205 protein-coding genes, 3 rRNA genes and 9 pseudogenes (2 of these 217 cut by a window edge) are annotated in these 226,476 nt (G+C 70.9%); 91 read left to right on the top strand and 126 right to left on the bottom strand.

Features of this window, described 5'->3' with window-relative positions:
- Window positions 1-70, bottom strand: partial view of a bifunctional riboflavin kinase/FAD synthetase gene (locus tag ACFMQL_RS23320; RefSeq protein WP_364069747.1) — the 5' end (the start) only. 857 nt of this gene lie to the left of the window's left edge; 70 of the gene's 927 nt are visible here — the first part of the coding sequence; its start codon is at window positions 68-70; the stop codon falls past the left edge of the window.
- An 81-nt stretch (window positions 71-151) separates the two neighbouring features.
- Between ACFMQL_RS23320 and ACFMQL_RS23315 the strand changes: the two genes are divergently transcribed.
- Window positions 152-1,171, top strand: coding sequence for a TRM11 family SAM-dependent methyltransferase (locus ACFMQL_RS23315; RefSeq protein WP_378787011.1), 1,020 nt, complete (start codon window positions 152-154; stop codon window positions 1,169-1,171).
- A 155-nt stretch (window positions 1,172-1,326) separates the two neighbouring features.
- On the opposite strand, the gene truB is transcribed toward ACFMQL_RS23315, so the two are convergent.
- From truB to rimP, 8 genes are all read right to left on the bottom strand, one after another.
- Complete coding sequence (gene truB / locus ACFMQL_RS23310; RefSeq protein ID WP_364069751.1) at window positions 1,327-2,199, bottom strand: tRNA pseudouridine(55) synthase TruB; 873 nt, start codon at window positions 2,197-2,199, stop codon at window positions 1,327-1,329.
- Window positions 2,200-3,240, bottom strand: a complete 1,041-nt coding sequence (locus tag ACFMQL_RS23305; RefSeq protein WP_364069753.1) for a DHH family phosphoesterase — start codon at window positions 3,238-3,240, stop codon at window positions 2,200-2,202.
- A complete protein-coding gene (rbfA, locus tag ACFMQL_RS23300; RefSeq protein WP_364069755.1) occupies window positions 3,237-3,713 on the bottom strand; it encodes a 30S ribosome-binding factor RbfA in 477 nt (158 codons plus the stop codon). The genes ACFMQL_RS23305 and rbfA overlap by 4 nt, the downstream gene beginning before the upstream one ends.
- 38 nt (window positions 3,714-3,751) lie before the next feature.
- Complete coding sequence (locus tag ACFMQL_RS23295) at window positions 3,752-4,048, bottom strand: DUF503 domain-containing protein (RefSeq protein WP_364069757.1); 297 nt, start codon at window positions 4,046-4,048, stop codon at window positions 3,752-3,754.
- A gap of 117 nt (window positions 4,049-4,165) precedes the next feature.
- Window positions 4,166-7,210, bottom strand: coding sequence for a translation initiation factor IF-2 (gene infB / locus ACFMQL_RS23290; RefSeq protein ID WP_364069759.1), 3,045 nt, complete (start codon window positions 7,208-7,210; stop codon window positions 4,166-4,168).
- Window positions 7,211-7,335: 125 nt separating this feature from the next.
- Window positions 7,336-7,635, bottom strand: a complete 300-nt coding sequence (locus tag ACFMQL_RS23285) for a YlxR family protein (RefSeq protein WP_364069761.1) — start codon at window positions 7,633-7,635, stop codon at window positions 7,336-7,338.
- On the bottom strand, window positions 7,619-8,611 hold the full coding sequence (nusA, locus tag ACFMQL_RS23280) for a transcription termination factor NusA (RefSeq protein ID WP_364069928.1): 993 nt from the start codon (window positions 8,609-8,611) through the stop codon (window positions 7,619-7,621). Before nusA ends, ACFMQL_RS23285 begins: the two co-directional genes overlap by 17 nt.
- Before the next feature lie 24 nt (window positions 8,612-8,635).
- Entirely contained in the window at window positions 8,636-9,121 is a 486-nt protein-coding gene (gene rimP, locus ACFMQL_RS23275; RefSeq protein ID WP_378787008.1) for a ribosome maturation factor RimP, read from the bottom strand.
- 244 nt (window positions 9,122-9,365) lie between these two features.
- Here rimP and ACFMQL_RS23270 point away from each other — a divergent pair, with 244 nt between their 5' ends.
- Together ACFMQL_RS23270 and ACFMQL_RS23265 are read left to right on the top strand one after the other, a co-directional pair.
- The gene (locus tag ACFMQL_RS23270) at window positions 9,366-9,869 is read left to right on the top strand and encodes a hypothetical protein (protein WP_364069765.1); all 504 of its coding nucleotides are present in this window, start codon (window positions 9,366-9,368) and stop codon (window positions 9,867-9,869) included.
- Window positions 9,866-10,378 (top strand): ferritin-like domain-containing protein, encoded by a 513-nt coding sequence (locus tag ACFMQL_RS23265; protein ID WP_364069767.1) that lies wholly within the window; start codon window positions 9,866-9,868, stop codon window positions 10,376-10,378. Before ACFMQL_RS23270 ends, ACFMQL_RS23265 begins: the two co-directional genes overlap by 4 nt.
- A gap of 561 nt (window positions 10,379-10,939) precedes the next feature.
- On the opposite strand, the gene ACFMQL_RS23260 is transcribed toward ACFMQL_RS23265, so the two are convergent.
- From ACFMQL_RS23260 to ACFMQL_RS23250, 3 genes are all read right to left on the bottom strand, one after another.
- Window positions 10,940-12,685 carry a proline--tRNA ligase gene (locus ACFMQL_RS23260; RefSeq protein WP_378787007.1) on the bottom strand — a complete coding sequence of 582 codons (1,746 nt, stop codon included), beginning with the start codon at window positions 12,683-12,685 and terminating at the stop codon, window positions 10,940-10,942.
- A gap of 173 nt (window positions 12,686-12,858) precedes the next feature.
- Window positions 12,859-13,524 (bottom strand): hypothetical protein, encoded by a 666-nt coding sequence (locus tag ACFMQL_RS23255; protein WP_364069771.1) that lies wholly within the window; start codon window positions 13,522-13,524, stop codon window positions 12,859-12,861.
- A 418-nt stretch (window positions 13,525-13,942) separates the two neighbouring features.
- A complete protein-coding gene (locus ACFMQL_RS23250; RefSeq protein ID WP_364069773.1) occupies window positions 13,943-14,425 on the bottom strand; it encodes a hypothetical protein in 483 nt (160 codons plus the stop codon).
- A gap of 304 nt (window positions 14,426-14,729) precedes the next feature.
- On the opposite strand from ACFMQL_RS23250, the gene ACFMQL_RS23245 reads away from it, so the two are divergent.
- The 3 genes from ACFMQL_RS23245 to ACFMQL_RS23235 all read left to right on the top strand — a co-directional run bounded on the left by ACFMQL_RS23245 (window position 14,730) and on the right by ACFMQL_RS23235 (window position 17,525).
- Window positions 14,730-14,990 (top strand): hypothetical protein, encoded by a 261-nt coding sequence (locus ACFMQL_RS23245; RefSeq protein WP_378787005.1) that lies wholly within the window; start codon window positions 14,730-14,732, stop codon window positions 14,988-14,990.
- Window positions 14,991-15,097: 107 nt separating this feature from the next.
- Window positions 15,098-16,399 (top strand): FAD-dependent oxidoreductase, encoded by a 1,302-nt coding sequence (locus ACFMQL_RS23240; RefSeq protein ID WP_364069775.1) that lies wholly within the window; start codon window positions 15,098-15,100, stop codon window positions 16,397-16,399.
- A complete protein-coding gene (locus ACFMQL_RS23235) occupies window positions 16,383-17,525 on the top strand; it encodes a DUF6986 family protein (RefSeq protein ID WP_364069777.1) in 1,143 nt (380 codons plus the stop codon). Before ACFMQL_RS23240 ends, ACFMQL_RS23235 begins: the two co-directional genes overlap by 17 nt.
- 19 nt (window positions 17,526-17,544) lie before the next feature.
- On the opposite strand, the gene ACFMQL_RS23230 is transcribed toward ACFMQL_RS23235, so the two are convergent.
- The 5 genes and pseudogenes from ACFMQL_RS23230 to ACFMQL_RS23210 all read right to left on the bottom strand — a co-directional run.
- Complete coding sequence (locus ACFMQL_RS23230; protein ID WP_364069779.1) at window positions 17,545-18,225, bottom strand: copper homeostasis protein CutC; 681 nt, start codon at window positions 18,223-18,225, stop codon at window positions 17,545-17,547.
- Window positions 18,226-18,388: 163 nt separating this feature from the next.
- Window positions 18,389-18,991: a GNAT family N-acetyltransferase gene (locus ACFMQL_RS23225; protein WP_378787003.1), complete on the bottom strand. Its 603-nt coding sequence runs from the start codon at window positions 18,989-18,991 to the stop codon at window positions 18,389-18,391.
- A gap of 203 nt (window positions 18,992-19,194) precedes the next feature.
- Entirely contained in the window at window positions 19,195-19,932 is a 738-nt protein-coding gene (locus ACFMQL_RS23220) for a GntR family transcriptional regulator (protein WP_364069783.1), read from the bottom strand.
- Between the two features lie 854 nt (window positions 19,933-20,786).
- A complete protein-coding gene (locus ACFMQL_RS23215; RefSeq protein ID WP_378790198.1) occupies window positions 20,787-21,260 on the bottom strand; it encodes a Zn-ribbon domain-containing OB-fold protein in 474 nt (157 codons plus the stop codon).
- Window positions 21,261-21,263: 3 nt separating this feature from the next.
- A pseudogene (locus ACFMQL_RS23210) lies at window positions 21,264-21,766 on the bottom strand (acetyl-CoA acetyltransferase); the annotation flags it as partial.
- A 206-nt stretch (window positions 21,767-21,972) separates the two neighbouring features.
- Here ACFMQL_RS23210 and ACFMQL_RS23205 point away from each other — a divergent pair.
- From ACFMQL_RS23205 to ACFMQL_RS23185, 5 genes and pseudogenes are all read left to right on the top strand, one after another.
- Window positions 21,973-22,506: a flavin reductase family protein gene (locus tag ACFMQL_RS23205; protein WP_378787002.1), complete on the top strand. Its 534-nt coding sequence runs from the start codon at window positions 21,973-21,975 to the stop codon at window positions 22,504-22,506.
- A pseudogene (locus ACFMQL_RS23200) lies at window positions 22,481-22,783 on the top strand (acyl-CoA dehydrogenase family protein); the annotation flags it as partial. The gene ACFMQL_RS23205 and the pseudogene ACFMQL_RS23200, both read left to right, overlap by 26 nt.
- Window positions 22,705-23,154, top strand: coding sequence for an SDR family oxidoreductase (locus ACFMQL_RS23195; protein WP_378790197.1), 450 nt, complete (start codon window positions 22,705-22,707; stop codon window positions 23,152-23,154). The pseudogene ACFMQL_RS23200 and the gene ACFMQL_RS23195, both read left to right, overlap by 79 nt.
- Window positions 23,155-23,210: 56 nt before the next feature.
- On the top strand, window positions 23,211-23,375 hold the full coding sequence (locus ACFMQL_RS23190) for a hypothetical protein (RefSeq protein WP_364069785.1): 165 nt from the start codon (window positions 23,211-23,213) through the stop codon (window positions 23,373-23,375).
- Between the two features lie 90 nt (window positions 23,376-23,465).
- Window positions 23,466-24,212, top strand: a complete 747-nt coding sequence (locus ACFMQL_RS23185; protein WP_378787001.1) for an SDR family oxidoreductase — start codon at window positions 23,466-23,468, stop codon at window positions 24,210-24,212.
- Here the strand turns inward: ACFMQL_RS23185 and ACFMQL_RS23180 are convergent.
- From ACFMQL_RS23180 to ACFMQL_RS23170, 3 genes are all read right to left on the bottom strand, one after another.
- Window positions 24,209-25,027, bottom strand: a complete 819-nt coding sequence (locus tag ACFMQL_RS23180) for a hypothetical protein (protein WP_364069789.1) — start codon at window positions 25,025-25,027, stop codon at window positions 24,209-24,211. The two genes, ACFMQL_RS23185 and ACFMQL_RS23180, sit on opposite strands and share 4 nt — an antisense overlap.
- Window positions 25,028-25,129: 102 nt before the next feature.
- Window positions 25,130-25,393: a hypothetical protein gene (locus ACFMQL_RS23175; protein WP_364069791.1), complete on the bottom strand. Its 264-nt coding sequence runs from the start codon at window positions 25,391-25,393 to the stop codon at window positions 25,130-25,132.
- Between the two features lie 45 nt (window positions 25,394-25,438).
- Window positions 25,439-25,738, bottom strand: coding sequence for a hypothetical protein (locus ACFMQL_RS23170; RefSeq protein ID WP_364069793.1), 300 nt, complete (start codon window positions 25,736-25,738; stop codon window positions 25,439-25,441).
- Between the two features lie 218 nt (window positions 25,739-25,956).
- On the opposite strand from ACFMQL_RS23170, the gene ACFMQL_RS23165 reads away from it, so the two are divergent.
- Window positions 25,957-26,610 (top strand): NIPSNAP family protein, encoded by a 654-nt coding sequence (locus ACFMQL_RS23165; RefSeq protein WP_364069795.1) that lies wholly within the window; start codon window positions 25,957-25,959, stop codon window positions 26,608-26,610.
- Between the two features lie 351 nt (window positions 26,611-26,961).
- Here ACFMQL_RS23165 and ACFMQL_RS23160 read toward each other — a convergent pair whose 3' ends face one another.
- The 6 genes and pseudogenes from ACFMQL_RS23160 to ACFMQL_RS23135 form a co-directional block, all read right to left on the bottom strand.
- Window positions 26,962-27,870 carry an SDR family oxidoreductase gene (locus ACFMQL_RS23160; RefSeq protein ID WP_364069797.1) on the bottom strand — a complete coding sequence of 303 codons (909 nt, stop codon included), beginning with the start codon at window positions 27,868-27,870 and terminating at the stop codon, window positions 26,962-26,964.
- 201 nt (window positions 27,871-28,071) lie between these two features.
- Window positions 28,072-28,356 (bottom strand): hypothetical protein, encoded by a 285-nt coding sequence (locus tag ACFMQL_RS23155; protein ID WP_364069799.1) that lies wholly within the window; start codon window positions 28,354-28,356, stop codon window positions 28,072-28,074.
- A gap of 12 nt (window positions 28,357-28,368) precedes the next feature.
- The gene (locus tag ACFMQL_RS23150; protein WP_364069801.1) at window positions 28,369-28,812 is read right to left on the bottom strand and encodes a hypothetical protein; all 444 of its coding nucleotides are present in this window, start codon (window positions 28,810-28,812) and stop codon (window positions 28,369-28,371) included.
- A gap of 187 nt (window positions 28,813-28,999) precedes the next feature.
- Window positions 29,000-29,671 carry a pentapeptide repeat-containing protein gene (locus ACFMQL_RS23145; RefSeq protein WP_364069803.1) on the bottom strand — a complete coding sequence of 224 codons (672 nt, stop codon included), beginning with the start codon at window positions 29,669-29,671 and terminating at the stop codon, window positions 29,000-29,002.
- 2 nt (window positions 29,672-29,673) lie between these two features.
- Window positions 29,674-31,155 carry a glycoside hydrolase family 3 N-terminal domain-containing protein gene (locus ACFMQL_RS23140; protein WP_364069805.1) on the bottom strand — a complete coding sequence of 494 codons (1,482 nt, stop codon included), beginning with the start codon at window positions 31,153-31,155 and terminating at the stop codon, window positions 29,674-29,676.
- Window positions 31,156-31,351: 196 nt separating this feature from the next.
- Window positions 31,352-32,147: pseudogene (locus ACFMQL_RS23135) on the bottom strand (beta-ketoacyl synthase N-terminal-like domain-containing protein); the annotation flags it as partial.
- Between the two features lie 91 nt (window positions 32,148-32,238).
- Here ACFMQL_RS23135 and ACFMQL_RS23130 point away from each other — a divergent pair.
- Window positions 32,239-32,907, top strand: a complete 669-nt coding sequence (locus ACFMQL_RS23130; protein WP_378786999.1) for a TetR/AcrR family transcriptional regulator — start codon at window positions 32,239-32,241, stop codon at window positions 32,905-32,907.
- Window positions 32,904-33,584: a DNA alkylation repair protein gene (locus ACFMQL_RS23125; RefSeq protein ID WP_364069808.1), complete on the top strand. Its 681-nt coding sequence runs from the start codon at window positions 32,904-32,906 to the stop codon at window positions 33,582-33,584. The genes ACFMQL_RS23130 and ACFMQL_RS23125 overlap by 4 nt, the downstream gene beginning before the upstream one ends.
- Before the next feature lie 2 nt (window positions 33,585-33,586).
- Here ACFMQL_RS23125 and ACFMQL_RS23120 read toward each other — a convergent pair whose 3' ends face one another.
- On the bottom strand, window positions 33,587-34,426 hold the full coding sequence (locus ACFMQL_RS23120; RefSeq protein ID WP_364069934.1) for a LysR family transcriptional regulator: 840 nt from the start codon (window positions 34,424-34,426) through the stop codon (window positions 33,587-33,589).
- Window positions 34,427-34,513: 87 nt separating this feature from the next.
- Here ACFMQL_RS23120 and metE point away from each other — a divergent pair, with 87 nt between their 5' ends.
- Window positions 34,514-36,673, top strand: a complete 2,160-nt coding sequence (gene metE, locus ACFMQL_RS23115) for a 5-methyltetrahydropteroyltriglutamate--homocysteine S-methyltransferase (RefSeq protein ID WP_378786998.1) — start codon at window positions 34,514-34,516, stop codon at window positions 36,671-36,673.
- Between the two features lie 48 nt (window positions 36,674-36,721).
- On the opposite strand, the gene ACFMQL_RS23110 is transcribed toward metE, so the two are convergent.
- On the bottom strand, window positions 36,722-37,678 hold the full coding sequence (locus ACFMQL_RS23110; protein WP_364069812.1) for a BadF/BadG/BcrA/BcrD ATPase family protein: 957 nt from the start codon (window positions 37,676-37,678) through the stop codon (window positions 36,722-36,724).
- A gap of 79 nt (window positions 37,679-37,757) precedes the next feature.
- On the opposite strand from ACFMQL_RS23110, the gene ACFMQL_RS23105 reads away from it, so the two are divergent.
- The 4 genes from ACFMQL_RS23105 (at window position 37,758) to ACFMQL_RS23090 (ending at window position 42,016) form a co-directional block, all read left to right on the top strand.
- On the top strand, window positions 37,758-38,627 hold the full coding sequence (locus ACFMQL_RS23105; protein WP_378786995.1) for a MurR/RpiR family transcriptional regulator: 870 nt from the start codon (window positions 37,758-37,760) through the stop codon (window positions 38,625-38,627).
- 126 nt (window positions 38,628-38,753) lie between these two features.
- Window positions 38,754-40,187 (top strand): N-acetylglucosamine/diacetylchitobiose ABC transporter substrate-binding protein, encoded by a 1,434-nt coding sequence (gene ngcE, locus ACFMQL_RS23100; RefSeq protein WP_364069814.1) that lies wholly within the window; start codon window positions 38,754-38,756, stop codon window positions 40,185-40,187.
- Window positions 40,187-41,098, top strand: a complete 912-nt coding sequence (locus ACFMQL_RS23095) for a sugar ABC transporter permease (RefSeq protein WP_364069816.1) — start codon at window positions 40,187-40,189, stop codon at window positions 41,096-41,098. The genes ngcE and ACFMQL_RS23095 overlap by 1 nt, the downstream gene beginning before the upstream one ends.
- Window positions 41,099-42,016 carry a carbohydrate ABC transporter permease gene (locus ACFMQL_RS23090; RefSeq protein WP_364069818.1) on the top strand — a complete coding sequence of 306 codons (918 nt, stop codon included), beginning with the start codon at window positions 41,099-41,101 and terminating at the stop codon, window positions 42,014-42,016. It abuts the gene before it with no gap.
- A gap of 240 nt (window positions 42,017-42,256) precedes the next feature.
- On the opposite strand, the gene ACFMQL_RS23085 is transcribed toward ACFMQL_RS23090, so the two are convergent.
- Window positions 42,257-42,559, bottom strand: coding sequence for a hypothetical protein (locus ACFMQL_RS23085; RefSeq protein ID WP_364069820.1), 303 nt, complete (start codon window positions 42,557-42,559; stop codon window positions 42,257-42,259).
- Between the two features lie 110 nt (window positions 42,560-42,669).
- Between ACFMQL_RS23085 and ACFMQL_RS23080 the strand changes: the two genes are divergently transcribed.
- Window positions 42,670-43,146 (top strand): winged helix-turn-helix domain-containing protein, encoded by a 477-nt coding sequence (locus ACFMQL_RS23080; protein ID WP_364069822.1) that lies wholly within the window; start codon window positions 42,670-42,672, stop codon window positions 43,144-43,146.
- 41 nt (window positions 43,147-43,187) lie between these two features.
- Entirely contained in the window at window positions 43,188-43,670 is a 483-nt protein-coding gene (locus ACFMQL_RS23075) for a GntR family transcriptional regulator (RefSeq protein WP_364069824.1), read from the top strand.
- On the opposite strand, the gene ACFMQL_RS23070 is transcribed toward ACFMQL_RS23075, so the two are convergent.
- From ACFMQL_RS23070 to ACFMQL_RS23040, 7 genes and pseudogenes are all read right to left on the bottom strand, one after another.
- Entirely contained in the window at window positions 43,667-44,494 is an 828-nt protein-coding gene (locus ACFMQL_RS23070; RefSeq protein WP_364069826.1) for a carbohydrate ABC transporter permease, read from the bottom strand. The two genes, ACFMQL_RS23075 and ACFMQL_RS23070, sit on opposite strands and share 4 nt — an antisense overlap.
- Entirely contained in the window at window positions 44,491-45,375 is an 885-nt protein-coding gene (locus ACFMQL_RS23065) for a sugar ABC transporter permease (protein WP_364069828.1), read from the bottom strand. The genes ACFMQL_RS23070 and ACFMQL_RS23065 overlap by 4 nt, the downstream gene beginning before the upstream one ends.
- Window positions 45,376-46,629: an extracellular solute-binding protein gene (locus ACFMQL_RS23060; protein ID WP_364069830.1), complete on the bottom strand. Its 1,254-nt coding sequence runs from the start codon at window positions 46,627-46,629 to the stop codon at window positions 45,376-45,378. It lies immediately after the preceding gene.
- Between the two features lie 85 nt (window positions 46,630-46,714).
- Window positions 46,715-48,013: a cellulose binding domain-containing protein gene (locus ACFMQL_RS23055; protein WP_378786992.1), complete on the bottom strand. Its 1,299-nt coding sequence runs from the start codon at window positions 48,011-48,013 to the stop codon at window positions 46,715-46,717.
- Window positions 48,014-48,354: 341 nt separating this feature from the next.
- A complete protein-coding gene (locus tag ACFMQL_RS23050) occupies window positions 48,355-49,101 on the bottom strand; it encodes an SIS domain-containing protein (RefSeq protein ID WP_364069834.1) in 747 nt (248 codons plus the stop codon).
- On the bottom strand, window positions 49,098-49,967 hold the full coding sequence (locus ACFMQL_RS23045) for a MurR/RpiR family transcriptional regulator (RefSeq protein WP_364069836.1): 870 nt from the start codon (window positions 49,965-49,967) through the stop codon (window positions 49,098-49,100). The genes ACFMQL_RS23050 and ACFMQL_RS23045 overlap by 4 nt, the downstream gene beginning before the upstream one ends.
- Before the next feature lie 70 nt (window positions 49,968-50,037).
- Window positions 50,038-50,181: pseudogene (locus ACFMQL_RS23040) on the bottom strand (acetyl-CoA acetyltransferase); the annotation flags it as partial.
- 192 nt (window positions 50,182-50,373) lie between these two features.
- Between ACFMQL_RS23040 and ACFMQL_RS23035 the strand changes: the two are divergent.
- Both ACFMQL_RS23035 and ACFMQL_RS23030 read left to right on the top strand, forming a co-directional pair.
- A complete protein-coding gene (locus ACFMQL_RS23035) occupies window positions 50,374-51,222 on the top strand; it encodes a LysR family transcriptional regulator (protein WP_364069838.1) in 849 nt (282 codons plus the stop codon).
- Window positions 51,223-51,237: 15 nt separating this feature from the next.
- On the top strand, window positions 51,238-51,858 hold the full coding sequence (locus ACFMQL_RS23030; protein ID WP_364069839.1) for a MerR family transcriptional regulator: 621 nt from the start codon (window positions 51,238-51,240) through the stop codon (window positions 51,856-51,858).
- On the opposite strand, the gene ACFMQL_RS23025 is transcribed toward ACFMQL_RS23030, so the two are convergent.
- Window positions 51,855-52,742, bottom strand: a complete 888-nt coding sequence (locus tag ACFMQL_RS23025) for a hypothetical protein (RefSeq protein WP_364069841.1) — start codon at window positions 52,740-52,742, stop codon at window positions 51,855-51,857. The two genes, ACFMQL_RS23030 and ACFMQL_RS23025, sit on opposite strands and share 4 nt — an antisense overlap.
- A 75-nt stretch (window positions 52,743-52,817) precedes the next feature.
- On the opposite strand from ACFMQL_RS23025, the gene ACFMQL_RS23020 reads away from it, so the two are divergent.
- Complete coding sequence (locus ACFMQL_RS23020) at window positions 52,818-53,243, top strand: TIGR03668 family PPOX class F420-dependent oxidoreductase (RefSeq protein ID WP_364069843.1); 426 nt, start codon at window positions 52,818-52,820, stop codon at window positions 53,241-53,243.
- On the opposite strand, the gene ACFMQL_RS23015 is transcribed toward ACFMQL_RS23020, so the two are convergent.
- Window positions 53,233-53,910, bottom strand: a complete 678-nt coding sequence (locus ACFMQL_RS23015) for a ThuA domain-containing protein (RefSeq protein ID WP_364069845.1) — start codon at window positions 53,908-53,910, stop codon at window positions 53,233-53,235. The two genes, ACFMQL_RS23020 and ACFMQL_RS23015, sit on opposite strands and share 11 nt — an antisense overlap.
- Before the next feature lie 112 nt (window positions 53,911-54,022).
- On the opposite strand from ACFMQL_RS23015, the gene ACFMQL_RS23010 reads away from it, so the two are divergent.
- Window positions 54,023-54,784: an SDR family oxidoreductase gene (locus tag ACFMQL_RS23010; RefSeq protein WP_364069847.1), complete on the top strand. Its 762-nt coding sequence runs from the start codon at window positions 54,023-54,025 to the stop codon at window positions 54,782-54,784.
- On the opposite strand, the gene ACFMQL_RS23005 is transcribed toward ACFMQL_RS23010, so the two are convergent.
- Complete coding sequence (locus tag ACFMQL_RS23005) at window positions 54,785-55,357, bottom strand: helix-turn-helix domain-containing protein (protein ID WP_364069849.1); 573 nt, start codon at window positions 55,355-55,357, stop codon at window positions 54,785-54,787. It abuts the gene before it with no gap.
- 67 nt (window positions 55,358-55,424) lie between these two features.
- Between ACFMQL_RS23005 and ACFMQL_RS23000 the strand changes: the two genes are divergently transcribed.
- The 5 genes from ACFMQL_RS23000 (at window position 55,425) to ACFMQL_RS22980 (ending at window position 62,979) form a co-directional block, all read left to right on the top strand.
- On the top strand, window positions 55,425-57,095 hold the full coding sequence (locus ACFMQL_RS23000) for an FAD-dependent oxidoreductase (RefSeq protein WP_364069851.1): 1,671 nt from the start codon (window positions 55,425-55,427) through the stop codon (window positions 57,093-57,095).
- Window positions 57,092-58,513: an ATP-binding protein gene (locus ACFMQL_RS22995; RefSeq protein WP_364069852.1), complete on the top strand. Its 1,422-nt coding sequence runs from the start codon at window positions 57,092-57,094 to the stop codon at window positions 58,511-58,513. Before ACFMQL_RS23000 ends, ACFMQL_RS22995 begins: the two co-directional genes overlap by 4 nt.
- 55 nt (window positions 58,514-58,568) lie before the next feature.
- Window positions 58,569-60,134, top strand: a complete 1,566-nt coding sequence (locus ACFMQL_RS22990; RefSeq protein WP_378786987.1) for an AbgT family transporter — start codon at window positions 58,569-58,571, stop codon at window positions 60,132-60,134.
- Between the two features lie 24 nt (window positions 60,135-60,158).
- The gene (locus ACFMQL_RS22985; protein ID WP_378786985.1) at window positions 60,159-61,292 is read left to right on the top strand and encodes a M20 family metallopeptidase; all 1,134 of its coding nucleotides are present in this window, start codon (window positions 60,159-60,161) and stop codon (window positions 61,290-61,292) included.
- 424 nt (window positions 61,293-61,716) lie between these two features.
- A complete protein-coding gene (locus ACFMQL_RS22980) occupies window positions 61,717-62,979 on the top strand; it encodes a serine hydrolase domain-containing protein (RefSeq protein WP_378786983.1) in 1,263 nt (420 codons plus the stop codon).
- Between the two features lie 35 nt (window positions 62,980-63,014).
- Here ACFMQL_RS22980 and ACFMQL_RS22975 read toward each other — a convergent pair whose 3' ends face one another.
- Complete coding sequence (locus ACFMQL_RS22975) at window positions 63,015-63,173, bottom strand: hypothetical protein (protein ID WP_364069858.1); 159 nt, start codon at window positions 63,171-63,173, stop codon at window positions 63,015-63,017.
- A complete protein-coding gene (locus tag ACFMQL_RS22970; RefSeq protein WP_378786981.1) occupies window positions 63,164-63,571 on the bottom strand; it encodes an isochorismatase family protein in 408 nt (135 codons plus the stop codon). The genes ACFMQL_RS22975 and ACFMQL_RS22970 overlap by 10 nt, the downstream gene beginning before the upstream one ends.
- A 142-nt stretch (window positions 63,572-63,713) precedes the next feature.
- Here ACFMQL_RS22970 and ACFMQL_RS22965 point away from each other — a divergent pair, with 142 nt between their 5' ends.
- From ACFMQL_RS22965 to ACFMQL_RS22950, 4 genes are all read left to right on the top strand, one after another.
- Window positions 63,714-65,651, top strand: a complete 1,938-nt coding sequence (locus ACFMQL_RS22965) for a protein kinase (RefSeq protein ID WP_378786979.1) — start codon at window positions 63,714-63,716, stop codon at window positions 65,649-65,651.
- 174 nt (window positions 65,652-65,825) lie between these two features.
- A complete protein-coding gene (locus ACFMQL_RS22960; protein WP_378786977.1) occupies window positions 65,826-66,206 on the top strand; it encodes an SDR family NAD(P)-dependent oxidoreductase in 381 nt (126 codons plus the stop codon).
- 394 nt (window positions 66,207-66,600) lie between these two features.
- On the top strand, window positions 66,601-67,653 hold the full coding sequence (locus ACFMQL_RS22955; protein WP_378786976.1) for a CHAP domain-containing protein: 1,053 nt from the start codon (window positions 66,601-66,603) through the stop codon (window positions 67,651-67,653).
- A gap of 23 nt (window positions 67,654-67,676) precedes the next feature.
- Window positions 67,677-69,269, top strand: a complete 1,593-nt coding sequence (locus tag ACFMQL_RS22950; RefSeq protein WP_378786974.1) for a hypothetical protein — start codon at window positions 67,677-67,679, stop codon at window positions 69,267-69,269.
- 90 nt (window positions 69,270-69,359) lie between these two features.
- Here the strand turns inward: ACFMQL_RS22950 and ACFMQL_RS22945 are convergent, their stop codons facing one another.
- On the bottom strand, window positions 69,360-69,647 hold the full coding sequence (locus tag ACFMQL_RS22945) for an acyl-CoA dehydrogenase family protein (protein ID WP_378790196.1): 288 nt from the start codon (window positions 69,645-69,647) through the stop codon (window positions 69,360-69,362).
- Window positions 69,648-69,895: 248 nt separating this feature from the next.
- Between ACFMQL_RS22945 and ACFMQL_RS22940 the strand changes: the two genes are divergently transcribed.
- Window positions 69,896-71,065: a PucR family transcriptional regulator gene (locus ACFMQL_RS22940; protein WP_378786972.1), complete on the top strand. Its 1,170-nt coding sequence runs from the start codon at window positions 69,896-69,898 to the stop codon at window positions 71,063-71,065.
- Between the two features lie 52 nt (window positions 71,066-71,117).
- On the opposite strand, the gene ACFMQL_RS22935 is transcribed toward ACFMQL_RS22940, so the two are convergent.
- The 3 genes from ACFMQL_RS22935 to ACFMQL_RS22925 all read right to left on the bottom strand — a co-directional run bounded on the left by ACFMQL_RS22935 (window position 71,118) and on the right by ACFMQL_RS22925 (window position 73,768).
- Window positions 71,118-72,062 carry a hypothetical protein gene (locus ACFMQL_RS22935; RefSeq protein ID WP_378786971.1) on the bottom strand — a complete coding sequence of 315 codons (945 nt, stop codon included), beginning with the start codon at window positions 72,060-72,062 and terminating at the stop codon, window positions 71,118-71,120.
- On the bottom strand, window positions 72,059-72,649 hold the full coding sequence (locus ACFMQL_RS22930; protein ID WP_378786970.1) for an RNA polymerase sigma factor: 591 nt from the start codon (window positions 72,647-72,649) through the stop codon (window positions 72,059-72,061). Before ACFMQL_RS22930 ends, ACFMQL_RS22935 begins: the two co-directional genes overlap by 4 nt.
- A 150-nt stretch (window positions 72,650-72,799) precedes the next feature.
- Complete coding sequence (locus tag ACFMQL_RS22925) at window positions 72,800-73,768, bottom strand: alpha/beta hydrolase (RefSeq protein WP_364069878.1); 969 nt, start codon at window positions 73,766-73,768, stop codon at window positions 72,800-72,802.
- Window positions 73,769-73,949: 181 nt separating this feature from the next.
- Here ACFMQL_RS22925 and ACFMQL_RS22920 point away from each other — a divergent pair, with 181 nt between their 5' ends.
- The 6 genes from ACFMQL_RS22920 (at window position 73,950) to ACFMQL_RS22895 (ending at window position 77,194) form a co-directional block, all read left to right on the top strand.
- Entirely contained in the window at window positions 73,950-74,669 is a 720-nt protein-coding gene (locus ACFMQL_RS22920; protein WP_364069880.1) for a dienelactone hydrolase family protein, read from the top strand.
- A gap of 194 nt (window positions 74,670-74,863) precedes the next feature.
- A complete protein-coding gene (locus ACFMQL_RS22915) occupies window positions 74,864-75,409 on the top strand; it encodes an alcohol dehydrogenase catalytic domain-containing protein (protein WP_364069882.1) in 546 nt (181 codons plus the stop codon).
- Window positions 75,361-75,498, top strand: coding sequence for a hypothetical protein (locus ACFMQL_RS22910; protein ID WP_364069884.1), 138 nt, complete (start codon window positions 75,361-75,363; stop codon window positions 75,496-75,498). Before ACFMQL_RS22915 ends, ACFMQL_RS22910 begins: the two co-directional genes overlap by 49 nt.
- Window positions 75,499-75,742: 244 nt before the next feature.
- Window positions 75,743-76,240: a cupin domain-containing protein gene (locus ACFMQL_RS22905; protein ID WP_364069886.1), complete on the top strand. Its 498-nt coding sequence runs from the start codon at window positions 75,743-75,745 to the stop codon at window positions 76,238-76,240.
- The gene (locus tag ACFMQL_RS22900; protein ID WP_364069888.1) at window positions 76,240-76,881 is read left to right on the top strand and encodes a metalloregulator ArsR/SmtB family transcription factor; all 642 of its coding nucleotides are present in this window, start codon (window positions 76,240-76,242) and stop codon (window positions 76,879-76,881) included. Before ACFMQL_RS22905 ends, ACFMQL_RS22900 begins: the two co-directional genes overlap by 1 nt.
- Window positions 76,882-76,906: 25 nt before the next feature.
- Window positions 76,907-77,194, top strand: coding sequence for a hypothetical protein (locus ACFMQL_RS22895; protein WP_364069890.1), 288 nt, complete (start codon window positions 76,907-76,909; stop codon window positions 77,192-77,194).
- Between the two features lie 3 nt (window positions 77,195-77,197).
- On the opposite strand, the gene ACFMQL_RS22890 is transcribed toward ACFMQL_RS22895, so the two are convergent.
- The gene (locus ACFMQL_RS22890) at window positions 77,198-79,417 is read right to left on the bottom strand and encodes an MMPL family transporter (RefSeq protein ID WP_364069892.1); all 2,220 of its coding nucleotides are present in this window, start codon (window positions 79,415-79,417) and stop codon (window positions 77,198-77,200) included.
- Between the two features lie 99 nt (window positions 79,418-79,516).
- Here ACFMQL_RS22890 and ACFMQL_RS22885 point away from each other — a divergent pair, with 99 nt between their 5' ends.
- The 4 genes from ACFMQL_RS22885 (at window position 79,517) to ACFMQL_RS22870 (ending at window position 83,638) form a co-directional block, all read left to right on the top strand.
- Entirely contained in the window at window positions 79,517-80,041 is a 525-nt protein-coding gene (locus ACFMQL_RS22885; protein ID WP_364069894.1) for a TetR family transcriptional regulator, read from the top strand.
- A gap of 196 nt (window positions 80,042-80,237) precedes the next feature.
- Window positions 80,238-82,139 (top strand): hypothetical protein, encoded by a 1,902-nt coding sequence (locus ACFMQL_RS22880; protein WP_378786966.1) that lies wholly within the window; start codon window positions 80,238-80,240, stop codon window positions 82,137-82,139.
- 122 nt (window positions 82,140-82,261) lie between these two features.
- On the top strand, window positions 82,262-82,528 hold the full coding sequence (locus tag ACFMQL_RS22875) for a hypothetical protein (protein WP_364069898.1): 267 nt from the start codon (window positions 82,262-82,264) through the stop codon (window positions 82,526-82,528).
- Between the two features lie 87 nt (window positions 82,529-82,615).
- Window positions 82,616-83,638, top strand: coding sequence for a hypothetical protein (locus tag ACFMQL_RS22870; RefSeq protein ID WP_364069900.1), 1,023 nt, complete (start codon window positions 82,616-82,618; stop codon window positions 83,636-83,638).
- Between the two features lie 41 nt (window positions 83,639-83,679).
- Here the strand turns inward: ACFMQL_RS22870 and ACFMQL_RS22865 are convergent, their stop codons facing one another.
- From ACFMQL_RS22865 to ACFMQL_RS22850, 4 genes are all read right to left on the bottom strand, one after another.
- Window positions 83,680-83,868: a DUF6203 family protein gene (locus tag ACFMQL_RS22865; RefSeq protein WP_364069902.1), complete on the bottom strand. Its 189-nt coding sequence runs from the start codon at window positions 83,866-83,868 to the stop codon at window positions 83,680-83,682.
- Window positions 83,869-84,073: 205 nt separating this feature from the next.
- Window positions 84,074-86,548: a PASTA domain-containing protein gene (locus ACFMQL_RS22860; protein WP_364069904.1), complete on the bottom strand. Its 2,475-nt coding sequence runs from the start codon at window positions 86,546-86,548 to the stop codon at window positions 84,074-84,076.
- Between the two features lie 106 nt (window positions 86,549-86,654).
- A complete protein-coding gene (locus tag ACFMQL_RS22855) occupies window positions 86,655-88,088 on the bottom strand; it encodes a serine/threonine-protein kinase (RefSeq protein ID WP_364069906.1) in 1,434 nt (477 codons plus the stop codon).
- 46 nt (window positions 88,089-88,134) lie between these two features.
- Window positions 88,135-88,950, bottom strand: coding sequence for a TIGR03619 family F420-dependent LLM class oxidoreductase (locus ACFMQL_RS22850; RefSeq protein ID WP_364069908.1), 816 nt, complete (start codon window positions 88,948-88,950; stop codon window positions 88,135-88,137).
- A gap of 96 nt (window positions 88,951-89,046) precedes the next feature.
- Here ACFMQL_RS22850 and ACFMQL_RS22845 point away from each other — a divergent pair, with 96 nt between their 5' ends.
- The 5 genes from ACFMQL_RS22845 to ACFMQL_RS22825 all read left to right on the top strand — a co-directional run bounded on the left by ACFMQL_RS22845 (window position 89,047) and on the right by ACFMQL_RS22825 (window position 94,235).
- Entirely contained in the window at window positions 89,047-90,294 is a 1,248-nt protein-coding gene (locus ACFMQL_RS22845; protein ID WP_378786962.1) for an LLM class flavin-dependent oxidoreductase, read from the top strand.
- On the top strand, window positions 90,291-91,163 hold the full coding sequence (locus tag ACFMQL_RS22840; protein ID WP_364069912.1) for a TIGR03619 family F420-dependent LLM class oxidoreductase: 873 nt from the start codon (window positions 90,291-90,293) through the stop codon (window positions 91,161-91,163). Before ACFMQL_RS22845 ends, ACFMQL_RS22840 begins: the two co-directional genes overlap by 4 nt.
- 115 nt (window positions 91,164-91,278) lie before the next feature.
- Entirely contained in the window at window positions 91,279-92,094 is an 816-nt protein-coding gene (locus ACFMQL_RS22835) for a HipA family kinase (RefSeq protein ID WP_364069914.1), read from the top strand.
- A complete protein-coding gene (locus tag ACFMQL_RS22830) occupies window positions 92,091-92,468 on the top strand; it encodes a DUF3037 domain-containing protein (protein WP_364069916.1) in 378 nt (125 codons plus the stop codon). The genes ACFMQL_RS22835 and ACFMQL_RS22830 overlap by 4 nt, the downstream gene beginning before the upstream one ends.
- A 63-nt stretch (window positions 92,469-92,531) precedes the next feature.
- Window positions 92,532-94,235 carry a SpoIIE family protein phosphatase gene (locus tag ACFMQL_RS22825; protein ID WP_364069918.1) on the top strand — a complete coding sequence of 568 codons (1,704 nt, stop codon included), beginning with the start codon at window positions 92,532-92,534 and terminating at the stop codon, window positions 94,233-94,235.
- Here the strand turns inward: ACFMQL_RS22825 and ACFMQL_RS22820 are convergent.
- From ACFMQL_RS22820 to dxr, 4 genes and pseudogenes are all read right to left on the bottom strand, one after another.
- Entirely contained in the window at window positions 94,232-95,074 is an 843-nt protein-coding gene (locus ACFMQL_RS22820) for a GNAT family N-acetyltransferase (protein ID WP_364069938.1), read from the bottom strand. The genes ACFMQL_RS22825 and ACFMQL_RS22820 overlap by 4 nt on opposite strands.
- A gap of 148 nt (window positions 95,075-95,222) precedes the next feature.
- Window positions 95,223-96,851, bottom strand: a complete 1,629-nt coding sequence (locus ACFMQL_RS22815) for an alpha/beta hydrolase (protein ID WP_364069920.1) — start codon at window positions 96,849-96,851, stop codon at window positions 95,223-95,225.
- A gap of 1,169 nt (window positions 96,852-98,020) precedes the next feature.
- A pseudogene (gene ispG, locus ACFMQL_RS22810) lies at window positions 98,021-99,189 on the bottom strand (flavodoxin-dependent (E)-4-hydroxy-3-methylbut-2-enyl-diphosphate synthase).
- 39 nt (window positions 99,190-99,228) lie between these two features.
- Window positions 99,229-100,419, bottom strand: a complete 1,191-nt coding sequence (dxr, locus tag ACFMQL_RS22805; protein ID WP_378786959.1) for a 1-deoxy-D-xylulose-5-phosphate reductoisomerase — start codon at window positions 100,417-100,419, stop codon at window positions 99,229-99,231.
- Window positions 100,420-100,616: 197 nt separating this feature from the next.
- Here dxr and ACFMQL_RS22800 point away from each other — a divergent pair, with 197 nt between their 5' ends.
- The 3 genes from ACFMQL_RS22800 to ACFMQL_RS22790 all read left to right on the top strand — a co-directional run bounded on the left by ACFMQL_RS22800 (window position 100,617) and on the right by ACFMQL_RS22790 (window position 103,184).
- Window positions 100,617-101,735 carry a peptidase gene (locus ACFMQL_RS22800; RefSeq protein ID WP_378786957.1) on the top strand — a complete coding sequence of 373 codons (1,119 nt, stop codon included), beginning with the start codon at window positions 100,617-100,619 and terminating at the stop codon, window positions 101,733-101,735.
- Window positions 101,736-101,796: 61 nt separating this feature from the next.
- Window positions 101,797-103,014 (top strand): trypsin-like serine peptidase, encoded by a 1,218-nt coding sequence (locus ACFMQL_RS22795; RefSeq protein ID WP_378786955.1) that lies wholly within the window; start codon window positions 101,797-101,799, stop codon window positions 103,012-103,014.
- Between the two features lie 26 nt (window positions 103,015-103,040).
- On the top strand, window positions 103,041-103,184 hold the full coding sequence (locus tag ACFMQL_RS22790) for a hypothetical protein (RefSeq protein ID WP_378786953.1): 144 nt from the start codon (window positions 103,041-103,043) through the stop codon (window positions 103,182-103,184).
- 152 nt (window positions 103,185-103,336) lie between these two features.
- Here the strand turns inward: ACFMQL_RS22790 and ACFMQL_RS22785 are convergent, their stop codons facing one another.
- Window positions 103,337-104,764, bottom strand: coding sequence for an aldehyde dehydrogenase family protein (locus tag ACFMQL_RS22785; protein WP_364070845.1), 1,428 nt, complete (start codon window positions 104,762-104,764; stop codon window positions 103,337-103,339).
- A 289-nt stretch (window positions 104,765-105,053) separates the two neighbouring features.
- Between ACFMQL_RS22785 and ACFMQL_RS22780 the strand changes: the two genes are divergently transcribed.
- Window positions 105,054-105,680: a TetR/AcrR family transcriptional regulator gene (locus ACFMQL_RS22780; protein WP_364070842.1), complete on the top strand. Its 627-nt coding sequence runs from the start codon at window positions 105,054-105,056 to the stop codon at window positions 105,678-105,680.
- Here the strand turns inward: ACFMQL_RS22780 and ACFMQL_RS22775 are convergent.
- Window positions 105,646-107,148, bottom strand: coding sequence for a PucR family transcriptional regulator (locus ACFMQL_RS22775; protein ID WP_378786950.1), 1,503 nt, complete (start codon window positions 107,146-107,148; stop codon window positions 105,646-105,648). The genes ACFMQL_RS22780 and ACFMQL_RS22775 overlap by 35 nt on opposite strands.
- A 115-nt stretch (window positions 107,149-107,263) precedes the next feature.
- On the opposite strand from ACFMQL_RS22775, the gene gabT reads away from it, so the two are divergent.
- Window positions 107,264-108,592: a 4-aminobutyrate--2-oxoglutarate transaminase gene (gene gabT / locus ACFMQL_RS22770; protein ID WP_378786948.1), complete on the top strand. Its 1,329-nt coding sequence runs from the start codon at window positions 107,264-107,266 to the stop codon at window positions 108,590-108,592.
- Window positions 108,593-108,751: 159 nt separating this feature from the next.
- A complete protein-coding gene (locus ACFMQL_RS22765) occupies window positions 108,752-109,003 on the top strand; it encodes a hypothetical protein (protein WP_364070835.1) in 252 nt (83 codons plus the stop codon).
- Between the two features lie 138 nt (window positions 109,004-109,141).
- Here the strand turns inward: ACFMQL_RS22765 and ACFMQL_RS22760 are convergent, their stop codons facing one another.
- The 4 genes from ACFMQL_RS22760 to ACFMQL_RS22745 form a co-directional block, all read right to left on the bottom strand.
- Complete coding sequence (locus ACFMQL_RS22760; RefSeq protein WP_378786947.1) at window positions 109,142-110,308, bottom strand: extracellular solute-binding protein; 1,167 nt, start codon at window positions 110,306-110,308, stop codon at window positions 109,142-109,144.
- A 97-nt stretch (window positions 110,309-110,405) separates the two neighbouring features.
- On the bottom strand, window positions 110,406-111,923 hold the full coding sequence (locus tag ACFMQL_RS22755) for a CoA-acylating methylmalonate-semialdehyde dehydrogenase (RefSeq protein ID WP_364070830.1): 1,518 nt from the start codon (window positions 111,921-111,923) through the stop codon (window positions 110,406-110,408).
- A complete protein-coding gene (locus ACFMQL_RS22750) occupies window positions 111,923-113,203 on the bottom strand; it encodes an aspartate aminotransferase family protein (protein WP_364070827.1) in 1,281 nt (426 codons plus the stop codon). Before ACFMQL_RS22750 ends, ACFMQL_RS22755 begins: the two co-directional genes overlap by 1 nt.
- Before the next feature lie 93 nt (window positions 113,204-113,296).
- Window positions 113,297-114,757, bottom strand: a complete 1,461-nt coding sequence (locus ACFMQL_RS22745) for an MFS transporter (RefSeq protein WP_364070824.1) — start codon at window positions 114,755-114,757, stop codon at window positions 113,297-113,299.
- 55 nt (window positions 114,758-114,812) lie between these two features.
- On the opposite strand from ACFMQL_RS22745, the gene ACFMQL_RS22740 reads away from it, so the two are divergent.
- The 3 genes from ACFMQL_RS22740 (at window position 114,813) to ACFMQL_RS22730 (ending at window position 118,832) form a co-directional block, all read left to right on the top strand.
- Entirely contained in the window at window positions 114,813-115,511 is a 699-nt protein-coding gene (locus tag ACFMQL_RS22740; RefSeq protein WP_364070821.1) for a TetR/AcrR family transcriptional regulator C-terminal domain-containing protein, read from the top strand.
- Between the two features lie 12 nt (window positions 115,512-115,523).
- Window positions 115,524-117,152 carry an AMP-binding protein gene (locus ACFMQL_RS22735; protein WP_364070819.1) on the top strand — a complete coding sequence of 543 codons (1,629 nt, stop codon included), beginning with the start codon at window positions 115,524-115,526 and terminating at the stop codon, window positions 117,150-117,152.
- Between the two features lie 66 nt (window positions 117,153-117,218).
- Complete coding sequence (locus tag ACFMQL_RS22730; RefSeq protein WP_364070816.1) at window positions 117,219-118,832, top strand: PucR family transcriptional regulator ligand-binding domain-containing protein; 1,614 nt, start codon at window positions 117,219-117,221, stop codon at window positions 118,830-118,832.
- A 96-nt stretch (window positions 118,833-118,928) separates the two neighbouring features.
- Here the strand turns inward: ACFMQL_RS22730 and trpS are convergent, their stop codons facing one another.
- Window positions 118,929-119,891, bottom strand: a complete 963-nt coding sequence (gene trpS, locus ACFMQL_RS22725; protein ID WP_364070813.1) for a tryptophan--tRNA ligase — start codon at window positions 119,889-119,891, stop codon at window positions 118,929-118,931.
- A gap of 257 nt (window positions 119,892-120,148) precedes the next feature.
- On the opposite strand from trpS, the gene ACFMQL_RS22720 reads away from it, so the two are divergent.
- Window positions 120,149-121,618: a phosphodiester glycosidase family protein gene (locus tag ACFMQL_RS22720; protein WP_364070810.1), complete on the top strand. Its 1,470-nt coding sequence runs from the start codon at window positions 120,149-120,151 to the stop codon at window positions 121,616-121,618.
- 55 nt (window positions 121,619-121,673) lie between these two features.
- Here the strand turns inward: ACFMQL_RS22720 and ACFMQL_RS22715 are convergent, their stop codons facing one another.
- The 5 genes from ACFMQL_RS22715 to ACFMQL_RS22695 form a co-directional block, all read right to left on the bottom strand.
- Complete coding sequence (locus tag ACFMQL_RS22715; protein ID WP_378786942.1) at window positions 121,674-122,366, bottom strand: DUF6348 family protein; 693 nt, start codon at window positions 122,364-122,366, stop codon at window positions 121,674-121,676.
- Window positions 122,367-122,640: 274 nt separating this feature from the next.
- Window positions 122,641-124,869: a tetratricopeptide repeat protein gene (locus ACFMQL_RS22710; protein WP_378786940.1), complete on the bottom strand. Its 2,229-nt coding sequence runs from the start codon at window positions 124,867-124,869 to the stop codon at window positions 122,641-122,643.
- Between the two features lie 980 nt (window positions 124,870-125,849).
- Window positions 125,850-125,966, bottom strand: a 5S ribosomal RNA gene (rrf, locus tag ACFMQL_RS22705).
- A gap of 64 nt (window positions 125,967-126,030) precedes the next feature.
- Window positions 126,031-129,139 (bottom strand): 23S ribosomal RNA (locus ACFMQL_RS22700).
- A 306-nt stretch (window positions 129,140-129,445) separates the two neighbouring features.
- A 16S ribosomal RNA gene (locus tag ACFMQL_RS22695) occupies window positions 129,446-130,969 on the bottom strand.
- The 16S, 23S and 5S rRNA genes sit together here, the layout of an rRNA operon.
- A 483-nt stretch (window positions 130,970-131,452) precedes the next feature.
- Here ACFMQL_RS22695 and ACFMQL_RS22690 point away from each other — a divergent pair.
- The gene (locus ACFMQL_RS22690) at window positions 131,453-132,502 is read left to right on the top strand and encodes an AI-2E family transporter (RefSeq protein WP_378786938.1); all 1,050 of its coding nucleotides are present in this window, start codon (window positions 131,453-131,455) and stop codon (window positions 132,500-132,502) included.
- A gap of 4 nt (window positions 132,503-132,506) precedes the next feature.
- Here ACFMQL_RS22690 and ACFMQL_RS22685 read toward each other — a convergent pair whose 3' ends face one another.
- The 4 genes from ACFMQL_RS22685 to ACFMQL_RS22670 form a co-directional block, all read right to left on the bottom strand.
- On the bottom strand, window positions 132,507-133,139 hold the full coding sequence (locus ACFMQL_RS22685; RefSeq protein ID WP_378786936.1) for a helix-turn-helix domain-containing protein: 633 nt from the start codon (window positions 133,137-133,139) through the stop codon (window positions 132,507-132,509).
- 629 nt (window positions 133,140-133,768) lie between these two features.
- Entirely contained in the window at window positions 133,769-134,629 is an 861-nt protein-coding gene (locus ACFMQL_RS22680) for a hypothetical protein (RefSeq protein ID WP_378786934.1), read from the bottom strand.
- Between the two features lie 156 nt (window positions 134,630-134,785).
- Window positions 134,786-136,558: a hypothetical protein gene (locus ACFMQL_RS22675; protein ID WP_378786932.1), complete on the bottom strand. Its 1,773-nt coding sequence runs from the start codon at window positions 136,556-136,558 to the stop codon at window positions 134,786-134,788.
- The gene (locus ACFMQL_RS22670) at window positions 136,555-137,616 is read right to left on the bottom strand and encodes a MoxR family ATPase (RefSeq protein WP_364070246.1); all 1,062 of its coding nucleotides are present in this window, start codon (window positions 137,614-137,616) and stop codon (window positions 136,555-136,557) included. The genes ACFMQL_RS22675 and ACFMQL_RS22670 overlap by 4 nt, the downstream gene beginning before the upstream one ends.
- A 299-nt stretch (window positions 137,617-137,915) precedes the next feature.
- Here ACFMQL_RS22670 and erm point away from each other — a divergent pair, with 299 nt between their 5' ends.
- The gene (erm, locus tag ACFMQL_RS22665; RefSeq protein WP_378790195.1) at window positions 137,916-138,692 is read left to right on the top strand and encodes an ErmE/ErmH/ErmO/ErmR family 23S rRNA (adenine(2058)-N(6))-methyltransferase; all 777 of its coding nucleotides are present in this window, start codon (window positions 137,916-137,918) and stop codon (window positions 138,690-138,692) included.
- Here the strand turns inward: erm and ACFMQL_RS22660 are convergent.
- On the bottom strand, window positions 138,687-140,096 hold the full coding sequence (locus ACFMQL_RS22660; RefSeq protein ID WP_378786930.1) for a hypothetical protein: 1,410 nt from the start codon (window positions 140,094-140,096) through the stop codon (window positions 138,687-138,689). The two genes, erm and ACFMQL_RS22660, sit on opposite strands and share 6 nt — an antisense overlap.
- A 128-nt stretch (window positions 140,097-140,224) precedes the next feature.
- Between ACFMQL_RS22660 and ACFMQL_RS22655 the strand changes: the two genes are divergently transcribed.
- A complete protein-coding gene (locus ACFMQL_RS22655) occupies window positions 140,225-141,802 on the top strand; it encodes a molybdopterin-dependent oxidoreductase (protein WP_364070238.1) in 1,578 nt (525 codons plus the stop codon).
- A gap of 2 nt (window positions 141,803-141,804) precedes the next feature.
- Here ACFMQL_RS22655 and ACFMQL_RS22650 read toward each other — a convergent pair whose 3' ends face one another.
- From ACFMQL_RS22650 to ACFMQL_RS22640, 3 genes are all read right to left on the bottom strand, one after another.
- Window positions 141,805-143,613: a chitinase gene (locus tag ACFMQL_RS22650; RefSeq protein ID WP_378786927.1), complete on the bottom strand. Its 1,809-nt coding sequence runs from the start codon at window positions 143,611-143,613 to the stop codon at window positions 141,805-141,807.
- 64 nt (window positions 143,614-143,677) lie between these two features.
- On the bottom strand, window positions 143,678-145,117 hold the full coding sequence (locus tag ACFMQL_RS22645) for a carbohydrate-binding protein (RefSeq protein ID WP_364070232.1): 1,440 nt from the start codon (window positions 145,115-145,117) through the stop codon (window positions 143,678-143,680).
- Window positions 145,114-146,688 (bottom strand): chitinase, encoded by a 1,575-nt coding sequence (locus ACFMQL_RS22640; RefSeq protein ID WP_378786926.1) that lies wholly within the window; start codon window positions 146,686-146,688, stop codon window positions 145,114-145,116. The genes ACFMQL_RS22645 and ACFMQL_RS22640 overlap by 4 nt, the downstream gene beginning before the upstream one ends.
- Window positions 146,689-147,048: 360 nt before the next feature.
- On the opposite strand from ACFMQL_RS22640, the gene leuE reads away from it, so the two are divergent.
- Window positions 147,049-147,708 (top strand): leucine efflux protein LeuE, encoded by a 660-nt coding sequence (gene leuE, locus ACFMQL_RS22635; protein WP_364070227.1) that lies wholly within the window; start codon window positions 147,049-147,051, stop codon window positions 147,706-147,708.
- A gap of 212 nt (window positions 147,709-147,920) precedes the next feature.
- The gene (locus tag ACFMQL_RS22630) at window positions 147,921-148,562 is read left to right on the top strand and encodes a VC0807 family protein (protein WP_364070224.1); all 642 of its coding nucleotides are present in this window, start codon (window positions 147,921-147,923) and stop codon (window positions 148,560-148,562) included.
- Here the strand turns inward: ACFMQL_RS22630 and ACFMQL_RS22625 are convergent.
- Both ACFMQL_RS22625 and ACFMQL_RS22620 read right to left on the bottom strand, forming a co-directional pair.
- Window positions 148,470-149,453 (bottom strand): hypothetical protein, encoded by a 984-nt coding sequence (locus ACFMQL_RS22625; RefSeq protein WP_378786924.1) that lies wholly within the window; start codon window positions 149,451-149,453, stop codon window positions 148,470-148,472. The genes ACFMQL_RS22630 and ACFMQL_RS22625 overlap by 93 nt on opposite strands.
- Window positions 149,446-150,678 (bottom strand): histidine kinase, encoded by a 1,233-nt coding sequence (locus ACFMQL_RS22620; protein WP_364070220.1) that lies wholly within the window; start codon window positions 150,676-150,678, stop codon window positions 149,446-149,448. Before ACFMQL_RS22620 ends, ACFMQL_RS22625 begins: the two co-directional genes overlap by 8 nt.
- Before the next feature lie 393 nt (window positions 150,679-151,071).
- Between ACFMQL_RS22620 and ACFMQL_RS22615 the strand changes: the two genes are divergently transcribed.
- From ACFMQL_RS22615 to ACFMQL_RS22595, 5 genes are read left to right on the top strand one after another with little or no spacing between them, the layout of a single operon-like run.
- Window positions 151,072-151,689: a DedA family protein gene (locus tag ACFMQL_RS22615; protein WP_364070217.1), complete on the top strand. Its 618-nt coding sequence runs from the start codon at window positions 151,072-151,074 to the stop codon at window positions 151,687-151,689.
- Window positions 151,690-151,726: 37 nt separating this feature from the next.
- The gene (locus ACFMQL_RS22610) at window positions 151,727-152,527 is read left to right on the top strand and encodes a DMT family transporter (RefSeq protein WP_378786921.1); all 801 of its coding nucleotides are present in this window, start codon (window positions 151,727-151,729) and stop codon (window positions 152,525-152,527) included.
- 59 nt (window positions 152,528-152,586) lie between these two features.
- A complete protein-coding gene (locus ACFMQL_RS22605; RefSeq protein WP_378786920.1) occupies window positions 152,587-153,798 on the top strand; it encodes a glycosyltransferase in 1,212 nt (403 codons plus the stop codon).
- Complete coding sequence (locus ACFMQL_RS22600) at window positions 153,795-154,502, top strand: DUF998 domain-containing protein (RefSeq protein ID WP_378786918.1); 708 nt, start codon at window positions 153,795-153,797, stop codon at window positions 154,500-154,502. The genes ACFMQL_RS22605 and ACFMQL_RS22600 overlap by 4 nt, the downstream gene beginning before the upstream one ends.
- A 49-nt stretch (window positions 154,503-154,551) precedes the next feature.
- Window positions 154,552-156,027, top strand: coding sequence for a cytochrome P450 (locus ACFMQL_RS22595; protein ID WP_378786916.1), 1,476 nt, complete (start codon window positions 154,552-154,554; stop codon window positions 156,025-156,027).
- Here ACFMQL_RS22595 and ACFMQL_RS22590 read toward each other — a convergent pair.
- On the bottom strand, window positions 156,000-156,173 hold the full coding sequence (locus ACFMQL_RS22590) for a hypothetical protein (protein ID WP_364070206.1): 174 nt from the start codon (window positions 156,171-156,173) through the stop codon (window positions 156,000-156,002). The two genes, ACFMQL_RS22595 and ACFMQL_RS22590, sit on opposite strands and share 28 nt — an antisense overlap.
- A gap of 38 nt (window positions 156,174-156,211) precedes the next feature.
- On the opposite strand from ACFMQL_RS22590, the gene ACFMQL_RS22585 reads away from it, so the two are divergent.
- Together ACFMQL_RS22585 and ACFMQL_RS22580 are read left to right on the top strand one after the other, a co-directional pair.
- Window positions 156,212-156,490 (top strand): BTAD domain-containing putative transcriptional regulator, encoded by a 279-nt coding sequence (locus ACFMQL_RS22585; protein ID WP_364070204.1) that lies wholly within the window; start codon window positions 156,212-156,214, stop codon window positions 156,488-156,490.
- Window positions 156,448-156,537 (top strand): annotated as a pseudogene (locus ACFMQL_RS22580) (BTAD domain-containing putative transcriptional regulator); the annotation flags it as partial. The gene ACFMQL_RS22585 and the pseudogene ACFMQL_RS22580, both read left to right, overlap by 43 nt.
- Before the next feature lie 264 nt (window positions 156,538-156,801).
- Here the strand turns inward: ACFMQL_RS22580 and ACFMQL_RS22575 are convergent.
- Window positions 156,802-157,170 carry a hypothetical protein gene (locus tag ACFMQL_RS22575; protein WP_378786913.1) on the bottom strand — a complete coding sequence of 123 codons (369 nt, stop codon included), beginning with the start codon at window positions 157,168-157,170 and terminating at the stop codon, window positions 156,802-156,804.
- 274 nt (window positions 157,171-157,444) lie between these two features.
- On the opposite strand from ACFMQL_RS22575, the gene ACFMQL_RS22570 reads away from it, so the two are divergent.
- The gene (locus ACFMQL_RS22570; protein WP_378786911.1) at window positions 157,445-158,284 is read left to right on the top strand and encodes an MFS transporter; all 840 of its coding nucleotides are present in this window, start codon (window positions 157,445-157,447) and stop codon (window positions 158,282-158,284) included.
- 15 nt (window positions 158,285-158,299) lie between these two features.
- Here ACFMQL_RS22570 and ACFMQL_RS22565 read toward each other — a convergent pair whose 3' ends face one another.
- The 7 genes and pseudogenes from ACFMQL_RS22565 to ACFMQL_RS22535 form a co-directional block, all read right to left on the bottom strand.
- Window positions 158,300-159,238 carry a serine hydrolase gene (locus ACFMQL_RS22565; RefSeq protein ID WP_378786909.1) on the bottom strand — a complete coding sequence of 313 codons (939 nt, stop codon included), beginning with the start codon at window positions 159,236-159,238 and terminating at the stop codon, window positions 158,300-158,302.
- A gap of 199 nt (window positions 159,239-159,437) precedes the next feature.
- Window positions 159,438-160,832, bottom strand: a complete 1,395-nt coding sequence (locus tag ACFMQL_RS22560) for an NAD(P)/FAD-dependent oxidoreductase (protein ID WP_378786908.1) — start codon at window positions 160,830-160,832, stop codon at window positions 159,438-159,440.
- 180 nt (window positions 160,833-161,012) lie between these two features.
- A complete protein-coding gene (locus ACFMQL_RS22555; protein WP_364070195.1) occupies window positions 161,013-161,798 on the bottom strand; it encodes an ABC transporter permease in 786 nt (261 codons plus the stop codon).
- Window positions 161,795-162,646, bottom strand: coding sequence for an ABC transporter permease (locus ACFMQL_RS22550; protein WP_364070192.1), 852 nt, complete (start codon window positions 162,644-162,646; stop codon window positions 161,795-161,797). The genes ACFMQL_RS22555 and ACFMQL_RS22550 overlap by 4 nt, the downstream gene beginning before the upstream one ends.
- A 2-nt stretch (window positions 162,647-162,648) precedes the next feature.
- The gene (locus ACFMQL_RS22545) at window positions 162,649-163,851 is read right to left on the bottom strand and encodes a spermidine/putrescine ABC transporter substrate-binding protein (RefSeq protein WP_364070190.1); all 1,203 of its coding nucleotides are present in this window, start codon (window positions 163,849-163,851) and stop codon (window positions 162,649-162,651) included.
- Window positions 163,852-163,872: 21 nt separating this feature from the next.
- Window positions 163,873-164,963: pseudogene (locus tag ACFMQL_RS22540) on the bottom strand (ABC transporter ATP-binding protein).
- A 19-nt stretch (window positions 164,964-164,982) separates the two neighbouring features.
- Window positions 164,983-166,416, bottom strand: a complete 1,434-nt coding sequence (locus ACFMQL_RS22535; protein WP_364070186.1) for a gamma-aminobutyraldehyde dehydrogenase — start codon at window positions 166,414-166,416, stop codon at window positions 164,983-164,985.
- A gap of 197 nt (window positions 166,417-166,613) precedes the next feature.
- Between ACFMQL_RS22535 and ACFMQL_RS22530 the strand changes: the two genes are divergently transcribed.
- Window positions 166,614-167,105: an Lrp/AsnC family transcriptional regulator gene (locus ACFMQL_RS22530; protein ID WP_364070183.1), complete on the top strand. Its 492-nt coding sequence runs from the start codon at window positions 166,614-166,616 to the stop codon at window positions 167,103-167,105.
- Window positions 167,106-167,114: 9 nt separating this feature from the next.
- On the opposite strand, the gene ACFMQL_RS22525 is transcribed toward ACFMQL_RS22530, so the two are convergent.
- The 10 genes from ACFMQL_RS22525 to ACFMQL_RS22480 all read right to left on the bottom strand — a co-directional run bounded on the left by ACFMQL_RS22525 (window position 167,115) and on the right by ACFMQL_RS22480 (window position 178,361).
- A complete protein-coding gene (locus ACFMQL_RS22525; RefSeq protein WP_364070181.1) occupies window positions 167,115-167,759 on the bottom strand; it encodes a cyclase family protein in 645 nt (214 codons plus the stop codon).
- Window positions 167,760-167,852: 93 nt separating this feature from the next.
- Window positions 167,853-168,260 carry a hypothetical protein gene (locus ACFMQL_RS22520; protein WP_378786904.1) on the bottom strand — a complete coding sequence of 136 codons (408 nt, stop codon included), beginning with the start codon at window positions 168,258-168,260 and terminating at the stop codon, window positions 167,853-167,855.
- 35 nt (window positions 168,261-168,295) lie between these two features.
- The gene (locus ACFMQL_RS22515) at window positions 168,296-171,040 is read right to left on the bottom strand and encodes a glycoside hydrolase family 38 C-terminal domain-containing protein (RefSeq protein ID WP_378786902.1); all 2,745 of its coding nucleotides are present in this window, start codon (window positions 171,038-171,040) and stop codon (window positions 168,296-168,298) included.
- Window positions 171,037-172,116 (bottom strand): Gfo/Idh/MocA family oxidoreductase, encoded by a 1,080-nt coding sequence (locus tag ACFMQL_RS22510; RefSeq protein ID WP_364070173.1) that lies wholly within the window; start codon window positions 172,114-172,116, stop codon window positions 171,037-171,039. Before ACFMQL_RS22510 ends, ACFMQL_RS22515 begins: the two co-directional genes overlap by 4 nt.
- Window positions 172,113-173,006, bottom strand: a complete 894-nt coding sequence (locus tag ACFMQL_RS22505) for a TIM barrel protein (RefSeq protein WP_364070171.1) — start codon at window positions 173,004-173,006, stop codon at window positions 172,113-172,115. The genes ACFMQL_RS22510 and ACFMQL_RS22505 overlap by 4 nt, the downstream gene beginning before the upstream one ends.
- Window positions 172,997-174,190 (bottom strand): CehA/McbA family metallohydrolase, encoded by a 1,194-nt coding sequence (locus ACFMQL_RS22500; RefSeq protein ID WP_378786899.1) that lies wholly within the window; start codon window positions 174,188-174,190, stop codon window positions 172,997-172,999. The genes ACFMQL_RS22505 and ACFMQL_RS22500 overlap by 10 nt, the downstream gene beginning before the upstream one ends.
- Window positions 174,187-175,251 (bottom strand): ABC transporter ATP-binding protein, encoded by a 1,065-nt coding sequence (locus ACFMQL_RS22495; protein ID WP_364070166.1) that lies wholly within the window; start codon window positions 175,249-175,251, stop codon window positions 174,187-174,189. Before ACFMQL_RS22495 ends, ACFMQL_RS22500 begins: the two co-directional genes overlap by 4 nt.
- Window positions 175,251-176,069 carry a carbohydrate ABC transporter permease gene (locus tag ACFMQL_RS22490; RefSeq protein ID WP_378786897.1) on the bottom strand — a complete coding sequence of 273 codons (819 nt, stop codon included), beginning with the start codon at window positions 176,067-176,069 and terminating at the stop codon, window positions 175,251-175,253. The genes ACFMQL_RS22495 and ACFMQL_RS22490 overlap by 1 nt, the downstream gene beginning before the upstream one ends.
- The gene (locus ACFMQL_RS22485; RefSeq protein ID WP_364070160.1) at window positions 176,066-176,890 is read right to left on the bottom strand and encodes a sugar ABC transporter permease; all 825 of its coding nucleotides are present in this window, start codon (window positions 176,888-176,890) and stop codon (window positions 176,066-176,068) included. The genes ACFMQL_RS22490 and ACFMQL_RS22485 overlap by 4 nt, the downstream gene beginning before the upstream one ends.
- A 76-nt stretch (window positions 176,891-176,966) precedes the next feature.
- Window positions 176,967-178,361, bottom strand: coding sequence for an extracellular solute-binding protein (locus ACFMQL_RS22480; protein ID WP_364070157.1), 1,395 nt, complete (start codon window positions 178,359-178,361; stop codon window positions 176,967-176,969).
- 264 nt (window positions 178,362-178,625) lie between these two features.
- Here ACFMQL_RS22480 and iolC point away from each other — a divergent pair, with 264 nt between their 5' ends.
- The 6 genes from iolC (at window position 178,626) to ACFMQL_RS22450 (ending at window position 184,421) form a co-directional block, all read left to right on the top strand.
- Window positions 178,626-179,564 carry a 5-dehydro-2-deoxygluconokinase gene (gene iolC, locus ACFMQL_RS22475; RefSeq protein ID WP_364070154.1) on the top strand — a complete coding sequence of 313 codons (939 nt, stop codon included), beginning with the start codon at window positions 178,626-178,628 and terminating at the stop codon, window positions 179,562-179,564.
- The gene (locus tag ACFMQL_RS22470) at window positions 179,561-180,469 is read left to right on the top strand and encodes a deoxyribose-phosphate aldolase (protein ID WP_378786894.1); all 909 of its coding nucleotides are present in this window, start codon (window positions 179,561-179,563) and stop codon (window positions 180,467-180,469) included. The genes iolC and ACFMQL_RS22470 overlap by 4 nt, the downstream gene beginning before the upstream one ends.
- Complete coding sequence (gene iolB / locus ACFMQL_RS22465; RefSeq protein ID WP_378786892.1) at window positions 180,466-181,305, top strand: 5-deoxy-glucuronate isomerase; 840 nt, start codon at window positions 180,466-180,468, stop codon at window positions 181,303-181,305. Before ACFMQL_RS22470 ends, iolB begins: the two co-directional genes overlap by 4 nt.
- Complete coding sequence (gene iolD / locus ACFMQL_RS22460) at window positions 181,302-183,149, top strand: 3D-(3,5/4)-trihydroxycyclohexane-1,2-dione acylhydrolase (decyclizing) (RefSeq protein ID WP_378786890.1); 1,848 nt, start codon at window positions 181,302-181,304, stop codon at window positions 183,147-183,149. The genes iolB and iolD overlap by 4 nt, the downstream gene beginning before the upstream one ends.
- Window positions 183,150-183,210: 61 nt before the next feature.
- Entirely contained in the window at window positions 183,211-183,351 is a 141-nt protein-coding gene (locus ACFMQL_RS22455) for a hypothetical protein (protein WP_378786888.1), read from the top strand.
- The gene (locus tag ACFMQL_RS22450) at window positions 183,351-184,421 is read left to right on the top strand and encodes an AI-2E family transporter (protein ID WP_378786886.1); all 1,071 of its coding nucleotides are present in this window, start codon (window positions 183,351-183,353) and stop codon (window positions 184,419-184,421) included. Before ACFMQL_RS22455 ends, ACFMQL_RS22450 begins: the two co-directional genes overlap by 1 nt.
- 106 nt (window positions 184,422-184,527) lie before the next feature.
- Here the strand turns inward: ACFMQL_RS22450 and ACFMQL_RS22445 are convergent, their stop codons facing one another.
- On the bottom strand, window positions 184,528-185,010 hold the full coding sequence (locus tag ACFMQL_RS22445; RefSeq protein WP_364070143.1) for a GNAT family N-acetyltransferase: 483 nt from the start codon (window positions 185,008-185,010) through the stop codon (window positions 184,528-184,530).
- 81 nt (window positions 185,011-185,091) lie between these two features.
- Window positions 185,092-185,628, bottom strand: coding sequence for a DivIVA domain-containing protein (locus ACFMQL_RS22440; RefSeq protein ID WP_364070140.1), 537 nt, complete (start codon window positions 185,626-185,628; stop codon window positions 185,092-185,094).
- A 115-nt stretch (window positions 185,629-185,743) separates the two neighbouring features.
- Between ACFMQL_RS22440 and ACFMQL_RS22435 the strand changes: the two genes are divergently transcribed.
- Together ACFMQL_RS22435 and ACFMQL_RS22430 are read left to right on the top strand one after the other, a co-directional pair.
- The gene (locus ACFMQL_RS22435; RefSeq protein ID WP_364070137.1) at window positions 185,744-186,463 is read left to right on the top strand and encodes an ATP-binding cassette domain-containing protein; all 720 of its coding nucleotides are present in this window, start codon (window positions 185,744-185,746) and stop codon (window positions 186,461-186,463) included.
- Window positions 186,460-187,131, top strand: coding sequence for a hypothetical protein (locus ACFMQL_RS22430; RefSeq protein WP_364070134.1), 672 nt, complete (start codon window positions 186,460-186,462; stop codon window positions 187,129-187,131). Before ACFMQL_RS22435 ends, ACFMQL_RS22430 begins: the two co-directional genes overlap by 4 nt.
- 155 nt (window positions 187,132-187,286) lie before the next feature.
- Here the strand turns inward: ACFMQL_RS22430 and rlmN are convergent, their stop codons facing one another.
- Window positions 187,287-188,387: a 23S rRNA (adenine(2503)-C(2))-methyltransferase RlmN gene (gene rlmN / locus ACFMQL_RS22425; protein WP_364070131.1), complete on the bottom strand. Its 1,101-nt coding sequence runs from the start codon at window positions 188,385-188,387 to the stop codon at window positions 187,287-187,289.
- A gap of 119 nt (window positions 188,388-188,506) precedes the next feature.
- Between rlmN and ACFMQL_RS22420 the strand changes: the two genes are divergently transcribed.
- On the top strand, window positions 188,507-189,526 hold the full coding sequence (locus ACFMQL_RS22420) for a suppressor of fused domain protein (RefSeq protein WP_378786882.1): 1,020 nt from the start codon (window positions 188,507-188,509) through the stop codon (window positions 189,524-189,526).
- Window positions 189,527-189,532: 6 nt separating this feature from the next.
- Here ACFMQL_RS22420 and ACFMQL_RS22415 read toward each other — a convergent pair whose 3' ends face one another.
- The 7 genes from ACFMQL_RS22415 to ACFMQL_RS22385 form a co-directional block, all read right to left on the bottom strand.
- The gene (locus tag ACFMQL_RS22415; RefSeq protein WP_378786880.1) at window positions 189,533-190,090 is read right to left on the bottom strand and encodes a phosphatidate cytidylyltransferase; all 558 of its coding nucleotides are present in this window, start codon (window positions 190,088-190,090) and stop codon (window positions 189,533-189,535) included.
- Window positions 190,051-190,371: a hypothetical protein gene (locus ACFMQL_RS22410; RefSeq protein WP_378786878.1), complete on the bottom strand. Its 321-nt coding sequence runs from the start codon at window positions 190,369-190,371 to the stop codon at window positions 190,051-190,053. The genes ACFMQL_RS22415 and ACFMQL_RS22410 overlap by 40 nt, the downstream gene beginning before the upstream one ends.
- Window positions 190,372-190,512: 141 nt before the next feature.
- Window positions 190,513-191,070: a ribosome recycling factor gene (gene frr / locus ACFMQL_RS22405; RefSeq protein ID WP_364070122.1), complete on the bottom strand. Its 558-nt coding sequence runs from the start codon at window positions 191,068-191,070 to the stop codon at window positions 190,513-190,515.
- A gap of 43 nt (window positions 191,071-191,113) precedes the next feature.
- The gene (gene pyrH / locus ACFMQL_RS22400) at window positions 191,114-191,812 is read right to left on the bottom strand and encodes a UMP kinase (RefSeq protein ID WP_364070266.1); all 699 of its coding nucleotides are present in this window, start codon (window positions 191,810-191,812) and stop codon (window positions 191,114-191,116) included.
- Between the two features lie 145 nt (window positions 191,813-191,957).
- Complete coding sequence (gene tsf, locus ACFMQL_RS22395) at window positions 191,958-192,791, bottom strand: translation elongation factor Ts (protein WP_364070119.1); 834 nt, start codon at window positions 192,789-192,791, stop codon at window positions 191,958-191,960.
- A 1,130-nt stretch (window positions 192,792-193,921) separates the two neighbouring features.
- Window positions 193,922-194,812, bottom strand: coding sequence for a 30S ribosomal protein S2 (gene rpsB / locus ACFMQL_RS22390; protein WP_364070116.1), 891 nt, complete (start codon window positions 194,810-194,812; stop codon window positions 193,922-193,924).
- Between the two features lie 704 nt (window positions 194,813-195,516).
- Complete coding sequence (locus tag ACFMQL_RS22385) at window positions 195,517-196,314, bottom strand: ArsR/SmtB family transcription factor (RefSeq protein ID WP_378786876.1); 798 nt, start codon at window positions 196,312-196,314, stop codon at window positions 195,517-195,519.
- 71 nt (window positions 196,315-196,385) lie between these two features.
- Between ACFMQL_RS22385 and ACFMQL_RS22380 the strand changes: the two genes are divergently transcribed.
- Window positions 196,386-197,726, top strand: a complete 1,341-nt coding sequence (locus ACFMQL_RS22380; protein WP_378786874.1) for an MFS transporter — start codon at window positions 196,386-196,388, stop codon at window positions 197,724-197,726.
- Between the two features lie 280 nt (window positions 197,727-198,006).
- On the top strand, window positions 198,007-199,731 hold the full coding sequence (locus tag ACFMQL_RS22375) for a peptidoglycan DD-metalloendopeptidase family protein (RefSeq protein ID WP_378786872.1): 1,725 nt from the start codon (window positions 198,007-198,009) through the stop codon (window positions 199,729-199,731).
- Between the two features lie 694 nt (window positions 199,732-200,425).
- On the opposite strand, the gene ACFMQL_RS22370 is transcribed toward ACFMQL_RS22375, so the two are convergent.
- The 7 genes from ACFMQL_RS22370 to ACFMQL_RS22340 all read right to left on the bottom strand — a co-directional run bounded on the left by ACFMQL_RS22370 (window position 200,426) and on the right by ACFMQL_RS22340 (window position 209,485).
- Window positions 200,426-201,313: a tyrosine recombinase XerC gene (locus ACFMQL_RS22370; RefSeq protein WP_364070106.1), complete on the bottom strand. Its 888-nt coding sequence runs from the start codon at window positions 201,311-201,313 to the stop codon at window positions 200,426-200,428.
- Between the two features lie 1,229 nt (window positions 201,314-202,542).
- Window positions 202,543-203,409, bottom strand: a complete 867-nt coding sequence (gene dprA, locus ACFMQL_RS22365; protein WP_378786870.1) for a DNA-processing protein DprA — start codon at window positions 203,407-203,409, stop codon at window positions 202,543-202,545.
- A gap of 5 nt (window positions 203,410-203,414) precedes the next feature.
- A complete protein-coding gene (locus ACFMQL_RS22360) occupies window positions 203,415-203,792 on the bottom strand; it encodes a hypothetical protein (RefSeq protein WP_378786868.1) in 378 nt (125 codons plus the stop codon).
- 1,501 nt (window positions 203,793-205,293) lie between these two features.
- Window positions 205,294-206,850, bottom strand: coding sequence for a YifB family Mg chelatase-like AAA ATPase (locus tag ACFMQL_RS22355; RefSeq protein ID WP_378786866.1), 1,557 nt, complete (start codon window positions 206,848-206,850; stop codon window positions 205,294-205,296).
- Window positions 206,851-207,210, bottom strand: a complete 360-nt coding sequence (locus ACFMQL_RS22350; RefSeq protein ID WP_378786864.1) for a YraN family protein — start codon at window positions 207,208-207,210, stop codon at window positions 206,851-206,853.
- A 656-nt stretch (window positions 207,211-207,866) separates the two neighbouring features.
- The gene (locus ACFMQL_RS22345) at window positions 207,867-208,211 is read right to left on the bottom strand and encodes a hypothetical protein (RefSeq protein ID WP_378786862.1); all 345 of its coding nucleotides are present in this window, start codon (window positions 208,209-208,211) and stop codon (window positions 207,867-207,869) included.
- A 389-nt stretch (window positions 208,212-208,600) separates the two neighbouring features.
- Window positions 208,601-209,485, bottom strand: coding sequence for an ABC transporter ATP-binding protein (locus ACFMQL_RS22340; protein ID WP_364070095.1), 885 nt, complete (start codon window positions 209,483-209,485; stop codon window positions 208,601-208,603).
- A 439-nt stretch (window positions 209,486-209,924) separates the two neighbouring features.
- Here ACFMQL_RS22340 and ACFMQL_RS22335 point away from each other — a divergent pair.
- Window positions 209,925-210,578 (top strand): annotated as a pseudogene (locus tag ACFMQL_RS22335) (histidine kinase); the annotation flags it as partial.
- Window positions 210,579-210,845: 267 nt separating this feature from the next.
- Window positions 210,846-211,163: pseudogene (locus ACFMQL_RS22330) on the top strand (response regulator transcription factor); the annotation flags it as partial.
- 117 nt (window positions 211,164-211,280) lie between these two features.
- Here the strand turns inward: ACFMQL_RS22330 and ACFMQL_RS22325 are convergent.
- From ACFMQL_RS22325 to ACFMQL_RS22260, 14 genes are all read right to left on the bottom strand, one after another.
- Window positions 211,281-211,604, bottom strand: coding sequence for a DUF2469 domain-containing protein (locus ACFMQL_RS22325; RefSeq protein WP_364070092.1), 324 nt, complete (start codon window positions 211,602-211,604; stop codon window positions 211,281-211,283).
- Between the two features lie 39 nt (window positions 211,605-211,643).
- Entirely contained in the window at window positions 211,644-212,312 is a 669-nt protein-coding gene (locus tag ACFMQL_RS22320) for a ribonuclease HII (protein ID WP_364070090.1), read from the bottom strand.
- Window positions 212,313-212,365: 53 nt separating this feature from the next.
- Complete coding sequence (gene lepB / locus ACFMQL_RS22315) at window positions 212,366-212,959, bottom strand: signal peptidase I (protein ID WP_378786859.1); 594 nt, start codon at window positions 212,957-212,959, stop codon at window positions 212,366-212,368.
- Window positions 212,959-213,813 (bottom strand): signal peptidase I, encoded by an 855-nt coding sequence (gene lepB / locus ACFMQL_RS22310; protein ID WP_364070086.1) that lies wholly within the window; start codon window positions 213,811-213,813, stop codon window positions 212,959-212,961. Before lepB (ACFMQL_RS22310) ends, lepB (ACFMQL_RS22315) begins: the two co-directional genes overlap by 1 nt.
- Window positions 213,814-213,954: 141 nt before the next feature.
- Complete coding sequence (gene rplS / locus ACFMQL_RS22305) at window positions 213,955-214,317, bottom strand: 50S ribosomal protein L19 (protein WP_364070084.1); 363 nt, start codon at window positions 214,315-214,317, stop codon at window positions 213,955-213,957.
- A gap of 155 nt (window positions 214,318-214,472) precedes the next feature.
- Window positions 214,473-215,252 carry a tRNA (guanosine(37)-N1)-methyltransferase TrmD gene (trmD, locus tag ACFMQL_RS22300; protein ID WP_364070082.1) on the bottom strand — a complete coding sequence of 260 codons (780 nt, stop codon included), beginning with the start codon at window positions 215,250-215,252 and terminating at the stop codon, window positions 214,473-214,475.
- The gene (gene rimM, locus ACFMQL_RS22295; RefSeq protein WP_378786856.1) at window positions 215,252-215,752 is read right to left on the bottom strand and encodes a ribosome maturation factor RimM; all 501 of its coding nucleotides are present in this window, start codon (window positions 215,750-215,752) and stop codon (window positions 215,252-215,254) included. Before rimM ends, trmD begins: the two co-directional genes overlap by 1 nt.
- A gap of 73 nt (window positions 215,753-215,825) precedes the next feature.
- Window positions 215,826-216,071, bottom strand: a complete 246-nt coding sequence (locus ACFMQL_RS22290) for an RNA-binding protein (protein WP_043634919.1) — start codon at window positions 216,069-216,071, stop codon at window positions 215,826-215,828.
- A gap of 1 nt (window position 216,072) precedes the next feature.
- Complete coding sequence (gene rpsP / locus ACFMQL_RS22285) at window positions 216,073-216,513, bottom strand: 30S ribosomal protein S16 (RefSeq protein ID WP_364070078.1); 441 nt, start codon at window positions 216,511-216,513, stop codon at window positions 216,073-216,075.
- Window positions 216,514-216,989: 476 nt separating this feature from the next.
- Window positions 216,990-218,537, bottom strand: coding sequence for a signal recognition particle protein (ffh, locus tag ACFMQL_RS22280; protein WP_378786855.1), 1,548 nt, complete (start codon window positions 218,535-218,537; stop codon window positions 216,990-216,992).
- A gap of 57 nt (window positions 218,538-218,594) precedes the next feature.
- The gene (locus ACFMQL_RS22275) at window positions 218,595-219,155 is read right to left on the bottom strand and encodes an ATP/GTP-binding protein (protein WP_364070263.1); all 561 of its coding nucleotides are present in this window, start codon (window positions 219,153-219,155) and stop codon (window positions 218,595-218,597) included.
- A 7-nt stretch (window positions 219,156-219,162) separates the two neighbouring features.
- Window positions 219,163-219,558, bottom strand: coding sequence for a DUF742 domain-containing protein (locus ACFMQL_RS22270; protein ID WP_378786854.1), 396 nt, complete (start codon window positions 219,556-219,558; stop codon window positions 219,163-219,165).
- 5 nt (window positions 219,559-219,563) lie between these two features.
- A complete protein-coding gene (locus tag ACFMQL_RS22265; protein WP_378786848.1) occupies window positions 219,564-219,986 on the bottom strand; it encodes a roadblock/LC7 domain-containing protein in 423 nt (140 codons plus the stop codon).
- A gap of 63 nt (window positions 219,987-220,049) precedes the next feature.
- On the bottom strand, window positions 220,050-222,821 hold the full coding sequence (locus ACFMQL_RS22260) for a nitrate- and nitrite sensing domain-containing protein (protein WP_378786852.1): 2,772 nt from the start codon (window positions 222,819-222,821) through the stop codon (window positions 220,050-220,052).
- A gap of 520 nt (window positions 222,822-223,341) precedes the next feature.
- Here ACFMQL_RS22260 and ACFMQL_RS22255 point away from each other — a divergent pair.
- The 4 genes from ACFMQL_RS22255 to ACFMQL_RS22240 form a co-directional block, all read left to right on the top strand.
- Window positions 223,342-224,331, top strand: a complete 990-nt coding sequence (locus ACFMQL_RS22255; protein WP_364070925.1) for an ABC transporter substrate-binding protein — start codon at window positions 223,342-223,344, stop codon at window positions 224,329-224,331.
- Between the two features lie 187 nt (window positions 224,332-224,518).
- Entirely contained in the window at window positions 224,519-225,103 is a 585-nt protein-coding gene (locus ACFMQL_RS22250; RefSeq protein WP_378786851.1) for an ABC transporter permease, read from the top strand.
- Window positions 225,100-225,897: an ABC transporter permease gene (locus ACFMQL_RS22245; RefSeq protein WP_364070921.1), complete on the top strand. Its 798-nt coding sequence runs from the start codon at window positions 225,100-225,102 to the stop codon at window positions 225,895-225,897. Before ACFMQL_RS22250 ends, ACFMQL_RS22245 begins: the two co-directional genes overlap by 4 nt.
- A gap of 16 nt (window positions 225,898-225,913) precedes the next feature.
- Window positions 225,914-226,476, top strand: the 5' portion of a protein-coding gene (locus tag ACFMQL_RS22240) for a methyltransferase (RefSeq protein ID WP_364070918.1). 442 nt of this gene lie beyond the right edge of the window; the window shows 563 of its 1,005 coding nt (coding positions 1-563); the start codon lies at window positions 225,914-225,916; the stop codon falls past the right edge of the window.

Genomic DNA, 226,476 nt, shown 5'->3' with positions numbered 1-226,476 from the left:
CGAGGTGGACCCCGTCGTACACGCCGACGGTCACCACAGACCTTTCCGAACCCTGCACGCCAGGCCCCATTCGCTCGTCCCCGGATCAACCGTACAAGCGTGCCACGCGCCCCGGCGTTCCCTCCAATCGAGGGGGCTATCATCGGGCATCATGCCTCGTTACGCGCTCCTGATCCTGCCTGCTTTCAACCGGGTCTACGGAGAGAGCTCCATCCGGCTCACCCGCAACGAGCTGGCCGTCTTCAGCGCGCGCGCCCTCGGAGGCGAGGTGACGGCGAGCGAGGAGACGCGCATCGGCGGCGTCCCCTACGTCACGTTCGAGACCGCGCGCCCGCTCACCGACGACGACATCGGGCTGCTGTCCAACCTCTCCTCCGTCTACGCCGTCTTCGGCGTCGAGGACGACCTGCTCAGGCCGCTCACCGTGCGGCCGCGCGACCGGCTCAGCAGCGACCTGCTCACCATCCAGAAGTACGCCGGCAAGACCAACGAGCACTTCACCAAGCTGCTGCTCAACGTCACCGCGCTGGCGGGCGACAAGGGGCTGGGCGACGGGCTCACCGTGTTCGACCCGCTGTGCGGCCGCGGCACCACGCTCAACCAGGCCCTCATGTACGGCTACGACGCGGCCGGCCTCGACGTCGACGGCAAGGACTTCGAGGCCTACACCGGCTTCATCAAGACGTGGCTGCGCAACAAGCGGCTCAAGCACACTGCCGAGGTGGTGCCGGTGCGGCGTGACCGGGCGCTGGTCGGGCGGCGGCTCGACGTCGCGTTCGGGCTGTCGAAGGAGGCGTACAAGCGCGGTGACGTGCAGCGCCTGACCGTGGTGAACGCCGACACGCTCAAGAGCCGCGAGTTCTTCAAGCCGCGCTCGTTCGACGTGGTGGCGACCGACGCCCCGTACGGCGTGCAGCACGGCAGCAAGGGCGGCGGCGGGCTGTCCCGCAGTCCCCTTGAGCTGCTCGGGCGGGCGGTGCCGATCTGGGCCGAGCTGCTGCGGCCGGGCGGCGCGATGGGCATCGCGTGGAACACCTACGGCGGCAAGAGCGACGAGCTCGCCCGCATCCTGACCGGCGCGGGGCTCGAGGTGATGGACTACCCCGACTTCGAGCACTGGGTGGACCAGGCGATCGTCCGCGACATCATCGTCGCCCGCAAGCCCCGCTGACCTGCTCGGGAGGGGCGGGGCTCCGCCCTTTCGAGCGAGCGCAACCGGCTTCGGGCGAGATCCCGCCGGCTTCAGGCGCAACCGGCTTCGGGCACAGTCGGCTTTGGCACGATCCGCTTCGGGCGCAACCGGTTTCGGGCGCGCTCGGCCGGGGGTCAGCCGGCGAAGACGGCGAGCGGCCTGGCGGCGCCGCCCTTCTCCTCCACCAGCGCGAGCAGCTCGCCATCCGGCCCGAACACGCCGATCGGCCCATCGCCGAGCCCGGCGGCCGGCAGCCGCCCGCCATGGGCGACCAGGCGCGCCTCCTCGGCTGTGACGTCGCGGCGCGGGAAGGCCGCGGCGACCGCCTCGCCGATGGGCAGGACCTCGCAGTGCTCGGCGAGCCGGTCGATGGTCTTGGCCATCGACAGGTCGTACGGGCCGACGCGGGTGCGGCGCAGCGCGGTGAGGTGCCCGCCGACGCCGAGCGCGGCGCCGAGGTCGCGGGCCAGCGAGCGGATGTAGGTGCCGCTGGAGCAGACCACGACGGCGTCGACGTCCACGACGTCGCCCTCCGGCCGGATGTCGAGCACGTCGAACGAGCTCACGGTGATGGGCCGGGCCGCGAGCTCGACCTCCTCGCCCGCCCGCGCCTTCTTGTAGGCGCGCTGGCCGTTCACCTTGATGGCGCTGACCTGCGGCGGGACCTGCATGATGGCGCCGGTGAGCGCTTCGACGCCCTTGCCTATCTCGGCCTCGCCGACCCCGGCGGCCGACGCCGTGGCGGTGACCTCGCCCTCGGCGTCGTCGGTGTTGGTGCTCACGCCGAGCCGGATCGTGGCGCGGTATTCCTTCTCGGTCAGCATGAGGTGACCGAGCAGCCTGGTCGCCTTCTCCACACCGAGCACCAGCACGCCGGTCGCCATCGGGTCGAGCGTGCCCGCGTGCCCCACCCTGCGGGTGCCGGCGATGCGCCGCATCTTGGCCACCACGTCGTGGGAGGTCCAATCTGCCGGCTTGTCGACGATGATCAGACCGCTCTCGGCCATTCAGGTAACCTTCCGCAGCTCGCGACGGAACTTCGTCATGGTCTCCTCGACGGTGTCATAGGAGGTGAACCCGGCCGCGTTGTGGTGGCCGCCGCCGCCGAGCGCCGCGCAGACCGCGGCCACGTCCACGGCGCCCTTCGACCGGGTGGACACCTGCCAGTCGCCGTAGTCGTCCTCCTTGAGCACGACGGCGACCTGTGCCTCGTCGGTACGGCGGACGACGTCGATGATGCCTTCGAGCTCGGAGTACGGCAGCCCGTACGCGGCCCGGTCCACCCGGGTCACGTACGTCCACACCATGTCACCCTCCAGCGACACCCGCTCCAGCGCGTTGGCCAGCACCTTGAGATAGCCGAACGGGGAGCGGTCCCACAGCTCGCGGGCGATCTCGTCGGTGCGCAGCCCGGTGGCCACGAGCCTGGCCGCCATCTGGTGCACGGCCGGTGTGGTCGAGGAGTACCGGAACGATCCGGTGTCGGTGACGAGGCCGGCGTACAGGCAGGTGGCGATGTCGCGGTCGAGCCGCCCGCCGAGCCGGTAGACGAGCTGCTCGGCGAGCATGGCGGTGGCCGCGGCGTCGGCGTCGATGAGGTCGAGCGAGCCGAACCCGGAGTTGGAGGGGTGGTGATCGACCACGATCACCTCGCGCGCCGAGGCCGCGTTGGCGCCGAGCAGCCCGATCCGCTCGAACGTCGAGCAGTCGAAGACGATCATCAGGTCGGGCGCGGCGGGGTAGTCGTCCGGCGCGACCAGCATCTCCTGGCCGGGCAGGAAGCGCAGCAGCCGCGGCACCGCGAAGTGCCGGTCGCCGAACGAGGCCACCACCCGCTTGCCCATCGAGCGCAGCACGAACGCGACCGCCAGCATCGAGCCCAGGGCGTCGCCGTCGGGCGTCACGTGGCAGGCCAGCGCGACCTCGTCGGCCTCCCCGATGAGCCGCAGCGCGCGATCCCACGACTCCTCGGGTATGGGACAGCCGTCGGACGGACGCCGCTCGAGGCGAGGCGGGCGCTCGGTCCTGTCGCGAACGTCGGGCGTCACGCCTGGTCGTCCCTGCCGCTCACGCTCTGCGCGTCCGCTTCGAGATCCTCCTCGTCGTCGGGCTTGCGGTAGGGGTCGGCGTCGCCGGCGTAGGAGGCGTTCCGGGCCTGCCGCGCCACCTCGGCGTCGCGCGCGCGGGCGGCGGTGATGAGGTCGTCGAGGTGGCGGGCGCTGTCGGGCAGGGGGTCGTGCTTGAACGTCAGCGTCGGTGCGAACCGCACCCCGGTCTGGCGGCCCACCTCGGAGCGGATGATGCCCTTGGCGCTTTCGAGAGCGGCGGCGCTGTCGGCGCGCTCGGCCTCGGAGCCGAACACCGTGTAGAACACCGTCGCGTCGCGCAGGTCGGCGGTGACGCGCGTGTCGGTCACGGTCACGAAGCCCAGACGCGGATCCTTGATCCGACGCTCCAGCATCTCGGCGACGATCTGCTGGATGCGGTCGGCGAGCTTGCGCGCTCGTGCGGCATCCACCATGTTCGCTCCCCCTCACGCACGACCTGGCGTGCAGTCGTTCAATCTTCGTCGGTGAAGAGCCGCTGCCGGGCCGACAGCAGCTCGATCTCGGGGCGGAAGGCCACCATGCGTTCGCAGGCGTCCAGCAGCTCCTTGCAGTTACCCGCGGAGGCGGAAACCACCGCGACGCCGACCTCCGCTCTGCGGTGCAGGTCGAGATGACCGGTCTCAGCAACCGCGATGCTGGGGTAACGGCGCTGCAGCTCGGCTATGAGCGGACGCACGACGGAGCGCTTCTGCTTCAGCGACCTGACGTCGCCGAGCAGGATGTCCAGGGTCAAGGAACCCACATACATGGTCGGCAACCACCGCTTGGCCTGTGGTCAGCGCACGACCGGCCTGCTGCGGTGGGGACCAGGCCAGGGCGTGCGAGAGGCGCCCGGCGGATGTCCCGCCGGGCGCCCGGCCACGCGTCACACGCGCGGCTTCTCCCGCATCTCGTACGTCTCGATCACGTCGTCGACCCTGATGTCGTTGTAGCCGACACCGATACCGCACTCGAAGCCCTCGCGGACCTCGGTCGCGTCATCCTTGAAGCGGCGCAGCGACGAGACGGTCAGGTTGTCCGCCACGACGACGCCGTCGCGGATGACCCTGGCCTTGCTGTTGCGGATGATCGCGCCGGAGCGGACGATCGCACCCGCGACGTTGCCGATCCGCGGCACCTTGAAGATCTCGCGGACCTCCGCGGTGCCGAGCTGGACCTCTTCGTACTCAGGCTTGAGCATGCCCTTGAGGGCCGCCTCGATCTCCTCGATCGCCTGGTAGATGACCGAGTAGTAGCGGATGTCGACGCCCTCGCGCTCGGCCAGGTCGCGCGCCCGGGGCTCGGGGCGGACGTTGAAGCCGATGATGACCGCGTTGTCGTCGGCCACCGCCAGGTTGACGTCGTACTCGGTGATGGCGCCGACCGCGCGGTGCAGGACGCGCAGCCTGACCTCGTCGCCGACGTCGATCTTGAGCAGGGCGTCTTCCAGGGCCTCGACCGAACCGGACACGTCACCCTTGATGATGAGCTTGAGCTCGTCGACACGACCCTTCTCGAGGTCGCTGAACAGCTCTTCGAGGGTGCGGCGGCGGCTCGACTTCGCCATGTCGGCGCTGCGCTTGCGCGCCGCGCGCTGCTGGGCGATCTGCCGGGCCATGCGGTCGTCGCCGACCACGATGAAGTTGTCGCCGGCGCTCGGCACCGCCGTCAGACCCATCACCAGGACCGGACGCGACGGCGCGGCCTCCTCGACCGGCTCGCCGTTGTCGTCGAGCATCGCGCGGACGCGGCCGAAGGCCTCACCGCACACGATCGAGTCGCCCACGCGCAGCGTGCCGCGCTGGACCAGGACGGTCGCGACGGGACCGCGGCCCTTGTCGAGGTGGGCCTCGATCGCGATGCCCTGAGCGTCCATCTTCGGGTTGGCGCGCAGGTCGAGCTCGGCGTCGGCGGTCAGCAGGATGGCCTCGAGGAGGTCGTCGATGCCCGTGCCGTTCTTCGCCGAGATGTCGACGAAGAGCGTCGAGCCACCGTACTCCTCGGCCACCAGGCCGTACTCGGTGAGCTGGGCCCTGACCTTGTTGGGGTCGGCGCCCTCCTTGTCGATCTTGTTGACCGCCACCACGACCGGGACCTCGGCGGCCTGGGCGTGGTTGAGCGCCTCGATCGTCTGCGGCTTCACACCGTCGTCGGCCGCGACCACCAGCACCGCGATGTCGGTCGACTTCGCGCCTCGGGCACGCATGGCGGTGAACGCCTCGTGACCCGGGGTGTCGATGAAGGTGATCTTGCGGTCTTCGCCCTCGTGGTGCGTCGACACCTGGTAAGCGCCGATGTGCTGGGTGATGCCACCCGCCTCGCGCGCCACCACGTTGGTCTTGCGGATGGCGTCGAGCAGCTTGGTCTTACCGTGGTCGACGTGACCCATGACGGTCACCACCGGCGGACGCGGAGCCAGGTCGGCCTCGTCGCCTTCGTCCTCACCGAACTCGATGTCGAAGGACTCGAGCAGCTCGCGGTCCTCCTCCTCGGGGCTGACGACCTGGACGTTGTAGTCCAGCTCGGCACCGAGAAGCTGGAGCGTCTCCTCGTTGACCGACTGCGTCGCGGTCACCATCTCGCCCAGGTGCAGCATGATCTGCACGAGCGAGGCCGGGTTCGCCCCGATGCGGTCGGCGAAGTCGGACAGCGACGCACCGCGCGGCAGGCGGATCGTCGCGCCGTTGCCGCGAGCGACCTGCACACCGCCGATCGCCGGCGCCGACATGTTGTCGAACTCCTGGCGCCTCTGACGCTTGGACTTACGGCCACGCGCGGGACGGCCGCCGGGACGCCCGAAGGCTCCCGCGGTGCCGCCGCCACGGCCACGACCTCCGCCACCGGGACGACCGCCGAAGCCACCGGGGCCGCCCGCACCCGTGCGCTGACCGGCGCCACCCGGGCGACCGGCGAAACCGCCGCCGCCACCGGGACGACCGCCGCCACCGCCGGGACGACCACCGCCGCCACCGGGACGACCGCCACCGCCGCCGGGACGACCGCCACCCGGAGGGGTGGGCCGGCCCTGCGGCATCATCATCGGGTTGGGACGCGGACCACCGGGACGGGGACCGCCCGCACCGGCGCCGGGACCCGGACGCGGACCGCCGGGCGGCGGACCGGGACGCGGACCGGGCGTCGGCCTGGCCTCGCCGCTGCGGCTCTGCGGCGGACGCGGAATCGCGCCGCCCTGCGCCGGACCGTCACGACGGTCGCGCTGACCGCCGCCGCCACCGCGGTTGTCGCCGGGACGCGGCGGCCGGGGCTGGCCCATGCCGCTGGCGTTGGACGAGAACGGGTTGTTACCGGGACGCGGGCCGCGCGGACCCGGCTTCGGCACCGGGCCGGGACGCGGAGCGCCACCGGCGGGCGCGCCAGGACGCGGCGCCTGCGTGGAACCGCCGCCGGCGGGACCCGGACGGGGCCCAGGGCCGGGCTTGGGCCCGGGACGCGCGGCAGGACCGGGACGCGGGCCCGGCGTCGGACGAGCGGGCGCGCCGCTCTCGAAACGTGCCTGAGGAGCCCCAGAGGTCTCGCCGCGCGCCGCCTCCGGCTGCTGCTGCGGCTGCTGATGGGGCATGGGGACCGGCGGGCGCGGCTGAGCGCCCACGGGGCCCGGCCGCGGACCGGGCTTGGGCCCAGGACGCGGCGGAGCAGGAACAGGCGCCTGCCCGGCGCCGTTACCGGCCTGGCCTTCCGCCGGCCGGGGCGCAGCCTTCGGCGGCTGCGGCTTGTTGGACGGCTGACCGCCGCCACGAGAGGGGCCACCCTTGGATTGCCCCAGCGCTTCGGTGAGCCTGCGGACCACCGGCGCCTCGATGGTCGAGGACGCCGATCGGACGAACTCTCCCATCTCTTGGAGCTTGGCCATGACGACCTTGCTCTCTACGCCGAACTCCTTAGCGAGCTCGTATACCCGGACCTTCGCCACTGCACTCCCTTACTCGGCCCGGGAGGCTGGCTATGCCGTCCGGACCGTCGCTACCTTGACGTCTTCATCGCCGCGTGCTCATCAGGCGCTCATAGCAATCTGACTCCGCCCATCAACTCGGCGTCCTACATGACATTTCGTGGTTCTCCTTCCAGGTGCGCCCGCACGGGCGACACGTCAAGCGGCCCCGGCACGCGAAACGCGCGCGGGAACGCTCGGCGCCGCTCGGCGAGCTCCAGACAACTCAAGGACGGATGCAGCGATGCACCTCGACCAGGGAGCCGTCCTCGCAGGTCAGGGACCACTTGGTCCTCGACCCGCACCAGGCGGAGCAGCTCGGACTTAGCCGTGCGAACCCTGCAGCCCACACAGGTGCGCTGTGGAACCGCTTGGCCACCATATTCCAGCTTACCGTGTTGACGCATCTACGGAACCGGCGGCGTCCTCGGCTGGGGTGTCCGGTCGGATGTCGATTCGCCAGCCCGTGAGACGGGCGGCGAGCCGGGCATTCTGCCCCTCTTTCCCGATGGCCAGCGACAGCTGGTAGTCGGGCACCGTGACACGCGCCACCCGCCCTTCGAGATCGAGAACCTCAACATGCGAAACACGGGCGGGCGACAGGGCATTCCCGACGAACTCGCCCGGATCCTCCGACCAGTCGATGATGTCGATCTTCTCGCCGTGCAGCTCGTTCATCACGTTGCGGACGCGCGAGCCCATGGGGCCGATGCACGCGCCCTTGGCGTTGACGCCCGGCTTGCGCGACCTGACAGCGATCTTCGTACGGTGGCCCGCCTCGCGCGCCACCGCAGCGATCTCGACGGTGCCGTCGGCGATCTCCGGCACCTCAAGCGCGAACAGCTTCTTCACCAGACCCGGGTGGGTGCGCGACAGCGTGACCGAGGGGCCCTTATGTCCCTTCTTCACCTGCACCACGTAGGCGCGGATGCGGTCGCCGTGCCCGTACTCCTCGCCGGGCACCTGCTCCGCGTGCGGCAGCACGGCCTCGATCTTGCCGAGGTCGACCAGCACCACGCGCGGGTCCTTGCCCTGCTGGATCACACCGGAGACCAGCTCGCCCTCGCGGCTGGCGAACTCGCCGAAGTTGATCTCGTCTTCGGCGTCGCGCAGCTGCTGCAGGATGACCTGCTTGGCGGTGGTGGCGGCGATGCGGCTGAAGCCGCTGGGAGTGTCGTCGTACTCCCTGACGACCTCGCCGTTCTCGTCCAGCTCCGCCGCCCAGATGGTGACGTGGCCGCTGGTCCGATCGAGCTCCGCCCGCGCCTTCTGCGCCGCGCCCTCGGTGCGGAAGTACGCGATGAGCAGTGCGTCCTCGATCGCCTTGACGACCAGGTCGAGAGAGATGTCCTTCTCCCGCTCAAGGCTGCGCAGGACGCTCATGTCGATGTCCACGACGGCTCCCCCTTAGCCTTCGTCGCCGTCGACGTCGTCGAACCGGCGGAACTCCACCTGCACCCGTCCGCGGGCCAGGACTTCGTAACCAAACCTCTGCGGCACGCCCGCGACGTCGAGGTCGACGCCGCTCTCGTCGGCGGCCTTTATCCGGCCCTCCACGACGGTGCCGTCCTTCAGCTCCGCCTTCACCAGCCGCTTGGCCGCGCGCCGCCAGTGGCGCGGCTCGGTCAGCGGGCGGTCGACGCCGGGCGAGGACACCTCGAGCGTGTAAGCCGCCTCGCCCATCACGTCGGTCTCGTCGAGCGCCGTGGACACGGCCTGGCTCACCTCGGCCACGTCGTCAAGGCTCACGCCGCCGTCGCGATCGACGATCACGCGCAGCAGCCGCCGCCTGCCCGCCTGGGTGACCGTGATGTCCTCCAGGTCGAGGCCCTCCGCGCTGACCACGGGCTCCAGGAGCTTCATCAGGTGGTCGCGGGGTGATGCGCTGCCCATATCGACCTCCCCTATTGTCAAGTCTCAGCCGGGCGGACCTCGCCACTGGCTCTCCCGCCGTCTGACCGCTCAGCCAGCGACGACAGTTGACACCCTATCCGTATGAGGGCACGGAAAGAGCGCCACTCGTCGCGGTCGAATGGCGGAGCGTCGCCGGACGGCGATCGCGGGCTCTGGCCGTACGATGCTACCGAGGCCGCTAGGCAGGCCCTGCCAGGTAGGTGACAAGTGGAGGTTGGAGTCCGTGCGCCCGCGTCAGCTCTCCCGGCGAACCGTGCTGGCGGGCGGGGCGGCCGCTCTGACCGCCTGCAGCGCGTCGGGCCCGCCGCCGTCCGCCTCGCCCAAGCCCGATTCGCCCGAGATCGTGGTGCTCAAAGCTCTCATCGCGGAGAAGGAACGCACGATCGCGCTCTATTCGGCGCTCATCGCCGACGGGGCGCAGAAGCTGACGCCGTTTCGTGACCGGCACCAGGCGCATCTGAACGAGCTGCGCAAGCACGTACCGGCTTCCTCCCCTTCTTCGCCGCCCGCCGCTGGTTCATCGCCTGCCGCCTCACCGTCGCCGGCCGCTTCTCCGTCTTCCGCCGTGCGCAAGCCGTCGCTGTCGCGGCTGCGCGCGCTCGAACGCAAGGCCGCCGCCGCCCGCGCCCGCCAGCTCGACGCCGTCTCGCCCGGCATCGCCCAGCTCATCGCCAGCATCGGTGCCTGCGAGGCCGCCCACGCCCTCGCCTTGCCGAGGTCCCTGTGAACGCCGGCACGACCGCCTCAGGAGCGGGTTCGCGGGCGGGGGACGACATCGAGAAGCTGGGGAAGGCGCTGGCGGCCGAGCACGCGGCACTGTTCGCGTACGGGCTGCTCGGGGCGCGCACCTCAGGGTCGCTGCGGGCCAAGATGAGCGCCGCGTACGACGCCCACCGGGCACGGCGCGACCAGCTCCGCTCCTACATCACCTCGCGGGGCGGGCGTCCCGTCGAGCCCGAGGCGTCCTACATGCTGCCGTTCTTCCCCTCGAACGCCACGCTGGCCGCCAAGCTGGCGGTGCAGCTGGAGGCGGGGGTGACGGCCGCGTACCTGGAGCTCGCCGCCGCGCGAGACGTCAAGCTGCGCCGCTACGCCGCCCTGGCCATGCAGGAGTCGGTCGCCCGCTCCTACGCCTTCCGCCCCGATCAGCCCGCGGCCTTCCCCGGCATGCCGGCACCCGCCACCCCACCCGCCACTCCGCCCGCCACTCCGTCCGGCAACCCGGCAGGCGGCTGACCCCGCCGACGAGACACCGCTTCCGGCGAACGGCCCGACCTCGATCGTGCGCATCGACGGCGGTCACGGCCCGGGCTGAGGACATCTGCCGCCGCCACACGGCCCTTCGTGGGGTGCCAAGGCACAGCTCGCCGATCGGTTCGCGCTGCCGGGGTGAGCGCAACCGCGCGCGCCGACCGACGGCGCCGCTCCTTCTCGACTCGACATGGTCCGGGTCGCGGGGAGCGCGCCTGGGCGGGAGAGGGGCTTCGCGCGGGCACACGCAGAGCGGGCACGGGAGCGTGGTCGGGCGAGCAGCGGGCGCGGCAGCGCAGGAAGCGGCCATGGGGCACCAGCGGTGGCAGGGCCGGTCGCCCCAGCCGGCGGCGAGGCCGGCCGCCTCAGCCCGCAACAGCTCGACCACCTCGGACGGTGCGGCAGGGCCGATCACTGTAATCCGTGGCGGCGGGCTGAGGCGGGCAGCTGCAGAAGTCACCGCATCAGCCCTGCGGCGCAACGGACCAGCGGCCCTGCCAGGCACCGAGCCTGGCGCCTCACCCGGCGGGCAAGGGCCCGGGTGGGTCAGGCGTTGACGGCGGCCGTGATGCGGTCGGCGGCTTCGGCGAGGGGGATCTCGGACTTCTCGCCGGAGGCGCGGTCGCGGAGCTCCACGACGCCCTGGGAGAGGCCGCGGCCGACGACGACGATGGTCGGGATGCCGAGCAGCTCGGCGTCCTTGAACTTGACGCCGGGCGAGACCTGCGGCCGGTCGTCGACGAGCACGCGCAGCCCGCGGGACTCCAGCTCGGCGCCCAGCTCCAGCGCGGCCTCCACCTGGTTCTCCTTGCCGGTGCCGACGATGTGGACGTCGGCGGGCGCGACCTCGCGCGGCCAGACCAGGCCGAGCTCGTCGTGCTTCTGCTCGGCGATGACGGCGACGGCGCGGGAGACGCCGATGCCGTAGGAGCCCATGGTGATGCGGATGGGCTTGCCGTCGGGGCCGAGAGCGTCGAGGCCGGCGGCGTCGGCGTACTTGCGGCCGAGCTGGAAGATGTGGCCGATCTCGATGCCGCGGTCGATGGACAGCTCGGCGCCGCAGCGCGGGCAGGCGTCGCCGGCGCGGACCTCGGCGGCCTCGATGGTGCCGTCGGGTACGAAGTCGCGCCCGGCGACGACGCCCGAGGCGTGCTTGCCGGGCTCGTTGGCGCCGGTGACCCAGGAGGTGCCGGTGACGACGCGGGGGTCGACGAGGTAGCGGATGCCGAGCTCGCGCAGGATCTGCGGGCCGATGTAGCCGCGGACGAGCCCGGGGTGCTTGGCGAAGTCTTCGGCCTCGAAGATGGCGGGCTCGCCGGGCGCGAGCGCGGCCTCCAGGCGCTTGAAGTCGACCTCGCGGTCGCCGGGCACGCCGATGACCAGCGTCTCGACCTTGTCGGAGCCGGGCGTGGTGACCTTGACGACGACGTTCTTGAGCGTGTCGGCGGCGGTGATGTTCAGGCCGTGGTGCTCGTTGACGTAGGACACCAGCGACTCGATGGTCGGCGTGTCGGGGGTGTCCATGACCGTGAGCGGCGGCGCGTCGTCGAGGGAGCGCGCGGGGGGCGCGGGAGTGACGACGGCTTCGGCGTTGGCGGCGTAACCGCAGGAGCGGCAGGAGACGAACGTGTCCTCGCCGGTGGGCGTGGGCGCCAGGAACTCCTCAGAGGCCGAGCCGCCCATGGCGCCGGACTGCGCGAAGACGATCTTGTAGTTGATGCCGAGGCGGTCGAAGGTCCTGATGTAGGTCTCGCGATGCTGCTCGTAGGAGCGCTTGAGACCGTCGTCGTCGAGGTCGAAGGAGTAGGAGTCCTTCATGAGGAACTCGCGGCCGCGCAGGATGCCCGCCCTGGGCCGCGCCTCGTCGCGATATTTGGTCTGAATCTGGTAAAGCGTGACCGGGTAGTCCTTATAAGAGGAGTATTCGCTCTTCACCATGTCGGTGAAGAGCTCCTCGTGCGTGGGACCGAGGAGATAGTCGGCGCCTTTACGATCTTTCAGGCGGAAGAGCGTGTCGCCGTATTCGGTCCAGCGACCGGTCGCCTCGTAGTATTCGCGGGGCAGCAGGGCGGGGAAGAGCACTTCCTGGCCGCCCATGCGGTTCATCTCCTCGCGGACGATCCTGGTGACGTTTTCCAGCACCATCTTTCCGAGCGGGAGCCAGGAGTAGATGCCAGGGGCCACGCGGCGGACGTATCCGGCGCGGACCAAGAGCTTGTGGCTCGGCACTTCCGCGTCTGCCGGGTCGTCCCGCAGGGTGCGAAGAAACAACGACGACATGCGCAGCAACACGGCTACTCCTTGTTCGATGCTGGATCCGGAGGAGTACAGGCTATCGAGTCGGAGGAGCGGTGTGCTCGCGCTTATTCCACAGCCCAGCCTCCGCGAGTTCGCCGGCCCAGGCTCCTGCGTCCCGCTTCGGTGGCCCAGGTCCGTCCGCAGGTCGCCGTACGGCCCCCACGACCTCAGCCGGCCAGCGGGAACCAGTCGGTCATGGCGGTGGTCATGCCGGCCGTGACCAGGCCGGCGAGGGTGGCCGACAGCGCCAGCGCGCGCACGCGTCCCCGTACGTTCCTGCGCAGCACGAGCACCGCGGCCACGGTGAGCACCCCGATCACCATGGCGGGGCCGGGCCAGAACGACTGCTCGCTGCCGACGACCCCCGGAACGGCCCTGGCCACCACGTCGGCGATCAGCGCGGCGCCGACGGCGCCGGCCGCGACGTCGCCCCAGACGTCGTCCCTGCGGGTGGCGTAGGCGAGCAGGCCGAGGCAGACGAGCAGCGCGAGCGTCCAGTCGAGCCCGGTGACGGGAGCGCCGGTGAGGCTCATGACGTCGCCGCCGCGCAGCGCGCTCGCGCCGATCCCGGCGACCAATGTGGACAGCGAGGCGAGGACGGTGGTCAGCAGCGCCCAGCCGAAGCCCGATGCGGTCGCGCCGACGGCGAGCGAGAGGGCGAGATAGGCGTAGGGATCGTAGATCTGGCCGGCCCAGCCGGGGCCGGAAAGGAGCATGCCGATCACGCCCACGGCGAGGCCCCCGAAGACGGCCGCCAGCAAATGATGTTCGATGGCGCGCTGGCGCCGGTCGTACTCGGCGAAGTCGGCGTACTCGATCGTGCTGTTGTCCATGTCCATTCCCAGGTCAACCCCTCCCCCCAATGACTGTGGGGATGACCACCTTCAGATTATGCGGACCTCCAGAAAAGGCAAATTTCGGTCATACTGGTACCAAAACCAGCAAGCGCTTGGTTACTATAATCGACTGACACTCGCCGATGACCTTCGCGCCGCCGTACGTGATCACTTATCTCGCCGCCCCGGCGCTTCCTGGCGGGAATGCGCGCGCGATCTGGGGACGCGGAACTGCTTGTCCCCGAGGAGTACGGCGGCGCCGGCGGCGCCGGCCGGGGGCGAGACCACGGCGACCGTGGTGCTGCCCGGCGACGGAGAGCTGCGGCTGGACGGCGGCCTGCCGACCGGGACGGTTCCGTACGCACCGGCCGGCGACGGCGCACAGTGGACGCGTGTCCGCGCACGTCTTCGGGGGCTAACCGCCCAGCAGCTCCTCCCAGGGGTGCCGGGTGTTGGTGCGGCGGGTGGTGTCGAGGGCTTCGGCCAGCCGCCAGAAGTCGGGACGGGCGCGCACCCTGGCGCGGCCCATGGGGTCGATGGCACGCAGCTCGAACCGCACGCCCATCACGTCGAGCACCGCCGAACTCGCGTGGCCGGGACCCGCCTGGGTGACGAGGGGGCCGTCGTGTCCCGGGTCGCGGACCTGCTCGGCGAGGAGCGCGGCCACCTCGGAGGCGTACGGGCCGTCGCGCCACTCGATGTGCCAGCTGTGGTCGGCCCCGCGCCACCAGGTGAGGTCGCGGCAGGATTCGATGAAGTCGGCCTCGGTCGCGAGGGCGGCCATCACCCGGCCGAACGCTTCGTATCTGCGGGCACTGGTGAGCGAGAGTTCGTCGCCTGGGGTGGGGGTCCTGACCGCCTTGGGCCGCCGCGGCGCGTGCTTTCGCTTCACGAGCATCCACTCTGATCGTCGCCGCGCCCTTCCCGCAAGTCCCTGCCACTGAAACGCGCTCCCAAGCGAGCGCTTGGTTATACCCACTCCTCGGCCCCGATCCGGTCCTGGCGGCCATCTCGCAGCGCACCGAGCGCATTCAGGCTCGGGCTCGGGGTGCTGCTGCCGTTCCAGTCCCCCATCCGCACGGCCGAGCGGGCCGCCATTCCAGCGAGTTCTTCGAGATCCCCGGCGTCTCCGTCTATCCGCGCCCTACCGCGCCTGCCTGGCCGAGCACGGCTTCGATCCCGTTTCGCGGCGCGTCGCCCTGATGATCCCCTGGTACGTCGCCCCCACCCGCGACCAGGCCATCGCCACCGCCGCCGACGTCGGCGTGCTGGACGAGGCGGGCGACCTCGCCATCGTGGACCGCAAGAAGGAGCTCTACATCGTCAACGGCTTCAACGTCTCACCGGCCGAGGTGGAGTCGCCGCTGCCGCGTGAGGGCTCGCCGGCGCAGGCGGCGGTGATCGGCGTGCCCGACCCGGTGCAGGGGCTCGCCTTACGCCGCGATCAGCAGTGCGGAGAGTAGCCTGGGGGCGGACCCTGCGCCTGATCCAGGGTTCAGCCGTGCCGGCAAACGGGGATACATCGTCACAAGGTGTCCCGGGCGCACGCACACCGGCATAGGGAGGCAGCGTGACGTTGCACGTGGCGGTCATCGGGTCGGGCCCCGCCGGGATCTACACCGCCGAGGCGCTGGTCAAGCAGTCGGCCGAACCTGTCGCGGTCGATGTGCTGGAGCGGCTGCCCACCCCGTACGGGCTGGTCAGGTACGGCGTCGCCCCCGATCACACCTCGATCAAGTCGATCGCCGGCTACCTGCGCAGGGTGCTGGAGCTGCCCCAGGTGCGCTTCTTCGGCGGCGTCACGCTCGGCACGCACGTGTCGGTCGAGGACCTGCTTGGCGTCTACGACGCGGTCGTCTACTGCACGGGCGCGATGGTCGACAGGAAGCTCGGCATCCCCGGGGAGAACCTGCCGGGCAGCGTCGCCGCCACCGACTTCGTCAACTGGTACTGCGGCCACCCCGACGTCGATCCCTCCCGCTTCACGCTCGACACCTCCGAGGTGGCGGTCATCGGGGTCGGCAACGTGGCGGTGGACGTCGTACGCGTGCTGGCCAAGACCGCCGAGGAGCTGCGTGCCACCGACGTGCCCCATGAAGTGCTCGAACGGCTCGGCCAGAGCCAGGTCAAGGCCATCCACATGATCGGGCGGCGCGGGCCCGAGCACGCCAAGTTCACGCTGAAGGAGCTGCGGGAGCTGGGCGAGCTGGCCAACGCCGACGTGTGCGTGCGGCCGGAGGAGGCCGCCGTGCTCGGCACCGACTTCCCGCGCCAGGTGCAGGGCAACATCAAGGTGCTGCAGCAGTGGGCCACGCGCGAGCCCGTGGGCCGTCCGCGCCGCCTCGACGTGCGGTTCTGGCTGCGTCCCGTGGAGATCCTCGGCACCTCGCGGGTCGAGGGGCTGCGGCTGGAGCGCACCCGGCTGTCGGACGACGGGCGCGTGGCCGGCACCGGCGAGTACGAGACGCTGCCGGTCGGGATGGTGCTGCGCTCGGTCGGCTACCAGAGCGTGCCGCTGCCGGGCGTGCCGTTCTCCGAGAAGACCATGACGGTGCCGAACGCGGCGGGGCGCGTGCGCGACCGCGAGTACGTGGCCGGGTGGCTCAAACGCGGGCCCACCGGGGTGATCGGCACGAACAAGTCGGACGCCGCTGAGACGGTCCGTACGCTCCTCGCCGACCTCGACGGCAGGCAGCGGGTCGGGTCGGACGGCATCGAGGCGCTGCTGGCCTCTCGGGGCGTTCAGCCGGTCACGTACGAGGAGTGGCTGGCGATCGAGGCGGCCGAGATGGAGCTGGCGCGCTCGCTCGGCCGGGGAGAGAGAGTGAAGCTCGTGGGCTTGGAGGCCATGCTCCGTGCGTGCCGTCCCTGAGGGGTTCGAGGAGGCGTACCGGGCGCAGCAGGCCCGCTACCCCTCCGCCGAGCCCGGCTGGCAACCCGTGCACACCGTCTACGTGCCCGCCGACCGGTTCTCCGCGGGGACCGTCGCGGCCTGGGGTGACGAGGCGTCATCCCTGGCCAAGGCGCACTTGTCCGGGCCGCGCGAGGTGGCCGAGGTGTTCGGCCTGCCGGACGCGCTGGCGGCCGCCGTGCACGAGAAGGTGCTGCGCAAGCTCGCCGCCGAGCCCGTCGAGGACCTGCGGATCGACTTCGAGGACGGCTACGGCGTGCGCGGCGACGAGGTCGAGGACGAGCACGCCGCGCGGGCGGCCGAGTCGGTCGCCGCGCTGCACGCCTCCGGGTCGCTGCCGCGGCGGTGGGGGCTGCGGGTCAAGTCGTTCGCGGACGGCGATCCCGCGCGGTCGGTGGGGACGCTGCGGCGGTTCCTGTCGGGGGTGGTCGCCGGGGCCGGGGAGCTGCCCGCCGGGTTCGTCGTGACGTTCCCCAAGGTGCTGATGGAGGCGTACCTTGGGCAGTTCGCCGGGGTGCTGGCCGAGCTGGAGGGCGAGTTCGGGGCGCCGTTGCGGTTCGAGATGCAGGTGGAGGCGCCGCAGACGCTGCCGTTCCTGCGCGGCGACCTCAACGCGTCGCTGGGCGGCCGGCTGTCGGCGGCCCACTTCGGGGTCTTCGACTACACCGCCGCGATCGGGCTGCCGCCGCACGAGCAGCGGCTCGACCATCCGGCCTGCGATCACGCCCGCCACGTGATGCAGACGGCCTTCGCGGGCACTGGGGTGGAGCTGTCGGACGGGTCGCTGGCCGCCGCGCCGGCCTCGGACCGGGCGGACGATGTGCACGCGCTGTGGCGGCGGCACGCCGAGCTGGTCCGCCACTCGCTGCGGCACGGGTTCTACCAGGGATGGGACATGCATCCGTCCCACCTGGTGAGCCGCTTCGCCACCGTCTACGCCTTCCACCTGGAGCGCTACGACTCCTACCGGGAGCGGGTGCGGGCCTGGGAGGAGCGGCGGGCCGCCGGCGGCGGGGTGATGGACGAGCCGGCCACCATCCGCACGCTGGCCGCCGCACTGCGCCGGGCCGACCAGGCGCTCCCCTGAGCGCCGGTCGCACGGGCCGTCAGTCGCGCTCGATCAGCGACCGCCACTGACGTACCAGGCGCCATTCCACGGGGTCCGACCAGCTCGCCCGTACGGCGGAGCCGACGTGGAAGGCGCGCACGCCGTAGTCGAGCAGCTCTCCCACGTGGGCCGGTCGCAGGCCGCCGCCCGCCAGCACGATCGAGGCGTCGCCGGCGTCGGCGCGCGCCTTGAGCACATGCAGCCCGTCGCGCACCCCGGTCGGCGCGCCCGAGGTCAGCACGGTGGCGAGGTTCGGCAGCAGGCGCACCGCCCGCCACGCGGCGTGCACGTCGGCCGCGTGATCGACGGCCCGGTGAAAGGTCCAGGGCAGCGGGGAGACGGCGTGGATGAGGGCCTCCGTCGCCGCCAGGTCGACAGCGCCGGTGTCGTCGAGGAAGCCGAACACGAACCCGGCCGCGCCGGCCTCGGCGAGCGCCTTGGCCTCACGGGCGAGCCGGTCGAGGGTGTCGGAGTCCGCGGCGAAGTTCGCCTCGGTGCGCAGCATCACCATCTGCGGCAGGGGGCATTCGGCGGCGATCGCGGCGACCGTCTCCGGGGAGGGGGTCAGCCCGTCGGCCGCCATGTCGGCCACGACCTCCAGGCGGTCGGCGCCGCCCTGTTCAGCGGCCACGGCATCGCGCACGTTGAGCGCGATCACCTCGAGCAGGGATCCGGTCATGCAGGAGAGGTTATAGGGCTATCTGTCCTTTTGTGCCGTTATCTCTCCTCCACAGCCCCGGCATGCTCCTGTGAGTTCGGGCACTGATCTCAGGCGCTGGGGCCGGGCCGGCGCGAGGCCCGGGCGCCGACCCCGGCGGGGCCGGCCGGGGTCGGGGGCGAGGTCAGGCGCTGATGAGCTCGGCCATCGTCAGGTCGCGGAAGACCGTGATCGGCAGGTCCTCCGTACGGCGCTGGAAGAGCGCGCCCGACGACCTGTGCGGCAGGTCCACCGTACGGACGTGGTGGAAACCGCGGCCGCGGTAGTAGTCCTGCAGCCGGAGGTTGGTCTTGGCGCAGTCGAGCCGCAGCCAGGGCAGGCCCGAGGCGTACGCCACCGAGGACGCCCAGTCCAGCAGGGCGTCACCGAGGCCCGAGCCGGACCAGGAGCGCGCCACGGCCAGCTTGTGGACGTAGAGCGCGGCACCCGGATCGTCGGCAGATGTCCAGAATTCGGGGTCGGCGTTGTCGTCAAGGGCTATCGTGGCCACCGGAGGGGCCGATTCGTCGGGATCGAGATACCTCAGTTCGTCATCGAGCAGGAAGAGCGTGCGTTCGGCTATGAGCGGCTCGATCCGCTCGGGTCCGAATCCTCCCCGCGGCCACTGCCGCACTCCCCGCATATAGAGCCACTCGGCGGTGTCGGCGAGCAGCGTGAGTACGCGGGGAAGGTCCGCGGGTTCGGCCCTGCGCAGGCAGAGCGGATGCAGAAGGGTGTTGATGTGCATAGTACGAATCCTTCGATGCCGTGGGTGTCCGCAGCGGTACATAGCGTGATGACGCGATGTCGCGCTGGGGCGAAATGTGGCCATGCATCCGATATATATGGATAAATGGCGATTTAGGGGAGTATGCACGACTCCCCATGGCCAGCGAGGCGGCTAATTCTCGCTGCGCCCGGCCGGCGGGATCACCCCTTCACCCACGAGCTCTAGCGGCGATCGAGCTCGTATCTGATCAGATGTTTGTCGGCTGGCAAAACCGACACGGCGACACGCACAGGCGTGTCATCGGCGTCGTACCCCACTCTGACGTACACCATGACTGGTGTACCGAGTTCGAGCTGGAGCCGCTCTACCTCATCCTGGTTGGGCATGCGCGCCCAGATGTCATCGACGACGCGCACCTGCGCGTGCCCCAGCTCTTCCAGCACCCGGTTCGCCCCTCGCGCGATGTCACCGGGCCTGGCGATCTCAGAATCCGCTACCAGGTCACGGGGGAAGTAAGAGTCGTTGGTGTTGTACGGCTGGCCGTCCACGAAACGCAGACGGCGTCTCACCACCGCCAGCTCCCCCTCGGCCAGCTCGAGCCTGCTGGCGATCTCCTCGACCGGAGACACCGTCAGGACCTCGATGTACTGGCTGGGCTCGCGACCTTCCTGCGTGACGGCGTAGGCGAAGGCCTCACGCAGCTCTCCGCTGGGCTGTGGCTCCAGCTCCCGCTGCGGATACATCAGCAGCGGACGCCGGTCCCGCACGACCGTCCCGCGCCGCGGCGTGCGCGTGACGAGCCCTTCATTGACGAGCTCGCCGAGGGCCAGTCTCACGGTGTTCCTGCTCACCCCATGGTCTTCCATGAGCTGCGCCTCGGTCGGCAGCTGCGCCCCGGGGCCGAGGACGCCCGAGTAGATGGCACGGCGCAACTCCGACGCCACCTGCTGATACAGCACCGACCTTGCCACTTTCACCCCTTTTGTTCCAACAATTTAGACGATCTGGTTCTAGCAGGCCACAACCCCTTGACCGAACCCCTTCTACCGGCCCATCATCCATTCGTTGGTACAAATCCATCTAAAGGCCGGTGAGGGGGTGAAGGCCAGTGTTGCCGGTCCGCGCGGGTACGTCATTTCTGCCCTGGCAGGACCCTCGCGAAGCAGCTCGTCCACTGCGTGACGCGCCGCTCCGCCTGCGGTCTACCCACACCTACCAGAGCAGGGGCGGCGGCACGCCCGCGCACTCGGTGTCGGCCGAGCCGACCGCGAGATGCGACGACGGTTCCTTTGTCCGCAACGAGGAGGTAGGCGCCCCCGTCGCGCATCCCATCGATGACCCGGTCGGAGCGGCTCGACGCATCGCACGTCGCCGGCGGCAGGAGCCTTCACGCTCCCCCATCGACTCCGTGTGTGAACCAACGGCTTAGGACTCCATCCCTCGCCGGAGTCCTGGGTCGTCGCACACGGGGCAGGAAGCGCGTCCTGGCGGGTCCCCCACGCCCGCCAGGGCGCGCCTTCCTCCGAGGGACCGGCCGAGCCGACGCCTCCATCTCCCGATGGGGGCTTTTTCATGTACGGGCGGCGGTCCGCGCGAGGGCATGCGCGCGCCGCGCGACCGCCTCGCGGTCACGCGAGCCCTGTCGTACGCAACGCTCATGTCTGCCCCAAGGTCCCGCGCCGCCGGGGGTGACGACGCCTACAGCCACATCATCAACCTTCGGGCACGAACGTGCGGGCACTATTGGGGACCGTGGGACCGGTGGGATTTTCTGGTACCAATCCAATTTGCGGTGCAAGGTCGAAAACCGGGATCATGTCCGGCCCGGAATTCCCGCGCCGGAGCCGTCCGCGTCGCCCGCCGGCGCCCAATCCAGCAGCGTCACCTCGGGCGTGACCTCGGCGAACACCCCTGCCACCGGCTCCCGCGGAACCGGCTGCCGCTCCGCCCGCCAGTTCCCGTAGATCAGGCCACCGGGCACCGCCGCGAGGCGACCATTACCACTAGGTATGGGTCGGTCGCGCCTTCCCGGCACGAAGGGTTGACGGCTGACGATCCAGCTCTCCACCGTCCCCTCGGGCGGCACCTCGCGCCAGTGCGCGCCCTCCGCCCGGCAGGCGGCGCAGAACGCGCGCGGCGGGAAGCGGAGCATGCCGCAGAAGTCGCACTCCTGCACCGCGAACCGGCGCCCGGCCAGCAGCTCCCACCATGGCGCGGAGTCACGGTCGGGCCGGGGCAGGTGAGCGGTCAAGGCGCTCCTCGGGTCGGGCGGGCGGTGACCGGTCATCGGCACCTGGCGCTCCCCCGCCTCACCGCGAAGCTGGGAGATCGCCTCGGCGATGTGGTCGATGCCGTGCACGCATCCCTCCGGCAGGAAGCCGCCGTGCGTGTCGATGTCGTCGGGGCCGAGGCCGGCCTGGGCGTACAGGCGGGGCGCCGGCTCGGCGGCGGCCGTCACGGTGGGATCGCCCGCGCCGCCGGACAGGTGGGAGGTACCACCGCCCCAGGCCGCGGCGGAGATGAGGACGGGCGGGCGGCGCAGCGAGCGGGCGCGTTCGGCCGTGGTGACGACGGTCTCGGCCATGCCGGTGGCGACGGCGAGCGCGGCCTGGCCGACGACGGCGTGCGAGACGCTGCCGCCGCCGGACTGGTCGAGGTGCCAGGTGACGCCGGTCAGGCCGAGCGCGGGCGCGACGAGCGTGGGCGGTGCGGAGTCGCCGACGTGGTGGGTGCCAGGCCGTCCACGGCGTTGGGAGGCAGCCCGGCGTCCTCCGGGGCGGCGAGTACGGCGCGGTCTCACCGCTGTCAACGCAGGTCGGAGGGCACGACTTGACAGCCGTTCCGGCTTGCCCCTAGCGTCCAAGCAAGCGCTTGGTAATATGACGTGCAGGCGGACGAGGAGGCGGACCATGAGCACACACGCTGCCCGGCTCATTGCGCCGGACGGCTGTCGCGGCCTTCCGGCGCCCCATCAGCGCAGGATTCGCAACGAAGCCGCCATGGTCACGGGCCCGGCCCACCACGGCGCGAACGGCCAGCCGGACAGCCGCCGGTTCCGGCAGGTGCTGAGCAGGTTCGCGACCGGCGTGGTGGCGATCACCGCCGTCGATCCGGTGGACGGCCGGCCGTGCGGGCTGGCCGCCAACTCCTTCACCTCCGTCTCGCTGAACCCGCCGCTGGTCGCCTTCTGCATGGCGCGCACCAGCACGAGCTGGCCCAAGGTGCGCGGCGCCAAGGTCCTCACCGTCAACGTGCTGGCCGAGACGCAGCAGGCCGTCTGCGCGCGGATGGCGGCCAAGGGCGGTGACAAGTTCGCCGGGCTGTCGTGGACCGGCTCCCCCGGCGGCAACCCCGTGCTCGACGGCGCGCTGGCCTGGCTGGACTGCGCGGTCGAGGCCGAGCACCCGGCGGGCGACCACGTGATCGTGGTGGCACGGGCGCTCCAGCTCGACACGCACGCCGACGGCGGCCCGCTGGTGTTCTACCGCGGCGGCTACGGAGGGTTCGTTGGGCGGTTCGTCGAGCCTGCGTGAGGAGGCGCGGGCCTGGCTGGAGAAGAACCTGAGCGGTCCCTTCGCCGGGGCGCGCGGGCTCGGCGGTCCAGGCCGCGAGCACGAGGGCTTCGAGCTGCGCCACGCGTGGGAGCGCCACCTCGGCAAGCACGGCTGGACCTGCCCGGCCTGGCCCGAGCGGCACGGCGGCCGCGCGGCCTCGCTCGAGGACCAGGTCGCCTGCTACGAGGAGTACGCCAGGGCCGACGCCCCCGCCCGCGTGGGCCACATCGGCGAGGGCCTGATCGGCCCGACGATCCTGGAGTTCGGCACCGACGAGCAGAAGGACCGCTTCCTGCCGGCGATCCAGCGCGGCGACGAGCCGTGGCGCCGTGCGACGTCACCTCGGAGGCGCAGGTGCTCGCGCTGCTCGACGCGACGGTGGAGGCGCACGGGCGGCTGGACGTGCTGGTCAACAACGCCGGACTCGGCGGCACGGCGCCGCTCGCCATGCACCCGCTCCTGGCGAAGGTGACCGACGAGAGGCTGCCGGCCGAGCCGGCGGCCAAGGAGGCGTTCAGGCGGGCGGCCGAGCCGTGGGAGGTGGCGAACGTCATCGTCTTCCTGGCCAGCGACTACTCCTCGTACATGACGGGTGAGGTGATCTCGGTGTCCTCGCAGCACCCCTGATCAGCGGGGCAGGCGGCGGGGCGATCGGCTCGCTCACCCTCGGCACCACCACCGGCGTGCTGCACCGGGTGCCGCAGCGGGCCCGGCAGTGTACGCGGGTCGCGCTGGCCGGGTTCGTGGGGATGCTGGTGGACTTCGCGCACCGGTACGGCGCGCAGGCGCGGGCTGACCACCGGCGCTTCGTGGACCTGTTCCGCAACGGCCGCCTGCCGGGCCCGTGACGCCGGACGGCGGCCGCGTGGCTCCGGGGCGGGCGGCGTATGACGCCGGGAGCTGGCGACCGACCAGTTGGTATGGCAAGCTCCCAGAACATGACTCTGTTCTCCGTGGAAGGCAAGACCGTCGTCGTCACGGGCGGCTCGCGCGGCATAGGACGCATGATCGCCGCCGGGTTCGTGGCGGCGGGAGCGGACGTGTACATCTCCGCCCGCAAGACCGCCGAGGTCGAGAAGACGGCCGCCGAGCTGGGCTGCCGGGCGGTGCCCGCCGATCTGTCCACGCCCGAGGGCGTCGACACGCTGGTGTCGGCCGTGGACGGGCCGCTTCACGTACTGGTGAACAACGCCGGCGCCACCTGGGGCGCGCCGCTGGAGGAGTATCCCGAGCACGCCTTCGACAAGCTCTGGAACATCAACGTCAAGGGCGTCTTCTACCTGACGCAGAAGTTCCTGCCGCAGCTCAGGCAGGCGGCGGACGCCGACGACCCGGCCCGGGTGATCAACATCGGCTCGATCGACGGCATCAGGGTGCCCGCTCTGGAGAGCTACGCCTACTCGGCGACCAAGTCGGCGGTCCACATGCTGACCCGCCATCTCGCCAAGCGCCTGGCCAAGGAGCACATCACGGTGAACGCCATCGCCCCCGGGCCGTTCGACTCGAAGATGATGGCGTTCGCGCTCGACGACCCCGACACCCGGCAGGCCATCGCGCAGAGCGTGCCCCTCGGGCGCATCGGCAGGCCCGACGACATGGCGGGCGCGGCCATCTACCTGTCATCGCGGGCGGGGGCCTACCTGACGGGGGCGGTCATCCCCGTGGACGGCGGCCTGTCCTGCTAGCCGCCAGTTTCCAGCAGCTCGCGCAGGGCGCCCGCGAACCGCGCCGCCGCCCCTGGCGCGAGCTTCAGATAGAGGTACGGCTCGGTCAGCTCCAGCTCGATGACCGCCGGCTCGCCGCCGGGTAGCCGGACCAGGTCGACCCTGGCGTAGAGAAGGTCATGGGGTACGGCGGTGAGCACCTTCTCGGCGAGTTCGACCTGGTCCGGGGCTGGTGTGCGCAGCTCGGCCCGCTCGTTGTCCTCGGTCGTGGCGCCGGGGGCGAGCATGGGGCTGCGGCGTACGGCGTGGCTGAATCGGCGGTTGAAGTACACCAGCGAGGTCTCGCCCTCCGACTCGACCATGTCGAGGTAGGGCTGCACCATCGGCGTGCGCCCCGCGCCCTCCAGCGCCGCGGCGAGCCGGGCGGCCTCGGCGCGGTCGGCGGTCCTTGCGGTGTCGCGGGCACCGGCGGAGACGGCCGGCTTGACGACGTACTCGGGCCAGTCGGGCAGCTCACGCGACGACCAGTGCGTGGGCACGATCGGCACGCCCAGCTCGCGCAGGTAGGTCTTGTCGGTGTTGGCCTCGAGCACGGGATGCGGGTTGAGCAGCCGGGTGACCGAGCCCACGCGCCGCGCCCACGCCACGAACTCTCCGCGCCTGTCCACGTAGTCCCAGACGCTGCGGACGACCACGGCGTCGTAGGCGCTCCAGTCGGCGTCGGGGTCGTCCCACCGCTCGACGCGCCCCTCGATACCGGCCTCCCGCCAGGCCGCGAGCACGAGGGCCCGCTCGTCGTCCGGTCCATCGAACGTGGCATAAGCACAGATAGTCACGCACGGATGCTAATACGCCGCGAGCCGGGCCATTTCCGGCCCGGCTCGCCGCGGTTCGGGCCGCGCCGCGGTCCGGCGTCGCGCGGCACGGCCCGGGATCCGCTAGTCGACCACGTCGTCCACGATGACGCGGCTGCCGTTGGTGCCCGTCACGGCGTTGCCGTTGACATTGTTGAAGCTGGTGGCACCGAGGCCGCGGCTGACGTTGGCGTTGTAGACGTTGCCGAAGTTGTTGCCCGACTGCGACGAGTTGACGTTACGGCTGGTGTTGCCCGCGTTCGTGTCGGCGTAGGCGGGGGCCGACAGCAGGGTCACACCCGCGGCGGAGGCGGCGATGACACCGGTCACGCAGAGCTTCTTGATCATGTTGTGTCCTTTCGAAGGTGCTGTTTTCTCGGACGTCAGCCGGGGTCAGTAGAAGATGTAGGTCACCGTGATCCCGCCGTGAGTCGCGGTCGGGGCGATGCCGTTGACGTTGTTGACATTGGTCGAGAGCCCACGGCCGTTGTTGCCGGCGAGGACGTCTCCGAAGGCGTTTCCTGACTGGGCCGAGTCGGTGTTGGTGCTCCGGTTGACGGCCCAGTTGCCACCGGCCCAGGAACTCGCCCACCGGGCGGCCCAGTCGTCGTCAGCGTGAGCGGGGGTTGCGAGTAGTGCTCCACCGGCGGCCGCGATGACCACGACGGCGGCGGTCCACACCCTTCTGATCACATCTGCTCCTTCGCCATCTGAGGGGAGGCCCGCTGGGGACGGCGGCCACCGGGCCCGATAGGCGCCGCCGGCCCCTTGGGGCTTCCTTGACCTCAGGGGATCAAGGTCAATGCGAGCATATAACCATGCGTGGTCGAATGGTAGCTCTAAGTGATCAGAATATTGTTCCGAGCTTACCCTGACAGGGGATGTCAGTGACCCGGCGCTAACGTCCGCACATGATCTACGAACTGCGGCGCTACGCCATGCGCCCGGGACGGCGCGACACCCTGATCTCCCTGTTCGAGCGGGAGTTCATCGAGACGCAGGAGTCGACCGGCATGCTGGTGCCCGGCTCCTTCCGCGAGGTCGGGCAGCCCGACAGGTTCACCTGGCTACGGGCCTTTCCCGACATGGAGAAACGGCGCGCCTCGCTCGAAGCCTTCTACTCCGGCCCCGTCTGGCAGGCCCACCGGGACGAGGCCAACGCCACTCTGGCCGACTCCGACGACGTGCTGCTGCTCCGCCCGACCGGGCCCCCGCCGCCCCTGTGGGAGCGCCCGCCCGTCGGCGCCACCGCCCTGCCGCCCGCCCTGTACGTCGCCACCATCCACCACGTCGGCCCCGGCTTCTCCGCCTTCTTCGCCCGCGAGGTCGCACCCGTCCTGGCCGAGGCGGGGGTGCCGCCCGTCGCGTGCTTCGAGAGCGAGCACGCCGAGAACACGTATCCTCGGCTGCCCGTGCGGACCGGGGAGAACGTGTTCGTGTGGTTCGCCCGGTTCGAGAGCCCGCAGAAGGAGCAGGAGGTGGACCTGTCCATGCTCGCCCCGCACCTCACCGCCCCTTCGCTCCGCCTCCGCCTCCGCCCCACGGCCCGCTCCACCATGCGCTGACACGGCCGTCGAACCCTCCCCGCCGCCTGCAGAGGGCACCTCGGCGCCCCTTCCCGCCGCCTGCTGAAGGCACCTCGGCGCCCCTTCCCGCCGCCTGCTGAAGGCACCTCGGCGCCCCTTCCCGCCGCCTGCTGAGGCGCCTTGGCGGCCCCTCCGCCACGACCTGGCGCCCTCCGCTACGCGCGAGGCACAAGACGAGCCAGGTCTGTGAGGCGGGTGGAGGCGCGAGACGGGGCGAGACGCGCGGGGGCGAGCCAGGGCGTCAGGCGGGCCAAGGGGCACGCCGGATCACGTGTGCGAGCCGGACACGGACAACGCCGAGCGCCGGGCGGGGCGGGCGCGGAGGGTGGGTCAGGTGCGGAGGCCGTAAACGGGTTCCATGGGTGGGGCGGTGGTGAGGAGGGCGGTGACGGCCTGACCGACCTCGGCCGGGTCCCAGCGGGCGCCGCGGTCGATCTTCGGCCCGTGACGCCAGCCGGTCGCGACCGAGATCGTCCCGCCCTCCACCTCGAACACGCGTCCCGTGACGTGCGCCGACTCCTCCGAGCCGAGCCAGACGACGAGCGGGGAGACGTTCGCGGGGTCCATGGCGTCGAAGCCGGACGCGGGGCGGGCCATGGTCTCGGCGAAGACGCGCTCGGTCATCCTGGTACGCGCGGCGGGCGCGATGGCGTTGACCGTGACCCCGTACCCGGCCAGTTCGGCGGCGGCCACCAGGGTCAGCGCGGCGATGCCGGCCTTGGCCGCCGAGTAGTTGCCCTGCCCCACGCCGCCGAGCAGGCCCGCACCCGACGCGGTGTTGATCACCCGGCCGGTGACCCGCTCCCCCGCCTTGGCCCGCTCCCGCCAGTACGCGGCCGCGTGCCGCAGCGGCGCCGCGTGCCCCTTGAGATGGACGCGGATGACGTCGTCCCAGTCCTGCTCGGTCATCGACACCAGCATCCGGTCGCGCAGGAAGCCGGCGTTGTTGACCAGCACGTCGAGCCGGCCGTACGCGCTGACGGCGGCCCTGATCAGCCGGGCCGCACCGTCCCAGTCGGCGACGTCCTCGTTGCTCGGCACCGCCTGCCCGCCGAGGTCGCGGATCTCCTCGACGACCGCGAGCGCGGGCCCCGCCGAGCCGCCTTCGCCGCCCGGTCCGGTGCCGAGGTCGTTCACCACGACGCGGGCGCCCTGCCGGGCGAACTCCAGCGCGTGCTCCCGTCCGATGCCGCGACCGGCGCCCGTCACGACCACCACGCGGCCGGCACAGATTCCCACACAGACCTCCCGGAGAGGATCAAGCAGAAATATCAGGAAACGCCCCCTGGAAACCAGACCCCCGCGCTGGCGGGCGCAGGTGAGTCCGGTGGGTTGGTGAGGTCAGGGCTCGGGGGCGGTGCTCCGGACTCTCCAGGTCCACACCGCTCCTCGTCAGGCAGGCTCCTACCCCGAAACCGGACCGACCGGGTAAAAGGCGCCTCACGTGCTTCTGAGCGTTCTCACCTCCGAGACCGCCAGCACGAGCACGCTCGGGATCGCGATGGCGAGCGCGCAACCCACCACCATCACGGCCGGCGCTCCGAGCGCCTCAGCCAGGAAGCCCGCCGCGGGATACGCCAGGGGCGCCAGAGCGACCGCGCCCACCTGGTCGAACGAGGAGACGCGCGAAAGCTCCGCCACGGGCACGTGCTCCTGCTTGATCGCCGTCCACGCGATCATGGAGATCTCGGTGCCGACCCCGGCGGCCAGCGCGGCGCCGAACACCCAGACGTCCGGCTAGGCCAGTGCGAGCCCCAGCAACGGCAGGCAGAGCGCCACGGAGCCGAGGTTGGCGGCCACGAGGGAGCGCCGGGGACGCCAGGCGAGCATCACCAGGCCCCCGCAGACCAGGCCGGCGGCGTAGGCGGAGGCCACCGCACCCGAGAAGGCGCTGCCGCCCCGCCCTGTGGACACGACCGGGCCCAGCAGCTGGAAACCGCCTAGCCAGGCCATGCCGCCGACGGTCATGACGAGCGTGCACGTCCACAGCCATCGCCGCGAGACGAACAGAGCCCAGCCGTCGGCCAGGGACCTGAGCAGGGGGACCCGCTCCTTCGACGGCAGCTCGACGCGCAGGAACATCAGGACGGCGCTCGCGACGAGGAACGACATCCCGTCCCAGGCGAGCAGCGCCGGAGATCCGATGAGTGCCACCAGGACGCCGGCGAGCACCGGACCCATCGCCCTGAGAGAACTGACGGTGAGCCGCAGCACGGCGTTCGCCCGCGCGAGCAGGGATTGGGGGAGAACGAAGGCCCTTCGGCGGAGGCGGTGCGGGCCTTCTGAAGCGAGGGGCGGGGAAGCGCCTTCTGGAGCGAGAGGCGGGGAAGCGCCTTCTGGAGCGCGGGCGGCCGGGGAAGCAGGGCCCTTAGAGGACGGTGATGCCGCGGGCGGCGAGGATGGCGGCGGCCTGGGCCTGGGTGATGACGGCGCCGGCGAACGCGCGCAGCTTGGCGTCGTCGGGCTCCCCCAGGTCGGCGCCGCGCAGATCGGCCTGGGTGAACTTGGTGTCGAGCAGGCGGGTGCCGCGCAGCCGGCAGTCGCTCAAAGTCGCCTCGGTGAAGTCGCAGCCCGACAGGTCGGCGTCGTCGAAGCGTACGCCCTCGATGGTCAGGCCGCGCAGCGAGCAGCCGCCGAGGTTGGCGAGCGTGAGGTTGGAGCGGGAGAGCGTGAAGCCGGTGCCGCGCGAGCCGGTGAGCACGGCCCCGATCATGCGGCAGCCGGTGAACGACGCGTCGGTCAGCAGTGCTCCGCCGAAGTGCGCCGAGGACAGGTCGACGTCGGTGAAGCTCGCGTCGATGAGGTCGGCGTCGTTGAAGCGGATGCGCATGCCGCCCCCGCCGGTGAACGCGGCACCGTCGAGGTCGGCCTTGCGGAAGTCGGCGCCGTCGAGCACGCACGACTCGAAGCGGGCGCCCGCGAGCGGCGCGCCCCACAGGTCGGCCTCGGTCAGGTCGCACTCGCGGAAGACGTGGGTCTCATCGGAGGGAAGCCGGTCGGCCAGCGCCCGGTGGGAGAGGTCCTTCCCATCGAAGATCACCGTCAGAGGCTACCAGTCAGCACCTCGGCGGCGGCCTGGCCGCAGACCTTGGCGGACCCGTGCGTGGCGATGTGCACGGCGCCGAGGTCGGAGCGTTCGGGCAGGCCCATCTCGACCACGACGGCGTCGGGGCGGGCGCTGAGCAGGTGGCGCAGCGCCTCGGTCTGCCAGGTGTGGCGGTGCGCGTCCCTGACGGCCACGACCAGGGGACGGCCGCCGGCGAGGCCGAGCTGGCGTTCGAGCTCGGGTCCCGTGGTCTCGCCTGCCGCCAGGCGGGCGACGGTGGTGCCGGGACGCAGGGCGGCGAGCGGTGCGCCGACGCCCCACGGGGTGCCCTTGTCGATGGCCAGGTTCATCTCGGGGGACAGCTCGACGACGTGCGGGGCGGGGCCGATCGGCAGCACGGCCGCGGTGGAGCGGCGGGTGACGCGTACGGCCCTGCGCGCCGCCTTCAGCCCGATGGTGCCGTCACCGGGTTCGGTGCGGCTGCCCGAGGAGGCGGCCCAGACGGCCAGCTCGCGGACCCTTCGAGCGGCGTCGGCCAGCCGCTCCTCGGGCAGCAGTCCGGTGGTGACGGCGGTTGCGATCGCGTCCCGGACACCGGCGGCGGTGGCCTCGTCGGCGTGCTCGCCGCCGATGCAGATCGCGTCGGCTCCGGCGGCCAGGGCGCGGGCTGAGGCGCCGCCGATCCCGTACGCGGCCGACACGGCGGCCATCTCGATGCCGTCGGTGATGATCAGCCCGTCGAACCCGAGCTCTTCGCGCAGCAGCCCGGTGAGCACCTTGGGGCTGAGCGTGGCGGGGCGTTCGGCGTCGTACGACGGCACGAGGAGGTGCCCCGTCATGATCGCCTTGACGCCCTCGTCGATCGCCTCGCGGAAGGGGTGGAGGGCGTCGGCGATCCCGCTTTCGGCGACGACGGGCACGCCGTGGTGGGAGTCGACCGTGGTGTCGCCGTGCCCGGGGAAGTGCTTGGCGGTGGCGGCCACTCCGGCAGATTGCAGGCCGCGTACGAACGCGCGGGTGTGCCGGGCGACCAGGGCCGGGTCGGCGCCGAACGCGCGCAGGCCGATGACGGGGTTGTCGGGGTTGGAGTTGACGTCGGCGGAGGGGGCGAAGTCGATGGTGATGCCGACCTCGGCCAGGTCGTGGCCGAGGTCACGGGCGAGGTCCTCGGTGAGCCGTACGTCGTCCACGACGCCGAGCGCGTACCCGCCGGGGCGGCTGCTGCCGGTGGCCGCCTCCAGCCTGGTGACCTCGCCGGACTCCTCGTCGGTGCCGATGAGCACCGAGGGGTTCTCGGCGCGCAGCTCGGCGGTGAGCCGGGCGAGCTGGTCGGGTCCCGCGATGTTGCGGGAGAACAGCGCGACGCCGGCGAGCCCGCCGCCGAGCCTGCGGCGCAGCCAGTCGGGCGGGGTGTGGCCGGCGAAGCCGGGGAACAGGACGGCGTCGGCAAGGCGAAGCAGGTCACCGCTGAGGGACATGAACCGCAATCTAATAGGAAAGTTTCCTATTTGCTAGTGGCATTTTCTGACGTCAGCCCGTCCCCGACTCCGGTGCCCACGGCCAGGGGCGGAGCGGCGCGCGGCTCGCGAGTAAGCGCGCGACATGCTCGCCCGCCGGTCGCGGCCGGTTGACGGTTGACGGCCCCGGGCAGGTCGCCGGTCGGCTCGTCCCGGCCAGACGTTCGATGACGGTGACGTTCGCCTGGCCGCCGCCCTCGCACATCACCTGCAGGCCGTACCCGCCGCCAGTGCGCTCCAGCTTGTGCAGCAGCTTGACCGCGAGCACGGCGCCGGTCGCGCCGAGCGGGTGGCCGAGCGCGATCGCGCCGCCGTTGGGGTTGACGCGGGCCGGGTCGGCGCCGGTCTCCTTGAGCCAGGCCGGCACGACGGACGCGAACGCCTCGTTCACCTCGATGACGTCGAAGTCGCCGATGGACATGCCGGTCACGCGCAGCGCGTGCGCGGTGGCGGGGATGGGGGCCACCAGCAGGGCGGCGGCGCCGTCGGAGATCTGCGAGGCCAGCGCGGCGGTCAGCCGCCCGCCCTCGGTCAGCGGCTTGAGCGCGGCCATCTTCTCGGGCGTGGTGTCCCTGCGCGGGCCCTCGTCGGCGGTGACCCCTTCATAGGGGACAATCTCGCGGCTGGGAGACCTCGCGGGTGCCGTACCGCTCGGTCCAGCCCTTGGAGCCGGCGAACGGGGTGTCGTGGCCGAGCGCGCGGCCTGCGTACACGGCGGACGAGATCGGCACCAGGCTCGTGTTCTGGACGCCGCCCGCCACCACCAGGACCGCGGTGCCGGAGAGCACGGCCTGGGCGGCGAAGTGCAGCGCCCGCTGGGAGGAGCCGCACTGGCGGTCCACGGTGACACCCGGCACCTCCTGCGGCAGCCCGGCGGCCAGCCAGCACGTACGCGCGACGTCCCCCGCCCGCGGCCCGACCGTGTCCACTCAGCCGAAGATCACGTCGTCGACATCGTAACAAGCGCTTGGTCGAGCCGGGAACGCCGTATGAGCTGGCACAGTTGTGTGAACAAGCGATTGTCTGAGGGCCCATAATGGTGACGTGACGACGCGAAAGAACTCCGGCACCACCACCGCACCGGCGAAGCGCCAGCGCGCGACCTCATCGGGGTCGGCGTCAGAGCGCCGTGACCACCTCGTCAAGCTCGCCGCGGAGCTCTTCGCGCGCAAGGGCTTCCAGGCCACGACCGTACGCGAGATCGCCAACGAGGCCGGCATCCTCTCCGGAAGTCTCTACCACCACTTCGACTCCAAGGAGACGATCGTCGACGAGGTGCTCTCCACCTTCCTCGACGACCTACTCGCCCGATACCGCGCCGCGCTCGACACGGGCGCCGACCCGCGCGCGGTGCTGGAGGAGATGGTGCGCATCGGCTTCAGCACGCTGGAGCCGCACCGCTCGGCCATCACCGTGATGCAGAACGACTGGAACTACCTGCGCCAGTTCGAGCGCTTCAACTACCTCGTCAAGGCCGAGGAAGAGGTGGAGCAGATCTGGGTCTCCCAGATCAAGGCCGGGCAGGCGGCCGGTCTGCTGCGGGCAGACGTCGACCCCAAGCTGACCTACCGGGTGATCCGCGACACCATCTGGGTGGCGGTGCGCTGGTTCCGTCCCGGCGGCAGGCTCAACACCGCCGCGCTGGCCGAGCACTACATCACCGTGCTCTTCGACGGCATCGCCACGGGCGACCGCACCACGCACCACGGATGAGCCTCGGCAAGGCGGTGCGGCTGGCACTGCAGGACGCGGCCGACCCCGGCAAGGCCGAGGCGATGCGGGCCTACATGAAGTCGGACATGCCGTTCCTCGGCGTGCAGGCGGTGCCCAGGCGGGCGGCGCTGCGGCGGGTGTTCGCCGAGCACCGGCTGGAGTCGGCGCCCGAGTGGCGGCGGGCGGTGCTGTCGCTGTGGCGCGAGGCCGAATACCGCGAGGAGCGCTACGCCGCCATCGAGCTGTCCGGCCACCACTTCTACCGTGACTACCAGACCCTCTACACGGTCCCCATGTACGAGGAGATGATCGTCACGGGCGCGTGGTGGGACCTGGTGGACGAGCTGGCCACCCACCGCATCGGCCACCTGCTGGCGGCCTACCCCGAGACGATGCGCCCGCTCATGCTGGAGTGGGCCCACGACGCCGACCTGTGGAAGCGGCGCACGGCCATCCTGTGCCAGAACCGCTTCAAGGAGCGCACCGACACGGCCCTGCTGTACGCGTGCATCGAGCCGAGCCTGTCCGACAACGACTTCTTCGCCCGCAAGGCGATCGGCTGGGCGTTACGCGAATACGCCAAGACCAACCCGGACGAGGTCGTCCGGTACGTCCGGGCGAAGGGCATCACCGGGCTCAGCAGGCGCGAGGCACTGAAGAACCTGCCCGTCTCCTAGCGCTATCGAGTCCACAGGGCGTCTTGCACGGCCTGGACGAGGGCCATCAGCTCCGGGGTGACCCGCTCCTTCGACCAGGCCAGCGCGTACGTGATGCGCAGCCCGCCCGCATCCAGCGGCACGAACCGCACGTCGTCGCGCCGGATCGTGCGCACCAGCAGGTGCGGGATGGGCAGCAGCCCGGCGCCGGCCGCCACCAGGTCGAGCGCGGCGGCGAAGTCGTCGTCGCCTGCCAGCCGCGACCTGCCCGGCAGCCCCGGCCAGGGACGGCCGCCCGGAGCCAGCAGCACCTCACCGCCCAGGTCGGCGGCGACCGCGCGGGGCCGCGCCGCCAGCCGGTGCCCGGCGGGCACCGCCAGGTGGTCCACCGTGACGTGGAACCTGACCGCCGTGACGAACTGCGCGGGCGCGGGCGTCGCCAGGATCGCCGCCGACACCTCACCGTTCGCCAAAGCCTGGGCCGCCGCGCCGCGCCCGGCCGGGTGCAGTTCCACGCCGATGGCCGGAGTGCGGTTCGCCAGCCGCCTGACGATCCTTGCCGCCAGCGTGCCGACGAGCGGTGGATAAGCAAGGTGAATGGTCGGCCGGGCCAGCCGGGCCGCTTCGTCGCTGAACGCGCGTACCGCGTCGATCACCTGCTCCGCGTAAGGAAGCAGTGCCTTGCCCTGGGCGGTCAGCCGCACCTCGCGGGCGCTGCGCTCGAACAGCCTGGTACCGGTGGCGCGTTCGAGCCGGGTGACGGCCTGGCTCATGGCCGGCTGGGACATCCCCAGCTCGGCCGCCGCGGCGGAGAAGCTCAGCCGCTCGGCCACCCGCGCGAAGCACTGGATCTCCCTGAGCATAAGCAGCACCAATACATGGTGCATGAGCCGGCGGCTGATCGGCACGATGCCTGCGACCTGATCATTTCTGCGAGGGAGCCGAACCACATGTCACCGACCCCTGTCTTCCCCACGTCCACCGTGCTCGGGTACCCGAGGATCGGGCCGCGCAGGGAGCTGAAGCGGGCGCTGGAGTCGTACTGGGCCGGGCGGTCGAGCCGCGCCGAGCTCGACCGGGTGGGCGCCGAGCTGCGCGAGCGCACCTGGCGGCGGCTGGCCGAGCTGGGCCTGGAAGGGCTGCCGTCCAACACGTTCTCGCTGTACGACCACGTGCTGGACACGGCGGTGCTGCTCGGCGCGGTGCCCAAGCGCTACCGCGACGCCGCCGACCCCTATTTCGCGATGGCGAGGGGTACCGACGAGCTGGCGCCGCTGCGGATGACGAAGTGGTTCGACACGAACTACCACTACCTCGTGCCCGAGATCGGGCCGGAGACGGTGTTCGAGCTGAACGCGGCCAAGCCGCTCGGCGAGGTGCGCCAGGCGCGGGCGCTCGGCTGCGAGACGCGGCCCGTGGTGCTGGGGCCGGTGACGTTCCTGCTGCTCGCCGGGGCGCTGGAGCGGCTGGACGACGTGCTCGGCCCGTACGAGGAGCTGCTTTCTGCGCTGGCCGCCGAAGGCGTCGCCTGGGTGCAGCTCGACGAGCCCGCGCTGGTCTGCGACCGCACGCCGGAGGAGCTGGCGGCGGTGCGGCGGGCGTACGAGCGGCTGGGCGCGGCGGCGGCGCGGCCCGCGCTGTTCGTGGCCTCCTACTTCGGCGACCTCGGTGAGGCGCTGCCGGTGCTGGCCGGCACGCCCGTGGAGGCCATCGGGCTCGACCTCGTACGCGGCGGGGTGCCCGATGCCGACCTGACCGGCAAGACCGTGGTCGCGGGTGTGGTGTCGGGGCGCGACGTGTGGCGGACCGCACCTGAGCGGGCGCTGGCGGCGCTGTCGGCGGTACGGGCCTCGCGGGTCACCGTGTCCACCTCGTGCTCGCTGCTGCATGTGCCGTACACGCTGGCGGCCGAGCCCGATCTGGATCCGGCGCTGAAGGAGCGGCTGGCCTTCGCCGAGGAGAAGGTGGCCGAGGTGGTGGCGCTCGCCCGGGCCGACCGGCCGGCCGCCGCGCCCGTTCCCGAGACGTCCCTGCCGCCTGCCGGGCCTGTGGCGCACGAGGAGCGGAGTCCGTACCAGGTGCGCGCCGCCGCCCAGGCCGCCCGGCTCGGCCTGCCGCCGCTGCCGGTCACCACGATCGGCTCGTTCCCGCAGACCGGCGAGCTGCGCGCGGCCCGGGCCGCCGTCGCCGCCGGCACGCTCCCCCAGGCGGACTACGAGCGGCGCGTCGAGGCCGAGATCGAACGCGTGATCCGGCTGCAGGAACGGCTCGGGCTGGACGTCCTCGTGCACGGCGAACCGGAGCGCAACGACATGGTGCAGTACTTCGCCGAGCACCTCGACGGGTTCGCGGTCACCAGGAACGGCTGGGTGCAGTCGTACGGGTCGCGCTGCACCCGCCCGCCGATCCTGCACGGCGACGTGTCCCGCCCTGCCCCGATCACCGTGCGCTGGGCGACGTACGCGCAGTCGCTGACCCGCAAGCCGGTCAAGGGCATGCTCACCGGGCCCGTCACGATCACGGCCTGGTCGTTCGTCCGCGACGACCTGCCGCTGTGCGACGTGGTGTTCCAGGTGGCGGACGCGATCAGGGAGGAGGTGCGCGACCTGGAGTCGGCCGGGGTGCGGATCATCCAGGTGGACGAGCCCGCCCTGCGCGAGCTGCTGCCGCTGCGGCGCGCCGCCCAGGGCGACTACCTGGAGTGGGCGGTGGCCGCCTACCGCCGTGCCACGTCGGGGGCGGGCGAGGGCACGCAGATCCACACGCACCTGTGCTATTCCGACGCCGACCAGATCCTCACCGCCATCGACGCCCTCGACGCCGACGTCACCACCATCGAGTCCGCGCGCTCGGGCGGGCGCATCCTCGGCTCGGTCTCCGGGTTCGGGCGCGGGCTCGGGCCCGGCGTGTACGACATCCACTCGCCGCGCGTGCCCTCCGTGGCCGAGGTCGAGTCCCTGCTGCGGCGGGCCGCCGAGGTGCTGCCGGTCGGGCGGATCTGGGTCAACCCGGACTGCGGGCTGAAGACCAGGACGTACGAGGAGGTCGAGGCGTCCCTGGCCAACGTGGTCACCGCCGCCCGCCGCCTCCGCGCCGAACTCCCGGCATAAGGCACCCGCCGGCCCGGCCGCGATGGGAAGACGCGCGCGCTCCGGGCGCTAGGCGGGGGCGGTGGTGAAGGCGGTGTGGCGGGAGGCGGCCTCGTCCTCGGTGAGCAGGGGCCGGGCGGCGAGCCAGGCCGCCGCGCCCGCGCCGTCGCCGGCCGTCGCGACCCGCTCCCCCGCCAGCAGCTCCACGACGGCGTCGCGGACGGGACCGTCGCTGGTCAGCACGCTGCCCGCGAGCACCACGGGCCCGGAATCGTGCACCCTGCGCAGGGTGTCCACCAGGTGCCCGGCCGCCCGCCTGGCGATGCCGTCCGCCACCGGGTCGCCCGCCGCGGCGGCCTGGCCGACCAGCGCCGACAGCGCGGCCAGGCGCATGTGGTCGGCCTGCGCCAGCCGTACGATCCGGTCGGCGACCGCACGCGGCGTCGCGGGCCGGTCGGAGCCGAGGAAGTGGCTGATGACGAGCTCGGTCAGCACGTCGCCCCGTGCGGGCTTGCGCCCCTGGTCGAGTGCGGTGACGACCTCCCTGGCGGCCTCGCGCCCGATCCAGAAGCCGGAGCCGAGGTCGCCGAGCAGCCAGCCGAGACCGTCCGCGATCGCCGTCACCTCGAAGTCCGCCACCCGGGTGGCCACCGCGCCCGTCCCCGACAGCAGCAGCGAGCCGTCGGGTTCGGCCGAGCCCGCGGCGTACGCGATGGTCACGTCGCGGACGTAGACCGGCGCGTCGGGGATGCCGTGGGCGGACCAGAGCGCGGCCAGCTCGGGCGCCATCTCGGGGGTGCGCCCGGCGACGCCGGCGAGCGAGGCGACGACGCGCCCGCCGTCAAGCGGGCCCAGGGCCTGGTTCAGCGCCGAGCCGATCGCCGCGACGGCCTTGGCGAGCCCGTGGGCGCTCGGGTTGCCCGCGGACGCCCGCGCGTACCCCACCCTCCGGCCGTCGAGCGTGTGCACGGAGACCCGCGTGGAGGTGGCACCGGCATCGACACCGACCACTAGCGATTCAGTCACGGTCCGAGTCTGGGGGTTGACGCGACCGATAAGCAAGAATAATTTTCGCCAGAAGACCGGGTATTCGGAAGGAATATTCGTGACTTCAGGAGCGCTCGGGCGCGTCGAGACGGAACTACCCGGCTTGCCGGAGGCCTTACGCAGGGTCGGCGAGGTGATACTCGGCGATCCGGCCGAGGCCGCGCGGTCGACCATCATCGCGCTGGCCGAACGCGCCGGCAGCTCGCCCGCCACCGTGACCAGGTTCTGCCGGGCCTTCGGGTTCTCCGGCTACGCCGAACTGCGGGTGGCGCTGGCCACCGAGACCGGCAGGGCGGCGCAGGCCGGCTGGGGCGCGGGCGTCGGCCACGAGATCGGCCCCGACGACCCGCTCGACACGGCCATCGAAGTGATGGCCGCCGCCGACACCCGGCTCATCCAGGACACCGCGGCCCAGCTCGACCTCGACGTGGTCGCCCGGGTGGCCGACGCGATCGTGGCCGCGCCGCGCGTGCTCCTGGTCGGCGTCTCCACCAGCGGCGACGTCGCGACGATGCTCGAAGGGCGGCTGCGCCGCATCGGCATCCCCGGCTGGAGCGCGGGCGACGCCCATGTGGCGCTGTCGGAGGCGGCGCTGATGAAGGAGGGCGACGTCGCCATCGGCATCAGCCACCGGGGGCGCACCCGGGAGGTCATGGAGGCGCTCGCCGAGGCGGGCAGCCACGGGGCGCTGACGGTCGCCGTCACCTCCTTCGCCCGGTCTCCGCTGGCCGAGCTGGCCGACCTGGTGCTGACCACGGCGAGCAGGGAGACCACGTTCAGGCTCGGCGGGCTCGCGGCGGTGCACTCGCAGCTCTTCGTGCTGGACGCGGTGTACGTGGCCGTGGCGCAACGCACGTACGAGCGGACCAACGAGGCGTTCGAGCGCACGATCAGCGCCGTCGAAGGCCACCGGGTGGAGAGAGGCTGAATGACGTTTCCCGAGCGAGGCCGCCCCGGGCGGGCGTCCTGGCCCACTCTCCGGCGATCATCACGGACCTCGCATCCGCGCGGGGCTCCATCACTGCGGACCACGAAAGGTCAGGAGTAGTCCACCATGCCTCACACCCCCCGAAACAGCGGAAACACTCCCGGAATCAGCAGGCGCGAGCTGCTTCGCGGCGCGGCGCTCGTGCCCGTCGCGGGCGCGCTGGCCGCCTGCGCCACCCCGGCCGCCCCGCCGGCCTCCTCCAGCTCGGCCGCACCGGCGGCGACCAGCGCGTCGAACCCGTTCGGCGTGGCGAGCGACAAGCCGCTCGAGGTGTGGATCTTCGACGGCGGCTTCGGCCAGGAGTACGCCACGAAGATCCATCAGCCGCTGTTCGCGTCGAAGTACCCGGGCGTCGAGATCAAGCACAACGCCACCAAGGAGATCACCAAGGTCCTGCAGCCGCGCTTCGCCGGCGGCAACCCGCCCGAGGTCATCGACAACTCGGGGGCGAACTTCATGGACTTCGGCGCGCTCTCCCAGGACGGCCAGCTTCAGGACCTCACCCCGCTGCTCGACGCGCCGAGCTGGGACGACCCGAACGTCAAGGTCCGCGACACCATCGACCAGTCGGTGATCGACCTCGGCACGTACGACGGCAAGTTCAGCGTGCTGGGCTACGTCAACTACATCCACGGCATCTGGTACTCGCAGAAGGTGTTCAGGGAGAACGGCTGGGAGGTCCCGAAGACCTGGGACGAGTTCATCCAGCTCTGCGAGACCATCAAGAAGTCCGGCAAGATGGCGCCCTTCACCTACGCCGGCAAGTTCCCGCAGTACCTGTACGAGCCGCTGCTCACCATGGCCGCCAAGATCGGCGGCAACGAGGTGCTGGTGAACATCGACAACCTCGAGGACGGCGCCTGGACCGCCGAGGCGATGAAGACCGCGGCCGAGGCGTGGGCCGAGGTGGGCGCGAAGTACCTCATGCAGGGCACGACCGGCCTCGACCACGTGCAGACGCAGACCGCCCAGAACAAGTACAAGGTGGCCATGCTGCCGTCCGGCTCGTGGCTGGAGAACGAGCAGAAGACCACCACGCCGCCCGACTTCGAGTACGGGATGTTCCCCATCCCCGACGTCACCGGCTCCGACAAGATGCCCTACGGCACCCTGCACACCCAGCCGGGCGAGAACTTCATCGTCTCGGCCAAGAGCCCGCACCCGCAGGCGGGCATGGAGTACCTGCGGGCCATGCTGTCGAAGAAGGCGGCCGGCGAGTTCAGCGAGCTGGTGCGCACGCTGACCGTGGTCAAGGGCGCCACCGAGGGCCTCGACATCTCCCCCGGCGTCACCAGCGCCTCGAAGGCGGTCGCCGACGCCGGTGACAACACGGTCTACTACCGCTGGCACAACTGGTACGGCCCGCTCAAGGACGAGGCCATCGCCGCCACCGGCGAGCTGATGTCCGGCAACATCACCGCCGACAAGTACCTCGAACGCATCCAGAAGAAGGCCGACGAGATCAAGAACGACTCCTCGATCAAGAAGTACACGCGCTGATGTCGTTCAACCGGTATCGCCGCGGGCTGTTCATCACCTCGTTCCTGGCAGCCCCGGTGATTCTCTACCTGGTGTACGTGATCGCCCCGTACGTCCAGGCGTTCTACATCGCGATGACGGACTGGCGCGGCGTGACGGCGACGCCCAGGTTCATCGGCCTGGAGAACTTCCAGCGCCTGTTCGGCGACACCGCGTTCTGGAAGGCGGTCACCCACAACGCCGCGCTGCTCGTGCTGCTGCCGCTGATCACGATCGTCATCGCGCTGTTCTTCGCGTTCCTGCTGAACGTGGGCGGCCGCAACGGGGTGGCCGGCATCAGGGGCTCGAAGTTCTACCGGGTGGTCTTCTTCTTCCCGCAGGTGCTCGCCGTGGCCGTGGTCGCGGTGCTGTTCCAGCAGGTGTTCCGGCCGGACGGCAGCGGCATGCTGAACGGGCCGCTGATGGCGCTCGGGCTCGAGCCCATCGGATTCCTGTCCGACCCGGACATCGCGTTCTGGTCGGTGCTGAGCGTCATGGTGTGGCAGGCGGTCGGCTTCTACGTCGTGCTGTTCTCCGCGGGCCTGGCGAGCATCCCGCGGGACATGTTCGAGGCGGCGCAGATCGACGGCGCCAACCGGTTCAGCCTGTTCTTCCGCATCACGCTGCCGCTGCTGTGGGACACCGTGCAGGTCGCCTGGGTCTATCTCGGCATCCTCGCGCTGGACGTCTTCGCCATCGTCTGGGTGATGACGCTCCAGCACGGCGGCCCCGACCGTTCGACGACGGTCATGGCGGCCGAGATCTACCGCAACGCCTTCGAGTACTTCCGCTTCGGCTATGCCTCGGCTCTGGGCGTGGTGATGTTCTTCTTCACGGTCGGCTTCGCGATCCTGTCGCTGCGGCTGTCCCGGCGCGAACGAATCGAGTACTAGATGACGACGATGATCTCGTGGACCGCGGCCACCTCGCGCAAGCTGGCCCGCGAAGAGCGCCGCCGCCGGCTGGGGCCGCTCGGGGTGCTGACGCACCTGGCCCTGCTCATCTGGACGCTGCTGGTGATCATTCCGATCCTGTGGACGTTCCTGGCCTCGGTCAAGAGCGAGGACGAGATCTTCGGCGACGCGTGGTCGCTGCCGGCCACGCTGCGCTGGGACAACTTCGCGCGGGCCTGGGAGCAGGCGCACATCGGGCAGTACATGCTCAACAGCGTCATCGTGGTGTCGTTCAGTACGTTCGGCACGATGCTCGTCGGGTCGATGGCGGCGTACGTGCTGGCCCGGTATCCCTTCCGCGGCAACCGGGCCATCTACCTGCTGTTCGTCTCGGGCCTGGCGTTCCCCGTCTATCTCGCGCTGACGCCGCTGTTCTTCGTCGTGCAGAACATGGGCAACATCCCCGTGATCGGGCCGTTCATCGGGCTGAACACGCACGCGGGGGTGGTGCTCGTCTACATCGCGTACTCGCTGCCGTTCACGGTGTTCTTCCTGTCGGCGTTCTTCAGGACGCTGCCGACCGCCGTGGGCGAGGCCGCGATGGTGGACGGGGCCTCGCACACGCGGGTCTTCTTCCAGATCATGCTGCCGATGGCCCGGCCCGGGATCATCAGCATCACGATCTTCAACGTGCTGGGCCAGTGGAACCAGTACCAGCTTCCGCTGATCCTGCTCCAGGAGCGGGACAAGTGGGTGCTGACGATGGGCATCGCCGACATCTCCACCGCCGCCGGCTACGACCAGGACTGGTCCGCCCTGTTCGCCGCTCTCACCCTGGCCATCCTGCCCATGCTGATCGTCTACACGGTCTTCCAGCGGCAGATCCAAGCCGGCCTCACCACCGGCGCGCTCAAGTAGCCCGCCGGCGATCGGCACCGGCCCTGCCGCCGACATGGTCGGGGCGGGGCCGGGCCACACGATGGGCCCGGCCCCGCCCGCCCCGCCATGCCGCACTCCGCCGGGGCGCAGGCCGTGGTCTGGCACCGGTGCGCCAGTTTCTGGCCCGACCCGGCCCGCCCCGGCCCCCCAAGTTCCGGCATGGCGGCCTCCCCGGCCGCTACTTCCCCGCGCCGGCGACGCGCGTAGTCGCCGGCTGCCTCACCTGGCCTCTCCCGACAGGATCTGCTTCCAGATCGCCAAGGTGACGGCGCGGCGGCCGCGGGCGGCCTCGTCGACGAAGACCGCGTTCTCGTGCCTGCGGGTCCTGCGGATGAAGCTCTCGCCGCCGTACTCGCACAGCTCGTAGGTGATCGACTGGTACGAGCACGTGTAGTCGCGTACCCGTACGGACCGGCCCATGGGACGGATCGGCGTCCACGTGAGCTTCTTGTAGCCCTCGTTGGCCGGCGGGAGGTGCACCGACAGACATTCCTCGTCGTCGGGGCTCGGGCAGATCGTCATGCGCACACCATATCTCTGGTCGTACACGCTCGTCTGCTTGCACAAGCACATCTGTCTAAGAAGACAGAGCGATATGGGCGCTCTTGCGGTGATTGGCCTATGTTGCCGATGTGCTCGACTACGAAGGCGACACACACGTCTACATTCAGATCGCCAACATCCTCAGGGAGCGGCTGAAGGGTCTCTCGCCGGGCGACCCGGTGCCGAGCGAGGCCGACATCCAGTACGAGTTCGGCGTCGCCAGGACCACGGCCCGGCGCGCGATCCGCGTGCTGCGCGAGGAAGGGCTCATCTACACCGTCCAGGGCGAGGGCGCCTTCGTCGGCCCGCCCGCGGGCGGCCTGCGCAAGAAGCGCAAGACGCCGCTCTACCAGCAGATCGCCACGGAGATCGCCGCCGGCATCAAGCAGGGCCGCTACCGCCCGAGGCGTCCCATTCCCGGCGAGTCGGCGCTGGTGAAGCAGCACGACGTGGCGCGCGAGACCGTGCGCAGGGCGATGGCGCTGCTGCGCGAGCAGGGCTGGATCTACACGGTGCCGCAGCGGGGCAGCTACGTCTCGCCCGAGGAGAAGTGGCCGAAGGACTGATCATGGCCGCCTCGGCGTAGGCGGGCGTCTACGATGCGAGCATGCTCGACCGCGACGGTCCCGTACCCCTGTATGTCCAGGTCGCCGAGGTGCTGGGCGAGCGCATCGCCTGCGGCGAGTTCCGGGTGGGCGAGGCGCTGCCGAGCGAGACGGCGCTCGAGGAGGAGTTCGGCATCGGGCGCACGACCGCCCGCAACGCCGCCCGCGAGCTGCGCAGGCGCGGGCTGGCCCACACCGTGCGCGGCGAGGGCACGTTCGTCGGCCCTCCCGGCGTGCCCAGGGTGAAGCCGAGCAGGGCGCTGTACGTGCCGATCGCGGCGGCGGTGGCTCGCAGGATCGCGCGCGGCGAGCTGCGGCCCGGCCGGCCGATCCCCGACGCGGGCACGCTGATGCGCCACTACGGCGTGGCCAGGGTCACCGCCAGGCAGGCCGTGGCGCTGCTGGTGCGCCAGGGGTGGGCGGTCGCGACGCCCCCGCGCGGCGCCCGCGTCGCCGACCCGTCGTCCTGGCCCCGCGACGCCTAGCCCTTGACGGCGCCCGCCGTCATCCCCGTGCCCACGTTGCGCTGCAGGAAGAGGAAGAGCAGCAGCGCGGGCAGCGCGAACAGGCTCGCGGCGGCCATGGTGGCGCCCCAGTCGGTGCCGAAGACGTCCCTGAACGACGACAGCCACACCGGCAGCGTCCGCTTGTCCTGGGCCTTGATGATGAGCACGTTCACGAACGCGAACTCGTTCCACGCCGTGATGAACCCGAACAGCGAGGTCGCCATCAGGCCGGGCGCGAGCAGCGGGAACACCACGCGGCGGAAGGCCGTCATGCGGCCGCATCCGTCCACCTGCGCGGCCTCTTCAAGCTCGGGCGGGATCGCGGCCAGGAAGCCGCGCAGCGTCACGATGGTGAACGGCAGCGTGACCATGAAGTACACACCGGTCAGCATGGCGAGCGAGTCGAGCAGGTCGGTGTCGCGGGCGATGATGAACACCGGCACGAGCAGCGCCTCCCACGGCGCCATCTGCGCGGCGAAGACCGCGATCACGAACGGCCCGCGCCCCCGCCAGTTCATCCTGGCCACCGCGAACGCCGCCATCAGCGCCACCACCAGCGCGAGCAGCACCGCGCCCGCCGTCACCAGCAGGCTGTTGCGCAGGTACGTCGAGAACCCCGGCGCGTTGACGGCGGTGACGAAGTGCTCGAGCGTCGGGTTCGCGGGCCAGAACGTGGGCGTTGCCGACTGGATGTCGCGGGTGGGCTTGAAGGCGGTCAGGAACATCCAGTAGACGGGGAAGATCGTGGTCACCAGCACGACGACGGCCGCCGTGTTGAGCAGGATCCTTCTGGCGAGTCTCATGAGCGCACCATCCGGCGCAGGTTGCTGATCAGGGCGAAGGCGAGCAGGATCACCAGCAGGATCGCCACCGCCGAGCCGAGGTCGTAGCGGTGCAGCGCTCTGGCGATCTTGAACGCGTAGACGGGCAGGGTGGTCGTGGCGTCGCCCGGCCCGCCCTGGCTGAGCACCCAGATCTGCGGGAAGCACTTGGCCACCCAGATCACCTCAAGGGCGGTGATCAGCGCGAACAGCGGCCGCAGCATGGGGAAGGTGACGCTGCGGAACACCTGCCAGCCGGTGCCGCCGTCGATCCTGGCCGACTCGAACAGCTCGTTCGGGATCGTGGTGAGCCCGGCGTACAGGGTGAGCGCGGCGAACGGTACCGACTGCCAGACCACCAGCACGACGAGGACGGCGAACGTGGCGGTGCCGTCGGCGAACCACGTGTAGCCCTCGAAGGACTCGAAGCCCAGCGTGACCAGCAGCCAGTTGACGATGCCCAGCTCCGACTGGAACAGCCACTGGAACACCGTGGTCGCCGCGATGATCGGCATGGCCCAGGCCAGCGCGAGCGCGCTCATCAGCGCCAGGCGCAGGCCGCGCCGCAGGTGCTGGAGCATGAGCGCGACGCCGGTGGAGATGCCGACGATGAGCACCACGTTGATGGCCGTCCACACCGCCGTGCGCAGCAGCACCTGCCAGAACTGCGGGCCGCTGAGCAGCTCGGCGTAGTTGTCCAGGCCGATGAACGCCGCCCCGCCCCTGATCAGCTCCCCCATGCGGAAGTGCTGGAGCGAGATCAGCAGCGCTCTGAGCAGCGGGTAGAGCAGGAGGAAGGCCCCGCCGGCCACCGTGGGCGCGATGAGCAGGTAGGGCCAGTACGAACGGCTCCTCGACCGCATTCAGGATCCGCTGTTCAGGGTCGTGGTGATCGACTCGGAGACCTTCTTCGCCTCGGCCGCCGGGTCGCCGCCGGTGAGCACGGCGGTCATGTACTGCTTGATCACCGCGGTGGCCTCGACGGCCGCCCAGTTGGGGGTGTTGGGCGTGGCGCGGCCGTTGGCGGCGCCCTTGGCCATGGCGGCGGTGCCCTCGTCGCCGTCGAGCACGGAGGCCAGCGAGGTGCGGTTCGGCACGTAGCTCATGGTCTTGGCGAACTCCTTCTGGAACTCCTCCCCCGCCAGCGTCTTGACCAGCTCGTACGCCTCCTCCTGATGCTGGGACGCGGCCGGGATGATGAGGTCGGAGCCGCCGGTGAAGACGGTGCCGGGCTTGTCGGCCGTCTTGCCGGGGATGGGGAAGAAGCCGATCTTGTCCTTGAGCGAGGCGTCCACCTCCAGCACCCGGGCGGCGGCGCCGGGCACGGCGATGATCTGGGCGACCTTGCCCTGCGCGAACACCTCGTGCTGCGGCGGGTTGGCCTCGTCGGAGTCCTTGGGGCCCTTGCCGAGCGCCTGGAGCCGCTTGTAGAAGTCCATGCCGGCCAGCGCCTGCGGGGTGTCGAGCGCGCCCTTCCACCGGCCGCCCTCCTGGACGGCGAGGTCGCCGCCCTCGTCCCAGATGAAGCCGGCGAGCGCGTACCAGGTCTGGCCGGTCAGGTAGATGCCCTGGACGCCGTCCTTATTGAGCTTCTTGGTGACCTCCAGCCACTCGTCGCGCGTGGTGGGGAGCTTCTTGATCCCGGCCTTGGCGAACAGCTCCTTGTTGTAGACGACCACGCGGTTGGCGGCGTACCACGGGATGCCGTACTGCCTGCCGTCGATGTTGCCCGGCTGCGCGAGACCGGGCACCCAGTCCTCGCCCTTGAGCTCGGCCACCTTGCCGGTCAGGTCGGTCACGCCGCCGCTCGCGCTGTACTGGGCGACCTGGGTGTTGCCCACCTCGATCACGTCGGGGGCGTCGGTGCTGGCCAGGGCGGCGGTGACGCGCTCGCCGATGCCGTCCCACTGCTGGATCTGGATGTCGAGGTCGATGCCCTGGTGCGCGGCCTCGTACTCGGTCTCGAACTTCTTCAGCAGCTCCTCGGTGATGCTGCCGTCCATGATCCAGACGGTGAGCTTCGTGGGGGTGCCCGGCGCGGCCTCCTGCGGCTCCTGAGAGGTGCCGCACGCCGCGAGCGCGAACACGGCCGCCAGAGCCAGGATGCGGTTTCTCATGACGTTCCTTGTCCGGGGCCTCTCGCGAGAGCCCTCTTGCTGGGGGGCGCCCCGCGCCCGCACGCTCGCGGGCGCGGGGTGTCGGTCAAGGGGTGGGAACGGTGTCCTTGAAGGCGGTGCCGGCCGCCCGCAGCTCGGCGACGCGGGCCGACACGGTGGCGGGCGAGACGACCTCGTTCGCGCTGAAGTAGACGTAGTCCACCTGCTGCCGGTACGTGCGCGTCCCGCTCGCGCCCTGGAGATCGATGAACCACTGGTTGAACATGATCCACATGGGTGTCTCGGGATAGTAGTCGCCGCCGTGGTCGGCGAACAGACGTCCGTCCACGTAGTACTTGATCCGGCCGCCGGAAACCTGGATCACCAGGTCGTGCCAGCCGGCGAAGCTCGCCCGCTCCTCGGTGTGGGTGTTCACCGCGAGCCAGGGCTCGTTCCTGTAGGTCTCCCAGCTCGTCGTGTAGAGGATGCTGGACGGCTCGCCCCAGCCGCCGTTCGGCAGGTACTCGAAGTCGAGCTCGCCGTAGTCGGGGTCGAGGTCGTAGCGCAGCGGGGTGATGGTGAAGAACGTCTGCACCACGTGCTCGCCGTCTGGTCCGCTGACGGGGGCGTCGCTGAAGCGCACGCGGGCGGCGTACGTGCCCTCGTGGAACTTGCGCTGGGCGGTGGACAGCTCGGTGTGCACGGTGCCCGCGGCGGTGCCGTCCGTGGAGGAGTCGAGGGTCAGCAGGCCGCCGGGGAACGAGACGGCCGACGGCGACCAGGTCGCGCCGGGCACGCCGGGGCCGCCCGACGCCGAGCGCACGGTCCAGCCGCGCTGCGCGAGCCGCGGGTCCGCCGGTCCGGTGTAGGTGAAGTCGTCGAACAGCTCTCCGGTGCCGCCCGGTTCCTCGAGGTCGGGGTCGGGCTCGGGCTCGGGCTCGGTGCCGTGCGGCGTGCCCCAGGCGAGCTGCCCGTCCACGTAGACGGTGACCTTGTCCCAGTCGGCGTAGGCGGTGTTGGACCCGTACGAGTAGTCGTCGCCCTGCTGGAACGGCTGCCAGTCGGCGCGGTAGAAGCGCAGCTGCATGTCGCCGGTGTCCTGGCCCGGGTTCAGCGTGCCGGAGGTGAAGCCCACCTCCAGGTACTGCTCGCCGCCCTCCTGCGGGGCGAACCTGCCGGTGATCGTGGCGCAGCCGATCACGGCCCAGGAGCAGGCGAAGCGGTAGGTCTCGGTGCCGGTGAGGTAGTAGCGGATCTTGACCTGGCCGAGCGGGATCGCGGTCGTGCCGGTGTTGAACAGGCGCAGCCAGGGCTCGGCCTGGGCGGTGGTGGCGCCGGGGGCGCTGGTGCGGTACTGGAGGCGGACCGCCTGTGCGGCACTGGCGGGGGCGGCGATCAGGGTCACCGCGATGAGGATGGCGGGGAGGGCTAAGGAGAGAAGGCGTTTACCGAAATTTCGGGACATGGGGGGTTCTCCTTGCGGTCGTGCGACTCCCGGAAAAGGCGTTGATCGGGGGATGAGTGGACGGATCGTGGCGCCGGAGGTGCCCCGGGGATGCCCCGATGGCGGGACTCCCGGGTCGGGCGCCGGGCGGTCAGGTGGCGGCGGACGGGTCGGCGGCGGACGGTGCGGGCTTCAGGCGGCCCGCGGCGGATACGGCAGGCGGTGGGGTCAGTCGCCGCCGCGGCGGATGCGGCGGGTCGGTGCCATCAGGCGCCGCCGGCGACTACGGCGGGTCGGTGCGGTCAGGCGCCGCGGCGGATGCGGCCCGCGTAACGGGCCTCCAGGGCGAGGTTGTGCTCGTCGCCCTCGGGGACGTTCGCCGACAGGTAGACGGGCGGCACCTCGCCGGCTTCGAGCAGGTTGCGTACGGTCTGCGTGACCACGAGCTGGGCCAGCAGCGCGGAGGTGATCGTGGAGACGGCGCCGGTGGCGCCTCCGCCGGGCAGGGGCAGCACGGCGTCGCCGTAGGGCGCGTGGTTGTCCAGGACGACGTCGGCCAGGTCGGCGAGCTTGCGGCCCGAGGGGTGGCGGGAGGCGACGGCATCGGTGTGCGTGCGCGAGGTGATCGCGACCAGGTCGTGACCGCGCTCCTTGACGAGCGTGGCGAGCTCGACGACGACGCCGTTCACGCCGGAGTTGGAGATGATGACGAACAGGTCCTGCGGCTGCACGGGGGCGAGGTCGAGGATCTTGTGCGCGACGGCGGGGTCGCGTTCGAGGTCGTAGCGGTCCAGCTCGGACTTGGGGGCGTCGCCGTAGCGGACGATGTCCCTGAGCGCGAGCCGGTTGGTGGGCACCAGGCCGCCCGCGCGCCCGGCGATCTCCATGGCGATCGCCTCGGAGTGGCCGGAGCCGAACGCCTGGATGACGCCGCCGGCGGTGAGCGACTTGGTGAACAGGTCGGCGGCGCGGGAGATCTCGGGGTCTTCGGGAATCGTCCGTACGAGGCGGGCGATGTGCTCCACGAAGTCCTGCGGGTTGACTGTCATGTGTCCCTTTCTGGCAGGCGATGTCCGGCCACCGCGCGAACGGTCACGTCGAAAGCCTGCTTCGTCCTCTCATAGGTGCGCTGCGCCACCGACACGTACACGACGTCCAGCACCAGGAGCTGCGAGTGGATCGCGGCGAACCCCTCCGAGCGGAAGCTGGTCGCCCGGCTGGCGGTGGTGAGCACCAGCTCGGCCACCTCGGCGAGCGGCGAGCGCGGGTGCGAGGTGACGGCCACGGTGATCGCGCCGTGGCTGCCCGCCTCCGCCAGCACCTCGATGACCTCGCGCGTCCTGCCGCTGTGCGAGATGCCGATGGCCACGTCGCCCTGGCCGAGCAGCGCCGCGTCGGTCAGCGCGGCGTGCGCGTCGGACCTGCTCCAGGTCGGCACCCGCATGCGCTGCAGGCGGTACTCCATCTCGCTGGCCACGGCCGCGCTGCTCGACACCCCGAAGAGCAGCACCCGCCCGGCCCTGGCCACGGCCTGCGCGACCTTGTCGACCACGGCGAGGTCGAGCTGGTCGCGGGTCTGCTCGATGAGCCGGATGTCGTTGCCGGAGACGACGCGGAGCACGCGGTCGAGGCCGTCGTCGGGCAGGATCTCCTGGCCGATGTCGGTCTCCCACGTGGCCTTCGTCTCCCGGCCCGAGGCGGTGGCGATGGCCACCCGCAGCTCGGCGTACCCGGCGAAGCCGAGCGCGCGGCAGAAGCGGGTGATGGTGGCGGTGGACGTCCCGCTGCGCTCGGCCAGGTCGACGATGGTGAGCCGGTACGCCTCGTCGGGGGCCTCGAGGATGGCCTGGGCCACCTTGCGCAGCGCCTCCGGCATGTCGCCCTGCTCGTTTCTGATGCGGGTCAGGAGGTCCACGCGGTGAAAATTATGCTCAGATCTGCGCTCGGTCAATGGTTCCGGCAATAATTCTTGACATCCGCTCCGGTCACCACGCGAGCAGCGCGGCGCTGCCGTAGCTGCCGCCGAAGCCGGTCACCAGCGCCGTCTCCCGTCCCGCGCGCCGCTCGCGGACGGCCTGGGCCACGCCGTTCAGCCCGTGCACGTAGCCGTCCGACAGCAGGCCGCCGTGCGCAGGGGCGTGCTGACGTACGGGCCGGCCAGGTAGGCGTCGAGGGTGGGCGGCTCGCGGCGCAGCGCCTGCTCGGCACACCGGCCCAGCCACGGAAGTGAGATGACTACGCAACTTCACGAAAGCTGTCCGCTCTTGTAATACGGAGGTGCGATCAACCGATAGCTCATCATCATCACGCCGAGGTGAGCGATGGATCTACGCTATGTCCGGTATGCCATGGCGATCGCACGGGCGGGCAGCCTCCGACGGGCGGCCGCCGCCCTGCACATCGCTCAGCCGACGCTGTCCGAACAGCTCAGGGCGCTGGAGAAGGAGATCGGGGTCGAGCTGTTCAGCCGGTCGTCGAGCGGGGTGCAGCTGACCGAGGCGGGCGAGGCGTTCCTCGCGCAGGCCACGGTCGCACTCGACGCCTTCGAGCGTGCGGTCACCGCCGCGCGCGGCAAGGGCGCGACCACCCGCCTGGGCGTGGCCGACGGGCTCGGCGACATCGTCGCCCGGCTGCTGAGCCAGATCCACACCGGCCGCTTACGCGTCGCGCCGATGGGCACCGCCGAGCAGATCGTCTCCATCGCCGACGGCACCCTGCAGGCCGGGCTCGGCTACGCGCCCGGCTCGCTGCCCAGGGGCGTCGCGCGCATGCTGGTCCACCGCTTCCCCGTACGCGCCCTGCTCCCCCGCCGGCACCACCTGGCCGCGTACGAGAAGGTGTCGCTGGCCGACCTGGCCGGCGAGCCGCTGCTGATGCCGGAGTCCGACGCGGTGGCCGGAGCCCGCCGCTTCCTTGAGGGCTTCGTCCGCCACGGGCTGCACCCCCGGCTGGGCCCCGCGGCCGCCACCCATGATCTGGTGGTCGCGATGGTCGGAGAGGGCGCCGGCTACGCGCTCTGCGTGCACGAGGGCACCACCGTGCCCGACACGCTCACGTTCGTCCCCATCAAAGAGGACACCCCGCCCATCGAGGTGGTCTTCCTCTGGAACCGCCAGGCCGACGTGCACGAGCTGGTGAGCGCCGCGCGGCATCTGGCACGATCTGGATAGCCCTATTATCTAACGATGCGGATCTCCGAACTCAGCGCCAAGTCCGGCGTGGCCATCCCCACGATCAAGTACTACCTGCGCGAGGGCATGCTGCACCAGGGCGAGCAGACCGCCGCGACCAGGGCCGAGTACGACGAGACGCACCTGCGCAGGCTGCGCATGATCCGCGCGCTGCTCGAAGTCGGCAGGCTCTCCGTCGCCTCGATCAAGCAGGTCATCGCCGCCGTCGAGGACGAGTCGCTGCCCGTGCGCCAGGTGCTCGGCACCGCGCACTACGCGCTCTCCCCCGCCGTGGAGCCCGAGCCCGGCGAGGAGTGGCGCTCGGCCCGCGCCATGGTGGACGATTTGATCGACGAGCTGGGCTGGGACGTCACCGAGTCCGCACCCACCCGCGACGAGCTGGCCCAGACCATCGTGAGGATGCGCCAGCTCGGCGTGCCGGTCGATCTGCGCCCCTACGTCGAAGCGGCGCGCCGGCTGGTGGCCGAGGTGGAGCTCAACACCATCCCGTTCGACGGGCCGCGCGACGCCGCCGTGGAGGCCATGGTGCTCGGCACGGTGCTGTACGGCAGGGCGCTCGACACGCTGCGCCGCATGGCCCACGAGTCGGAGTCGGCCCGCCGGCTGGGCGTCTAGATCAGCTCATTGGCCCGCAGCACCCGCACGGCGTGGACCGTGATCGCGCCGCGCCACTCCATCGCACCGGCCGGCGAGATGCGCGCGTAGTCGACCACCCAGCCGCCGTCGTCCTGCTGCTCGCCGGCCAGCCTGACCAGGTCGGCGGCGATCACGCTCGGGTCGAACAGGGCGCGGGCGGCGGTTCCGGGGAAGGGCGCGAAGTCGAGCGGCCGCAGCGTCTCGTGCTCGGTGCCGCCCTCGACCGGCACCTTGCCGTCGTCGGGGATGTACGCGGCGAGCTTCTTGAGCAGGTCGGCCGCGCGGGGCTCGGTGTCGTGCACGGCGTCGAGGAAGCGCACGGCGAACGACAGCACGTACGCGTGCGGCCGCTCCTCCATGGCCTGGACGGCGTCGAGGCAGTAGCGGGTGGCCCGCGCCAGCCAGGGGTGCCCGGCCACCGCCGGGTCGTGGGCGGCCACCCGGTGCGCGGCGGCCGCGATGACGGCGGTGATCTGCAGCGACGAGACGGACGGGTCGGCCCCGCGCCACCAGGGCGCGGTCGCGGTGGTGACGCCGAGCGGCAGCGCGAACGGCAGGCCGCCGTCGGGAAGCGTCACCGACTCCAGCCAGTCGCACAGCGCGGCGGCGTGCGGCGAGGTGACGGTGGCCGCCTCGGCGAACACCTCGAAGGCGTGCAGCGCCGCGCCCGGCTGGCTCTCCGGCGTGCGCAGGTCGGGCTCCAGGCCCCAGCCGTAGCCGCCGTCGGGGTTGCGGTAGGCGTCGAGCGCGGCGAGCACGCGCTCCGGTTCCTCCTCGCCCATGAGCAGGCCGTAGCGGCGGCGATCGAGGATGCGGGCGTGCCCGGCCATGAAGCCGGGGACCGCTGACAGGTTCACGTTCATGCCGTCATCGTGCCCAGGTCGCCGCCGTCCGGTCTTGTACGTTCCGGACACGCCGCACGGTGCGACCATGAGGGCATGGGGGACGGTATCGGCGGCGAGCAGGCGCGGGAGATGTTCGCCGGGCAGCCGGTGGCCAGGATGGCCAGGCTCGCGCCAGATGGCACGCCGCGCATCGTGCCAATCACGTTCGCGCTGCTCGACGGCGCGATCGTGACGGCCGTCGACCACAAGCCCAAGACCACCACGCGGCTCGCCAGGCTGCGCGACATCGCGCGCGATCCGGCGGTCAGCGTGCTGGCCGACCACTACGAGGACGACTGGGCCAGGCTGTGGTGGGTGCGCGCCGACGGGACGGCCGCCGTCGTGGACAACCCGGCGCTGCGCGAGCGGGCGCTGGAAGCCCTCGCCGCCAAGTACGCCCACTACCGCGAGCGCCCGCCTGCCGGCGCCGTCATCCGCGTCGAGGTGACGCGCTGGAGCGCCTGGGCGGCTACTCCGTGATGGTGACCGGGCGCTTCAGCAGCCACAGCGCGGCGCGCTGGAGCAGCGTCCTGTGCACCTCGTTGTCGTACGACCTGGTGTCGTGCCCGAGCGCGTCGTAGAACACCCGGCCGCGCCGCACCGGCCGTGCCCACACCAGCGGCTGGCCGCTCGCGGACGACGCCAGCGGCTTCACGTCGGGCAGCAGGTCGAGGTCGCTGTAGACCTCGTCCACCACGTCGAAGTCGCGCAGGCCGTCCACCACCGGATGCCCGCCGTGCACCCGCACGCCGGTCCAGCCGAGCGGCGGATGGTGCGACTTGGCCCAGTTCCAGCAGCCGCCGAGCACGCGCGGCCAGCCCTGCCAGTCGTCGAAACAGATCGACGCCGAGTGCATGCACAGCAGGCCGCCGCCCTGGTCGAGATGGTCGAGCAGGGTGGCCCTGGCCTCGGCGGGCAGCGTGAAGCGCCACTGGTCGCGCTGGTCGGCGAAGCGGTCCTGGGCCATCTGCCAGCGCAGCGCGTTCACCGTGATGAGCTGGTACTCCGACGGCTCGGCGAGCGCGCCCGCGATGTCCTCGGTGATCTCCGACTCGACCCCCACCTCGGCGAGCAGCTCCACGAGCGCGGCCGACGTGGCGGCGAAGTCGTGGAACAGCCCTCCGGAAAGGATGAGATTTCTCGCCATCTGCCCAGCCCATCATGCCCGTCGCGGCATTACCACCCATCGGCCTGACGCGCCCGGCACGCGGGCCGCCCGCCGCGCAGCGCGCGGATCCGCACGATCTATAGTCGGCCTTATGGATCTCGGCATCTCGGGCAAGGTCGCCCTCGTCACCGGTGGCAGTGCGGGTCTCGGCCTCGCCGCGGCCAAGAGCCTCGCGCGGGAGGGCTGCGACGTGTGCGTCAGCGCCCGCGACCCGGAGAAGCTCGCGGACGCGGTGGTGGAGCTGCAGGAGTTCGGCAAGGTCGTGCACGCCGTGCTGGCCGACGTGGAGGACCCGGCGGCGGCCGGGCGGGTGGTCGAGGAGACGCGCGACGTGCTCGGCCCCGTGGACATCCTCGTGGCCAACGCGGGCGGGCCGAAGCCGGGCCGTTTCACCGAGGTCGCCCTCGACGACTGGGACGCCGCCGTCCAGCGCAACCTGCTCGGCATGGTCCGCCTCATGCACGCGGTGCTGCCCGAGATGCGCTCGCGCGGCTGGGGCCGGATCGTCACCATCACCAGCAGGTCGGCCCGCGAGGCGATCGACGGCCTCGCCCTGTCCAACGCCACGCGCTCGGCCGTCGCGGGCGTGGTGCGCACGCTGGCCCGCGAGGTGGGCGGCGACGGCGTGCTGGTCAACAACGTGATGCCGGGGCCCATCGAGACCGAACGGCTGCGGCAGCTCGCCGGCGACGAGGAGGCGCTGCGCGAGCGCGGCAAGGGCGTTCCCGTGGGACGCGTCGGGCGGCCTGAGGAGGTGGGGGACGTGGTGGCGTTCCTGGCCAGCGAGCGGGCCTCGTACGTGAACGGGGTGTCGCTGCTGGTGGACGGCGGAGAGGCGCGCGTGATCGCTTAGTCACCTGAGCAGGGTGGCGACGATCGCGCCTGCCCATTCCTTGTCGCCGGGGCCGGGCAGGTCCACGAAGCGCGACAGGTTCGCCCGGTGGAAGCAGGCGCCCAGCAGCATCGAGGCCGCCGCGTCGGCGTCGAGCGCGACGTCGATGCGGCCCGCGCGCTGCTCGGCCCGCAGGATGCCGGCCAGCGCCTGGACCGGCACGTGCGGGCCTGTGCGGTTCTCGGCCAGCATGGCGCGGAACCCGGCGATGAGCGCGGGGTCTGCGAGCATGCCGCCCGCGATGGCCTGAGTGCGGGTGTAGAAGCGCAGCGCGGCCAGGGCGAACGCGACGAGGGCCGCGTGCAGGTCGCCCCGGCCGATGCCCGCGCGCAGCTCGTCGAGCGCCGGGCCGAGCGCCGGCATGCGCTCGAGCACCACGGCGAGCAACAGCTCTTCCTTGCTCGCGAAGTGCTTGTAGAGCAGGGCCTCGGAGCAGCCGGCCTGCCTGGCGATGCGCTTGGTCGTGGCGCCCGCGACGCCGTACTCGGAAATGGCCTGCTCAGCGGCGTCGATGATGCGATCGCGGGTACCCACGCGCTCATCATATGAACGCCCGGCTCGGCCGGGCCGCAACACATGACATTCTTCGTTTAAGCACAGCATGGTGGAAAGGCAAGAGGGCATGGACAAGCCGGTCATCGTGACGGTGGACGACGACCCGGGCGTCTCGCGGGCGGTCGCCCGTGACCTGAGACGCCGCTACGGGCATGACTACCGGATTGTGCGGGCGGAGACGGCGAGGGACGGCATCGACGCGGTACGCGAGATGCGGCTGCGCGGCGACGAGGTCGCGGCCATCCTGGCCGACTACCGCATGCCCCAGATGAACGGCGTGGAGTTCCTCGAGGCCGCCATGGACCTCTATCCCTACGCGCGCCGCGTCCTGCTGACCGCCTACGCCGACACCCAGGCGGCCATCCAGGCGATCAACGTGGTGGACCTCGACCACTATCTGCTCAAGCCGTGGGACCCGCCGGAGGAGAAGTTCTACCCGGTGATCGACGGGCAGCTCGACGCCTGGCTGCGCACCGACCGTCGCGAGCGTTCCGAGCTGCGGGTGGTGGGCGACCGCTGGTCGGCGCCGTCGTACAAGGTGCGCGACTTCCTGGCCCGCAACCACGTGCCGTACCAGTGGCTGCTGGCCAGCGAGCCGGAGGGCGCGCAGCTGGTGAAGGCGGCGGGTGACAACTGCCACCTGCCGCTGGTGGTGAAACCGGACGGCACCGTGCTGGAGTCGCCCGACCAGGCGACGCTGGCGGCGGCGGTGGGACTGTCCACGACGCCGGCGACCGACTTCTACGACCTGATCGTGGTGGGCGGCGGACCGGCCGGGCTCGGGGCGGCCGTGTACGGCGCTTCAGAAGGGCTCAAGACGGTGCTGGTCGAGGCGTACTCGTCGGGCGGGCAGGCGGGCCAGAGCTCCCGTATCGAGAACTACCTGGGCTTCCCCGACGGCGTCTCCGGGCAGCAGCTCGCCGACCGGGCGCGCAGGCAGGCGCTGAAGTTCGGGGCCGAGCTGCTGACCCCGCGCAAGGTGAACAGCCTGGAGGCGCGCGGCCAGGCGCGGGTGGTCGGCTTCAAGGACGGCGGGGAGATCGCGGCGCACGCGGTGATCCTGGCCACCGGCGTCACCTACCGGCGGCTGGAGGCGCCGGGGCTGGACGACTTCGTGGGCCGGGGCGTCTTCTACGGCGCCGCGCTCACCGAGGCGCCCTGGTGCAAGAACACCGAGGTGTTCGTGGTCGGCGCGGCCAACTCCGCTGGGCAGGCCGCCGTCTACCTGTCGGGATTCGCGAGCAAGGTCCACTTGTTGGTGAGGGGTGACGGTCTGGAGAAGTCCATGTCCCACTACCTCATCGAGCAGATCGCCGCACTTCCCAACATCGAGGTGCATCTGCAGACGCAGGTGGTCGGCGCGTCCGGCGACGGCCATCTGGAGCGGCTCACGCTCTCCACGAAGGGCGAGGAGCGCACGGTCGACGCGCAGTGGCTGTTCGTGTTCATCGGCGCCGAGCCGTACACCTCGTGGCTGGGCGAGACGATCGAGCGGGACGGGCGCGGGTTCGTGCTGACCGGGCCCGACCTGGTGCAGGGCGGACGGCGGCCGCGCAACTGGCCGCTGCGGCGCGAGCCGTACTACCTGGAGACGAACGTGCCCGGGGTGCTGGCGGCCGGCGACGTACGCGCCGAGTCGATCAAGAGAGTGGCCTCCGCCGTCGGAGAAGGCGCGATGGCCGTCGCGCTCGTCCACCGCTACCTGGAGAAGCAATGATCGACATCGAGGAGCTGCGCAAGCTGTTCCTGTTCGAGCGCCTCAACGACGAGCAGCTCTCCCTGCTCGCGGCCAGCGGCGGCGTGCGGACCTTCGAGCAGGACGAATACATCGTCCGGCAGGGCGACCCCGCCGAGTGCTTCGCGGTGCTGCTCGAAGGCGAAATCCAGATGATCATGGAGACGGTCAGCGCCGGCTCCGTCGCGATGCCGCGCACCTCACAGCCCGGCGTCTTCGGCGGCGCCACCGCCGCCTACCTCGGCGATCAGGCCCCGACGACCTACCAGCACACGCTGCGCGCCACGGCGCCGTCGCGGATGTTCATGCTGCCTGCCAAGAAGTTCGCCTACATCGTGACCGAGTGGTTCCCGATGGCGATGCACCTGCTCAACGGCCTGCAGTCGGGCGGCAGGATGCAGCGGGAGCTCATCGACAGGCGGCAGCGGCTGACCGCGCTCGGCACGATCACCGCCGGGCTCACCCACGAGCTGAACAACCCGGCGGCGGCCGCCGTGCGCGCGGTGCGCGAGCTGCGCTCGCTGATCACCAATTCGCGGCTGCAGCTCGCCCAGCTCGCCGAGGACGGCATCGCCCCGGAGAAGCTGCGGGCGCTGGTCGACGCGCAGGACGCGTGCACGCGCCGGCTGGCCGAGCAGCCGCAGCGCTCGCCGCTGGAGATCTCCGACGCCGAGGACGAGCTGGGCGAGGCGCTCGACGAGCTCGGCGTCGAGGACGCGTGGGACCTCGCGCCCGGGCTGGTCAACGCGGGCTTTTCGAAAGAGGACCTGGAGAAGGTCAGGACGAAGATCGGCGAGGAGCACACCACGAAGGCGCTGCGCTGGCTGGCCGAGGCCGTGGAGATCACGCAGATGCTCGACGAGGTGGCCGAGGCCACCGAGCGCATCACCACGCTCATCGGCTCGGCCAAGCAGTACTCCCAGATGGACCGGGCGCCCTTCCAGCGCGTGGACGTGCACGAGCTGCTGGACAGCACGCTCGCGATCTTCCGCGGCAAGATCCCGCCCGGCATCACCGTGGTCACCGACTACGACCGCACACTGCCGCCCATCCCCTGCTACGCGGGCGAGCTGAACCAGGTGTGGACGAACCTCATGCACAACGCGCTCGACGCGATGGGGCAGGAGGGCACGCTGACCATCCGCACGGCCCACGACGAGGACGAGGCCATCGTGGAGATCGGCGACACCGGTCACGGCGTGCCGGAGGCGATCAGGGACCGCATCTTCGAGCCGTTCTTCACCACCAAGAGCGTGGGCGAGGGCACGGGGCTCGGGCTGGACATCTCGTACCGGATCGTGGCGGGACGGCACGGCGGCGAGATCAAGGTCCGCTCGGTGCCCGGCGACACGTGGTTCGAGGTGCGGCTGCCGCTGCGCGAACCCGCCGAAGCTGACTGACTTTTTACCCCGACTTGTCAGGATGTCTCCTGACCGCATGTAATGGGTGACCGAAATGCGGGAGGGAGATCAGCCGGTGGCGACCCCGGAGACTGTGACGGGATCGCGTTCGCTGAACGCGTTGCTCAAGATGCTCGGCGGCATCGAGCGGCTGGGCAACCGGCTGCCTCATCCCTTTTGGCTGTTCGTCATCCTCAGCGCGGTGCTGTCGCTGCTGAGCTGGGCGCTCGCGGCGGCCGGGGTGTCGGCCGTCAACCCGGCCACGGGTGAGACCGTCGCGGTCAAGAACCTGCTGTCCGCCGAGGGCGTGCGGTTGATGGTCGGCGACGCGATCGAGAACTACACCTCGTTCCCGCCGCTCGGCACGATCCTCGTGGTGATGCTCGGCGTCGCCGTCGCCGAGCGGTCAGGGCTGCTGGCCGCCGTGCTGCGCTCAGGGGTGTCGCGGGTCTCGCCGCGGTGGGTGACGTTCGCGCTGTCGTTCACCGGCATGGTCGCGCACGTGGCGTCCGACGCCGCGTACGTGGTGCTGATCCCGCTCGGCGCGCTGGCCTTCCGCGCCGTGGGGCGCAACCCGATCCTCGGCATCGTGGTGGCGTTCGTGTCGATCTCGGCCGGCTACGACGCCAGCCCGCTCATCACCCCCGTGGACGCGATCCTGTCGGGCCTGACCACCGCCGCCGCCCACACGATCGACGCGGACTACACGGTCACACCGCTTGCGAACTACTTCTTCTCGCTGGTGTCGTCCGTGGTGCTGGCCGCCGTCATCACGCTGGTGACCGAACGGGTGCTGGCCCGCCGCGTCGAGCAGATGCCGGTGGACCCCGACGCCGGCGAGGACGACCTGGGCTCGCTGAAGCTCACCGCCGAGGAGCGGCGCGGGCTGCGGGCCGCGCTGATCACGCTGGTGGTGTTCGTCGCCGCCGTGACGGCCGCCGTGCTGCCCTCGGGCTCGCCGCTGCGCGGCGAGGGCGGCAGCATCGTGCAGTCGCCGCTGCTCACCTCGATCGCGGTCTTCCTCGGCCTTGCGTTCCTCGCGGTCGGCTGGGCGTACGGCAAGGCCGCGGGCACCGTGACCCGCAGCGGCGACATCCCCGGCTTCATGGTGCACGGCATCCGCGAGATGGCGCCGATCCTCGTGCTGTTCTTCGCGATCTCGCAGTTCCTCGCCTACTTCAAGTGGACCGGCATCGGCGAGATCCTCGCGATCGACGGCGCCGGGCTGCTGAAGTCGGCAGGGGTGAGCGGGCCCGTGGTCTTCCTCGGCATCCTGCTCGTGGTCACCCTCATCAACCTCGTGGTGACCAGCGGCTCGGCCCAGTGGGCGCTCGTCGGGCCGGTGTTCGTGCCCATGCTGATGCTGCTGGACATCCCGCCCGAATACACCCAGGCCCTCTACCGCATCGCCGACTCCTGCACGAACGCGATCACTCCGATGAGCCCGTACTTCGTGATGGCGCTCGGCTTCCTGCAGCGCTACCGCCGCGCGGCCGGCATCGGCACGCTGGCCTCGATGACGATCCCGCTCTCGCTGACGCTGCTCGTCGTGTGGACGCTGCTGTTCTACGTCTTCTGGTGGCTGGGCGTGCCGCTCGGCCCCGGTTCCCCCGTCCCCTAGTGCACACCCCGTGGAAGGACTCTCGTGTTGATCACCGACTGGACCCGGCAGGCCCTGCCGGCCATGCTCGACGACCTCAGGGCCGTGGTGGAGCTGGAGACCCACAGCTACGACAAGGCCATGCTGGTCAAGGGGCTGCGGGCGATCAGGGCGAGGGTGGTCGGCCACCTGGGGACGCCGGACGACGAGATCCTCCACGAGGGCGGCCAGCACGGCGACATCCTGGAGCTCACCTACGAGGGCACCGCGCCGGGCACGGTCCTCATGCTCAGCCACTACGACACGGTCTGGCCCACCGGGACGCTCAAGACCTGGCCGTTCACCGTCGTCGAGGGCAAGGCGACCGGGCCGGGGGTGTTCGACATGAAGGCCGGGCTCGTGCAGTCGATCTGGGCGCTGCGCGGGCTGCGCGAGCTGGGGCTGCCGCACCCGAGCGTGCGGTTCCTGCTCAACGGCGACGAGGAGATCGGCAGCCCGGCCTCGCGCAAGCACATCGAGGCGGCCAGTGAGGACGCCCTGGCCACGCTGGTGTTCGAGGCGTCGCTGGACGGGGCGCTCAAGACCGCGCGCAAGGGCGTCGGGCTGTTCAACGTGACCGTCAAGGGGGTCGAGGCGCACGCCGGGCTCGACCCGTACGCGGGGGCCAACGCCATCCACGCACTGGCCGAGGTCGTCACCACGCTCGCCGCCGCCGGGTCGCGCGAGCGCGGCACCACCGTGAACGTCGGCCTCATCAGCGGCGGCACCGGGCTCAACGTCACCGCCGGCCACGCCACCTGCGGCATCGACGTGCGCGTCACCGACCCGGCCGAGATGGGCCGCATCGACGACGTCTTCGCCGGGCTGCGCGTCTCCGACCCGCGCATCAAGATCTCCGTCACCGGCGAGTGGAACCGGCCCCCGATGGTGCCGAACGAGCCGTCCGAGCGGCTGTTCAAGGAGGCGCAGGGGGTGGCCGCCGGATTCGGCTGGCCGCTCGACCAGGCGGCCGTGGGCGGGGCGAGCGACGGCAACTTCGTCTCGGCGCTGGGCCGCCCCGTACTCGACGGCATGGGCGCGGTCGGCGACGGCGCGCACGCGCGGCACGAGCACGTGCTGATCGACCACATCCCGGACCGCACCGCGCTGACCATCGGGTTGATCTCGGCTCTGGCGTAGCGGCTCCTGCGACAGGCCGCGCGCGTCGAGCCCACCGACGGCGGCGTCGTCGCAGGCGACGGCGGCCAGTTCGGCGGCCGAGGTGCGATGGCCGGCGGGCAGGTGGTCGAGCCCGAGGCTGCGCGGCATGTCGTACAGCACGCCCCTGGCCACCACTCCGCCCGCGTGCTCGATGCCGCACCTCGTGGCGCCGTACGAGCGGACGCGGGCGGCCGGATGGCCGTTGTGGAGCTCGTCGCCCTTCCACATGTGGCACAGCGCGTCCATGTGGGTGGTGGTGCCGTGCCAGGCTGACGAGCAGGGCGTCGAGCACCACGGCAGGTTGAGGGTGCCGCGCTGGTCGTCTGGGCCGAAACGTCCCCAATTGTTAGGCTCGTGTCTCACGTAAGCACTCCCTTTCCCCGTCTTCCCCGCTGGAGGTCCGATGCATTGCGACCCGCGCTTCGCCCGCGTGCGCGAAGTGTTCGAGCGGCACTTCGCCGACGGCGAGGAGCTGGGCGCGGCGTTCGCCGTCTACAAGGACGGCGAGCTGGTGGTGGACCTGTGGGACGGCATCGCCGACCGTTGGACCGGGCGGCCCTGGGAGCGCGACACGCCCGCGTTCGTCTACTGCTGCACCAAGGCGGTCACCGCCGCCGTGCTGCTGCGCCTCGTCGAGCAGGGCCTGGTGGACGTGGCCACGCCGGTCGCGGAGGTGTGGCCGGAGTTCGCCGCCGAGGGCAAGGGTTCGGTGACGGTCGAGCACCTGCTCACCCACCAGGCCGGGCTGCCGGTGGTCGAGGAGGAGGTGCCGGTCGAGGAGTTCGATGACCTGCCGGCGATCGCGGCGCGGCTGGCCGGGCAGCGCCCGCTGTGGGAGCCGGGGACGGCGCACGGCTACCACGCGCTGACGTACGGCTTCCTCATCGGCGAGGTCGTGCGGCGGGTGACGGGCAGGACGGTGGGCGAGCTGGTCGCCGCCGAGATCGCCGGGCCGCTGGAGCTGGAGCTGTGGGTGGGCGCGCCGGACGACGTCATCGAGCGTACGGCGCGGCTCAAGGCCGGCGAGCGCCCGCGCCGCGCCCCCGGCCGGGCCGAGCGCTCCGGCATGGAGATCGTGGAGAGCGCCGACCGGCCACAGGACGCCCAGCCCACCGGCCGGCCGCAGGACGCCCAAGCAGCCGACCGGCCTCGAGAGGCCCGGGCCGCGGACCGGCCGCAGGACCTGCTGGCCGAGATCCAGCGGGCCGCGCTCGACCCCGCGAGCCTGATGAACCGGGCGCTCGGCAACCCCGCCATGCACCGGCTCAAGGGCGGCGCGAACCACCCGGTGATCCTGCGCGCGGGCTGGCCCGCGGCGGGCCTCGTCACCACCGCACGCGGACTGGCCGGGTTCTACCAGGGGCTGCTCGCCGGTGACGTGCTGCGCCCCGAGACGCTGCGTGACGCGCTCCGCCCCCGGGTGAACGGCCCGGACAAGGTGCTGTACCTGGCCACGTCGTTCGGGCTCGGGTTCATGCTGCCGTCGCTGACGTTCACGATGCCGTCGAAGAGCGCGTTCGGGCATTCGGGCATGGGCGGCGCGCTCGGGCTCGGCGACCCGGAGCGCGGCCTTGCGATCGGGTACGTGATGAACAAGATGGCCGACGCGCTGACCGGGAACCTGCGCGGGATCCGGCTGGTCCAGGCGGTCTACGACTCGCTGTAGGCGCATGGCGGGTCAGTGCATGGTCACGCCGCCGCTCACCGACAGGATCTGCCCGGTGATGTACGCGGCGCGTCCGTGCACAGGTCGGCGACCAGCCCGGCGACGTCGGCGCCGATGGCCGCGCCGATCGCCCCCGCTCCTCCGGTGACGACCGCGACCCGCCCGTCCAGCCGCATCCCGTCCATCACGTCCACGCCTTGATCAGCTCGGCGGTGGCCGTACGGGTGGCCAGCAGGCCGATCGTGTACCTGAGCACGGCCTGCGCGTACTCCTCGCGCACGCCCGCCACGGCGTCGGTCACCACGTTCACCCGGTAGCCCAGATTGACCGCCTCAAGCGCCGGCCCGGGGATGCCCAGGTCGAGCGAGACGCCGAGCGCGACCACGGCGGAGACGCCCAGCGAGCGCAGCGTCATGTCCAGGGAGGTCCCGGTGAACGGGGAGAAGCCGTGGTGGCGGCGGCTCTCCAGGTCGCCGGGGCCGAGCAGCTCGGGCAGCACCTCGGTGGCGGGCGTGCCCTCCAGTATGTGGGCCGGGTCCTTAACGTCCGCCGACGGCAGGACGAAGCCGGGCGCCTGGCCACAGGCCCCCACCAGAGCACGCCCGAGCGCGCGAAAGACGCCCGGCACAACTCCGGCGCACCCCATTAACGCGGGACGAAATATCTCGCTCGTGACAACCCGAACCCCGGGTGAGACCGTCGAATCGATGACGGCCGTCTGATGGGGGTAGGACTTGGTCCCTGGGTACCGCGAAGTACGGCAGCTCGGCGCCGGGCGCACCGGCCGCGTGTTCCTCGCCACCTACGAGCAGACCGGCGCGTACGTGGCGATCAAATACCTGAACGCCACCCTGCGCAGGGACGCCGAGTTCATGGACCGCTTCCGGTCGGACACCCACCGCCTCGTCGAGATCGACACCCCAGAAGTGGTGCGCCTGTACGAGTACGTCGAGACGCCCAGCAGGGCCGCCGTGGTCATGGAGCTGGTGGACGGCGTCTCCCTGCGCACGCTGCTCGCCGAGCACGGCCGGATCAGCCCGGAGGCGGCGCTGGCCGTGGTCAAGAGCACGCTGCTGGCACTCGCCGCCGCCCACGAGCGCGGGGTGCCGCACCGGGACGTCACCCCCGGCAACATCCTCGTCCAGGCCGACGGCACGACCAAGCTGACCGACTTCGGCATCGTGGTGCACGCCGAGGAGCCGGGAGTGCCGGCGGGCACCCCGGAGTACATGGCCCCCGAGCTGTGGACGCGGGGCCAGGCCGGGCCGCCGGCCGACGTGTACGCGGCGGCGTGCGTGCTGTTCGAGGCGGTCAGGGGGCGGCCGCCGTACCGGGCGTACAAGGAGAGCGGCGACGACGGCGGCGGGGAGCGCGAGCAGGACGTGCCCGCGCTGCGCGGCAAGCACCTCGTGGAGCCGATTCCGGTGGAGGTGGCCCCCGACGGGCTGCGCGACCTGCTCAGGCGCGGCATGGCCAAGGACCCGATCATCCGGTACGCCTCCGCCCGGCAGTTCGCGGCCGAGCTGGAGGAGGACGCCGCCGCCGGGTACGGCCCCGACTGGGAGAAGCGCGGCCGCCGTCACCTGGCCGAGCTGGCCACGCTGCTCGCCTTACGCTTCCCGCTGGCGCGGACCGACCCCGCCCCCTCCAACGGCCCCAGGGCTCGGCTGCCCAGGCTTCCGCCCCACCTCTGGATCGCGGGCGGCGCGGCGGCCGCGGCGCTGGTCGCGATCATGCTGTCCGGCGGCCGGGTGCCGCCCGGCCCTGGGACGATCCTGATGCCGCCGCCCGAGTCCAGGAACGACCCCACGACCGCCACCACGTCCCCGGAGCCCACCCGGGCCAGCCCGGCGCCCAGGCGGACCTCGTCCGCACCGCCGCGCGCCACCGGCACCGCCCCTCCCACGCCCGCGTCTCCCCCGGCACGTCCCGCCCGCAGCGGCCAGGCCGGCACGACCGCACCCGGCCCGAAGGTGCGGGCGGCCACGATCCTGCGGTGGAACGGCAAGGCGGGCACGATCGGGGTCTCGGCGGACGGCACGGGCGCGGTGCGGCTGCGGATCTCGTACACGAGGAGGGACGGCGAAGGCGGGCCGGCGCTGACCGTCCGCCAGGAGAGCCGCACCTTACGCGGCAGCACCTCCTACACCAGCGCCGTCACCCACGACCCCGGGCGGCTGCCGTGCGGGGAGCAGGCGTACGTCGGGATCGTGGTGATGACCGAACCGGCGGCCGGGAACGGGCCGCAGGTCAGCGAGGCGCCGCTGACCGGCCCCGACTGCCCGGCGACGCCTTCCCCCACGACCTCCCGCCCCGTGCCATCGACCACGCAACCGTCACCGTCCCGGTCGCCCGCCCCGTCAAGCCCACCCTCCGACGGCCCGGCCGCCCGCTCCTCCGGCCTCACCACGCCCACCTCCTCCCGCAGCCCGCAGAACCCCGCCGCCGCCCCCACCCACGGCTCACCCGAGCCCACCGGCGCCCCGCTCCCCCGCACCCAGGACCCCGCCACCGCGCCCACCGGCGCCCCGCTCCCCCGCACCCAGGACCCCGCCACCGCGCCCTCCGCCGACTCGCCCGGCCTGGCCACCGCACCGCCACACGATTCACCCGAGCCCGCCGGCTCGCCCCTGCCACGCACGCGGGAACCCGCGGGTCCTTCCGGCGAGTAGCTCGGCTTCACCGCCACACCGTCACGCGGCACGCCGGTGGCGTCCGCCCCCGGCTTCACCGCACCCGCCCGCACTCGCAGGCGAGCTTCAGCCCGCCGCACGGGGACCGGCAGGCAAGCCCGAGCAGCGGCCGCGCAGCAGCACCGTGGAGAGCTTCAGCGACGGGGCACAGCAATGAAGGCCGCCGGGCGCGGCTCCATCGTGAACATCTCCTCCATCGAGGGCTACATCGGCGCGGAGGGGCTGTCGGCGTACTCGGCGTCGAAGTTCGGAGTACGCGGGGTGACGAAGTCGGCGGCGCGGGAGCTGGCGAAGTTCAAGATCCGGGTGAACTCGGTGCATCCCGGGGCGATCAATACCCCCATGGTCACGGACCCGGATCTGGTCGGCGCGGTGGACGCCGAGGCGTTCGTGCGATCGATGGTGATCAAGCGCTTCGCCAAGCCGGTGGAGGTCTCGCACGTGGTGGCGTTCCTGGCCTCGGACCGGGCCGGCGACTGCACGGGCAGCGAGTTCACGGTGGACGGCGGCCTGCTGACCGGCGCGGGCTACTGACCCCTCAGACGAGTACGGAGATCCGCACGGCAGCGGAACCCGCGTACGCAACACTCCGCACGGCGCGCATGATAAAGGCCCTGCGGCCGATCCCCGGCGCGGGCCGCATAATACACCAGCGCACGATACCGAGATCTCACCCCAGGGTAGATCTTTTAGTGTTGAACCACCTAGGGCCGGACATTTCTGGCAACATCACTGACCTGCTGGTTTCTACCCCTTGAGGGGTCTTGCCCCCAGGGTGCGTGCTTGAGCTAAGGTCACAACACGATAACCTCACTCATCACGGAAGACGACAGGTCACCGGTTTTGTCACACCAGTCCCGGGTCACCCCCACTACCCAAGACTGTCGTGCCGAACCCGGTCTTGCTCGGAAGGCTCCCCCACACTTCCATGACGCCAGAGATCCAGAAGTACATAGAACTGCTCGAGAGCCAGCTGGGCTACTCCGAGAAGTCGAACTCGTACACCAAGTTCGGCGCCTGGTACGGCAAGAACGTCGAGTTCGACGCCGACTACAGCGTGGCGCCGTGGTGTGACATGTACCTCTCGTGGGCCGCGCACAAGCTCGGCTACGAGGACTGGATCGGCCAGTTCGCCTGGACCGTCGAGCACGCGAAGTGGTTCAAGAAGCAGGGCGCCTGGGGGAAGAAGCCCGAGGTCGGCGCGCTCGTCTTCTACGACTGGAGCGGTTCGGACGACATCGACAGGATCGACCACGTCGGCGTCGTGACCAAGGTCGAGGGCAACCGCATCCACACGATCGAGGGCAACATCGACGGCGGCGTCGCCAAGCGCAAGGTACGCGACACCAGCAAGGTCGTCGGCTACGGCTACCCGCAGCGGGTCAAGGAGCGCCTGGAGCGCAAGGCCAAGAAGAAGGCCGAGAAGGAGACCCCGGACGCGCTCAGGGAGGCCGGGAAGCCGGGAAGCGAGGTTGGCACGCTCCAGTCTCCCGAGCAGTCGCTGAGCGCGTACATCCCCCGCGCCGACGACGGCCGGTCCGGCCAGGTGCCGCTGTCCGGCGACCGGATCCAGTCCCCGCAGATCAGCGGTGACGAGCCGAACCAGGTGCGGGGCAGGACCGAGGGCCAGACCCCCGAGCAGGCCCAGGCCCAGCCGCAGGGCGAACCGCGTACCACGACCTCCTCCCCGCCGGCTCGCGCGCGAAGGCTCCGGCCGCGCAGCCGAAGGCCGAGAAGGAGACCGCCCCTCGTACGGACGCGACCGGAGCGGGCCCCGCACCCTCCGGCTCCCCCACGACCGAGACCGGCACGTCCACGGGCGCGTCCTCGGGGGCGACCCCTAGGAAGGGCAAGCACGCCAAGCCGAGCACCGCCGACACCGAGGCGGCCACCGGCGAGCCCCTTCCCGCCCACGGCGACGCCTCGGCCACCGGGCCGCTGCCCGCCATCGACGCCCCGACGCTCGTCGGCTCGACGCTGATCGCCGCGCTGACACTGCTCGCCGTGGCCAAGACCCGCCGGATGCGCTCGGCCGCCGCCATGGCCGCGACGCCCGCCAAGCCGGCCCGCCCGTCGCGCGCCAAGGGCCGCCGCCGTCGCAGCAGGAAGGCGCCGGTCCCGGTCATCGCGGAACGCCGCACCGTGCTCGACCTGCCCGAGACCCCCGAGCGCCTGGCCACCGCCGCCGCCCTGCGCTCGCTCACCGCCGCCGCGGCCACCGCGGACGCGACCCCGGCGCTCCAGACCGCCGGCGCCACCGCGGACCCGGCGCTGCGGACCGTCGCTGCCTCCTCCGGCGCGGCGCTGCAGGCAGCGGGAGCCTCCTCAGGCGCGGTGCTCCAGGCCGTGGGGGCGTCCTCGGGTTCCGGTACGGGCGGCATGGCCTGGCCCATGCCGGAGACCACCGACCCCATGGCCTGGCCGGTCACCGCCGCGCCCAGCACGAGGTCCGGCGGCATCGCCGCGATGGGCTCCGACGGCGCGGACATGACCGCGATGGGCGGCGGCCGGCTCGGCAGGACGGGGCCGGACGTCACCGCCATGGGCGGCGCGCGCGTCGGCGCGCCCGGGTCCGGTGGCTCGACCCGGCCGTTCTCCGGCGCGTCCGAAGGCGCGGCGTGGTCCGATGGCTCGACCCGGCCGTTCTCCGGCGCGTCCGAAGGCGCGGCGTGGTCCGGTGGCGGGGTGCGTGGCCGGGGCGGGTTCGGGTCGGACGGCTACTCCTCCGACGGCGACCGGCCCGGCCTGCCGCAGACCGGAGACGTGTGGGAGGGGTCCAGGCGCGGGACCGGCAGGGACTCGGCCCGGCACGCCGGCCGGGGCAGGGCCCGCCACGCCACCGCGCGGAACGCCGCGCGTCACGCCGCGACCAGGGAGGCCGCCGCCCGGGAGGCCGCCCGGCAAGCCGCCGCGAGGGAGGCGGCGGCGCGTGAGGCCGCACAGCACGCCGCCGCCAGGGAGGCCGCCCGCCGTATCGCCGCACGTGAGGCCGCCGCACGCGAAGCAGCGGCCCGCCACGCCGCTGCCAGGGAAGCGGCCGCGAGGGAGGCGGCCCGCGACGCGCTGCGGCACGGCGCGCGGCACGCCAGGCACCGCAGGATGCCGCTGGAGATCCGGCCGTTCGACCTGACCACCGACGCCGTGCCGCAGAGCCGGGGAGCTTTCGAGCCTCTGAGCGCCCGGCGCGACGCCGCCCCCTACGAGCCCGCCTTCCTGGCCGCGCCGTACGAGCCCGACTTCGACAGGTCCCGGTACCGGTTCACGGACGAGACGGGCCCGCTGGAGGTCGTGCTCGACACGGGCCCGCTGGAGCGCGTCGTGGACACGAGCACGTTCGAGCGCATCGTCATCCCCGGCGCGACCAGCGAGTTCGACGCGTTCGCTCCGCCTGCCCGGCCCGGGCGCGCAGGTGGTCTGCTCACCGCCTCGGAGCCGGCGACCACCTACCGTGGCCGCCGCCGTCGCCGTAACTCGGACGAGCATCCGGCGTTCCCCTACACCGACGCCCCGCCCCGTGGCCGCCGCCACCGCCGCACCACCACGGAGGAGGAGCCGACCCGCCGCACGGTCGGCCGCCACCGCGCCACCACCCGCTGACGCGAGCGCCCAGGCAGGTCTCCATCCGGGCCACGGCCCGCTGACGCGAGCGCCCAGACAGGTCTCATCCGCGCCAGGCCCGCGGCGAGACTACGACGCCCGGCGGCGCGCGCGGCCGGACCACACGACCGGCGGCGCGCGCGGCCGGACCACACGACCGGCGGCGCGGGCGGTCGCCACGGTGCCCGCCCGCAGAGCCGCCGCCACGGCCGCGGTCTCCGCGACCGGCCCGGGCAGGCAGGCCCGCCCGGTCTCCTCCAGCGCGGGCAGCACGTCGATGAGCCGCAGCCCCAGCCCGCCGTCCTCGGGCGGCAGCAGCGAGCCGAAGAACCCGAGCCCGGCGAGCTGCTTCCATCCGGGCCGCCGTTCGGTGCGCAGCGCGGCGGGCGGGCAGTGCGCGGCAATCCTGCGGGCGGTCGCGTAGGTGTGCAGCCGGTACGTCTCCGCCTCCGGTGCTCCGGCGGGCGAAGCCCTCGGGGGTGTCCATGGACGGCAGCGGGCCCGGCACGTGGGTGCTCAGCCAGTCGCGAACTCGGCGCGGAAGTCCCGCTCGGCCGGGAGAAGGCGAGATCCACGGAATCGACCTAGCGCACGCTTGGTGATCTGGCCAGGTTACGCTGGGCATCGTGCAGGGACTGCTGCTGCGCCTGTCCACGCTCGACGCCGACGCCGAGAGCGCGGTGCGGGTCATCGCCTACTTCGACTCCCTCGTGCGCGACCACGTGACCGTGCCCACGCTGCTCACGGCCACGGCCCGGCTCACGCAGTGCCCGGTCGGCCTGTACGACGCGGCCACCGGCCGCCGCACCCGCGCCACCCCCGACGGCCGCACCGACTTCCGCGCCGCCGCACCGGATGCCGAGGCCCCGGTGCGGCAGCTCGCCTGCGGGCTCGGCGCCGTCTGGATGGAGCGTGAGGGGCCGCCGCACGGGCTCGACGAGATCGTGCTCGAACGCTACGCCGCCGCGGCCGAGGTCACCTTGGAACGTGCCGCCGCACTCGTGCGCGCGGGCCAGGATCCGGCGCTGGTCGAGCTGGTGCTGTCGGCTGAGACCGGCGACGCCGAGCGGGCCCGCGCGCTGCGCCTGCTCGGCTTCGACCCGGCCGCGCCGCTCCACGCCCTGGCGGTCGCGCTCCCTGCCCCGGAGGGAGAACACTCCCGCAAAGCGGAGGCGGGGCCCGCCGCCGGGCTGCGCGCGATGGGCCACCACGTACGCACCGCCACGATCGGCGACATCCAGGCGGTCTTGGTCACGCCCACCGTCCCCCAGGTCACGACGCCCACCGGCGCACAAAGCGCGGGGCCGGATGTGCTCGGCCTGCGCTTGGAGACGCTCACGGCGGCCGGCGGCAGCGCCCGGGTGGGGGTGGGGCCCGAGCTGCCCGGCGCGCGGGCGGCCGAGTCGTGGGCGGGAGCCCGTACGGCGCTGCGCTTCACCGGCCCCCACGACCGGGTGATCCGCTGGTCGGAGCTGGGCGCGCTGGCGCTCTTCGCCGACCTGCCCGCGCAGGCGATCGCCGAGCTGGACGACGTACGCGCGATGTCCCGCCTCAGCGATGAGTCGCTCCAGGCGATCCGCGCCCTGTGCCAGGCGGGCTCGATCAGGGGCGCGGCCGCGGCCCTGCACCTGCACCACAGCTCGCTGGCCGCCCGGGTGGCGCGGGCGGAGAGCGTGCTGGGCTTCTCGCCCGCGGAGCCGTCCGGACGGCTGCGCGCCCACCTGGCCCTGGCACTCCTGCGCCTGCTCGCCAACACCGGAGCCGGCCACCACCGCCCCGGCGCCTCGCCGGTCTGAGCCGCCGGCCCCGGCGGCCACCTGGTGTGAACGCCGGGGCCGGCGCGGCCGGTCAGTCGTTGATGACGGCATCCCGGGGGCCGCCGTAGACGGGGTTCTTGTCCAGGCGGCGCTCGGTCACGAGCAGGCGGATCACCCCCTCGGCGTTCTCCTCGGCCTCCCAGACGACCCAGTGGTCGCCGACCGGCTCCTTCTGGGTGCGGACGATGCCGAACCCGCCGGGGTTCCCCGGGGGCACGCTGATGATCGCGAACACCACCTCCTTGCCGCGTCTGCGCAGCTCGGGCAGGACCTCGCCGACGGTCTTCTCGTCCACGCGCAGGCCCTCAAGTGAGCGGCCCTCGGCGGTCGCGAGGCGGAACTCCGGCTCGGTGATGATCGACGGCTTCGGCGCGGGGACGGGCTCGCAGGGCGCGATGGGCCCCTCCATCAGGTGCGTGGTGGTCGTGCCGCCCTTGCCGCTGATCGTCCAGACGAACGTCTGGCCGGGGCCGAACAGTCTCGTGTTGATGCGCATCTGCCAGCCGTCCCGCTCGCCCGGAATGTTCTCCGGCAGGCTGTAGAGGCCGCGGGGGATGTTCTCCACCATCTTTCCGCGCGGTTCCCTGCACATCATGCCCTGGGGGACGAAGTCCACCATCGCGGGGACGTTCAGCTCGCGCAGCCGCCGCTCAAGCCCGGCCGCGTCGTCGAAGTCGCGGATCCGGATCGTCACCATCCCGTCGTCCATCTCCACGGCGTACGAGCTGGGCGCGCGGTCCCCCAGCACGATCGGGGCCACGACGGCGCCGGCCGCGAGCGCGACGGCGGCGGCCAGCCCGAACACCGGCCGCTTGAGCGGAAGACGCCGCGCCCTGTGCGGCCTCGCATCCGGCTCCTGCGCGGTGATCTCGGCCAGCAGCGCCCGTGCCCCCGCGCCGGACGGCTCACCACCCGAGCCACCGGGCGCGATCCGGGCCAGCGGCTTGATCACCTCGATCTCGTCGACGTTCCTCACAGCGCTCCTCCCTGCGATCCCTCCACAGCGGCCCCCTCCGCAGAAGCCATGGCCGGAGCCGGGCGGCGGCCGGGTGCGGCCACGTGCACGCCGCCGGCGGCGAGTGCACGCGACAGCCTCCTGCGGGCCCGGTACAGCCTGATCCGTACGGCGTTGCGCGACAGCCCCAGCACCTTGGCGATCTCCTCGCGCTCCAGCCCCTCCCAGGCGACCAGGGACAGCAGCTCCCTGTCGTCGTCGGGCAGGCTCATGAACGCCCGCCGGATCGCGTCCAGCTCGACCTCGGTGTCCGGGGAGTGCCCGTACAGATCGGCCAGTTCGGCGTCGAGCTCGGCCGTGCGCGCCCTGCGCCGGTTGTCACCGCGGAAGTGGTTGGCCAGCACCTTGCGCGCGACCCCGTACAGCCACAGGACGGCCTCCTCGCCCTCCGGCAGCTCGGCCACCCGCCGCCAGGCGATGGTGAAGGTCTCCGCCACCACGTCGGCGGCGTCCTGCGGGGAGTCGCAGCGGCGTACGGCGTAGGCGGTGATCCTGCCGTAGGCCAGCTCATAGACGGCCTCGAATCTGGCCAGCCGCTCGTCATCCACGGGCGGTCCCCATGGCATATCTCCTCAGCAGACGATTGACACGGACACCTATCCCTATGTGCGCCGAAAGCCCGCCATTTCCGGAACGTCAGAAAAAGGCGAGGGCACCCGCCCCACACCAGGCGGGTGCCCTCGCACGAAGGAATGATCTCAGATGCCGAAGGCGCGCTGGAGCGCGGCCTCCCTGGCCGCCCGCGCCCGCCTGCTCAGCCCGGCGTCGGGCACCATCATGTCGAAGCCGTGGAACGCCCCCGGATACAGGTGGAACTCGGTCGAGACCCCGGCCTGGGCCAGCCGCTGGGCGTAGCCGATGCACTCGTCCCTGAAGACCTCCAGCTCCCCCACGTCCACGAACGCGGGCGGCAGCCCGGACAGGTCGGTGGCGCGGGCGGGCGCGGCGTACGGGGGCACGTCGTCGGTGCCCATCCGGTCGCCGAGCAGCGCCTTCCACCCGTAGAGGTTGGCCGACCTGGGCCACACCACGGCGTCGGTGAACTCGTGGCTGGACGGCGTGACGTTGCGGTCGTCGAGCATGGGGCAGACCAGGAGCTGGAAGGCCACGTCGGGGCCGCCGCGGTCCCTGGCGAGCAGCACGGTGGCGGCGGCCAGCCCCCCACCCGCGCTGGCCCCGCCCACCGCCACCCTGGACGGGTCGATGCCCAGCTCGGCGGCGTTCTTGACGGTCCAGGCCAGGCCGGCGTAGCAGTCCTCGACGGGCGCGGGGTGCGGGTGCTCGGGCGCGAGCCGGTAGTCGACGGAGACGGCGACCAGGCCGAGCCGCTCGACGTACTCGACGATGATCCCATCGTCCATCTCCGGCTTGCCGATGATCATGCCGCCGCCGTGGATCCAGTAGAGCGCGGGCCGGTTCTCGGCCGCCTCGGCCGGCCGGTAGACGCGCAGCCGGACGTCCGGCGCGCCGGCGGGGCCGGGGACGAGCCTGTCCTCGATGGAGACCGTGGTGTCGGGCCGGGGCGCCGCGGCCAGCATGGCGTTGAGCTGCGCCCGGTGCTCGGCCAGCGCCTCGTACGACAGCGAGGCGAGGTCGATCTCCGCCATCTGCGCGGCCTGCTCGACCCCGGCACGCAGCTCGGGGTCCAGGTTGGGGTGATGCGCCATGGGCTTGTCCTTCCACGGGCGGGTGTTACCGGTCCTTCGATGGTGGGTGCGCGGGCCATCGCCGCACAACCGCCACGCGGCGGCGATTACCGGCCGCGATCCCGCCGTTCGGCGAGACGCCCGCGCGCGGGGCCTGGGGTGGTGCGGCATCCGGCGGCGGCGCTCGGGCATTCTGTAGATCATGTGCCACTCCACTGACAGCAGGCCGCCGGCCCCGCCCGTGCAGGGCGAGGTGTCGGCGCACGAGCAGATCGAGCTGACGGCCGCCGACGGCAACCGCTTCCTCGCCTACCGCGCCGAGCCGGCGCAGCCGAACGGGCGGAGCATGGTGATCCTGCCGGACGTCCGCGGCCTGCACCCGTACTACCGCGACCTCGCGGTGCGCTTCGCCGAGGCGGGCTTCAAGACGATCGCGATCGACTACTTCGGCCGTACGGCGGGCATCGGCGACCGCGGCGACGACTTCGACTTCGGCCCGCACGTCGGCAAGCTCACCAACGACCACGTCAGGGCCGACGCGCTGGCGGCCACGCAGGCCCTGGACGGCCCGGTGTTCACGGTGGGCTTCTGCCTGGGCGGGGCCCAGTCGTGGCGGCAGGCCGCCGAGGGCAACGGCCTGGCGGGCGGCATCGGCTTCTACGGCGCCCTGCGCTTCATCGGCCCGCCGGAGTCGGGTCCCGGCGCGCCGCTGCTGATGCTGCTGGGCGGCGCCGACACGGTCTCGACGCCGGAGCAGTTCGCCGCGTACGAGGCCGCGCTCGACCGGGTCGGCACCCCGTACGAGAAGCACGTGTACGAGGGCGCGCCGCACTCCTTCTTCGACCGCTCGTACGCGGAGTGGGCCGATGCCTGCCAGGACGCCTGGCGGCGCATCCTCGACTTCACCGAGCGCCGCTCCTGAGGGCCGATCATCCCAGGTAGGCGGCCCTGACCACCGGGTCGTCGCGGAACGCCGCGGGCGGCCCGGCGGCGAACGCCCAGCCGCAGGTCAGCGCGGATACGGCTGCCAGGGCCGCCAATGGGCACACCGAGCAACCGCTTGCTCGCAGGAGTGGGCGCGATTACCGTGTGGCGCATGCGGATGCGCGCGGCCGTGTGACCGAGTTCCACGCCCCTCTGGAGCTGCGCGAGGTCGAGATCGCCGCCCCGGGCCCAGGCGAGGTGCGGGTGCGCGTCAAGGCGTCCGGCGTGTGCGGCTCCGACCTCAAGGCCATCGACGGCAAGAGCCCCGTGGCCGGCCGCCTGCCGTTCATCCTCGGCCACGAGAGCGCGGGCGCGGTGGAGAGCGCCGGCGAGCCTGGCGACCCCGTCATCATCGCCATGAACGGCCCCTGCGGCCGCTGCGGCCCCTGCCAGGCGGGACGCTTCCACCTCTGCGCGAGCCCCGGCCGCCTGCCGATCATCATGGGCGGCCTGCCCCGCGTCACCATGGACGGCACCGAGGTGCGCAGGTTCATCGGCATCGGCTCGTTCGCCGAGTACGCCGTCGTCCCCGAGGCCACCCGATGGAGCTGGACACCGGCCTGCTGTTCGCCTCCCGCCGCCTCATGGGCACCCAGGGCGGCGACGCCTCGCCGCACCGCGACCTGCCCATGCTGGCCGAGCAGTACGTACGCGGCCGGCTCGACCTCAACGGCCTGATCAGCGAGCGGCTACCGCTCGAACGGATCAACGAGGCGATCACCCACGTCCGCGAGGGCGCGGTGGCGCGTACCGTGATCACCTTCTGAACCGGGCGCCGCGCGGCGGAGCCGGACGGGCGCCCGGCGGGCGGAACCGCCGCTCCGGCTCGCCAAGAGCCTGAACACGCCCGACCAGCTCAGCAGGGGCCGTTACGCGACCTGCGCGCGGTCATCGACGCCGGAGCGGGACCGGTGCCGCCGGGCCCGAAGACCGGCGAGGCCGAACAGCTCGGCAGGCCGGCCAACCGCCCGCGTTATTCTAAGCTTCCTTAGAACACTAGAGGAGGCGTTGATGTCCTACCCCGAGCCCCGTTACCTCGGCGAACACGGCGAGGCCAGTGGTGTGGTGAAGCTCGCCGGCCAGGCGCCCGACCTGATCATCGGCGGTGAGGGCGGCACCAAGGTGCACTACCTCGCCACCGGCGGCAGCACGAACGGTGCGTACGGCCTTTACCGCTGGGAGATGAGCGGCAAGCCGTCGGGCCCCGACCCGCACTTCCACCGCACGATGACCGAGTCGTTCTACGTGCTGTCGGGCACGATCAAGCTGTACAACGGCGACAGGTGGGTGGACGGCAAGCCGGGCGACTTCCTGTTCGTGCCGGAGGGCGGCATCCACGCCTTCCGCAACGAGTCGGGCGAGCCGGCCTCGATGCTCATCCTGTTCACGCCGGGCGCGCCGCGGGAGGGCTACTTCGAAGAGCTGGCCGAGATCGCCGCCAGCGGCCGGCAGCTCACCCCCGAGGAGTGGACCGACGTCTACCTGCGCCACGACCAGTACATGGTCTGATGTTCGCAGAAGAGCCGATCTACGAGCAGCTCGCCCGCGTCGGCAAGGTCCTGGCGAGCCCTGTCAGGCTGCACCTGCTCGACGTCCTCGACCAGCGCGAGCGCACGGTCGAGGAGCTGGCGCGGGCGGCCGGCGTGCCACTGAAGAACACCTCGGCGCAGCTCCAGCAGCTGCGCGCGGCCAACCTGGTCACCAGCCGCCGCGAGGGCACGCGGATCTACTACCGGCTGGCCGACGAGAGCGTCTCGCGCTTCCTCGGCGCGTTCGAGGCGTTCGCCGGCGAGCGGCTGGCCGACCTGCGCTCCGCCGTCCGCGATCGGCTCGGCGACCTGGAGGGCGTGACGGCCGACGAGCTCGCCTCGCGGCTGTCCGACCCCGGCACGGTCGTCCTCGACGTACGCTCGGCCGCCGACTACGCGGCCGGGCACGTCCCAGGGGCGATCTCGGTGCCCATGGCCGAGCTGCGCGAGCGGCTGGACGAGCTGCCGGCATCGGCGGAGATCGTGGCCTACTGCGGCGGGCCGTACTGCGTGGTCTCGCCCGAGGCCGTACGCGTGCTGCGCGATCACGGCCGCTCGGCCCGCCCGCTGGACGGCGGCTTCCTCACCTGGCGACGCCACGGCAAGCCGCTGGAACGGTGAGCGACAGTCCCGCTACTGTCAGTGCGTGGACTTCGGATCCGCGGCTCTGACCGCTTTGCTCACGCTGCCCTCCAGCGCCAGGCCCGTGTACGACTTCGCCGCCCCCGAGGTCGTCATCTGGTCCGAGCCGAGGGCGGGGGCGCGGCCCCACGGGCTCGGCCGGCCCGGCGAGGGGTTCGCATCCAACCGCGAGGAGGAGCACGAGCCGTACCGGTGCGGCCCGTACGAGACCACGCTCTGGCACCACGGACACAACGCCACCACCGGCGTCATCGGCTGGGTGCCCGCCTGCGACCTGCTGGACTTCGACTGAGGCTCAAACGCCCGTCGTGACCGGCTCGCGCCGCTCGGCCACCGGCTCCTCGTCGTCCTCCTCGTGGCCCTCCACCGACAGGTTCGGCAGCAGCCGGTCGAGCCAGCGCGGGCACCACCAGTTGAGCCGGCCGAGCAGCACCATCGTGGCCGGCACCAGGAACCCGCGGATGATCGTGGCGTCCACCGCGATCGCCACCGCGAGGCCCACGCCGAACGTCTTGACCAGCGAGTCCGGGTAGGCGATGAACGCCGTGAACACCGCCACCATGATCAGCGCCGCCGACGTGATGACCCGCCCGGTCGAGCCGAGCCCCTCGGCCACCGCCCGCGCGTTGTCCCCGTGCCGCAGGTACGACTGCCGCACCGCCGTCAGCAGGAACACCTCGTAGTCCATCGACAGCCCGAACAGCACCGCGAACAGCATCAGCGGCACGTAGCTCTCGATGGGCACCGAGAAGAAGATCGTCTGCACGTACGAGGAGCTGGCCGGCGGGTCCATGCCGACGAGCCCGGTGCCGAGCCCGAACGAGAACACCAGCGCCAGCGCGCCGAACGCGGCGCCGAGCGACACCAGGTTCATCACCGCCGCCTTGATCGCCACGACGGGCGCGCGGAAGGCCAGCAGCAACAGCAGCGCGCTGAGCCCCACCACGACGCCGATGACCAGCGGGGTGCGCTCGGTCATCCGGTCGCCCGCGTCGGTCAGGCCCGCGACCTTGCCGCCCACGTGCACCTGCACGCCCGGCAGGTCGATCGCGCGGACGTCCCTGACGACCTCGGCGGTGCGCTCGTCGCTGGGCGCGTACTCGGGGATGGCCTGCACCAGCACCGACCGGCCGTCCTCGTTGACCTTGGGGTCGCTGACGTACTTGACGCCCTCGACGTCCTCCACCTCGCGGACGACGTCCTTGACCAGCGGGTCCTTGGCGTCCGGCACCTTCTCCGGCAGCTCGGCGACCACGATGAGCGGGCCGTTGAAGCCGGGGCCGAAGCCGGTCGCCATCAGCTCGTACGCCCGGCGCGACTCCGAGCCCTTGTCGCCGTAGCCCTCGTCGATGGGGCCCAGCTTCAGCCCCAGCGCGGGCGCGGCGAGCGCGCCGAGCACGAACGCGCTGGCCACCAGCACCCGCCACGGCATGCGCGCCACCCACGAGCCGAGCCCCGCCCAGCCGGAGCCGGCGGAGCCCGAGCCGCGCAGGAACGGCACCTTGAGCGCGTTGATCCGGTGGCCGAGCAGGCCGAGCAGAGCCGGCACCAGCGTGATCGAGGTCAGCACGGCGGCCACGACCGAGATGCCGGTCACCCAGCCGAGCGTGGCCAGCAGCGGGAACCCGGCCAGCATCAGCGCGCTCAACGCGATGATCACCGTGCCGCCCGCGAACACCACCGCGCCGCCGGAGCTGGAGACGGTCCTGCGTACCGACTCCACCACGGGGACGCCCTGCGCGAGCAGCCTCCGGTGCCGCGACAGCAGGAACAGCGCGTAGTCGATGCCGACGCCGAGGCCGATCATCGTGGCCATGATCCCGGCCTGCTTCGGCATGTCCACGACCCAGCCGAGCAGGCCGATGACGCCCAGCCCCGAGGCCACGCTGATCAGCGCGGCGAAGATCGGGATGATGGCGGCGACCAGCGTGCCGAACGCGAACACCAGCACCACCAGCGCGCACAGCACGCCGATGACCTCGCTGGGCCCTGTCTTGATCTCCTTGTCGGCCGGGTTCGAGGCGTCGGCGGGCACCACTTCGAGCCCGGCCTCCCGCGCCGGGTCCGCCGCTTTGGACAGCTCCTGGGTGGTCTGAGCGATCTTGTCGGAGTCGTTGCCCTCAAGCCGGATGGTGATGAGGCCGATCTGCAGGTTGGACGAGATGCCGCCCATCCTGAACGGGCTCTCCACGGAGGAGACGTGCGGCTGCGTGCGCAGGCGGTCGACCGCCCGCTCCACGGCCTCTTTGCGCTCGTCCTCCATCAGCGAGCCGCCGGGCGAGTAGACGAGGAGCTGGACGGTGCCGCCCGCGGCGTACCCCGCGCCGAAGCCCGTCTTCATCAGGTCGTGGGCGCGCTGCGCGTCGGTGCCGGGGATGCTGGCGTCGTTGTTGGTCGGGCTGGGGAAGGCGAGGTTGCCTCCCATCAGCGCCGCGGCGGCGATCACCCAGGTCACGAGCACGATCCAGCCGTGCCGTGCGCACCAGCCGCCCAGCCGTCCCAGCAACCGTGTCATCGCTCAGCCCCCACTCGACGGCCGTCCTGTACGATCGTACAGGACATACGATAAGGGGACGGATTTCCCCTAGGCCGTCTCCGGCAGGGAAATGAGACGATGACCACAGCCGACGACACCCGATCGCGGATCCTGGCCGCCGCCAGAGAGCTCTTCGCAGAACGCGGCTACGCGGCGACCTCCCTGGCCGACATCGCGGCAGCCGTCGGCCTCACCAAGACGGCCGTCGCCTACCACTTCCACCCCAAGGACCGCCTGGCCGCCGAACTCCTCGACCCGGTCGCGGCCGACATGCTGACGCTGCTCGACACCCCGTACGACAGCAGGGAGGAGTTCGTCGAGGCGCTCGTCACGTTCGCGGTGCGCTACCGATCGGTCATCCGGCTGTTCATGGAGGATCTCGCCGCCGACGACGCGGGCGCCGAGCCCGGCTCCGAACGCCACACGATCAGGACGTTCAGGGACGAGATCTACGCCAAGCTCGCCGGCCCCGACCCCACCCCCGAGGCGAGGCTGAAGAGCTGGGCACTGCTGGGGGCGCTGCAGTGGGGCGCGGTGAAGACCATGGATCTGCCGGAGGACCAGGTACGGGCCGCGCTCTTGGAAGCGGCCCGAGCGTACTGACCGCTGTCATGTGACGGTTCCACGGCCTGGCCCGCTCGCGCGAAGGGCCTGCACGGCTCGACGGCCGGACCGCTAGCGCGGAGGGCCTGCACGGCTCGACCGCCTTACCGCTTGTGCACAACAGCCCTCGCGAAAACGTCTCAGCGGCGATACTGGGACGCCAGACCACCCATCGCACCCCGCAGGGAGTCCGGTCGTGCGTACCTGGTTCGAGCCGGAGGAAGCCGAGGAATTCGAGGCGGCCAAGGCCGTGCTGGTGCGGCGCTGCCTCACCTGGGCCGGCGAGCACGACCGTCCGGCGGACGAGCTGCTCGTCGGCGCCGCCATCGACGCCCGGCGCCACAGCCGCGACGGGCGGCTCGCGTACTGGGACGAAAAGCAGATCCGCCGCTACCTGCTGGGCTGGATCCCCCGCTACGTCGTCGCCCCGCGCGAGATCCTCGACATCGCCCCGGACACCCTGCGCACCTACCTCGGCTACCTCACCGCCACCGGCCTGCGCGACCCCCGCGGCGCCACCCCGGCCGAAGCCGACCTCGCCATCGCCCGCGCCACCCCCGAGTACCGTGCCGCGCTCGGCCACCTCACCAGGCCAGGCACCCTCGGCTTCGCGCGCGACCCGGCCGAGCCGCGCGCCCACCTCCAGCCGCCCATCGCGCTGCCGCCCGCCGCCGACCTCACCGCCGCCGCCGCGCGCAGCCCCACGGTCGAACGCCTCATCGCGCTCACGACCTGGGCCGGCGAGGACGGCCGACCGCTCACCGGGACCGGCGACCTGCCCGCCGACGCGGCCCGCGAGCTGACCGCCCTGCTCGGCACCGGCGAGGACGCCGGGCAGGCCCGCTCCAGCGCCGACCTCCCCCAGCTCGCCCTCCTCCTCGCCTGGGCCAGGCGGCTGCGGCTGGTCCGTGCCGCCGAGGGCCGCCTGCACGCGGTCGCCAGGACCGCCCCGCTGCTGCGCGACCCCGAGGGCCTGTGGCGGCGCGCCTTCCACGCGCTCCCCTCGCTCGGCCCGTTCGTCATCCGCCGCACCACCGCCTCGCCCTTCACGCTCTTCTTCCCCGACCTCCTCACCGGGCTCCTCAACACCCTGTACGGCATGGACGACATGCCGGTGGCCCGCCTCGCGGAAACGGTGTGGCTGACCTGCAGAAAACACCACCACCGCATCCCCACCGGCTGGAACGACGGACGGAAGCCCACCGATGACCTGATGGAGACCCGGCGAAGACTCGCCGAGGACCTGGCCCGCGCCTTCGACGTCCTCGCCGACCTGGGCGCCGTCGAGCTGACCCGCGGCCCGGCCGACGAGCTCTACCTCAGCGACCTCGACCACGACGACTACATCGATGACGACGGTCAGGGGCTGCCGCCCGATGCCGCAGAACGCCTGCGCGCCCGCCTCGCCGAGCCCGACCTGCTGCTGGCCAGGCTCACCCCACTCGGGCAGCGCGCCGTACGCGAACGCCTGCTGGCCGACGGCCGCGACGCCCCGCTGATCGGCGAACTGGCCGGCGCCTCCGCCGCCGAGCTGCTCGGCGTACTCACCCAGCACTACCCGCCGTACGACGCCGCCGCCGAACTCCACGGCTGGCTGGCCCAGCCGGGTCACGGCATCGAGCCGTTGTTGCAGGCTGTACGCGAGTGCCCGTTCCGCACCCGCGCCGCGGCCATGCTCAACATGCTCGCCGAAGCCCTGCCCGACGGCCGTGCCCTCCTCCACGGCCTGCGCCGCGACCCCGTACTCGGCCCCGCCGCCCTCACCTACCTCGTGGACGTCGGCGAACTCGACCCGTCCGCGATCGGGCACGGCGAGCACCTGCTGCTCGTCGCCGAGAACTTCCTCACCCTGCTGGAGCTCGGCGGCCCTCAGCCCCTGATCGAGCAGCTCAAGGTGATGGCGGGGCGGGAGGCGTACGACCTGGTGACCGCCGTACTCGACGCCGGCCACCACGACACGGTCGGCCTGGAGGAAATGCGCGTCCTGGTCGCCGAGCCGCTGCGCGCCGCCCGCCATCGCCCGCTCCGCCTCATCCCCGGCACCGGCCCAGGCAGCGGAAACCGCCCCACCAGAAAACGCAACCGCCGCAACCACTGACCGCTCCGCCGGAAGCGGAATCCACCCCGCCCGACCTGAGCTGTTGGCAGAATGTGACCATGCGACTACCCCGGGCGAAGTATTTCAATACCACCGGGCCATGCGACCCGGCACTCCACTACATGCTTCCTCCTGTGCCGCGCATCCCCGAGGCCCGCACGCTTATCGAGATGGACCGCTACTTCGTCCTGCACGCCCCTCGGCAGACCGGCAAGACCACGTCGCTGCGCACCCTCGCCGCCGAGCTGACCGCCGAGGGCGACACCGCCGCCCTGATGGTCTCCTGCGAAGTCGCCGAGGCGGTGGGTGACAACTACGCCGCCGCAGAGTCCCTGCTGCTCAACGCCCTGCGTGAAGCCGCCAATCGCTCGGGGTGGCCGAAGAAGTGACTCCCACCGGATCCCTGGCCGTCGAGCCCTCCTGGCGCTCAGTTCGGCGCGGCATTGAGCGCCTGGTGCCGCCGCTGCCCGCGCCGGGTGGTGCTGTTCCTGGACGAATTCGACGCCCTTCAGGGCAACAGCATGGTCAGTATCCTCAGCCAGCTCCGCGACGGCCACAACGCGCGTCCGGAGCGCCACCCTTTCCCCGCATCGATCGTGCTGTGCGGACTGCGGGACGTGCGGGATTACAAGGTCGCATCCGGCAGTGACCCCGACCGGGTCAACCCGGCGAGTCCGTTCGACATCATCGCCAAATCGCTGCGCATGGGCGACTTCACCGCCGACCAGATCGCCGAGCTGTACGACCAGCACACCGAGGCGACCGGGCAGGAGTTCACCAAAGACGCGGTTGATCGGGTGTTCGAGCTGACCCAGGGCCAGCCGTGGCTGGTCAACGCGCTCGCCCACGAATGCGTGCACGAGATGGGGCTGAAGGGCACCGTCACCACCGCCCATGTGGAAGATGCCAAGGAGCGGCTGATCCGGGCCCGCGCCACCCACCTCGACTCGCTCGTCGCCCGCCTGCACGAGCCCCGGGTCGAGCGCGTGATCGAGCCCATCGTGGCCGGCGCGGCTCCCGGCCTGGACAGCGCCTTCGACCATGCCGTCTCCTACGTCCACGACCTGGGCCTCATCCGCGACACCCGAACGCTGGAGATCGCCAACCCCATCTACCGGGAGGTCCTCTCCGGGTGCTGGGCGACCGCACCGAGCGGTTCGTCCGCGCGAACCCGCGCAGCTTATTCGCCGGCCCTACCAGGGGCCGGACGGCGAACGGCTCATGCAGCGCGAGGCCATGGAGCTCAAGGTCTGGCGGGCGGGCGAGAACGACCCGCTGCCCGAGGGCCTGGCCCAGCTCGACCGCTACCTCGACCGGCTCACCCTCCCCACCGGCAAACTCGTCATCTTCGACCGCCGCCCCGAAGCACCGCCGTGGCCGGAGCGAGGCGCGTTCGAGGAGGCGGTCACGCCGTCCGGCCGACCGGTCACCGTACTGCGCGTGTGACCTCGTGGGGCGGGTTACGAGGGTGCCGGGGCGGGGGTGCGGGCGATCAGTAGTGCGGGTTCAAGGGCGTCCGGCCCGTGCCAGTAGTGCGGGTTCAAGGGCGTCCGGCCCGTGCGGCCTCCTGCGCGGTACGGCCGTACTGCGGCACGGGCTGCCGCCCCTCGCGCTCGGCGCGGCGGCGCTTGCGGCGTCGCCCGAGGATCCAACCGGCGCCCAGAATGGCCAGGCCGAGAGGGGTCGCCGCCAGGCGGCGGGCCACCAGAAGCTTCAGGAATGCCTTCATACGCCCCACCTGCCCAAGGACGACAGCCACACGCCTGGGCCCGCCCCCGTACGGAACCACGAGACGCGGCCCCACCCCGCACAACGCGGCCGCCGCAAGAGGCGAACGCCAGCACCGCCCTGCAGGAGGCGTGAGCCACCTGCCCTGGCGCAGCGGTGCATGAGGCGAGCGCGCCGGCTCCACGGAACTTCCGTGTGGGCCGAGGTCAGTCGGGTTCGGAGAGGTCGGTCGGAGGTTCGAGGGATTCGCCGGGGTCGGGGCCGGTCTGGGCGGGCTCGCCGATCGTGATGACGACCTGGCTGCCGGGCTTCGCGCACGTCTCCGGCTTGACGCTCTGTGCCAGCACCATGCCGGCCTGGGACTCGTCGTCCACCGATTGTTCCTTCGTCACCACCGAGAAGCCGGCCGCGTCCAGGGTGGCGCGGGCGGCGTCGCGGGGGCGGCCGACGACCGGCGGCACGGCGGCGCCGTGCCGGGAGATCGTGAGCGCCACCGCCGTGCCTCCCTCGACGCGGCGGCCCGCCTTGGGGCGGGTGGTCAGCACCGTGCCCTCCGGTGCCTCAGAGCAGGCCCGGGTGACGGAGCCGACCTTCAGGCCCGCGTCGATCAGGGCCGCTTCGGCGACGGCGCGCCGCCTGCCCGCCACCGCAGGCACGGGCAATCCTGCCGACACCCGCAGGGACACCGTGCTGCCTCGGTCCACGACGGTGCCGGCGGCGGGGGTGCTGGAGAGCACCTGGCCGATCGTTCGAGGTGAGTCCTGCTTGGTGACGCGTCCCACGGCGAGGCCGGCGCGCTGGACGGCCTTGGCGGCGGCTTCCCTGCTCAGACCGACCAGGGACGGGACCGTCGCCGTCGGCGGGCGTACGGCCGAGGGCTGGTCGTACGCGGGCCGCCTGGCCCCCTCGACCTGCTTCCTCTCCGTTTCCTTCGTCGGTGAGGGCGTGGCGGTTCGCGACTTGCGCTCGGGTGAAGGCGTGGTGGGCGGCGGCGAGGCGAGCGGGCCGGCCGCCTGCGGACCTGCCTGTCCCGCGGGGGTACGGGTCATCGCGGGGACGATCACGACGAGCAGCACGACGGCGGTCACCAGCAGCGCCGCGCACACGGCCATCGCCGCCCGCGGCCAACCCCGCCGGTTCGTACGCTCTCCGCCGCCCGAACCCTCCGCGGCGGCCCAAAGCTCGTCACCGCCCAGCGCGCCGTCCCCGGGAGGTAAGGCCCCACCGGGTGCGATCGGTGAGCGGGCATGAGCCGAACGGAGGTCGGAGGCGGTGCCGAAGTCCCTGCCACGTCTCGCGGCCCACGGATCGAACGCTCCAAAATCCGCAGCGCTGCCGGCATCCCCAGGGTCGGGCGTACCGGAATCCGACGGGCGGCCGGCGGCCCATGGGTCGGAGGTGCCGAAGGTTCCGGGATGGTCGACCCAAGGGGAGGAGGAGCCCGAGGTCCCGAATCGGCCGGCGCGGGGATCGGAGAAGCCGGGCCGAGCCGCTTGCGAGTCGGCAGAGCCGGGACGGGCGGCATGCGGGTCGGAGGAGCCGAGGTGGCCGTATTGCGGGTCGGAGGAGCCGAGGTGGCCGGCGTGCGGGTCCGCGGCTCCGGGAGGAGCAGGGTGATCGATGGGCTGGTCGGTGGTGGGCGGGAGGTGGTAGGCGTCGGGTGTGCCGGTCGCCTCGGGTTCGGCGAGAGGCGAGGCGGGCTCGGCCGACGGCGCACCCCACGACGAGGCGGGCTCCGCAGGCGGCGAGGCGTCGGCGGGCCCGGCTCCCTCCCCCGCCGTACGCGGCCCGGGCGCCAGGGGCTCCACAGCGGGAGGCGTGCGGAGGACGGGCGGCGGGGGTGAGCGCAGCACCTCCGCCGGCACGTCGGCCGACACCTCCCTCGGCGCCTCCCCCAGTAACTCGAACAGCAGCTCCCGGCTGGTCGGCCGGTTACGGGCGTCTTTCTCCAGGCAGGCGGCGACGAGCGTGCGCAACCGGCCGTCGAGGAGCCCGAGTTCGGGCGGCGCGGTGAGGATGCGGTGCAAGACGGGCGCCACGGAGTCCTGGCCGAAGGGCGCGGTGGCGTTGGCCGCGAAGCACATGGTGGCGCCCCAGGAGAAGACGTCGGCGGCGCCGGTGACGGCGGAGGCGGTGATCTGCTCGGGCGCCATGTACGCGGGCGTCCCGACCCCGCGCCCGCTGAGGGTGGCGGCGGCGTCGAGCAGCCTGGCCAGGCCGAAGTCGATGACGCGCGGCCCGTCGGGTCCGAGCAGCACGTTCTGGGGCTTGAAGTCGCGGTGGACGATGCCCGCGCGGTGGATGGCGACGAGCGCGGTGGCGGTGCCGACGGCGAGGCGTTCGAGCGCGCCGCCGCTGCGGGGCCCGGTGAGCATGACTTCGCGGTGCAGGGAGTGCCCGTCGACGTACTCGCTGACGATGTACGCCCGTCCCTCGTCGAACCCGGCGTCGATCACCTGCGCGGTGCAGAACCTGGCCACGTGTTTGGCCAGCTCGACCTCCCGCAGGAACGCCGCCCGTTCGTCGCCGACGGGCCCGTGCAGGAGCTTGACCGCGTACCTCTGACCGCCCCTGGAACCGAGGAACACCGCCCCCTGGCCACCCTCGCCCAGCCGCCCGGTGAGCTCGTAGTCGCCGAGTCTCCGAGGGTCCCCCGTTCTGAGCGGCTGCGCCGTTGGCACGGGGCCGCCTCCCCTCGCCGCCACCTTCTGCCTCCTACTGAAGGCAACGGGCCGCGAACAGTCAACGGTGCGCAGGGCAATCGCATCCGGACCGTGACACAGCCGGTCAGGACGTACGCGCGACCCTGCCGAAATACGTCACTTCGTCCTTACCTGGGCGGTTGACCTTGATGTCCATCTGGTTCACATCGGAGGTGGGGAACATGCGGAGCGTGCCGGGGTAGCACTCGCGCCCGGAGACGTCCCGGAGCGTGAAGACCATGCCGCCGCCCTCGGGGACGAGCCGTCCCGTGCAGTGCAGGTCGGCTCCCCAGCGCATGCGCCCGGCGCCGTCGTCGTCGAGGACGAGTTCGACGGGAAAGACGCGTCCGGCGGTGAAGTGCTCGGCGGAGCCGGTCCAGTCGCCGGCCAGCCCCGGGCCCTGGACGCCGCGCAGGTAGAGCACGAGCCCGGCGACGCCCATGAGGAGGCCGGCGAACGCGACGGCCACCTGCCAGGGGCGCACGCGCCGCCGCCGGTCACCGGCGTCGGCGTCGGCCACCTGGCCGGGGGTGATGGCGGGGAAGCTGGTGGTGGGGTCGGGGTCGGTGATGACGCCGGGCTCGGCCTCGGACGCGCCGATCCCGACGACGGCGTCGGGGGCGCGGGTGACGGCGGTGGCGGGGCGTACCAGCGTGCCGAGTGCCTTGCCGCCGACGGCGGCCATGGCGCCGGTCGTGAGCACGTCCCCGCCGGCGACGGCCTCCTGCCCGAGCAGCAGGCGCAGCACCTCTTCGGCGTCGGGCCGGTCGGTGGGCTCGACGGCCAGGCAGGCTTCGACGATCTCGCGCAGCCGCCCGTCGAGGTCGCCGAGGTCGGGCTTGCCGTAGAGGACGCGGGCCAGCACCTCGTTGTGGGTCTCGGCGGTGTACGCGTGCCGCCCGCTGGCGGTGTAGGCGACGGTGAGCGCCCAGGCCCACATGTCGGCGGGCGGTCCGGCGGGTTCGCCCTTCATGCGCTCGGGAGCCATGTACGCGGGCGTGCCCAGGGGCATGTGGCTGGTGGTGACGGCGGTGTCGACGAGCCGGGACACGCCGAAGTCGATGACGCGGGGCCCGTCGATGCCGAGCAGCACGTTGCCCGGTTTGAAGTCGCGGTGCACGACGCCGGCGCGGTGGATGGCGACGAGCGCGGTGGCGGTGCCGATGGCCAGGCGTTCGAGCGAGCCGCCCGTGCGCGGCCCCTCGGTTTCGACGTGCTCGCGCAGCGAGGGGCCTTCGATGTATTCGCTCACCAGGTAGGGCCTGGTGCCTTCGAGGTCGGCGTCGAGGAGCTGGGCCGTGCAGAACGCGGCGACCCGGCGTACCGCCTCGATCTCGCTGAGGAAGCGGCGGCGCGCGTCCGGCGTGCCGGAGAGGCTGGCGTGCAGCAGCTTGATGGCGACCTGCTGACCTTGCGGGGATTCGCCGAGGTAGACCACACCTTGGCCACCCTGACCGAGCCTGCGTGTCAGCCGGTAGGACCCCAACTGCCGGGGGTCGTCGGCACGTAGCTCGGACATATACCGCCATTATGCCTGGCCGCAGCGAACATGCGGCCAGAAGAAGCTACGGGAGCAGTGCGGCGTACCGGTCGAGAACGGGCAGCACCTGGTCGGCGGGGCCGCTGGGCAGCGTGGCGACCGCCTCCTCGACGCCCAGCCCGGCGAAGTAGTCGAGCTTCTCGCGGGTGGGCAGGGTCGCGAACGGAATCACCTTCGCCATCGGCCGCCCGGCCTTCTCGCACGCCTCCCGCAGGGCGGGCAGCGCCGCCTTGATGCCGCGCCCGCCGATGGGCATCCAGCCGTCGGCGTACTCGGCGACGTGGGCGAAGAGCTTCGGCCCCGCCGCGCCCCCGACATAGACGGGCGGCATGGCGAGCGGTTTGGGCCAGGACCAGGCCGGCTCGGCGCCCTCGAAGGAGGCCACCTCATCGCGCCAGAGCGCCTGCATGGCCAGGACGTGACGCCGGGCGATCTCGCGCCGCCGCCGGTACGGGACGCCGTGGTTCTCGATCTCCTCGGCGTTCCAGCCGAAGCCGACGCCGACCACGACGCGGCCGCCGGAGAGCAGGTCGAGTGTGGCGATGGCCTTGGCGGTGACGATGGGGTCGCGCTGGGCGGCGAGCAGGATGCCGGTGCCGAGGCGCAGCCGGGTGGTCGCGGCGGCGGCGAAGGACAGGGCGACGAGCGGATCGAGCGTGCGCTTGTACTCCTCGGGCAGCTCGCCGTCCGCCGCGCCCGGGTACGGCGTGCGCCGCGAGACGGGTATGTGGGTGTGCTCGGGCAGGTAGAGCGAGTCGAACCCGCGTTCCTCCGCCGCCCTGGCCAGCTCCTGCACCGGCATGGCCAGGTCGGTCGCGAACATCGTGACGCCGAGCTTCATGACACCTCACATCCGCAAACCAAGCGATTGCTCGGTTGAGATTTCCAGAGTACCTTGCGAAGGACGTCCCGCTAAGAGGCGGAGAGGGGTGCGCCGGTGAAGTTTTCCATCTTCCTGAATCCGCAGATACCGGGCTCGGGTTACGCGGCCGAGGAGAACGCCAAGGCCAGGCGCCCGATCGGCCGCGACACCGAGTCGTACCAGCGGCTGCTGCACGAGGTACGCGAGATCGCCGTGCACGCCGACCGGATCGGGTTCGACGCGCTGATGATGACCGAGCACCACTTCCACTCCGAGGGCATGGAGTTCTCGGTCAACCCGCTGATGTTCCTCACCGACCTCGCCGCGCGGACCGAGCGCATCCTGCTCGCCCCGCTCGGCCTCGTCCTGCCCGCCTGGGACCCCATCAGGGCGGCCGAGGACGTCGCGCTGCTCGACCAGTTCAGCAAGGGACGGCTGCGGCTGGGCGTGGCGCGGGGCTACCAGAACCGCTGGATGAACGTGCTCGGCCAGCGCTGGCAGGCCGCCGCCGCCCGTTCCGACGGCTCGGCCGGCGACACGCGGAACTTCGACGTCTTCGGCGAGGTCCTGAAGATCATGAAGATGGCCTGGACTCAGGAGACGCTCCGCTACAAGTCGGACGTGCTCGACTACCAGGTGCCCTACCCGTACGAGGGCATCGAGGGCTGGCCCGCCCAGGAGTGGACCCGCACGTTCGGCGCGCCCGGCGAGCTGGACGAGAACGGCGTCGTCCGCGCCGTCTCCGTCTGCCCCCGGCCCTACCAGCGGCCGCACCCCGAGCTGTGGCAGCCGTTCACGATCTCCGACCGGTCGGTCATCAGGGCGGCGCAGGAGGACATCCTGCCGTGGATGTTCACCCCCGACCCCGACGAACACGCCAAGAAGGCCCGGCTCTACCAGGAGGAGTCCGCCAAGCACGGCCGCCACTACAAGCTGGGCGAGCACACCGGCATCCTCAAGATCGTCGGCATCGGCGACACCACCGAGCAGGCCATCGCCACCTTCGGCCGCAGCATCCCCAAGGACTTCGCCGCCTTCTTCGGCCCCTTCGGCTACCTGGAGGTGCTGCGCAAGCAGGAGGACGACGGGCACAAGCCGATCTCGCCGGAAAAGGGCGACGCCAAGCGCATGAGGGACGTCGAGATGGCGCTGTTCGGCACGCCCGACGACGTCAAGCGCGGCATCCAGCGCATGCTCGACCGGATGCCCGACCTGGAGTGGTTCGGCCTCTACATGCAGGGCCAGCAGGGCGTGCTGCCGCTCGACACGGTCAAGCGCAACTTGGAGCTGTTCGCCACCAAGGTCGCCCCGGAGTTTCGATGAGATTCTGGCTGGGCGCCTCCTTCTCCGGCACCGGCGAGTTCACGGAGCTGGCGCGGGCGGCCGAGCGGTGCGGCTTCGACACGCTGACGCTCTCCGACCACCTCTTCTACGCCGACTTCGCCTCGCCGTACCCGTACTCGCGGTCGGGACGGCCCCGGTGGGATGCGCGTACGCACTGGCCCGACGTGTGGGTGACGATCGGCGCGATGGCCGCGGTCACCAGCACGCTGCGTTTCGCCCCGAACGTCTACGTCGCCCCGGCCCGCGACCTGTTCACCGTGGCCAAGCAGGTCTCCACGGCGGCGGTGCTGTCGCACGAGCGGGTGGCGTTCGGTGTCGGAGTGGGCTGGTGCAAGGAGGAGTTCGTCGCCACGGGGCAGGACTTCCACACGCGCGGCAAGCGCCTGGACGCCATGCTGCCGACGCTGCGCGCGCTCTGGTCGGGCGCGACGGTGGCCCTCGACGGGCTCCCGCCGCTGTCGATCTCCCCCACGCCGGAGCATCCGATCCCCGTGTACGTCGGCGGCGACAGCGAGGCGGCACTGCGCCGCGCGGCCCGGCTCGGCGACGGCTGGATCGGCAACCGCATCTACACCGAGGAGCAGCTCGACGAGGTGCTCGCCGCGCTGCGCGGCCACCTGGAGGCGAACGGCAGATCCGCCGACGGCTTCGAGGTGATCGCGCCGCTCGCGGTGCTCCCCGACGCCGAGACCTACCGCCGCTTCGCCGCCAAGGGCGTGACGGGCACGCTGGCCGCGCCGTGGTGGCTCGCGACGGACGAGGAGAAGTCCCGGTACGGCGCGGGCACGCTCGACCTCAAGATCGCCACCATGGAGCGCTTCGCCGAAGAGGTCATCGCGAAGATGTGAGCGCGCCGCGCGGGAGCCCGGATGGCACTCGCCGCGCGGGAGCCCGGATGTCCTGCGCCGCGCTGGAGCCCGCAAGACGTGCTGAGCGGCGGTTCCGGGGCGATAGCCTCATCTCGTGCTGGAAAAGATCGCAGCCACCCGTTACGTCACTCCGCTGCGGGAGGGCGGGTCGCTGCCCGGCGTGGTCGAGGCCGACGACCTCGGCACGTACGTCGTCAAGTTCCGCGAGGCCGGTCAGGGCCGGCGGGTGCTGGTGGCCGAGATCATCGCCGCCGAGCTGGCCCGCCGCCTCGGCTTCAAGACCCCCGAGCTCAAGCTCATCGACCTCGACCCGCAGCTCGGCGTCAGAGAGCCGGACGAGGAGGTGCAGGACCTCCTCAAGGCCAGCGCCGGGCTCAACCTCGCGGTCGACTTCCTGCCGGGCGCCCTCGGGTTCGACCCGCTGGCCTGGGCGCCCGACCCGGTGTTCGCCGCCAGGGTGGTGTGGTTCGACGGCCTGATCCACAACGTCGACCGCAGCTGGCGCAACCCCAACCTGCTCGTCTGGCACCGCGACACGTGGCTGATCGACCACGGCGCCGCCCTGTGGTTCCACCACAACTGGCGCACCGCCGACCCGCAGCGGCCGTTCGACGCGGGCGACCACGTGCTCGCCCCCTTCGCCGGCGACGTGGACGCGGCGGGCGCCGACCTGGCCGGCCGCATCGACCGCGAGCTGCTGGAGACGGTGACGGCCCTGGTGCCGGACGAGTGGCTGGCAGGCGAGCCGGGCTTCGACTCCCCCGACGGCGTGCGCGCGGCGTACGTCGACCATCTCCTGCGGCGGGCGCACGGGCCGCGCGCGTGGCTGACGGCCGGCGAGCAGAAGGAGCGCAGGACGACGGGCCCCGGCTCCGTCGGCGCGTTCTGGCGGGAGGGCAGGACCCAGTGAGCAGAGACGTCTACGAGTACGCGGTGATCCGCGTGGTGCCGAAGGTCGAGCGGGGCGAGCAGATCAACGCCGGCGTGCTGCTCTACTGCCAGCCGCGCGGCTACCTGTGCGCCAAGGTCCAGCTCGACCCCGAGCGGCTGCGGGCCCTCGACCCGAGCGCCGACGTGGAAGGGGTGCGGCGGGCGCTCGGCGCGTACGAGGCGGCCTGCGGCGAGCGTCCGGGACCGCTCGCGCGCGAGTCGCTCGGCGGCCGGTTCCGCTGGCTGACCGCGCCGCGCAGCACGATCGTCCAGGCGGGGCCGGTGCACGCGGGGCTCACCGCCGACCCCGACATCGAGCTGGCGCGGCTCTTCGACAAGCTCGTACGCGTATAGCCCGGCCTGCGGTGATACAGAACGCTCCTGGGTAGGTTCCTCCTGATGAAAGGAGATCCGCCCATGAGCGTCCCGCCCCGGCAGGCTGAGCGCCCCCTCACCGCCGAGGGCGGGCATCTGCTGCGGCTGCGCGACCTCAAGATGGCGGGCGCGTACGTGGTCGACGACCGCGGCGTCATCGTCGAGATGAACCCCGCCGCCGAGCGCCTGCTCCGGCGGCGCGCCGCCGATCTGCTCGGCCACGACGCCCACGACGCGATCCACCGCGGCAGGCGCGGCGAGGCGCTGCCGCACAGCCAGTGCGCGTTGCGCCACTCCCTGCTCACCGGCACCACCGCGTCCGGCGACGAGGCGTATCTGGAGTGCGGCGACGGCACGGTGCTGCGGACCTGCTGGCTCATCACGCCGTGCCGGATCGACGGCTCCACCACGGGCGCGCTGGTGATCTTCCACGAGGTGAGCGACAACGGGGAGGACGCCGCCGAGTCTCCGGGCCCCAGCGCGTCGCTGTCCGACCTCGAACGCCTGGCCCTGCTCGCCGAGACCACCGCGACGCTCACCTCCAGCCTCGACGTCCAGGCCACGCTGGGCCACCTGGTGCGCCTGGTGGTGCCGCTGCTGGCCGACTGGGTGGTGGTCGACCTGGTCGCCGAGGAGGGCACGATCTCCCGGTCCGTCGTCGTCCACTACGAGAACGGCGCGCTGATGCACCGCGACGACCTGCAGCGGCAGCTCCCCGCCGTGCGCCCCGATTCGGCCATGCCGCTGTCGCGGGCGCTGCGCGGCGTCACCGCGACGCTGATCAGCCCGCAGACCTACCAGTGCCCGCCCGACACCGACCTCGCCGCCGTCCAGCAGGAGCTGCTGGCGGCGACCGGCATCACGTCCGCGTGCATCGCGCCGATCCGCGGCATCCGCGACGTGATCGGCGCGCTCACCCTCGGGCGTTCCGAGCGGCCCGAGCCGTACACGGCGGGCGACCTGCTGCTGGTCGAGGACATCGCCCGCCGTGCCGGGCTGGCGCTGGACAACGCCCGCCTGTACGAGCGGCAGCGCCGCGTCGCCGAGACCATGCAGCGCCACCTGCTGCCCCGGCTGCCGAGCCTGCCCAACCTGCGGATGAGCGCCTGCTACGTGCCCGCCCCCGACGCCTCCCAGGTCGGCGGCGACTGGTACGACGCGTTCGTACAGGCCGACGGCTCGGTGGGCCTGGTGATCGGCGACGTGGTGGGGCACGACCTCGCCGCCGCCGCCGGCATGGCCCAGTTGTGCAACATGCTGCGCGCGTACGCGGGAGAGCTGGACATCGCGCCCAGCGCCGTCGTGGACAAGCTCGACCAGGCGGTGGCGCGCATGGCCGAGGCCACGATGGCCACCGTCGTCTTCGCCCGCGCCGAGCAGATCGACGGCGGCTGGCGGCTGCGCTGGACCAACGCCGGGCACCCGCCGCCGCTGCTCGTGGAGCGCGACGGCAGCACCCGGTTCCTGGAGGACGGCACCGGCCTGATGCTCGGCACCGGCTTCGAGACGGTACGCGAGGACGCCGTCTACGACCTGCCGCCGCACTCCAGCGTGGTGTTCTACACCGACGGGCTCATCGAGTCGCCCGCCCACAGCCTGGACGACGGCATGGAACGGCTGCGCGAAGAGGCCGCGGCGCTCGCCGGCAGCAGATTGAACGGCTACTGCGACCGGCTGCTCGCCAAGGTGCGCCCGCCCGACAACGACGACGACGTCGCCCTGCTCACCCTGCGCGTGCCCGGCTAGAACAGGACGGACATGAACGTGCCCACCTCGCGGAAGCCGACCTTGCGGTAGACCGCGCGCGCCGAGTGGTTGTAGTCGTTGACGTACAGGGTGACCACGGGGGCGAAGCAGTTCATCGCCGCCTCCACCACGGCCGCCATCCCGGCCACCGCGTGCCCCCTGCCGCGCAGCTCGGGCGCCACCCAGACCCCCTGGATCTGGCAGGCCTGCGGCGTGACCGCGCCGATCTCCGCCTTGAACACCACCCGGCCGTCCTCGATCCGCGCGTACGAGCGGCCGATCCTGATCAGCTCGGCCACCCGCGTACGGTAGAGCGCGCCGCCGTCACCGAGGTTCGGCGAGACCCCGACCTCCTCGGTGAACATCGCCACGCACGCGGGCAGCAGGATGTCGAACTCCTCGGGGCGCACCCGGCGTACCAGCGGGTCGGCCGGCACCGGCGGCTTGCTGGAGGTCGCCATGACCGGCTGCGCCCAGCGGATCGCCCGCGCCCGGCCCCAGTGCGGCTCCAGCCGCTCCCACAGCAGGCTGACCGCGTCGACGGGACCCACGATGGACGAGCAGCGCCGGCCCTGCTTGCGGGCACGATCGGCGAACGCGTGCACGGCTTCGGGACCGGCGTTGACCGGCACCATGTTGGCCCCGGCGTAGCAGAGCGACACGAGGTTGCCGCGCGTGCCATAGCCCCACATCTGCCCGCCCAGCCTCGCCGGGTTGAGGCCGACGGCCCGCACCCGCGAGGAGACGAAGACGTTGGCGACCGGATCGGCGTCGAGCAGGGCGAGAACCTCGTCCCGGTCGTTGTCGTCGAGCACGCGCGACGCCGATGTACGCAGCATCACAATGGTCAGACTACGCGAAGGGTTACCGAATGGCTCATCCGGAAATGCCCACGGTAACCCTTTCTTGACGTCCGACCTCTGCGCGGGCTACGCGGTCACCGGCGGGCGCCCTCTGAGCGATCTCATCGGGCGCCCGGCAGCGGCCTCAGCGCGCGCCCTTCAGCAGGTCCAGCACGCCGAGCAGGCCCAGCAGGTCGGGGGCGCGCGAGCGGCCCGCCGCCTGGGGCGCGGCGACGGCCGGGCTCGGCTGCTGCGCCGCCGCGCAGGACGAGCCGTCCCGCGGCAGCGTCCCGTCCCGCAGGTAGGCCACCAGATGCCGGTCCATGCAGGCGTTGCCCGCGAGCGTCACCCCGTGGTTGCCGCCCTGGTCCACCACCAGCCGGGCGCGCGGGAAGCGCTCGGCCATCTCCTGCGCCCCGCGGTACGGCGTCGCCGCGTCGTCCTTGGACTGCAGGATCAGGAACGGCGGCAGCTTCGGCGAGTCCTTGACCTGCACCGGCGTGCCGCCCCGCACCGGCCAGAACGCGCAGGGAGCGTTGTACCAGGCGTTGGGCCAGGTCAGGAACGGCGCCTTGCGGTGCATCCTGGTCATGTCGGCCCGCCACTTCTCCCACTTGCGTGGCCAGCGCGCGTCGCTGCACTCCACGCCCAGGTAGACGGCGTAGCCGTTCTCGTCGGCCGCGTCGTTCTTGCCGTGCCTGGTGTAGATGTCGGTCAGGCCCGACGCGTCGCCGTCGCGCACGTACGACGACCACGCCTGCGCGAACGACGGCCACACCTTGTCCGTGTAGCCGGCCAGCGCGAACGTGTCGTCCAGCTCGCTCGGGCCCACCACGCCACCGGCCGGGTGCGAGCGCAGCCGGTCGCGCATCGCGTAGAAGGCGAACGACGTCTGCTTCACCGTCGAGCCGAGCTTGTAGACGTCGTTGTGCCGGGCCGTCCAGGCCAGGAACTGCCGGTGACGGCGCTCGAAGGAGCGGTTCTGCCTGAGGTTGAGCGTGTACCAGCTGCCGCTCGGGTCGACCGTGCTGTCCATGACCAGGCGCTTGATCCGGCCGGGGAACAGCGTGGCGTAGACGGCGCCGAGGTAGGTGCCGTACGAGTAGCCGAAGTAGCTGATCTTCTCCTCGCCGAGCGCGGCGCGGATGCGGTCCATGTCCCTGGCGGAGTTCTCCGTCGTCAGGTGCGGCAGCAGCCACGACCACCGGTCGCCGCACGCCTCCGCGTACCTGGCGGCGCGGCTGCGCAGCGCCTTCTCGTGCGTCCTGTTGCGCGGGATCTGGTCCAGCCTGGGCGCCTTGTAGAAGGTCTCGGCGTCCATGCAGTGGATCGCGGGCTCGCTCCCGCCGACACCGCGCGGGTCGAAGCCGACGATGTCGTACCGCTCGGCCACGTCGGCGGGCAGGGATGAGGCCACGTACTCCGTCAGGTTCCGGCCCGGCGAGCCCGGCCCGCCCGGGTTGATCAGGAGCGTACCGAGATGCCTGCTGCCGCTGGGCACCTTGGCCTTGATCCGGTTGAGCGCCAGCTTGATCGTCTGAGCCTTCGGCCTGCGGTAGTCGAGCGGCACCTGCACGGTCGCGCACTCCAGCTCCGCCGACGCCGACTTACCCGGCGCCTTGGGGCAGGCCGCCCACGTCACGGCCGCCGCCGCTGCTTGCCGCGCCGCCGCCGGCGCCTCCCGCGCGGCCACCGCCACCGCGGTCCCGTTCGCACTCCCGACCCCGGCCACGAGCATCGCCACTCCGGCGACGACCACCACTACCCGTTTCACCCGGCCCCCTTCCTGTTCATAGGCCCTGCGATGCTCCCGTGAGTCACCAGGCGATCACGAAGGGTATGGGGAAAAGCTTGCCAACGCCTAGCGGCAAGATTGCCGGGCGACTGGAACCGCCCAAGCCCGCCTCCCGTCCAGCCCGCCTCCCGTCCAGCCCGCCTATCCCCCCAGCAGCCCGCTCACTGAACCGCGCGAACGCCCACGAGGCCGAACCCCAGCCCAACGAGCCTCCGCACGGCCGGGCAGAACTGGTGGGGACCCTCAGCCGACCGCAGAGCCCGCGCCTCCGCAGGCAGGCGCCATAAGCGCCAGAGACGTGCTCATGCAGGACCCGCTTGTCCCGAGCAGGCGCGACCCGGCTGCCCCCTGCCGGACGGCGCTCAGCCGGCCGCACCAAGGCGCCCTTGCAGAGCGACCACCGCGAGCACCAGGGGCCCGCGTCTTTCGCGCCCTGGCGAGGATGCGGGTGGGCAGGCCCGTCGCAGGGCGGGCGCGGCCGACTGGCCGCCGCCCGGGTGGCGCTCACCAATCCGAATCCAGCAAGGCCGTCACGCGCGCACCGAGCCGGCCGCGCATCCGGACAGCCCCAATCCCACCAGGCCCCGCAGACGACCGGGCAACACCCAGCCGGCCACGTCCGGCACACCGCCAGGCTGCGCCTTGCGACCAGCAGACGGCACGCCGGAGCAGCCGCGTCGTCATCGATGAGCCGGCGTGGCGAGCGCGTGAGGCGCGCCCGTGCCGAGGCGCTTCGCACACAAGCGAACAGCGGCCCGCACACCCGACGGACCCCACACAGCGCTAGGGAGGAGGCGCTTCGAACACAAGCGGGCAGCGGTCCGCGCACCCGACGGACTCCACGCCACCAGGGAGTCCGATGCGAGCAGCGCGGCCGGAGCGGAGCACCACAGCGACCGCTGAGGCAACCACGCCCACCAATAGACGTGCCCGCCGTCGAGCGGACACGTCTCGGCTAGCGCTCAGCTCACCGCGACCCCGAGATCCGTGGCACGCAGCCAGCCGCACCACCGAGGCCGGGGCACTCAGCCGACCGCGACCACGACGTCCAAGGCGTTGCGCCGCCCGTGAGGCCCGTGGCGCTCGACGCACCGCGAGCCACAGGAGACCGCCGCCGGTCAGCCGGGCAGGACCGTGAAGGCCGGTGGTCAGCCCACCGTGACCGTGGGGCCGGTGGTGGTGTCGTCGTCGAGGTCGATCTCGACGCCCATCTCCTCGGCGAGCCGCATGGCCTCCTCGATCAGGGTTTCGACGATCTGCGACTCCGGCACGGTCTTGATGACCTCGCCCTTGACGAAGATCTGGCCCTTGCCGTTGCCGGAGGCGACGCCCAGGTCGGCCTCGCGGGCCTCGCCGGGGCCGTTGACGACGCAGCCCATGACGGCCACCCGCAGCGGCACCTTCATGCCCTCCAGACCGGCCTGGACCTGCTCGGCGAGGGTGTAGACGTCGACCTGCGCCCGCCCGCACGACGGGCAGGACACGATCTCCAGGCCACGCTCGCGCAGCCCCAGGGACTCGAGGATCTGGGTGCCGACCTTGACCTCCTCGACCGGAGGAGCGGACAGCGAGACCCTGATGGTGTCGCCGATGCCCTCGGCGAGCAGCGCGCCGAACGCGACGGCGGACTTGATCGTGCCCTGGAAGGCCGGCCCGGCCTCGGTGACGCCGAGGTGGAGCGGGTAGTCGCACTTGGCGGCGAGCAGCCGGTACGCGTTGATCATCACGACCGGGTCGTTGTGCTTGACCGAGATCTTGATGTCGCGGAAGCCGTGCTCCTCGAACAGCGAGCACTCCCACAGCGCCGACTCCACCAGCGCCTCGGGCGTCGCCTTGCCGTACTTCTGCAGCAGGCGGGGGTCGAGGAGCCGGCGTTGACGCCGATGCGGATGGGCACGCCGGCGTCGGAGGCCGCGCGGGCGATCTCGCCCACCTTGTCGTCGAACTTCTTGATGTTGCCGGGGTTGACCCGGACCGCCGCGCACCCGGCGTCGATGGCGGCGAAGACGTACTTCGGCTGGAAGTGGATGTCGGCGATCACCGGGATCTGCGACTTCTTGGCGATCAGCGGCAGCGCGTCGGCGTCGTCCTGGGACGGCACGGCCACCCGGACGATCTGGCAGCCCGACGCGGTGAGCTCGGCGATCTGCTGGAGGGTGGCGTTGACGTCGGCGGTCACCGTCGTCGTCATCGACTGCACCGAGACGGGGGCGTCGCCGCCGACGGGCACGTTGCCGACCATGACTTGGCGGGAACGGCGGCGTTCGGCGAGCGGCTTGGGACGGACCGTCGGGATGCCGAGAGCTACAGAAGACATTTCAACCCTTACTGTGACGACGCTTTCCAGTTTAGGTAGCTAGCGGGACTGCCCGGCTGTGAGCTCGGCCGCACGGGCCCGCGCCCAGGCGTCGGCCGCGAGCACCTCCTCGACGGAGCCTGCCGGGGTGACCTGGTGTTCTTCGACGACCTTGGCCACGGTGTCGACGATGCCCAGGAACGGCAGATCGCCGCGCAGGAACGCGTCGAGACACACCTCATTGGCGGCGTTGTAGACGGCGGGCGCGGTGCCGCCCTCGCCGCCGACGTGGCGGGCCAGCGCGACAGAGGGGAAGGCGTCGTCGTCGAGCGGTTCGAACGTCCAGGTGTGAGCCTTGGACCAGTCGATCGGCCGAGCGGCGCCGGGGACGCGGTGGGGGTGGCCGAGCGCGAGCGCGATCGCTAGCCGCATGTCGGGCGGGCTGGCCTGGGCGATGGTGGAGCCGTCGACGTATTCGACCATGGAGTGGATGATCGACTGCGGGTGCACCACGACCTCGATGCGGTCGAAGGGCAGGTCGAACAGCAGGTGGGCCTCGATGACCTCGAGCCCCTTGTTGACGAGCGTGGCGGAGTTGATCGTGATGTACGGGCCCATCGACCAGGTGGGGTGGGCCAGCGCCATCTCCGGCGTGACGTCGGCCATCTCCTCGCGTTTCATGCCGCGGAACGGCCCGCCGCTCGCGGTGATCACGAGCTGCTTGACCTGCGAGGGGTCGTAGCCGTCGGGCCCCGCCGCCCACAGGCACTGCTGGAGCGCGGAGTGCTCGGAGTCGACGGGCAGGATCTGGCCCGGCGCCGCCAGCCGCTTGACCAGCGGCCCACCGATGATCAGCGACTCCTTGTTGGCCAGCGCGAGCAGGCGGCCCGCCTTGAGCGCGACCAGCGTCGACGACAGGCCGAGCGCGCCGGTGATGCCGTTGAGCACCATGTCGCACTCCCAGCCGGCCACCTCGGCCACCCCCTCGGGGCCGCCGAGCACGACGGGCTTGACGCCGTGAGCGTCCAGCGCCTCCCGCAGCGCGGGCACGGCCGCCGCGTCGGCCACCGCCACCGCCTCGACACCGAACTCGGCCGCCTGTCTGGCCAGCAGCTCGACCCTCCCTCCCCCTGCCGCGAGGGCCGTGACGCGGAAGCCGTCGGGGTTGGCGGCGATGACGTCGAGGGCCTGTGTGCCGATCGAACCTGTGGAGCCGAGGAGTACGACGGAGCGGAGGGTCTTCGCATGCACAGACCCATTCTCCCCGCTGCGCCGGGCGCTCAGGCACGCCGAGGCGGCCGGGCCAAAATCCGCCTCCTTTTGTGACACGAGATAACCCAGTTCATTTATGCCGGAAATTCGTCATATCGGAATGAGCGAATCTTGAGAAATCCGGATATTGCGGCCGCTACGTTCCCTCCCCGTAGTCCGCTTTAGGGAGGTACGTAATGCACCGCAGAATCGCCATGCTCTCCGCCGCCGCGCTCACCGGCACCTTGCTGGCCGGTGCGCTGCCCGCGGGAGCGGCACAGGCGTCCGGCCCTGAGGGCGGCCCGGGCGCCCGCGGCGCGTCCCCTGGCGAGCCGGCGGGAGTGTCCGGGACCGCGCAGAAGGACCGGGTGGCGTCGAAGACCCCGGCCCAGGCGAAGACCCCGTCGAAGGGGCAGCCGAAGCCCGCCCAGCACGCCGCCGCCGACTCGGCGTCCGAGCGCCGGCAGGTGATGACGTATTGGACGGAGCAGCGCATGGAGTCCGCCAAGCCGCTCGACGCCCCCGACCCCAAGGCGGCGCCCAGCGCGGCCGAGCCTCGCCAGGGCACGGCTTGGACCGCTCCACCCACCCGCGGCACGGCGGGCGGCGGCACGAGCACGCAGGCCGCGAACAGCCCGGGCGCGGCGTGGACCAAGGGCGGCGCGGTCGCGCGCACCACCGGGCGGATCTTCTTCACCACCCAGGGCCGCAACGCCTCCTGCTCCGGCACGGCGGTGACCAGCGCCAACAAGAGCGTGGTGCTGACCGCGGGCCACTGCGTGAAGATGAACGGAACGTTCCACACGAACTGGGTCTTCGTCCCCGGCTACGACAAGGGCAACCGCCCCTTCGGCACCTGGCCGGCCACCCGGCTGCTCACCACCCAGCAGTGGAACACCCGCGAGGACATCAACTTCGACGTGGCCGCCGCCGTGGTCGCGCCGGTCGACGGCAAGACGCTGGTGGACACCGTCGGCGGCCAGGGCGTGGCCTTCAACCAGCCGCGACGCCGGCAGATGTACGCCTTCGGCTACCCGGCGGCGGCCCCGTACGACGGCTCGAAGCTCGTCTACTGCAGCGGGCAGACGTTCGACGACGTCCTGGCCAGCGAGGACCTCGGACTGACGTGCAACATGACCGGCGGCTCAAGCGGCGGCCCCTGGATGCTGAATTTCGACGAATCCACCGGTCTCGGCACGCAGAATTCCGTCAACAGCTTCAAATACAACTTCGCCCCCAACTGGATGTTCGGCCCTTATTTCGGGAGCGAGGCCCAGGCCGTCTATCAAGCGGCACAAAGCACCAACGCAGCCTGATCAATTCACCGAAAGTAGTCACAAGAACACATCTCGTGGTGCACACTCATGGGACATGACCATGAGCACCCCCCTGCTTGCGGCGGCCCCGCTCCTGGCGGGGCTGATCGGCCCCGCCCTCGTCGGTGCGGCACCCGTCCGCCAGCAGGCCGACACCCTGGCCGGAGCCCCGGCCGTCGCTCCCGCGCGCCTTGCGGAGCGCGGTGACATCGTCGAGCACGTGGCCGCCAGAACGCCCGTCGATCAGCGGCGCGTGCTCGCGTACTGGACTCCTGAACGCATGGCCAGGGCGCTGCCGATCGACCTGCTCGATCTCGTCGAGCGCGGCCTGAAGAACGGCGGTCTCCTCAAGAACGGCGGCCTTCTGCAGAGCGACCTCCCGGGCGACCTCCCGGGCGGCCTCACGCAAGGTCTGACGCAAGGTCTCGCGAAAGGTCTCACCGGCGGGCTCGCGGGCGGCGCTCCCAAGGGGACAGCGGGCGGCGCTCCCGAACAGCTCGCGGGCGGCGCTGCCGGCCAGCTCGCGGGCGGCGCTGCCGGCCAGCTCGCGGGCGGCGCTGCCGGCCACCCCACGGACGGCGCTGCCGGCCAGCTCGCGGGCGGCGCGTCCGGCCACCCCACGGACGGCGCGTCCAAAGAGCTCGCGTCCGGCAGAGCGGCCGCGCCGAGCGGAAGCGCCGACCTGCCGGCCCCGCGCGAACTCATGGCCGCCGCCCGCCCCCTCGCCCCGGCGGTGCCGGGCAGGCCCGCCAAGCCGGCCACCACCACGTCCGGCTCCCGCTGGATCACCGGCGGCCAGGTGGCGCGGACCACGGGGCGGGTGTTCCTGACCGTCGCGGGCGTCGACTTCGTCTGCTCGGCGAGCACGGTCAAGAGCGCCAACAGGGACGTCGTGGTCACCGCGGGCCACTGCGTCAAGGACGGGACCGGCGAGTGGGCGGCGAACTGGACGTTCGTCCCCGCGTACGGCACGGCGGGCCCGCGCCCGTACGGCCAGTACGCCGCCCGCCGCATGTTCGTCGCCGGCCCGTGGTCGCGCAGCGCCGACGACAACTACGACGTCGGCATGGTCGCCCTGGCCACCTCGCGGGGCCGGCACGTGACCGACGTCGTGGGAGGCCAGGACATCGCGTTCAACACGCCCAGGGGCGGCCAGGCGTTCGGCTTCGGCTACCCGGCCGACCCGCCGTACGACGGCTCGCACCTCGTCTACTGCGCGGGCCGGCGAAGAGCGACCCGCACGGCCAGACCCGCGACCAGGGGCTCGGCTGCGACATGACGGCCGGGGCGAGCGGCGGCCCGTGGATGACCTCATTCGACACGGCGACGGGCAAGGGCACGATCATGTCGCTGAGCAGCTTCAAGTACAGCGATGACCGGCGCACGATGTACGGCCCGTACTTCGGCGACACGATCAAGGCGCTCTTCCGCACGGCGGAGCGCGCCTGAAGAATGGGCCCCACCGGACGGGCCCCTGAAACGGGCCCCCAGAGACGGGCCCCTAAGACGGGCCCCTAAGACTGGCGGGGTGGCGGGCGCGCTGCGTCACCCCGCCGCACCACTGAGCTCCAGAGCCGGCGGCCCGCCGCACCACTAAGGCGTCAGAGCGTCAGCCCGGTCAGGACCATGACCTTCTCGTACGTCAGGTCCTCCATGGCCGAGTGCAGCCCCTCGCGGCCGACGCCGGAGTCCTTCACCCCGCCGTACGGCATCTGGTCGGCCCGGTACGACGGCACGTCGCCGATGATCACGCCACCCACCTCCAGCTCCCTGTTGGCCCGGAAGGCGGCGTCGAGCGAGCGGGTGAACACGCCGGCCTGCAGCCCGTACTTGGAGTCGTTGACCATCGCGTACGCCTCGTCGATGGAGGCGGCCCGCTGGAGGATCATGACGGGCCCGAAGACCTCCTCGCAGGCGACCTTCGCCTCGCGCGGCACGTCGGCCAGCACGGTCGGCTCGATGGTGGCGCGGTCCCTGCCGCCGCCCGCGAGCAGGGTGGCGCCGGCGTCGAGGGCCTCGCGCACCCACTGCTCGACCCGCTCGGCGGCGGCCTCGGAGACCAGCGGCCCGACCTGGGTCTTCTCGTCGGCGGGGTCGCCGGTGACGAGGGAGTTGACGGCGGGCAGCAGCCGCTCGACGAACGCGTCGTAGACCGGCTCCTCGACGATCACCCGCTGGACGGCGATGCAGCTCTGCCCGGCCTGGTAGTTGGAGTAGAGCGCGATGCGCTGCGCGGCCCAGTCGAGGTCGGCGTCGGCCAGCACGACGGCGGCGGCGTTGCCGCCCAGCTCCAGCGTCACGTGCTTGCGCGGCACCTGGTCGGCGATGGCGTAGCCGACGGGCGCGGAGCCGGTGAACGACACGACGGGCAGCCGGGGGTCGGTCACGAGGGCGGAGGCGCGCGCGTTCTCGATGGGCAGCACCGAGAACATGCCGGCGGGCAGGTCGGTCTCGGCCAGGATCTCGCCGAGCAGCAGCGAGGACAGCGGGGTGGCCGGCGCGGGCTTGACGACGACGGGCGCGCCGACGGCGATGGAGGGGGCGACCTTGTGCGCGACCAGGTTCAGCGGGAAGTTGAACGGGGTGATCGCCAGCACGGGGCCCTTGGGCACGCGGGTGACGTAGGCGAGGCGCCCGTTGGCCGCGGGCTCGGTGTCGAGCCGCTGCACGCCGCCGGACCAGCGGCGGGTCTCCTCGGCGGCGAAGCGGAACGTGGCGATGGCGCGGCTCACCTCGCCGCGCGCCCACATGATGGGCTTGCCGTTCTCGGCGGTGATGAGGTGGGCGATCTCGTCGGCGCGCTCGGCGATGCGGCGCGAGACGTGGGCCAGCGCCTCGGCGCGCACGTGCACGGGCAGCGCGGCGGCCTCCTTCGCGACCGCGTGCGCGGCCGCCACGGCCTCCTCCACCTGGGCGTCGGTCGGCACGGAGTGCCGCCCGACCTCGCGGCCGTCGTGGGGGTTGGTGACAGTGAGCTCGGTCTCCCCGGTCGCGGCGCGGCCGGCCAGCCAGAAGGTACGCACGTCCATACCTCGACGTTATGCCACGGCCGCACGGGGGATTTACACCACGATGCACAAGACTCACACGAGGGCTCACCGTTAAGTACAAGCCCCGTTGTATACCCATGATGTAACAGAAGTAGACCCAATTCGGGATGTTTACCATGCGGAGTGGTTTGAGGGATCTCCGCCATGGCTAAGTCATCGGGTGCGGGTCTCCAGCGCGGTGGGCCCCCGATCAGAAAGGCGTGGGCCCCGTGACCGAACGACGTGAGGTCACAAGGACGCATAGCTCCTTGGCCACTAAGGAGGTCTCATGACCTCGGCGCCTCTCGGACTGCAGGGTGCGTACTCCCAGGGTGAGCGCGCCAGCCATGACGAACTCCGCTCGCGTCTGCTCGACGTGGCGGTCAACCTGCTCCAGAGCGACGGGCCCGACAGCCTGACCATGCGCAGGATCGCCGCCGAGGCCGGCTGCACGACGACCGTCATCTACACGATGTTCGGCAACCGGGAGGGGCTGGCGGAGGCGCTCTATCTGGAGGGGTTCGAGCGGTTCCGCCGGTATCTGGAGGCGGTGCCGCCCCGGCGCAATCCGTACGAGCACCTGACGGCGCTCAGCCCGGCCTACCGGCAGGCGTGCCTGTCCGAGCCCGGCTACTACAGCCTGATGTTCGAGCGGGCGATCCCCGGTTTCGAGCCCAGCGAGCGCGCCAGGACGCTGGCGCGTGCCGCGCTCAACATCCTCGATCGGGTCATCGCCGACTGCATCTCGGCCGGCTACCTGGTGCCGACGCAGCCTCGCAAGATCGCCGACGCGCTGTGGTCGGCCGCTCAGGGCGCGATCAGCCTGGAACGGGCCGGGCACCTGCGCGACGGCCGCACCTACGAGGCGGTGACGAACGCGGTCATCTGCTGCTACCAGGTCGAAAAGCCGGAGTAGCCCGCCGCTTGGCCCGGGGGCGGCCCGCCGCCTCCAGGGCGAGCCACAGCTCCGCGCGTACGCCGGGGTCGTCGAGGTCGCGGCCGAGCAGCTCCGCGACGCGCCTCATGCGGTAGCGCAGCGTGTGGCGGTGCACGCCGAGCCGCTGGGCCGCCGCGTCCCAGTGGCCGTTGCTCTCCAGGTACGCCCGCAGCGACTCCACCAGGTCGGCCCGCGAGCCGTAGGCGTTGAGCGGGGCCAGCACCGCCGTGGAGAACGCGTGGGCGGCGGCCGGGTCGAGCAGCGCGAGCAGCCCCTGCCCCGCGAGCTCGCCGAACTTGACGACCGGCCCGCGCCGCGTGTCGCCGGCCGCCTCCAGGGCCCGCCTGGCCTGGTCGAGCGCGTCGCGCAGCGAGCCGTAGCCGGTGGGCAGGCTCACGCCGACCGGCACCCCCGCGCCCAGCGCCACCTCCTCGGCGTCCTGCTCGGGTACGAGCGCCACGACGTCGGGCACGCCGGTCAGCGCGGCGTAGGCGACCGGCTCCAGCGCGTCGAGCGCCTCGGGTCCCGCCGCGAGCGCCACCACGGGTGCGGCGGGCAGCCGCCCGCCCAGCCGGCCGAGCACCGCCCTGGCCCGCTCCTCCTCCCCCGCGAGCAGCAGTTCGAGCACGGCGGCCCGCAGGCTGCGCTCGGCGGCGCGCTGGGCCCTGCCCTGCTCCATGGAGAGCGTGAGCAGGGAGCCCGCCGCGTTGATCACGGTGTGGGTGACGGGTGAGAAGGCGTGCTCGGCCCCGACGGCGAAGAACCCGCGCGGCCTGCCCCCGCCGCCCAGCGGCTGCACGACGATGTGCTCGCCGGGCGCGGACAGCGCGAGACTGGCCGGCATCCGCGCCTCACCGGCGGCCGGCACGGGCTCGAAGGGACGGCCGCGACGCCGGGACAGCTCGGCCGCGACCGCCTCGGTCCGCGCGCCGGGCGTGGCGTGGCGGACCTCGCCGGACTCGTCGAGCAGCGCGGCCCACCCGCCGACCTCCTTGGCCAGCCGGTCGATGACGGCCTCCACGCCCTCCTGGCGCAGCGCCGCCCGCGTCAGGCGGCCCTGGGCGGCGAAGGCGCGGCTGATCTCCTCGTACTGCTCGGCCGCGAGCAGCTCGCTGACGGCCTTGCCGATGGCGATGAACGGCATCTCGCGCGGCACTTCGAGCAGCGGCAGCCCGTCCGCTTCTGCGGCCTCGACCAGTCCGGGCGGCGTCTCCTCGTGCGAGACCCCGACGCCGAATCCGAGCCCGGCGACCCCGCGCCTGACCAGCCGGGCGACGTAGCCGGACAGGTCGCCCTCCATCCGCAGGCCGGTGGTGAGCAGCAGCTCGCCGCCCTCCAGGTAGGGCGTCGGATCGGACAGCTCGCTGACGGCGACCCAGCGTACGGGCGCGTCGAGCACGCCGGGCCGCGCGGTGCCGGCCAGCGGCTTGAGTTGCATGCGACGCATGACGGTCTGGAGCGTAGGCGGCATGCGAAATTGTCCATTTCGGCTAAGAGGACCACTCCCAGTGTGACATACCGACGTATCGGCGCAGGTGGGAAGCGCCCGTAGCGTCGGTGGCATGAGCATTCCCCAGGAGCGGCGCGTCGTGACCGCCATCCCAGGCCCCAAGTCGCAGGAGTTGCTGGCCCGCAAGCAGGCCGCCGTCCCGCCCGGCGTCGGCACCACGCTGCCGGTGTTCGTGACCCGCGCGGGTGGCGGCGTGGTGCAGGACGCCGACGGGAACTCGCTGATCGACTTCGGCTCCGGCATCGCCGTGACGAACGTGGGCAACTCCGCGCCCAGGGTCGTCGAGCGGGTGCGCAAGCAGGTGGCCGACTTCACCCACACCTGCTTCATGGTCACCCCGTACGAGTCGTACGTGCGGGTGTGCGAGAAGCTCAACGAGCTGACCCCGGGAGAGCACGAGAAGCGCACGTTCCTGGTGAACTCGGGCGCCGAGGCCGTGGAGAACGCGGTCAAGATCGCCCGTCACGCCACGGGCAGGCCCGCCGTCGTGGTGTTCGACCACGGCTACCACGGCCGCACGCTGCTGACGATGACGCTGACGGCCAAGAACATGCCGTACAAGCAGGGCTTCGGGCCGTTCGCGCCGGAGGTCTACCGGGTGCCGCTCGCCTACCCGTACCGGTGGCCGACGGGCCCGGAGAACTGCGCGGAGGAGGCGGCCGCGCAGGCCATCGACGTGATCACCAAGCAGATCGGCGCCCAGAACGTGGCCGCGGTGGTGATCGAGCCGATCGCCGGCGAGGGCGGCTTCATCGTGCCGGCCAGGGGCTTCCTGCCGCGCATCGCGGAGTTCTGCAAGCAGAACGGCATCGTGTTCGTGGCCGACGAGGTGCAGACCGGCTTCGCGCGTACGGGGACGCTCTTCGCCTGCGAGGACGAGGGCATCGTCCCCGACATCATCGCCACGGCCAAGGGCATCGCGGGCGGCCTGCCGCTGGCGGCGGTGACCGGCCGCGCGGAGATCATGGACAAGGTGCACCCGGGCGGGCTCGGCGGCACGTACGGCGGTAACCCGCTGGCCTGCGAGGCCGCGCTGGGCGTGCTGGAGACGATCGAGGCCGAGGACCTGGTGGCCAAGGCCCGGCGGATCGGCGAGATCATGCTGCCCCGCCTGGAGGCGCTCAAGGAGCGCTTCGACGTGATCGGTGACGTGCGCGGCCGGGGTGCGATGATCGCGATCGAGCTGGTCGAGCCGGGCACCAAGGAGCCGAACCCGGCGGCCGTCGCCGAGGTCGTCAAGCGCTGCCACGCCGATGGCCTGCTGGTGCTGACGGCCGGCACGTACGGCAACGTGCTGCGCTTCCTGCCGCCGCTGGTCATCCCCGAGCACCTGCTCGAGGAGGGCCTTGGCATCCTGGAGAAGGCGATCGCCGACCTCTAGACGAAACCCAACGAAACGGGCATCCAGCTTGCGGCTGGATGCCCGTTTTTGTGGTGTAAACGGCGTCGCATGGGTAGAGAATTCACTCTGACTTGACGCTCTGCAGGACGCTCACGGCCTCAGTCAGGGTTATAACGGTTCCGACATGCGGAGAGTCCCATGGCTGGTGGGAGCGTGATGAACTGGGGTTCGACCAGAGCGACGCAGGACATGCTGACCTTCGATCCTGAGGGCCTGACCTGGGCTCAGCGCGACGGCGACGCCTGCGTCGTCTGCCACAAGAGATGGCCGCGCCCGCGTGTGCGGGTGGGCCGCCTGCCCGACGACGCGCCCGTCCTCGCGTGCGCCGACTGCGCCGAGGCCCTCGTGCCCGCGCCCATGGCCACCGTCGTGGCCTTCCCGTCCCGCTGAACGCGCGCGGCCATCGCCCGCACGCGCGGCGAGAACGCCCCGGAACAGCGGGGAGGGCCTGGGGCACCTCTGAGCGGGCCGCGCCCGGCCGAGAACGGGGCGAGCCCGCGGCACCTTCCGCTGGGGCAGCGGCCCCATCTACTTCATGAGCTCCTGCCACCGCTTGACCCAGGTGGCGTAGTCCGTGCATTCCCCGTCGTCCGCGCGGCAATCACCGGGCGGGCGCACCGCGAACTTCACACGATCGAGCCGCTTGCCGTCGCCCATCCCGTACGTCCTGCACATCGCCCTGGCCCGCCCCTTGCACGCCTTCTCACTGGCGGGCGCCATGCCCGTCCACGCGGCGGCGTCGCGCTGCGCGTCGGCCGCGGTCACCCAGTTGAGCCACCGGTAGGCGCAGGTGGTGTCGGGCATGGACGAGGTGAGCATCCAGGAGTCGAGCCACCCGGTCGTCGTGCGCGTCTTGATGGTCTCGACCGGCACCCCGGCCTTCTGCAGGAGCGTCCGGTAGTAGGGGGTGACCTGGGCGTAGTCGAGCGCCCCCGTGGCGAACCCCTTGATCAGGTCGATCGGGTTGCGCCAGTAGGTGCGGTCCTTGTTGCGGTCGAGCAGCGCCGTCGCCTTGTCCAGGTCGGCCTCGCTCAGCTCGTACGGGTCCTTCGCCCCCTCGGCCAGCGCGGCGGCGGCGATCGTCAGCGGGCTGTCCCTGAGCGCCGACCGCGTCGAGGAGAACACGTCGTCGAGCCCTCCCCCGGCGTTGCGGTCGCGGACGAACTCGTCGTACGCCCACAGGTACGGCACCCCGTAGACCTTGCCGGAGACGGTGGTCATGTCGCGGAACCGCTTGTCGAGGTCGTTGTAGCCGCTCACCTTGGCCGGGTCGATGGGCTGCGCCTGCCCGCGCTGGATCAGGTCGGCGGCCAGCGCGGGACCGGCCGTGACGAGGTCGTAGGGCCGGTCGCCGACCCGGGCGGCCAGCTCTTCCGCGGTCTGCGCGATGTCGAGCCTGGCGATGCGGCAGCCGGTCTCCCGCTCGAACGAGCCCACCCAGTTGACCCGGGAGCTGACGCCGCCGTACTCGGCGTAGCCGCGGTAGGTGAGGATCTGCAGCGTGCCGTCGAGCTGGGTGGCGCTCGGCGTGGGCGTGGGGGTGGCGCTGCTCTTGGCGGTGGGGGTGGGCTTGGGCCGTACGGCCTGCTGCCCGGAGGCCGTACCTGCCGTGACGCCCGTGGAGGCCGTCGCGCCCACGCCCGCGACCAGCGCCGTCACGGCGAGCGCCAGGGCATAAGTACGACGACCGTTCACGATGTCCCCCCTTGTCGTCCCCCCTCATCCGTCGTGCTGGAGCTTACCGGGGAGGCGGGCGGGAGGACGCGCCGTTCCTCCCGCCGGTGAGCGCCGCTTACCCGTTCGTGGGGAAGCCCAGGTTCACGCCGCCGTGCGAGGGGTCGAGCCAGCGGGAGGTGACGACCTTGCCGCGGGTGTAGAAGTGCACGCCCTCGGTGCCGTGGACGTGGGTGTCGCCGAACAGCGACGCCTTCCAGCCGCCGAAGCTGTAGAAGGCCATGGGCACCGGGATCGGCACGTTGATGCCGATCATGCCCACCTCGACCTCGTTCTGGAAGCGCCGGGCCGCGCCGCCGTCGTTGGTGAAGATGGCGGTGCCGTTGCCGTATTGGCCGCTGTTGATGACCTTCAGGCCCTCCTCGTACGACGAGACGCGCACGATCGACAGCACCGGGCCGAAGATCTCGTCGGTGTGCACGCGCGACCCGACGGGCACGTGGTCGAGCACGGTCGGCCCGAGCCAGAAGCCGGGCGTCTCGGCCGCCTTGCCGCCGCCGAGCACGGGCGTCTCGCGGCCGTCCACGACCAGCTTGGCGCCCTCCTGGACGCCGAGGTCGAGGTAGGAGACCACCTTGTCGCGGTGCGGCCCGGTGACCAGCGGCCCCATGTCGGACTTGGGGTCGTCGCCGGGGCCGACCACGAGCCTGCCCACGCGTTCGACGATCTTCTCGACCAGCTCGTCGCCGATCGGCTCGACGGCCAGCACCACGGAGATCGCCATGCAGCGCTCCCCCGCCGAGCCGAACCCGGCGGATACCGCCGAGTCGGCCACCAGGTCGAGATCGGCGTCCGGCAGCACCAGCATGTGGTTCTTGGCGCCGCCGAGCGCCTGGACGCGCTTGCCGTGCGCGGTGCCGGTCTCGTAGACGTACTTGGCGATGGGGGTGGAGCCGACGAACGACACCGCGCGCACGTCGGGGTGTTCGAGCAGCCGGTCCACGCTCACCTTGTCGCCCTGCACGACGTTGAACACGCCGTCGGGCAGGCCGGCCTCCTGCCACAGCCGCGCCATGAGCAGCGAGGCCGACGGGTCGCGCTCCGACGGCTTGAGCACGAACGCGTTGCCGCAGGCGATCGCGATGGGGAACATCCACATCGGCACCATGGCGGGGAAGTTGAACGGCGTGATGCCGGCCACCACGCCCAGCGGCTGGCGGATCGAGTAGGAGTCGACCCGGGTCGAGACGCCCTCGGAGAAGCCGCCCTTGAGCAGGTGCGGGATGCCGCAGGCGAACTCCACGACCTCCAGGCCGCGGGCCACCTCGCCGAGCGCGTCGGAGTGCACCTTGCCGTGCTCGGAGGAGATGAGGGCGGCGAGCTCGTCGCGGTGGGCGTTCATCAGCTCGCGGAAGCGGAACAGCACCTGCGTGCGCTTGGTGAGCGAGGCGTCCCGCCAGGCGGGGAAGGCCGCCGCGGCGGCGGCGACGGCGGCGTCCACGTCGGCGACGGAGGCCAGCGCGACGTGGCCGCTCACCTCGCCGGTGGCGGGGTTGAAGATCTCGGCGGTACGCGTGTCGTCGCCCTCGACGAGTGCCCCGCCGATCCAGTGCTTGACGTGCTTGGTCTCTGCCATCACCGGTCCTTCGCCTCCGCGTCGATGGTCTCCAGGGCGGTGACGATGATGCCCAGGCCCTCGGTGGCCTCGTCCACGGTGAGGGTGAGCGGCGGCGCCATGCGGATGGCGGTGCCGTACAGGCCGCCCTTGCCGGCCAGCAGGCCCGCCTGCTTGGTCAGCTCCATGAAGCGGCCCGCCTGCTCGGGGCTCTCCAGCTCGACGGCGAACATCAGTCCCTTGCCGCGCACCTCCTTGACCACCGTCAGGCGCTCGGCGGCGGCCTTCAGGCCGCTCATGATGATCTCGCCGGTGCGCGCCGCGTTGGCCTGGAGGTCGTGGTCGAGCACGTAGTCGAGGGTGGCGTTGGCGGCGGCCATGGCGATGGGGTTGCCGCCGAAGGTGGACAGGCCCACCGCGTGGGGGGCGTCCATGAGGTCGCCGCGCGCCACGACGCCGCCCACCGCGAACCCGTTGCCGAGCCCCTTGGCGAACGTCATCATGTCGGGCGTCACCCCGTGGTTGCCGATGCCCCAGAACGAGCTGCCGGTCCGGCCCCAGCCGGTCTGCACCTCGTCGGAGATGAACAGGATGCCCTGCTCGTCCAGCACCTCCTTGTAGGCGGCGAACAGCCCGTCGGGCGCCATCGTGAAGCCGCCCACGCCCTGGATCGGCTCGGCGATCAGCGCGGCCACGTCGTTGGAGACGGAGGTGGCGAGGACGTGGCGCAGGTCGTCGACGCACGCCTTGATGTAGTCGGCGTCCGACAGGCCCCTGAACTGGGCCAGGTGCCTGTCGGTGCCGTGCAGGAAGTGCACGTTGAGCGGGGAGAGCGAGTTGTTCTTCCACGACCGGTTGGAGGTCACGCTGATCGCGCCGAAGCTGCGCCCGTGGTAGCTCTGCCGCATGGCGAGCACCTGGTCGCTCTTGCGCGCGTACGTGGCGAGCAGCAGCGCGGTCTCGTTGGCCTCGGTGCCGGAGTTGGTGAAGAACACCTTGGCGTTCGGGATGCCGGACAGCCTCGCGATCTTCTCGGCCAGCTCGATCTGCCCGCGCAGCAGGTAGACCGTACTGGTGTGGACGACCCCGGTGGCGAGCTGGCGTTCGACGGCCTCACGTACCTCGGGGACGTCATAGCCGATCATGTTGGTCAGGATGCCGGCGAAGAAGTCGAGGTAGCTCTTGCCGTTCGCGTCGGTGACGCGGTTGCCCTTGCCACTGACGATCTCGATGGGATCGTTGTAGTTGAGTGCCAGCCAGTTGGGCATCACTGCCCGATGGCGCGCGAGTAGGTCCGACATGTTGTCGAGTATCCCTTTCCGTTCCGGTGCCCTCCTACGTGCAACGTGTCGCCTAGCCGAGAAAATGCCTTACACCATGCAAACCCGCTGCCGTCAGACCGCGCTGCTCTCCTGGGCGGGCTCGGGAGCCGTCGCCTGCGGCGCCGGGCGCAGCACGCTGACCGCGAGCACGGCGGCGGCCACGCAGAACGCGGCGCCCACCCACGAGCCGAGGTGCATGGCGGAGGTGAACGCCTCGTTGGCGATGCCCGCGAACCCGGCGCTGTGCGCGCCGCCGATCGACTCCCTGGCGACCGCGGGCAGGTCGGCGGGCATCTCGGAGGTGTAGCGCCCGGCCAGCACGCTGCCCAGGACCGCGATGCTGAGCGCCATGCCGACCTGCTGCACGGTGTCGTTGAGCGCGGAGCCGACCCCGGCGTGCTGGACGGGGATGGCGCCCATGAGCGAGGAGTACGCCGACGGTCCCGCCAGTCCGCCGCCGATGCCCATGATCACCAGGCCGGTGAGCAGCGGCAGGTAGCCGGTGGTCAGCGCCATCACCACGAAGCCGCCGGCCATCAGCATCAGGCCGAGGCCGACGAGCGCCCGGTTGCTCAGCCGCTGCCCGAGCCCGGCGCCCACGCCGTTGAAGATCGCGGCGGCGACGGCATACGGCAGCATGGCCAGCCCGGCCTGCATCTCGCCGTAGCCCAGCACGAACTGCAGGTACTGGGTCAGCATGAGCATCACGGCGCCGGCGCCGAAGGACATGAGCAGGATCGAGAACGACGCGCCGCTGAAGTTGCGGCTGGCGAACAGGTGCAGCGGCAGCATCGGCTCGTCCCGCCTGCGCTCCCAGATGACGAACGCGGTCAGCGCGATCACCGCTGTCACGATGACCGGGATGTTCCATTCCCGCTCGATGATCACGTAGACGGCGGCGGTCAGGCCGACGATCGACAGCACCACGCCGACCGGGTCGATCCTGCGGGCGGGGCTGCGGCTCTCGGGCATCAGGACGACGGCGGCCACGATGGCGACCGCCGCCACCGGCACGTTCAGCAGGAAGATCGAGCCCCACCAGTAGTTCTCCAGCAGCAGGCCGCCCAGGGTGGGCCCCGACACCATGCCGACCAGGGCCACGGCACTCCAGGCGGCCATCGCCTTGCGCCGCTCGGCCTCGTCGAAGACCGTCATCAGGATCGACAGCGTGGACGGCATGACGAGCGAGCCGCCGACGCCCATGAGGAAGCGGGCGACGATGAGCTGCCAGGGCTCGGTGACGATCACGGCGAGCAGGGACGCGCCGCCGAAGAACACCAGGCCGATGATCAGCATGCGGCGGCGGCCGTACTTGTCGGACAGGCTGCCCGCGGTGATCAGCAGGCCGGCGAAGGCCAGCACGTACGCGTCGAGGATCCACTGGATGTCCGACGGCGTCGCGCCCATCTCCTGGTTGAGGGACGGGATGGCCAGGTTGAGGACGGTGTTGTCGATGACCAGGACGAGCAGTGCCAGGCAGAGCGCGCCGAGAATCCACCAGCGGCGCGGGTCTCGTACAGTGTTCGAGTTCACTCGCACACTGTACGACAGTACTCGCACAGTGTGCGAGTGGATTTATCCTTAGGCCATGAGCAGCAAGCCGTTCTCCTCCGTCTGGCTCCGCGAGCCCCGCAAGAGCGCCGCCGCCCCGGGGCGCAGCAGGGAGGAGATCGTGGCCGCCGCCGTCGAGCTGCTCGACCAGGAGGGCCTGAGCGGCCTGAGCATGCGCAAGCTCGGCGCCCGGCTGGGCGCCGGTGCCACGAGCCTCTACTGGTACGTCGCCAACAAGGACGAGCTGCTCGAACTCGCCTACGACCAGGTGTGGGGCGAGATCATCGTGCCCGACCCCGACGACGTGGGCTGGCGTGACGCCGTCTCCGCGCTGGCCTACGGCATGCGCGCGACGATCCTGCGCCACCCGTGGTCGGCCGACCTGATCGGCCGCCTGCCCGCGCTCGGGCCCAACTCGATGCGGGTCGGCGACCGCATCCGCCGCATCTTCAAGGCCGCCGGCTTCCAGGGCCTGGACATCGACTTCTGCGGCTCCACGCTCACCGCGTACGTGTTCGGCATGACGATCCCCGAGATCGCCTGGAGGACCAGCATGGGCGACAAGGACATCGGGCAGATGCGCGACACCGTGCGCGAGGCCGCCGCAGCGCACCCCGAGATGCTGGAGGGCGTCGACACGCTCGCCGACGGCGATCCCGACACCGTGCGCCGGTTGTCGTTCGACTTCGGGCTCGTGTCGTTGCTCGACGGTCTTGAGCGGCGGCGTGCCTCGTAGCAGTATCCCGGCATGAGCGATTTCCGTGCCGCCCGCGACTTCCTTCTCGCCGCCGACCCCGAAACCGCAAGGCGCGACTTCCGCTGGCCGAGACCGGCCGAGTTCAACTGGGCGCTCGACTGGTTCGACGGGGTGCTGGCCGCCGAGACCCCCGAGACCATCGCTCTCAAGATCGTCGGCGAGAGCAGCGCCGTCTACACCTTCGCCGAGCTGTCGGCCCGCTCCAACCAGGTCGCCAACTGGCTGCACGAGCAGGGCGTGCGCAGGGGCGACCGGATCCTGCTCATGCTCGGCAACCAGGCCGAGCTGTGGGAGGCGCTGCTCGCCGCGATGAAGCTGGGCGCGGTCATCATCCCGGCCACCACGCTGCTCACCGCCAAGGACGTCGCCGAACGCATCAGGCGCGGCGGGGTGTCCCACGTCATCGCGAACGCCGCCGACGCGGGCAAGTTCGAGGCCGGCGAGTACACGAAGATCGCCGTGGGCGACGCGTTCGGCTGGCTGCCGTACCACGAGGCGTACGAGGCGAGCACGAGCTTCACCCCCGACGCGCCCACCAAGGCGGGCGACACGCTGCTGCTCTACTTCACCTCCGGCACCACCTCACAGCCGAAGCTGGTCGAGCACACCCACGCCTCCTACCCCGCCGGCCACCTGTCCACGATGTACTGGATCGGCATCAAGCCGGGCGACGTGCACCTCAACGTCTCCTCGCCGGGCTGGGCCAAGCACGCCTGGAGCAACGTCTTCGCCCCCTGGAACGCCGGCGCGACCGTGCTCATCCACGACTACCGCCGTTTCTCCGCACCCGCGCTGCTCGAAGTGCTGCGCGACGAGCGGGTGACCACGTTCTGCGCGCCGCCGACGGTGTGGCGGATGCTCATCCAGGAGGACCTCGCCGCCTGGAAGCTGCCGCTGCGCACGGCCGTGGCCGCGGGCGAGCCGCTCAACCCCGAGATCATCGACCAGGTCGCCAAGGCGTGGGGCATCACGATCAGGGACGGCTACGGCCAGACGGAGACCACGGCGCAGATCGGCAACGCCCCGGGCGAGCAGGTCAAGCCGGGCTCCATGGGGCGGCCGCTGCCCGGCTACGAGGTCGTGCTGCTCGATCCGGTCACCGGTGAGCCGGGCGACGACGGGGAGATCTGCCTGCCGCTGGACGACCGCCGCCCTCTCGGCCTCATGTCCGGATATGTCGGCGGATCGGGTGATGCGATGCGCGGCGGCTACTACCACACCGGCGACGTCGCCACCCGCGACGCGGACGGCTACATCACGTACGTGGGCAGGACCGACGACGTCTTCAAGGCGTCCGACTACCGCATCTCACCCTTCGAGCTGGAGAGCGTGCTGCTGGAGCACCCGGCCGTGGCCGAGGCCGCCGTGGTGCCCGCCCCCGACCCGGTGCGCCTGGCGGTGCCGAAGGCGTTCATCCTGCTGGCCCCCGGCTACGAGCCCTCCGAGGAGACCGCCAGGTCGATCTTCGAGCACTCCCGCAGGGAGCTGGCGCCGTACAAGCGGGTGCGGCGGCTGGAGTTCGACGACCTGCCGAAGACGATCTCCGGCAAGATCCGCCGCGTCGAGCTGCGCGTACGCGAACCTCGCCGGGAATATCGCGAAGAAGACCTCAACCCATGACAAGGGCGACAAAGTGTCATGTGCCCCGTGGGCGTTCTTACAAGATGATCGGCTAGGCTCTGCCCCGTGCTCCCCACCATCGCCGACGTGCTCGCCCTGGAGACCGTGCGCCGGGGCAACCCGCGCGTAGTCGCCGGCGCCGACCGCCTCGACACCAAGGTGCGGTGGGTGCACGTCGGCGAGATCGCCGACATCGCTCATCTCCTACGCGGCGGCGAGCTCGTTCTCACCACGGGCGTCGCCCTGCCCGAGGACCCCGAGAAGCTCGCCGACTACATCGGCGAGCTTTCCTCTGTCGGGGCCTCCGGGCTGGTCGTGGAGCTGGGCCGCAGGTTCGTCCGCGAGCTGCCGCGCGCGGTGATCAAGGCGGCGGAGGAGCACGGGCTGCCGGTCATCGTGCTCACCAGGGAGACGCCGTTCGTGCAGATCACCGAATCGGTCCACTCCCGGATCATCGACATCCAGCTCGAGGAGCTGCGTGCCTCCGAGCAGCTGCACGAGGTCTTCACCGAGCTGTCGGTCGAAGGCGCGTCGCCCGCCGAGGTGCTGGCGCAGGTGGCCCGGCTGTCCGGCCGTCCCGTGCTGCTGGAGAACCTCGCGCACCAGGTGCTCGCCTGCGAGGCCGCCGGCCGCGACGCCGGCGAGCTGCTGGCCGGGTGGGAGACCAGGTCGCGGGCGGTCGCGCCGGCCGAGCGCACCGCCTACGATCCGGCCTCCGGCTGGCTGGTCACCACGGTCGGCGCGCGCGGACAGGACTGGGGGCGGCTCATCCTGCTCTGCGACAGCAAGCCCTCGCCGCGCGACATGGTGCTCGCCGAGCGCGCCGCCACCACGCTCGCCCTCGGCCGCCTGCTGGAGCGCCACCAGGAGTCGCTCGAACGCCAGGCGCACGGCACGATCATCACCGGCATCCTCACCCACGCCTACGCCGACCCCGACGAGGCCGCCGCCCGCGCCCGCGCGGTGGGCGTGCCGCTCACCGGGCGCCGGCTGATCAGCGTGGTCATCCGGCCCACCGAGCACATCGACCAGGCGCTCGACGGACAGGCGCGGCTCGGCGAGCTGGCCGAATGCACCGCCGCCGCCTGCCGCGACGCCCGCCTGCCCGCCCTGGTGGGCGCGCTCGACCAGGACCGCGTCGGCGTGCTGCTGCCTCTTCCGCCGCGCACCCAGGCCGAGCCGGCGCTGACCGCGCTGGCCGAGCGGCTGCGCGGGCTGTGTCCGGGCGCCGCGTTCGTGCTGGCGGCCGGCTCTGTCGTCGAGTCCATCAAGGACGTACGCCGCAGCTTCCTCGAAGCCGAGCAGGTCGCCGAGGTGGCGGTCCGCCAGCCCGACGGGCGCCCCTACTACCGCCTGCCCGACCTGCGCCTGCGCGGCCTGCTCCACCTGCTGCGCGACGACGCGCGGCTGCAGACGTTCGCCGAGCGCGAGCTGGGCCCGCTGCTCGCCCACGACGCGCAGCGCGGCGGCGACCTGACCCGCATCCTGCGCATCTACCTCGACTGCGGGCGCAACAAGGCGGTCGCCGCCCAGAAGGCCCACCTGTCCAGGCCCGCCTTCTACGACCGGCTTCGCCGCCTGGAACGCATCCTCGACACCGACCTCGACGACGTCGAGTCCTGCCTGTCGCTGCACGTGGCGCTGCTGGCCCTGGAGTCGTTCCGCCGAGAGGCCCGCTGACGCGCTTGCCGGGTGGCCCGCTCTGGATGGACGGCCCGCCGACGGCGGCGAGCCCGAGGGGGACGAACCGTCGGTGGGCCGATCCGGGCGGTGCCTTCAGAAGCCCATGGCCTGGCGCACCTCCTCCAGCGTCCGCACCGCGCGCTCGCGCGCCCGCTCGTTGCCCTCGGCCAGGATCCGGCGCACGTCACCTTCGTCCAGCTCGGCCCGGCGCTTCCTGATCGGCCGCAGGAACTCGTTGACCGCCTCCGTGGTCACCCGCTTGAGCTCGGCCGCGCCGCGGTCGCCGATCTCCTCGGCCAGCTCGCGCGGCGAGCGGCCCAGGCACAGCCCGGCCAGCGTGAGCAGGTTGGCCACCTCGGGGCGGCGCTCTTCGTCGAAGGTGATGTGCCGGTCGGAGTCCGTACGGGCCTTGCGGATGAGAGCGGCGGTCTCGTCCTCGGTGGCCGACAGGGCGATGGCGTTGCCCCTGCTCTTGCTCATCTTGCCGCCGTCGAGCCCCTTGAGCAGCGGCTGCTCGCCCATCAGGGCCTGCGGGAGCGGGAACACCGGGCCGTAGCGCTCGTTGAAGCGCCGCGCCACCAGCCGCGTCACCTCCACGTGCGGGAGCTGGTCCTTGCCCACCGGCACCAGCGTGCCCTTACAGAACAGGATGTCGGCCGCCTGGTGCACCGGATAGGTGAACATCAGCCCGCTCACCGCGCGCTGCGAGCTGTGCGCGATCTCGTCCTTCACCGTGGGGTTGCGCTGCAGCTCCGCCACCGAGACCAGGCTCAGGAAGGGCAGCAGGAGCTGGTTCAGCTCGGGGATCGCGCTGTGCTGGAAGATCACCGCCCGCGCGGGGTCGATGCCGACGGCGAGGTAGTCCAGCACCAGCTCCGTGGTGTTGCGCCGGATCTCACCGGGGGTGTCGCGGTCGGTGATCACCTGGTAGTCGGCGACCAGCACGTACATGGGATATCGGCCCTGCAGCTCGACCCGGTTGGCCAGGGAGCCGAAGTAGTGGCCGAGGTGGAGCGGCCCTGTCGGGCGGTCACCGGTCAGAACGACGTCGTTCATGATCTCTCTCCTGGGTCTCGATGCCGTCCCGGAGAGGACCTGCGTGGTGGCGGGCCGTCTCTGGGACGGCCCCCGCATGGCGAATCAGCGGCCGTCTCTCGGCCGCCACCACATGCGGAAACAAGTCATGTACGCAGGATATCGGAGGTCGGTGTGGATCTCGTAATTTTCCTGAGCCAATTGGCGTGTTCGCCTGCCTTGCGGGGTTTGATCTCGCCAGTATGGTGCGGTCCCTTGTACCGCCCTCTGGAGAGTTCATGTCTCGACGCACCCTCGCAGGCGGCCTCGCTTTAGCCGTCGCGATCACCCTCACGGCGCTGCCCGCCAACGCGGAACAGCGCACGGTACGGTTCCCGTCGGCGAAGTTCCCGCTGGGCGCGCGGCCCGTACCGACCAAGACGGTGACCGCCGTGGCCAAGGGCATCGATCTGTACGACGTCCAGGCAGGCAAGGCCACCGACGGATACACGCTGACCGTCCTGATGCCCAGCGGACGCGACTACGGCATGCAGCACACGGCCGAGGCCGTGGCCGCCGAGGTCGAAGCCGCCGGTGAGACGCCCAGCGTGCAGGAGGTCGTCAGGCCGAGCGTCGCCGACGCGCCCTCGCAGACCGTCTACATGGTGCGCGTCGGCATGTGGCCGCTGAAAGACAAGAAGAAGGCCGAGAAGGCCGCCAAGAAGCTGAAGGAGGCCGGGCTCAAGGTCAAGGTCGACTACCTCGGCGACGACGGGCTGCAGACCACCGGCCCGTGGAGCGCCAAGGTCGTCATGATCGACTCCCGGGTGTTCCGCGGCTCGTACGCCGCCTCGCTCGGCAGGAGCGTCGCCAAGCGCGAGACCGTCTCGTCCATGGTCAAGGCGAGCAAGGCCCTCGTCGGCGTCAACGGCGGCTTCTTCAACATCCACACCGCCAAGGCGCTGCGCGGCGAGCCGGTCGGCGCGTCCGTGGTCGGCGGCAAGCTGCTGAGCGAGGCCGTTCCCGGCCGCTCGGCGGTCGTGCTCAAGGGCCGTACCGCGAAGATCACCGAGCTGCGGACCGACGTCACCGCCATCTCCCAGGACGGCTCCAAGGTCAAGGTCAACGGCGTGAACCGGGCTCCCGCCACCGACGAGCTGATCCTCTACACCGAGGAGTGGGGCGCCAAGACCCCCACCGGCGGCACCGACGCGGTCATCGACGCGAACGGCAAGGTCATCGGCCTGCGCGCCTCCGGTGCCGCCGTCGCCGCAGGGACGCGCGTGCTGCACGCCAACGGCCTGGCCGCCGACTGGGTCAACGAGCACGCCTGGGAGAACTGGACCGTCAAGATAGTCACGCAGGTCGTGGACCTGCGTACCAGGCGGCCGCTCAAGCTCACCCCCGACCTGCACGTCATCGCCGGCGGCGTCGGCCTGGTCCGCAACGGCAAGGTGAAGATCACCGCCAAGCGCGACGGCCACGACTCGGTCAACATGATCCTGCGCCGCCACCCGCGCACCCTCCTCGGCACGACCCGCAACGGCAGCCTCATCCTCGCCACCATCGACGGCCGCCGGCCCGGCGAGAGCGTCGGCGCGAACTTCCATGAGGCCGCCCAGTTCATGCGCTGGCTCGGCGCCACCCAGGCGATCAACCTGGACGGCGGCGGCTCGACGGCCATGGTGGTCGGCAAGAAGGTGGTCAACCGTCCGTCGGACGGCCGGGAACGCGCGGTCGGCGACGCCCTCCTGGTCCTGCCCGAGTGACTGTTGCCGCAAGGACCCGCACCACCGCGTGCGGGTCCCTTTGTGCGTCCTCCGGTCAGTCCTCGTCCGGGTGGACGAGCAGCGCGAAGGTGCGAGCGTAGGAGAAACCGCGCTGCGGGCGCGGCCAGTCGAGCTCGGCCAGCGCCCGCGAGGCCGCCTCGTGCCCGACCCCGCCGACGCGGACCTCCGCGACCTCCGAGCCCTCGCCGCCGCCGAAGACCAGCTTGACGCCCACCAGGAGCTCGCGGTCGAACGTGCCCTTGAGCACCGGCGCCAGGTGAGGCAGCAGCGGGTGCTGGACGGCCCACATCTGGACGGCGTCGTGCTCATCACCGACGCCCCAGCCGTTGATGCCGCCGTGGATGACATGCCAGCCGGGCAGCCCGCCGGGGTCGCCGGGGGCGAAGTGGACGGCGTGGGAGCCGTCCTGGACGAGGAGTTCGAGCACGGCGCTGCCGGTCGTGCCCAGCCACATGCGCACGGCCTGGTCGGCGACCTGCTCAGGGGTGGAGCCGTAGCCGGTCACGCAGTCGGAGATCGTGGTCTCGCGCGGCCGGTTGACGTTGAGCACGAAGTCGAGGTCCAGGTGGGAAGGGTGGCCGGTGTGGTCGGCCCCGAGCACGACCGCGAGCGTGCCCGGCCCCTTGGCCATGCCGTCACGCACCTCCCAAGGCGCGCCCATCGCGGCGCTGAGCTGGTCGGCGACCAGGCCGAGCACCATGTCGTCCGCCGGTCGTCCACCGTCCATGCCCTGTCCCTCCGATCGGGTCCGTTTGATCGGCAGCCAGGCTAGCGGCCATCGCCTTATTCCGCATTTGCACCAATCGACTGTGATGACCGGTATGTGGCGGTATGAACGGCATCTCCACCAACGCCGAGCCGCGCTTCGCCCGCTTCTTCGCCTGTGTGGGCTCGACCGTTCTTCGCCTGTGCGGGCAAGTCCGGCACCGCTACCGGCCCCGTTCGTCTCAGTGACCTGAGGAGGCCGCCACTGGGCCGTTCGACGTCGAGGCGGCTGGGCGCTAAGCCCGTTCCGTCCAGTACGCGAGCTGCTCCCTCGTCGACCGCGTCGCCGGATGGTCGGGACCGAGCACGCGTTCCCTGATCGGCAGCAGCGCCGCGTACTGATCGCGCGCCGCAGCGGGATCGCCCGCCCGCCCAATCCAGTAGGCCAGGTTGGCGCGGGCGGTGAGCGTGTCGGGGTGCTCGGACCCGGAGACCCGCTCGCGTACCGGGAGCAAGGCCGCGTACTGATCGCGCGCCGCCACTGGATCGCCCAGCTCACCCGTCCACCGGGCCAGCTCGTGCCGGACGGTCAACGTGTCAGGATGCTCGGCACCCGACACCCGCTCCCGAACCACCAGCAACCCCGCATACATGTCCCTGGCCGCCACCACATCCCCCAACTCACCCGTCCACCGCGCCAACTCATGCCGCACCGTCAACGTATCGGGATGCTCGGCACCCGACACCCGCTGCCGGATCGCCAGCAGGTTCGCGTACTGCCGCCGGGCCGCCGCCGCGTCACCCAGCTCGCCGGTCCAGCGGGCCAGCTCGTGGCGGGCGGTCAGCGTGGACGGATGCTCCGGGCCCAGCCGTCCCGCGAGCGCCTCGCCGATCTCCTCGTACAGCGCCCGGGCCGTCCGGTAGTCGCCGCTGGCCCCCAGGTACTGCGCCGTCTTGCCGGTCCCGGCCGACATCGGCGTGAGCACGGTCAGGATGTGCGGCAGCAGCTCGGCGTACCGTGGCCAGCCGGCGGGGTCGGCCGGGTCATCGGGCAGCACCGACTCCAGGAGCATGGCGGCCACGTCCCGCCACCGCTGCTGCTCCTGCGGCGGCAACCGGTCAAGGGTGACGGCCTGCACCAGCCGGTGCACCGACGCCATGCCGTCCGCCGGGTGGCTGATCAGGCTGTGCCCGCGCAGCGCGCTCACCGCCGCGTTCACGGCCAGCGGGTCGCTCGGCAGCTCCTGCAACGCCATCACCGCACTCAGCCAGGGCCGCAGCTCGCGTACCCGCCGCAGCCGCCTGCCCGGCAGCCGCCCGTACGCACGCTGCCGCCGCACATCGGCCGCGAGCACCTCGCGCGGCGCCCGTCCGTCCAGCGGCGACAGCAGCAGCTGGTACGGGATCGGCTCGTGCGAGCAGCAGGACAGCACCCGCAGCAGCGCGATCGCCTGCGGGCTGGTCCGCGCCAGGTTGTCGAACGACAGCTGCCACGTCGTCGTGATCCGCTCCCGATAGCCCCACGGCTGCCCCTGGCCCAGCAGCTCGGCCCGCTGGTCGTGCAGCAGCTCCAGGTACTCGGCAGGGCGCAGCCCCGTCTCCGCCATGAACGCCGCCGCCTGCTCCAGCGCCAGCGGCAGCGCGCCCAGCTCCACCGCCACCGCCGCGGCGCTCACCGCGTCCTCCTGCCCTGACCGCGCCAGCACCAGGTCCACCGCCGGATCCGGATCCAGCACCGGCAACTCCAGCCCCTGCTCCGGCGGCCAGCTTCCCGACCTGCTGGTGACCAGCACATGCCCCGGTCCCGCCGGTGGCAGGAAGCGCCGCACCGTGTCCGCGTCGGGCGCGTTGTCGAAGATGAGCAGCCAGGGTTCGGGACTCGCCGCCAGCGCCGCGTGCACCTGATCCACCGGGTCGGCCGGGTCCTCCGTCTCCCGCACCCCGAGCAGCGCCGCCAGCCGGGCGAACGCCACCGACAGCACCGCCGCGTCCGTGGCCGGCAGTTGCCAGACGAGCCGGTAGTCGTTCTGGTGGCGGTGGGCGTACTCGACGGCCACGCTCGTCTTGCCGACGCCGCCCAGCCCGTAGATCACCACCACGCACGGCCGCCCCGGCCCTCGCCGCAACCGCCGCCCGACCTCGGCCACCACCTCCTCCCTGCCCAGCAGCAGGGGCGTCCGGGGTGCGAGCTGCACCGGCCGCGTCGGCACCTGCGGCCGAGGCTCCACCCGTACGTCGCCCGCGACGTCCACCCGCCCCACGTTCACGGCGGTCGCCCCGTCCCCCGTCAGCGCCACGCCGGGATTGTCCCCTTCGACAGATATGGAACGTTCCACGGCGCTGGATGAATCGGCTGTCTCGTCACGCACCCCTCTCGACGCCCGTACGACCACCATCGTCACCACCATCAACCCCACACCCCCGACGGCGATGCTGAGCAAGCTGTCCATTTCGTCCAGCACCCCGAGCAGGTTGCCGGGCGTCCCGAACATCCCGGCGACGATGTCCACAACCCCCGCGAGCACGAGCGTGCACGCAACCGGTGCGACCGTCCACGCAAGGACGCGCATCCACCGGCGCCGCCGCCTCACCTGCGCCGATACCCGGTCCGAAGAGCGAGAAGGAGTCACACACCCAGAGTGACCGGGCCGCGTGCCCCCCGCCACCGGAAGTCCACCATGCCCGAAAAGCGCCCCCAGCCCCCACCCCAAACCATCGCCCTTGAGTCCCGGCCATCAGGACCGCCCAAGCCCCCAACCCGCCGCAGCGCCCACAAGCCCCGCCGCACCCCACCCCACAGGCCCGAGCGGCGCAACCCAGCCCTCGCCGCCACACAGCCGAAGCACCTCACTAGTAGAGAGCAGGCCGTCCACACCCACAGAGCCTCGAACGCCAGCCGAGCCCGACCGCCCGGAACCCCCACACCACCAACCCGGCTTCCGAACAGCCTCGCGCGACACAAGCCGCCCCAGAGCAGCCTCATGGGGCTCCCATCGACCCGCCCGAAGCGCCCGCCATCAGCCCCCCACCAGCAGCAGATGAGGCCGGACCGCGGCAGCTTTGGGCGACCACGTCACCGAGAAACCACCCAGCCACACACGCACGCAACCGACCACGAGGGCGGGGCGGAGGCGCGACAGCGGCCCAGCCCGTGCCCCCACGCCCCACGCCCGCGCGCTCGCGCGCACCGGCCACACACCCACGGCCACAAACACACCACAGGCACGCAGCCACAAACACCACAAACACACCGAACAACCAACCCAGCACCAGCGCCGGCCACCCAATAACCCCGACCCACCCACACCAGCCAAAAACCCGAGACACACAAAACAAACCCCCACCACACACCCCACACAAAAACCAGCACACACAAAAAAGCCCAGGCATGCAAAAGAGGGGCTCCGACACCACAACAGATGCCAGAACCCCACCCCCAACACACACAAAAAAGAGGGGCCTTGGTATCCGAAACCAGATACCAAGACCCCTCTCATCAAAGATTGTCCGGCGGTGACCTACTCTCCCACACCCTCCCGAGTGCAGTACCATCGGCGCTGAGAAGCTTAACTTCCGGGTTCGGAATGTAACCGGGTGTTTCCTTCCCGCCATAACCGCCGTAACCCCACGAAACAGCACACCATTTGCTGTCTCAGAATTGCCTAGTGAACGCGAGCAAAAGCTTTGTGGTCAAGTCCTCGGCCTATTAGTACCGGTCAGCTCCACACGTTACCGCGCTTCCACCTCCGGCCTATCAACCCGGTCATCACCCGGGAGCCTTACCCCACAACGTGGGTGGGAGACCTCATCTCAAGGCGAGCTTCCCGCTTAGATGCCTTCAGCGGTTATCCCTTCCGAACGTAGCCAACCAGCCGTGCACCTGGCGGTACAACTGGCACACCAGAGGTTCGTCCGTCCCGGTCCTCTCGTACTAGGGACAGCCCCTTTCAAGTCTCCTACGCGCGCAGCGGATAGGGACCGAACTGTCTCGCGACGTTCTAAACCCAGCTCGCGTACCGCTTTAATGGGCGAACAGCCCAACCCTTGGGACCTACTCCAGCCCCAGGATGCGACGAGCCGACATCGAGGTGCCAAACCATCCCGTCGATATGGACTCTTGGGGAAGATCAGCCTGTTATCCCCGGGGTACCTTTTAGCCGTTGAGCGACACCGCTTCCACACGCCGATGCCGGATCACTAGTCCCAGCTTTCGCTCCTGCTCGACCCGTCAGTCTCACAGTCAAGCTCCCTTGTGCACTTACACTCAACACCTGATTGCCAACCAGGCTGAGGGAACCTTTGGGCGCCTCCGTTACCCTTTAGGAGGCAACCGCCCCAGTTAAACTACCCACCAGACACTGTCCCCGATCCGGATCACGGACCAGAGTTAGACGTTCAAAACGACCAGAGTGGTATTTCACCAACGACTCCACCCGAACTAGCGTCCGAGCTTCCCAGTCTCCCACCTATCCTACACAAGACGCTCCAAACGCCAATGTCAAGCTGTAGTGAAGGTCCCGGGGTCTTTCCGTCCTGCTGCGCGTAACGAGCATCTTTACTCGTAGTGCAATTTCGCCGGGTCTGCGGTTGAGACAGCGGGGAAGTCGTTACGCCATTCGTGCAGGTCGGAACTTACCCGACAAGGAATTTCGCTACCTTAGGATGGTTATAGTTACCACCGCCGTTTACCGGCGCTTAAGTTCTCACCTTCGCCAACTTACGTCAGCTAAGCGGTCCCCTTAACGTTCCGGCACCGGGCAGGCGTCAGTCCGTATACATCGTCTTACGACTTCGCACGGACCTGTGTTTTTAGTAAACAGTCGCTTCCCCCTGGCCACTGCGACCCCCACCAGCTCCAGCAGCAAGTGCCATCACCAGCAGAGGTCCCCCTTCTCCCGAAGTTACGGGGGCAATTTGCCGAGTTCCTTAACCACAGTTCACCCGATCGCCTTAGTATTCTCTACCTGACCACCTGAGTCGGTTTAGGGTACGGGCCGCCACAACACTCACTAGAGGCTTTTCTCGGCAGCATAGGATCATCCACTTCACCACAATCGGCTCGGCATCACATCTCAGGCAAAAGGAACGCGGATTTGCCTACGTTCCGCCCTACATGCTTACCCCAGGACAACCATCGCCTGGGCTGGACTACCTTCCTGCGTCACCCCATCGTTTACCTACTACCCAATCAGGCCGAGCGTTCAGCCTCACCCCAATCCCGAAGGACCGAGGGACTTAAGGACTCTTAGTATCAAGGGGTTCAGTATGGGCGCGTTGAAGCGGGTACGGGAATATCAACCCGTTGTCCATCGACTACGCCTGTCGGCCTCGCCTTAGGTCCCGACTTACCCTGGGCGGATTAACCTGGCCCAGGAACCCTTGGTCATCCGGCGCGAGGGTTTCTCACCCTCGATTCGCTACTCATGCCTGCATTCTCACTCGCACAGCCTCCACAACTAGATCACTCTGCTGCTTCACCGGCTGCACGACGCTCCCCTACCCACCAACAGAACCCGAAGATCCTGTCAGTGCCACGACTTCGGCGGTGTGCTTGAGCCCCGCTACATTGTCGGCGCAGAATCACTTGACCAGTGAGCTATTACGCACTCTTTCAAGGATGGCTGCTTCTAAGCCAACCTCCTGGTTGTCTCTGCGACTCCACATCCTTTCCCACTTAGCACACGCTTAGGGGCCTTAGTCGGTGATCTGGGCTGTTTCCCTCTCGACTACGAACCTTATCGCCCGCAGTCTCACTGCCACGCTCTCACTTACCGGCATTCGGAGTTTGGCTGACGTCAGTAACCTTGTCGGGCCCATCGGCCATCCAGTGCTCTACCTCCGGCAAGAAACACGCAACGCTGCACCTAAATGCATTTCGGGGAGAACCAGCTATCACGGAGTTTGATTGGCCTTTCACCCCTACACACAGATCATCCCCCAGGTTTTCAACCCTGGTGGGTTCGGTCCTCCACCCAGTCTTACCTGAGCTTCAACCTGCCCATGCGTAGATCACCCCGCTTCGGGTCTACAGCATGCGACTCAAACGCCCTCTTCAGACTCGCTTTCGCTACGGCTCCCCCACACGGGTTAACCTCGCCACACACCATAACTCGCAGGCTCATTCTTCAAAAGGCACGCAGTCACATCACAGCTGAGCAAGCCCAGCTAAGCTCCTACGGCTTGTAGGCACACGGTTTCAGGTACTCTTTCACAACCCCTCACCGGGGCACTTTTCACCTTTCCCTCACGGTACTCGTGCACTATCGGTCACCAGGGAGTATTTAGGCTTACCAGGTGGTCCTGGCAGATTCACACAGGATTCCTCGAGCCCCGTGCTACTTGGGATCCCCTCCAACAGTCCATCCAATTTCGCCTACCCGGCTCTCACGGTCTACGGCGCCCCTTCCCAGAGGCTTCAGCTATCAGACGGATTTATCACTGCTCGTGGCTCCGGCAGAAGCCACCGGAAGGTCCCACAACCCCGAACATGCAACGCCTGCCGGCTATCACACACGCCCGGTTTAGCCTCATCCGCTTTCGCTCACCACTACTCACGGAATCACTATTGTTTTCTCTTCCTACGGGTACTGAGATGTTTCACTTCCCCGCGTTACCACCAACCGCCCTATACATTCAGGCGGAGGCAACACCACATGACTGGTGCTAGGTTTCCCCATTCGGACATCCCCGGATCAACGTCTGGTTGGCGACTCCCCGAGGCTTATCGCAGCCTCCCACGTCCTTCATCGGCTCCTGATGCCAAGGCATCCACCGTGTGCCCTAAAAAACTTGGCCACAAAGATGCTCGCGTCCACTATGCAAATCTCAAACAACAAACAGCGACTCCAGACCCCACCATCAGCACAACACCGACGATGTTCGCTGGCCCTGTCTCCAAGGAACCGGTCGCCCGTTTCCTCAGGACCCAACAGTGTGCCCAAGCTCCCCGAGCCCCCGCACGCCCGTTCCCACTCCCAGCCCCCTTAGAGGATGGGCGGTACTAGCACGCCGACAACCCGGCAAACCTGAATAACCAGTGCTCCACTAGTGAGCTGTCACCCCACCACACGAACGGTGATGCAAGGTGAAAAGGCTCCTTAGAAAGGAGGTGATCCAGCCGCACCTTCCGGTACGGCTACCTTGTTACGACTTCGTCCCAATCGCCAGCCCCACCTTCGACCGCTCCCCCCACAAGGGTTGGGCCACGGGCTTCGGGTGTTGCCGACTTTCGTGACGTGACGGGCGGTGTGTACAAGGCCCGGGAACGTATTCACCGCAGCATTGCTGATCTGCGATTACTAGCGACTCCGACTTCATGGGGTCGAGTTGCAGACCCCAATCCGAACTGAGACCGGCTTTTAGGGATTCGCTCCACCTCACGGTATCGCAGCCCTCTGTACCGGCCATTGTAGCATGTTTGCAGCCCAAGACATAAGGGGCATGATGACTTGACGTCATCCCCACCTTCCTCCGAGTTGACCCCGGCAGTCCCCCATGAGTCCCCAACCCTCCGAAGAGGTTGCTGGCAACATGGAGCAAGGGTTGCGCTCGTTGCGGGACTTAACCCAACATCTCACGACACGAGCTGACGACAGCCATGCACCACCTGTCACCCAGCCCAAAAGGGAAACCCCATCTCTGAGGCGGTCCGGGTGATGTCAAACCTTGGTAAGGTTCTTCGCGTTGCGTCGAATTAAGCAACATGCTCCGCCGCTTGTGCGGGCCCCCGTCAATTCCTTTGAGTTTTAGCCTTGCGGCCGTACTCCCCAGGCGGGGCGCTTAATGCGTTAGCTCCGGCACGGAGATCGTGGAAGACCCCCACACCTAGCGCCCAACGTTTACAGCGTGGACTACCAGGGTATCTAATCCTGTTCGCTCCCCACGCTTTCGCTCCTCAGCGTCAGGTAAGGCCCAGCAAGCCGCCTTCGCCACCGGTGTTCCTCCTGATATCTGCGCATTTCACCGCTACACCAGGAATTCCACTTGCCCCTACCTACCTCTAGCCGGCCCGTATCCACCGCAGACCCGCAGTTAAGCTGCGGGCTTTCACGGCAGACGCGACCAGCCACCTACGAGCTCTTTACGCCCAATAATTCCGGACAACGCTTGCGCCCTACGTATTACCGCGGCTGCTGGCACGTAGTTCAGCCGGCGCTTCTTCTGCAGGTACACGTCAACTTCGTCCCTGCTGAAAGAGGTTTACAACCCGAAGGCCGTCATCCCCCACGCGGCGTCGCTGCGTCAGGCTTCCGCCCATTGCGCAATATTCCCCACTGCTGCCTCCCGTAGGAGTCTGGGCCGTGTCTCAGTCCCAGTGTGGCCGGTCGCCCTCTCAGGCCGGCTACCCGTCGTCGCCTTGGTAGGCCACTACCCCACCAACAAGCTGATAGGCCGCGAGCCCATCCCCAACCGAAAAAACTTTCCACCACCAGACCATGCGATCGGTGGTCGTATCCGGTATTAGACCCAGTTTCCCAGGCTTATCCCAGAGTCAGGGGCAGGTTGCTCACGTGTTACTCACCCGTTCGCCGCTCGAGTACCCCCGAAGGGGCCTTTCCGCTCGACTTGCATGTGTTAAGCACGCCGCCAGCGTTCGTCCTGAGCCAGGATCAAACTCTCCAAACAATGTCTGGAAAACAATCCCAGCCGGCATCAACAACATTGATGCCAACTAAAAGGAATCCACGTCATGGAAACATGACGGGGTAATGCATCATGCACTGGCTTTTAACACACTGTTGAGTTCTCAAGAAACGGACGCGTACATCCCCGACCGAAACCACATCCGCGATCCCGGCGGCGGAGGCGTTCACTCCGTTCGTTTTGTTGTGTCTTAATCTTTTCAGCCGCCCCGAGCCCTGTCAAATTGACCCGACTCGAACGACTTGCCAAGAATTAAGCCGCGTCCCCTTTCGGAGACAACCCCTCTAAGTTACCAGCCGTTCCGAGTGCACGCGCACGTGTCACCGGAGTGGTGATCTCTTAGGAGGTGGTCCCCGAGTGAGTCCGGCGATCACCGCCGTTCCCTTGGGACTGGTGAACTCTATGTACGCCTCCCGGAACCGTCAAATCGGCGGTGCGCCCCTGCGTCACGGGTAAGTACGGGGCGTGCTTGATCAATCCGTGCCCCGGGCGGTGATCATCCTGGTCGGCCTGGCCGCCGGGGTGATCGTGCTCTTCGGCATCCGCGAGGTCTCCTCCATCGCCGGCCCCGTGGTACTGGCGCTCGTGCTCGTCATCGCGGTCTCCCCGGTACGCGGCTGGCTGGCCCGCCGGCACGCCCCGACCTGGCTCCAGGTCGCCGTGCCCTTCGCCATCGTCGTCCTGATACTGCTCGCCATGGTCGGCATCGTCACCATCTCGGCCACCCAGCTCGCCTACCTGCTGCCCACGTACACCGACCAGTTCCAGCAGCTCGTGGCCGACGCTCAGCGCTGGGCCTCGGAGCACGGCGTGGGGACCGACGTGCTGAACAGGGCGTTGCAGGCGTTCGACCCCGGCAGGGTGCTGGAGCTGGTGCAGGTCCTGCTCGGCAGCCTGATCGGCGTGCTGTCGGCGCTCTTCCTCATCGTGGTGCTGCTGCTGGCGATGTCGCTCGACGCTCCGGTCACCTCGAAAGTGCTCACCGCGGGCGAGGGAAACCGGCCGCACATGGTGACGGCGCTGGCCACGTTCGCGCACAAGACCCGGCGTTATCTGATCGTCTCCACCGTCTTCGGGTTGATCAACGCGATTCTCGACATGATCGCACTGTCATTGTTGGACGTGCCGCTGCCGCTGCTGTGGGGCGTGCTGGCGCTGATCGCCAATTACATCCCCAACATCGGTTTCGTGATCAGCCTGCTGCCGCCGGCCATGCTCGCCCTGCTGGACGGCGGGGTGCGGACGATGCTGCTGGTCATCGGCGCGTACATCGTCATCAACGTCGTCACGCAGTCGTTCATTCTGCCGAAATTCCTGGGTGACGCCGTTGGGCTTTCCACGACGATGACGTTCATCTCGCTGATCGTGTGGACTTTCGTGCTCGGGCCGCTCGGTGCGATTCTCGCCATTCCGCTGAGCCTGCTGACACGGGCGTTGCTGATTGACAGCGACCCGAGCGCGAAATGGGTGCAGGGGCTCGTTTCCGGAAAACGGCCGGTGTCGGGGAAGAAGTGAGGGCCTAAAGAAGGCCCCTCATCGGTCCGCCGCTCAGCCGCCGCACGTCGTTGGCCATGTGGGCCTGGTCGGTGTAGCCGGCCGTGGCGGCGACCTGGGCCAGCGGCAGGCCGGCGCGGGCCAGGCGGAGCGCGTGCTGGAAGCGGACGATGCGCTGGAGCGTCTTGGGCGAATAGCCGAACGCCGCCACGCTGCGGCGGCGTAGCTGGCGCTCGCTGAAGCCGAGCGACCAGGCGACCTCGCTGACCGCCTTCCCCTGGCGCAGCCCTTCCGCGATGGCGGGAGCGGCCGGGTCCAGATCCTGGCCTGCGTGCCCGCAATCGGGATCGAGCAGGCGGCGCTGGACGGCCGCACGCAGGGCATGCAGCCGCGCCTGTGCGGTGTCGATGGGGCCGTCGGTCAGCTCGCGAATGAAGGCGTGACCGCCTGGCAGGTCCGCCAGCGGTACGCGGCTGTCGAGCAGGTCGGCGAGCGGTACGCCGAAGAACGCGCCGACCGCGCCCGGCCTGAACCGCACCCCGATGAGGATCTCGCCCGTCCCGATGGTGGCCGGTATGGGCCCGGTGTCAGGGCCCGCCACGAACGGCCCGTCGTCGCCCCAGATCAGATCGACGCAGGCATCGGGCACCACGAGCACGGTCTCGGCTTCCGTGCCCTCCCCTGCTCCGGCTGGGCCTTGTGCGCCGAACCGATCCGCGGCTCTCGTGGCGTCCTGTGCACGGGACTGTTCTCCTGTTTCCCCTGCTGCCCGTGCGCCGGACTGCGCGCGGCCCACGCGCTCGCCCTCTCGGGAGGGGGACGCCTGCCGAACTGACCGGCCCGCGACAGCCGCAACCGCCTGCCGAGCGTCACCGACCGCCGCCGCGCTCACCCCTCGCCGCGCGTCCCCGCCCGCCGCGCCCACCTCTCGCCACGCGTCGCCGCCCGCAAGTGCCAGGACGGCCGAGCCAACGCCCTCCGCCGCGCGGGCCGGGGAGGAAACGCCGGAGGAAGCGGAAGTGCCGAGAGCCAGGGCATCATGCGCGAAGGCGTCGGAGGCGTCGGAGGCGTCGGAGACGTCGGAGACGTCGGAGACGTCGGAGACGACGAGGTCAGAGGACGAAACGCCGCAGGCGACGGGGCCAGAGGCCGGAGCGCCGGAGGCGGCGGCATCCAGCGTGTCGCTGGTGCGGAGCCACTCGCAGGCGAGGCGCCCCGCGAGGCCCGGTGACGGCGGCCGTTCGGCGTACATGCCTCCAACGTACGCCGCCCCTCCGACAGATCGCCTTACGGCAGATCGGCCAGCCTCCCGTACGCCTGCAGCGTCCTGAGCCGCTGGACGGTGATGTAACCGCCCCACTCATGCTCGACCAGCGGCGTCCACATCGGCCAGTTCGCCCCCCAGCCGCCTTCTTCTGACTGGGCGGCGAGCAGCGCGTCGAGGTGGGCGTCCAGCAGGTCTTGGGAAAAGAGCGGCAGCGGCGACGGGCGGGGCGCGAAGTCGAGCGGGTGGTGGACGTGGCCGGGCGCGGACAGGTCGTAGGTGACGGTGCCGAGGAGGGTGTCGCGCAGCCGGTCGAACTCGGCAAGCGCGCGTTCCCGGTCGGGGACGTGGCTCAGGAAGGCCAGCACGGCCATGGCGTCGTACGGACCGGGCTCTTTGAGGTCGGCGAGCCGCGCCCAGCAGAACGCGGTGGCCCCGTCCAGCCACGGATGCGTGATGCCGTGTTTGTGCAGCAGTCCCGCGATCGGCGCGGTGGGCACGAGGGCGCCGGGCGGGTCGTCGTCCGTCTGCCACCAGGGGGCGTGCGGCGCGTCGCGGACAGTCGGCAGCACCCAGGGCACCCCGCCGTCGGGCGTGGTCACGGAGGCGAGGTAGTCGCAGGCGGCGGGCACCATCGGCGAGTCGAAGGCGTCCAGCTCGTCCAGGATCCACAGTGCCACCTCGACGGGTTCCGGCTGGCTGGCCGCCCCGCGCAGGTCGGGTTCGAGCGCGTGGCCGAAGCCGCCGTCGGGGTTCTGGTAGGCGCGCAGTGCGTGCAGCACCGGCTCGCGCGGGCCGCCTCGGAAGAGCGCCTGGAAGCGCAGCCTGTCGATGAGGCGTCCGTGGTGCAGCAGGTAGTGCTCGGCACGGTCGAGTACGTCCATGAGGGCCTCCTGTCGTGGACCTCCGACGCTAACGGGGCCGCCCGGCCGTGCGCTTGTGACAATCGGCCGCGTGGAGCGACGGCCTGCCGCACCTGCGCGCCGTCCCCTGCTGGGAGGTGCTGGCCGTCAAGCGCCGGCCCGTCGTCTGTCACGGCGTCACTTGAGGTGGAAGACAGGCCCGCGCGGGCGGAAGGGCAGTGAGGCGCCCTGCGGGATGAGGAAGGCGTGCTCGCGCCGGATGCGCAGCACGTCGCACTGCCCGTCGGTGATCAGCAGGATGGGCCCGTCGGGTGGGAAGTCGTCGGCGCGTTCGAGCAGCCTGACGCCGGGCTGCAGGACGGTGCCGCCCCGGCCGCGCACCCTGACCTTGGAGGCGATCTCCTCGACGGGCAGGTAGCCGGCGTCGTAGGCGGCCGCGTCGCAGAACACCACGCGAGCCCGGGGCACGTCGCGGGCCGCGGCGTAGGAGGCGATGGCGCCGAGTGCCTTGCCGAGCAGCTTGACGTCCATGGAGCCCGAGGTGTCGAGCACCACCCCGAACGTGGTCTTGCGCACGATCTCCTCTGGCCTGATCCGGCCGGGACGCGGGATGTGCGGGGTGGCGGCCTGCCTGCGGGAGGCGCGGGCGTGGGTGCGGCGCCGCTCCTCGGGCTGGAAGTGCTCGTCGAACCAGCGGGCGAGGCGGGCGTCCCACGGCAGCGGCGGCTGGTCGAGGGCGCGGATCTCCTGTTCGAGCCCGGCGGGCAGCAGGCCCCTGCCGCTGGACTGGTGGTAGGCGAGGCCGGTGGTCAGGGCGTTGCGGTAGTACTCGTCGAGATCGACGTAGCCGCCGGCGGGGCGGCGGGGCGGGTGGTCGAGCACGTCGCCGAGGCCGCGCCCGCGCAGCGTGCCGAGCTTCCTGAGGCGGCGCAGGTCGGTGGCGATGCGGTCGTAGACGGCCTCGGCGGACATGCCGGTGAGCGACTGGTCGTACAGCAGGCCTTCCGGCATCTCGCCGACTCCCATCTCGACCAGCCAGCCGTTGATGACGTAGTCGCAGGCGACGTTCCACAGGTACGCGTCGCGCATACCGGCGCGTTCGCCGTGGCGGAGCGCGGCGTGCAGCATCTCGTGTGCCAGCACGAAGCGCCAGCCCTGCTCGGTCTGCTTGCTGAGCGGGTTGATGTAGATCTCCCCCGCCTCGGCGCTGACGGCGGCGATCGAGATGTCCCGGTCGCGGGCGAGGTCGGCGTCGGAGACGATCGTCATGCCCGCGGCCAGCGCGCCGAGCAGCGGGTACGACGACACGAACCAGCGCAGCGCCGCATCCCACGGCCCTTTCACGTGGCCTTGCGCGGGGGTGCGCGGCGCGCCCGCCGCATCCAGCGCGGCCGTGGCGGCGTCGGCGATGCCGATGGCGAACGAGCGCTGGAAGTCGAGGAGGTCGGCCAGCTCGGCGGTGCCGATGCGGAAGTCGGGCGCGCCCAGGGGGCGGTAGGCGTCGGGCACGCTGGTGCGCCGCCACAGCTCCGACAGCGCCACCTCGTCGTGCGGTGGCAGCTCGGCGGGCAACGGCGCGGGGCAGCGGCCGATCTTGAGGGTGCGCAGGAAGCGCTCGACGGCCAGGCAGCAGGCCGCGTGGTACGCCGGGCCGGGCAGGTCGTCGTCGATGTCCTTCGGCGCGCACGAGCGCGGGTCGGCGTGGCCGAAGCCGAGGTGGAGCAGGAGGTGGGCGAACACCCACGCCCATTCCTCGGCGGGGGCGCGGCGTTTGGCGTGGAAGTGCACGTGGCCGCGGGCGTTGACGTACGCCCAGGTGTCGGCGCCCAGGTCGCCGTCTTCGTACAGGCGGCTGGAGAAGACGCGGAACAGCGGCAGCCTGGTGACGGTCTCCCAGCCCTTGAGCGCCTCGGCGCGCCAGGGGTCGGCCTTGGCCTTGCGCCGGCTCATGAGCGGGCGGCCATCAGGCGGGGCACGTCCCTGCCGACCTCGACGAGGAACCAGGTGGGCAGCACGGGCGTGCCGTCGGCGTCGTTGGCGATGACGAGCTGGGCGCACTCCAGGGAGATCTCGGCCAGCTCGACCAGCAGCGTCTTGGCGCGGAAGCCGAGGTCGCGGCCCCGGCTCGAGGCGCCGCGCTTGTCGGCGGGCAGCTCTTTGATCAGGCGGGCGCGGAACGCCTCGGCGAGGAAGTACAGCAGGTCGCGTTCCTCCGGCCGGCGCGGCCACGGCGCGTCGCCCTTGAGCACGGCTTCGAGGTCGTAGGCGTGCCGCACGGTCTTGACGTAGGCGCGGAAGGCGGAGGCGTGGGCGTTGCTGAGGGTGCCGAAGGCGAGCACGCCGAGGGTCTCGTCGGAGATGTCGTCGCCGTACGAGAGCAGCACGTCGGACAGCATGTGCCAGGCGCGCGGCGAGGAGAACGGCTCCTCGGTCTTCGGCGGCGGGCTCCACAGGTGGTCGGGCCGCTGGGTGAGGTAGTCGATGATCCACGGGTGGATGCCGTTGGCGGCGGCCCACTTCAGCCAGTCGTCGGAGGAGGCCCGCAGGTGGACGTGGACCAGCCGGTTGATCAGCGCGGAGGCCATGGGCCTGGCCAGTGCGTTGTCGGTGGCGCGATTGCCCGCGCCGATCACGACGGAGCCGGCGGGCAGCTCGTACGTGCCGATGCGGCGGTCGAGGATCAGCGAGTAGAACGCCTTCTGCACCTCGGGAGAGGCGGCGTTGAGCTCGTCGAGGAACAGGCAGTAGGGCTCGGGCCTGGCGATCGTCTCGGGCGGGGCGAACCTGCTGCGCCCGCCGACCAGCTCGGGCACGCCGATGAGGTCTTCGGGGGCGAGCTGGGTGCCGAGCAGCGTCACACAGTCGAGGCCGAGCGAATCGGCGAACTCGCGTACCAGGGAGCTCTTACCGATGCCGGGCGCGCCCCAGAGGAAGACGGGACGGACCACGGCGACGTGCAGCAGCAGCTCGGGGAGCTGTGCCGGGGTGACCGTGATCGTCGCCTGCATGTCTCCAGATTGTCCGATCTGATCGTCGCGCGCGACGCAATAAATGCTTTGCCCGCCCGGAGCGCCGCCTCCTACAGTGGCCGCCATGTCGAGCATGTGCTGCTGCCCGGTGTTCATCCGCATCCGCCACAGCCGGCCTCTGGCCCGCTAGCGGATGCGATGAGCTGACGACGAGAGGCTGAGCGTCCGCAGGCGCGCCCGGGGCCGTTCGAGAGACCTGTTCATCTCGAGGCCCAGGAAAGGGCAGTGCTGTGGCGCAGAACTTCGCGCACGGGAATCATTCACACACTCAGAAGAAGATCAGGAACGCCGGTGGCGGTCGCACGCCCGTCGATCGGGCGCGGCGCACGCTGTCGCAGAACTTCCTCGTCGACCGGCATGCCGTGCACCTGGTGGTCAAGGCCGCCGCGCCCGAGGGGCTGGTGCTTGAGCCCGGCCCGGGGACGGGGGTGCTGACGTTCGCGCTGGCCGCTGCGGGCGCGCGGGTGATCGGCTACGAGCTGGACCCGCGGCTGGCCGGTGCGCTGGCGGCGCGGACCCGCGACGATGCGCGCATCCAGGTGGTGAGGGGCGACTTCGCGCGGGCGCGGCCGCCGGGCGAGCCGTTCGCGGTCGTGGGGAACATCCCGTACTCGGCGACGTCGCGGATCGTGGACTGGTGCCTGCGGGCGCCCGGACTGACCTCGGCGACGCTGCTCACCCAGCGGGAGTACGCGCGCAAGCGCACCGGCGACTACGGCCGCTGGAGCCTGGTCACGGTGCGGTCGTGGCCGTGGTTCGACTGGCGGCTCGGCGACACGATCGGCAGGGAGAGCTTCCGCCCGGTGCCGTCGGTGGACTCGGCGATCCTGCGCATCGCGCGCAGGCCGCAGCCGCTGGTCACCGGCCGCCGCTCGTACCAGGAGCTGGTGGAGCGGGGTTTCGGCGGGGTGGGCGGCTCGGTGCGCGCCTCGCTGAAGCCGCACTACGCCGGTGTGGACGCCGCGCTCGCGGCGGCCGGCGTGGCCCGCGACGCCGTCGTGGGCCACGTGCACCCCGACCAGTGGGTCACGCTGTGGCGGCGGCTGTGCCTATGAGGCGGCCGGCGACGCCGGAGACGCCGGCGAGCCGACCTTAGTGCCGCCCTTAAGAGGGCGGGCGAGCCCTGGGACCTTCGCGACGCGGCGGCCCCAGGGCATCGCCAGCAGCAGGATCGGCAGCATCACGATCGAGGCCCGCGACCAGTACGTGTGCAGCAGCCACCAGGTCTGCGCATCGAACTGGGTCATGTAGAGGTAGCCGTAGGCCGACCAGAACGACGTGGTCAGGATGGCCGCCCAGGCGAACCTGGTGGGCCTGGCGACCAGGAACGGCATGAACCACAGCAGGTACTGGGCACCGAGCCGGGGCGTCATGACCATGAAGATGAGCAGGATGGCCGTGGTCATGTCGATCGGGTCGGCCCGCCGCCACAGCAGGATGACGACCAGGACGCTGACGTAGATCAGGTTGGTGCCGAACGAGGCCAGCTCGGGCCGCAGGTCCCAGCTTCCGCCGGTGAACCACGGCGTCCAGCCCCATTCGCCGACGATGGGCCGGATGTCGCGGATGGTGTCGATGACGGCCGGGATCTGGCTGAGCGACGTGCCGGCGAAGATCGGCAGCGTCACCAGGAAGAAGACCGGCACGAGCCCGGTGGTGAACAGCCCCATGACGCGGGCGCGCAGGTTGGGCAGGAGCAGCAGCATGCCGGGGATCAGCCAGATGGGCCAGCTCTTGGCACACAGCGCGAGACCCATGAGCAGGCCGGCCAGCGCACCCCGGCGCAGGTGGGCGCGGTCGTCGGGGCCGGGGATCAGCGCACGGTGCAGCATGCCGCCGCGGCCGATCACGCGCGGGATGGAGCCGCGCACGCCGTAGGCGCTGATGCCCTGCCGCACCCTGGCGACGACGTCGGTGACCATGCCGGGCCTGTCGGGGTCGCCGGGGCCGCGCGCCACCACGAACGCGGCCACGCCGAACACCAGCGCGACCGGCTCGACCTGGCCGTGCACGGAGGCGACGAGCAGGGCGAGCGGGTTGAGCGCGTACTGGAAGGCGCGCAGCGACGCCTTGGGGCCGCCGGCGAGCTTGCCGACCAGCGGGATGAGCACGATGTCGGCGACCACGGTGACCAGGCGGCCGGCGTACTCCCACGGGATGCCGAGCCACAGCAGGATGCCGTAGACGTAGGGGATGGTCGGCAGGAAGTGCCAGCCGCCGTTGCTGGCCAGCACCGGGTCCTCGCCGCGCAGGACGGCCTCGCCCGCGGGCTTGAAGCTGTTGACGAAGTCGATCGGCTGCCATGTGCCGATGGCCGCGACGTACATGATGAGCACGCGCACGGCGATGCCGACCGTGAGCGAGACCCAGAGCGGCGGGCGCCAGCCTCGCCACTGCGCGACGAGAGCGAGGATGACACCGGCGGCGAGGACGATCCCCGTGAGAGCTGCGTAATCCATGGCGCGGTCTAGCCTGCCGCATGCCGGGACGTGCTGCCACTCGGCATGGGCGAGCGCTGCCGATTCTTATCCCCGACATGCCGACACGTATCCGCATACGCCGTCACTCTCTGTGTTGAACTTTTTCCATGGGGGGATCGCAGGTCAACCAGGCACTGGTCAGGCTCTATTTCGAGGTACGGGACGGGGTGCGCGACCCGGTCGCGGCCTGGGCGAAACTCACAGGAAACTCTCAGCTCTACCACCGCGCCCGGGGTGAGCGGCGGGTGCCGCTGGACGACGCCACGGCGGCGGAGATGGCCGCCGCCGCGATCGTGGACACGGCGGCCAGGCACGGGGCCGAGCGGGTGGCGGCCCTTGCGACCTCGCCGCTGTCGCGGCTGGTGGGCGCGATGGGGGGCGCGGTGCTGACCGAGCATCCGTGCGCGCCCGAGCAGGTGCTGGGGCCCTGGTTCGCCGGTCCCGGCGCCGACGACTGGGCGCGGCAGGCGTACGTGCTGCTGTGGGGCGAGAACAACCGGATGGCGCGTACGGCGGACACGCCGTGGGTGATCGCCGGGCGGTACAAGGGGCAGAAGGTGGTGGCGATCGGCACGCACCCGACCCGGCTGTCGGACGAGACGCTGGTGGTGCGGCCGGGCACGGACGGCGCGCTGGCGATGGCCATGGGGCATGTGCTGCTCAAGGAGTTCTACCTGGACCGCTCGCCGTTCGCCGGGCACGCGATGGAGCGTACGGACCTGCCGTCGCTGGTGCGGCTGCGGGAGCGGGAGGGCGCGTACGTGCCGGGCGGGCTGACGGGCGAGGTGTGCGACCGGCTGACCGTGTACGGCGGGCAGGCGGCCGAGGTGCTGCTGCCGCGCTTCGACGACGGCACGGGGGTGCTGCGGCGCGGCGTGCCGGTGCTGCGTGACGGTGGCGAGCCGGTGACGACGGTGTTCGACCTGCTGCTCGCGGTGTACGGGGTGCCGCGTCCCGGGCTGCCGGGTGTGTGGCCGGGCGGGTACGAGGACCGGGCGGAGCCGTACACGCCGGCGTGGCAGGAGGCGTACACGGGGGTGGCGGCGTCGCGGGCGTTGAAGACGGCGCGGGAGCTGGGGGTGACGGCGGAGAAGACCGGCGGCCGGTGCGTGATCGTGCCGGGCCGGCTGGAGACGCCGCATGCGGACACCGCGTACCGGGCGATGCTGGCGCTGCTGGTGCTGACCGGATGCGGCGGCGGGTGGGCGCAGGCGGGCGGCGCGGGCATCCCGCTGGTGCCGTACCTGTGCCTGCACGCGTGCGGCGAGGACCGCGCCGATGTCGGGGCGCTGAGCTGGGCGCTGGCCGAGGGACTGTTCGCGCGCAGGACGTCGCGGTCGGTGCTGCTGGAGGCGGTGGAGTGCGGATGGCCGATGGCGCCGCCGCCGCTGGTGCTGGCGCTGCCGCGGCCGATCTACCCGCTGCCGCCGGACGTGGACCTGCTGATCGGGCCCGACGACCACTGCGATCTGACGCCGCCGGACCCTGAGCTGCTGGCCGAAGCCGTGACCAGGCTGGCCGGCCGCCCGGCGAGGACGGAGCCGGGCGAGCGGCCGCGGCCGGGCCGGATGCGGCTGATGGTGGACCACGCCTGGATGCACGAGTACGGCGAGGCGCTGCCCACCTACCGGCCGCCCGGCCTCGGCATCCCGCTCAAGCCGACGCAGCTCGTCAGGGTCACCTGAGGTCAGGTGAGTGCGTCGAGGTAGGCGCGGTGCTCGCGGGAGAACTCCTTTCCGTTGAAGGCGTCCCAGTTGATCGACCAGGCCATGAGCCCGCGCAGGTCCGGGTAGACGCCGCGCGGCCGGTACGACCCGCAGCCGCTGCCTTTGGCCAGGCAGTCGAAGGCCTTGTGCACCTCGGAGACGGTGGTGAACCCGTTGCCCGCGTTCGGTGAGGCGGGCAGGCCGATGGCCACCTGGTCCTGGCGCAGCGGCGGGAACACGTTGGCGGGGTCGCCCGCGATGGGGAAGCCGGCCAGCAGCATGTCCGTCATGGCGATGTGGAAGTCGTGCCCGCCCATCGTGTGGTACTGGCCGTCGAGGCCCATGATCGGTCCTGAGTTGTAGTCCTGCACGTGGAGCAGGGTGAGGTCGTCGCGCAGGGCGTGGATGACGGGCAGGTAGGCCCCGCTCCTGTTGTCGGCCGTGCCGTTCGGTCCCGGGCCGTAGAACTGGTGGCCGAGCTGGACGAAGAACGTCTCCGGCGCCATGGTGAGCATGAAGTCGTCGCCGTAGCGGCTCTTGAGGGTCTTGAGCGCGGAGATGAGGTTGACGATGACCGGGGTGGTCGGGTGGCCGAGGTCGGTGTCGCCCGGGTTCAGGTAGAGGGAGTGGCCTTCGAAGTCGATGTCGAGGCCGTCGAGCCCGTACGTGTCGATGATGGCGGAGACGGAGCCGACGAACGCGTCGCGGGCGGCCGTGGTGGTGAGCTGGACCTGGCCGTTCTGGCCGCCGATCGAGAGCAGCACCTTCTTGCCCTGGGCCTGCTTGGCCTTGATGGCGGCGATGAACTCCGGCTCCGGTTCGACGCCCGGGCATTCGGAGGCGGGGCAGCGGTTGAAGCGGATGTCGCCCGAGGTGACGGAGGTGGGCTCGCCGAAGGCGAGCTGGATGACGTCCCACTCGTCGGGTACGTCGCTCATGCGGATGTAGCCGGAGCCGTTGGCGAACGAGGCGTGCAGGTAGCCGACCATGACCCGCTCGGGCAGTTCGCTCCCGCCTCCGCCGGCGTCGGTCGTGGTGCCGGTGACCGGGCCGGAGTATGGGGAGCAGTTGCCCGCGGCGTCGCAGGCGCGCACGCGGAAGGCGTACGAGGTCCGCGGGGCCAGGCCGGTCGCGGTGAACCTGGTGCCGGTGACGGCGGTGGGGGCGTCGCCGTCCCTGGACACCTCGTACCTGGCCACGCCGGTGTCGTCGGACGAGGCGGACCAGCTCACGTCGAGGCTGCTCGCGGTGGCGCGGCCGACGGTGACGTTCCCCGGGACGGTGGGCGGCTGGGTGTCCTCCTGGGGGTCGCCGCCGCCGGGGCCGTCGAGCTCGACGTCGTCGGCGAGGTAGGGGCCCTGGCCGTACCAGCCGTTGAGGTGCACGGTCACCGATGTGGTGGCGGGGCCGGTGGTGAAGGAGGTGGTGAGCTGCGTCCAGGCCGCGCCGGGCGAGGCCCAGGTGCTGGCGTCGACGCCGTCGCCGGTGGCGCCGAGGAAGACGTACGAGCCATGCACCCAGGCCGAGAGCCGGTAGGCGGTGTCCGGCTGGACGGTGATGGTCTGCTCGCAACGGGCCAGGTCGTCGCCCTGCGGGGTGGCGCGCAGGGCTTGGGTGCCGCCGTGCACGGGTGAGGTGACGGTCTCGGCGTGCGAGCAGGTCCAGCCGGTCAGGCCGGACTCGAAGCCGGGGTTGACGGCGATGTTGGCGGCATGTGCCGGGACGGCGGGACGTGCTGTGAACGCGGTGAGTGCGGCGGCGAGGAGGACCGCCGGTGCTCGGGATCTCATGCTGTCCTCACGGGTGGCCTCACTGGGGCCCGCCCCTGTGCGAAGGGGCGGGCCGGTCGGTGACTCAGAAGCCGGCGGTGATCCTGGTGAACTCCCAGTCGGCCTGCGCGATGCCGCTGCAGTTCGAGACCACGCCGCCGCCGGGGCAGCCGCGGTCGCGGTTGACCGCCCAGTACGCCATCCTGGTCAGGCCCTTGGAGTTGGCCCAGTCGCGGATCTGGGTCCAGGTGGCGGGGGTGGTCAGCTCCTGCTGGTCGGACAGGCCGTTCATGCCGGAGATGCCCATGTGGGCGTAGGCCTGCGCGTCGGTCCAGCCGTAGGCGTTCTTGAGCACGTTCTTCAGGCCCTCGGCGGCGTTGACGGTGTCCTGGTAGATGTTGGAGCTGCCGAAGTCGAACGGCATGATCGTGAAGTTGTCGATCGGCACGTTGAGCGCCTTGGCCTGGTTGATGAGGCGGACGCCGTGGTTGTTCGGGCCGGTCCGCTCGGTGCCGAAGGTGACGACGATCTTGATGTTCGGGTTGTTCTGCTTGACGATCTTGAGGGCGTTCAGGATGCGGTCCTGGACGGTGTAGTCGGCGAACTCGTCGGTGTTCTCGATGTCGAAGTCCACGACGTCGGGGCCGACGGCGTTGATGACCTGCTGCACCGCGTTCGCGTACGCCTGCGGTGACGAGCAGTTGGGGCCGAGCTTGTTGCCCTGCCAGCCGCCGAAGGAGATCTGGACCTGGCCGCCCTTCGACTTGATCGTGTTGATCGCCTGCTGGTCGGGGCCGCCGGTCAGCGGCCTGTTGCCGTCCCACGCCGGGGTGCAGCCGCCACTGGACAGGATGAACGCCATCGTGAACCCCTTGACGCCGGTCGCGTCCATCACCGTGCCGGGGTTCGGCGGGTTGCCCCAGCCCATGTAGAGGTAGGGGGCTCCGGCCATCTTCGTCGGGTTGGGCCCGGGGTTGCCGTCGCCCGCGGAGGTGGTCGCGGTGACGGAGTTGCTGGCGCCGGACAGGTTGCCCGCGGCGTCGCGGGCGCGGACGGTGTAGGTGTAGCTGGTGCTCGGGGCGCGGCCGGTGTCGGTGTACGACGTGCCGGTCACGGTGGTGACCAGGGTGCCGCCGCGGTAGACGTTGTAGCCGGTGACGCCCACGTTGTCGGTGGAGGCGTTCCAGGCCAGGGAGACGCTGCTGGAGGTGACGCCGGTCGTACGGAGGTTGCCGGGCGCCGACGGGGGCGTGGTGTCGTTGCCGCCGCCCGAGCCGCGCTGCCACAGTGCGGGCACGTTCGGCGGCTCCCAGCCGGGCAGCGAGGTGTGGGCCTGCAGGCACACGTAGTCGACGCCCTGGTAGGTGACGACCGCGCCGACCGCGTACGAGGTGTACGGCGCCCACTCGGCGGCGAGCTGCCTGACCTGCTGAACGGTGGCCTGTGCGGGAGCCGCGAGCCCCGCGCCGGTCAGCGCGAGTGCCACGCCGGTCGCTAAAGCGATGACTCTGCTGCGAATTCTCATGGCATCCCCTGGAGGTGAGGCTTGACGGTCTTGGAGAACGACCAGTTGTTGCTCGCGTCCCAGTTGATGGACCAGGTCATCGCGCCCCGGATGTCCGGGTAGGCGCGCGGCGGCACGAACGATCCGCAACTGGTGCGCTTGGCCAGGCAGTCGAGTGCCTGGTTGACGACGGAGGGCGCGACGACGCCGCCGCCGGCCGCGCCGGGACCGGCGGGCAGGCCCAGCGCCACCTGGTCGGGGCGCAGGCCGTTCTCGAGCTGGATGCAGGCCAGGGCGGTGATGAAGTCCACCGAGCCCTGCGCGTACGCCTGGGCCTGGTCGCAGCCGAGCATGCTGCCGGAGTTGTAGTACTGCGTGTGGACGACGGTGAGGATGTCCTTGATCGACAGGGCGAGCTTGAAGTACTCCATCCCGGTCGTCTGCATGTCGATGGTCTGCGGGGCCATGGTGATGATGAGGCCGTCGCCCGCCTTGGCGCGCAGCGACCTGAGGGCCTGGGCCATGTAGGTGGCGTTGAGGCCGTTCTCCAGGTCGATGTCCACGCCGTCGAAGCCGTAGCTCTGCATGAGCGCGTACACCGAGTCGGCGAAGCGGGTCGCCGCGGCGGCGTCGGCCACCTGCACCCGGCCGGCCTCGCCGCCGACCGAGAGGATCACCTTCTTGCCGCGCTGTTTCAGGGCCTGGACGTCGGCCTTGAACTGGGCGTCGGTGTAGCCGCCGAGCGCCGTGGCCAGCTCGCCGTCCACGGCGAAGGTGACCTCGCCGGGGCTCGCGGTGGCCTCGCCGAACGCGACGGCGATCAGGTCGTACTCGTCGGGCACGGCCGAGAGCCTGAGCTCGACGGCCGGGTTGACGAAGTTGTGCCAGTAGCCGGTGAGGAAGTGCTTGGGCAGGTCGTTCGGGCTTCCGGTGCAGCCGGTGGTGGTGGCGGTGACGTCGCGTCCCGCCGACTCGCCTTGATCGTTGTACGCCTTGACGGTGTAGGTGTGCGTCCGGCAGGCGGCGAGCCCGCCGATGGTGGCCGTGGTGCCGGTGACCGTGGCCTTGACCGTGCCGCCTTCGTAGACGCGGTAGCCGGTGACGGTGCCGCTGGAGGCGCCCCAGGTCAGGGTGATGGAGGTGTCGGTGGCGGTGGCGGTGACCGTTCCCGGCGCGCCGGGGACGCCGGGCTGCGGGGTGTCGTCGCCTTCGCAGGGGGCGCCGTTGAGCGTGCAGCCGGTGACGCCGGGCAGGCCGCCGGGGCTGCCGTTGAAGCCGAAGCTCACGCTGGCCCCGGGTGCGAGCGGGCCGGCCCAGCTCGGCGGGGTGAAGGTGTAGTGCTGCCCGTTCCTGGCCATGACGGCGTCCCAGGCGGACGGGATGCTGTAGCCGGACGGCAGGTCGAACTGCACGTTCCAGGTGGGCAGGGCGGTGGTGGTGCCGTTGGTGACGGTCACCTTGCCTTCGAAGCCGGAGCCCCAGTCGGACACCTTGACGAACGTCGCGGTGGCGGAGGCGGCCTGGGCCGGCGAGGCGTGGAGGGTGAGTGCGGCGGCGGTGGCGAGTGCCAGGAGGATCGCGCGTAATCTCACGGGTCTTTCCTTCGGGGGGTGTCGCGTGCCGTACGGCTTGCGCAGGGGGGTGAGAACGCAAGCCGTACGGCACGGCCCGCGGAGGTGTGCGCGGGCCTTTCGGGGGTGTCTGCGCGAGACCTTGCTGCGGTTGTCAGGACTGGTTCGGATCGGGATTACTTTTAGGAAACTTTCCTAAGGATTGCCGCGATAGTAGCTTTGACACACCGCGCTTACAAGACCCAAACACGACCTTTGCCGCACGGGACAGATGCCCCGCACGGCGGAGGAGCCGCCCGTACAGAGGGGGACCGGAGCGGGAAAGTCATCGATCTCCGGATATCGTGTGATGTCATCGGTTCGTCCTCTGGAGCAAGCGGCATGTTCTTCGGCATCACCGATTTCTGGGCCTACGCCATCGGCGCCTTCCTGATCATCCTGTTGCCGGGGCCCAACTCGCTCTTCGTGCTCACCCACGCCGCCGCGCACGGCGTGCGGCAGGGCTACCGGGCGGCGTGCGGGGTCTTCGTAGGCGACACGGTGCTGATGTTCCTCAGCGCGGCCGGAGCGGCCTCGCTGCTGCGCTCCAACCCGGTGCTGTTCACCATCGTCAAGTACGCGGGCGCCCTCTACCTCGCCTGGATCGGCCTGCAGATGATCCGCGGCGCGTGGAAGTCGTGGCGGGCCGCCCCCGAGGTGTCGGAGGAGCCCGTGACGGCGGCGCCGTCCAGGTCGGAGCCCCGCCCGTTCCGCAAGGCGCTGACGATCAGCCTGCTCAACCCGAAGGCGATCCTGTTCTTCGTCTCGTTCTTCGTGCAGTTCGTCGACCCCGGCTACCCCAACCCGGCGCTGACGTTCGTCATCCTCGGCGCGGTCATCCAGCTCTTCAGCTTCCTCTACCTGACCGCGCTGATCTTCGGCGGCACGTTCCTCGCCACGCAGTTCCGCCGCCGCAGGCGGCTCGGGGCGGGCCTGACCTCGGGCGTCGGCGTGGTCTTCCTGGGATTCGGCGCGAAGCTCGCCACGGCGTCACTCGGCTGAAAGCCGCGGTCAAGGCTCTGCCGGTTTCGTGGAGACAGATCGAACAGGTCAAAGAGGCCGTCACACCACCGGCCCTCAGGTACGGTAAGCCACCGGCGTGTTTCCCGGGACGGCGGCGATGACGCTCTGGTGACAGCGAGCGGTCCATCGGGAAAGCCTGGTCCCTGGAAGCCCGGGTAGACGCTGATCGTCGGCCTATCTGCGGAGCAGCCTTGAACCATCATCAGGTCACTCTTCCACGCCTCACCGCGCTCGCCAGGCAGGCGGCTCCCAAGCTGCTCGAGGCGGTCGTGGCGCCGCTGGCCGTGTTCTACCTGGCCATGGTGGTCCTCGGTTTCAAGTGGGCGCTCGCCCTGACCGTCGCGTGGGTCTACCTGGGTGTGATCTGGCGGCTGATCAGGCGGGTGAAGGTGCCCGCGACGATGTACCTCGCCGCGTTCGCGATCACCGTACGCGCGGCCGTGGCGTTCTGGACCGGTACCTGGATGTGGTTCTTCATCCAGCCCGAGATGGGCACGATTTGCATCAGCTTCGCCTTCCTCGCCTCGGTGCGGCTCAACCGGCCGCTCGTGCAGAAGCTCACGCTCGACTACATCCACCTGCCGTCGGCGGTGCTCAAGCACGAGCGGGTACGCCGGTTCTTCGCCCGGATCACCCTGCTGTGGGCGTTCGTGCTGCTGATGAACTCCACGCTCAGCATCGCGCTCGCGGTCTACGAGTCGCTCGCGGGCACATTGGCCGGGTTCATGCTGCTGCGCACGTCAGCGGTGGCCCTGATCAGCGGTACGGCGATCGCGTTCTCGGTCATCGCCTTCAAGCGGCTGCTGCAGCGCCTCCACGTCGTGCACACCTGACCGCGCTGCCGAGCGTTCGGTCAGGAGGAACGCCCCGCACATCCCCATCACCAGCCCGGTCAGCATGCCGAACAGCGCCACGAACCGCTCCAGGCCGCCCTCCCCCGCGCTGACCGGCCCGCCCGCCGCGCTGAGCACCATCGCGTACAGGCCCCAGGAGAACAGCACGGCCGAGCCCAGCCAGAGCAGCGCCAGCGGACGCCAGAACGGGCCGTCACCCCTCCTGCGCACGAGCTCGACCAGCGCGAACGCCGCCGCGATCGCCAGCGCGCCGCGCAGCAGATCCTGCACCGCGAGGTACGGATCCGCCCCGATCACCCCCACCAGCATGATCACGCCGAGCGCCACGGCCACCGGAAAAGCGCCCCAGGCGATCACCCGCTGCAGCGGCGCGGAAGGGCTGGGGAAGGCGAGCGAGAGCCGGGTGGTGAAGACCGCAGGCCAGCGGTCCCTGGCGTAGAGCACGAACGCGGCCAGCAGGCCCACGCCCTGGCCGACGAAGCCGCCGTACACCATCGCGTAGACCCACGGCTCGATGGGACCTCCGCTCAGCGCCTCCAGCCCGGATGCGGCCAGCACGACCGGCGCGCTGACGACCACCACCGACAGCAGGCCGGAGCCGACCCACAGCGGCAGCAGCACCAGCCAGGCCGGCAGGCGCATGCCCCAGCGCATGGTGAAGGCCAGCGCCGGCAGCAGGCCGACGGCGTTCATGCCGAACGTCATCGCGTTCAGCCCGATCATCGCCGGGTCGCCCATCAGGGCGGGGTCGCCGACGCCGACGTAGTGTCCGGCCAGCCAGAACAGCTTCAGCGTGAGATAGGGCAGCATGGCGGCGACCGCCACGATCGCGGCGGTGACACGGCCGATGCCGGGTCGTGCGTCAGTCATGCTCCGAGGGTGTCGCGACGGGCTCCCGCGCTCCTCCCGAGCGGCAGGGATCCTCCTCCCTCTCATGGGGGAGGGTCACGTCGAGCTCGAAGCCGCCGTCGAGGGGGCGCGCGGTCAGCGTGCCGCCGGCCAGCCGGACCCGCTCGCGCAGGCTCGCCAGTCCCAGACCGCCCCTGCGGGCCGTGGGCCGCGTGCGCGGCGGCCCGTTGCGCACGCGTACGCGGTGCGGCGAGACCGACACCACGACCTCGGCGCCCGGCGCGTGCTTGGCCGCGTTCGTGAGACCTTCCTGCACCACCGGACCGGCCAGGGCGGGCATCGGGCCGCCCGCCAGGTCGAGCCTGATCGCCATGCCGGAGACCGCGGCCCTGTGCACCAGCTCGGGCACCGACTCCCCCGGCGCGGGTTCCGCGGGCCTGTCCAGGGGCGTCAGCGGCGCGGCGTCGGCGTCGTCACGCAGAATCCCGATGATCTGCCGCAGCCGCTCGGTGGCCTCGGAGGCCGCCTCGCGCAGCTCGCCGACCGCCTTGACCTGGGCGGGCGCCAGCCCGTGCGCCAGCTCCAGCCCCGCCGCCCTGACCGCGATCAGCGCGAGGTCGTGGCCGAGCGAGTCGTGCATGTCGCGCGCGATGCGCGCCCGCTCCCGCAGCCTGGCCTGCGCCTCGACCGACAGCCTGGCCTGCCGCGCCTGATGCAGCAGCCTCCTGCGCAGCACTCCCAGCAGGTACGGCACCACGTACGTGCCGAGCAGCGCGGTGACCATCGACACCCACCAGGCGAGGTCGCCGCCCATCCACAGCACCACGGCCACGCCGACGAGCGTGATCAGGCAGAAGGCCGCCAGCGCCGGCGTCGTGCGGGCCAGCCGCCGGCCGGTCAGGTAGGCGTACCACATGACGAACGGCGTGGTCGGCAGCAGCGGCAGGATCTTGACGTCGCGCCGGGGCAGCAGCCACGTCAGGTCCACCGTCGCGAACCCCTCGGCGAACCGCCACGGCCCGAGCGGCAGCAGCAGGATCAGCGCGGCCAGCGGCCAGCGGCGGCCCACCAGCACGGCCACCGTGGCAAGGCCCCAGCGCGGCAGGGTCACCATGGCGAACCGCGCGGGATCGAGGAAGGGGTCGGCTCCCATCGCGGCGATGATCACGCACAGCCCCGCCCAGAGCAGCAGGTCATAGACCACCTGGCGGGGGCTCTCGCGGCGGAGCTGACGCAGATACCTCACACCTGCCGACGTTATCTCCCGGTGGCCGCGGCGGGGACCGACGGAGGTCGAGTACGGCACCTGACGAAAGTCAGGGTGGGGTGCCGCCCACCGTGACGGTAGGGCTAGCCCTACCTGGAAATCGCCTACCTCCACTCCTGATTTCGCCGCCGCGAAAGGCTTGGATCGATGGTGTCATCGGGAGAGGTTCACCGGCCCGACCCCGACGAAAGTAGGGGACGGACCGTGCCGATCGACCGATGTGCGTGACCTGCGGAGTCCCTACCTTCCAGGGGTGGCGGCCCTGACCCGAATCGGGGACAGGGCCGCGTTCGACCCGGGGCATCCCCGATACCCCGGGACATCCCGCACGGACAGTCTGTGTGGTGCCCCCAACGATCGGAGTACGCGCCCATGTCGCACGCCATCCTCGACTTCCTTGAACAAGTGATGTCGTCGCCGTGGCTGTATGTCGCGCTGTTCGCCCTGTCGGTGCTCGACGGGTTCTTCCCGGTCGTGCCGGCCGAAACGGCCGTCATCACCGCGGCGGTGTTCGCGGCCTCGGGCCAGACCGAGCTGGTCCTGGTCATCGTGGTCGCGGCACTGGGCGCGTTCGCGGGTGACCACATCTCGTACCTGATCGGCAACAAGTCGGCGGGCAGGCTGCGGGAGAAGAAGGCGATGGTCTGGGCGCGGAACGCGCTGGCGGAACGCGGCGGGCTCGTCCTGGTCGTGGCCAGGTACATCCCGGGCGGCCGCACCGCGACCACGCTGACCATGGGCGCCGTACGGCATCCGCTGCGCTCGTTCAGCTTCTTCGACGCGATCGCGGCGGGCTCGTGGGGCCTGTACTCCGGCCTGATCGGCTACTTCGGCGGCATGGCGTTCGAGAAGGACCCGATCAAGGGGCTGCTGCTGGGCCTGGGCATCGCGGTGTCCATCACGGTCGTGGTGGAGGTCGTGCGCTGGGTCAGGAAGCGGCGCGCCACCCAGGCTTCCCCGGAACGCCTTCCGGTGGACACGTCCCTTTGACCCTGCCAGGTGACCATCCGTTCGAAAGGAGTGCGCAATGACTGTGCTGGCCGCGGTGATCGCCCTGGTCGGTTCGCTGTTCTTCGCGCTCGGAGCCGCCCTGCAGCAGTTCGAGGCGGTCGGCACCGCCAAGCCGGGGCTGCTCGTCCTGCTGCGGAGGCCGCGCTGGCTGCTCGGCGGCGCGTCCATCCTCGCGGGTGGTGGCCTGCACATCGTCGCGCTCGGGCTCGGCCCGCTCACCGTCGTCCAGCCGATGGGCGTGGCCAGCCTGCTGTTCGCGCTTCCGCTCGCCGCCGCGCTGCACAACCGCAGGCCCTCACGTAAGGAGCTGGCGGCCGCGGTCGTGGTGGCGGCCGGGCTGGTCGGCCTGGTGCTGCTGGTGCCGGAGTCCGACGGGCCCACGTATCTCAGCCCGAGCGGCGTGCTGACCCTGCTCGGCGTGGCCGGCGTGGCCGCGGTGCTGCTGTGGGCGGCCTCGCAGGTCGTCTCGCCGGCCTGCCGCGCGGCGCTGCTCGCCACCAGTTCCGGCGTCCTGTACGGCGCCACCGCCACGCTCATGCGCGTGCTGGTGGACGGCGGCTGGAACTGGTGGTACCTGCTGGCACTGCCCGTCCCCGCCCTGCTCGCGCTCATGATGCTGCAACGTGCCTACGCCGTCGGGCACTTCGGCGTCTCCTTCGCCGCCCTGCAGATCACCGACCCGCTGACGGCGGTCGCGTTCGGCGCGCTGCTGCTGGGCGAGCCGCTGCCGACCGGGGTCCTGCCCGTCGTGGCGGCGCTGCTGACGGCCGTGGGCACCGTGGCCCTGGCCAGAACGAGCCCACTGGAAACCCGCTGATGTCTCTGACCGAAATCCCGGCCGACCCTGAGTCCGTAATGAAGATGGAGTCACCTCTCATGGCCATGCCTCTGCACAGCACCCCCCAGGCCCCGTCGCTCCGCCCCGCCCCCGAGCGGCCCCGCCGCGTGCTGATCTCGACCGACACCTACCCGCCGGATGTGAACGGCGCCGCGTACTTCACGCACCGCCTGGCCACCGGCCTGGCCGCGCGCGGCAACGAGGTGCACGTGGTGTGCCAGTCGGAGACCGGCCCGGCCACCGCGAACGTCGAGGACGGCGTGGTCGTGCACCGATTGCGCTCGGCGCCGCTGCTGGTCCACCCGACGATGCGGGTCACCGTGCCGACCCGGCTCGACCGGCTGATCGCCGACATCAACCCCGACGTGCTGCACACCCAGGGCCACTTCGTGGTCGGCAGGGCCGCCATCGCCGCCGCCCGCCGCGCCGGGGTGCCGATCGTCGCCACCAACCACTTCATGCCCGACAACCTCTTCCAGTTCGCGCACATCCCGGCGCGGCTGCGCAAGCAGGCGGGCCGGCTCGCCTGGCGCGACTTCAGCCGCGTCTTCAACCGGGCCGACCACATCACCACGCCCACCCCGCTGGCCGCCAAGCTCCTCGCCGACCAGGGCTTCCGCCGCGAGGTCGAGGCGGTCTCCTGCGGCATCGACCTGACCAGGTTCCACCCGCGCCCCGAGCCGAAGTCGTGGGCCCGCAAGAACTTCGACCTGCCGGACCGGCCGACCGTGCTGTTCGTCGGCCGCCTCGACGAGGAGAAGCACCTGGAGGAGCTGGTCCGCGCGCTGCCGATGGTGCTCAATGAGACCGACGCCCAGCTCGCGCTGGTCGGCAAGGGCAACCAGCGCGCCGAACTGCAGCGGCTGGCGGGGCGCATCGGCGTCGGCGACCGGGTGTTCTTCCTCGGGTTCGTGCCGGACGAGTCGATGCCGCAGGTGTTCGCCGCCGCCGACGTGTTCGGCATGCCGGGCATCGCCGAGCTGCAGAGCATCGCGACGCTGGAGGCCATGGCCTCGGGGCTGCCCGTGGTGGCCGCCGACGCGATGGCGCTGCCGCACCTGGTCGACGCCAACGGCTACCTCTACCAGCCCGGCGACGTCGTCGCGCTGGCCCGCCACCTGACCACGATCCTCACCGACGACGAGCTGCGCGCCAAGATGGGCAAGGCCAGCAGGGAGATGGCGCTCACCCACGACGACCAGGCCTCGCTGGCCAGGTTCGAGCGCATCTACGACGAGGTGGCGCGATGACGCGAAGCCGGACCCTGTGGAGCACCGTGCTCCTCACCGTGGTGTCGGCGGGCGCGCTGGTCTACGCGGAGGTGACGCTGCCCTGGCAGGTGCTGCTGAGCGACTACGCGCTGGTCCCCGGCGGCCTGGTGCCCGTGCTCATCGGGATGCTGGCACTCGCGGGAGCGTGCCTGAGTCTCGCGTACGGGCTGGCCGCCGCCGATCCCGCGCGGACCGCGGCGACCAGGGTGCTGCTGGTGGCCGGCGCCGCCGGGCTGATGATGAGCGCGATCTTCCCGACCGACCCGGGGACCTCGCAGGTGGGCACGGTGTCCGGCGAGATCCACCGCTGGTCGGCGGCGATCGTCTTCACCTCGCTGCCCGTCGCCGGCTGGGCGCTGGCCAGGGGACGCGGCGGCGCGCCCCGCTGGAACGCCGTGCGCTCGATGGCCGTGGTCTCCGGGGTGTCGCTCGCGGTCTACCTGGCCGCCCACCCGGCCTCGTTCACCTCGCCGCTCATCGGGGGCGCGGCCTACTACGGGCTGCTGGAGCGCGCCGTGGTGCTGGCCGAGATGGGGCTGCTCGTCACCATGGCGGTGGCGACCGCCACAGGCCGCCCGGCCGTCAGGACCGCGCACGACCACGCGAGAACGGGCCAGGTCCCGGCGGAGCGGCGCTCTGACCACCCCGAGCGGCCGGGCGAGCAGGAGCGGCTGGCCGCATGACGCCCACACTTCGGGCGGCGTCGAAGGAACGCCGTCCTAGCGTGGCTCCATGCTCATCACACGCCATGCCGCAGCCGAGGCCGTGCTCGCCGACCCCAGGTACGTGCCGCCTCCCGTCCCTCAGGACGGCGCGGAGGCAACCCTGGCCTGGCTGCGCGCCAGGGTGTCGCGCTTCAGCACCGGCGCCACGCACGCCGAGCGCCGCCGCGCCCTGGTCGCGCTGCTCGACGGCATCGATCCCGCTGAGCTGCGGGTGCGGGCCGGGGCGCTGACCGAACGGCGAAACGGTGACTGGCGCGGAGTGCCCACGGAAGTGCTCGGGGCCGCGCTCGGCGTCGCGGACACCGCTCCCGTGGCCGACGCCGCGGCCGGCTACCTGTCGGGCGAGTCAGGCCCGGCCGCCGACGCCGCCGTCGCGAAGCTGCTCGCCACGACCGGCATCCCCGAGATCACCCTGCTCCTCCAGGCCCACACCGCCACCGAGACCCTCATCGAGCACGCGCTGCGCCGTCTCACCCTTGGTACGGACGCGGACGCGCTGCTGCGCGAGACGCTCCGGCACGATCCGCCGCTCACGGTCACCCGCAGGATCGACACGGAAACGGGCGACGAGGTGACGATCGACCTGGTGGCCGCCAACCGCGACCCTGATGTCTTCCCCGACCCGGAACGCTTCGACCCGCACCGCGCGCACTCCCCGCACCTGACCTTCGGCCACGGCGTGCGCCCCTGCCCGGGGCCCCCACGCGCTCGCCCTGGCGGCGGGCGTCCTGGAGGGACTGCTGCCGTGAACTTCCGCGACCTGCACCGCCCCGGCGACCCCTTCCTGCTGCCCAACGCCTGGGACTACGGCTCGGCCGCACTGCTCGCCGCCCATGGCTTCCCCGCGATCGGCACGACGAGCCTCGGCGTCTCCGCCGTGCACGGCAAGCCGGACGCGGCCGGCGCGACCAAGGCCGAGACGATCGGGCTGGCCAAGACGATCAGCGGACTCGGCGTCATGGTCACCGTGGACATCGAGGGCGGGTTCAGCGACGACCCCGGCGAGGTGTCCGACCTGGTGGCGACGCTCGCCGCGATCGGCGTCGCGGGCGTCAACCTGGAGGACGGCCGCCCCGACGGCACGCTGCGCCCGATCGAGCTGCACCAGCGCATCATCGAGGCCGCCAAGGGCCACGGGGTGTTCGTCAACGCACGTACGGACACGTGCTGGCTGAAGACCGGCGACACTCTGGAGCGGGTACGCGCCTACGGCCACGCCGACGGGATCTTCGTGCCCGGCCTGAGCGACCCCGCCGCGATCGCCGAGGTGGTCGCCGCCACGCCGCTGCCGGTCAACGTGCTCTACCAGCCCGACGGCCCGCCGCTCGCCCGGCTCGCCGAGGCCGGAGTGGCCAGGGTGAGCACCGGGTCGCTGCTCTACCGGGCCGCGCTGGGGGCGGCGCTGGGCACGGCGCTCGGCGTACGGGGGGAGCCCGCTCCGCCCATCCCGACTTATCAGGAGATCGCCGCCACGTTGCGCTGATAATCGAAGGTATGCGCTTCCGGATCCTCGGCCCCACCGCCGCGTGGCGGGCCGACGGCGAGCCGGTGGAGCTGGGCGGGCCCCGAGTACGCGCCCTGCTCACCCTGCTCGCCCTGGATGCGGGCCGCATCGTCGGCGCCGGACATCTGGTGGCCGGCATGTACGGCGGCGATCCCCCGAAGGTGTGGCCAACGCGCTGCAGTCCCAGGTCTCCCGGCTGCGCAGGGCGCTCGGCCGCGACCGCGTCGAGTTCCACCCGGCGGGCTACCGGCTGGTCGCCGGCCCCGAGGACGTGGACGCCCGCCGCTTCGAGCGGCTGGCCCGCGAGGGCCGGCAGGCGCTGGCCGGCGGCGACGCCGGGCGGGCCGCGGCGCTGCTGCGCGAGGCACTGGAGCTGTGGCGGGGCGCGCCGCCCAGCTCATGCGCGCCCTGTACGGCAGCGGCCGCCAGGCGGAGGCGCTGACCGTCTACGAGGACGCGCAAAAGCTGCTGGACGAGGAGCTGGGCGTCACACCCGGCCCAGAACTGGCCGCCGCCCACCTGGCCGTCCTGCGGGCCGACCCGGCACTGGCCCCGCCACCCCACCCGCCGATCGCCTCCCCCACCCGCCCCGCTTTCACGCCGCCCGGAAGCCCGGCTGCCAAGCCCGCGCCCGCAGCCGCCGAGCCCGTCGCCGCAGCGCTCGCCCACTCCACCGTCCCTCCGGCCGGCTCGGAGCCGTCGGCCGCCGGCAGACCGCCGGGGAACGGGCGGCCGGGGCCGCTGCGGTCGGGGTTACGCGGCCAGATCACCGGCTTCGTCGGCCGTACCGAGGAGCTGCGCCAGGTCGAGGAGAGCCTGCGGGACGGCCGGCTGCTCACGCTGGTCGGCCCAGGCGGGGCGGGCAAGACCCGGCTCGCGATCGAGGCGGCGGCGCGGCAGACCGGCGAGGTGTGCTTCGTCCCGCTCGCGCCCATCTCCGGCGGCGTGTCGCAGGCGGTGCTGGCGGGCCTGGACATCCGCGACGTCACGACGCACGTCCCCGAGCGTCACCACGTCGATCCCGTGGACCTGCTGGTGTCCGCGCTGGCCGGCAGGGAGCTGCTGCTGATCCTGGACAACTGCGAGCACCTGATCGCGGAGACGGCCGAGCTGGCCGACCACCTGCTGGCCGCCTGCCCCCGGCTGCGCGTGCTCGCGACCAGCAGGGAGGCGCTGGGCATCACGGGCGAGTCGCTGCTGCCGGTGACGCCGCTGCGGCTGCCGCCACCGGAGGCGGACGACCCGCTCGGCTACCCGGCGGTGCGGCTGTTCGCCGACCGGGCGGCCGCCGTCCGTCCCGGGTTCGCGGTGGACGACGGCAACCGGGCGGACGTCGTACGGATCTGCCGGGCGCTCGACGGTCTGCCGCTGGCGATCGAGCCTGGAGCACACGGACGTGCTGGTGGCGGGGGCGGCCGGGGTCGTGCTGCTGGGCTGGTTCTGGCTGCGGCAGCGGCGGCTGGCGGACCCGGTGATCGACGTGCGGCTCTTCGCCCGGCGGGCGTTCAGCGCCTCGATCCTGACGAACCTGCTGGCGATCTTCGCGATGTCGGCGATGATGCTGATGTTCTCCTGGTACCTGCAGCTCGTGCTGGGCTGGTCGCCGCTGCCGGCGGGCCTGGCGCAGCTTCCCGGCGGGCTGAGCGGCGCGGTCGGCGGCGTGCTGGCCGCCCGGCTGATCCCGCTGCCGGGCAGGAACGGCGTGGTCGCGCTCGGCCTGGCGATGAACGCGGGCGCGTTCCTCTACTACACGACGCTCGGCACCGAACTGACCTACCTGACACTGGTGCCCGCGATGGTGATCGGCGGGATCGGCATCGGGTTCGCGTTCACCGTCAACAACGACAACGTGCTGGCCACGGCCCCGCGAGAGCGCGCGGGCGCGGCGGCGGCGGTGTCGGAGACGGCGTTCGAGCTGGGCGGCGCGCTCGGCATCGCGGTGCTGGGCACAGTGCTGACGGGCGCGTACCGGAGCAATCTGGAGCTGCCTGCGGGGGTGCGGGGCGAGGCCGCGCGCGAGTCGCTGGCGAGCGCGCTCACCGTGGCCGAGGGACTGCCCGCGGGCCAGGCGGCCGGCCTCGTACGCGCCGCGCAGTCGGCCTTCCTCGACGGCATGCACCTGGCGTCGTACGTCACGGCGGGCATGCTGGCCGCGGTGGCGCTGCTCGCGCTGGTGGGCCTGCGAGGCGTGCCGAAGGTCATCCCGGAGGAGATGCCGGCCGCGGCCCGCTCCTGACCGGACGGCCGCGGCTCAGGGGGTGGGGTTGGTGGGGCAGGGCCGGGTGGTCGTGGGCGCGAGGCCGTCGAGCCGCGTCCCGATCATCCTGGCCACGCCCTCGATGGTCTCGATGCCCGTCCCCTCCCCCGGCTGCCGGTCGGTCTGCACCGACAGCAGCAGGTCGCGTCCCGGCCCCGCGACCCGCCCATAGCTGGTCACCGCCCAGGTGTTCTGGATGAACGGCCTGGGCGTCCAGCCGTTCTTGAGCGCCACCCGGTCGCCCGGCCTGGCCGCCGCGCTGACGCCCCACGCCTGGTCCTGCTGAACCTGCTCCATCAGCTCCAGCACCGTCCGCCGGTCGGCCCTGGTCAGCCCCTTGCCGCCCTTGACCAGCACGCGCAGCAGCCGGATGCGGTCGGCGGGGCTGGTCTTGGTGCCGCCCCAGTAGACGCTCGGCCCGGGTGTGGTCTCCCGCAGGCCGATGTCCCGGTAGAAGGAGCTCATCGCACCGCCGCCGCCGACGCGCGACCACAGCGCGTCGGCGGCCTTGTTGTCGCTCTCCTTGATCATGCGTTCCGCGAGGTCGCGCTCACCCTCGCTGAGCCCGGCGTCCCGCCGGTGCAGCAGCGCGACGAGGATGTCCACCTTCGCGCCGCTCGCGGTGATCATGTCGTTCTGGTGCTCGCCCTGGCCGATCCGTACGCCGGTGACCAGGTCGAGCGCGCCGTAGACGATGCGGCCGGGGCGTCCCGCGAGGTAGCGGGCGATATCGCGCTGGAGCCGGGTGCGGGCCAGGGCCGCGCCGCGCGGGTTGGGGATCGCGAGCAGGCAGCGGACGGCTTTGGCCGGGGGGCGTACGAGGATGCCCGCCCCGGCCCGCCCGGCCTCAGGCGGTGCCACGGACGCCGGCTCGCTGCCGCAGCCGGCCACGAGCGTCAGGCTCAGCCAGAGGAGCATCCATCTCGCACGCACGCCACCAACCCCCGATAGCTCGACGGGGGTCGTACGTGAACATGCCCGGCATCACCGGCCCATCCCTCACACTAGGGCTTTCCTGGACAGACCTTCAGCACGCCGTTGCCCGGGCAAGGCCGCGCACCGGCCAGGCGCGCGGCCGTCACCGGCGGCCCGCCCCTCGGTGCGCGGCCCGCAGTCAAGCCCGCATCAGGCGCTAGGAGTCGAAGCCGAGCCCCATCCGGTCGAGCGCGCGCAGCCACAGGTTGCGCTTGCCCTGGTGCTGGTCCGCTTGGGCGATCGACCAGCGGGTGAACTGGATAACCCCGGAACGCACCGGCTCCGGCGGGAACGGAATCGGCTTCTCCTTCACCATGCGCAGCTCGGTCCGCTCGGTCGGCTTGCCGGACAGCAGGTCGAGCATGACGTTCGCGCCGAAGCGGGTGGCCCCGACGCCCATGCCGGTGTAGCCGGCCGCGTAGACCAGCCGGCCGCCGTGCGCCTGCCCGTAGAAGGCGCTGAAGCGGCTGCAGGTGTCGATGACGCCGCCCCAGCGGTGGGTGAAGCGCACCTCGTCGAGCTGCGGGAACGTCTCGTAGAAGTGCCCCGCGAGCTTGACGAACGTCTCGTCGCGCTGCTCGTACTCCGGCTTGACCAGGCCGCCGTTGTAGTAGACGGCGTCGTAGCCGCCCCACAGGATGCGGTTGTCGTCGGTGAGCCGGTAGTAGTGGAACTGATTGCCCGAGTCGCCGACGCCCTGACGGTTGCGCCAGCCCACCGAGGCGAGCTGCTCGTCGGTCAGCGGCTCGGTCATGAGCGCGTAGTCGTACACCGGCACCACGAAGTGCTTGAGCCGGCGCAGCAGCGGCGGGAAGACGCCGGTGCCGAGCGCCACCTGGCGGGCGGCGACCGCGCCGTTCGGGGTGCGCAGGGTGATCGTCTTGCCGTCGTCGTGCAGCGCGCGCACGGGGGTGCGCTCGTGGACGCGTACGCCGAGCCGCAGGCAGGCCTCCCGCAGCCCCCAGGCCAGCCGCGCGGGATCGAGCATGGCGCAGCCGCTGCGCTCCCAGAGGCCGCCCAGGTAGGTGGGCGAGTCGATCTCGGCGCGCACCTGCTCCGCATCGAGCGGCACGTAGTCGAGCCCGAGGTCGGAGATGATGTCGAGGTGCTCGTGGAGCGCGTCCACCTGCCAGGGCTCGGTGGCGACGTGCAGCTCGCCGGTGCGCTCGAACGAGCAGTCGATGCCGTAGCGGGTGAGCGTGGCCTCGATCTCGTCGAGGTTGGTCACGCCCATGCGTTCGAGTTTGTCGATCTCCTCCGGCCACCGCTCCAGCCCGTTGGCCAGGCCGTGGGTGAGCGTCGCCATGCAGAACCCGCCGTTGCGGCCTGTGGCCGCCCAGCCGATCCTGCGGCCTTCGAGCAGGACGACGTCGAGCGAGGGATCGCGTTCCTTGGCCATCAGGGCCGTCCACAGGCCCGAGAAGCCGCCGCCGACGACGACCAGATCGGCGGTGGTATGTCCGAAGAGCCGCGCCTGCGGCTCGGGTCTGGCCGGGTTGTCCAGCCAGTACGGCTTGCGCTCCGCATCAGCCAGCGCCTTCAGCGGATCCACAAATCCCACTTCCCTACATGTCTGAATATGTGAATGGTGAAATTAGCGGGATCAATGAGGTGATCACGCGCGGGTTCCCCCCGCCGGAATCCGATCTCGCCTCCCTGTTCCTGGTCAGCAGCCGATCATGTGAGAAAGCCCCTCCGCGCAGGTGCGGAGGGGTGGTTGTGCGACATGGTCTCAGGCACGCCGCCGCGCCGCGACGGCATTGGCGATCGCGATCAGCACCCCGATGCCGAAAATCAGCGTACCCATGACGTTGACCTGCGGCGGGATTCCGGTCTTGACCGCGCCGACGATCCACAGCGGGAACGTGACGGTCGATCCGTTGACGAAGCTGGTGACCACGTAGTCGTCGATCGACAGGGCGAAGGAGAGCATCGCGCCCGCGAGCACGCCCGGCATGATCGACGGCAGCGTGACCTGGCGGAACGTGCCCCAGGCGGTCGCGCCGAGGTCGCGTGCCGCCTCCTCCAGCGCCGGGTCGAGGCCGACGACCCTGGCCCGTACGGTCACCACCACGAACGACAGCGAGAACAGCACGTGCGCGATGATGATCGTGATCGCGTCGCGCGGCACGTTGCCCGAGACGAACAGCGACAGCAGCGAGGCGCCCATGACCAGCTCGGGCGTGGAGATGGCGGCGAAGACGAGGAAGTTCGTGGTCCCCGCGCCGCGGAAGCGGTGCCGGCCGAGCGCGAGGCCCAGCATGGTGCCGATGACGACGGTGACGACCGTGCTGACCACGGCGATCACCAGCGAGTTGCGCAGCGCCGTGGTCAGGTCGGAGATCTCGAACAGCTCGGCGTACCAGCGCAGCGTGAAGCCCTGCCAGGTGGTGTTGGACTTGCTGCGCTTGTCGTTGAAACCGAAGAGGATCATCACGGCGATCGGCGACGACAGCCAGATGATGATCAGCCAGGTGTACAGGTGCAGCAGCCGGTCGCCGAGCCTGGTGCCCCTCATCGCGCCGCCGCCTCGAGGACGTTCTCGGTGCCGAGCGCCCGCGCGTAGATGAAGATGCCGACGAGCAGCACGGCCATCAGCGTGAACGACAGCGCCGACGCGGTCGGGTAGTCGAGGTTCACCAGGTACTCGGTCTGGATGATGTTGCCGATCATGGTGTTGGACGTGCCGCCGAGGATGGCCGCGTTGACCGGGTCGGCCGTGGCGGGCACGAACGTCATGAGCACGCCGGCGAACACCCCGGGCAGCGAGAGCGGCAGCACCACCCGGCGGAAGGCGGCGGCGCGGGTGGCGTACAGGTCCTGGGCGGCCTCGACCACGCGCGGGTCCACGCGTTCGAGCGACACGTAGATCGGCAGGATCATGAACGGCAGGAAGTTGTACGTCAGCCCGCCGACCACCGCGAACGTGGTGGCCAGCACGTGGAAGTCGCCGGGCAGCAGCCCCCAGTCCTTCAGCGTGCCGAACAGGATGCCGTTGTCCGACAGCAGGAAGTTCCAGGAGATCGTGCGCAGCACGAACGAGACGAAGAACGGCAGCAGGAGCAGGAACAGGTAGACGGACTTGCGGGTGCCGGCCTTGAACGCGATCCAGTAGGCCACCGGGTAGCCGATGATCAGCATGGCGACGGTGGCCAGCGCGCCGTACCAGAGCGAGCGGCCGAGCTGGGTGCTGTAGCGGGCGAGCGCGTCGCTGTAGTTGGAGAAGCTGAACGTCAGCGCGTAGCCGTCGATGGCGTTGCCCGTCTGCAGCGACACCGAGGCCATCGCCGCCATGGGCACGACCAGGAAGATCGCCAGCCACAGCCAGCTCGGCAGCGCGAGCAGGTAGGGGGTGAGCCGCCGCATGGTCAGGCCTGGGTGATGGACTGGAAGATCGGGTTGAACACCTGCTCCTGCTCGTTGGTGAGCGGGGTGTACGTGCGCAGCTTGGCGTAGTCGTCCTCGGTGGGGAACATGAGCGGGCTGTCGATCATGCTCTCCAGGTTCTTCTTGGCCTCGCCCTTGGCCGTCTTGGCCTTCTCCCTCAGCAGGTCCTGCACGGCGGGGACCGGGGTGACGAACTGGATGTACTCGTCCAGCTCGGCGGCCACGGCCGGCTGGTAGAGGTAGTCCATCAGCATGAGCGCGTCCACCGGGTTGGCGGCGCCCTTGGGGATGAGCATGTTGTCGGTCCAGATCGTGCCGCCCTCGGCGGGCACCACGAACTTGACCGGCTCGCCGGCGAGCTGCCGCTGGAAGACGTCGCCGGACCAGGCCATGGTCACCCAGACGTCACCCTTGGCCACCGCGTCGATATACGACTGATCATAATATTTCCGGACAATTCCGGCGTCGCGCTGGGCCTTGAGCTTCTCCCCGGCCTTGCGCCAGTCCGCCTCGGTCGACTTCTCCGGGTCGATGCCGAGCGCGAACATCCCGAAGTTGCCGATCTCCTGGGCGTCGTTCATCATGCCGACCCGCCCCTTGTACTTGGGGTCGAACAACGCCTCGATGCTGGTGATGTCCTCTTTGACGTACTTGGTGTTGTACGCGATGCCGGTCACCCCGGACGTGTACGGCACCGTGTACTTGTTGCCCGGGTCGTACGGCCGCTCCTTGTACTTCTGCCCGGCGTTGGCCTGGAAGTTCGGCAGCTTGGAGTGGTCGAGCGGGATCGCGTAGCCCAGCTCCAGGAAGTGCTGGAGCTGGATGCCGTTGGTCATGACGACGATGTCGTAGCCCAGCGACTGACCGGCCCGCAGCACCGGGTCGGCCGCGCCGAAGAACTCGGCGTTCTCCTGGATGACCTCTTTGTACTCGTACGCGATGCCGGTGTCCTTCTTGAACCGCTCCAGCGGTCCCTTGTCCTCCGGCATGTACTCCGGCCAGTTCGCGAAGACGACCTTGCCGTGCTTGGTCTGCTTGGCCCAGAAATCGGCCACGGCGTCGGGCTTCGGCGGCGCCTGCTTCTGCCCCTGCACGCCACAGGCGGCAAGGGCGAGTCCTGCGGCGGATGCGCCCGCGAGCCTGAAGAGGTCGCGGCGGGAGCGGGGCTGCGTCCATCCACGCATGAGGAGGGGGTCCATGGGGTGCTATCGACTTCCAATCACGTACGAGTGCTGTGCCTGCCAGGACAGCCACACGGAGTCGCCACGCTCCGCCGTCGCCGTCGCGTCATGGCTGTTCTGCTGGAACACGGTGATGACGGTCTCCGCGGCGCCACCGTCGGCCCCCTCGGCGAGTCGCACCGCGTAACTGTTGTAGGTGCCGAGATAGACCACCTCGGAGACGGTGCCGCGGACGGCGCTGCGGTCGCGCGCGGCTCCTCGGTGCCGATGGTGATCTTCTCCGGCCGGACGGTCACGGTCACCTCGCCGTCGTGCCCCGGCACCAGCACCCGGCCGTCGCCGACCTTCAGCTCACCGCCCGTCGCGGTGCCGGTGAGCAGGTTGGAGGTGCCGATGAAGCCGGCCACGAACGCCGTCGCGGGCCGCTCGTAGATCTCGCGCGGCCCGCCGAGCTGCTCGACCAGGCCGTCCTTCATGACCGCGATGCGGTCGCTCATGGTGAGCGCCTCGTTCTGGTCATGGGTCACGTACACGAACGTGATGCCGACCTCGCGCTGGATGCGCTTGAGCTCGATCTGCATGGCCTGGCGCAGCTTCAGGTCGAGCGCGCCGAGCGGCTCGTCGAGCAGCAGCGCCCTGGGCCGGTTGACCAGCGCCCTGGCCAGCGCCACCCGCTGCTGCTGGCCGCCGGACATCTCGCGCGGCATGCGCTTCTCCCGGCCGGTCAGGTCGACGATCTCCAGCATCTCGCCGACCCGCCGCTTGATCTCGGCCTGCGGCGTCTTGCGCTGCTTGAGCCCGAACGCCACGTTGTCCCAGACGCTCATGTGCGGGAAGAGCGCATAGGACTGGAAGACCATGTTGACGTCGCGCTTGTTCGGCGGGACGTTGGTGACGTCCTGGCCGTGCAGCTTCACCAGGCCCTTCGTGGGCGCCTCGAAGCCCGCGATCATCCTCATGGTCGTGGTCTTGCCGCAACCGGACGGGCCGAGGAGGGAGAAGAACTCCCCCTCGGCGATGTCCAGTGTCACGCCTTTGACCGCCTGGACGACCTCGCCATGCGAGTGATACTCCTTGACGACGTCTTCAAGCTCAATCGCACTCAGCCCGGTCATATCCAGGATTTTTCCTTAGTTATTCGCCGATGTAGTGCATGACGTGCTTGACCCGGGTGTAGTCGTGCAGGCCGAACACCGAGAGGTCCTTGCCGTACCCCGAGTGCTTGAAGCCGCCGTGCGGCATCTCCGACACGAACGGGATGTGCGTGTTGACCCAGACCACACCGAAGTCGAGCCGGTTCGACATGCGCATGGCGCGGCCGTGGTCGGAGGTCCACACCGAGCCGCTCAGGCCGTAGCGCACGTCGTTGGCCTTGGCCAGCGCGTCGGCCTCGTCGGTGAACGTCTGCACGGTGATCACGGGGCCGAAGACCTCGTTCTGCACCATCTCGTCGTCCTGCTTGAGTCCGTCCACGACGGTCGGCGCGAAGAAGTAGCCGCGCTCGCCCACGCGGTGACCGCCGGTGAGGATCTTGGCGTGCGAGGGGACGCGGTCGATGAAGCCCTGCACCCTGGCGAGCTGGTTCTCGTTGTTGAGCGGGCCGTAGAAGGCGTCCTCGACCTCGGGGCCGCCGGTGACGGTGGCGGCCGCGGCCTCGGTGAGCGCGGCCACGAACTCGTCGTGCACGCTCTCCTGCACCAGCACCCGGCAGGCCGCGGTGCAGTCCTGGCCGGCGTTGTACAGGCCCGCGGCGGCGATGTCGGCGGCGGCCTTGCGCAGGTCCTTGACGTCGTCGAACACCACGACGGGGGCCTTGCCGCCCAGCTCCAGGTGGACCCGCTTGAGGTCGTCCGCGGCGTTCTTGGCGACGGACATGCCCGCGCCGACCGAGCCGGTGATGGCCACCATCGACGCGGTCGGGTGACCGACGACCAGCGCGCCGGTCTCCCGGTCGCCGGTGACGACGTTGAAGACGCCGGGCGGCAGCACGGAGCCGGCGATCTCGGCCAGCTTGAGCGTGGAGACCGGGGTCGTGTCGGACGGCTTCAGCACGATCGTGTTGCCGGCCGCGAGCGCCGGGGCGATCTTCCAGACCGCCATCATCATCGGGTAGTTCCACGGCGTCACCTGGCCCACGACGCCGATCGGCTCGTGCCTGATGACGCTGGTGTGCTCGGCCAGGAACTCACCGGCCGTCGGGCCCTCCAGCGTGCGGGCGGCGCCGGCGAAGAACCGGAAGTGGTCGGCGGCGACCGGCGTCTCGTCCTCGGCCATCCTGGCCAGGGGCTTGCCGGTGTTGCGGCACTCCGCCTCGTTGATCTCGTCGGCCCGCGCCTCGATCGCGTCGGCGATCTTCAGCAGCAGCCCGGCACGCTCGCCAGGAGTGGTCCGGCCCCACGACTCGAAAGCGGCGGCCGCGACGGCGTAGGCGGCGTCGACGTCCTCCTTGCCGGAGACCGGCGCCTGGACGTACGCCTCACCCGTGCAGGGATCGATGATGTCGGAGAACCGGCCGCTCTTGGCGTCCACGAACTCACCGTTGATGAAGTTCTGCAGACGGGTTGTCATTCGCCCTCCTGGTGAGGTGGCTGAGATGCCGCGACTCTGACAGAGCAGGTGCATCTGGACAAGGGATTTCGTGGTGAAGATATCAAATTGCTACGAATTCGCTTGACAGACCGCCAAGAACTGACAACATGTCGCACCAGGACGGCAACCCAGCGGGAACGCCCCCGTAACGCCGGCCCGCTAGGAGGATCCGCTCGATGACGACGCCGCCGCGCGTACGCCGCAACAACGGTAAGTCAGGACCCGTGGTGCTCGACGATCTGTCCAAGCAGATCATCGAGCAGCTCCAGATGGACGGGCGCAAACCGTACGCGGCGATCGGCAAGGCGGTCGGGCTGTCCGAGGCGGCGGTCAGGCAGCGCGTGCAGCGGCTGCAGGACGCCGGGGTCATGCAGATCGTCGCGGTCACCGACCCGCTCACGCTGGGCTTCCCCCGGCAGGCCATGATCGGCGTCAACTGCGAGGGCGACCTGGAGACGGTGGCCGACGAGCTGGCGGCCATCGACGAGATCGACTACGTCGTGCTCACGGCGGGTTCCTTCGACGTGATCGTGGAGGTGGTCTGCGAGGGCGACGGCCACCTGCTGGAGATCCTCAGCAAGATCCGGGCCATCCCGTCCGTACGCGCCACCGAGTCGTTCGTCTACCTCAAGCTGCGCAAGCAGACGTACTCGTGGGGCACCCGCTGACCTGGGCCGTCAGGCGATCCGCGCGACCGCTCGCACCGGAGCCCCGTCCGCGCCCGGCAGCCGCAGCGGCAGCAGGGACACCTCGATCCGGCCCTCCGGCGCGGCGAGCAGCCGGTCGAGGTTGGTCAGGTTCTCGGCGATGACCGCGTGCGCGCCGAGCAGCACCCGGTGTGCGGGGAAGTCGTCGGCGGGGTCGGCGGGCGTCGGGTCCACGCTCAGCGCGTCGATGCCCACCGTCCGCACCCCGCGCTCGATCAGCAGCGCCGCCGCCTCCTCCGTCAGGTACGGATGCCCGATGTAGCGGTCGCCGCCCCACCACCGCGACCAGCCGGTGGCGACCAGCACGATCGTCCCCGCCGCGACCCCGCGGAACGGCTCAGGGCCGATCGGGGCGCGCGGCGGCAGGCCGCGCACGTCCACCACCGTCGCGGGACCGCAGAACCGGTCGAGCGGCACCTCGTCCAGGGCGGGCAGCGCGTCGTCGATGTGCTTCGGCGCGTCCACGTGGGTGCCGGAGTGCGAGCCGAGATGCAGGCCGAGCACGTTGACGCCGTCGCGCTCCACGGTGAGCGCCGGGCGGACCGAGACCTCGGGATCGCCCGGGTAGACGGGCATCCCGGTCTCGATCGGCACCGACAGATCGACGATCGTCATGACACCTCAGTGTGGCGAACGTGGGGCTGCTCTGCACGCCATCGGCGCGCCGCCCGCCGACTAGGCTTTCCAGGCCCCGACCAGGCAGGGACCTCAGCCGAAAACGTCCTCCGCCGACGCGACGGTGACCGCCCTGATGTGCCACTCCCGCAGCAGGCCGGGATCCTCGCACCCGGTGATCCGCTGACGCACGTGCTCCGGCACTGGCAGCCCCCGGGCCTCAAGCACCTCGAGCACAGCCTCCGCCCCTCGCCTGACGCTGCCCTTGAGCTCGCCGCGGACCTCTCCCTCGGCGATGAGATTCTCCTCGCCCGAGCCGTACAGGATGGCGCTGTCCGCCCGGCAGACGCCGGGATCCGCTTCCGAGAGGTCGGGTGAGGCGAGTCGTGCCGCACCCGACTTCGGGACCGGAAGGTCGAACAGCGCCCGCAGCATGTCCCGGGTGTATTCGAGATTGCGGGTCGCGATCTTGTTCAGACCCTCATGCTGGGCCGTGACCATGGCCCGGACATCACTACACGCGTTCGAGTCATTACTCAGAGTTTGCGAAACTGGACGGTGGCGATCTCCCAGGGGCCGAGAGGAAGGCGGAGGGTGCCGTCGGTGACCTCGAGCGGGTCGCCGGGACGGCCGCGGAGGTCGGCGTGGCGGGCCTCCTGGAGGCCGCCGGCGATGACGGCCTCGGTCGGATCGGGGGTCATGGCGACGACGCGGAGTTCGAGCCAGCCGTCGCGGTCGCGCAGCGAGGTCATGACGACCCCGTCCCCGGTCACCGACAGGCCGGCGGCGGGCTGCGGCATGGGCAGCGAGCGGTCGCCGAGGCCGGGCACCGCGAGCAGGTCGTGGCGGAACGTCTCCGCCTGCGGCACGACCTTCTCCCACGACCCCTGGAACGGCATGAGCGCCAGGTTCACCGTGCGCAGCCCGCGCGACTGGGCGGCCGGGGTGGGCAGCTGGGGCCCGGCGGGCTCGGGCCGCAGGGCGTTGCGGTTGCGGGACAGGTAGCCGACCGAGCGCAGCAGGGTGAGCGCGAGCTCGTCGTCGTTCACCTCGTACTCGGTGACGTGCTCCAGCAGCGCGGCCACGCCGCCCGCGGCGACCCAGGAGGAGGCGGGGAAGGTGGGCAGCGGGGTCTCGCCGCAGCCGCCCTCGGAGGTCAGGGCGCGGGTGACGACGGCGAACTGCCCCTCCGCGTACGACTCGGTGGCGGGCTTCGGCAGCGGCACGTGCAGGCGTACGCGGTGGTCGTCGCACCGGTTGTCGAACTCGACGCGCAGCCGGACGAACGGCTCGCCCGCGCGCAGCTCGACCCGCATGGTGACGACGATCTCCTCCATCTCGGCGCGCCGGTTGGCGGCGGGCACCTCGGGGGCGCCGTCGAGCCCTTCGCCGGCGACGGGCCAGCGGTAGGTGCGGCGGACGTCCACGGCGGCGACCAGCGGGCCGCTGTAGATCAGGTCGGTCTCGACGGAGACCGGCTGGGAGACGACCAGGTCGGCCTGCGGCGGCGCGTAGTTGTAGGTGTCGCCGACGTCGCCGCCGTCGACGATGCGGCCCGCGCCGGTGACCACGGTGCCGTCCTCGGCGTGCAGGTCGAGCAGGCCGTCGTCGGCGATGACGACGCGCAGCAGCCCGTTGTCGAGCACGCGTTCGTCGCCGCGTACGGGCAGGGTGGCCGAGTCGGAGCGCAGCCAGCACGCCGGGTGGTGCTCGCCGGGCAGCGCGGTGGGCTCGGCGGTGGCGTCGGTGGGGCCGTACACCTCGGAGCGGGGCGCGGTCCTGACCGTGGTGTGGCCGAGCGGCGGCACCTGGACGAGGGCGGCGACGGTGCGGCGCGGCTCGGCGATGATGCGCACCCGGGTGACGCCGTCGATGGCGGCCCGCAGGTCGTCCATGTCGAAGACGACGGACGTCTCGCGCGCCACGGTGAAGGTGAGCGTGTCGCCCTCGACGGACCAGTCGGTGATGTGCTGGCCGTACAGCTCGGTGCCGTGCACGAAGGTGAGCGCGACGGCCGGGTCCATCTCGGCGTCGAGCAGCAGCGTGGCGGCGTATTCGAGCGGCTGGGTGGGCACGGGCGCGCCGGTGGCGTCGACGAGGGGGTCGGAGCCGGCGACGTCGAGGGTGACGATGCCCGAGCGGGTCTTCGGCGTGGGGTTGACGATGACGATGGAGCCGGACGGCGCGGCCTCGGCGAGCCTGGCGGTCACCATGTCGCGCACCGCCTGCCCGAGGTGCTCGGCCTCGGCGATGCGGGCGGCGACCTGCTGGGCGGTGTCGTCGACGCCGCAGCCGGTCACGGAGTCGTGGCCGCTGGCGTCGACGAGCCGCCACCAGGCCATGTCGAGGAAGCGTCCCGGCCATTCGTCGCCCCAGAGCGCGGCGAGCGGCTCGGCGTAACGCTCGACCATCCGCTCGGCGCGGCCCATGGCCTGCTTGACGTGGGGACGGATGGAGATGACGCCGGGCAGGATGTTGGCGCGGGCGTGCGAGCGCAGCTCGCCGTGGACCTGGGGCAGGCCCTCCACGTCGCCGGAGTACGCGCTGATGTAGCCGGACAGGGTGTCCATGCGGGCGCCGATGGCGGCGACCATCTCGGGCAGGCCGCGTACGGGCGCGGAGTGGTCGGTGCCGTACATGGCGAGCAGCGACCCCGCGGGCCCGTGCCACTCGCGCATGGTCCTGACGAACGAGGCCGCCCGCTCCTTGAGCCCTTCGGTGTCGTGGAAGAGGTGGGCTCCGTTGCCGTAGCCGCCGGCCGGGAGGTACTGCGTGCGCAGCGCCGTGCCGTCGGGAGCGGTCCAGGCGAAGGCGTCGGTGGTGACCGACGACGGCACGCCACGGTAGACGCAGGCGTGCAGCAGCCCCGCCTTGCGCAGGATCTGCGGCATCTGCGCGGTGTGGCCGAACATGTCGGGCAGGTAGCCGACCGGCATGGCGCCGCCCAGCTTGTCGGCCCTGGACATGCCGAGTTCGAGGTTGCGGATGATGTTCTCGCCGGAGCACAGGAACTCGTCGAGCAGGATCTGCCACGGTCCCACCGCGAGCCGGCCCGACTTCACCAGGGCGGCGACGCGGTCGCGGTTCTCCGGACGCACCTCCAGGTAGTCGTCCACGCACGCGAGCTGGCCGTCGAGCGTGAAGTGGTAGTCGGGCTCGCGCTCCATGGTGTCGAGCACCTCGTCGAGCAGCGCCACCAGGCGCAGCCTGAAGCGCTGGAAGGGTTCGTACCACTCACGGTCCCAGTGGGTGTGCGGTACGACGACGATCTCGGTGCTCACGCTGCTTCCCCTCCAATGGGCAGATCGTGCTGTACGGCGTAGCGAGCCGCGATCCGCTGTGCCGTGACGATGTCCTCAAGCCCGCCGGCCGCGTCGGTGAGCGGCGGCGTGCCATCGTTCACGTAAGCATGGAAGGCCGCGAGTTGTACTTCGAACGCCTCAGTCACCTCGCGCCATACCGCACGGCTCTCGCCCGGGGTGACCACGGTGAGCGTGGTGGGGGCGTTCATCAGGTAGGGAGAGGGGAAGACGAGTTCGAGCGAGCCGCTGTCGTGGTGGATGGCCACGGTCTCGCGGTAGGCCGGGTAGTCCTCCAGGTAGTGCCAGCGGATGGAGAACCTGCCGGTCTCGGGCAGGGGGCCGGAGATCTCGATGGAGCCGGGCGTCTCGCCCCACGTCTCGACGTACGAGATCTCGGCGGGCGAGCCGGTGAAGCGGCGCAGCAGCGACAGGTCGTGGCAGATGGAGCCGAGCGCGACGCCGTACAGGTCGCGTACGGGCTTCGGCGCGTCGGCGCCCAGCGCCCGGGAGACCAGCTCGTCCTCGGCGGCCCGCAGGGAGGCGAGCAGCCCGGGGTCCACGTCGCGGGCCTGGGTGAGGTTGGCGAAGGCGAGCTGCGACTGCCCGCTCGGGTGCAGCACGGTCACCTCGATGGCCCTGATGGCGGCGGGCCCGCCCAGCTCGGCGAGCAGCTTCTCGGCGCGGCGCACGGCGGGGTCGTACTGCTTCATGTAGCCGACCATCAGCCGCCCTTCGGGCAGCGCCTCGACCTCGGCCCTGGTCAGGGCGAGCGGCTTCTCGCAGAGCACGGCGTAGCCGGCCTCGAGCGCCCGGCGCACGGTCTCGCCGTGCGAGCCGGAGGCGAGCACGACGACGGCCTCGAACCCGCCGTCGGCGAGCATGCCGGCGACGTCGGTGTAGCGCTTGCCCGCGCCCAGCCGGTCGCCGACGGCGTCGGCGAGCGTCTGCGACAGGTCGCAGACGGCGACCACCTCGAACAGGTCGCGGCGGCGCGACAGCAGCGGCACGTAGACCGCCTGGGTGACGGCGCCGCAACCCACCAGCGCGATTCTCACAGTCCCAAGTCCTTCAGTTTCTGGCGGTTGGCCGCCTGGTCGGCGATGTTCTGGGCGACGGTGCGCCGCCCCGGAAGGGTGTCCTGCTCGACGATGACCCAGCCGGAGTAGTCGATCTCGTCGAGCGTGCGGATGACGGCGGGCAGGTCGAGCTCGCCCTCCCCGAGCCGGGCGAAGCCGCCGCGGCCCATCAGCTCGCGCAGGTCCACGCCGTCGGCGAGCGCCTGGGCGAGGATCTTGTTGTCGCCGTCCTTGATGTGCACGTGGGTGACCCGGCTCGCCCACCTGCGCAGGCACTCGACGGGGTCTCCCCCGGCCAGCAACAGGTGGCCGGTGTCCAGGCACAGCTCGACGTCGGTCAGCTCCAGCAGCCGCTCGACGTCGTCGGGCGTCTCGACGTACGTGCCGAGGTGGTGGTGGTAGGCGGGCTCGAAGCCGCGCTCGCGGCAGCGGTTCACGGCCTGCTGGATGCGAGCGGCGTAGGCGGGCCACTCGGATGCGGGCAGTCCGGGCGCGTTGCCTCCCGGCCTGGCGAACCGCTCGGGCGTGCCGGGCGCGGCCAGCGTGGGCCTGGGCGGCAGGTCGCCTTCGGGCGCGGCGGCGAAGAAGTCGAGCGCGGCGTCCAGCCCGGCGAGGTCCTGCTCGAACGCCTCGGCGTCGTGGTAGCGCAGGTCCACCCAGCCGCCGGCGAGCAGCAGCCCGGCGCCGGACAGCCGCTCGGCCAGCTCGCTGCCGGTGCCGAGGTAGCCGATCGGGCCGGAGTCGATGCCCTCGTAGCCGGCGTCGGCCAGGGCGCGGACCATCTCGTCGGCGGTCAGCGGCGGCGGGGCGTCGCTCAGCTCGAACACGCCGAAGCTGACGGGAGCGTTGGCGACTTTCCTCACGCGCATAGGGCGATCACCTCGTTCTCGTGGGTTTCGAGCCGGTGCGGCCCGTCGATGGCAGGCAGCAGCACGCGCTCGCCGCGCACGACCTGGCGGGTGCCGTCGGGACGGACCAGCACCAGGCCGTCGGCGTCCAGCGCGAGCAGCTCGTCGCCCAGCCGGAGCAGAAGCGGCGCGTCGGGGCCTGCGGAGACCGCGGTGCGCCCGGCCCGTACGCCGTCGAGCACCGCCTCCGTCTCGGGTTCGTCACCCGCCACGAGCACCCAGGTCGTGGGCGCGCCGGGCAGGCCGTCGTTGCCGTGCCGGTGGAAGTCGCTGCCGCCGATCGCGATGACGTCGTCGCGCCAGGCGTCGGCCCAGGCGAGTGGCGCGCCCCAGCGGCGGTCCCACCAGCCGGAGTGCCACACCTCGGCGACCTGGGGGCGGCGCTCGATGGGCTGCAGCCAGGCGCAGTCGCCGCCGAGCGGATGGTTGATGGACATGATCCCGCCGTTGCGCTCGGCGTGCTCGTACCAGGAGTCGGGCGCCTTGCGGAAGTCGACCCAGCCGACGTCGCCGAAGACGTTGGCGTGGCCGCGGTCGGTGGTGACCTCCTGGCCGGGCAGCAGGCGGATGCCGCGGTCGATCTTGCCGAGCCAGGGGTGGTGGCTGACCGTGTTGTGGTCGGTGACGGCGAGGAAGTCGAGCCCGCGCCCGTGGGCCAGCTCGGCCAGCTCGGCGATGGTGAGGCTGCCGTCGCTGTGCACGGTGTGGGCGTGGAAGTCGCCGGCGAACCAGCGCAGGCCGCCGACGTCGGGGATGTCCCTGCGGGGCGGGCGCTCGCCGTGCGGTGGCTCCTCGGCGGCCGGCTCGGGCGGTGCGGTGCGCTCGCAGGTGATCTCGAGCGTGTAGTCGAGGCCCTGCGGCGGGATGCGGTGCAGCCGCAGCCACACGTGCCAGGTGCCGGGCTCGGGCTCGCCGGGCAGGTAGCCGGGGGTGGCCCAGTCGCGGGTGATCGTGTACTCGTCGCGCGCGCCGCCCGACCAGCCGCGGAACCCGCCGGGGGCGCCGCAGCCGAGGTCGAGCACGCCCTGCGACCTGTCGTAGGAGAGCTTGACGTGCACGGCTGCGGTGCCGGGCGGCACCTCGAACGGCACTTCGCGCAGGATCCGCTCCAGGCGGTCGTCCAGCGTCCAGTGGCCGGTGGTCATACGAGCTCTCCGTTCCGGTAGATGAGTGCGCGGTCGCGGCGGGGCAGGGCGAAGCCGTCGTCGCCGACGGCGGGCTCGCTGCCCTCGGGCACCACGGCCTGCACGCTGACGCCGCCCACGTCGAGGGTCACCAGGTGGGCGGCGCCGAGGTTCTCCACGATGGCCACCTTCCCGCCGAACGCGCCGTCCGCGGGCTCGGCGGAGTAGGCCAGGTATTCCGGCCGTACGCCGTACACGATCTGCTCCCCGTCGGACAGCAGTCCCGCGGCCGAGTCGGGGACCGCGACCTTGCAGCCTGCCACTTCCAGGGTGTCACCTCGTACGATGCCGTCGAGCAGGTTCATCGGCGTGGAGCCGATGAAGGCGGCGACGAACGTGTTGGCGGGCCGCTGGAACACCTCGGACGGCGTGCCGATCTGCCGGATGTGCCCGGCCTCCATGACGGCCATCCTGTCGGCCATGGCCAGCGCCTCGGCCTGGTCGTGGGTCACGAAGACGGTGGTGACGCCCAGCTCGCGCTGCAGCTTCTTGAGGAACGTCCTGGCCTCAAGGCGGAGCCTGGCGTCCAGGTTGGACAGCGGCTCGTCGAACAGGTACGCCTGCGCCTGCGTGGCCATGACCCTGGCGAGCGCGACGCGCTGCTGCTGCCCGCCGGAGAGCTGGCCGGGCCGCCGGTCCATCAGGTGCTCGAGGCCGAGCCGCGCGCCGACCTCGGCGGCCTTCTCGCGGCGGGTCCCCTTGGGGACCTTCTTGATGCGCAGCGGGTAGGCGATGTTGTCGGTGACGTCCATGTGCGGGAACAGCGCGTAGTCCTGGAACACCATGGCCACGTCGCGGCCGCCCGGCTGCACGCCGGTGACGTCCCTGCCGCCGATGACGACGGCACCGCCGGTCGCGGTCTCCAGGCCGGCGATCGTCCGCAGCAGCGTGGTCTTGCCGCAGCCGGAGGGCCCGAGCAGGGCGAAGAACTCGCCGTCGGGGATGACCAGGTCGAGCGCGTCGAGCGCTTTGACCCCGCCGGGGTAGACCTTGGTCAGCCCGCGTAGTTCGATGGCGGCCATTAACGCTTGATCCCTCCGTGGAAGCGGAAGCCGTACTTCTTGCTGACGAACAGGTACATGAGCACCACCGGGATCGAGTACAGCAGCCCGAACGTGGACAGCATGCTCAGGTTCGCCTGCCCGCCCTCGGTGTACAGCGTGTACGTGATCACCGCCGCCGGCTGCTTCTCCACGTCGCTGAGCAGCAGGTACGGCATGAGGAAGTTCCCCCACACGTTGGCCACGGACCACACGGCGATGGTGGCCAGGCCGGGCCGGACGACGGGGACGACCACGTGCCGGACGATCTGCAGCGGCGAGGCGCCGAAGACCCGGGCGGACTCCTCGTAGGACTTCGGCGTGGAGTCCATGAAGTCCTTGAGCATGAAGATCGCCGCGGGCAGCAGGCCGCCGGTCAGGATGAGGATGAGCCCCATCTGGGAGTCGATGAGGTTCAGCTCGACCGCGAGCTGGAACAGCGGCACCATCGCGGCCGTGCCGGTGATGATCGACGACAGCAGGAGCAGTGCGTAGAGCATGGCGTCGCGGCCGGGCACCCGCACGCGGCTGAGCGCGTACGCGGCCAGGGCCGAGAAGATCACGACCAGCAGCGCGGTGCCGACCGACAGCACCACCGAGTTCCACAGCGACGGCAGCGCGTACGGGTGCTCGACGACGGCCTTGAAGTTGTCCCAGGTGAAGTCGGGCACCCGCACCTCGTAGGTGGGGTCGGAGGTGAAGGGCGCGGTCACCAGCCACAGCAGCGGGATCGTGAAGAACGCCAGCAGCACGGCGATCATCGTGTAGAACCCGATGCGGCCCAGGACGAATCGCGTCATTTCTTGCTCCTGAGCAGCCGCAGGTAGAACACCGCCACGACCAGGTTGATGAGCAGGATGATCGTGGAGACCGCGGCTCCGTAGCCGAGCTCGCCGCCCTGCAGCGCCACCTTGTAGACGTGCACGGCGAGCACTTCGGACTTGCCGTCGGGTCCGCCGGCGGTGAGCAGGAACGGGCTGAAGTCGTTGAACGTCCACAGGCTGATGAGCAGCAGGTTCGTCAGGATGTGCCCCCTGATGTGGGGGAAGACGACGTCCCTGAGCTGCTGCCAGCCGGAGGCTCCGGCCAGGCGGGCGCTCTCCAGGTGGGAGGGCGGCACGTTGCCGAGCGCGGCGCCGTACAACATCATCGAGAACGCGGTGCCGCGCCAGGTGTTGAACACGATGATGGACAGCATCGGGTGGTCGAGCAGCCAGGCCATGCCGGGCATGCCGAGCAGCGCGTTGAGCGTGCCGGCGTCGCGGTCGAGCAGCGCCACCCACAGGAACGACACGATGGCGCTGGGCAGGATCCAGGCCAGGATGACCAGGCCCTCGACGACGCGCTTGATCGGGCCGCGCTTGTCGCGCAGCAGCCAGGCGATGGTGAAGCCGAGCACGACCTGACCGATGACCGCCGAGCCGAGCACGAACTCCACGGTCAGCCAGGTCGAGCTCCAGAACGTCGGGTTGGAGGCCGCGTCGAGGAGGTTGTCCAGGCCGACGAACTGCGGCTCGGCGGCGGCGACACCGGTCAGGCGGTAGTTGGTCAGGCCGAGATAGAGCACCCACAGCGCGGGGAAGACGAGGAAGGCCGCGATGAGCAGGAGGGCTGGGGCCATGAAGACCCCGGCCCTTGCCTTGCCCAGGCCCGCCGCGTCCGAGCTGTAACGCTCTTTGCCGCTCTCGGCCGCTACTTCAGGAGGCGATATTGCCTGCGCCACCGACGATTCCCTCAAGCTTCTTCTGGTAGTCGGCCGCCGCCTGGTCGGGCGACGTGCCGCCGACGACCGCGGCGGTGGCCTCCTGCAGCGCCACCGACACCTGCGGGTAGACCGCGACCGGCGGGCGGTAGGCCGTCAGTGGCAGCACCTTCTCCGAGATGTAGGTGAGCAGCGGCTCGCCGGCCAGGATCTCCTTGTTGACGTCCGCGCGCGGGGTGATGCGCACGTTGCCGTCCTTGGTCTCCTCCTTCAGCGCCTCGGGCGAGAGCGTGAAGGCGGCCAGCTCGAACGCCTCCTTGGGGTGCTTGCTGTTGGGGTTGACCGTGCGCAGCGCGCCGCCGGACATGCTGACGAAGTCCTGGCCGCGGATGCCCTTGCCCGGCTCGATGGCGGGGATCATGGCGTAGCCGACGACCTGGTCGCGGTCGGCCATCTTGGCGATGCCGGTCTTGGGGTTGACCACGCCGCGCCAGAAGTAGTCGCCCTCCATCAGGATGCCGATCTTGCCCTCGGCGAACTGCTGGAACGACTTGTCGCGGCCCTTGGCCTCCTGCTGGAGCTTGGGGTCGCCGAGGCCGCCGCCGTAGATCTTCTGGTAGAAGCCGAGCGCGTCCTTCAGCGGCTGGGACGCGCCGGTCCACTTGCCGTCCTTCTGCACCTCGCCGCCCGCGCCCGCGAGCAGCGGCAGCACGCCCTGCATGGAGGTGGCCTCGCCCATGGCGGTGCCGGCGTTGATCTGGATCGGGACGGGCACGCCGGCGTTCTTGAGCTTGGTGCCGGCGTCGATGATCTCCTGCCAGCTCTTGGGCTGCCAGTCGGCCGGCAGGCCCGCCTTGGCGAAGAGGTTCTTGTTGAAGTACAGGACGCGGCCGTCGGTGCCGATGGGCAGCGCGTACCTCTTGCCGTTGAACTCGGTCATGCCCTGGACGGCCTCGGGGATCTGCGCCCAGCCGTCCCAGTTGTCGGCCTCGGGGCCGACCAGCTCCGACAGCGGCTTGATGTAGCCGGCCTCGGCGAACTCACCGGCCCAGATGCCGTCGAGGTCGATCACATCCGCGCCCTTGCCCGACTTGAGGTCGAGCGAGAGCTTGGTCTTGTACTGCTCGTCATCGACGCCGCTGGGTACGAACTTGACCGTGACGTTCTTGCCCTTCGCCTTCTGGGCCTCTTCGAACTTCGGGATCACCCAGTCGGTGATGTGCTGCGCGGCGGCGGCGTTCTTACCACCGGCGATGGCGTTCTGGGTGATCGTCAGCTCGATGGTGTCACCGCCTCCGCCGCCGCCGGAGGACTGGCCGCAGGCGGCGAGCCCTAGACCGGCCGCGGTGATGACCGCGACCACACCCAACGACCGTTTCCGCAATGCCATGCAAACCCTCCGACGTGTCCTTAAAGGGAGGCAGCCATGGGCCAATATGTCATGACATTCAGATGACGTAAAGACCTGGCCATGATCAAGGAAGTGCCCTCATACTGCGGCTTTGTCCAGGGAGGACCGAATGTTCACATTTCGGTCACCTGAGACGTGAGCACCGGGGTTTCGGACGGGGCACATTGCGCAACATAGCGGACATCCGAATGTCATGACAATATGCCATAGTGTCGAGGGTAAGCTCCGTCCCTGGAGGTGCTGTTGTACGACCTGATCACGATCGGCCGCTGCGGCGTCGACGTCTACCCGCTGCAGACCGGGGTCGGCCTGGCCGACGTCGAGAGCTTCGGCAAGTTCCTCGGCGGCAGCCCCACCAACGTCGCCGTCGCCGCCGCTCGGCACGGTCTGCGCCCCGCCGTGATCACCGGGGTGGGCGCCGACCCGTTCGGCGACTACGTGCGCCGGGCGATCCGCGGTTTCGGCGTGGACGACGCCTTCGTCAGCACCATCGAGGGCGCTCCCACCCCCGTGACGTTCTGTGAGATCTTCCCGCCCGACCACTTTCCCATCTACTTCTACCGCGGCGAGCATCCGCCGGACCTGCGCATCGAACCGTCCATGCTCGACCTCGACGCGATCGCCCGCACCCCGCTGTTCTGGTTCTCGCTGACCGGGCTCAGCAAGGAGCCGAGCGCCTCCGCCCACGAGGCCGCGCTGTCGGTGCGCACCTCCGGCTGGACGGTGTTCGACCTCGACTACCGCGCCACCCTGTGGGAGTCGCGCGAGGCCGCCCACGAGGCCGCGCGCAAGGCGCTGCCCCACGCCAACGTGGCCGTGGGCAACCTCGATGAGGTGGAGGTGGCGGTCGGCGTGCGCGAGCCCGAGGCCGCCGCGCAGGCGCTGCTTGACGCCGGCGTACGCGTCGCGATCGTGAAGATGGGCCCCGAGGGCGTCTTCGCCCGCACCGCCGAGGAGAGCGCGCTGGTCGAGCCCATGAAGGTCGAGGTCGTCAACGGCATCGGCGCCGGAGACGCCTTCGGCGGGGCCGTCTGCCTCGGCCTGCTGCGCGGCTGGCCGCTCGAACGCACACTGCGCTTCGCCAACGCCGCCGGCGCCTTCGTGGCCGCCCGCCTGGCCTGCGCCGACGCCATGCCGACCACGTCCGAGGTGGACGAACTGCTGAACGGGGCCCGCTCGTGAGCGACATCACGCTGCCGCCCAGGGCGGCCGACTACGGGCGGCTCACGCACATCCGCGCCACCAGGCCGGAGGAGATCGCCGAGGCCGCGGCCCGGCGCGAGCGGCGCGGCCTGCCCGCCGAGGGCGAACGGCTGCTCATCATCGCCGCCGACCACCCGGCGCGCGGCGCCCTCGGCGTGCGCGACCGGCCGCTCGCCATGGCCAGCCGGGTGGACCTGCTCGACCGGCTGCGCGTGGCGCTGGCCAGGCCGGGTGTGGACGGCATCCTCGCCTCCCCCGACGTGCTCGAAGACCTGCTGCTGCTCGGCGCCCTCGAGGGCAAGCTCGCCTTCGGCTCGATGAACCGGGGCGGCCTGCAGGGCTCGGTCTTCGAGATGGACGACCGCTTCACCGGCTTCGACGCCGACGCCATCGACGCCATGCGGCTCGACGGCGGCAAGATGCTCTGCCGCATCGACCCGTCCGACCCCGCCACCGTCTCCACGCTGGAGTCGTGCGCGCGGGCGGTCAGCGACCTGGCCAGGCGTCGGCTCGTGGCTATGGTGGAGCCGTTCTGGTCGCGCAGGTCGGAGTCGGGCGCCGTACGCAACGACCTGTCGCCCGACGCGGTGATCAGGGCCATCAGCGTCGCCCAGGCGCTCGGCGTGACCTCCGCCTACACCTGGCTGAAGATCCCCGCCGTGGCCGAGATGGAGCGCGTCATGGCCGCGACCACGCTGCCCGCACTGCTGCTCGGCGGCGACCCGCCCGACATCGACGCCGCCTACGCCGACTGGCACCGCGCGCTCGGCCTGCCCGGGGTGCGCGGCCTGGTCGTCGGGCGCGCCCTGCTCTATCCCCCGGACGACGACGTCGCGGCCGCGGTCGACGGTGCCGCGGCCCTGGTGCGAGAGGTTCGTGCATGACCTACCTTCCCTACGGCAAAGCCGCCCGCGACCCCTGGACGGTGGAGATCACCCCGTCCGTGGCCGGGTGGACGTACTCGGGGCTGCGGGTGACGGACCTGGGCGAGACCCCGGTCACCTTCGACACCGGCGAGGAGGAGTTCCTCGTCCTGCCGCTGGCCGGCTCGTGCACGGTCGCGATCCCGGGCGAGACATTCGAGCTGACCGGGCGGGCGTCGGTCTTCGACGGGCCGTCCGACTTCGCGTACGTGCCGATCGGCACCGAGGTGACGCTGACCGGCACCGGCCGCATCGCGCTGCCGTCGGCGCGCGCCACGCGCGGGCTCGACCCCCGCTACGTGCCCGCATCCGAGGTGCCCGTCGAGATCAGGGGCGCGGGGCAGGCCACCCGCCAGGTCAACAACTTCTGCGCGCCCGACGCCTTCGAGTGCGACAAGCTGATGGCGGTCGAGGTGCTCACGCCCGGCGGTAACTGGTCGTCGTACCCGCCGCACAAGCACGACACCCCCAACCCCGGCGAGGCGGTGCTGGAGGAGATCTACTACTTCGAGGTCGCCGGTGAGGGCGTCGGCTACCAGCGCGTCTACACCTCCGAGCGGGGCCACATCGACACGCTCGCCGAGGTGTCGTCGGGCGACGTCGTGCTCATCCCGTACGGCTACCACGGCCCCTCCATGGCCGCGCCCGGCTACGACCTGTACTACCTCAACGTCCTGGCCGGCCCGGCGGAGCAGCGGTCGATGGCCTTCTGCGACGACCCCCGCCACGCCTGGATCCGCTCCTCGTGGGACGGCCAGCCCATCGACCCCAGAGTGCCGTTCGGGAGGACGTCATGACCCGGTTGACCGTCGCGCAGGCCGTCGTCCGCTTCCTGGCCGCGCAGTGGAGCGAGCGCGACGGCGTCGAGCGCCGGTTCTTCGGCGGCTGCGTCGGCATCTTCGGCCACGGCAACGTGGCCGGCATGGGCCAGGCGCTCGCCACCTCCGGCACCGACCTGCCGTACTACCTGAGCCGCAACGAGCAGGCGATGGTGCACACGGCCGCCGCCTACGCCCGCGCGAGCAACCGCCTGGCCACGCTGGCGTGCACCACCTCGATCGGCCCCGGAGCCACCAACATGATCACGGGTGCGGCGGGCGCCACCATCAATCGGCTGCCCGTGCTGCTGCTACCCGGCGACATCTTCTCCACCCGCGTCGCCAGCCCGGTGCTGCAGGAGCTGGAGGACCAGCGCTCCTACGACGTCTCGGTCAACGACTGCTTCAAGCCGGTCTCCCGCTACTGGGACCGCGTCAACCGCCCCGAGCAGCTCCCTTCGGCGCTGCTCGCGGCCATGCGGGTGCTCACCGACCCGGCCGAGACCGGCGCGGTGACGCTGGCGCTGCCGCAGGACGTGCAGGCCGAGGCCTACGACTGGCCGGACGAGCTGTTCGCCCGCCGGGTCTGGCACATCGCGCGGCCCCGGCCCGAGCGCGCGGCGCTGGCCCGCGCCGCCGAGCTGATCACCTCCGCCGAGCGCCCGCTCATCGTGGCCGGCGGTGGCGTCATCTACAGCGAGGCCACCGAGGCGCTGCGGGCCTTCGCCGAGGCGCACGGCGTGCCGGTGGCCGAGACGCAGGCGGGCAAGGGCGCGCTGCCGCACGGGCACCCGCTCGCCCTCGGCGCGGTCGGCGCGACCGGCACCACGGCCGCCAACGCCTTCGCCCGCGAGGCCGACGTGGTCATCGGCATCGGCACCCGCTACAGCGACTTCACCACCGCCTCCCGGACGATCTTCGCGCCCGACGCCCGCTTCGTGAACCTCAACGTCACCGGCTTCGACGCGGCCAAGCTCTCCGGCCTGCAGCTCGTCGCCGACGCCCGCGAGGGGCTCGCCGACCTGGACGAGGCGTGTGCGGGCTGGAGCACCCCCGACGCCTACCGGGCGCGGGCCGCCGAGCTGATCCGGGCCTGGGACGCGAAGGTGGACGCCGCGTACGCGGTGGAGAGCACCCCCATCTCGCAGGCGGCGGTGATCGGCGCGGTCAACGCGGCGGCCGGCGACGACGGCGTGGTGGTGTGCGCGGCCGGGTCGATGCCCGGCGACCTGCACAAGCTCTGGCGGCCCAGCGGCCCGGGCAGCTACCACGTCGAGTACGGCTACTCCTGCATGGGCTACGAGATCGCCGGTGGGCTCGGCATCAAGCGGGCCGCCCCTGAGCGCGAGGTGTTCGTGCTGGTGGGCGACGGCTCGTACCTGATGATGGCCCAGGAGCTCGTCACCGCCGTCGCCGACGGCGTCAAGCTGATCGTGGTGCTGGTCGACAACTCCGGCTTCGCCTCCATCGGGCGGCTGTCGGAGAGCGTCGGCGCCGAACGCCTCGGCACCGCCTACCAGGCGAGCGACGGCGGCCCGCTGCCCGTCGACCTCGCCGCCAACGCGGCCAGCCTCGGCGCGACCGTGCTGCGCCCCGAGTCGGTCGCCGATCTGCGCAAGGCCCTCGAGGCGGCCAGGTCGGCGAGCGAGACCACGGTCATCTACGTGCCCACCGACCGGCTCGCCGACGACGTGCCCTCGTCCGAGGCGTGGTGGGACGTGCCCGTGGCGCAGGTGGCCACGACCGACGCCACCCGGTCCGCCAAGGAGGAGTACGAGGCGAACAAGCGCGCCCAGCACGCGCACCTGGCGCCGCCCGCCTAGCATGATTGCCCCCGATCAGCCTGGGGAACTCCTCTGACCAGGCACGATTGGGGGCAAGGCGATGGGGCCGTGGCGGCTGCTGGGGTGGATCGCGGTCGTCGCGGTCGCCCTGTTCTGCCTGCATCACCTGCGTACGGTGGCGCTGTCCATCGTCGTCGGCGTCTTCCTCACGGCGCTGCTGCTGCCCCGGCCCGCCGGCTGATGTCGCGCGGTGCCGGGCGCGCGCTCGCCACCGCGGTGGTCTTCTCCGGCGGGCTGCTGCTCGCGGGGGCGCTGTTCGCGCTGCTCGTGCCGCCCACCGTGGCCAGCCTGTCGGAGCTGGGCGCGAGCGTCGGCAAGGTGCTCGACGACCTGCACGGGCTCGTCACCCGGCTCGGGTTCGACGACCGGCAGCTCCTCGCGCAGGCCCGCGACTACCTGTCATCGCGCAACCGGCAGATCACCACCGGGGCCCTGGCCGGGGTGCGGACGGCGGGCGAGATCGTGGTCGGCGCGGTGCTCGCCGTCATCCTGTCGGTCTACTTCGTGCACTCGGGCGACCGGCTCTTCCGCTGGCTGATCTCGCTTGCGTCCGCGCCCGCGCGGCCCCGGATGGCCGAGACCGGAGCGCTCATCTTCGACGTCATCGGCCGCTACATCCGCGGTGTCGCGATCGTGGGGCTGGTGGACGGGTTCTTCATCGGCGTCGCGCTGTGGATTCTCGGCGTGCCGCTGGCGCTGCCGCTCGCGGTGCTGACGTTCGCGGGGGCGTTCCTGCCGGTGGTGGGCGCGCTGTTCGCCGGGCTGCTCGCCGCCGTCGTCGCGCTGGTCGCCAAGGGGTGGCTGGTCGCGCTGATCGTGGTCGCGGTGACCGTGGCGGTGCAGCAGCTCGAAGGGCACGTGCTGGCGCCGCAGATCTACGGCAAGGCGCTCGACCTGCCGGGCGCGGTGATCCTGGTGGCGATCGCGGTGGGCAGCGTGGTGGCCGGGATCGCGGGGGCGTTCCTGGCGGCGCCGGTGACATCGGTGATCGTCGCCCTGCTGCACCGCGCCAGAGCCGACGAGGAGTCTCCCGGACCCGATACGGGCCCTGCGGGACCACCTGACTCGGGACCGCCCGGCGCGGGACCCGCCGACGCGGGACCGGCCGCTTCCGGGCCGCCGGGCCAGCATCCATCGGGGCCGGAGCCGCCGGGGCCGCAGCCGGGCGGACCGAAATCCGGAGGGGCGGGTCCTCAGCGGGGATCCGGCGGGCCGAAACCCGGGCCGTCCGGCCTGCGAACGGCCACCTAGCACCCGCCCGCCTTCCGACGGCCACCCGCCTCCCGGACGGCCACCCGCCTTCTGACGGCCAGCCGCCTTTTGACGGCCGCCCGCCGCTCGGTCGTGGCGGCCGCGTTCAGAGGCGGAGTTCGAGCTCCAGCTCGTGCCTGATCGGGATGCCGTCCGACTCCTTCGGGATGCTCGGCTTCAGCTCGCGCGCTCGTTCCACGGCCTCGCGGTGCAGGGCGACGAGGTCGAAGCCGTAACGCTGGTAGAAGCGCAGCGCGTGGGTGTTGTCGTTGGTGGTGATCAGCGTGAGCCTGGCCAGCCCCCGCTCGGCCGCCACCGCACGCACCGCGTCGAGCAGCGCCCGCCCGACGCCCTTGCCGGGCACGACGGCGTCGATCGTGATGATCTCCAGTGCGTCGCCGCGGTCGGCGTACGTCACCACGCCCGCCACCTCGCCGTCCAGCTCGGCCACGAAGCCGGGCAGGGTGGCGGCGTCGATCAGCTCGCCCCGCCCCAGCGCGATCACGGTGGTGCCCGCCCAGCTTCCGGTGAGCACGCGGGCCACGACACGCCCGTCCTCGGGGCCGATGGGCCGTACGGATATCGCCATGGCGCTCATTATGTGACGTGACTTTCGACTGTCACGGCGCTCTGCCTGCTCGCCGCCGTCGAGGCCGCCCTGGCGTGACCCTCACGAACGGCTCAGGCGCTGGTCGAGGACGTCGGCGATGCCCGCGAGGAAGGAGTCGACGTCGGCGATCAGGTAGCCGGGACGCAGTAGCACGGTCGAGAACTTCGCATTCCGCACGTCCTCGCCCGTCACCGGGTACTGGGTGGTGCCGCGCAGCGTGGCCACGATGCGGTCGAGGAAGGCATCGACCTCGTCCTCGTTGTAGCCGGTGCCCATGCGGCCGGTGCGGAAGCCGACCCGTTCGACGCGGGCGGCCTGCGTCTCGAACCACTCCTCGCGCAGCATGTCGCCGGTCGGCTCCGCCATCGCGAGCCGTACGGGCCGCTTGGCCTGCGCCTCCAGCGCCACCACGAACGCCTCCAGCGCGAAGTCCACCGCTGTCTCCTGATAGCCGCCACGCACGGCGCGGAACGTCGCGCTGCGCACCTCGTCGGCGGTGACGGGCTCCAGGAGGTGGGAGCCCCGCCCCAAGGTCGACTCGATCCGCCCGATCAGGGCGTCGACCTCGACGGGGTCATAGCCTGAACGCAAACCCATGACGCGTGGAAAGCGGTTCAAGCCTCAATCCTCCTGAGATGGGGAGTGCCAGGGGTGCTTCCATTGTCGGACCTTTATCCCGGCCCTGCGACCCGGCCTATATCGTTACGGGATCATGCGCTTGTCCAAAGTCGCCTACCGCTACCGCAGGCGTCATCCTCTCGTCATCGAGGAAGCCGACGCGAGCCTGTCGCCCGGCGACGTCATCGAGCTGACCGGCGCGAACGGGGCGGGCAAGTCCACCCTGCTCCGCCTGCTCGCCGGGCTCGCCCGGCCCACCTCGGGCACGATCACCGACCGTCCCGCGGTGGTCGGCTTCGCGCCCGACCGCTTCCCCACCGACCAGCCGTTCACCGTCGCCGACTATCTGCGGCACATGTCCCTCGTACGCGGTGGCGCCCGCTGGGAGCCCTGGGCCGAGCGGCTCGGCATGGGCCATCTCCTCGGCACCGCGCTCGCCGACCTGTCCAAGGGCAGCGCCCACAAGGTGGGCCTGGCGCAGGCGCTGATGGCCGAGCCGGGGCTGTTGATCCTGGACGAGCCGTTCGCCGGGCTCGACGCCGACACCCGCGCCGCGCTGCCCGGGATCGCCACCGAGGTGGCGGGGCGGGGCGGCATCGTCGTGGCGTCCGACCACCAGGGCGGTCTGCGCGAGTTACCCGGGCTGCGGCAGTGGGCCATCGTGGACGGCCGGCTCAAGGAGGGCGCGGCGTCCCCCTCACCGCCCGCCCGCGCCACCGTGGCCGTCACCCTGCCCGCCGACGAGCTGCCGGGTTTCCTGGCCAGGATGCGCGAGGAGGGCTATGAAGCCCGCCGCTTGGAGGAGAGCTCATGATCGCGCTGGCCCTCTACCGCCTGGCCGCGTACGTCCGCTCGCACCGCGTCTACCAGGCGCTGCTGCTCGCCCTCGCGCTGCTCGCGATCCTGCACGGCAGCCGGGTCCCGGCCGGCCAGGAGGGCTCCGCGCTGGCCGACGGCGCCGTGCTGCTCGTGCCCGTGCTCGCCTGGGCGGCGCGGAGCCTGCTCGACACCGAGCCGGACCGGCAGCGGGAGATGTCGGCCGTCCTGGTGGGCGGGCGCGGCAGGGAGGTGGCCGCGGGGCTGCTCGCGGCGTTCGCGGTCTGTGCCGCCTTCGCGGCGCTCGGGATGGGATGGGCGCTCCTGCTGGGCGTCACCCAGTGGCCCTCGCACGGCCTACTGAGCGCAGCGGCGGCCCTGTACGTAATGTCGGCGCTGACCGGCACCGCGCTCGGCGCGCTCACCAGCAGGGCCGTGCTGCCGTCACCGGCCGTCTCGATCATGACCTTGGTGCTCGGCTACCTGGCCATGCTGCTGCTCAGCGCCATGGCGCCGGCGTGGCTCACCGTGCCGCTGATCGGGTGGATGCGGGCGGCGAGCCGGTGTGAGCTCGTGGAGCGGCTGCCGGAGCTGGGGCCGATCTCGGTGGCGTGGTGCGTGATCGGCCTGGCCGCGTACGCCTGGCTCCGCCACCGCCGCGCCTGACAGCGCACACCGCCGGGCCCGACCCCACACGCCGGCTGGCCCGCCCCCGCACACCGCCGGCGGCCCGACCTCACACGTCGACGGACCCGACCTCGCACGCCGTCGGGCCCCCGCGCGACGCCGCACTTGGCCGCCGCACCCGCTTTCGCGCGGGCTTATTCGGCGGCGGCGAGCTGGCCGCAGGCGCCGTCGATCTCGCGGCCGCGCGTGTCACGCACGGTCACCGGCACGCCGTGGAACTGCAGCCGCCGCACGAACGCCCGCTCGTCCTCCGGCCGGGAGGCCGTCCACTTGGAGCCCGGGGTCGGGTTGAGCGGGATCAGGTTGACGTGCACCAGCTTGTTCTTGATCAGCTTGCCGAGCAGATCGGCCCGCCACTCCTGGTCGTTGACGTCCTTGATCAGCGCGTACTCGATGGAGACGCGCCGCTTGGTGCGCGCCGCGTACGCCCACGCGGCGTCGAGCACCTCGGCCACCTTCCACCGCGTGTTGATCGGCACCAGCGTGTCGCGCAGCTCGTCGTCGGGCGCGTGCAGCGACAGCGCGAGCGTGACCGGCAGCCCCTCATCGGCGAGCTTGCCGATCGCCGGCACCAGCCCGACCGTGGAGACCGTGACGCTGCGCGCGGAGATGCCGAGACCGTGAGGCGCGGGCTCGACCAGCCGCCGCACCGCGCCGATCACCTGCTTGTAGTTGGCCAGTGGCTCGCCCATGCCCATGAACACGACGTTGCTGACGCGTCCCGGCCCGCCGGGCACCTCGCCGGCCGCCAGCGCCCGCGCGCCCGCCACGACCTGCTCGACGATCTCGGCGGTGGACATGTTCCTGGTCAGACCGGCCTGGCCGGTGGCGCAGAATGGGCAGTTCATGCCGCAGCCGGCCTGCGACGACACGCACATGGTGACCCGGTCGGGGTAGCGCATGAGCACCGACTCCACCAGGGCGCCGTCGAACAGCCGCCACAGCGTCTTACGCGTCGTGCCGCCGTCGGTGGTCAGCTCTCTGACCGGGGTCAGCAGGTTGGGCAGCAGTGTGGCCAGCTTGTCCCTGGACGCCGCGGGCAGGTCGGTCATCGCCTGCACATCGGTGGTGAGGCGCTCGAAGTAGTGGCGGGAGAGCTGGTCGGCGCGGAACGCCTTCTCACCCAGCTCGGTGACCGCCGCCCGCCGCTCGGCCATCGACAGGTCGGCCAGGTGCCGGGCGGGCTTGGCCCGGCGCGGGGCGACGAAGGTGAGCTGACCAGGAGGCTGGGACACTGTGCTGCCTTTGCTTGAGGGGTTTGGGACCAGGGTAGTGAACGTTCGGATCGGAGGTGGAATTCCTGGTCACTGTCGGGCTCGCGTCCTGGTCTCCGGTCGATCTACAGTCGAGACGTATGGCGATTTCTCGGTCGGCATCTGGCGAGGGTGGCGCCGAGGTCGTGCTCGCCGCCGGCAACCCGTACGGCAGCCGGACGCTCGTCGTCGAGCGGGACGAGGACGCCTCGGTGGCTTACCTGTGCTCGCCCGACGGCACCGTGCACGGCGCGGTCTGGCTGGCCAACCACCGTCCCGCGCCGCAGGTCGTCGACCTGGCCCGCATCAACGCCGGTCTGCCGCCGCTCATGCCGAGGGCCAACACGCTCCACCCCGACGGCCGCCGCCCGCTCGGCGAGCTCACCCCGCTGTGGTTCGAAGAGGGCGACGGCGTGGCGCTCTACGAGGACGACGAGCTGCTCGCGGTCATCCCGGGCTGGGCCGACATGAGCCGCGGGATGCCGGGGTACGCGCGGGACGCGGTGGGCGAGTCGCCGTTCGCCTGGGCGCTGTCGGAGGCGCTCGAAGGGCTGCGGCCCCGTATCGCGAACGCCAGATCCTACTGGCGCTGGCGGCACAGCGAAGGGTCGTGGCCGTCGTTCCAGCAGTTCGTGATGGGTCACCTCGACCGCGTGCTCGGCCCCGCGGGGCGCTACTGGGACGCGAGCGGCGACCGGCTGCCGACCGTGGGCATCACCGAGCGTCCCCCGCACGGCGAGCGGCGGTTCACGGTGCTGTCGACGGTGGGGATGAGCTGCCAGCGCATGCCGACGGTCGAGCAGTGGATCGACCGGCCCGGCGCGTACGCCAGGGTCGAGCTGGCCGTGGCCACCCGCGAGGACCCGCGCGACGCGGCGCTGCTGCTGGTCTGGCTGTCGCAGTATCCGTGGCACTCGGTGACCTGGCTGGGTCACGGCCACACGGCGAAGTGGTATCACGAGCCGGCGACGTTCCCGCTGGGGCCGCAGTATTCGGGGGTGCTCATGCAGGCCAACCCACCCCACATGCCCGACATGTCGGGCTTTGCGTTCGGGGGCGAGGCGGTGCGGTGGCTCTGGCTCTCCCCCATCACCACGCAGGCCATGCAGGCACACTCATGAGCGTGCTCAGAAGAAGAGCGTCATGAGCAGCCAGACCGGCACCAGCGTCGTCACCAGCGAGTCCAGCCGGTCCATCAGCCCGCCGTGCCCCGGCAGGATCGTACCCAGGTCCTTGATGCCGAGATCCCGCTTGATCATCGACTCGATCAGGTCGCCCACGGTCGCGAGCAGGGCGCCCAGCGCGCCCATCAGCGCGCCCTGCCACAGCTCGCCGCCCAGCAGCCAGGTCACCAGCCAGGCGCCGATCACCGTACAGGCGATCAGCGAGCCCGCCAGGCCCTCCCAGGTCTTCTTCGGGCTGATCGCCGTGAGCTGATGCCTGCCGAACAGCACCCCGGCGACGTAACCGCCGATGTCGCTGGCCACCGTCACCGCGATGAAGATCAGCACCCGGTGGCTGCCGTCGTCGGGCTTCAGCAGCAGCGCCACGAACCCGCTCAGCATCGCCGGATAGAACAGCGTGAACACCGACGCCGACGCATCGCGGACGAAACCGTCCGTGCCCGCGCTGAACATCCGCCAGATCAGCAGCACGAACGCGAACACCGCGAAGGCCGCCAGCATCCAGACCGGCCCGCCCGATAGGCGCCGGCCTGCATGGCCACCAGTCCCAACAGCACCGGGGGAACGGGCACCACGATGTCACGGGTGGCGAACGCCCTGGTCAGCTCGACCACGCCGACGCCCACGCACACCACGGCCACGAGGAGGAACAGCTCCTTGACCGTGTAGATGGTCCCGAGGACCAGCGCGCCCAGCACCAGCCCGACCGCGATCGCGGCAGGCAGGTTCCTTCCGGTACGGCTGCCGCCGCTCGAGCTGGTGCCAGCCGTACTTTTCTCCACAGACTTCTCCATAAGCCACGGCCCTCGCCATCGCGGCGAGGGCCGCAGTGCAGACCCGCTGGAGACAGCGCCCCCGCGTTCGGGGACCCGCCTCCCTGTCGAGACGGCCCGCGGGACGCGGCCCGCCGTGCGGCGCGCCGCTCAGACCTCGAGCAGCTCGGCTTCCTTGTGCTTGAGCAGCTCGTCGATCTTGGCGACGTGCTTCTGGGTGAGGTCGTCGAGCTCCTTCTCGGCCCGCCGGACCTCGTCCTCGCCCGCCTCGCCGTCCTTGACCATCTTGTCGAGGATCTCCTTGGCGGAGCGGCGGATGTTGCGCACCGACACCTTGGCCTGCTCGCCCTTGTTCCTGGCGACCTTGATGTACTCCTTGCGGCGCTCCTCCGACAGCTCGGGGAACGTCACGCGGATCACCTGGCCGTCGTCGGTGGGGTTGACGCCGAGGTCGGAGTCGCGGATGGCCTTCTCGATCGCGCCCATCGAGCTCTTGTCATAGGGCTGGATGAGGACCATGCGCGCCTCGGGCACGTGGAAGGACGCCAACTGCTGAATCGGCGTCGGCGTGCCGTAGTACTCGGCAGTGATCTTGTTGAACATCGAGGGGGTGACACGGCCCGTACGGATGCTCGCGAAGTCCTCCTTCGCCACCGAAACGGCCTTGTCCATCTTTTCCTCGGCTTCGAGGAGGGTTTCGTCGATCACAGCGGCTCCCTGTCTTCTAGCTGGCGGTATCGGGCTCGCTCCGTCATTTGCCTGCGGGACTCACCAGCGTGCCGATTTTCTCACCGCGTACCGCTCGCAGGATGTTGCCCTCGCCCATGAGGTCGAAGACGACGATCGGCAGATCGTTGTCCTTGCACAGGCTGATCGCGGTGGCGTCCATGACCGCGAGGTCGCGCAGCAGCACCTCGCCGTAGTCGAGGTGGTCGAACCGCACCGCGTCGGGGTTCTTGCGCGGATCGGAGTCATAGATCCCGTCGACCTGCGTGCCCTTGAGCAGCGCCTCAGCGCCGATCTCCAGGGCGCGCTGGGAGGCCGCGGTGTCGGTCGAGAAGAACGGCGAACCCAGCCCGGCGCCGAAGATGACCACGCGCCCCTTCTCGAGGTGCCTGATCGCGCGGCGCGGCAGGAACGGCTCGGCCACCTGCTGCATGGTGATGGCGGTCTGCACGCGCGTCTCCACACCCCGCCGTTCCAGGAAGTCCTGCAGGGCCAGGCAGTTGATGACGGTGCCGAGCATGCCCATGTAGTCGGCCCTGGCGCGGTCGATGCCGCCCTGCGACAAGGTGGCGCCGCGGAACATGTTGCCGCCGCCGACCACGACCGAGACCTGCACGCCCTCACGGACGGCCTCCGCGATCGAGTCGGCCAGGTGATCGACCACTCGCGGGTCGATGCCGAGCGGCTCGTTACCGGCGAACGCCTCTCCTGACAGTTTCAACATCACCCGCTTCCACCTGAGCGGGCTTTGCGGGTTTTGAGATGAGGAAGCCGCCGTCCGTGTGGATTCGTGGGCTGACTCCCGGTGGTCCTGCACGGCGGCGGCCTCCTTCATTCGGTGGATCGTTGAGCTCGCAGCTTGCCTAAGCCTAAGCCTGACCGACCTTGAAGCGGACAAAGCCGAGGACCTCGACACCGTTCTCCTCGGCGTACTTGCCCACGCTCTTCTTGTTGTCCTTGACAAAGGCCTGCTGGAGCAGGGTGAAGTCGCGGTACCAGCCGTTCACGCGGCCCTCGACGATCTTGCCGATCGCGGCCTCCGGCTTGCCCTCCTCGCGGGTCATCTCCTCGAAGAGCTTGCGCTCCTTCTCGACGATCTCGGCGGGGACGGACTCCGGCTTGAGGTACTGCGGCGCCATGGCGGCGGCGTGCTGCGCGATGTCCTTGGCGACCTCGGCGTTCGGCTTGTCGAGCTGGACCAGCACGCCCACGGCCGGCGGCAGGGCCGGGTCGGTCTTGTGCATGTAGGCGCCGATGTAGCCGCCCTCCAGCACCGCGAAGCGACGGACCTCGATCTTCTCACCCAGCGCGGCGTTGGCCTCGTCGAGGTGCTCCTTGACGGTCTTGCCGCCGAAGGAGGACTCGAGCAGCGCCGGGACGTCGGCCGGCCGGGTCTCCAGCACGTGCGCCACGACCTGGGCGGCCAGCTCCTGGAAGCGCTCGCCCTTGGCCACGAAGTCGGTCTCGCAGTTGAGCTCGAGCAGCGCGGCGGCGGAGTCGCCGTCCTGCTTGAGCGCCACCAGGCCGTTGGACGCGGTGCGGGCCTCGCGCTTGCCCACGTCCTTGGCGCCCTTGAGGCGAAGCAGCTCGATGGCGCGGTCGAAGTCGCCCTCGGCCTCCTCGAGCGCCTTCTTGCAGTCCATCATGCCGGCAGCGGTGATCTCGCGAAGCCGCTTGACGTCGGCCATGTTCACGGAAGCCATTGCTCTTTTTCCTTGTGGGATATCGTCGTCGATCATGGTTCGGGCGGGGGCGGGAAGCCCTCCACCCTGGTTCGTACGGCCGGGCGCCTGCCGTACGTGAGCCTTGTCGTGCCTTTCACCGGTCCTCGCCGGTCCTGGCCCGGTCGTTCACCGGGTTCGGGCCGGCGTTCGAGCGTTCGCCGCTGCCTCGCCCGGCATACTGCCCAGCCTCGCCTCGGCCTACCACCACAGCACCGCCACCTGAGCCCTCAGCCCGGGTTTCAGCCCTGGCACAGGCTCTAGGCCCTGGCCCGAACCTGAGCCCCGATACCTGGCACAGGCCCCAAGCCCTGAACCGAACCCTGAGCCCCGGTACCTGGCACAGGCCCCAAGCCCCGGCCCGAACCCTGAGCCCCGGTTCGAAGCGCTCCAGGCCTTGGCCTGGCGCCCGACCTCGCCCTAGGTCGGCGCCCGGCCTGAGCCGTGGCCGCGTTTCCGGTCCCCGGGCCTGGCGCAGGCCCCAGGCCCTGACCGAGCCCTGCGCCCGCCGGCCCCGAACCGCTTGGGCTGCAACCTGAGCCGCCTGGCCCCTGGAGTAGCCCACCCGGCGGGGGTGAGCCGCTCCGGCGTGCCGTCGCAGGCCGGTCGTTTGCCTGACCGCGACGTACACCTTGCCCGGCACCCTGCCCGGCCGGCTGCCGGAGCCCCGGCGGCCGTGTGCGGTGGTCCGCCTGTATTCAGCTGTCACGTGCGCCTTGCTGACGGCCCTGGCTTCCCAGGCCCGACCGGCAGGCCGCCGGAGCATCGACGCCCCATGCCGGTATCGGCCCCCGACACCGGCCCGGCTCCTCGCCTGGCCGGACATCCAGGCTCGCATCGCGCGCCCGGATCGGCCCGTACGAGCCCAGGACCAACGCCCAGTGGGTCCTGTCAGAGCCGTCACGAGCCGGCCGGATCCGCACCGGCACACAAGCGCCGTACCGTCCGGCGGAACCGCCCCCGGGCACCTGAGCGACCGGCGGCAGCGACCGCCCCCGGCGGGACGACCACCGAGAACCCGTCACCGAGCCGGTCAGAACCGTGTCCTTCCATCAGAACACGGCCGGACCCGCCCGGGGCAGACCCTCAGTGGTCACCCCAGGGTGAAGGCGTCAGGCCTGCTGGCCGTTCTCGCCCTCGGCAGGAGCGGCGGACTCGGCCGGAGCCTCGGCCTTCGCCTCGCCCTCGGCAGCGGCCTCGGGAGCAGGCGCCTCGGCGGCGTTCTCGCCCGCGCCCTGCTCGATGAGCTCGCGCTCCCACTCGGCCAGCGGCTCGGCGGCGGCCGGCTTCTCGTCACCGCGAGCGGCGCCGGAGCGAGCCATCAGACCGGCCGCGACAGCGTCGGCGACGACCCTGGTCAGCAGGCCGACGGCGCGGATGGCGTCGTCGTTGCCCGGGATCGGGTAGTCGACCTCGTCGGGGTCGCAGTTGGTGTCGAGGATCGCGACGACAGGGATGCCGAGCTTCTTGGCCTCGCTGATCGCGATGTGCTCCTTCTTGGTGTCGACGACCCACACGGCGCTGGGCACACGACCCATGTCACGGATGCCGCCGAGCGTGCGCTCGAGCTTGTCCTTCTCGCGACGGCGCATCAGGAGCTCCTTCTTGGTGAGCCCCGAGGCGGCGACGTTGTCGAAGTCGAGCTCCTCGAGCTCCTTCAGACGCTGCAGCCGCTTGTGCACGGTCGAGAAGTTGGTGAGCATGCCACCCAGCCAGCGCTGGTTGACGTACGGCATGCCGACCCGGGAAGCCTGCTCGGCGATGGCCTCCTGAGCCTGCTTCTTGGTGCCGATGAACAGGATCGTGCCGCCGTGGGCGACGGTCTCCTTCACGAAGTCGTAGGCGCGGTCGATGTACGACAGCGACTTCTGAAGGTCGATGATGTAAATGCCGTTACGCTCGGTGAAGATGAACCGCTTCATCTTCGGGTTCCAGCGCCGCGTCTGGTGGCCGAAGTGAACGCCGCTCTCGAGCAGCTGTCGCATGGTGACGACGGGGGCCATGTGCTGGTCCTCCAGGTCTGGGCGCCCTGCGGATGGGCGCTGTTCTCGGTTGTGCCGCGGCAGCGCGCTGTCTGCCGCCCTGATGCCCCGAACCCGCACCAGCCGGGCACCTGGCCCGGACCGACGGTGCGGTCCGCAATGGGGCATGCGAAGTCGGCCTGCGGTGACAGGCCACCGGAAAGTCTACCTCCCACACCGCCCCCGGCTGACCGTCCCCGGTCAAACGGACATCTCCTGACCTCACCTGCCCCCGTCCACATTTCCCCGTGACCGGACACCCACACCGGTGGCGCTACCGTCCGTGACGAAGCACCCTCAACGACCCGCCGTACTCAACGGCCTGCTTCACCCACCCCCGCGCCATCACCGTCCACACTCCGCAACTCCACTCGCACTACACCGCACCACGAACCCACGCGCACAAGACGCCCCAACCGCAGCCGCGGCGCACAGCGCCAACACCCGCGACCCGCCAGGACACCATCCAAGCCGCCCCGACCTCAGCCACGTACAGCGCAAGCACCCCGACCCGCCCGGGTACCACCCAAGCCGCCGGCTTGCTCGCCCCCACGTCACCTCCGCCGGCTCGATGCGCGCGTGTCACCCTCCGCCGACGCGAGCCGTCGTGCGCCACCCTGCGACAGTCCACGCCCGTGGACGGCACATGGGCCGCGACGCCCATGCAGCCCGACCACCGGAACCTCTCACTCGTCTCCCGCAGAGGGGGCCGACGCACCCTCCGAAGGGGACGGCACACCCTCCGAAGGGGACGGCACACCCTCCGAAGGGGACGGCACATCCCCAGAGGAGGCCGACGCGCCTTCAGAAGAGGCCGCCGCACCTTCCGAGCCGACCGGCACGTCCCCCAGACGCCCGTTCCCCCCTCCCCGCGGGAACCCGTGATCCTCCGTCGGCAGGCCGGGCCGCGGCCTGCGCGGGACCGGGAACAGGTTGAGCTGCACCTCGGAGACCCTGGCCCCCTCAGGCGCCGTCTCAGCATCCCGATTCCGCACCAAGTACGGCTCGATCAGCTTCTCGATCTCCTGGTTCAGGCACGCCAGCTCACGCGCGTTCACCCTGATGCGATGCCGGGCGAATCTGACCGCGTCGCGCCACTCCTGGGTCTCCTTCTCGACCTCCTGCAGCGCGCGTTCGGCCTCCTCATGCGCAGAACGCCGCAACGCGGCGATCAGATGCCGCTTGGCGGTCCGCACCTCGGGCTGGTCCTCGGGCTGGATGCCGACGGCGAGCCTGCGGTCGACGGCCCGCCACACCCGTTCCCTGCCGTCGCCGCGCGGGGGCGCGTCCTCGACGAAGCCGTACTTGGCGAGCATGCGCAGGTGATAGCTGGCGGCGCTGGGGGTGATGCCCGCGATCTCCGCGACCTCGGTGGCGGTGGCGCTCCCCTCCACGCCCAGCCGATTCAGGATCGCCAGTCTCGCAGGGTGCGCCAGCGCCCTCATCGCCTTGGGGTCGCTGAGCGTCGAAGTGTCGCCGGTCATGAGGCAACGGTACCCATCCTCAGACTATGAAAGGTTGCTTTCACAATTTATGAAGGGTTATCTTCACATCTATGAAGCATTCCCTTCACGATTCACCGGAGCCCGCGAAGGCCGCCCCGGTGCCCCTGCGCAAGCAGCGCGACTACCGGCTGCTGTGGACAGCCCGTACGATCTCGGTCACCGGTTCTGAGGTCTCCAAGCTGGCCATCCCGTTGACCGCCGTGGCACTGCTGGCCGCGTCCCCGGCGCAGATGGGGATGTTGACGGCGGCGGCGTCCGTACCGGCGCTGCTGTTCGGCCTTCAATCGGGAGCCATCGCCGACCGCCTCACCCGCCATCGGCCGCTGATGATCGCGTGCGAGCTGGTCTCCTGCGCCGCCGCGGTCACGGTGCCTCTGGCGTGGCTGCTCGGCGTGCTGAACGTGACCTGGCTGATCATCGTGGCGCTCGTCATCGGGACGGCGGGAGTGCTGTTCAGGGCGGCCAACTTCCCCCACGTCGCCTCCATCACAGGGCCCGAGCAGCGGACGGAGGCGATGGCGGGGCTTCAGACGACGTACTCGGTGGCCTCGGTCGCCGGTCCCAGCCTCGGCGGTCTGCTGGTGCAGCTTCTGACGGCGCCGCTGGCCGTACTGGCGGAGGCGCTGTCCTTCCTCGCCTCGGCCCTGTTGCTGCGCGCCATACGTACGCCTGAGCGGAACACGCCCGCCGTCTCCAAAGGCATGTGGCGCGACATCCTGGAGGGCCTGAAGGTGAACATCACGCACCCGGTGCTCCGCGCGCTGCTGTTCGCCGGCGTGACGATCAACTTCTTCGCCATGGCGTACACGGCGGTCTACATGCTCTACATGGTCAACACGCTGAACATCCCCAAGGGCCTGATCGGCGTACTGATCGCTTTCAGCGGTGCCGGCGGCCTCCTGGGCGCGTGGCTGACCGCCCGCCTCTCCAAGAGGTACGGCGAGAACCGGATACTCCTCGTGGTCGTGCTCTTCTTCCCCCTGGAGATCCTCACCGTCGGCCTGATCTCCGGCCCGCTGTGGTGGAAGTTCGGTGTTCTGGCACTGACTGGTACGGCCGTCGGCGTCATCGTGGTCTCCTTCGCCACCTGCATGAACGCCATCGTCCTGCAGGAGACCGACCCGCAGCTGCGGGGCCGGGTGAACGCCACGATGACGTTCGCCATTCAGGGCGTGCTGTCGCTCGGCGGCCTGGTGGGCGGCTTCCTGGCGGAGATCATCGGCCTACGCCCCGTGATCATCGTCTGCGCCGGCGGCATAGCCCTGGCCACGTTCTGGATCTGGTTCTCCCCCATCCGCCCCGGCCACCGCCGCCCCACCCGCCCGATCACCCCGTCACCGCCTCCCAGCACGGAACCCTTCATCACCACGAAACGCCACTCCGCCCCCTGACCACCACCCCACCCGCGCCCGCTGCCCTCGGCCCCTGCCGGCCCCGCCATCACCCGGCTTCGGCTCGGCCCTGTGCGATAGCCGACTCGCCACACCCCGGTCGCCAGACCACCATCGCGCCCCACCACCACAGCGTCGCCCTGAACCACCGTCACGATCAGTTGCCATTGCCGCCCCGCCTCAGCAACTCCTCCACAGCCCAACCCTGCTGATCTCCTCCCATCCACAGAACGACGTTCACCGCCCCGCCGAACCCACCGCACCGGCCAGACTCCCGCGCATGAACGTCGCACCCCCTCACCAACCACCGACCCTCAACGCCCTCGAACCCCTCGAAGCGACACCTGCCAGCAGACACCCCACACCCCTGCCTCCAGGCCACCCCAGCGCCACTCAAGGCCAGTCTTGCTGTCCGACCAGAGCCCGCACCCTCCATCCACTGAGCGAGGCCCGCACCCGTTATCCACTGAGCCAGGCCCGCACCCAACCAGCCCGATACACACCGAAGAGAGCCCGCACCCAACCTGCCCAGTACTCACCGAAGAGAGCCCGCACTCAACCTGCCCGGTACACACTGACCAGACCCTGCACCCAGCCTGCCCGCATCAAGATCGCCCTCTTCACAACCCTCATAACCGCATTCACGCTCCTCCCCCTCCCAGCGATCCCAGCAAGGGCCTCGCCCCCGACCGAAGCCCTCACCTGGCGCTGGCCCCTGCACGGACAGCCCAGGATCCTGCGCCGCTTCGCTCCGCCGCCCAAGCCCTGGCTGGCCGGCCACCGCGGCATCGACCTGGCCGCCCCGGTAGCCACCCCGGTCCTGGCAGCAGGCCCCGGCACCATCCGCTTCGCAGGCCCGGTAGCGGGGAAGGGCGTGGTGACCATCGATCACCCGAACGGCCTGCGCACCACGTACCTCCCCGTGAAGCCCTCCGTGTCCCGAGGCCACCAGGTGACCCCAGGCACCGAGATAGGTGTCATCGACGGCTCAAAACCGCACTGCCCGGAGTCCTGCCTGCACTGGGGCCTCATCCGAGACGCCCACTACCTCAACCCCCTCCACCTGCTCGGCCACGCCCCCACCCGCCTCCTCCCCTTCTGGCCCCAGGCTGGCAACCGCTTCACGCACGACCGCAGCACCACCGTCACCCCACACCCCACCGCAATGCCTTCCGCTGTGCCTCAACACGCACCGATCGGCAACACTCGGCCCTTCGACGCAATCCCACGCCAGATCACCGACCCCTTCGACGCAGTCCCGCGCCAGATCACCGAACCCTCCGACGCAGACCTACACCGAGCCACCAAGCCCGCCGACAGCCACCCCTCGTTCACCGCACTCGCACACCACTCACCGGTCGCCGGCGCACTCCCAGCCCTGGATCCCCGTGCACTCCCAACCCCGTCCACAAGCACCACCAAGCAAACGATCGCGATCACACCACCCGCCACCGCACCCAACGCATCAGCGACAGCCACAACCCAACCCCCAGCCAACACCCTGGCCACCACGGGAGAAAGATGGCCGGAAGCTGAGGTCATCAGATTGGCCGACAGCGCAGGCGACACGGCATCCGCCCCCTTGGCAGACGTCAGGAGCGTCAGAAGCAGTCCCAACACACAGACCACCGCCGGAGACATCCAGGGGACCGAAACAGCACTTGACGCACCCACCAATGGCACGGCAGAGACGCGGGCCGCCACCGAGCCTCAGGAACTCACAACGAAAGCCTCGAAAAGCACGCGCCGCCACCCACGAACCACCACGGACAGCCCGGACCCGATCCCCACCCTCATACGAGCCGCGTCCTACCCACTCACTACGGCCCTGGCCGTAACAGCCCTCTTGGCATCACTGCTCCTCATAGCGCTCCGATGCCACAAACACCGAGGCCACCGAACCACACCCCGCCGCCGAACTGCTACCAAAGGCCAACACCGCAAGCGCCGCCCTCACCGCCCCCGCCGCCAAAGATCAAGACCGAGAAACCACCATCATTCTTGACCCACGCCCCACCCGCGCCCCGCCTGCCTTCCCCGTACCCACACCAGCCCTAACCCCCGCCGACCCCCCACGATGACGACACGACGCAACCACGACGGGGCGGGGACGGGACGGGACAGAAGCCACACCCCAACGGCCCTAATCGCGCCCGCTAGCCGGGAGCACGGTTGCCCCCAAACCAGACCACCCACCGCAAACACTGGCCGCTGCCGCAAGACCCGAGACTCTAGCCCCCCCGCCGGCCCCCGACCTCACCCAGCAAGCACAAGTCGCCCAAGCCACTCAATCAGCACCAAACCCAGCAATTAGCCCGCCAAAATCAATGACCCCAAGCATCAAGCCCGCCCGCCTGATCACCGACCCAAATACCCGAGCCGACCTGCTCGATCACTGATCCCAAACACTCAAACCCACCCCCCGATCATCAACCTCAAACACCCGAGCCCACCCGCCCGATCACCAACCCCAAACACCCGAGCCCACCCGCCCGATCACTGGCCCCAACACCCGAGCCCGCTCGAGCCTCCGAACTAAACCCTCGGGACCGCCCACTAACTCAAGCCGCCTTGACCACCGAGCAGCCCTCAATCACAGAACCGCCCTGATCAGCCCAGCCCTGACCCTGAAACCCGCGCCCTGAGCCCTGAGCGCTGAACGCTAATCGCTAAGTGCTGAGCACTCGAAGGATGGAGGATCAAGCCCTTGGATGCGCCTGCCGATAGGCCGCCCGCAACCGCTCAATCGACACATGCGTATAGATCTGCGTGGAGTTCAGCGACGCATGCCCCAGCAGTTCCTGAACGCTACGCAGATCCGCACCCCCTTCGAGCAGGTGCGTGGCCGCACTGTGCCGCAACCCATGCGGCCCCATGTCGGGCGCCCCCTCCACCTGCGCCAACCTCGCATGCACGACCCGCCGCACGGTCCCCGCGTCGATACGACCACCACGTACGCCCAAGAACAGCGCCGGCCCCGACCCGGCCCGTACCCACCTAGGCCGCCCGTGGATGCACCACCGATCCAACGCCCGCAACGCCGGCGCCCCGAACGGCACCACCCGCTCTTTACGCCCCTTGCCCAGTACCTTGATGACGTTCCGCTCCCGATCCACGTCATCGACATCGAGCGCACACAGCTCGCTCACCCGCACCCCGGTCGCGTACAGCAACTCGAGCATCGCCTGGTCCCGCAGCTCCTTCGGGTCAGCGGTGGAGGCCACATTCAACACGGCCTCCGCCTGCCGCTGATCAAGCACCGCAGGCAGCTCACGCCCTGCCTTGGCACTCCCCAGCAACAACCCCGGATCGTTCTCCAGCCACCCCCGCCGATGGCAGTAGGCGGTGAACGTACGGGCGCAGGCCGTGCGCCGAGCCAGCGTGGCCCGAGCCTTCCCCGCCGCATGCTGCTCAGCCAGCCACTCTCTCAGAGTCCCGATATCAAGCGCCTCCAGCCGCCCACCCAGGTGATCGAGCAGCGAGTTCACATCCCCCAGGTACGCCCGAACGGTATGAGGCGAAAGATCCCGCTCCAGCCGCAAATACCGCCCGAACTCCGCCACAACCTCATCCCGATCCACACCCATCTCCCTCCACATCCCCCAAATCTGCCCCAAGCCCTAGCCCGCACCAACCCCAACACACAGACACCCGGGCGAAGGCCACCTGAACGCGCTAGGGAGGAACTGGAGCGAGGGCCGAAGACGGCCTCGCACGCCACACATCCGGGGGAACCACGGACAGTCCATCCAGGAGGTTCACGTCCACGGACGTGGTGTATGACTCGATCTTGGCGTGATCCTGTTTCTGCGGGTTAAGCGGTAAGTGTCTGTGGGAGCGGGTTCTGGGTGGGTGTGCGAGGCCCCCCAGTCAGTCATCCCCGGCGGGCCCGAGTCGCCGGGGATCACGTGATGGCCGTCTTCATTTCACGACGCCACGCCTGTGACCAGGCCACTCGTACACCACCCCTGTGGACGAACCCAGGAGCCACGCACAAGCTCGTCCGGAGATCGCGCACAGGACTATCCGGGGACTACGCACAGGGCCCGTCCGGGAATCGTGCACACATCAGTCTGGGAGCCGTCAGAGCCATACGCCTCGCTCAGCTCCCCTCGCTCATCCGCCGAGCCAGTGGCACCTCGTGGCGAATGGCAAGGAGCATCACGTGCACTGGCGGAGCTGGTGAGTCGGCATCCCCGACCTCGGTTCATCGCTCACTGAACCCAGTGAACACTCGGGAGTGTGCACCAGCCCCTGCGGCGTGCAACGGGCTTTCCCGCCACCAATCCTCTCCGCCAGCATCGCCTCGCCCCCACAACCAGGTCCTCTTCCAGCATCGCCACACCCACCCGCCACCACAGTCCCCTCCGCCGACATCCTCGCCCCGCCGACAAGGTCCTCTTCCAGCATCGCCTCGCGCGCCCGCCGCCACGGTCCCCTCTCCCCGCAGCGCCTCGCCCTTCCAGCAGCATGGCGGCCGCCCAGGTGCCATCAACGTGCAGCTATCGCGCCCGGCCAGGAGCATGCCTCCACCCTCACCGGTGCGTTCACCAACGCCATCATGGCAGGACGGGTGACGCACAAAGCGACCGCGTCGGCCACGTCGTCGAAGGTCAGCGGGGGCTGGCCCGCCCACGTCGAGCGTGATCCACCTCGCCGGTCTCGGCGCGCGACGTGGCGGCCATGGCAGGGACGCGAGCATGAGCCGCACGCCTCTGGCCACTGATCTCGACCATCGATGGCGGCGATGTGTCGCCCTTCGTGCTCCTCGTACGCTGCGCGACCGGCCTGAGCCGGCGCGCCGCCGCACACTTCGTCAATCGAAGTGGTCGTCTGGTGGGGGTGGGATGTCGGCTGGGTCGGGCTCCGGGGACAGCGGGGGTTGGAGGGCGGCGGAGTCGGGGGCTTTGCGGTAGGAGGTGGTCTGCTTGCGGAGGCGCCAGCCGCGAGGGGTGCGTTCGATGTACCCGGCGGCGGCCAGGCCGCCCAGGGCGCTCAGGGCCACGTCCAGCGTCACGCCTGCCGCCACAGCTATCGAGGCCGGGCCGGCGCCGCCGCGCGTGGGGACGGCGTCGAGCACCTTCTTCGTGGGTTCGTTGAGCCGGTCTCTGGGGACGACGGGTGCACGCACCTGCGGGGCCGCGTCGTCGCCCATCAGGCCGACCAGGTCGATCATGTCCTCGGGCGAAGTGATGCAGACGGCCTTGCGTTCGCGCAAGAGCCTGTGACACCCGGCGGACATGGACGAGGTGATCGGGCCTGGGACCGCTCCCAGGTGCCGGTTGAGGGACAGGGCGTGGGCGGCGGTGTTGAGGGCGCCGCTGCGAATGGCGGCCTCCACCACCACCGTTCCTCGCGACAGGGCCGCTATGAGACGGTTTCTGATGAGGAAACGCGCGCGGGTCGGGTGGACGCCGGGCGGGCACTCGCTGATCACGACTCCCTGTTCCCTGATGGCGGCGAACAACGTCTCGTGGCTGCTGGGGTAGCAGACGTCCACGCCGCAGGCCAGGACCGCGACCGTCGGTGAGCCGGACGCCAGGGCGCCTTTATGCGCGGCCGCGTCCACGCCGTACGCTCCGCCCGACACCACCGTCCACCCCGACTCACCGAGGCCCACCCCGAACTCGGCCGCCGCCTGCGAACCGTATGGGGTGGCGGCTCTCGCTCCGACCACGGCCACGGACTTCAGGCAGGAGAAGCGAAGGTCCGCGTCGCCGTGCGCCCAGAGGGCCAGGGCCGGCTTGGGCCGAGCTGGTCCAGTTGGGTGGGCCACTCCGGGTCGCCGGGCAAGATCAGGCGGGCTCCGGACTTCGTGCCTGCCTCGAGGTCGGCCGCCGGGTTGGCGGCGGCGAGACGGACGTACCAGGTGTGCAGGCGAGCCGTCAGGTCCGGCGGGCGCTCCTGCTGGGCTTCCTCCGCCACGAACTCCGGCGGCAAGGCTCGGGAACGGATCGCCTCGACGGCTTGGCGGGCACCGTACCGGGCGACGAGGCGGCCCATGATGACGTCGCCTACGTCGCAGGCGCGCATGAGCGCAGCCCTGGCCTCCGCCTCGCTGCTCATCCCCTGACTGCCGGGTCCGGAAGTTTCGCGCCCTGTCCAGGTTCTGGTTCTGGCTCTGGCTCTGGCTCGGACTCGGGCTTCTGCTGGGGTTTCGGTCCTCGCCGCCTCCATGCCAGTTTTTGTGCCGGTTTGGTGCCCAGCACCTGCTGCGGTCTCCGGCCCGCTACCAGTGCTGGTGGTGCCGGGGTTGGTGTCCGGCGCGGCTTCGGTGCCCGATCCAGGCTCGGTCTCCGGTCTGGCTTCCGTCCGCGTTCGCATGTTCGCTGGCGCGACTTCGGTTAGCGGCCCACCATCGGTCCGCGGCCCACCATCGGTCCGCGGCCCACCATCGGTCCGCGGTCCGACTTCGGTCCGCGGTTCGACTTTCCCCGGCGCAGCTTCGGTCTCCGGTCCGATATCGGTCTGCGCCTCGGTGACGGGCTCCGGCTTGAAGCCGGTGGCCGTCCCGCCGTCCGTGCATACGCCGGCTTCCAAACCAGGCTGGGTGCCAGCGCTCATCCCGGGGGACGTGTCCGGCGCAGCTTCGGACCAGGGTCCGACTTCGGTTCCCGGCCCGCCCTCGGCCCCGCCCATGGCTGGGGTTCGGGTGCCGGGGGTGATGCCGCTCCTCGGGGCTGTTGCGGTGGACGTGTTGGTCTTGGCGGCGGTGAAACCATCGGTCTCGGCCACGGGGTGGGGTTCTGCGCTGGCGTGTGTGCTGGTCGCGACTTCGGTGCGCGCCTCGGCGCTTTGTGCTTTTACGGCGCTCGGGTGGCCGGTCGCACGAGCCTCGACGCTCGGAAGTGGTGTGGCGCTCGACTTCTCGTATGTACGGGCTCCGGTCCGCGACTCGGTCGTGCCGGCTTGGGCGGCCGGTGTCTCCGTGTTCCTCAAGTGGTCGGTGGTCCAGTGATCGCCTGGGTATCCGGAGGTCGACCCGGTTGGCGTGGGCGTCAGCGGTGCCTCGTGGCGAGCGGCAAGGGGTGTCACGTGGAGTGGCGGGGCTAGGGAGTCGGCATCCCCGGCAGCGGAGAAGCTGTCTCGGCAAGTTCGGTGCGACGTCTCGAAGGGGGTCGTGGAGTGCTGGGGTGGGCAGTAGGTAGCCTCGCCGACGGGCGACGTAAGCGTCGAGACGTCGGTCTCTTGTGCGAAGGCTGCACCGCCTGCTTCGGGTACGCGCCCCGGACCGGCATCCCCAGGCGTGAACGTTGCCCTGCCGTCTGTAGCGGTGTTCGCCGGAACGTTGCTCTCGGGTGGGACGCTTGGAACGCCCATGCCGGGTGGGATGTTCGCCGCAACGCCCGCGCCTGATGGGAAAGGCGGCAGGCCGTTCGGGTATGGCGTCGGGAAAGGGGTGCCGAGGCGTTCGAGGCTTGGCGTCTCGGTCACCTGCGGGTACGGCGCGGGCGGCGTGGGCAGCAGGGTCCGTGCCGTGCGTGAGGTGCCGCGTAGGGGTTGGCGGGGCGCGGGTGGGGTGGGGGTGATGGGCATGGGTGCTCCTTGAGGCAGCGAATCTGTCGGGTCAGGAGTGGGTGCCGAGCCAGAAGCCCAGGGCGGTGTTGGTCTCGTCTTGACCGGGGGCGTCCTTGTCGGCCAGGTCGGCGAGGGTCCAGGCCACGCGGACCACGCGGTCGAGGCCGCGCGCGGTGAGGGTGCCGGCGTCAAGGCAGGCCGTCATGGGACGCATGGCGTCGGCGGAAGGGCGGAACTCCGCGTGCAGGACAGAGGACGGGATCTCGGCGTTGGAGCGCCACGGGGTGCCGGCCAGGCGGGCGGCGGCGCGTTCGCGGGCGGCGAGTACGCGCTCCGCCACGACCTTGCTGCTCTCCACGAACTGGCGATCGGCCAGCAGTTCCCGCCGTGACGACCGGGCGACCATGACCTTCATGTCGATCCGGTCGAGCAGCGGCCCGGAGAGCCTGCCGATGTAGCGGCGCTTGACCGTCGGCGTACACCGGCAGGTGTCCTTCTGGTCGTCCGCCTGGGCGCAGGGGCACGGGTTCGCGGCCAGGACGAGCATGAACCTGGCGGGGAACGTCACCGACCCTACCGATCGCGACACCGTCACCTGCCCGGACTCCAGGGGCTGCCGCAGGGCGTCGAGCACGCTGCGCTGAAACTCGGGCGCCTCGTCCAGGAACAGCACGCCCCGGTGCGCCAGCGAGACGGCCCCAGGGCGTACGGTCGTGCTGCCGCCACCGATGATCGCCGCCGCCGTGGCCGTGTGATGCGGGCTGACGAAGGGCGGGCGCGACATCATCGGAGAGTCGGACGGCAGGGTGCCGGCTACGGAGTGGATGGCCGTGACCTCGAGGGCGTGGTCGAGCTTCAGGTCGGGCAGGAGCGTGGGAAGGCGCTCGGCGAGCATGGTCTTGCCGGTGCCGGGCGGGCCGAGCATCCACAGGTTGTGGCCGCCCGCCGCGCACACCTCAAGGGCTCTGCGGGCGACCGGCTGGCCCACGACGTCGGCCAGGTCCACGTCGGGTGCGGCGGTGGTCTGCAGCGGCTCGACGTGTTCTGTGGCGGGCTCTTCGCGCTCCTCGATGACGGGGCTCGGCGCGTCGTCGCCCTTGCGCAGCCACTCCACGAGCTGGCGCAGATCGCTGACGGGGACCACCTTTACGTCGGGCACGAGCACGGCCTCCGCCGTGTTCGCCGCCGGGACCACGACTGTGACGTCGCCGTGGCCGGCCGCCCCCAAGACGGAGGGGAGCACGCCGCGCACGCCTCTGATGCGGCCGTCTAGCCCGAGCTCACCGAGGAAGAACGGCTCCGCGATGCGCTCGGCGGGGACCACGCCCGCCGCCCCGAGTATCGCCACGGCGATGGCAAGATCGAATTGCGAACCGCGCTTGGGCAGGCTGGCCGGGAAGAGGCTGACGATGATGCGCGCGTCGGGCCACGGGTAGTGGCTGTTGACCATGGCCGACCTGACTCGGTCGCGGGCCTCGCTCAACGCCGTGTCGGGCAGGCCGATGAGGTGGATGCCGGCCAGGCCGTTGCCCACGTCGGCCTCCACCTCGACCGTGCGGCCCGCGACCCCCACCAGCGCCACACTTCGCGTACGGGCGACGGCCATCTAGATCGCCCCGCGTACGTGACGCAGCGAGAAGTCGCCCGCGAAGCGCTCGACGGCGATCACGTCCACCCGCACCGACTCGTACGAACGTGACTGGCCGGCCAGCCACATGGCGGCCAGCATCCGCAGCCTGGCCAGCTTGACCCGGCTCACCGACTCCAGCGCCGAGCCGTGTGACCTGCTCGATCTGGTCTTGACCTCGGCCACGACCAGGGTGCGGCCCTCTTCGGCGATGATGTCGATCTCGCCGTGGCGGCAGCGCCAGTTGCGTTCGAGCACAAGCATGCCCTGCGACTTGAGGTAGGCGGCCGCCAGGTGCTCGCCGCGTTTGCCCAGCTCTTGTTTGCTCTCCGTGGCCATTGCCGAACTCCGTCCTGTCGGTGGGTGCGGGGTGTGGCACGACCATCGCGGATGCGGGCCCAGCGAGAAGGGGCCGAACGGGATTCTGTGGATGAGGGGTCCAAGAGTGGCGACGCCTGTGGATGTGTGTCCGTGTGTCCCCGGGAGTGGTGACGGCTGTGGATGAGGAACCTGGGAGTGGTGACGGCGGTGGACGAGCGCCCTGGGAGTGGTGACGGCGGTGGACCAGCGCCCTGGGAGTGGTGACGGCGGTGCATGAACGCTCCGCCCGTGACGGTGACGGTCACTGTGGTGGAGCGGTGACGATCACTGCGATGGTGGCAGGGCGGTGCCGGTTGCGGTGTCGGGGTGCTGTTGGGTGGCGACGGTGGCATGCCCTCCCGCGGGAGGCCCTGGGAAGCACTGGGTTGCCCGTGTCGGGCGGTGACAGTAGCGGAATATCGGGGCGGGTAGTGACGGTGGCCGGCGCTGTCGGTGGAGGCACCCCCTCGTATCGGCGGGCCCTCTCGTATCGGCGGGCCCCCTCGTAGCGGTAGGCCCCCGTATCGGCGGGGCCCCTCGTATCGGCGGGCCCCCTCGTAGCGGTGGGACCCCTCGTATCGGCGGGCCCCTCGTAGCGGTGGGGCACCCCTTCGTGTACGTCGTTGCGGGCGCGTTCAGGAGAAGCGTCTGCCCTCGTCCCGCCGGTACGCCCACACCGCCGCGACCGCCATCCCCACCGTCCACACCGCGAGCATGACAAGCGGCACGACCTCAGGCAGGGTCCCGGCCACGGCCCACCAGATCAGCTCGGCCGCACCCCTGGCCGGCACGTACGGCGAGACGACCTGCACGAACCCGGGCAGAACCTGCGGCGGCAGCAGCAACCCGCCGAGCACCGCCATGGGGAAGAACAGCAGCTGCGCCACCGCCATGGCGGCCTTGAACGCCAGCACGTACCCGACGACCAGCCCCATCAGCATGAACGGCACCACGGCCACCACCAGCGCCCCCCACCCCAAGCAGCAGTCTGCCCGGTGTGACCGCCGCCTCCGTGAACAGCGCCCCCATCACCAGCACAGGGATCACCGAGAGCAGCATGACGGCCAGCGTGGACAGGATGCGCCCGGCGAAGCGCGGCAGCGGCCCCGCCGGCAGGGTGCGCAGGTACGGGCTCCACGGCTGCTCCCGGTCCTGCGCGACGGCGGTGCCGAGCCCGATCAGCGCGGACGACATGGCCCCGAACAGCATCAGCGAGCTTGTCGCCGTGGTCGCCGCCGCGGCGTCCTGGCCCGCGTACGGCACCACGAACGCCACCATCGCCACGGCCGGAAAGAACGCGGCGGCCAGCAGCCCGATCGGGGTCCTGATCTGCTCGATGAGCAGGAAACGGGTGTGCGCGAGCACGAGACTAGGCATCAACAGTCTCCTTGGAGGCGGTGAGCGCGAGGAAGGCTTCTTCGAGCGTGGCCGGCCTGATCTCCAGCCCGGAGAACGCCACTCCACTCCGCACCAGCTCCACCACCAACCGGTCGGGATCGCTGACGACCAGGTCGGCACGACCGTCCACGCGTTCGGCAGCGAGGACACCGGGCAGCTCGGGCAGCCGATCACAGGCGAACGAGACCCGCCGGGTGCCGACCATGCCCCGCACGGCCCGCATGGTGCCGTCGGCCAGCACACGGCCATGCCCGACGACCACGACCCGCTGGGCCAGCGCCTCGACCTCCTCCAGGTAGTGGCTGGTGAGCAGGACGGTGCCGCCTTCCTCATGGAACGCCCTGATGCCGTCCCAGAGCGCCCGCCGGCCCTCGACGTCCAGCCCGGTCGTGGGCTCGTCCAGGAACACCTTCCACGGTCTCCCCACGAACGCCGGCGCCACCCCCAGCCGCCGCCGCTGCCCGCCGGACAGCCCGCCGACCTGCCGCCCGGCGAGGCCATCCAGGCCGAAGCGGGCGAGCAGCTCAGCCGTGTCAGCGTGATCGGGGAAGTGCGCGGCGACGAACGAGACGATCTCGCCCACCCGCTGCGATTCCGGCAGCCCGGTCTCCTGCGGAGTCACGCCGATACCGCGCCGCAGCACGGGGTCGCCCGGCGCACCGCCGAGCAGCTCGACCGTGCCCGACGTCGGCCTGCGCAGACCGGTGAAGAGGTTGATGAGGGTGGATTTGCCGGCGCCGTTCGGGCCGAGCAGCCCGACCAGCTCGCCCGCCCGGATGTCGAGCGAGACGCCGTCGAGCGCGCGCACCTCGCCGTAGCGGCGCGTGACGTCGATCGCTCGGGCGAGGACCGTCATGGGGTTCTCCTGTCTGTACGCGACCGGGAAGCGACCGGGCTCACCGCCGTACCAGCCCGCCTACGAGGACGGCACCCACGACGAGATGCATCACGACCAGCACCGACATCGCCGCACCGCCCACGGCACCGCCGAGAGGCCCCCATCCGCACGGACAGCACGATCCCGGCGAGGGGCACCGCCAGAGCCCAGACGGCCAGGGCGATCGCGGCGGCGACGAGCACGGCGAGCGGTCTTCTGACGGAGCCGAGCGGCCCTCGTGTGGACGTTCGGACGGAGGCACGTGAGCTTGGGGTAGGAGCGTTCATGCCGCCAACCATGACCGAGCGCCCCTACCCACCGCATCGGGCGCGAGGTCGCGACGCCCCCTCCCCCGGTGGGGGACGTCTCCGACTTTGGTAGGTGATGCCCTGTCCGGCGCGCGGGCCAGCCTGGCCCGATGTACCCGTTCCGCCCCTCGTACCCTCTCGCCATCGCCATCATCATCCTGGCGACGGGCACGCTCACCGGCGTCACGTTGTGGGCCGTGGCCGACCAGGCGAGCTGGGCGCTGGACGTGGCGGTCGCGGTGGCGAGCCTGGCGGCGGCCCTGGCCCAGCTATGGTGGCCGGTACGCGGCGCGCTGGCCGCGACGCTCCTGGCCACGCTGTCCCCGGTGGCGACGCCGGCGGCGACGTTGGGCGCGTTGCAGGTGGCGCAGCGCAGGCGGTTCCCGGTGGCGGCGGGGGTGGCGGCCGCGGGCATGGCGGCCCACCTGGTGCAGGGCCTGTGGCGGCCCAGCTCCGGCATCTCGCTGCCGTGGTGGCTGCTGCTGATCTGCGCCGCGTACGGTGCCCTCCTCGGCTGGGGCGCGCTGGCCCGCTCGCGCCGCGCCCTGCTCGCCTCGCTGCACGAACGCGCCCGCCGGGCCGAGGCCGAGCAGGGCCGCCGGGTGGCGGAGGCCCGTGCGGCCGAGCGTCGTCTGCTGGCCAGGGAGATGCACGACGTTCTGGCCCACCGCCTGTCCCTGGTGGCCACGCACGCGGGCGCGCTGGAGTACCGTCCCGAGGCCTCCCCCGAGCAGCTCGCACGAGCGGCGGGGGTGGTCCGTACGGGGGTGCGGCAGGCGCTGGAGGAGCTGCGGCAGGTGATCAGCCTGCTGCGCGAGCAGGACGACGAGCGGGACGAGTTCGAGCCGCCTCCCGGCCTGGCCGACCTGCCCGGCCTGATCGGGGAGGCGCGGGAGGCAGGACAGCCGGTACGGCTGCGCGACGAGGTGACCGGCACCCCACCACCCCGGTGGACAAGACCGCCTCCGGGTGATCCAGGAGGGCCTCACCTACGCCCGCAAACACGCCCCCGGCCAGCCGGTCGAGGTCCGCAGATCGTGGAGGCGGTCACGAGGGTGGCGGCGGGCGATCCCATCCTGTCGCCACGCGTCACCAGGCGTCTGATGGAGCGGACGATCGCCCAGGCGGGCGCCTACGAGCGGGCCAGGGCCGCGCTGGCGGTGCTGACGCCGCGCGAGCACGAGGTGGCGCTGGCCATCGCGCGGGGACGTACGAACGCCGACATCGCCGAAGACCTCTCGATGGGCGTCACGACCGTGAAGGCCCACGTCTCCAGCATCCTGGCCAAGCTCGACCTGGACAACCGCACCCAGATCGCGCTCCTGGCCCACGACGCGGGGCTCACGTAGAGACGCGGGGCTCACGCAGAACGGCGCGTGCTCCACGTAGACCAGGACGTGGGCCTCACGTAGAACACGGCGCGGGGCTCACGTAGCGGCGAAGGCGCTCCTCCCGGCGAGCGAGCGCTATCCCGCGAACCCCTCCTTGGGCATCTCGAGGTCCGCCTTGGCGAGCTCTTCCACGTTGACGTCCTTGAACGTCACCACGCGCACGTTCTTGACGAACCGCGCAGGCCGGTACATGTCCCACACCCAGGCGTCCTGCATCTTCACATCGAAGAAGACGTCGCCGTTCTCCGCGGTACGGACGTCGAGATCGACCGAGTTGGTCAGATAGAACCGCCGCTCAGTCTCCACCACGTATGTGAACAAACCGACGACATCCCGGTATTCGCGGTAAAGCTGCAGCTCCATCTCGGTTTCGTACTTTTCGAGATCCTCTGCGCTCATCGCGGTCCTCCTGTCGTACCGGTCCCCCGGTGTGCCTGCTCAGGCAACCCCGGCCCCCAATTCATTCTCACCCATCCCCCTCGCCACCGTGACGAAGGAGTAACGGTGATCGGGACACGGGCCGTGCGTCTCCAGCGCCAGCCGATGTCCCGGTGTGACGTACCCCTTGTGCTCGGCGAAGCCGTAGTGCGGGTAGCGCTCGTCGAGCGCGACCATGATGCGGTCTCGGGTCACCTTGGCCACGATCGACGCGGCCGCCACGCACGCGGCCACCTGGTCCCCCTTCCACACGGCCAGTGACGGTGCCGGCAGCCCCGGAACCGGGAAACCGTCCGTCAGGATGTACTCCGGGTCACATGGCAACTGTGCGACGGCTCGCCGCATTCCTGCGACGTTGCATTTGTGCAGACCTTTTGCGTCGATCTCCCCAGGCGGGATGACCACTATGCCGACGTGGGAGACGCGCATGATCTGCTCGTAGAGGCGTTCGCGCACCACCGGGCTCAGCAGCTTGGAGTCGCCGAGCCCGGGGACCTGCTTGCGCAGGATGACGGCCGCCACCACCAGCGGGCCCGCGCACGCGCCGCGGCCGGCCTCGTCGACGCCCGCGATGGGGGCGAGGCCGCGGCGGGCGAGCGCCCGCTCATAGGCGTAGAGTCCGGAATCGCGCCGGACGACGCTCGGTCGAGGGCGGAACGCTACTGTCATGACACAGGCAGCGTACGCCCCATTCGCCGCAAACCGCGACCTGAAGCGGACGCCTACTTGACCTTGTCGAAGGTCTCGGGACGGGAGAACAGGTAGCCCCGCGACAGCGGCCAGTAGCGCACCACGGCCTTGCCGATGACGTCCTCTTCCGAGATGAAACCGCCTCCGGGCTCCTCCATGTGGGCCCGGGAGTCGGCCGAGGCGCTGCGGTGGTCGCCCATCAGCCACAGCTTCCCCTCCGGCACCGTGACGTCGAACTCGTCGCCGGAAGGGTAGTCGTCGGGATAGAGGTACGACTCCTCGTCGAGCGGGGTGCCGTTGACCGTGATGCGCCGCTGCTTGTCGCAGCACTTCACATGGTCGCCGCCGACGCCGATGACCCGCTTGATCGTGTCCTCGCCGTTCCAGCCCTTGAACACCACGATGTCGCCGCGCTCCGGCTTGCCCGCGAGCTTGTTGACGAACACCCGGTCGTTGACCAGCAGGGTGTTCTCCATGGACTCCGACGGGATGTAGAACGACCCGACCACGAACGCCTGGAGCAGCAGCGCTATGCCGACCCCCATGACGATCAGCAGGACGGTCTCCCGGAAACCGCCCTTCTTCTTCTCTTTTGCCACACCCTCCGCCTTCTTGAAGAAGGCCATCAGCGCCTCCTCAGACGCCGACGAACCAGGACCAAGGGTACGGCCAGCCCGAACCCGGCCACCAGCGGGACCGACCCGCCGAGCGCCTGCAGCGCGGGTTGAGCGAAGGTCTCGGGTATGTCGATGGAGCCGAACCGGTCGAACGGCCACACGATCACGAAGGCCCGTCCGATGACCTGGCTGACGGGGATCGAGCCGCCGCCCGGATCACCGGTGTGGGAGCGCGAGTCGAGCGAGACCGAGCGATGGTCGCCCATCACCCACAGCCGCCCCTCCGGCACGGTGATGTCGAAGAAGGTGTCGGAGGGCACGTTGCCCGGATAGAGGTAGCTCTCCTCGTTGATCGGTGTGCCGTTGACCGTGATGCGGCCTTGGGAGTCGCAGCACTTCACGTGATCGCCGCCGACGCCGATGACGCGCTTGATGTAGTCCTTCTCGCCGGGCACCACGCCGAAGGCGGTGCCCACCCACCGGAAGAACGCCGCGACCGCGTTGGACGGCTCCTCCATCTGGAACTCGCCGTCCCAGGAGTCGACACCGGAGAAGACCACCACGTCACCACGCTCGATGTCCCTGACGTGGTAAACGAGCTTGTTGACCAGGACCCTGTCGTTCTTGAGCAGGGTGTTCTCCATCGACTCCGACGGAATGTAGAAGGCCTGGACCACAAACGTCTTGATGATCAGGGCCAGTACCAGGGCGACCACGATGAGAACGGGGAGCTCTTTCCAGAATGACCCCTTCTTCTCCTTTTTCTCGCCCTTGGCAGGCTTGTGAGTCTCTTCGGCGACCACGTCCACCTCGTCCTCGACAGGGCGGCGCGCAGCGCCGTGCTCCTGGCTTTCGCTAGTCATCGCTGACGAGCCTAGATGATGACTAGGCCCGACAACCCTCGACCGACGTTACACCCACGCACGAGTCGCTCCACATAAAGGAAACGCCGCTGTAAAGCCGAAAGGCCCGCGCTTACGCGCGGGCCATCGGAAAACGAGGCTTTACTTGGCGGCCGTCGTCTCGCGCTTCTCGCGGATGCGGGCGGCCTTACCGCGAAGGTCGCGCATGTAGTAGAGCTTGGCGCGGCGGACGTCACCACGGGTCACGAGGACGATCTTCTCGATGACCGGGCTGTGCACCGGGAAGGTGCGCTCGACGCCGACACCATAGCTCACCTTGCGGACCGTGAAGGTCTCGCGGGCGCCGCTGCCCTGCCTGCGCAGGACGAAGCCCTTGAAGACCTGGATTCGGGAACGGTTGCCTTCGACGACTCGGACGTGAACCTCGAGCGTGTCACCGGGGCGGAAGTCCGGCACGTCATCGCGCAGGGTCGCCTTCTCGAGCTCCTGGATCTTCGTGTGCATGAGAGTCTATTCCTCAAAGTTCGCGGGCACGCGGAGGTCCACCCGTCCGAACTCGGCATGAGCACGGCGGCGAAGTGGACGCGCTTGCTGTCTCTTGGGGTCCGGGGTCGCTCTTCCCGGGCACGCAGCACCGACCGCTGTTGGTCGGCAGCGATTCAGTTTGCCATATCTTCCGGCTGGAGGCGAAACGACAGCTCTTCGAGCAGTTTGCGATCATGCTTGTCGAGCGTCGCCGGGTCGAGCGCCGCCGCCAGTTCCGGCCTGTTCCGTACGGTACGCCGGATCGCCTCGTCACGCCGCCATCTGGCGACTTTTCCGTGGTGTCCGGACAGCAGCACCGGGGGCACCTCGTGTCCCCGCCACACCGGCGGCTTGGTGTAGACCGGCCCCTCGACCAGGTTGCGCATCGCCCCCGGCGCGAACGAGTCGTCCACGGCCGACTGGGCGTTGCCCAGCACGCCGGGCAGCAGCCTGCCGACGGCCTCGATCATGACCAGCACCGCCACCTCGCCGCCGGCCAGCACGTAGTCGCCGATGCTGACCTCGTCGACGCGCAGCCGCGTGGAGTACTCCTCCATGACGCGCGCGTCGATGCCCTCGTAGCGCCCGCAGGCGAACAGCAGCCACGACTCCCCCGCCAGCTCCTGCGCCAGCTCCTGGGTGAACGGCCGCCCGCTCGGCGTCGGCACGATCATGCGCGGCGAGCCGTCGCCGATCACGTCGTCGATGGCCTCGCCCCACACCTCGGGCTTCATCACCATGCCGGGGCCGCCGCCGTACGGCGTGTCGTCCACGGTCTTGTGGACGTCGTGGGTCCAGTCGCGGAGCTGGTGGACCCGGATGTCGAGGATGCCGCGCTCGCGCGCCTTGCCGATCAGCGAGACGTCGAGCGGCGCGAAGTACTCGGGAAAGATGGAGATGATGTCGAGGCGCATCACAGCAGGCCCTCCGGGGGATCGACGACCAGCCGCCCCGCCTCCGGATCGACCTCGGGCACCAGCGCCTTGACGAACGGGATGAGAGCCTCGTCCTGGCCCTTCCTCTTGACGACGAGGAGGTCCTGGCCGTGATGGAGCACGTCCTCCACCTCGCCCACGTGCTCGCCCGCGACGGTCACCACGGTCAGGCCGATGAGCTGGTGGTCGTGGAACTCGTCGGGGTCGTCGGAGGGCTCCACGTCGGCCGAGTCGATGACCAGCATGGTGCCCCGCAGCTCCTCGGCGGCGTTGCGGTCGGGGACCTCCTCGAACGCCACCAGCAGCACGCCCTTGTGCCACCGGCGGCCGGCGACGACGAGCGGCCCCCGGTCGGCGGGGTCGGTGGCGATGGCGGTGCCGGGGGCGAAGCGCAGCTCGGGATCGTCGGTGCGCACCTCCACGGTCACCTCACCGCGCACCCCGTGCGGGCGGCCTATCCGGCCGACGACCAGCTGCACGTGAACCTGCCTTCTCTTATCAACGCAAGCGCCCCCATCGGTACGAAGCCGATGAGGGCGCAGAAACCTGACGCTAACGGACTGCTTCGTGCAGATCGAGCAGATCGACCCGTACGTACTTCCCGTCGGCCAGGGCGTTCACGACCGTGCGCAGCGCCTTGGCGGTGCGCCCGCCGCGTCCGATGACCTTGCCCAGGTCCTCGGGATGCACCCGGACCTCCAGGACGCGCCCGCTGCGAATGCGGCGTGCGCGGACCCGGACATCGTCTGGATGTTCGACGATGCCCTTCACGAGGTGCTCGAGAGCCTCCTCGAGCACGTCAGGCCTCGCCCTCGGTCTTGGTCTCGGCGGGGGCCTCGGCCTCGTCCTTCTTCTTGGACTTCTTCGGCGTGGTGGCGGCCGTGCCGGTGTCGCCACCGGACAGCGCCTCCTTGGCCGCGGCCTCGTAGATGGCGTGACGGTCAGGCGCGGGCTCCGCGACCTTCAGCGGCGGCGGAGCGGGCTCGCCCTTGAACTTCTGCCAGTCACCGGTGAGCTTGAGCAGCTTGAGCACCGGCTCGGTCGGCTGCGCGCCGACACCCAGCCAGTAGGCCGCACGCTCGGCGTTGACCTCGATGCGCGAAGGGTTCTCCTTCGGGTGGTACAGACCGATCTCCTCGATCGCCCGGCCGTCACGCTTGGTGCGGCTGTCGGCGACGACGATGCGGTACTGAGCGTTGCGGATCATGCCGAGCCGCTTGAGCTTGATCTTGACTGCCACGGGTGTGGTCTCTCCTGCATTCGCACGTGGGTGAACGGCGCCTCGCCGAGTGGGGCACGACGCGACGACGCTCCAGGGACAAACGCGTCCGGCGGGAGATGAGAGGGCACCCGCCTGGTCACGGTGTTCCAACATGTCATTCTGCCAGATCCCCGGCACTGCTCACGACCTGTCACCACAGCTCGGCGCAAAGATCCGACAATCCCCGGGGAATCGCCGTGCCCGCCGCGAGGAGCGCCGGGCACGGCCTGGCGAGAGCTCCGGCCGGGCGTGGCGGCTCCCACCCCGCCACCAGGCCAGAGCCCCCGCCGCACACCGGCCGGCCGCCAGGCAACCCCGGGCGCGTCGCCGTGAAGCCCATCGAGCAGCCGGGCGTGTCGTCGCAGGCTCACCCGGAAAGCCGACGGTCGTCGCGAAGCTCGCCAAGACACGGCGGCGCCGCCCCGAACCTCGGGGCGGCGCGAACCCGAAGCAGCCTACTTCTGGCCGGGAAGGCGGAGCTTGGAGGGGTCGAAGCCCGGCGGCAGCTCGACCCCGGGCGGCAGCTTCCCGCCGAGGTTGCCCAGCACGCCGCCGCTCTTCTTGGCGCCGTCGCCGGACGACGACCCGGCCTTGCCGAGCGCCGCCTTGCGCGGGTCGCCGCTGACGCGCCGCCCCTTCTTGTTCTTCTTCTGCGACTTGGCCGCCTTGCTCCGGCCGCCCGGCATGCCGGGGATGCCCATGCCGCCCGCCATCCGCTTCATCATCTTCTGTGCCTCGAAGAAGCGGGTGACGAGGTTGCTCACGGCGCTGACGCTGACGCCGGAACCGGCGGCGATGCGAGCCCGGCGCGACCCGTTGATGATCTTCGGGTCCTGGCGCTCGGCCGGCGTCATGGAGCGGATGATCGCCGCGATGCGGTCGAGGTCGCGATCGTCGATGGAGTTGATCTGATCGCGCATCTGCCCCATGCCGGGCATCATCCCGAGCAGGTTCTTGATGGGCCCCATCTTCTGGACCATCTGCATCTGCTCGAGGAAGTCGTCGAGGGTGAAGTTCTCGCCCGAGGTGAGCTTGCCCGCCATCTTGGCGGCCTGCTCCTCGTCGAACGTCTTCTGGGCCTGCTCGATCAGGGTGAGGATGTCACCCATGTCGAGGATGCGCGAGGCCATCCGGTCGGGGTGGAAGGCGTCGAAGTCCTCGAGCTTCTCACCCGTCGAGGCGAACATGATCGGCTTGCCGGTGATGTGGCGCACCGACAGGGCCGCGCCGCCGCGCGCGTCGCCGTCGAGCTTGGTCAGCACCACGCCGTCGAAGCCGACGCCCTCCATGAACGCCTGCGCCGTGACCACGGCGTCCTGGCCGATCATGGCGTCGACCACGAACAGGACCTCGTCGGGCGAAACCGCGTCGCGGATGTCGGCGGCCTGCTTCATCATCTCCTGGTCGATGCCCAGGCGGCCGGCGGTGTCGATGATGACGATGTCGTGGTTGAGCCGCCTGGCCTCGTCGACCGAACTGCGGGCCACCTCGATCGGGTCGCCCACGCCGTTGCCGGGCTCCGGCGCGTAGACCGCGACCTGCGCGCGCTCGCCCACGACCTGCAGCTGCTGGACGGCGTTGGGCCGCTGCAGGTCGGCGGCGACGAGCATGGGCGCGTGGCCCTGCTCGCGCAGCCACCTGGCCAGCTTGCCCGCCAGCGTCGTCTTACCTGCACCCTGCAGACCCGCCAGCATGATGACGGTCGGAGGCGTCTTGGCGAAGCGCAGCCTGCGGGTCTCGCCACCGAGGATCTCGATCAGCTCGTCATTGACGATCTTGACGACCTGCTGCGCCGGGTTCAGCGCCTGGGAGACCTCGGAACCGCGGGCACGCTCCTTGACCTGGGCGACGAACGCCTTGACCACCGGCAGCGCGACATCGGCCTCGAGCAGGGCGATGCGGATCTCGCGGGTGGTGGCGTCGATGTCGGCATCGGACAGCCGCCCTTTGGATCGGAGGGAGGAGAAGACCGATGTCAGCCGGTCGGATAGCGTCTCGAACACGTGGTTGGCCAGTCCTCGAAGCGAATGTACGTCTAAGACTCCAGCCTAGCCGCTCCGCTAGCCGCTCCAACCTGGCACGGCCATCCTGACCGTCAATGCGTGTTCGACGAGCTGGATCAGCGTGTTCTTGACCGACTCCTTGGAGCGGGCGTCGAGCCGCACCATGGGGATGTGCGGCGCCAGGGTCAGGGCGTCGCGCACCTCGGCGTCGCTGTGCGGGTACTGGCCGTCCCAGCCGTTGATGCCGACCACGAACGGAAGCTGCGCCTCTTCGAAGTAGTCGATGGCGGGGAAGCTGTCGGCGAGCCGCCGCGTGTCCACGAGCACGACGGCCCCGATGGCGCCGCGCACGAGGTCGTCCCACATGAACCAGAACCGGTGCTGTCCGGGCGTGCCGAACAGATAGAGGATCAGGTCGCGGTCGAGGGACACGCGGCCGAAGTCCATGGCGACGGTCGTGGTCGACTTCAGCGGCGTCATGCCGAGGTCGTCGATCCCGGCGGAGGCGTCGGTCATGACGGCCTCCGTGGTGAGCGGCATGATCTCCGACACCGCGCCGACGAACGTCGTCTTGCCCACCCCGAAGCCACCGGCCACGACGATCTTCGTCGAGGTCAGACCGGGGCTAGAGCCTGCGAAGTCCACTGAGCACCCTTTCCAGCAGGTTGACGTCCGGTCGACCCGCCTCGAGCTGCGGCTGGTGCACTCGTACGAGGCCTTCCGCCGCCATGTCCGCGATCAGAACACGCGCGACGCCGAGCGGGATCCGCAGCAGCGCCGACACCTCGGCCACCGACCTGACCTGCAGGCAGAGCTGGCTGATCGCCTTGTACTCCGGCGTGATGTGGGAGAACTCCCGGTGCTCGGCGGTCGCCGACGACACCAGGGCCTCCATCGCCAGCTTGAGCTTGGGCGCGGTCCGCCCGCCCGTGACGGCGTAGGGGCGCACCGGCGATGGCGGTTCGGATCTTGGGGGCGGTGGTGGGGGCTCCCAGCCGCCGCTGTTCCACGAATTGCTCACCTACATCACCTTGACTGACTGGCGCGCAGCTCGGCACGCACAGCCGGAGTCAGCACCTGACCGGCGCGATCGACCATCAACGTCATCTGATACGCCACCAGACCCATGTCACAGTCCGGCGCCGCCAGCACCGCAAGACACGAACCATCACTGATCGACATGATCAGCATCAGCCCGCGCTGCATCTCCACGATCGTCTGATTGACCGCACCCCCCTCGAACACCCGCGCCGCACCCTGCGTCAAAGACACCAACCCCGACGCGATCGCAGCCAGCTGATCCGCACGATCAGCAGGAAAACCCGCCGACGCCGCCAACGGCAGACCGTCAGACGAGACCACCACCGCGTGCGCGACGCCGGGGACCGTGTTGACGAAGTCGGTGATTAACCAGTCCACCCCGCGTGCCGCGTGGCTCAGGTCGTTCATACCTTCTCCTTCGCCGGTCGCTCGAGCGACGACGGTAGTCGGCCGTGTCGTACTGGCCGCTCGTTACGCTCGCTCATGCGCCCTCATTCCTACTGCTGTTATCCCTGGGCCCGGACCCGTACGTCCTGCCCTCGCTGATGTCGTCGCGTGCGGCTCTGAAGCCCTGCTGGAAGCTGGACAGCCGGCTGCGCACCCGTTCCGGCGAGATCGCCGGCATCGGGGCGACGCCCTTGGGCGCCGTGGCGGTCTCGGCGGAGCCGGGCACCAGGTTCGCCTTGGGCACCCGCTTGGGCAGGCCGGCCGCGGTCGCGCCGTCGCGCACCGGCTCGCGTACCACCTCGGCCGCGCTCCAGCCCTCGTCCGCCTTCGGCGAGCTCCACTTGGCGTCGTCGGACGCCGCGGAGTGGTCGAACCACGCCGACTCCACCGAGGCGAAGATCGGCAGGTACTCGCCGTTGCCGTTGCCGGACTGGCCTGACTGACCGGGCTGACCGGACGAGATGGCGGGCAGGGGGCCGGTGGCCGCGGACTCGCTGTCGGCGAAGTCGCCGCCGGACGCGGGCTCGCGCGTCCACGGACGGGTGTCGTCGGACAGGGCGCCGGCGCCGCGCTGGGGCAGCGAGCCCTCGCGCCGGGGCAGCCCGTTCTCCCGCTGCGGGACCGGCTCTCGCCCGCGGGGGCGCCGCGCGAGGCGACCCAGACGTCGTTGGAGGAGTCCTGGGACATCCACCCCGCCGCCTCGGCGGGCAGTGCGGGGCTCGACGGCCACGACCCGGCCGACGGGAACGCCTCTGCAGAGGGATAGGAGGGATAGGACGGGTGCCCGGGTCCGAGCTGGTACGACGCGGCGGGCCACGACCCGCCCTGCGGTCCCGGCTGGGGCACGGACGGGAACTGCTCTTCCCTGGAGGCGGCCGGCGCGGCCCCCGCGTACGAGGGGGCCGACGGGCCGAGCAGCGACTCGGGGATGAGCACCATGGCGGTCAGGCCGCCGGAGCCGTGCGGGCGGAGCTGGACGCGGATGCCGTGGCGGTGCGCCAGCCTGGCGACCACGAACAGGCCCATGCGGCGGGAGACGGAGACGTCCACGGTGGGCGCCTCGCTCAGCCGCTCGTTGGCCTGGGCCAGCTCCTCGGCGGTCATGCCGATGCCGGAGTCGCTGATGGAGAGCATGATGCCGCCGCCGTCGATCCGGCTGCCGGAGACCGGGACGCGGGTCTCGCGGGGCGAGAACGACAGCGCGTTCTCGATCAGCTCGGCGAGCAGGTGGATGACGTCGTTGACGGCCTGGCCGGCGATGGAGACGCCTTCCGGCACCTCCAGCACGACGCGCTCGTAGTTCTCCACCTCCGACAGCGAGGCGCGGGCGACGTCGACGAGCTGGACCGGCTGGCTCCAGCGGCGCGGCGGCTCCTGGCCGGCGAGGACCAGCAGGTTCTCGCTGTTGCGCCGCATGCGGGTGGCCAGGTGGTCGAGCTTGAACAGGTTGCCGAGCCGCTGCTCGTCCTGCTCGCCCTGCTCCAGGCTGTCGATGAGGGTGATCTGCCGCTCCACCAGGGTCTGGCTGCGCCGCGACAGGTTCACGAACATCGCGTTGACGTTGCTGCGGAGCCTGGACTCCTCGCCCGCCAGGCGGACCGCCTCGCGGTGCACCTCGTCGAAGGCCCGCGCGACCTCGCCGATCTCGTCCTTCGAGTTGATCTCGATGGGCGGGACCCTGATCTTGTCGGGGTCGATGTCGTTCTCGCGGAGCTGGCGGACCAGGTCGGGCAGCGTGTGGCCGGCGATCCTGAGCGCGTCGCTGCGCAGCCGCCTGAGCGGGCGGACCAGCGAGCCCGCCATGAGAGCGGTGATCGCGAGGACCAGCACGAGCAGCACGACCACGATGCCGATGTTGATCGCGGCCAGCTGCCTGTCGGCGCTCGCCACGTCGGCGCTGCGGGTGGCGACCTCCTCCGACAGCGACTTCTGCACCTGGTGCAGCCGGTCGACGGTCTCGGAGATGGAGTCGAACCAGAGGTCGACGTCCTTGGTGCTGGAGTTGTCGAGCCGGCGCAGCGGGGTGCCGCTGTTGTGCAGCAGCACGGCGCGGCTGATGTAGAACTCGGCGCGGCCGATCTTCTGGCTGGCCACGGTGTTGTCGAAGTTCTGCCGCTGGGCGGGCGTGGCGACCGCGAGGAACGAGGAGCGCTCGCTCTCACGGCGGGAGCCCGCGTCGAGGAAGCCCTTGAACTCCGGCTCCTCGAACCTGCCGCGCACCAGGGCGATCATCAGCAGCGCCCGCTGCTTGGACGCCTCCTCCTCCGCGCGGGCGACGCTGCGCAGCGCGGCGGCGGTGGAGGTGAGCTGCTCGTCGGTCGAGCCCTGGCCGAGCTCGTCGTAGACCTGGAGCAGGTCGGCGATGATCTCGGAGTACTTCTCGACCGTCGGCAGCGGCGGCATCTGGTCCTTGGTGTACGCCGCCCGCAGCGAGCCGAGCTGGGAGAGCCGGACCTCGATGCGGTCCAGGGTCCTGCGGCCGATGTCGGACACCGAGTCGCGGGCCTCGGCGATGGCCGCCTTCGTCCTGGCGGCGCTGGCGTCCACGATCTCCTGCTGGCTCTTGAGCCGCTGTCCTTCGCTCGCCCGCTTGTTGGCGGCGACGTAGCGGCCGGCCAGGCCTCGTTCGAGCCCGAGGTCGCGGGCCAGCTCGCCGAGCTGGCTGACCAGCCGTCCCACGTCGCTGATGAGCTGGTACTGCTGGGCGCTGCTGATCGAGTCGGTGACCCGCAGCCCGCCGAAAATGACGCCCACGATCGTGGGAATGGCGATGAGGGCGATGAGGCGGGTGCGCACACGCCAATTGCGCAGCGCGAACGGGCTGCCCGAAACGGGCTGCTGTACCTGCGGAACCTCTCCGCCCGCAGACTGTTCCGGAATGTCCGGGGCCCTGCCACGACCGGAGTCGGCCGTTGTTGTCCTCACTGGTGGCAACCTCTCGCCATGGCCTGCTTGGGGGGTTTCAGCGGCTTCGTCGCAAGGGACGAGTGATCGCAGGCAAGTTCGAGGCCCAATTTGAGCACAAACCCCATACTTAGGCCAACGTCTCGGCTGTTTTCAACCGTTCCAAATGACACCCTGTTCACGTGGCAAGCTCTTGACCACAGAGCGCAACCAAAGTCTCGATCCGGACATATAGCTCAGAAACCCACTTTATGCATATATATACATCTATATCCGTGGACGGTCATCTTTAGCCGATAAAGTGCATAAACGAGGCATAGTGGCTGCCGTTTCGATCTCCCCTCCGGTACGCTTCACGCCCGGCATGCAGTGCCGATCTCCAGAAGCTTCCCCCTGGTAGGAGAACCCCCCAATGACACGCAAACTGCGCTGTAGCGCCATTGCTCTCGGCGTCGCAGTCGCTCTGACTCTTGCCGGTTGCGGCGGTTCCGACGAGCCCAGCAGTGCGTCGGCCGGTGGCAGCGGCCTTGAGAAGACCACCATCAAGGTCGGGGCGCTGCCCATTCCCGACCCGGTGGCTCTGTATGTCGCGAACGAGAAGGGCTACTTCAAGGAAGAGGGCCTGACCGTTCAGCCGGTCACGATCACCGGTGGCGCGGCGGCATTGCCGCAGATCGAAAGCGGCGCGCTCGACATCTCCCAGACCAATTACGTTTCCACGTTCGCCGCGGTCAGCCAGGGCAAGAAGATCAAGCTGGTCGCCGACATGTACCAGGCGGGCCCGAACACCTTCAACCTGATGGTTCCGAAGGATTCGCCTATTCAGACGGTGGCGGACCTGAAGGGCAAGACCATTCTGGTCAACAACCTCAACAACGTCGCCACCCTCGCCACGCTCACGCAGCTCAAGGTGGCCGGTCTCACCGAGGACGACGTCAAGTTCGTGGAAAAGCCGTTCCCCGACATGGGCAACGCGCTGCTCAGCGGCCAGGCCGACGCCTGCTGGATCACCGAGCCGTTCATCACCGCCAACCAGAGCCAGCACGGCTTCCGCAAGCTGGCGGACACCATGACGGGTCAAACGGCCGACCTGCCCATCGCCGGCTGGATGGCCACCGAGGACTGGGCGCAGAAGTACCCCAAGACGCTCGCCGCCTTCCAGCGCGCGATCGCCAAGGCGCAGCAGCTCGTCTCCAGCGACCGCAAGGAGATCGAGGCCATGCTGCCGAAGTACACGAAGATCGACGCCAAGACGGCTTCGGTGATCACGCTCGGGACCTTCCCCAGTGAGCTGAACGCCAACCGCCTGCAGAAGGTCGCCGACCTCATGCTCGAGTACGGCTACCTGAAGAGCCCGATCGACGTGAAGTCGATCATCGCGGCCCCCGCGGCGAACGGATGACGCGTGCACGACTGCTCCGCGGCGCCATCGGCGTCGCGGGGTTCCTTGTTCTCGGGGAACTGTTCATCCGCTTCGTCGTCAACGGGGAGCTGCAGTTCCCCCGCCTTCCACCGTCCTGCAGGAGGCCTTCGGCCTGCCCGCCGACTCCGACTTCCTGTCCGGGCTCGGCGCGACCCTGATCAACTGGGTGCTCGGCCTGCTCATCGCCACCGCCATCGCCGTGCCGGTGGGCGTGCTGCTCGGCGCGCTGCCGCCGGTGGAGCGGACGATCAGGCCCGTGCTGGAGTTCCTGCGCCCGATCCCGAGTGTGGCGATCATCCCGCTGGCGATCCTGCTGATCCCGGTGGACGAGCTGATGAAGGTCTCGGTCATCGTCTACGCGGCGGTCTGGCCGATCCTCATCAACACCCTGTACGGCATGCACGACGTCGACCCCGTGGCCAAGGAGTCGCTGCGCAGCTTCGGCTTCGGCCCCCTGGCCGTCCTGGTCAGGGTGAGCCTGCCGAGCGCGGCGCCCTTCATGGCGACCGGCATCAGGATCGCCTGTGGCATCGCCCTCGTGCTCGCGGTCAGCGCCGAGCTGCTGGCCGGCGGCGTCGCCGGGATCGGCGTCTTCGTCAACCTGGCCGGCAGCGGCAACAGGACCGACCTCATGTGGGCGGCGACGGTCTGGGCCGGGATCCTCGGCGCGCTCGCGAACGTGCTGCTGCGGGCCGGCGAGCGCCGCCTGTTCCGCTGGCACACGATGCGGACGGGGGCGGCGGAGCGATGAAAGCGCTCACCAAGCTCTGGCTCATCCCGGTGGTGCTCGTCGTCTGGGAGTTCGGCACCCGGGCGATAGGCGACGGCGATTTCCCGCCGCCCACGATGATCGTGGGCAAGATGTACGAGCTGTGGTTCTCCGGCCCGGGGAGCCGCGCCTTCCTGACCGACGACGCGATCGACAACATCCTGCCCAGCCTGGGCCGCATGTTCGGCGGCTGGATCCTGGCGGCGGTGGTCGGGATCGTGGCGGGCATGCTGCTCGGCCGCTCGCGCACGGCCACCGATTTCGTGGATCCGCTCATCGAGTTCGGCCGCGCGCTGCCGCCGCCGCTGCTGATCCCCGCGTTCCTGGTGCTGCAGGCCGGCTTCCAGTCTCCGCACGGCGTGCTGATCACCCAGCTCATCACGATCGTGTTCGGGGTGATCTGGCCGGTGCTGCTCAACTCGATCGACGGCGTCAGAGCGATCGACAAGACCTATATGGAGACGGCGACCGTCTTCAACCTCACCAGGATGCAGCGGCTGCGCGTGGTCGTGCTGCCGGCCGCCTCGCCGAAGATCTTCGCCGGGCTGCGGCTGAGCCTGTCGCTCGCGCTGATCCTCATGGTGATCACCGAGCTGATCGGCGGCAGCGACGGCATCGGCTACCAGCTCCTGCAGGCCCAGCGCAGCTTCGACGGCGCCGCGGTGTGGGCCGCGATCACGCTGCTCGGCATCCTCGGTTACGTCGTCAACTCCCTGTTCGTACTGGCCGAGCGCCGGGTGCTGGTGTGGCACCGGCAGGCCACGCGCAACCCGTGACTTTCTGGAAGGACTCATGCCACACTCCGACGACCTCCTGTGGGGCGCCTACGGTGACATCTCCCGTTTCGCCGCCCTCCTCACCATGGCCGAGCTCGGCCTGGCCGACCACCTCGCCAAGGGCCCGCTGACCACGGCCGAGCTGGCCGAGCGCGCGGGGGCGCACGCCCCGTCGCTGCGCAGGGTGCTGCGCGCGCTGGCAGGCCTCGGCCTGGTCACCAGGGCGGGCGACGACGCCTACGACCTGACCGAGCGGGGCGCGGCGCTGCGCTCGGACGCACCGGGCTTTCTGCGCTCCTCGATCCGCATGCTCGGTGAGGAGGGCTTCTGGTACGCCATGGGCACGCTGCCCGAGACGGTGCGCACCGGCCGCTCGGCCTTCGTCGAGCGCCACGGCCACCTCTACGACTACCTGGCGCGCAACCCGCAGTCGAGCGAGCTGTTCGACGACTACATGACGGCCAGGGCCGCCGCGTTCACCGAGGGCCTGGTCAAGCGGTACGCCTTCCCGCCCACCGGGACCATGGTGGACGTGGCCGGCGGCAAGGGCCACATCCTGGCCACGGTGCTCCATGCCAA

This window comes from Nonomuraea fastidiosa (assembly GCF_042751225.1).
Classification (GTDB): Bacteria; Actinomycetota; Actinomycetes; order Streptosporangiales; family Streptosporangiaceae; genus Nonomuraea; species Nonomuraea fastidiosa.
The sequence above is the reverse complement of the archived record's forward strand: the minus strand, read 5'-3'. Positions and strand labels throughout refer to the sequence as shown.

What these genes read in the sequence shown, in the direction of transcription:
- ACFMQL_RS23010 (WP_364069847.1), top strand. Translation starts at nt 54,023, where the DNA reads ATGGATCTCGGCATCTCGGGCAAGGTCGCCCTCGTCACCGGTGGCAGT.
- ACFMQL_RS23015 (WP_364069845.1), bottom strand. Translation starts at nt 53,910, where the DNA reads ATGGCGAGAAATCTCATCCTTTCCGGAGGGCTGTTCCACGACTTCGCC.
- rbfA (WP_364069755.1), bottom strand. Translation starts at nt 3,713, where the DNA reads ATGGTGGATGCCGCACGAGCGCGCAAGCTCGCCGACCGCATCCAGCAG.
- ACFMQL_RS22875 (WP_364069898.1), top strand. Translation starts at nt 82,262, where the DNA reads ATGCTTCCTCCTGTGCCGCGCATCCCCGAGGCCCGCACGCTTATCGAG.
- ACFMQL_RS23140 (WP_364069805.1), bottom strand. Translation starts at nt 31,155, where the DNA reads ATGTCCCTCAGCGGTGACCTGCTTCGCCTTGCCGACGCCGTCCTGTTC.
- ACFMQL_RS22655 (WP_364070238.1), top strand. Translation starts at nt 140,225, where the DNA reads ATGGGGGGATCGCAGGTCAACCAGGCACTGGTCAGGCTCTATTTCGAG.
- ACFMQL_RS23030 (WP_364069839.1), top strand. Translation starts at nt 51,238, where the DNA reads ATGCGGATCTCCGAACTCAGCGCCAAGTCCGGCGTGGCCATCCCCACG.
- ACFMQL_RS23315 (WP_378787011.1), top strand. Translation starts at nt 152, where the DNA reads ATGCCTCGTTACGCGCTCCTGATCCTGCCTGCTTTCAACCGGGTCTAC.
- ACFMQL_RS22320 (WP_364070090.1), bottom strand. Translation starts at nt 212,312, where the DNA reads ATGACAGTAGCGTTCCGCCCTCGACCGAGCGTCGTCCGGCGCGATTCC.
- ACFMQL_RS23095 (WP_364069816.1), top strand. Translation starts at nt 40,187, where the DNA reads ATGTCGTTCAACCGGTATCGCCGCGGGCTGTTCATCACCTCGTTCCTG.
- ACFMQL_RS22750 (WP_364070827.1), bottom strand. Translation starts at nt 113,203, where the DNA reads ATGTCGGACCTACTCGCGCGCCATCGGGCAGTGATGCCCAACTGGCTG.
- ACFMQL_RS22680 (WP_378786934.1), bottom strand. Translation starts at nt 134,629, where the DNA reads ATGGACGTACTCGACCGTGCCGAGCACTACCTGCTGCACCACGGACGC.
- ACFMQL_RS23025 (WP_364069841.1), bottom strand. Translation starts at nt 52,742, where the DNA reads ATGAACGTGAACCTGTCAGCGGTCCCCGGCTTCATGGCCGGGCACGCC.
- ACFMQL_RS22905 (WP_364069886.1), top strand. Translation starts at nt 75,743, where the DNA reads ATGTCCTACCCCGAGCCCCGTTACCTCGGCGAACACGGCGAGGCCAGT.
- ACFMQL_RS22925 (WP_364069878.1), bottom strand. Translation starts at nt 73,768, where the DNA reads ATGGCGCATCACCCCAACCTGGACCCCGAGCTGCGTGCCGGGGTCGAG.
- rpsB (WP_364070116.1), bottom strand. Translation starts at nt 194,812, where the DNA reads ATGGCCCCCGTCGTCACCATGCGACAGCTGCTCGAGAGCGGCGTTCAC.
- ACFMQL_RS22980 (WP_378786983.1), top strand. Translation starts at nt 61,717, where the DNA reads ATGCATTGCGACCCGCGCTTCGCCCGCGTGCGCGAAGTGTTCGAGCGG.
- ACFMQL_RS23250 (WP_364069773.1), bottom strand. Translation starts at nt 14,425, where the DNA reads ATGCTCGTGAAGCGAAAGCACGCGCCGCGGCGGCCCAAGGCGGTCAGG.
- ACFMQL_RS22450 (WP_378786886.1), top strand. Translation starts at nt 183,351, where the DNA reads ATGTCGCGCGGTGCCGGGCGCGCGCTCGCCACCGCGGTGGTCTTCTCC.
- ACFMQL_RS22350 (WP_378786864.1), bottom strand. Translation starts at nt 207,210, where the DNA reads ATGGCCACGGAGAGCAAACAAGAGCTGGGCAAACGCGGCGAGCACCTG.
- ACFMQL_RS23020 (WP_364069843.1), top strand. Translation starts at nt 52,818, where the DNA reads ATGGGGGACGGTATCGGCGGCGAGCAGGCGCGGGAGATGTTCGCCGGG.
- iolD (WP_378786890.1), top strand. Translation starts at nt 181,302, where the DNA reads ATGACCCGGTTGACCGTCGCGCAGGCCGTCGTCCGCTTCCTGGCCGCG.
- ACFMQL_RS22825 (WP_364069918.1), top strand. Translation starts at nt 92,532, where the DNA reads ATGAGCGTCCCGCCCCGGCAGGCTGAGCGCCCCCTCACCGCCGAGGGC.
- ACFMQL_RS23215 (WP_378790198.1), bottom strand. Translation starts at nt 21,260, where the DNA reads ATGACCGGTCACCGCCCGCCCGACCCGAGGAGCGCCTTGACCGCTCAC.
- ACFMQL_RS23000 (WP_364069851.1), top strand. Translation starts at nt 55,425, where the DNA reads ATGGTGGAAAGGCAAGAGGGCATGGACAAGCCGGTCATCGTGACGGTG.
- ACFMQL_RS22855 (WP_364069906.1), bottom strand. Translation starts at nt 88,088, where the DNA reads ATGTCCGAGCTACGTGCCGACGACCCCCGGCAGTTGGGGTCCTACCGG.
- ACFMQL_RS22625 (WP_378786924.1), bottom strand. Translation starts at nt 149,453, where the DNA reads ATGACTGACGCACGACCCGGCATCGGCCGTGTCACCGCCGCGATCGTG.
- ACFMQL_RS22360 (WP_378786868.1), bottom strand. Translation starts at nt 203,792, where the DNA reads ATGAGCAGCGAGGCGGAGGCCAGGGCTGCGCTCATGCGCGCCTGCGAC.
- ACFMQL_RS22605 (WP_378786920.1), top strand. Translation starts at nt 152,587, where the DNA reads ATGGCCATGCCTCTGCACAGCACCCCCCAGGCCCCGTCGCTCCGCCCC.
- ACFMQL_RS23225 (WP_378787003.1), bottom strand. Translation starts at nt 18,991, where the DNA reads ATGCACATCAACACCCTTCTGCATCCGCTCTGCCTGCGCAGGGCCGAA.
- ACFMQL_RS22595 (WP_378786916.1), top strand. Translation starts at nt 154,552, where the DNA reads ATGCTCATCACACGCCATGCCGCAGCCGAGGCCGTGCTCGCCGACCCC.
- ACFMQL_RS23185 (WP_378787001.1), top strand. Translation starts at nt 23,466, where the DNA reads ATGACTCTGTTCTCCGTGGAAGGCAAGACCGTCGTCGTCACGGGCGGC.
- ACFMQL_RS22990 (WP_378786987.1), top strand. Translation starts at nt 58,569, where the DNA reads ATGCGGGAGGGAGATCAGCCGGTGGCGACCCCGGAGACTGTGACGGGA.
- ACFMQL_RS22370 (WP_364070106.1), bottom strand. Translation starts at nt 201,313, where the DNA reads ATGGGTGTGGATCGGGATGAGGTTGTGGCGGAGTTCGGGCGGTATTTG.
- ACFMQL_RS22755 (WP_364070830.1), bottom strand. Translation starts at nt 111,923, where the DNA reads ATGGCAGAGACCAAGCACGTCAAGCACTGGATCGGCGGGGCACTCGTC.
- ACFMQL_RS22670 (WP_364070246.1), bottom strand. Translation starts at nt 137,616, where the DNA reads ATGCAGGCGACGATCACGGTCACCCCGGCACAGCTCCCCGAGCTGCTG.
- truB (WP_364069751.1), bottom strand. Translation starts at nt 2,199, where the DNA reads ATGGCCGAGAGCGGTCTGATCATCGTCGACAAGCCGGCAGATTGGACC.
- lepB (WP_378786859.1), bottom strand. Translation starts at nt 212,959, where the DNA reads ATGGCCTTCTTCAAGAAGGCGGAGGGTGTGGCAAAAGAGAAGAAGAAG.
- ACFMQL_RS22735 (WP_364070819.1), top strand. Translation starts at nt 115,524, where the DNA reads ATGAGCGATTTCCGTGCCGCCCGCGACTTCCTTCTCGCCGCCGACCCC.
- ACFMQL_RS23085 (WP_364069820.1), bottom strand. Translation starts at nt 42,559, where the DNA reads ATGACGATCTGCCCGAGCCCCGACGACGAGGAATGTCTGTCGGTGCAC.
- ACFMQL_RS23125 (WP_364069808.1), top strand. Translation starts at nt 32,904, where the DNA reads ATGAGCCTCGGCAAGGCGGTGCGGCTGGCACTGCAGGACGCGGCCGAC.
- ACFMQL_RS22740 (WP_364070821.1), top strand. Translation starts at nt 114,813, where the DNA reads ATGAGCAGCAAGCCGTTCTCCTCCGTCTGGCTCCGCGAGCCCCGCAAG.
- ACFMQL_RS22890 (WP_364069892.1), bottom strand. Translation starts at nt 79,417, where the DNA reads ATGACACGGTTGCTGGGACGGCTGGGCGGCTGGTGCGCACGGCACGGC.
- ACFMQL_RS23060 (WP_364069830.1), bottom strand. Translation starts at nt 46,629, where the DNA reads ATGAGAAACCGCATCCTGGCTCTGGCGGCCGTGTTCGCGCTCGCGGCG.
- ACFMQL_RS22355 (WP_378786866.1), bottom strand. Translation starts at nt 206,850, where the DNA reads ATGGCCGTCGCCCGTACGCGAAGTGTGGCGCTGGTGGGGGTCGCGGGC.
- trpS (WP_364070813.1), bottom strand. Translation starts at nt 119,891, where the DNA reads ATGAACGACGTCGTTCTGACCGGTGACCGCCCGACAGGGCCGCTCCAC.
- ACFMQL_RS22775 (WP_378786950.1), bottom strand. Translation starts at nt 107,148, where the DNA reads ATGCGTCGCATGCAACTCAAGCCGCTGGCCGGCACCGCGCGGCCCGGC.
- metE (WP_378786998.1), top strand. Translation starts at nt 34,514, where the DNA reads ATGTCACCGACCCCTGTCTTCCCCACGTCCACCGTGCTCGGGTACCCG.
- ACFMQL_RS22780 (WP_364070842.1), top strand. Translation starts at nt 105,054, where the DNA reads ATGACCTCGGCGCCTCTCGGACTGCAGGGTGCGTACTCCCAGGGTGAG.
- ACFMQL_RS23205 (WP_378787002.1), top strand. Translation starts at nt 21,973, where the DNA reads ATGGTCACGGGCCCGGCCCACCACGGCGCGAACGGCCAGCCGGACAGC.
- ACFMQL_RS23175 (WP_364069791.1), bottom strand. Translation starts at nt 25,393, where the DNA reads ATGATCAAGAAGCTCTGCGTGACCGGTGTCATCGCCGCCTCCGCCGCG.
- ACFMQL_RS23075 (WP_364069824.1), top strand. Translation starts at nt 43,188, where the DNA reads ATGCTCGACCGCGACGGTCCCGTACCCCTGTATGTCCAGGTCGCCGAG.
- ACFMQL_RS22785 (WP_364070845.1), bottom strand. Translation starts at nt 104,764, where the DNA reads ATGGACGTGCGTACCTTCTGGCTGGCCGGCCGCGCCGCGACCGGGGAG.
- ACFMQL_RS22850 (WP_364069908.1), bottom strand. Translation starts at nt 88,950, where the DNA reads ATGAAGCTCGGCGTCACGATGTTCGCGACCGACCTGGCCATGCCGGTG.
- ACFMQL_RS22520 (WP_378786904.1), bottom strand. Translation starts at nt 168,260, where the DNA reads ATGGTCACGGCCCAGCATGAGGGTCTGAACAAGATCGCGACCCGCAAT.
- ACFMQL_RS22900 (WP_364069888.1), top strand. Translation starts at nt 76,240, where the DNA reads ATGTTCGCAGAAGAGCCGATCTACGAGCAGCTCGCCCGCGTCGGCAAG.
- ACFMQL_RS23245 (WP_378787005.1), top strand. Translation starts at nt 14,730, where the DNA reads ATGATCCCCTGGTACGTCGCCCCCACCCGCGACCAGGCCATCGCCACC.
- leuE (WP_364070227.1), top strand. Translation starts at nt 147,049, where the DNA reads ATGTTCTTCGGCATCACCGATTTCTGGGCCTACGCCATCGGCGCCTTC.
- ACFMQL_RS22590 (WP_364070206.1), bottom strand. Translation starts at nt 156,173, where the DNA reads ATGTCCGGCGCCGACGATGCGGCCCGCATCCAGGGCGAGCAGGGTGAG.
- ACFMQL_RS22910 (WP_364069884.1), top strand. Translation starts at nt 75,361, where the DNA reads ATGCTGGCCGAGCAGTACGTACGCGGCCGGCTCGACCTCAACGGCCTG.
- ACFMQL_RS22505 (WP_364070171.1), bottom strand. Translation starts at nt 173,006, where the DNA reads ATGCGCGTGAGGAAAGTCGCCAACGCTCCCGTCAGCTTCGGCGTGTTC.
- ACFMQL_RS22645 (WP_364070232.1), bottom strand. Translation starts at nt 145,117, where the DNA reads ATGAGAATTCGCAGCAGAGTCATCGCTTTAGCGACCGGCGTGGCACTC.
- ACFMQL_RS22715 (WP_378786942.1), bottom strand. Translation starts at nt 122,366, where the DNA reads ATGGACGGTGGACGACCGGCGGACGACATGGTGCTCGGCCTGGTCGCC.
- ACFMQL_RS22865 (WP_364069902.1), bottom strand. Translation starts at nt 83,868, where the DNA reads ATGAAGGCATTCCTGAAGCTTCTGGTGGCCCGCCGCCTGGCGGCGACC.
- ACFMQL_RS22765 (WP_364070835.1), top strand. Translation starts at nt 108,752, where the DNA reads ATGGCTGGTGGGAGCGTGATGAACTGGGGTTCGACCAGAGCGACGCAG.
- ACFMQL_RS22790 (WP_378786953.1), top strand. Translation starts at nt 103,041, where the DNA reads ATGACCTCATTCGACACGGCGACGGGCAAGGGCACGATCATGTCGCTG.
- tsf (WP_364070119.1), bottom strand. Translation starts at nt 192,791, where the DNA reads ATGGCTTCCGTGAACATGGCCGACGTCAAGCGGCTTCGCGAGATCACC.
- ACFMQL_RS22485 (WP_364070160.1), bottom strand. Translation starts at nt 176,890, where the DNA reads ATGGCCCCAGCCCTCCTGCTCATCGCGGCCTTCCTCGTCTTCCCCGCG.
- ACFMQL_RS22795 (WP_378786955.1), top strand. Translation starts at nt 101,797, where the DNA reads ATGAGCACCCCCCTGCTTGCGGCGGCCCCGCTCCTGGCGGGGCTGATC.
- ACFMQL_RS22885 (WP_364069894.1), top strand. Translation starts at nt 79,517, where the DNA reads ATGACCACAGCCGACGACACCCGATCGCGGATCCTGGCCGCCGCCAGA.
- ACFMQL_RS22255 (WP_364070925.1), top strand. Translation starts at nt 223,342, where the DNA reads ATGACACGCAAACTGCGCTGTAGCGCCATTGCTCTCGGCGTCGCAGTC.
- ACFMQL_RS22340 (WP_364070095.1), bottom strand. Translation starts at nt 209,485, where the DNA reads ATGACGGTCCTCGCCCGAGCGATCGACGTCACGCGCCGCTACGGCGAG.
- ACFMQL_RS22615 (WP_364070217.1), top strand. Translation starts at nt 151,072, where the DNA reads ATGTCGCACGCCATCCTCGACTTCCTTGAACAAGTGATGTCGTCGCCG.
- ACFMQL_RS23065 (WP_364069828.1), bottom strand. Translation starts at nt 45,375, where the DNA reads ATGCGGTCGAGGAGCCGTTCGTACTGGCCCTACCTGCTCATCGCGCCC.
- ACFMQL_RS22375 (WP_378786872.1), top strand. Translation starts at nt 198,007, where the DNA reads ATGAACGTCGCACCCCCTCACCAACCACCGACCCTCAACGCCCTCGAA.
- ACFMQL_RS23285 (WP_364069761.1), bottom strand. Translation starts at nt 7,635, where the DNA reads ATGCGTCAACACGGTAAGCTGGAATATGGTGGCCAAGCGGTTCCACAG.
- ngcE (WP_364069814.1), top strand. Translation starts at nt 38,754, where the DNA reads ATGCCTCACACCCCCCGAAACAGCGGAAACACTCCCGGAATCAGCAGG.
- ACFMQL_RS23035 (WP_364069838.1), top strand. Translation starts at nt 50,374, where the DNA reads ATGGATCTACGCTATGTCCGGTATGCCATGGCGATCGCACGGGCGGGC.
- trmD (WP_364070082.1), bottom strand. Translation starts at nt 215,252, where the DNA reads ATGCGCCTCGACATCATCTCCATCTTTCCCGAGTACTTCGCGCCGCTC.
- ACFMQL_RS22840 (WP_364069912.1), top strand. Translation starts at nt 90,291, where the DNA reads ATGAGATTCTGGCTGGGCGCCTCCTTCTCCGGCACCGGCGAGTTCACG.
- ACFMQL_RS22480 (WP_364070157.1), bottom strand. Translation starts at nt 178,361, where the DNA reads ATGGCATTGCGGAAACGGTCGTTGGGTGTGGTCGCGGTCATCACCGCG.
- ACFMQL_RS23120 (WP_364069934.1), bottom strand. Translation starts at nt 34,426, where the DNA reads ATGCTCAGGGAGATCCAGTGCTTCGCGCGGGTGGCCGAGCGGCTGAGC.
- ACFMQL_RS22415 (WP_378786880.1), bottom strand. Translation starts at nt 190,090, where the DNA reads ATGCTGGCGGCCTTCGCGGTGTTCGCGTTCGTGCTGCTGATCTGGCGG.
- ACFMQL_RS22380 (WP_378786874.1), top strand. Translation starts at nt 196,386, where the DNA reads ATGAAGCATTCCCTTCACGATTCACCGGAGCCCGCGAAGGCCGCCCCG.
- ACFMQL_RS23295 (WP_364069757.1), bottom strand. Translation starts at nt 4,048, where the DNA reads ATGTATGTGGGTTCCTTGACCCTGGACATCCTGCTCGGCGACGTCAGG.
- ACFMQL_RS22535 (WP_364070186.1), bottom strand. Translation starts at nt 166,416, where the DNA reads ATGACAACCCGTCTGCAGAACTTCATCAACGGTGAGTTCGTGGACGCC.
- ACFMQL_RS22490 (WP_378786897.1), bottom strand. Translation starts at nt 176,069, where the DNA reads ATGACGCGATTCGTCCTGGGCCGCATCGGGTTCTACACGATGATCGCC.
- ACFMQL_RS22245 (WP_364070921.1), top strand. Translation starts at nt 225,100, where the DNA reads ATGAAAGCGCTCACCAAGCTCTGGCTCATCCCGGTGGTGCTCGTCGTC.
- pyrH (WP_364070266.1), bottom strand. Translation starts at nt 191,812, where the DNA reads ATGTTGAAACTGTCAGGAGAGGCGTTCGCCGGTAACGAGCCGCTCGGC.
- ACFMQL_RS22550 (WP_364070192.1), bottom strand. Translation starts at nt 162,646, where the DNA reads ATGCGGCGGCTCACCCCCTACCTGCTCGCGCTGCCGAGCTGGCTGTGG.
- ACFMQL_RS22495 (WP_364070166.1), bottom strand. Translation starts at nt 175,251, where the DNA reads ATGGCCGCCATCGAACTACGCGGGCTGACCAAGGTCTACCCCGGCGGG.
- rplS (WP_364070084.1), bottom strand. Translation starts at nt 214,317, where the DNA reads ATGCACACGAAGATCCAGGAGCTCGAGAAGGCGACCCTGCGCGATGAC.
- ACFMQL_RS23255 (WP_364069771.1), bottom strand. Translation starts at nt 13,524, where the DNA reads ATGGACAACAGCACGATCGAGTACGCCGACTTCGCCGAGTACGACCGG.
- ACFMQL_RS22650 (WP_378786927.1), bottom strand. Translation starts at nt 143,613, where the DNA reads ATGAGATCCCGAGCACCGGCGGTCCTCCTCGCCGCCGCACTCACCGCG.
- ACFMQL_RS22610 (WP_378786921.1), top strand. Translation starts at nt 151,727, where the DNA reads ATGACTGTGCTGGCCGCGGTGATCGCCCTGGTCGGTTCGCTGTTCTTC.
- gabT (WP_378786948.1), top strand. Translation starts at nt 107,264, where the DNA reads ATGAGCATTCCCCAGGAGCGGCGCGTCGTGACCGCCATCCCAGGCCCC.
- ACFMQL_RS22800 (WP_378786957.1), top strand. Translation starts at nt 100,617, where the DNA reads ATGCACCGCAGAATCGCCATGCTCTCCGCCGCCGCGCTCACCGGCACC.
- ACFMQL_RS22720 (WP_364070810.1), top strand. Translation starts at nt 120,149, where the DNA reads ATGTCTCGACGCACCCTCGCAGGCGGCCTCGCTTTAGCCGTCGCGATC.
- ACFMQL_RS22960 (WP_378786977.1), top strand. Translation starts at nt 65,826, where the DNA reads ATGAAGGCCGCCGGGCGCGGCTCCATCGTGAACATCTCCTCCATCGAG.
- ACFMQL_RS23230 (WP_364069779.1), bottom strand. Translation starts at nt 18,225, where the DNA reads ATGACCGGATCCCTGCTCGAGGTGATCGCGCTCAACGTGCGCGATGCC.
- ACFMQL_RS22545 (WP_364070190.1), bottom strand. Translation starts at nt 163,851, where the DNA reads ATGCGTGGATGGACGCAGCCCCGCTCCCGCCGCGACCTCTTCAGGCTC.
- ACFMQL_RS22445 (WP_364070143.1), bottom strand. Translation starts at nt 185,010, where the DNA reads ATGGCGATATCCGTACGGCCCATCGGCCCCGAGGACGGGCGTGTCGTG.
- lepB (WP_364070086.1), bottom strand. Translation starts at nt 213,813, where the DNA reads ATGACTAGCGAAAGCCAGGAGCACGGCGCTGCGCGCCGCCCTGTCGAG.
- ACFMQL_RS22265 (WP_378786848.1), bottom strand. Translation starts at nt 219,986, where the DNA reads ATGAACGACCTGAGCCACGCGGCACGCGGGGTGGACTGGTTAATCACC.
- ACFMQL_RS22500 (WP_378786899.1), bottom strand. Translation starts at nt 174,190, where the DNA reads ATGACCACCGGCCACTGGACGCTGGACGACCGCCTGGAGCGGATCCTG.
- ACFMQL_RS22820 (WP_364069938.1), bottom strand. Translation starts at nt 95,074, where the DNA reads ATGCTGCGTACATCGGCGTCGCGCGTGCTCGACGACAACGACCGGGAC.
- ACFMQL_RS22430 (WP_364070134.1), top strand. Translation starts at nt 186,460, where the DNA reads ATGATCGCGCTGGCCCTCTACCGCCTGGCCGCGTACGTCCGCTCGCAC.
- ACFMQL_RS23150 (WP_364069801.1), bottom strand. Translation starts at nt 28,812, where the DNA reads ATGGGTCCGGTGCTCGCCGGCGTCCTGGTGGCACTCATCGGATCTCCG.
- ACFMQL_RS22660 (WP_378786930.1), bottom strand. Translation starts at nt 140,096, where the DNA reads ATGGATTACGCAGCTCTCACGGGGATCGTCCTCGCCGCCGGTGTCATC.
- ACFMQL_RS22325 (WP_364070092.1), bottom strand. Translation starts at nt 211,604, where the DNA reads ATGAGCGCAGAGGATCTCGAAAAGTACGAAACCGAGATGGAGCTGCAG.
- iolB (WP_378786892.1), top strand. Translation starts at nt 180,466, where the DNA reads ATGACCTACCTTCCCTACGGCAAAGCCGCCCGCGACCCCTGGACGGTG.
- ACFMQL_RS22995 (WP_364069852.1), top strand. Translation starts at nt 57,092, where the DNA reads ATGATCGACATCGAGGAGCTGCGCAAGCTGTTCCTGTTCGAGCGCCTC.
- ACFMQL_RS22675 (WP_378786932.1), bottom strand. Translation starts at nt 136,558, where the DNA reads ATGAGCCGGCGCAAGGCCAAGGCCGACCCCTGGCGCGCCGAGGCGCTC.
- ACFMQL_RS23090 (WP_364069818.1), top strand. Translation starts at nt 41,099, where the DNA reads ATGACGACGATGATCTCGTGGACCGCGGCCACCTCGCGCAAGCTGGCC.
- ACFMQL_RS22385 (WP_378786876.1), bottom strand. Translation starts at nt 196,314, where the DNA reads ATGACCGGCGACACTTCGACGCTCAGCGACCCCAAGGCGATGAGGGCG.
- ACFMQL_RS22420 (WP_378786882.1), top strand. Translation starts at nt 188,507, where the DNA reads ATGGCGATTTCTCGGTCGGCATCTGGCGAGGGTGGCGCCGAGGTCGTG.
- nusA (WP_364069928.1), bottom strand. Translation starts at nt 8,611, where the DNA reads ATGAGCGTCCTGCGCAGCCTTGAGCGGGAGAAGGACATCTCTCTCGAC.
- ACFMQL_RS23050 (WP_364069834.1), bottom strand. Translation starts at nt 49,101, where the DNA reads ATGACAGTCAACCCGCAGGACTTCGTGGAGCACATCGCCCGCCTCGTA.
- ACFMQL_RS22955 (WP_378786976.1), top strand. Translation starts at nt 66,601, where the DNA reads ATGACGCCAGAGATCCAGAAGTACATAGAACTGCTCGAGAGCCAGCTG.
- ACFMQL_RS23165 (WP_364069795.1), top strand. Translation starts at nt 25,957, where the DNA reads ATGATCTACGAACTGCGGCGCTACGCCATGCGCCCGGGACGGCGCGAC.
- ACFMQL_RS22920 (WP_364069880.1), top strand. Translation starts at nt 73,950, where the DNA reads ATGTGCCACTCCACTGACAGCAGGCCGCCGGCCCCGCCCGTGCAGGGC.
- ACFMQL_RS22455 (WP_378786888.1), top strand. Translation starts at nt 183,211, where the DNA reads ATGGGGCCGTGGCGGCTGCTGGGGTGGATCGCGGTCGTCGCGGTCGCC.
- ACFMQL_RS22555 (WP_364070195.1), bottom strand. Translation starts at nt 161,798, where the DNA reads ATGAGGGGCACCAGGCTCGGCGACCGGCTGCTGCACCTGTACACCTGG.
- ACFMQL_RS22435 (WP_364070137.1), top strand. Translation starts at nt 185,744, where the DNA reads ATGCGCTTGTCCAAAGTCGCCTACCGCTACCGCAGGCGTCATCCTCTC.
- ACFMQL_RS23070 (WP_364069826.1), bottom strand. Translation starts at nt 44,494, where the DNA reads ATGAGACTCGCCAGAAGGATCCTGCTCAACACGGCGGCCGTCGTCGTG.
- ACFMQL_RS22440 (WP_364070140.1), bottom strand. Translation starts at nt 185,628, where the DNA reads ATGGGTTTGCGTTCAGGCTATGACCCCGTCGAGGTCGACGCCCTGATC.
- ACFMQL_RS22525 (WP_364070181.1), bottom strand. Translation starts at nt 167,759, where the DNA reads ATGACGATCGTCGATCTGTCGGTGCCGATCGAGACCGGGATGCCCGTC.
- rimP (WP_378787008.1), bottom strand. Translation starts at nt 9,121, where the DNA reads ATGGGCAGCGCATCACCCCGCGACCACCTGATGAAGCTCCTGGAGCCC.
- ACFMQL_RS22530 (WP_364070183.1), top strand. Translation starts at nt 166,614, where the DNA reads ATGACGACGCCGCCGCGCGTACGCCGCAACAACGGTAAGTCAGGACCC.
- ACFMQL_RS22600 (WP_378786918.1), top strand. Translation starts at nt 153,795, where the DNA reads ATGACGCGAAGCCGGACCCTGTGGAGCACCGTGCTCCTCACCGTGGTG.